Source organism: Flavobacterium aquiphilum (assembly GCF_027111335.1).
GTDB classification, from domain to species: domain Bacteria; phylum Bacteroidota; class Bacteroidia; order Flavobacteriales; family Flavobacteriaceae; genus Flavobacterium; species Flavobacterium aquiphilum.
The window spans coordinates 3,690,561-3,921,246 of the sequence record NZ_CP114288.1 but is presented as its reverse complement, the minus strand read 5'-3'; the positions used below and the strand labels follow the sequence as shown (position 1 = coordinate 3,921,246).

The window sequence follows — 230,686 nt, the reverse complement described above, 5'->3', positions numbered from 1 at the left end:
ACAAGGAGTTGAACCCAAGATTGCAAACTTGGTCGGTATTTGCGATAGAGGCTTTTGGGAATGATATGCTATGGGTGGGTTTGTATAACGGAATCGCCCGAATTAATTTATCAAATCAGGCTGTTGTCTTTTATGATTTGGCGAAGGAAATCAGTAATCACAGTGTTATGGATATTCTGATTGTTGACAAAAATAAACTGTTGTTGGCCACAGAAGGTAATGGACTGATTCAGTTGACTATAAATAATAAGGGAGAGGTTTTTAATGATACTTCATTTAATTCTTTTCGCTCAGGTTCTGCTATAAAGAAGAAGATTTCTCAAAGTATAATTTATGCACTTCATAAAGATAAGAATGGTGCTGTTTGGGTAGGAACAAGCGAAGGTTTGTATAAAATTAAACTAAATTCCAATCCGACGCAGGCTGAAAATATTCAATTACAATCCGAAATACCAAACACCTATATTTCTGCCATCACCGATGATAATGAAGGAAATATTTGGATTGCCCATAAAGAAGGGATTTCAAGGATTAATGCTAATTCAGCTGAAATTTCAAATTACCAAAAAAAGGATCAGTACAGTTCCTGGCGTTTTTTGGAAAGGGCACTTTATAAAGATGTAGAAAACAATATTATTTATTTTGGTGCCAAAAACGGATATGTAACCTTCAATCCAAAAGATATCAAAACGATTTCGAAGTCAAATAGGTTGATTTTGAGATCATTGTATGTTTCAAGTCAAGAAGTGATTCCGATGGATACTATATGGGGACGACCTATTTTATTCAAGATTTTGTCACAAACAAAATCCATTCAATTGGATTACGAAAACAGAAGTTTTACAATAGAGTTGGCTTCCTTCAATTACCGCGATTCCCGAAAAGAAGTTTATGAGTATAAATTGGAGGGCTATGAGGACAATTGGATTAAAACAACGAACAATAAAATTTCATTCAATAAAGTGCCTCCAGGAAATTACACTTTCAAGGTGCGATTGGTTTCAAATTCGGGAAATGTTCCTGTAACCCAACTGAATATTGATGTAAGTGCACCTTGGTATGGAAGCTGGTGGTTTAGAACCTTGTTTTTGCTTATGGTGGTCGCTGGTATATATTGGGTTTTCAAAGAAATGTTATACCGAGATCGTTTAAAAAATGAAATCAAACAGGAACGATTGAATACCGAAAGGCAAGAGGCTTTAACCAGAGAAAAAATTGAATTTTTCACCAATATTTCACATGATTTAAAAACGCCGCTCACGCTGATAGTTGATCCGTTGAAACGACTTCAGGCTAATAAAGTACCAGCTGAGGACAAGGAACTATATTTTTCGATGATTGATCGGAATATAAAGAACTTAACGAAGTTGATTTATCAAATTTTGGATTTCCGAAAGTCAGAAACAGGGAAGTTAAAATTAAATGCCAGTTCCCGTAATTTTAATGCTTTTGCAAAAGAATGTCACGCTACTTTTCAGTTTATAGCCGAAAAAAGGAATATCAAATTTGAACTTCATCTAGACGAAGAATTAACGTATTGTTATTTGGATTTTGAAAAAACGGAACAGATCATCATTAACGTATTGTCCAATGCTTTTCAATATACACCGGATGGAGGGAAAATTTCCTTTTCTATAGGGCTTAATGAGGAAAAGTCAAGTATAAAAATTGTTGTTGAAGATAATGGGGTAGGGATTGAAGCATCGGAATTAAAGAAAATATTCGAGCCATTTAATACAGTGGGAGCAAGCCCTTTTTATGGCTATTCATCAGGTATTGGTTTGTCGCTGGCGCGAAATCTTATCGCTTTTTTGAATGGTAGTATTTCCATTGAAAGTGAACTCAATAAAGGGACAAAATTATTAATTGATCTGCCTTACCAAGTTGCAGAAGAGGATTCTATTGCTTCAATTTCGGCAGAATCTAATTCTTTAAATGGTTATAAAAATGAGAGTCATGAGGGTATTATTTCGACCGATTCTAATAATTCAAAACCGACTTTACTTATTGTCGAAGATAATCCAGATGTTCAAATTTATTTGAAAAAAGAGTTGAGCAAAGATTACTTTTTGATACAAGAGTATGACGGAAAAAAAGGACTTGAAGCCGCTATAAAACACATTCCGGATATTATTGTTTCGGATATTATGATGCCCGAAATGGAAGGAACGCTTTTGGGGAAAAAGCTAAAAAGCAATGAAAATACATCGCATATTCCGCTAATCTTTCTGACGGCAAAAGGTTCTGATAACGATCAAATTGAAGGCTATAATTTAGGTGCCGAAGCCTATGTAATGAAGCCTTTTAATGTGGATGTTTTAAACGCACAAATAAAGAGCGTCCTTGAAAATAGAATGATATTGCAAAATCGACTTGCCGGGATCAAAGAAATCAATCAGTTGCAGCAAGAAGTACCCGATTTAGACAATCAATTTCTTGAAAAAGTGATTGAAAAAATTACGCGACATATTGAGGAGACCGATTTTAATTCGGAGGAATTGGCAAAGGTTTTAGGCATTAGTCAAAGACAACTTTACCGTAAATTAAAAGGAATAAGCGGTAATACCGTTCATGAATTTATTATCAAGGTTAAAATGAATGAGGCAGAAAAACTTCTTAAAAACTCAGACCTAAGCGTATCCCAAATCGCTTACAAAGTGGGTTTCTCTGAGCCTTCCAATTTTTCGAGAACTTTTTCCAAGTATTTCGGTTGTAGTCCTTCACAGTATGGGAAGTAGTTTCGGGTATTCGAATTTAAAAGCTGTTTAATAAATTGTAATAAAAGGATTGTTTCTATATTTGTTTAATAACTGTGACAAAGTAGCGATAATCTTTTCTGTTTTGGATGTATAGTCGATATAGAGTAGTGAGTATCTATTAGTTGGTGGTAATATTAAAACAATACAATGAAAATAGAACAAATTCGGGATAGAATAGAAGAAATAATTAAGCTTGCAGATAAAGTAATTGCAACAAACAAACATAGTGAATTTGGCGATAATTATGTAAACACTGAACTTTTTCAAGAATTCCGAGTTACTGGTCTGTCATTTTTTCGAAATACGTTTGGAGAAAAACATCCTTTTTATAAGGAACTTGATAAAAAAGTTTCAGACACTTATACCTACCATAGCGAAGAAGGTAGAGGAATATTAAAAGCAGCTAGACAAGAAATTGAAGGAGGATGGATTTTTACAGTTAAAGGAGTCGTATCGGCAGAAATTTTTTCAGATTTTTTAGAAATGGCTGAGCATCTATTAAGGGAAGGCTATAAAGATCCAGCGGCTGTAATGATTGGTAGTGTTTTAGAAGAACATTTAAGACAATTATGTGGTAAAAATTCGATAGAAGTTGAAAAAATAAGAGAGGGTAAATCAATTCCTAAAAAAGCAGATTTGCTTAATTCTGAATTAGCAAGTGCCAGTGTTTATAATAAATTAGACCAGAAGAGCATAACTTCGTGGTTAGATTTAAGAAATAATGCTGCGCATGGAAAATACTTGGAATATACCAAAGAACAAGTTGATTTTATGTTTAATGGTGTTTCTAATTTTATGATGAGAATTCCTGTATAGAAAACACTACTATCAACAGCTACTTCGATTTGGGCGATTAGATTAGTGGGAAGTTGATTTTGTATTTTGGATGACTTGCTTCGCCTGTTAGTTAGTTCGGTTGCAAATCCGAAAAATGTACTTAATTTGGTTCTAAACCCACGATAGCAGCCAGAGGTTAGCTGCAATACTTAAGATTACTCTAAACATTAATAGAAATGCGAACCTTAAAAAATATAATTCTCATTAGTTTCTTTATAATTAATTACAATATTTATTCTCAACATAAAATTGAAAATTCAAGTAATTTTGATCTTTCAACTTCACTAAAGTCATTTGAAGTATTAAGTAATTTGCTAGCAAAAAAAGATACAATTAATTTAAGAAAAGTTGTTACGAAAGAGGTTTTCCAAGGTTTTAACTTCAAAGAATTAAATGGGCTTCAAAAGCTTGGAGAAGAATGGAAAACAAGAAAAGTTTCTGTTTATAGTTCAACCGAATTTTTGGAAGTTGTAAAAGTTGAAGATTATTATATAATGTTGGATTTTGCCAGAGAACCAAATTCAAACGAATGGAAGTTTTCAACTTTTCATATGCCATAAGTACTCTCGGTAGCTGGCGTTTTACGAGAGCGAGAATTATGTCATAAACTCACGTTTTCGTTTCGAAAGAAATTTTTAATTTAAATGAAATAGCGTAATCGTACGGATATGTTACATGACCCTTATCTACGTATTATAGTTTGTTGTTTTTTTGAATTTTTTGTTACTAAAAAAAGCTTCATTTTAAATGATTTTTTATCAAAATATTTCTAATTTTATAAATGGAGCACCTAAATGATTTTTCTTTAAAAAGAAAGCTTTATCCAGATAAGATATACAAATAGTAGAAACAGCTACAATAAATTTTATTTTTAAAAATGGCACAAGAAACTGTAGATATTAAAATAAACATAAAGGAAAAATCTAGCGTTCCTAAATATATTCAGGTAGCAGATAGCATTTCGAATGACATTGAAAAAGGTAAAATAAAATCTGGACAAAAACTCCCATCCATAAATGAACTTAGTGATTCGAATTCATTGTCTCGGGATACTATCGAAAAAGCATACAAAACGCTAAGGGAAAACAATTTGATTTTTTCGGTTATGGGGGTAGGTTTTTTTGCGATGAAAAAAGAATCGAAAACCAATATTGATATTTTCTTTCTGATAAATAAGCCTAGCTCCTATAAAATGGAAGTTTATGACGCCTTTGTCAACACTATGGGCAATAAGGCACGTGTTGATCTGTATTTATACTATTTTGACGAAGACCTTTTTGTTAATGCGCTGAAAAAAAATATTAACAATTTTAATTATTTTGTGGTTATGCCGCACTTTAAAAGCAAAGGTAAACTCTATATAAATCATACTCCAAAAGTTCTGAAAGCCATTGGAACCATCCCCAAAGAAAAACTTATTGTACTGGACAATCCTTATTTGGAAATCTCGGGGAAATTTATCGGAATCTATCAGAATTATAAAGAAGATATTATACACGCCCTTACACAGGCCGTTGAAAAACTAAAGAACTATAGCAAGATAATTTTGGTATGCCCAACAAGAGCGGTATTTCCTTATCCGGAAGGTATTTTTGAAGGTTTCATGGAATTTTGCAGACAAAATAATTTTAAGTTCGAAGTTTTGGACGAAATATACAATGATCTTGAATTCGAATCAAAAGAGGCATATATAACTGTAGAGGAGGATGATCTTGTCAAATTGGTTCAACAAATCAAGGATAAAAACTTGGTTATGGGCAAAGACGTTGGGGTGATTTCATACAATGATACTCACCTGAAAGCCCTTTTGGGAATTACTGTAATCAGTACTGATTTTAAGGAAATGGGGAAAGCAGCTGCCGAACTTATCCTGAACAATGAAAAGAAAATCGTGCGTAATCCATTCAATTACATAGAGCGTAGTTCACTCTAAAAAGATTTTTATATGTTATTCTTTTGCTTTTTGGATAACATTACAAAAAAAAAAACGATAGCAATGATTTGCACACAAGCGATAGTCAACTGAAAAAGTTATCTTGCTATCGGATATCACGCTCGTACCGGCAATCATAAGCAGGTAAAACAAAAACTACAACTCTAAATAAGTTGTAGTTTTTGTTTTAGGAATGTTTATATAAATCGCAACATGAAAGAATAACTTTGTAATAAGCACTCACTGTAATAGCCGTCGGTTGGGTCTTGTCATGACTTGTTGAAGTCCCGTTTTGCAAAATCTTTTCCATGCTATTTATTTTTTATCGTCAACAAAAACATATAAGCGACTTACTTTTCCATTTTCAAAAATGAAAAGATCCATTCCTGTTACGGCATCAGGTTTCTCAGACGGACCATTTTGCCAATAAAGTCGCGCTATGTTATGATTGACATCAATAGCTTTGATATGAGAAAATCTGGAATTTGGATTTTTTTTATGCAATCCATCAATAAATCCGTTGATTTCGGAATGACCTTTTACAATGAAATGACTCTCTACCATTTTAATAGTATCAGCATAAACTTTTTTCATTAAAGCTTCACGCTTTTTTAGATCCTTTTCGTTCCATATTGTAAGATGTTCTTTAACTAAAGAGCGAATTGCTGATTCAGACAAAATCTCCGTATTATTTTGGGATAAATTTGATTTTCCAAGAGGATTTTTAGGCGACCATAACAGTTTAGCAGGTTTGTTTTTTTCATAACCTTTACCATTGGGATAGGATACCAATTCCATTTTAGAGCCCCAAGGTGTTAAAAAATAGACCCAACTTTCGCCTTCTGTGTCTCCTGATGGCATAAGAAACGGTTCGCCAAGAAACTGAACGCCTTTGCTTTTTAAATAATCAACACTTTGCTTGATATCATCGGTATAAAAAGCAATATGACTTGCTCCGATATCATCGCCTCCGGGATGTTTCGTACTGCCTTTATTATCTTTATATTCGAATAATTCAATGTTGGCACCTGTGCCTGCTTGTACCATCTTTATAGTAACCGGACCCGTTGCGGCTTGCATATGATTTGTTTTTTTCCAAGTGTCATCCAACGGAATAGGTCCTAGTGTAGTTACGGGCGAAAAACCAAGGACATCAGTAAAAAATCCTATCGCCTGATTCATATCCGGCACATTTATTCCTACGTGGTCTATACCAACTATTTTAGCACTATTTTGAGCTTCTGTCTTTTCTGAAGCTGAAAAGAACAGCACTAAATTCAGTAAAGCAATTGCAGAGTCTTGTAATTTCTGATTTGTTTTATTATTTGTTTTCATGATCTAACTGTATCGTATGTTGTTTGAAATTGTTTATTAAGTGAATTAATTACTGTAAGCTGCCAGCCATTTTGCTTTAATAGTAGCGCGTGCCTCAATAAATTCTTTATCTGTTCCTTGAGCAATGGCATCAAGTGGAAAACGAAGAGGACGTTCTCCTTTTTTCATAGTAACCAATTCAAGTATTCCGTCGGCAATAGTTTGTGGATTCATTTCAAACTGAGCCATTTTTCCAAAAAGTGCAGCTCCTAATGCATTGAATTTTTCTGAAGCTGCATCACCATATTGATCTATGATTTCTTGTTTGTCTGCATGAATACCAGCTTTTGAACCGTTATTCATTTCTGTAGGATATACACCTGGCTGAATACTTACGTTTTCAATACCGTAATCAGCGAGTTCATCCTGTAAGCCTTCAGTAATGCTTTCTACTACCAATTTTGATGAAATGTAAGGAATCATGAAAGGAAGTGTATGACCGCTTGCACCAGTAGTAATGTTGATGATAAGACCGTTTTTTTCTTTTCGCATAGAAGGAAGCACAGCCTGATAAGTGCGAAGTACTCCGTAAACATTTACATCAAACATTTTACTAATCTGATCGATTGAATAACCTTCTAATAAACCAAATCCGCTTACAGCAGCATTATTGATTAGTACGTCAATTTTACCGTATTTATTAATTACTTTTCCGAAGGCTAGTTTCACTGAAGTATCATCTGTGATATCAATATCTATTACTTCAATGTTTGAAAGTTGTGAAAGTTCTTTTGCTGCTTCAGCATTTTTATCATTTGTGTTGCGCATTCCTGCGATTACTGAATGACCTGCATTTGCTAATGTAATAGCTGTAAGTTTACCAAAGCCTGTACTTGTACCTGTAATGAAAATTGTTTTTGACATGATTTCTAATTTTTATAATGTTAATATTGTTTCTTTTGAACATTACAAAATTGCGCAGAATGTAAAACCTGGGCATTGATTAGAAATAAGTAAAAACTTGATATAGATCAAGTGTTTTGAATGGAGTATAAAAAAAGGAGCTGAAAAGCTCCTTGATGTATTGATTATTTTTTTGCTGTTTGTTTCCTTATGCGGCTTAATGTTTCCGGTGTCATTCCAAGATAAGATGCAATCATGGTTTGAGGAATCCTTGAAGCAAATCCGGGATATTTACTTATGAAATTAAGATACTTTTCTTCGGCTGTAAAACTAAGCGAGGCCTGTATTCGGTTTTGAGCTGCAATAAAACTTTTTTGCAATATAGCATTCACCATATTATTGAAGGCTGGAATTTCTTTGCACAAAAACTCAAAATTGTCATGTGTAAATAATATTAATTCGCTGTCTTCAATAGCGTCTATATTAAAGCGGGATGGCTGTTGAAATAGTAAACTTTCTCTGTCTCCCGTCCACCAGTTTTCGATACTAAAACTATTTACATGTTCAGTTCCTTTTTCATCAACAGAGTAAGTACGTAAACAACCACGTGTAATAAAAGCATCATATTTCCAGATATCACCTTCCTGCAGCAGGTATTGTCGCTTGCGCAATTTTTTAATAATTGCAAATGTTTTTATAAGTTCTGATTCGGCTTTTGTCAGCGTCGTTTTTTCGTCAAGATATTTTTGAAATATTTCATACATAGGTTGTAAAATTATATAAAAGTTCTTGAATTATAAATAGGATTATTCCATCGATTTGGAAAAACGGTGAGATCCAATTATTGATTTTAACAAAACCATTTGGTGCCATAATTAACTAAGAAGGAGTCAAAATATCGAAAAACAATATTTTAACTCCTTACTTATTTTAAAAACTATAAGTATTTGATTAAATCATTTACAACTATCTATAATTTACTTCACCTTATTCTGATTGGAATTCGGTTTCAATTCATCAGGGCTGTCTTTGGTATAAGTATTAAACACTTCACGGGATGGAGTGGTAAAAATATCTTTGATAGTTTCAAAATCCAATTTGTTCTTTGGATTGAATTGATCCGAATTCATGTATTTTTGAAGCGAATAAAACAATTGTTTTGCTGCGGGTTTATTTTGTACATCAGGACCAATATCGGCACTGCTAACGACGATTTTTCCGTTTCCAACTTGTGCTTCAAAAACCAAAGCTAATCTGCGGTTCATGAACCAAGTATCGATAGGTTGGATTAGTGGCCTAAAATCGGTTGGGAAATCCTCTAGATTCATGACTTGTGAGCGATTTTGAATATCCCACCATTGCAAATCACTGTGAAAGCTCGTTGGGAAATCGCTAAAAGCAGGGCTCTTATCCTGAATTAGCATTCCTGTAACATGCGGGGGACGCATTTTAAACCAGGACGTATTCCAAAATACAGGAAGAAAATGCATTTCAACTTCTTTTCCTTTTACCACTTTTCCGGCAGCATTCAAGAATACTTTTCCACCTTTGTCTAACACTTCTTTGGCTTTATCGTCCAAAACTGTTGTGTAATAAACTGTGGAGGTGTTCTCTGGATTTTTTTCAGGATAAACCCAGAAATTCCAGTCGTTGGCAAAGGTTGTCCCATTTACTTTTACTTCAAGATTTAATTTAGAGGCTTCTTTTATTTCGCTTAAAGCAAAAGTTATATTTCCTGCAAATAATCCATTTCCATTTTCAAAAGTTTTAGGAGCGAAACTTCCTGAAGAAAGCACATTTTCTTTTTCGTTTTTGATAGTCCAGCTGATTATTACATTATTTAAAGGAGCTTTTCCGGAATGAAAAAGATCAATTTCGGCTTTGAAAGTTTCATTGTTGGTATAAACAAATTTTGAAATCTTCGCCAAAGGCACTGTTTGATTGCAAAAACGGGAATATTCTTTGGCAGTAACATATCCTTTTTCTTCAAAAAAAGCATCTAAAACTCCAACTAAAGCGGTTCCTTGTCCCGGAAAATCCTGTAAACCTAAAGCTTGAAAACCTCCAAAACCGGGTGTTCTTAGCATTTTTTCGATTTCGTTTTTATAACACAATACCTGAAGCTTGCCCGAAGCATTCAAAAAGTCTTTTGCCTGATCTCCCATATGGTGATCGGCCAGATCCTCGCGAAACATTTCAAAGTTTTTGGCTCTGTAAACTCCTGTGTATTTTTTGATTTCATCAAAATTTGGAAACACGCAATATTGACCAATTTCGTGGGCAACAAAAGGAACTTTAAACGGAGCAATTCCAGCACTGAAATCCGATTCGGTTTCTGGCATTTTTTCCCATTTCAAGCCTCTTACGCCACCGCGAACCTGATATTCGGCATTGGGAACAACTGGCCAGCTTCCACCAACAGACATACCTGTGTAAACATGCCGATTGTCTTTTGCTTTCCAAAAATCAACAAATTCATTAAGGTATTTCACTTGATTTCCAGCAGGCTCATTCCCCGCAGATAACATCGTAAAAGAAGCATAATTTCCGTACTCCTTGTCCATACGAAGTGTTTCGTCATATATAAATTTATCTACAGGCTGGCCTAAGCCAATTTTTGGGCCGTGATTGGGCCAACTTGGACCTTCGGGCTGTAAATAAAGCCCAATTTTATCGGCGGCGATAAAAGCGGCTTCCGGAGGACACCAAGAGTGGAAACGCACATGGTTTAATCCATAAGATTTAATAGTTCTAAAAATCTTTTCCCAAGCTTCGACAGTTGTTGCAGGATAGCCCGTTAGCGGAAATTCACAATTGTTAACCGTTCCGCGAAGCACTACGGGAATACCATTAATCATAAAATGGTTTCCTTCAATTTTGAATTCCCGCATCCCGAATTGAACGGTTTTTTCAAAATTGACTTCTTTGGAAACAAGCTTTGCTTCGAGATGATAAAGCGCAGGATCAAATTCATCCCAAGTCTGCATTCCTTTTCCGAAAGGTAATTCGAGTTCAATACTGTTTTCAGTCTGTTTGGCTACAGTTACGTTGCTTGTGATTTCCTGAGTTTGGTCGGATATTGGGCTGTTGAAACTTTTTGCTGAAATAGATAATTTTCCATCAAAAACTTTTTGAGTAGCATTGTTAACGGTAATCTTTACTTTGGCTTTTCGGTTTTTTACATCAGGATAAATTTGGATGTCATCAATATAAACAGGGGAAAAAGATTCCAAAGCTATTTTACCGATTATTCCGTTCCAGTTTCCCTGTGTGTGGTCAGTGATACTGTGCGAATCCGGGCCAACATTGATTTCTTTGATTCTATTATCGATGCGTATCGTAATGCGCTGTTTTCCGATTGAGAGATAAGGAGTTAAATTATAAACATGAGGTGCAACCAGCGAATTTTGAAGTCCAACTTCTTTATCATTGATCCAAACTCTGGTTTCAATATGCGCTCTTTCCAAATGAAGCATAATAGTTTTTCCTTTCCAATTTGACGGAATGTTTACTTCTTTTTGATACCAAGCCACACCAACATAATGTCTTGCAGGAGTTAACCAGAAAGGAATGTGGATATTACCAGGTTCACGAAATTTTTTTAATCTTGGCACAAAATAAAAAGAGCTGTCATAAATAGAACCTGTCCATTTTGTTTTCAAAGTGATTTCGTCTCCTTTTAGGAATTGAGCCATAGATCCGGGTAACTTTATATTATCCGAAAGGTTTCTATTATACCATTTTTCAGTAACACCTGCATCTTGTCTGTCCATTTCGAAATGCCAATTGCCCGCCAGATTTATTTCGTCATTTTTAAAACTGCTCAGGGAGAAAAATGACGTCAAAAGGAGACAGATATAAATATATTTTTTCATGGAATTATTGATTTTATTTTAAATAGAAGAAGATTTGTTTTGATATTTCTTGGTAGCTATTTTAAACACAGTAAAATTGATTTAGCAACTATTACTTGATATCCAAAACTACATTTACTTTGTATTCTATCGAAATAATTGGTTGTTTAATTTCTAAAAAACTTTTGTTGGTGCCAAAGTCGGGTAGGACTTCTTTTTCAAGATAATTTAAATAGGGTGCATCTTTTGCCATTGGAACAAAATGGAAATACATATCGTTTGTTTTTAAGGCTTCCTGATATCTTTTTAGCCCAATTGTCCATGGTTTACTGGTATAAAGATCATCAGTTTGCAATTCCCCATTCATCATGCAAATTCCCCGATCACCTCGGTAATCGAAAGTGATGAAAAGATCATTTACTTTGGACAAATCTAGACTACCAGCTTTTAGTACAAAATGACTATTATCAGTCTGAACCAAATTGATGGAAGGATTCACTTTCGGAACACTCACTTGCCACTTGCTGCTATTTTTTAGGGGTGATTTGGCTTTGGTCACGGTTCCTTCTTTCGAACTAACATTTGCGGAAGCGGGATAAATTGCCAAATCAATATTTTCAGGATTTGTGGTGATTAACGATAATTGATCGCCATCTTCTAATATCAATGCTTTGCTGATGATCAGCCTTTCATCATCGGTCTTGCCGGATAGGTAAGCATTTTTGGCATCATTATTCGATAATATCAAAAATGAAACGCCATTTACTTGAAAATCTCCTGTTTTGTCTGAAGCAAAAGCTACAATAGTATTTCCGTTTCGCATTGAAGTTTTTATTCCTGTACCAGTGATTTTTATTTTTCCTTTAAAAACTATTTCGGGAGTAATGCCATCAATTGTAGTCATCACATTGTAATGTTTTCCTTTATTGGTAAAACGGCAAAAAGGTTGTACTGTAGCCATGCGAATTTCCAAACCATTATAATTCACGTTAAATGGAAAAATTGCTGAACTGCCTGTTTTTAATGTAAAAGTTCCGGTTTCTGGAAAAGATATTATTCCAGATTTGGTAGTAATATTAATTTTTAAATCTTTCAAGTCATTCATCACGATATGATCCTGAAAATTATGCATGAACAAATAGCCTCTGTTGCCGTCACTTCTAACGGAATAGCGCAATGTTTTGGTGTTTTCGGCCTTAATACTGTCATTTGTAGATGGTAAAATTGGGTATAATGGTGCCAAATCGTTACCGTATGTTTTTAAAAAATAATTGATCAGTTTTAAAGGGTAATAGCCGCTGCTTACATTTCCAAATTCACCTATTGGAGCCTGATAATCGTATGATTTGTTCTGTAGTCCTGCTCCTTCGGCAAGAAAGTAATTGCCAACAGAAGGCGTTGTACCTCCATGATACATATAAAATCCAAGACCATTGGTACCACTTCCAACGGTGCGAACCATCATCGGTAAAAAGCTTTCTCCTTTTACTCTTGGTCTTCGGGTATAGGTAACAGCCATTCCTGTTCCCAATTCGGCTGCCAATGAAGGATAGAGATTTACATCATAACTTACAGGCGAATAATCCGGATTCTTTTGAATGTTTTTGAAAAGATAAAAAGGAGAAGGATTATTGCTTGGTGTCCAGAAAGGGTAGGCGTATCCGGCCATCACAGGAATGGATCCTTTTTCGACAATGGTAGCAAAGCCCCAACCGGTAGCTGTGTAAATAGGTGCGATAAGTCCCGCTTTGATCGCTAATTGCTTGAGGGTTTTCATGTGATCTTTTCCAACATCAGCAAACTCGTTGCCCATGTCGTTGATGCCAACCCCGTCTTGTACAATTTTACGGTCGCGACTAGCCGCCGTTCGCTCTTTTGGAGCATCCTGATAAGTGAATCCCCAGGGAGCTGAAGAATGTTGGTATTCATTTTCCAATTGTACACCAATGATTGGTCCTCCGTCTTTAAACAAAAGTCCTTTCAGTTGTTTGCCAATTTCCTGATACAATCGGTTGGCATAAAAAAGATAGCCCTTGTCGTTGCTTCTCACATCGATTGGTCGGCCGTAAAGCCAATCGGGAAGGCCGCCGTTTCGTATTTCACCATGAGCAAATGGTCCGATACGCATTAGTACTTTCAGCCCGTTTTTTGCACATAGTTCTGTAAAATGGCGCACATCCAAATCACCAGTCCAATCGAAAGTTCCTTCTCTGAATTCATGCATGTTCCAAAAGACATAAGTGGCTACGACAGTAACACCGCCGGCTTTCATCTTTTTTAATTCCTCATCCCAGTATTGATGCGGATAACGGCTAAAGTGAAACTCACCTACAACCGGAATAAATGGTTTTTTGTTGTATTCGATATAAAAACTGTTAACGCCAATAGTATCACCTTTTATGTTGTGTCCACCTAAATCGAGATGACCGAGGAGGGGTTCGAACCTGGAACCCGTAATATCAATAGCATAATTGTTTTGTGCAATTAAATTATTGGCACTATTCCAAAATATAAGTGTCGCTATTGCCAGCACTTTAAAGAATTTATTTTTTTTCATAGAGGGGATTTGAAGATATAATGCCTTTTAAAGGAATTGCATTAATTGTTTAGGTTTATTTTGGAGGTTGTTGGCGAGTGTATTTTTCTTTAACAAAAAATAATGCAATTTAGAGTAAATAATTTGATGCGAATATGGAGTATTTTATTTTATTACTGGATTATTTTACGATTTATAGTGAAAACTTGTGATTATATATGTAATTTGGATTTGGATAAAAAACAGTGAAATTATGGTTAAAATTAAAGAAGGATTTACGGGAGAGAGAGCCTTCGTTCTGCCAATTCCAATTATTGAAGAATTCAGGAAAACAGATTTAGGTTCGCTGTTATATATCACAGATATTGGTTATTATCCCAAAGCATCGTTTCATTTTAGGAAAAGAAAAAAAGAAGAAGCATCACAATATATTTTAATTTACTGTATTGAAGGTGAAGGATGGTTTGAACTGGACAATCAAACGCAAAAAGTAATAGCCAACCAAGTTTTTGTTTTGCCAAAAGAAAAAGCGCATAGTTACGGAAGCGATGCAAAAAATCCATGGACTATTTATTGGTGTCATTTCGATGGAGAAAAAGCGGCTTTTTTTGCTGAAGGGCTTCATAAACCGTTGCTTATTTCAGCCGAAAAAGATTCCAGAATTGAAGATCGGTTTAAGTTATTCGAAGATATATTTTTTACACTAAAGAATGGATTTAGTAGAGAAAATTTAGATTTTAGTATTACGGCATTATTTTATTTTCTGGGTTCACTAAAGTATTTAGGTGTTTTTCGATCGAATAATACTGATAAACCTGAATTGCAGCAGTTTGATATGGTAGATGATGCCATTCATTTTATGCGTGAAAATGTTCGAAAAAGATTGACCTTAAAACAAATAGCCGATTATGTAGGATATTCGACTTCGCATTTTTCGGCAAAGTTTCAAAGCAAAACAGGATATTCTCCTTTGAATTATCTTATCCACCTAAAAATTCAAGAAGCTTGCCATTATCTTGATTTTTCGGATATGAAAATTAATCAAATCAGCATGCTAGTTGGTTTTGACGACTCTTTTTACTTTGCCCGAATATTTGGAAAAACAATGGGGAGTTCTCCAAGCGAGTATCGTAAAAGGAAAAAGGGATAGTTTCCTTTTTTCCATATCAAATATTGACATTTCGTGTCATTTTCAGCCGTTATGTCTTATTATGATAGGTATTGTCAAGCGGTGATAATACGAGATTTATGGGCTTATCTATATTTGTGAGCCTAAATTATTAATCTAAATTGATGTCTTTGATGAATTTGGATTTTTGAAGAAGAATTAACCCTAAACCAAATAATAACCGAATAATGAAAATTAAAAGAATATTTTACTCAATTGGTTTTGCAATACTGTTTTTAAACGTTGTGTGTGCGCAGAATAATGAACCGGACAGAATTAAATACAATTTCAACTACGGTTGGAAATTAAATGTAGGCGATCCTGAGCAAGCCAAAGAGACAACTTATGATGATAAAAAATGGTCAAATGTGAATTTGCCTTACGCTTGGAATCAGTCTGAAGCTTTTAAAAATGATATATACGGATTGTCAACTGGGATTGCATGGTACCGAAAGTCATTTCAATTGCCGAAAGATTCCAATGATAAAAAGGTTTTTATCGAATTTGAAGGCGTTCGCCAAATGGGTGAGATCTATGTGAATGGAACTTTTATTGGCCGTCATGAAAATGGTGTTATGGCTTTTGGATTTGATTTGACTTCATATTTAAAGCCGTATCCGCAAGAAAATATCATTGCAGTAAAAACTGATAATGATTGGAAATACAAAGAGAAACTTACTGGTCAGGGATACCAATGGAATAACAATAATTTTAATGCGAATTATGGTGGAATTCCAAAAAACGTGTTTCTTTATATTAAACCAAAAGCCTATCAAACGCTTCCGTTGTTTTCTACATTAGGCACAACAGGTACTTATGTTTATGCTACCGATTTTGATATCGCTGAAAAAAAGGCTGTTATAAATGTTTCCTCTCAGGTAAAAAATGAATTTACAAAGCCTATTAAAGCACAGTTGAAAGTAAGTGTAATAGATATGGAAGGCAAAGAAGTAGCTTCTTTTTTGAGCGATTCTTATACTTTATTGGCTAATGAAACGAAGGATTTAAAAGCGTCCAAAGTATTAAATAACTTGAATTTTTGGAGTTGGGGATATGGTTATCTGTACACTGTTTCTAGTGAATTATTGGTTGATAACATATCGGTTGAAAAAGTGAACATTCGCACAGGTTTCCGAAAGACTAAATTTGAAAAGGGAATGGTTTACCTGAATGATCGTGTCATTATGATGAAAGGTTATGCGCAACGCACGAGTAACGAATGGCCTTCTGTGGGAATGTCGGTTCCATCATGGGTGGGCGATTACAGCAATAGTCTTATGGTTAAGAGTAACGCAAATTTGGTACGATGGATGCACGTTACACCCTGGAAACAAGATATTGAATCCTGCGACAGAGTTGGTTTGATAGAGGCTATGCCAGCTGGCGATGCAGAGGCTGACGTGAAAGGACGCAGATGGGAGCAGCGTACCGAGTTGATGAGAGATGCAATTATTTATAACCGAAATAATCCAAGTATTTTATTTTACGAATCAGGAAATGAAAGTATCTCTGAGGAGCATATGAGTGAAATGCTGACTATCAAAAATACCTACGATCCTTATGGAGGAAGAGCGATTGGAAGTCGTGAAATGCTTGATAGTAAAGTGGCAGAGTATGGAGGGGAAATGTTGTATATCAATAAAAGTGCTCACATTCCGTTTTGGGCGACAGAGTACAGCAGAGATGAAGGTTTGCGAAAATATTGGGACGAGTTTACGCCTCCATTTCATAAAGAAGGAACTGGCGGGACGGCACATTCAAATGTCAATGGGAGCAAAATTGCCGATGCGAGTCCGTATAATCACAATCAGGATGCTCATGCAATTGAAGATGTGGTGCGTTGGTTTGACTACTGGGAAATGCGTCCAGGTACGGGAGACCGCGTGAGTTCTGGTGGGGTTAATATTATTTTCAGTGATTCAAATACACATTACCGAGGACAGGAAAATTATAGACGAAGCGGGGAGGTTGATGCGATGCGAATTCCTAAAGACAATTATTTTTCACATCAGGTAATTTGGGACGGATGGGTTGATACAGACAAGCCAAATGCGCATATCATTGGACATTGGAACTATGAAAACGGAGTAACCAAAGACATTACGGTAGTTTCAACAGCTGATGTGGTGGAATTATTTGTAAACAATGTTAGTCTTGGAAAAGGTACACAAGACAAAAGATTTTTGTTCAAATTTCCAAGTGTTCAATTCAAACCTGGAACCATCAAAGCTGTTGGTTATGATAAATCAGGAAAGAAAGTCTGCGAAAATGAGATTCGAACTGCGGGGAAACCTTTTGCACTTAAATTAAGTAAAATCGAGAGACCCGGAGGCACTTTGGCAAATGGAAACGACTTGGCTTTAGTACAAGTTGAAGTGGTAGACGATAAAGGGAATCGTTGTCCAACGGCATTAAATATGATTGATTTTGCTATTGAAGGAGAAGGTATTTGTTTAGGAGGAATCGCTCAAGGGCCTGATAATTATATTGGAAAATCAAGCCTTCCTGTAGAATGTGGTGTCAACCGAATTTTTGTTAGAGCTACGGACAAAGCTGGAATTATCAAAGTAAAAGCGTCTTCTGAAGGTTTAAAAAATGATGCAATCGAACTTAAAACAGTTCAAACGGATATTGCAAAATTATCTACGAGTATGCCGAATGAGAATTTACCATCTTACATTGAAAAAGGACCAACTCCTAAAACACCATCTTTTAAGAAAACCCGAATTCCGGTTGCTATCATTGGCGCGAAAACCGACTCGAATCAAGAGGATGTCATAAAAAGTTACGATGACAATGAATTAACAGAATGGTCTTATGGGAAAAATGGTAATGCTGCAATCGAATATGAATTGGAACGCAAAGCGAATATTAATCAGGTTGTTATGAAGCTTGCTGGTTGGAGAAGCAAAAAATATCCTATCAAGATTTCGGTTGATGGTAAAAAGGTTTTTGAAGGATCAACTCCACTTAGTTTAGGCTATGTAACGCTTGATTTTACTCCAACCAAAGGTAAAAAAGTCCAAATCGAATTATTGGGTTCTGAAAAAGATAGTGATGCTATTAATTTGGTTGAAATTACCGGGAAAGTGGATCAAGCCGGATTAAATCAAACCGACAAAAAGATTCAACGATTGCCAATTGTGGAGATCGAATTTTATGAGCCTCTTCGCTAAATAATTTTTGATTTTTAAAGAAAAGTTTTCGATAGGAAATTCAAACGAGTTCAATTTGGTTTTATTTAGTCACGCCTATCAGATAATTTCGGTTGTCCTGATAGGCTTTTTTTGAAATCATCGAGTAAGGAAGTATTTTTTTGTTTAAATCCGTTTTTTTTATTGGAGCTAAAAATACTTTGAAAGCATTGTATTGACTTTTACGATGTCCCAGAAATTCTTCATCCTGACTATTCTACTTCAGATGAGTTTGAAAAAGAATGCATCAATATTTCAAAGAAAATGAGTTTCAAATTGCTGCTATGAAGAATCTTTGAAGTGAATCAGAATACAAATAAGAAAACCTGTCTTTTTTGTAAAACAGTATTGATTGTTGATTTTTTGTTTTTGATTTGATTTGTTTTTTATGAATATGAAAAAAATAATGAAAAATTTTTTTATTATTTTTCAATGTTATACTTTTACGCAACCGATTGCAAAAAAAATAAATTATCCAAAATATGAAGAGCTTTCCAAAAATGTATTTTCTGTTAATACTGACTGTTTTCATGTTTTCCTTGAATGTATCAGGACAGCAGGATTACAAGTTATGGCTTCGATATGATAAAATAGAAAATAAGGAATTGCTCTCGGGGTATTCATCAAAAATAAAAGGAATTGCCGCTTTGGGAAATTCCAAAACAATTCAGCTTGCTACAGAAGAATTACAGCAAGGACTTTCCGGTTTATTGGGAATGAAAATTGAAATTCAGCAAAATCAAAATGCTCAAAGTATTCTGGTTTTTGGTTCCAAATCTTCTCTAGATGAAGCTACTCAGCAAAAACTAAAAAAAGAGTTTGAGCAAATCAATAACGAAGGCTACATCATAAAAACAATTGGCTCCAAAGAAAATGAGCAAATTGTAATTACTGCAAAAACCGATGTTGGTGTTTTATATGGTGTTTTTTATTTTTTAAGACTTATCCAAACCAATAAATCTATTACAAATATAAATATTGTTGATTCTCCCAAAATAAATATCCGAATGCTGAATCATTGGGATAATTTGAATGGAACAGTTGAGCGCGGTTACGCAGGTTCGTCGCTTTGGAACTGGCAAAAATTACCTGATTTTATAGATCAGCGTTATATCGATTACGCTCGGGCAAATGCTTCGATTGGAATCAACGGAACGGTTTTGAATAATGTAAATGCCAATGCCATAATATTGACACCACAATATCTGGAAAAAGTGGAAGCATTAGCGAATACTTTCAGACCTTATGGAATCAAGGTGTATTTGACCGCGAGATTTTCTGCTCCAATTGAAATTGGAAAATTAAAAACAGCCGATCCTTATGATGCTGATGTAATTAATTGGTGGAAAGAAAAGGTTAAAGAAATCTACAAAAGAATTCCTGATTTTGGTGGATTTCTTGTAAAAGCAAATTCAGAAGGACAGCCTGGACCACAAAATTATGGCAGAAACCACGTTGATGGTGCGAATATGCTGGCCGATGCGTTGGCTCCTTTCGGCGGAATAGTGATGTGGAGGGCTTTTGTGTATTCGGAGCATGATGTCGATGACAGAGCAAAACAAGCGTATAGCGAATTTGTTCCTTATGAAGGGAAATTCAGGGATAATGTTATTGTTCAGGTGAAAAATGGTGCTATCGATTTTCAGCCCAGAGAACCTTTCCACCCGATGTTTGGGGCAATGCCAAAAACACCTTTAATGATGGAATTTCAGATTACCCAGGAATATTTAGGTTTTAGCAGTCATTTGGTTTTTCTGCCAAAACTCTTTCAGGAAGTTTTGGAATCAGATACCTATTGTAAAGGAAAAGGTTCTACAGTTGCGAAAATAATTGATGGTTCATTGGAAAACCATAAAATATCTGGAATTGCTGGAGTTGCCAATATCGGCAGTGATTTGAATTGGACGGGACATCCATTTGCGCAGGCAAATTGGTACGGCTATGGAAGGTTGGCTTGGAATCCTTATTTGGATTCGGGTTTGATCGCCGAAGATTGGTTGCGTTCGACTTTTTCAAACGATAAAAATTTTGTTGAACCTATAAAGCAAATGATGCTGAATTCCAGAGAAGCGGTAGTGAATTACATGACACCGTTAGGATTACATCATATTATGGACACAGGGCATCATTATGGGCCTGGACCTTGGGTAAGTAACTTATCTCGCCCTGAATGGAATCCGGTTTATTACCACAAAGCAGATAAAAACGGAATCGGTTTTGACCGTTCCAAATCAGGAAGTAATGCAACTGGTCAATACGCATCTGAAGTAGGTAAAATGTTTGATGATGTTACTACTTGCCCTGAGAAGGAGCTATTGTGGTTTCATCATTTGCCTTGGGATTATAAATTAAGTAATGGACAAACGCTTTGGAACGGAATGGCATTGAAATATCAAGAGGGAGTTGATGAGGTAAAAACAATGGCTTCCACTTGGGATAAAATGGGGAAATATGTTGATGAACAACGATTCAATGAAGTGAAAATGTTATTGGGTATTCAATACAAAGAAGCCAGATGGTGGAGGGATGCTTGTTTGTTGTACTTCCAACAATTTTCAGGGAAAGAATTACCGCAGGGAGTTGAAAAACCAACACAGACATTGGAGTATTTTCAGTCATTGAAATTTCCATTTGCACCAGGGAATAATTAATCAGATTAATGAAACTATCAAACAAATAAACGAATAAATTTTTCAAAGAAGAATGAATACAAAAAGGGCAATTGTAACGGGAGGAAATTCCGGATTAGGGTTTGCAACAGCAAAGAAATTTTGTGATAACGGAATAAAGACTTTCATCATAGGGAGAACAAAAGAAAAAACGGAAGATGCCTGTGCCGAAATCGGTCCAAATGCAATTCCGGTGATTTTTGATTTGAATAATTTGGATGCAATTCCTGCCATGATCACTGATTTAGCCAAAGATGGAAACATTGATATTTTGGTTAACAATGCGGGAATCAATCTTAAAAAAGATTTTCTGGAAGTTACTGATGCCGATTTTGAATCGATTATTCATACTAATGTGAAAAGTGTTTTTGCTGTAAGCAGGGAAGTGGTTAAAGTGATGAAAAATAATGGAGGAGGAAGTATTATCAATATCAGTTCGATGGCTTCGCAATACGGTATTCCACGTGTGATTGCTTACTCGGCAAGTAAAGGTGCAATTGAGATAATGACAAGAGCAATGGCGGTTGAATTGGCGCAATTTGGTGTTCGAGTGAACTGTATTGCTCCCGGTTTTATCAAGACTAAAATGTCTGCCAAAGCTTTGGACTCCGATCCTGAAAGAAAAAATAAAGTGCTTGGAAGAACGCCGATGGGGACTTTGGGAGAACCGGATGATATTGCTGATGCGGCTTATTATTTTGCTACCAGCGAATCTAAGTATGTAACGGGAACTGTTCTTCCGGTTGATGGCGGAAACAGTATAGGATTTTAATAATAGAGATCAGAATGATTAAAATGGAACAAACAATGCGATGGTTCGGGCCTAATGATGCCATCGCTTTGAGAGATATCAGACAATGTGGTGTTACGGGAATTGTAACTGCGCTACACGAAATTCCGGTTGGTGAAATTTGGACAGTTGATGCCATTAAAGAGCGTCAGGAAATTGTTAGGAAGGCGGGAATGGAATGGACTGTAATCGAAAGTTTACCTGTTCATGAAGATATCAAAAAAGCCAACGGAAACTATTTGCAATATATAGAAAACTATAAAATCAGTTTGAGGAATGTGGCAGAGTGCGGTATCAAGGTGGTGACATATAATTTCATGCCGATTTTGGACTGGGTGCGAACCAATCATGCTTTTGAAAATCCTGATGGTTCGAAAGCGTTGCTTTATAACCAAATTGCCTTCAATTATTTTGATCTTTATTTATTGAAAAGACCAAATGTTGAAAATGATTATTCGGAGGAAGAAAAACAAATTGCGCTTGATTACGGAAACCAACTTAGTCAAGCTGAGAAAGATTTATTGTTTAAAAATGTGTTGCTTGGATTGCCAGGAAGTAAAATTAATTTTACAGCAGAACAGATTTTGGCTTTGCTGGACAATTATAAGCATATTGACAATAACAAATTAAGAGAAAACCTGATTTATTTCTTGTCGGAAGTAGCTCCGGTTGCTGAAGAATTGGAAGTGAAACTAGCAATACATCCTGATGATCCGCCGTTTTCGGTTATGGGTTTGCCAAGGATTGTTTGCACAGAAGCTGATTTGAAAAAAATATTCAAAGCCGTGCCTATAAATGCAAATGGACTTTGCTATTGTACAGGTTCATTGGGTGCAGACCCGAATAATGATTTGGAAAAAATAATAGATGATTTCGGAGACCGAATCCACTTTTTGCATTTGAGAAATGTAGCAAGAGACAGTACAACTGTTTTCAGGGAATCGGAACATCTTAACGGTGATAATCCGATGGAAAGTATTATGGAGAAATTGATTCTGCTGATGCAGAAAAGAAACCTCAGTTTGCCAATGCGTCCCGATCACGGTTTCCTTCATTCAATCGAAGATGGGAAAGAGCAATATCCTGGTTATTCGTTAGTAGGAAGGCTAAAAGGATTGGCCGAATTGAGAGGATTGGAGATGGGAATTTCGTATAAACTGAAAGGATATGCTCCTTTTTGTAGTCTTTAAAAACCAAAATCTACTTTTAACTACATCAATTAAAGTAAATCTGTTTAATCCGTAACGTCTGTGTGGAAAGGACAATAAAAGAAAAAGTTCCGTTTGCAGCGGAACTTTTTCTTTTTTAGTTCGCGTGTGTTTTTGGCACAACTGCGTTCATAAGATGGTATTCATATTTGTTTATCTTTCCGGCGGGGTCATTGGCAATGAATTCTTGTACTTCTTCCTCGCTGTCCACCTCAACTATTCCGAGGCCGTAAACTTCTTTTGGGTCTAGCACTGGGCCAAACGCCAATACTTTTCCTTTGTTCATAAGATCCATCCAATAAGCAATGTGGTCTTGCATTATTGCAAGTTCTTCTTCGCTCATTGTTTTTGCAAAATCAGGTCGTGATGGAAGTAAATGCAGTACGAAGTGTTTTTTGTCCATTTTGTTTAGTTTTAGGGGGGATTGTTTAGAATTGTAGAATATTTATGTTTAATTAGCCAGTGGATATTACCTTATTATATGGAGATCTCCACTGTCAAAACCTGTCGCTATTGCTTTAGCTTTTCTTAGAAAACTATTTTTGAAATTTTCTGTTTGAGTATAGTTTTCAATATGATTTTTTACTTGATCAAGGATTTGTTTCCAGTCTGTTTCTGCTTGTCCGAGTTTCAGATATTTATCAGCCGGCACAAAATCGGTATTGCAAGCCCAATCTTCATCATCTTCGTGAAACTCCTTCGAACCAACTAGGTAGGTTTCATAACCATTAGTCGTTTCGAGTATTCCAAAATAATAGGCTAGAATTTCATCGCTTGGTTTTTCGGTTTTTGATATTTTGTCTAACCACTCGTTAAAGCTTTTTTGTGTCATAATTGTTGGTTTTGTAATTGTCAATCTATTTTTCATTTGTTTTAATTAGATCAAATGATTAAAAATAGTATTTAAATTATAGAAATTGGATTTCGTTATGCTATAAAAATACAAAAAACCAATTCATTTTTTGTCTACTAAAAGGAAAATGTTTTCAAAAATGGACTAAGCTGATCGAATCAATTATTTTAGTATATTAACATAATAAAAACTAACCTAAATTATGACCATAACACCCAAATCAAAAAATGTTCTTTTATCTTCAATACTAGCTGTAATCAGCTTTTTTTTAGTGTCTTTTTATCAAAAAAATGATAAAGAGATTTCCGTTGCAAAACCCAAAAAAGTCCTGATTTTTTCAAAAACCAACGGTTGGAGACACGAAAGTATTCCGGCTGGCATCGCTGCGATAAAGAAATTGGGAGTCGAAAATCATTTTTTAGTCGATGCTACCGAAGATTCATTGGCCATAAATACTAAAAATTTAAATCAGTATCAGGTTATTATTTTTTTGAACACCACCGGTACTATTTTAGGAAAAAATGAAGAATTGGCATTGCAGGAATTTATGAAAAAAGACAAAGGTTTTGTGGGAATCCATTCTGCTTCTGATTGCGAATTCGATTGGCCTTGGTTTGGAAAAATGGTTGGTGGTTATTTCGTATCGCATCCAAAACCGCAAATAGCCAAATTGGTAGTTGTGAATAAAGACCATTTATCTACGCGCCATCTTCCTGTAATTTGGGAACGATTTGACGAATGGTATAATTTCAAAGATTTGAACCCTGATGTAAATGTACTTCTGAAAATTGATGAATCGTCATATACTGGGGGAAAAAATGGAGACAATCACCCTATGGCTTGGTATCATGAATACGGCGGAGGCAGGGTTTTTTACACCGCTTTGGGGCATACGAACGAAAGCTATAGCGATCCACTTTTCTTGCAACATATTCTAGGCGGGATTACTTATGCTATGGGCAAATAAATTTCTTGAAATGTAAGTTTTAAACAGGTAAATTAAATGAAACAATTCTTGCTATTTTTTTTGATTTTCGGTTTAAGTACTGCAAAAGGACAAATAACCATCGATGGTTGTCAGGAAAAAGCGAAAGCAAATTATCCGTTAATCAAACAATATGACTTGATTGCGAAGTCATCTGAATATACTATTTCCAATGCCAATAAAGCCTATTTGCCACAGGTAAGTGTAACGGGAATTGGCGGATATATTTTCGCTGGTTTACCCGAATTTTCGTCACCCGGCTCCAGTTCGGGAGATCCCAATAAAGCTCAGTTTATAGGGATTGCACAGGTTAACCAAATCATTTGGGACGGCGGCGCTACACGTACACAAAAAGAAATTGCAAAATCAACTGCTGAGGTCGAAAAGTCAAGTGTGGATGTTTCGTTGTATTCCATTCGCGAACGCGTGAACCAATTGTTTTTTGGGGTTTTGTTGATTGATGAACAAAACAAACACTTGGACATTCTTAACGAAGAATTGAAATTGGGGCTTAAAAAAGTTCGGCTTTCAAAGGAAAATGGATTGGCTTATTCATCAGATGTTGATGAGGTAAAAGCCGAAATGTTGAATTTGGAACAGAAAAAAATTGAGTTCAATTATACCCGAAAAGGTTATGTCCAAATGTTATCTTATTTAATTGGAGAAAAGCTTGATGAAAATGTAAGGCTTGAGAAGCCTATGGTGTCTGAGTCGGTAAACAATCTCAACAATAACAGGCCTGAAATGAATTTGTATTCCTATCAGTTAAAATTGATTGAATCCCGTTCAGGTTTTAATGAAGTTTCGCTGATGCCTAAAGTCGGTTTGATTGGAGCTGGAGTTCTTATTCAGCCTGGATTGAGTTTTGGTCAGTCAAAGTTCAATGGATTGGCTTTGGCCGGATTGAACGTTTCATGGAATACGGAAGGTCTTTATAAAAGCAAAAACAATAAGGATTTGGAGAAGATCGAGATGGAAAAAATAACGAATCAGCAGGATGTTTTTTTGTTTAACAATAAACTACAATTGACACAAGCCAATAGCGACATCGAAAAGCAAAAAGCTATTATTGCCAAAGATGACGAAATCATTAAACTGAAAGTCAATATCAAAAAATCAAAACAGCTAATGTATGACAACGGAATTTGCTCCATGAGTGATTTACTTTCTTCTATGAACAAAGAGAACGAAGCGATTGGTAATCAAGCGTTGCATAATGTACAATTGTTGATGAGCATTTACAACTACAAAACGATAAGCGGTAATTAATTTTAATTCTATAAAAATGAAGTTCAATTTTTATAAAACAAGTGTTTTGGCTATTTACATTGCACTTTCTTCTTGTGGAAATGGTGAAAAAGCCAACGAAGCTTCAGGAACTTTTGAAGCGACCGAAACAATTGTGTCGGCTGAAGCCAATGGGAAAATTTTGAAACTGAAAATTAATGAAGGTGACCAATTAGAAAAAGGACAAAAGATAGGTTCTATTGATAGCACTCAATTGCACTTGACCAAAATGCAGTTGAAGCAAAGTGGAAAGGCTATTTTGTCGGGACGTCCTGATAGTAAAATACAAATCGAATCTTTGCAGAAAGAACTAGAAAATGCAGTGAAAGACAAAAAACGAATCGAAAATTTAGTGAAAGGGGAGGTTGCTTCGCAAAAACAGCTCGACGATGCGAATTCCAGAATAGCTATTATCCAATCTAAAATAGATGCTTTGAGAAGCCAGTTAGGTACTACAACGAATAATCTCAATGCGCAAAGCGGAACTGTTGGCATACAAATGGAGCAGGTAGAGGATCAGCTTAAAAAATGCAATATCACCAATCCTGTTTCGGGAACGGTATTGACCAAGTATGCTAATGAGTACGAAATGGCAACCATAGGAAAACCCATTTACAAAATAGCCGATTTGTCCACGCTAAAATTGAGAGCTTATATTACCGCTTCGCAATTTGCTAAAATAAAAATTGGAGATGCTGTAAAAGTTAATGTTGATACTGAAAACGGCGGATCAAAAGCGTATTCCGGAACGGTGGAATGGATAAACAGCAAAGCCGAATTTACTCCTAAAACCATTCAAACGAAAGACGAAAGAGCCAATCTGGTTTATGCCGTAAAAATTAAAGTAAAAAATGATGGAGCTCTGAAAATTGGAATGTATGGTGATGTTGTTTTTTGATAAAAAATATTTTGATGGACAGTAAGGAAAATAGCATTCCCATTGACGTAAACCATATCAATAAATCGTATGGAAACGGAAAAGTATCGGCTGTAAAAGATGTTTCTTTTCAGGTGAATAGAAGCGAAATATTCGGGTTGATTGGTCCTGACGGAGCAGGGAAGACAACTATTTTCCGAATCTTAACCACACTTTTGAAACCCGATTCTGGAAATGCATCGGTGGATGGTTTTGATGTTGTTAAAGATTATAAAGCAATCAGAGAAAGAGTAGGGTATATGCCGGGACGGTTTTCACTCTATCAGGATTTGACAGTCGAAGAAAACCTGAATTTTTTTGCTACTGTTTTTAATACCACGGTCGAAGAAAATTATGATTTGATAAAAGACATTTACCAGCAAATAGAACCTTTCAAAAAACGTAAAACAGGTGCGCTTTCGGGAGGAATGAAGCAAAAGTTGGCTTTATCCTGTGCCTTAATTCATAAACCTTCGGTGTTGTTTCTTGATGAACCTACGACTGGTGTCGATCCGGTTTCGAGAAAAGAGTTTTGGCAAATGCTTCAAAAATTAAAAAAGGAGGGAATTACTATTTTGGTTTCCACGCCTTATATGGATGAGGCGACTTTGTGTGACCGTATCGCCTTAATTTCGGACGGTCAACTATTGAAAATTGATACGCCCGAAAATATGGTGAATCAGTTTGGGATGGCACTTTGGTCGGTTCAGAGTAATGATATGTACCAATTATTGAAAGACATAAGACTGTTTCCAAATGTGAAATCCTGTTTTGCTTTTGGTGATTCGCATCATGTTACTTTCAAAACGGCAGAGGTTTCAATCAACGAATTTGAAGCTTTTTTGGCTGAAAAAGGGCATACAAATATTCACATTCAAGAAACTCAACCCAGAATTGAAGATTGTTATATGAATTTTGGGGTTTAATTATGTAAATGAAAATGTTTTTACCACATAGAGACATAGAATTTCTTTTGGTTAAAAAGAGTTTGATAGGCGTTAAACTTTTCGCATAGGTTATCTATGTGAAAAAATAGGGCTATTTTCTATTTGTTCTTAAAATTTATCAGTTAAAAATCTATGTTTCTATGTGGTTAATTTTATTTTTAAGTTTAAATGAAAGCGATTAAGGTAAATAATCTGGTGAAGCGTTTTGGTGATTTTACGGCTGTAGATGATGTAACTTTTGATGTAAATCAAGGAGAAATTTTTGGTTTTCTTGGTGCAAACGGAGCCGGAAAAACAACAGCTATCCGTATGCTTTGTGGTTTGAGCAAACCTACGTCGGGCAATGGAACTGTAGCCGGTTTTGATATTCATAAAGACCCAGAACAAATCAAAAGGAATATTGGTTATATGAGCCAGAAGTTTTCGCTTTATAATGATTTAAAGGTTTGGGAAAATATACGGTTGTTTGCGGGTATTTACGGAATGGGTGAAAAGGAAATTCGTTCAAAAACAGATGAGTTGTTGTGTACTTTGAATTTTGAATCGGAGAAGAATACTTTGGTAAAGGCCCTTCCTTTGGGATGGAAACAAAAGCTGGCGTTTTCGGTTTCGATTTTTCATAATCCGAAAATTGTTTTTCTCGATGAACCCACAGGAGGTGTGGACCCAATGATTCGGAGACAGTTTTGGGAACTTATTTATGAGGCTTCAGCGAGAGGAATAACTGTTTTTGTGACGACACATTATATGGACGAAGCCGAATATTGTAATCGGGTTTCGATTATGGTTGATGGAAAAATTAGTGCTTTGGATACACCGAAGAATCTTAAGTTGAAATATGGTGCGAGTGATATGGATGGGGTCTTTCAGGAATTGGCGAGAAAAGCAATTCGGAAAGGGGATTGATTTTTTAGCCACTGATTACACAAATTTTCACAAATTAATTTGATTACGCGATGATTATTCTAAAAAAGCGGAAAGTCGATCTTTAGCCCCGATTGAAGCGAAAATAATTGTGGGCTGGGGTTCAGCCCGCAAGATTGTAGCGAAAAGCGGGAGGGAACTTGTAAAAAACACAAATGTTCTGCTCCAAAAAAGGAATATTATGAAACAATTTTTGTCATTTGTAAAAAAGGAATTTCTGCATATTTTTCGCGATTTGCGAACGATGTTGCTGCTTTTGGGAATGCCAATTATGCAAATTCTTCTCTTTGGATTTGCGATTACCACCGAGGTCAAAAATTCTAAAGTAGCCGTTTATGACCCTTCGAAAAGTATTGCTTCCAGAAAAATAATTGAGCGGGTTAATTCGAGTCGGTATTTCGAAGTTGCCAAATATTTGAATGATCCGGCCGAAATTGAACATGAATTTCGGGAAGGAGAGATTGGGTTAATTATGGTTTTTGACGAAAATTTTGAGACTAATCTGTTTCATTCGGGCAATGGTCATGTGCAGTTAATTGCCGATGCGACCGACCCGAATACGGCCACTGCGGTGACCAATTATGCACGTTCAATTATCATGGATTATCAGCAGGATTTGATGCAGGGAATGAAAGTTCCGTTTCAGATTTTACCCGACGTGAAAATGCTTTATAACCCACAGATGAAAGATGCTTATAATTTTGTTCCGGGTGTTTTGGGGCTTATCATGATGCTGATTTGTGCGATGATGACTTCGATTGCGATTGTTCGTGAAAAAGAAATGGGCACGATGGAAGTGTTGCTTGTTTCGCCTCTGAAGCCTATTTATATCATTCTTGCCAAAGCGGTTCCTTATTTTATGTTGTCTTGTGTCAACACGGTTTCGGTGCTTTTGTTGGCGGTTTATGTTTTGGGTGTTCCGGTTGCCGGAAGTTTGTTTTGGCTGGTAGTGCTTTCGATACTTTTTGTTTTTGTTGCCTTGTCGTTGGGATTGCTGGTTTCTACGGTTACACAAACACAAATGGCGGCTATGCTGATTTCGGGAATGATTTTTATGATGCCGATAATGTTACTTTCCGGGATGATTTTTCCTGTCGAAAATATGCCTTTGCCTTTGCAGTTTTTGTCCAATATTATTCCGGCAAAATGGTATATCATAGCCGTAAAAGACATTATGATTAAAGGAACTGGTGTTTCGTCTATTTATAAAGAACTGATAATACTCGGTTCTATGGTTGTTATTATTGTCAGTATTAGTTTGAAGAATTTCAAAAATAGGTTAGAGTAATGATAAAGTTTTTATTAGAAAAAGAATTCAAGCAGATTTTTCGCAATAAATTCCTGCCCCGGACGATATTAATGTTTCCGGTAATGGTGTTGCTGGTATTTCCGCTTGCGGCCAATTTTGAGATAAAAAACATAAATCTGTGTGTAGTTGATAATGATCACAGTGATTATTCCAACCAACTGGTGCAGAAAGTAATTTCTTCGGGTTACTACAAACTGACTTCAATTGCCGGAAATTCAAAAAAAGCACTGAATCAGATTGAAATGGACGAAGCCGATATTATTTTGGAAATCCCAGCCAATTTTGAAAAAGATTTGGTTCGGGAACAGGCAGCACATTTGTTGATTTCGGCGAATTCGGTTAATGGTACAAAAGGAGGATTGGGCAGTGCTTATCTTACGGGAATTGTCACTGATTTTTCTTCGGAAGTGCGCGAGAAATGGGTTCAATCCACAGCATCAGCAAAGTTTCCAGCTATAGAAATTATTTCCCAAAACCGGTTTAATCCGCATTTGAGTTATAAAATTTATATGATTCCCGCCTTGATGGTTATGGTTTTGACGATGCTTTGTGGTTTTCTTCCGGCGCTGAATATTGTAGGTGAGAAAGAGGCAGGAACTATGGAACAGATTAATGTGACTCCGATTCCGAAGTTTGTTTTTATACTTTCAAAATTACTGCCGTACTGGATTATGGGATTTGCGGTGCTTACGATAGCATTCGGTGTGGCTTTCCTGGTTTATGGTTTGATTCCGGCAGGGAGTTTAGGAACCATTTATTTTTTTGCTGCACTTTATATTTTGGGGATTTCGGGTTTTGGATTGGTGATTTCCAATTATTCCAATACGATGCAGCAGGCGATGTTTGTGATGTATTTTTTTATGCTGATTTTGATATTGATGAGCGGTTTGTTCACCCCTGTTAACAGTATGGCCGAATGGGCGCAGTACATCACTGTTTTTAATCCGTTGAAATATTTTATGCAGGTAATGCGCCTGGTTTACCTCAAAGGAAGCGGTATAACAGAATTGGGAACACAATTTATAGCCTTATTCTGTTTTGCATTATTTTTCAACCTTTGGGCAATTTTAAATTACCGAAAAACAGTTTGATTTTGTGACTATAAGCTTTAAGCTGTTGAATTTTGGACTTTTTTTTGGAAGTATAAAAAATACAACTATTTTTATAAGCAATAATTAGTAATTTTTCATGAAGAAGCCTCTATCCGTAAAAGGAATACTATCGATAATCATTGTAGCTGTTACAACTGTTGTGCTAGCCGTTAAAATGTACCCTGAAGGAAAAACGCCTGAAGGGAAAGCAAAGAAGGTTGTAGTAAAGCCAGTAAAAAAGAAAATACAGCCCGGCGTGATTTTTAGTTTTGATGATAATTATATAGAAGATTGGTACGTAGCCGATAAATTGTTGCATCCCTATCACTGGAAGGCTACCTTTTTTGTTACTTGGTATGGCGGTTTGACTGCTGACCAAAAAGCGAAGTTGCATTATCTGAATAATAATGGGCATGAGATTGGTGCACATGGCTATAACCATTTTAATGCTTTGAAGTATTACAAGGAATTTGGAATGGAGAAATATATCAAAGACGATATTTTGCCTTTGAAATTAGCTATGGCCAAGGATGGTTTTGATGTACGTACTTTTGCTTATCCCGACGGTGCTCGTGATGCCACACTGGATGCTGAATTGCTTAAATATTTTGATATTATAAGAGGAACGACTTATGAACAGATCCCGCCCGAATCACAATTTTGTTATTTTGAAGGAAATAGAGTGATTTATGGTCTTGGGATCGATGATGATTACAAGCAGTTTAATATTCCGTATTACAAAAGCTTGATGGATTATGCCAAAAGCCACAATAAGATAGTGATATTTTATGGACATAAGACAGTTCCTAATGCCGATGAAAAGATAGAAACGCCACTTTCTGCTTTAGAGGAGCTGTGCAAGTACGCAAAAACTATAGGCCTTAAATTTTATACCGTGCACGATTTAGCGAAGTTTTGATTTTGAAAAGTTGAATATCGCCTGTAAAGTCTTTGATCAGTAATGGGAATATTGTTTATTAGTTTGGACAACATTCTTGAATAAAAACATTTTCAATGAACCATCATAAAATAGCAAACCCCTAAATAATATGACTATTTAAGGGTTTGCCGCATTTACACAATAAAACTAATTTGGGTTTTCTTTATTCTAATATTAATTCGCTCAATGCTTCTTTGCTAAAGCCTACAAGCTCATTTGTTTTTCCTGATTTTATTTTTGCAGTCCAGTTTGGGTCTGAAAGTAAAGGTCTTCCAACGGCAACTAAATCAAAATCGCCTCTGTCGAAACGTCTGTTTAACTCGTCCAATGAAGTTGGCTCCGAGCTTTCTCCTGCAAATGCCCCAAAGAAATCATTAGAAAGTCCAATGGAACCAACAGTAATGGTTGGAGCTCCTGTTACTTTTTTGGCCCATCCGGCAAAATTTAGATCTGATTTTTCAAACTCAGGTTCCCAAAATCGACGTTGTGAACAGTGTAGAATGTCAACTCCAGCATCAACAAGAGGTGTAAGCCAGGCGTCTAATTCCTGTGGTGTTTTTGCTAGTTTATAATTGTAATCAGAAGGTTTGAATTGAGAGAAGCGCATAATCACTGCAAAATCGTTTCCTACCTGTTTTCTAATTTCTTTCACCACTTCAATGGCAAACCGATTACGTTCCTTCAATGTTTTTCCTCCGTAACTGTCCGTGCGCAAGTTGGTTTCAGGATTGAAAAATTGGTCAATCAGGTAACCGTGTGCACCGTGAATTTCGATAGTGTCAAAACCTAATCTTTTTGCATCGGCAGCTGCTTTTCCAAATGCAATGATGGTATCTGCAATGTCTTTTTCAGACATCGTATTCCCATTATTAAAACCGGGACGGTTTAATCCCGACGGGCCTTCAAAAGGAACGGGCGGAACCCAGCCAGAATGGTGGTTGTCCATAATTCCCATGTGCCATATTTGTGGCCCCATTTGGCCTCCGGCAGCATGCACCTCATCGATCACTTTTTTCCAACCTTGTAAGGCTTCTTCTCCATGAAAATGAGGGACATTCTTATCATTTGATGACGAAGGCCTGTCAATCACAGTTCCTTCGGATAGTATCAAACCTACTTCACCTTCGGCTCTTTTTTGATAATAGGCGGCTACTTTATCGGTTGGGATTCCGTTTGGAGAAAAAGAGCGCGTCATTGGCGCCATTACAATTCTGTTTTTAAGGTGTAGCGACTTGAGGTTAAAGGGGGTAAATAAATTATTTGCACTCATGATTATTTAAAATTTAGATTATTAATTTGTTTTGGTTTTACCATTAAGATATTAAGGGAATAAAAGCTTAATCTATTTTAACGTTTTACAAACCGTTAAAATTTGTTTTACCATTAAGATATTAAGGGAATAAAGACTTAATCTATCTTAATATCTTAATGGTTTAAAAAATAAAAACAATGGCATTATCTCCAGCCTCCGCCCAATGCACGATACAATTCCGTATTGGCAGTAAGTTGTTCTCTTTTAATATCAGCCAGTTCCAGTTCGCTTTGCAATAAATTTGCCTGAGCGGACAAAACTTCAAGGTATTCGGCCATTCCGTTTTTGAACAGCATTTTTGAATTCGTAATTGCTTTCTGTAACGTTTTTACGCGTTCCTGAAGAAAAGATTGTTGTTGGTTTAATTTCTCCACTTTTACCAAAGCATCAGACACTTCACTAACCGCAATTAATACCGATTGCCTGAAGTTTAAGACTGCTTTTTCTCTTTCTGCCAAAGCGATGTTATGCTGTGTTTTTAATTTCTTATTATTCAAAAGTGGTTGCGTGATACCTCCAAGAGCGGTTCCAAATAACGAAGCAGGAATATTGAACCAGCTGCTGCTTTCAAACGAATTTAACCCGCCTTGGGCTGTAATTTTTAATGCAGGATATAAGTCGGCTTTTGTGATTCCAACATTGGCATTAGCAATTTTCAGTTCTAATTCTGCACTTTTCACATCCGGTCTTCTGCTTATTAATGAAGACGGAATTCCAATCGCAGCATTATTCTTCACTTCAATATTATTAAGAACAATGCTTCTTTTTTTCGAATTAGGGAATGAACCAGTTAACACACTCAAAGCATTTTCTTGGATCGCAATATTTTGTTCCAATAAAGGAACTAATTGAGCCGCATTTAATTTTTGTGCTTCCGATTGTTGGATGGCTAATGAAGTGACCTGTCCGGCATCAAATTTTAATTTGATGATAGTGCTAGTACTGTCAATTAGCTGTACATTTTTCTTAGCGATTTCCAATTGTGCGTCCAGCATCAAAAGGTTGTAATAGCCTGTTGAAACATTGGCGACGATAGTAGTCTGCAATGCTTTTTTCACTTCTTCTGATTGCAGATATTCGGCAAAAGCTCCTTTCTTTTGGCTTTTGATTTTCCCCCAAATATCAGCTTCCCATGAAAGCGAAACTCCAGTCGAAAAATCCTCAATATGTTTTTTGCCTAAAGCTTGGTTCAGGTTCATGCCGGTAAAACTGTTTTCGGAAGGATTATTGATATTGGCAGTTACAAATAAATTGGCTTGCGGAACATTGTTCCATTTCGATTGCGTGAATCGGTATTGTGCAATTTCAATGTTTTTGGCAGCAATCTGCAGGTCATTGTTTCTGACCACGGCACTGTCTATCAATTGAACAATATCTTTTTCTGTAAAGAAGTTTTTCCACTCCAAATCACCAATGCTTGTTGTGTCTTTTGAAACCGATGCATTCCTGAAATTCTCAGGAAATGCATCTTTTGGAGTTTCAATATCCTTCGAAACTTTACAGGATATCAATGTGCTGATCAAAATGGCGACCATCACGATTTTGGTTATATAATTTTTCATTTTCATTTTCGTAATTAAATTTATTTTTAAACACATAGAAACATAGAATTTATAGTGATTAAAAGAGTTTGATAGCCGTTTCACTTCTCTCATAGTCCGTCTATGTGAAAAAATAGTGCTATTTCTATTTATTCTTTGTTCATCATCAGATCTATGTGTCTATGTGGTTTATTTTTATTATAGAATTATACCAACAGGTTAGTTGCAATCTTGATTTTGTTATTAAATTTCCGGACACTTATCTTTTTTGGTCTCTAGATCTTTTGCTATTCTAAGAGATATGTACGTGAGACTGCTGATGATTGTCATCAGAATCGTGGTTATATAGTTTTCCATTTTTAATTTTTTTGTTATGAATTACAGCAACTGGCCTGCCAGTAACTTTTTCTTGTAAATATTGAAATACGATGAATAGTACCGGGATAATTAGCAATCCTAGAATTACTCCCGACACCATTCCTCCCGCAGCACCAATACTAATTGAGTGGTTCCCCTGAGCTGACGGACCTTTGGCACTCATCATCGGAATTAATCCAACTACGAAAGCCAATGAAGTCATGATAATTGGACGTAAACGTTGCTTGGCTGCATCTATTGACGCTTTAACCAATGCCTGACCGGATTTTCTTTTTTGTGATGCAAATTCTACAATCAGAATGGCATTTTTGGCGAGCAATCCAATAAGCATTACCAAAGCAACTTGTACATAAATATTGTTTTCGATTCCGGTCAAGCCAATGGCCACAAATACTCCAAATATCCCCGCAGGAATTGACAGGATTACTGCCAAAGGAAGAATATAACTTTCGTATTGTGCTGCCAGCAGGAAGTAAACGAATATCAGACACAATAGGAAAATCGTAGCTGACTGACCTCCTGAAGAAATCTCTTCGCGGGTTTGTCCTGAAAATTCATAGCTGTAACCAGCGGGTAACTGTTGAGCGGCAACTTCCTCAATGGCTTTGATCGCGTCTCCGGAACTAAATCCAGGCTTCGGAATTGCATTTACCGAAATAGAATTGAACAAATTGTATCTCGAAGCTGTTTCCGAACCATAAACTCGGGTAAGTTTCACCAAAGTATTTATTGGCACCATTTCACCGTTTTTGTTTTTTACAAATACACGGTCAATGGCGGCAGGATCAGCTCTGTCTGCAATATCTGCCTGAACTACCACACGGTAATATTTTCCAAATCGATTGAAATCGGATGCTTGTGCACTACCAAAATATGCCTGCATCGTCTGCAGTATATCTTTTACTTTTACGCCCAACTGATCGGCTTTCTCATCGTTGATGTCCAATTGCAATTGCGGATAATCGGCTTTGAAACTAGTAAAAGCAACAGCAATTTCAGGGCGTTTCATTAATTCTCCAATAAAATTTTGCGAGATGCCGCTAAACTTATCGAGTTTACCGCCGGTTCTGTCTTGCAATACTAAATCTAAAGCTTCTACATTACTAAAACCGGGTACGGTTGGGAAACTGAACACAAAGAAACTTCCTTCGGATATCGCACCCAATTTGCCGCGCACCTCATTCATTATTTCATCGATATTTTTAATACTGCCGCGTTCTTCATTTGGTTTAAGCAATACAAAAACAACTGCCGAAGATGGGCTTGTAGAATTAGTCAATAAGTTGAAACCTGAAATAGCAGTTACAAATCTTGAAGATTCCAAGCCTCTTAACGTATTTTCCGCTTTAGTCATTACCTTTTGGGTTCCGTCCAAAGAAGTTCCTGATGGCGTGTTAACTGCAATAGCGATAAAGCCTTGGTCTTCGGTTGGGATGAATCCTGATGGAGTTGTTTTTACCATAAAAATCGTTGCAATAGTAATTAAAGCCAAACCTCCTAAACTAACCCATTTGTTACGAATTAAGAATTTTAATCCACCAATATAACGATTGGTCAACGATTCAAAACTGCTGTTGAAAGCCGTGAAGAATTTTTCCTTGAATCCTTTTTTCGCTTCAGGAACATTATGATCGTGTTCACCATGATTGTCTTTTAGAAACAAAGCGGCTAGGGCGGGGCTTAAGGTCAACGCATTAACCGCCGAAATAACAATTGCAATAGCCATTGTAAAGGCAAACTGACGATAGAAAACCCCTGTTGAACCTTCCATGAAACCAACCGGAAGGAATACCGCGGCCATCACCAGGGTAATCGAAATAATTGCACCGGTAATTTCATGCATCGCTTCGTGTGTGGCAATTTTTGGAGACAAACGTTTGTGTTCCATTTTTGCATGTACGGCCTCGACTACCACAATTGCATCATCGACCACAATACCAATCGCTAGGATTAAAGCGAAAAGTGTCAATAAGTTAATCGAGAACCCGAATAACTGCATAAAGAAGAAGGTTCCCAAAATAGCAACCGGAACTGCAATTGCCGGAATTAATGTGGATCTAAAATCCTGAAGGAAGATGAATACCACAATGAATACTAGTATAAAAGCTTCTAACAATGTATGTTCCACTTGCGCAATAGATTGATCCAGAGATACTTTTGTGCTATAGAATATATTGTGTTTTATTCCGGCAGGGAAATCTTTGGATGCTTTGGCCATCAGTTTATTAATGGCAATCTGAATATCATTTGAGTTGGAACCTGCCAGCTGAATTACACCAATTACGATTCCTTTTTTACCATTCAAACGGGTTAAACTGTTGTATGAATAAGCTCCAAGTTCCACTCTTGCCACATCTTTTAATCGGAGTACAGAACCATCAGCATTCGAACGTATGGCAATATTTTGATAATCTTCGGGTTTGGTTAGTTTTCCTTTATATTTAATTACATATTCGAAAACTTCGTTACTTCTTTCTCCAAATTTACCTGGTGCCGCTTCCAAACTTTTGTCCTGAATGGCAGCCATTACTTCATTTGGCGTGACATTGTGAGTTGACATTTGGGTTGGATTCAGCCAAACCCTCATCGAGTAATCTTTTACACCACCAAAAATACTAGCGGCTCCAACTCCCGGAATACGCTTGATTTCAGGAATAATATTGATTTGTGCATAATTCGCAACAAATGTCTGATCGTATTTGGACTCATCATCGGTGTACATACCGATGGCCATAATAAAACTGTTTTGTTGTTTGGCAGTGATAACGCCTTGTTGTACCACTTCTGCGGGCAACTGGCTGGTAGCTTGAGCCACTCTATTCTGAACGTTCACCGCTGCTTGATCGGCATCCGTTCCTAATTTGAAGAAAATGGTAATGGCCAACGTACCATCATTACTGGCAGTCGAGCTCATATAAGTCATATTTTCCACACCATTTATGGATTCTTCGAGCGAAGGGGCAACAGAACGTAGAACCGTTTCTGCATTGGCTCCCGGATAAACTGCCGTTACCAAAACCGAAGGTGGGGCGATATCGGGAAACTGTTGTAAAGGTAATTTCGTGAGACCAATTACTCCTAAAATCACCAATAAAATGGAGATAACAGTTGCCAGTACCGGCCTTTGTATAAATATTTTGAACATATTTGTAAAAATTATTTTTTGTTAATGATTTGAGCAATTTTTGCTGCTGATTTTTCAGGCTGAATTACCTGTCCTTCCTGAAGTTTGTCGATACCGCTTAATACGATTTGGTCACCTGTTTTTACGCCATCTTTGATTAAGTAATTGATGCCGTTTTTGCCGACAACTGTAATAGGCATTTTAGTAACCTTGTTTTCTTTGCTAACGGTAAAGACAAAAACTTTGTCTTGCATTTCTACCGTGGCCGATTGCGGAACCAAAATAGCATCGTCATGCTGTAGTCCTAAGCGGATTTTCCCTGTATTTCCTGAGCGCAAGGTTTTGTATGGGTTTGGGAATGTCGCTCTTACCGTAATAGCTCCGGTAGTTTTGTCAAATTGACCATCTACCATATCGATTTTACCAGTTTGCGGATAGACATTACTATCGGCTAAGAGCAAAGTAACGGGAGGAAGATTTTTGATTTTGTCACCAATGCTGTTTCCGGCATATTGTGATTTGAATTTGATGAAATCAGTTTCGCTCAAAGAAAAATAAGCATAGACTTCATGAACATCAGAAAGTGTTGTTAATGCCTCAACATCTGATGCAGAAACTAAGCTTCCTTGTTTTTTGGGTAATCTTCCAATGTAACCATTTACAGGAGCGGTAATTGTGGTATATCCTAAATTTATCTTTGCAGATGCTGCCAATGCTTTAGCCTGCTCGATATTGGCAGAAGCAATTTTTTGAGAAGCTTTAGCCGATTTCAGCTGATAATCCGAAACCACTTTGTTTTGAACTAAAGGAGTCAGTTTGTCAACTTCAAGCTGGGCATTGATATAAGCGGCTTCGGCTGCGTGAAGACTAGCTTGAGCATTGTTGTATTGTTCGCGGAAAGGACGTTCATTTATTTTGAATAATGCTTGTCCTTTGGTAACATAAGCTCCTTCATCGACTAAAACACGGTCTAGGTTTCCGCTTATTTGAGGACGGATTTCTACATCTACAGCGCCTTGTAAAGCAGCAGGATATTCGGCATCAGTAGTTGTATTTGCAGTAGTTATTGTCATGACCGGTAGGACAGGAGCGGGGGCGGCAGCCGGTGCCTGCGATTTATCGGCACAGCTGATTAAAAACACAGCCATTAAGCTTAAAAACGAGATCTTTTTCATGATAGTAGTTGGTTTTAAATTAGTATTGAATATTATTGTTTTTGGAATAAACGTTTCAGAATTCATGCTGTTTTTAATTAAAAGTTATAGTTGTTCCATAGCAGTAATTCTGGAATAATCGTTTCAGAATCAATGCTGTTGTTTGAAAATTGGTAAGCTTATTGTATTTTAATTTCTGAAATAAACGTTTCAGAATTTAGGTAAAAAAAAGGGGGCTATTTAAATATATTCTTAATCAGGAATTCTGACATTTTTTTGATTTTGATTGGGTTTTGATTAACGATGTATGATTGCTTCCAGCCTGTAAAGGAGGTTGCAATATACTCAGCCATTAATGATGCATCTTCTGAATTGTCCATTTCACCATCATCCATAGCTTTTTGAACTATTGTAGCCATAAATTCAATGAAAATATCATTTTGTTTACTCATTACATTTCGTATTATGCTGTCATCCGGAGCAATTTCGAAAATCGTTTTCATACCCAAACATCCTTTGTCACAAGATACAATCCAATCTGCTTTATCTGTAATAACTTTCAGCAATGCTTGTTTGGCGGATGGTTCTTTAGCAACTTTTTGTTTTAATTCACACATGGCATTATCAAAATAATTGCCAATGCATTTCATAAATAACTGATGTTTGTCGCCAATGGTGTTGTATAAGCTGCTTCTGTTGATCTGCATGGCATCCACTAAGTCCTGCATTGAAGTAGCATTATATCCTTTTTCCCAAAAGACATTCATTGCTTTTTCAATTTTTTCGACCTCGTTAAATTCTACACAGCGAGCCATCTCATTTAATTTTACTTTGCAAATGTAAAACTATTTTTGAAACAAGCGTTTCAGAATTGATATTTTTTTTATTTATTTTTTTGCAGTTAGGTGAAAATGTCCTGAAAGCCCCATTTACTATAAATTCTAATAGAGAATATTAGGTGCACAAATTCCATTGATATTGACGATAATCCAGTGCTATAATGAAACATTTCTTATTGTCCTCAGTTGGGAAATACAAAAAGGCAACATCTTTTTTCAGTTGTCGCTATTTTGTATTCGTAAGTTAATAGGTACTACAATAGAACACTTGATGCCACTTTTTCTTATCGCAGACTATTTTAATCAAAATTTTAAAATGCATTAGTTGCTTTTTGTATTTGATAAAAAGGGTATTTGCTCATGCCTATTTCAAGTCTCAAAATCCTAAAATCAATTTTTTAGATTCTCCTATATTAGTGATTTTTTGTTGATGGTTAGTTCCCTTATCCATCGTGAAGGCATAGCTAACTCTCTATAGAAAGGCCTGTATCTAATTGTTTAATAGATATTAGTTTAAGGGTTGTTTGGAGTAAAATAAAGACGATTTGTACCCCAAAAAAGACGTTTGTTTCCCTTGCTGTTTTTTTGATACTCTAAATTTGACTTAACCTAAATTCTTAAAAAACATTTTAAAATGAAAAACAAAATTACCCTTCTATTGATTTGTCTATTTTTAATTTCCAGTGGTGCTATGGCACAAATAGGAAGTGATAATAAACAAGTTTTGACTTTTAACTGGTCAAGAATTGAAGATAAAACACCGGTAGGTCTTCTTGATAAGGAAGTAACTGGTGGAGATGCCAATAAAGATGGTGCAGTACTTCTAAAAGCAAATACCAGTACACCTGAATTACAAGGAGTACAGTGTTTATTGCAAGGGACTCCTCGGTATCTTGAACAAATCGATCTTGAAGCCAAAATTTATCAAGCAGAAGCTTCATTTGTAAAAATTAAAATGCAACTTTTTGATATTACTGACAATATTCTTTTGGCAGAGACACCAATTATTCTTTGCAAAGGTCAGGGAACTGTTGTTAGTGCTACATTACCATATACTTTTAAGCCCTCCAGTATCAAAGATCAAATTGCAGTGCGATTTGTTCGTGCAGATGATTTAAATCCTGTTCGAGTACTAGCTATTGATTGTTTAAAAGTGAATGGGAGATTCGTGAAAATGAAACAATAAACACTTTTGTAGTGGCTATTTCACAATACAAATTGATTGTATGTTTTAAAACTTTCTTACTTAACTAACCTAAAAACCAAAAACAATGAAATCTAACATTACTCTGCTTATGGTTTATTTGCTTTTATTAGCAAATGGAGCCAAAGCACAAATTACCATTGATACAGGCCATTTTAATTGGTCTAAAATTGAAGATACCGGCGCGGTAACTGTTGTTAATACAGATGCCGACAATGGTGACGGGGTTGCTGATGGCGCGATGCTCCTAAAAAGCACTGCTACTACACCCGCATTACAAGGAGTCCAATATCAATTAACCGGAAGTCCGGTTATTGGGGAACAAATTAATCTTGAAGTAAATTATTATCAAATTGGGACATCGTATTTGAAATTTAAAATGCAGGTTTTTGATGTAACCGACAATCTTGTTTTGGCAGAATCGGCTGTGATTACTACAGTTACAGGCGCTGTTGGTAACACTCCTTTATCTTATACGTTTACGTCTTCAGATGTTGGTGATCAAATTATGGTGCGATTTGTTCGTGCCGATGATTTGAATGCTGTTCGCCAGGCTGGTATCGATTATTTAAAGGTTAATGGGCAATTCATTAGTATGCAGGCACCACCGGTTAGTTTTGATGTAAGCGATTTTGCCTGGTCAAAAATTGAAGATGCTACACCGGTTTCTACTGTTAAAACTGATGCTGATAATGGTGATGGTCTTAATGATGGGGCAGTACTTATCAAAGGGACTGCTAACACGCCAGCTTTGCAAGGAACACAATATTTATTGACAGGAAGTCCTTTTGCGAATGGGCAAATTAGCCTTGAAACAAAATATTGGCAAACAGCGGCCTCATATTGTAAATTCAAAATGCAGGTTTACAATGTAACAGACAATGTTGTTTTGGCCGAAACTGCGGCAGTTACAACAACCGCAAGTGTAGGCACACTTACATTAAATTATGTTTTTACGGTTTCGAGTGAAGGGGACCAAATTATGATACGTTTTGTCCGTGCTGATGATTTGAATCCTGTCCGTCAGGCAGGTTTGGATTATGTGAAAGTGAATGGGCAATTCATTAATATGCTTCCCGTGTGTAAGCCGACATTTAATTTTGATTTGCCACTTACAACTGCAACCACTTCAGAAATTAATGATTTAGCTACAATCCGTGCGAATTTGTCAAATCAAATTTTAGGGACGACAGCTCCTTCGACAACAGCATTAAACAATGCCATTACTGCATATAATGCTTTGAATATTACGGTTACAGGAAGCACTATAACCGGAAACGCTGTAACAAATGTTAGTCAGATTACTTTCTTAAAAACCTTTGCTCATTGGTTAAAATTTAATCCTACCGATACAAGTATAAGTGATAAAGCTGTTAAAGCGGTTTGGTATATATCGAGCTTGTTTTGTAATCAAGGTACAAGCGCGTATTCGGCAGTAGATTTTTATGATTACCCTACATTTGCCCGACCTGCAGTCTTTTTAAATAGTTACTTACCCGATAATGTGAAAAATTTGTTTGGTAATTCACTTGCTATAGAGACAAGTACGTTCAGTCACCTTTTTGACCCAAATTACGACTTCAATACCACTCAAAGTAACGGCGCTATACTTACCGATGATATTTACATGTATTCAGACGTATATTTAGCTTATTCTGATTGGTTTAAAACGGATGATGAAAAAATACGTTTTCTAAAAACAGCCAAAAGATTATTAGATCGTTTTATGATTTATAGTTATGGTACAAAAGATGGTTTGAAAAAAGATGGTTTGTCCAATCATCATAATAACAGTTATGACGGTTATATGTATGCTTTCAATACAGCTTCTATTGATTTGAAAGCTTTGGAAGGAACCAGTTTTCAAATCGACCAGCCTTCATACCTAAGATTTAGAGATGCAGTTTACGCGCAGACCATGTACTCGAATGATGCCGGAACAAAGCCTTTTGCTATGGCTGGAAGAAATCCGCAAACAAAAACCACTACTTTATCAGCAAGTACTTTAGCAAATGTTGCCATAACTGGAGGGACAATATTAGGATTAAGCACTGCAGATCCGGTTTTGGCGGGAGTTTACAACAGAAGATATGGTGTTAACAGCCAATTCAATTATAGTAGTGTCACCCCGTTTGAAGAGGGATATGTTCAATTTAACTATGGAAATTTAGGAGTTTACAGAAAAAACAATTGGGTTGCCTCTATGAAAGGACAATCGGATGTGCTATGGGGTTCTGAAATTTATGCTACTCAAAACCGATTTGGAAGATACCAAGGTTATGGTGCATTGGATATTATTTATCCGGGGAATGTTGCAACAGGAAATGGGTACAGCGATATTGGTTGGGACTGGAACTACAATCCTGGCGCTACAACCATTGCATTGCCCTGGAGTAAACTGCATGCAGAAAGAGAACGAATCGATGAAACCAATTTCTATGGGTTTGCGGGTTCTTTGGCACTGGATCAAGCCAATAAAGCTGTTTTGTCAAAAACGATAGGACAATCTGGATTGTTTTCTATGAAATTTAAAGAGAAAAGTAATGTCGGATTTGGAGCGACCTATGGACCAAATACCCATAATGGCACTTTTGAATTTACTAAAACTTATTTTGCTATCGATGATATGATTATCTGTTTGGGTAGCGGAATTAAAAATGATGATACTACCAATCCTACGGTAACAACCTTGTTTCAAAAGTTAAATAATAATTCGGCTGATGTTTTGGTAAATGGAGAGGTGAAAACCAATCAGGCTACGGATTCATTTGAAGGAACAACTCCGAACTGGATTATTGACAATTACAGCACGGGGTTTTATATTTCACCGAATTCTGGAACTTTGAAAATCAGAAATTCGAATCAAATTACACCTTACCAAAGTCAAGTTAACCCTTCGGATGCTACTATTGCAAGTAATAATGGAAACAATTACCACCTTGCTTACTTGGATCACGGAACTGCACCAACAAACAGTTCGTATGAATTTGTTTGTATTCCTTCTGCAGATTCAGGTAGAATGGCCACATTTGCGCAACAAATGACTGCCCAAGACAAACCTTATGTTGTTTATCAAAACAATACCAACCAACAGATAATCGAACACAAAGCTTCTAAAACTTGGGCTTATGCACTGCCTGTTGCCAACACTACAATTGCAGACGGATTGGTAAAAGCAAATGATACACCATGTTTGGTTATGTACAAATCTTTAAATGGAAACTATTCAGAAATAGTACTTTCTGTGAGCAACCCTGATATGGGAACTGCGCCTTCAACTCCAAAGATGATTACTTTGACATTAAATAGCGAATGGACTATTTCGCAAGCTAACCCGAATGCCAATATTGGTTCTGCAACAGCTGAAGGAACAACAATTACATTTACTGTTGCTGACGGACTTCCGGTTGAAATAAAATTAGCGGCGGTAAACCCTTGTGCTTTACCAAATGCAACTCCTGTGGCACCAATACTAGAGCTTACTCAGCCTAATTGTACTAAAGCTACCGGAAGTATTCAAGTAACTGGTTCGGTTGAAAATTTAAGTTTTGGTTTAGATGGGACTACTTTTGAAAACACTACAGGTCTTTTCGAAAATGTAGCTTCTGGAGATTACACTGTGTATGTTAAAAATGCAAACGGGTGTATTTCTGCTGCGAGCAATGCCGTAATCAACACACAACCAGCTACACCAGATGCACCAACTTTAGAAACTACTCAGCCGACTTTTACTATTGCAACAGGAAGTATTGCCGTAACAAGTGCTATTACAAACTTAAGTTTTAGTTTAGATGGAGTAGCGTTTGACAATACATCGGGCGTTTTCGAAAATTTGAATCCCGGAACTTATACTGTATATGCTAAAAATGCAAGTGGATGTATTTCTGTAGGGACAAGTGCAGTAATCAACCCACAGCCAGTAGCTCCAACGGTGGCAATCACATCGCCTTCAGCAAATGATAGTTATAATTCTCTTGCCAATATTACGATTACTGCCAATGCTGCCGATGCGGATGGAAGTGTAAGTAAAGTCGAGTTTTTCAACGGAGTAACTAAATTGGGTGAAGATGCAACAGCACCATATAGCTTTAACTGGAACAATGTTGCGTCAGGTTCTTATACAATAACTGCAAAAGCTACCGATAATGATAATGCTGCAACAACTTCTGAAACTGTAAATGTAAATGTAGTTTGTCCAACTGTACAATTATCTATCCCTGATGTATATGCTATGAATCCTTCTATCGATGATAAAAACACCATTTACCTAGGATACGGACCAACATCGCTTACCCTTAATGCATTGGCACAAGACAATCAGGATTGTACCTATACTTGGAGCACAGGAGCAACCGGTTCATCAATTTCAGTTTCGCAGGCAGGTACTTATACGGTAACAGCTACGTATGCGGGAGGATGCGAGGCGACAGCTTCTACTGTAGTTAATGTTCTTGATGTTAGATGTGGTAACAATAATGATAAAGTACAGATTTGCCATAACAACAATGTTATTTGTGTGGCTCAATCTGCAGTTCAGACACATCTGAATCATGGAGATAGTCTTGGTTCTTGCAGTGGAATATTGAAAATGGCTCCTAAAGAGGAAGTATCAACTTCGCCAAATTTTACTGTATATCCAAACCCGGTTCAGGATACTTTTAATGTTAGTGTATCTTCAAAACTGGATCCGAATGCAACCATTGGTATCTATAATATTCTTGGCAACAAGATTAGAGGTGTTCGTTTTACCGCTGTGCCTCAAAATGTTTTCGTTGGTGATTTGCCTTCCGGAAATTATATTGTAGTGGTTCAAAATGGTGTGGAGACTTTTAGAAGTACAATAGTTAAACAATAAACAATTCAAATATCTTAAGTATATTCCCAATCAAAATGACATGAGAATTTTGATTGGGAATTTTTTAGTAAAAGTCAAATAAATAAGATGAAAATAGAAATGAAAGTCCTTGAGAAGTTTTTTTTATTAAACTCCTTTTTATTGGGAGCGTTGTGTTTTTCACAACAAATGGATAACCGCCCAACAAAAGAGTCTTTTGAAAAAGAAACATCAATAGTTAATTTCAAAAAAAGTAAATCAAGTGGTTTATCAATAAGTGAAAAACACCATCAATTTGGAAAATCATCTTTGCAATGGCAATGGTCCGGAGGCGGTTTTTTTGAAACGTCTGATTTTAGGATATTGACAAAAAAAGAAAGCCCATTATCATACGGAGATTACTTTCCGGCAAGCCCAACTTTGGTGATGTCTTTGTACAATGAAAAAGCGCAAAATGAAGCAATCAAGATTTCTTTTGAAAAGGGAGGAAAAGAAGAAGTTTGGTTTCCGATTAAATTAAATTTTACAGGCTGGCGAACGATTAGAGTTCCTTTTTTTGAAATGAGTGGCAATGCACCGAAAAAAGGAGAGGCTATAGATTATGACACTTTTAAAGTAAGTTGCAGCTCTGCTAAAAGCAAAGGGAAACTGTTTTTTGATGACATAGTTTATTCTCAATACATGGACGACCGTCATCCTTATCCGGATGCGATGGTTCCTTTTATCAAAAAGGACAAACAAAATGGAGAAGACCATTGGATGCCTTTAATTATGGATATGGAACGAATTCAAAAGTTACCGTTAAAAACGGTTTCTGAGACTGAAAAAAAAGACCTTTCTCTTGTTGAAAAACGTTTGGATGATACTTTTAATAGAAATGGAGGAAAAAGTGATAATCTGATAAAGGCCAAAAATGAATATGCCAAATTAAATTTGGTTAAAGCGGAAACAGTTTTGGGGCCTCCTTTGGTTTTTAGAATTGAAGAGGTTTACTCTGATAAAGAAGATGCTAGTCAGAATAATTCTAAAGATGTAAAAGATTTTGGTAAATCGATAAAACAAATAGCAACGTATTATCTCAATAGTACTGATGTAAATAAAGCTCAAATTGAAGAAATGTTTATTAATGCCACCAGATATTTTCTGGATCAGGGTTGGCAGGAGGGTGCTTGCGGAGGAACAAGGCATCATATAGGTTATAATACAAGAGAAATTGCAGAAGCCTTTTTTATGATGAGAGAACCGCTAAAAAGAGCAGGTTTATTGAATCAAGTTGGGAACAGTTTGCAATGGCTTTTTAATCTGGGTAAGGTTTTGGAGCCGGAAAATGAATTTGTAGCAAATATTGATTATTACAATACACAATCGTTCTATCATTTGATGCTGATTTTTATGTCGGACAATGTTGAAAAGCAAACCGCTTTATTAAAGGCATATTCGAATTATATTTCAAAAACTTTGGCTCTTGATAATGAATTAGGGGTGTTTAAAATTGACGGTACTTCATGGCACCACGGTGGGCATTATCCTGCTTATGGAATGGGGGCTTTTGCCAGTATCCCTCCGATCATTTTTACGCTTTCAGGAACTCAATTCAGAATTAATGAAGCAGGTCATAAAAACTTTAAGAAGTCACTTATGATAACAAGATTGTATAGCCAATTGTATGATTATGGTTTTGGAAATGCAGGGCGCCATCCTATGGAAGAAAGTTCGATTAAATCATTAAAAAATGCATTTTTACTAATGGCTCAATCGGGAAATCCTGAAGGGACTTCAAAAATTGATACAGAAGCAGCAGCTGCTTACATAAGATTATGGGGCGATAGTGATAAAGCAAATACTAACTTATTTGCAGCAAATAATGTAAGAACAGATGTTTTGCCGGGTTATCATGTGCTGCCTTACGCGGCAACTGCCATTCACAGAAGAAATGATTGGGCAGCCATTATCAAAGGGTATAGTAAATATGTTTGGGCTTCGGAAATTTATGTTGATGCGAACAGATACGGAAGGTATCCTGCCAATGGAAGTATCCAAATAAACAATATTGGAGGGGACGAAGCCAGCGGTTTTAAACAGGAAGGTTGGGATTGGAACCGTTATCCGGGAACTACAGTTGTGGATCTTCCTTTAAAAGAATTGGAACCTAATATTCAGTTGTTGATGTTTAAGTCGGATGAGACTTTTGCGGGAGCTGTTAATTTAGGAGATAATGGTGTTTTCGGAATGAAATTAAATGAATCCAAAGGTGCTAATTCTGAAGGAGGAGAAAGAAATAATGGTTTTCCTGGAAAATTAAAAGCAAACAAATCGGTATTTTCTTTTGGTGACAAATTGATTTGTATTGGAACCGGAATTTCAAGTATTGACACCGAACATCCGGTTGAAACCAATTTATTTCAGAATTCTTTAGCAGATAAATCAATGCCTATTTCGTCATCTGAAAGTAAAAACATTTCGACTTTTCCTTATCAATCAGCAATGCAAATAGTAGAAGGTTCTGGAAAATGGTTGATTGATGCCTATCAAAACGGTTATTACATTTTGTCCCCAAATACAATTGAAATTAGGAGACAAGCTCAGGAGTCTTATAACAACAAAGTTTCTGTGAATAATATTTCAAATGATCCAAAATTTACAGAAGCTCCCGTTACAAAAGGAGATTTTGCAACTTCTTGGATAGAACATGGAAAAGCTCCTAATGATGCCTCTTATCAATATGTTATTTATCCAAGGCTTGGAAAGGATGTTGCTGATTCTTTTGGAGAAAAAGCAGCAAATGATAAATCCTATACTATTTTAAGAGCCGATAATGTAGCTCATATTGTAAAAGACAATGAGACAGCAACAACAGGATTTGTAATATTTGATTCGACTCAGGAATTGGATAACGATATTTTGAAAAGTGTTTCGGTTCCTTCGCTTTTAATGATAAAAAATGAAGCTTCAGCCATTACAATAAGTGCTGTTCAACCTGACCTAAATTATGTAAATGATAAAGAGAAAAAAGGTTACAGCATGCCTGTAGAATTGACTATTACGGTGAAAGGAGAATGGAAACTTGCAGCTAATTCAGTGGTTAAATCTATTGCAATTTCAGGAGATACTACTCTGATAACTTTAGAATGCAGACATGGGTTTTCGAATCAACTTAATTTAACGAAACAATGATAAAAAGAATTTTCATAAGCTGTTTATGTTTGGTAATATTTGGGATTCATGCTCAAAAGCCTGAGCCCAATTTGGATAAAAATAAGCCCAATGTAATCTTCATTTATGCAGACGATCTTGGTTATGGGGATTTAAGTTGTTATGGTGCTACTAAGATTAAAACTCCAAATCTTGACAAACTGGCAAGTCAGGGAGTGCGTTTTTCAAATGCACATTGTACTTCAGCGACATGTACGCCTTCCAGATATGCTTTGATGACTGGTGAATATCCATGGCGAAAAGCGGGTACCGGAATTTTACCAGGTGATGCGGCTTTAATTATTCCAACAAATAAAATGACTTTGCCAAAATTATTTAAACAGGCAGGTTATAAAACGGCCAATGTTGGTAAATGGCATCTTGGTTTGGGTGATCAAGTGGCCAAAGACTGGAATGGAGAAGTAAAACCGGGTCCTAATGAAGTAGGATTTGATTATTCATTTATATTTCCAGCAACGGCAGATCGTGTGCCAACTGTTTTTATGGAAAACCATAAAGTTGTTGCTTTGGACACCGATGATCCAATTGAGGTAAATTACAAAGAGAAAGTAGGGAATGATCCAACAGGAAAAGAGCACCCTGAATTATTAAAAATGAAGTCATCACCGGGACAAGGGCATGATAATACAATTGTTAATGGTATTGGCCGTATAGGTTATATGAGTGGCGGTAAAAAAGCAAGATGGGTAGATGAAGAACTTTCCAGTACTTTTTTGGTAAAGGCAAAAGAGTTTATTGCAGACAATCAGGCGAAGCCATTTTTCCTATATTTTGCTCTTACTGAGCCACATGTTCCTCGCATGCCAGCCACTATGTTTAGAGGAAAAAGCGGTTTAGGTTATCGCGGAGATGCCATTTTGCAGCTGGATTGGACAGTAGGTCAGATCATGGAACAGTTGGAAACATTAGGGATAAGTAAGAATACGATAATCATTTTTACAAGTGATAATGGCCCTGTTTTGGATGACGGTTATCAAGATGGGGCAGTAACCAAACTGAACGGACATACACCAAACGGAATTTTGAGAGGTGGAAAATATAGTGTTTTAGAAGCAGGAACTAGAGTCCCGTTTATCTTAAGATGGCCAGCTGCTGTAAAACCAAAAGTTTCTTCGGCGATGGTTTGTCAGATGGATTTATTGGCTTCATTTTCTAATTTGTTAGGTCAGACAATTCCGAAGAATGATGCACCCGACAGCAAAAATACTTTGAATGCTTTTCTTGGAAAATCAGAAAACGGAAGAGGGATTTTAATTGAACAAGGAGTAAAGACTTTGGCTATTGTGAAAGACAATTGGAAATTCATTCCTTCTAATGATGAAAAACCGTTGGACGAATTAGTAAATATTGAAACAGGAAATGCTAAAGAACCTCAATTATATAATTTGAATGAAGATTTAGGGGAGAAAAATAATTTAGCTAATAAATTCCCTGAAAAAGTAAAAGAATTGTCTGAGCTGTTGAACAAGGAAACTAAATAATAAATAGATTATGAAAAGAAGTAATCTAATTTTATTGGGACTTTTAATTGCGTTTCAGTTGATGTCTGCACAAGTAAAAACAACAGATTTATTGGAGTTAAAGAAGAACTCAAAAAATGAGATTTTTCACAATCAGGGTAAAGCAGTTAAAAACGGCGGCTTTTATAGAAAGGGTTATTGGGTTTGGGATAATTCGGTAATAGGACAATACCATTCGTGAAATAAATATGTTTTTCAGCGTGAATCTATTGTGGTTAATAGATTTAAGTTTTTATAGAAAAAGCCGATAGTTTGAATGCTATCGGCTTTTGATTTTTATAATTCTTATATTAAAAGAACAATTATCTATAAAGCTTCATTTCCCGTTTGCCCTTTATTTTTAATATACTCACTAGGAGTAATACCGTAAACCCTTTTGAATTCTCGGTTAAAGTATTTGGTATTGTTGAAGCCAACCTGTTCTGCAACCGATAATATCGAAGTTTCTCCTTTTTGGAATAGCCCTACTGCATGATTTAATCGTTTGGTTTTAATAAAATCGTTTAAAGTCAGGTCGGTGAGCGCACTGAATTTTTTGTACAAAACAGCTCTGCTCATGCCAATTTCTGTGGTAAGAAAGCTGATATCCAAATCAGTATTAGCAATATTGTCTTCGATGATTTTATGCAGTTTTTGCAGGAATTTTTCTTCCTGCGACATTTCTGTACTTGTTATTATAGGCAATTTTAATAATTGCTCGCTGTATTTCTTTTGCAATGAAGCTTTTAAAGACAGGAGATTGCGGATATTTAAGTGTAAAATTTGATCACTGAATGGCTTGGTGATATAAGTATCTGCACCATGTTGGAGACCGTGTATTTGATGTATCGGAGCCGATTTTGCAGTCAGCATGATTACAGGAATATGAGAAGTACGGATGTCTGTTTTTAACTTTTTGCAAAGTTCCAAACCATCCATAATTGGCATCATTACGTCACTAATAATTAAATCGGGTAGGATATGAATAGCACTTTTCCATCCTTCCAGCCCGTTTTCGCTTTCGTAAACATGATATTGACTTTCTAGTGATTGTTTGATGAAATCTCTCACTTCGTCATTGTCTTCTACAATTAAAATATGTTCTTTTTTATCTTTATTATCAATAATTGGACTTTCAATAAACTCTTCTGATTCGTAATCTTCAACCTCCTGGAAAACTGTGTTTTCAATGGTCGGTGCTGGACTAATATCAATTTCGTTTAAATGATCTTTCCCAAGTTTCAATATTACCGTAAAAGTAGTTTTGCCGCTTTCGTTTGCTTTGGCAGGCTTACTTGATACTTTTATTTTACCTTTATGAAGTTCTACCAAACTTTTAGAAAGAGCCAAGCCAATACCAGTACCCATATTTTGTCCCGCTTGATAAAAGTTCTTGAAAATATCATCAATATTAGCAATCTCAATACCTTTACCATTATCGGTTACTGTAATTTTTACTTTTTGTTTTTTTAAAGTAATTTTTAGACTTATTGTGCCATCATTTGGCGTAAACTTGAACGCATTTGATAAGAGATTAAAAAATACCTTTTCCATTTGATCTTTATCAAAATAGACCAAAATTTGTGGATCACTGCTCTTAAAAGTGTAGTGAATATTCTTGGTTTCGGCAAGCGTTTTAAAATGGTCAAAAACTTCTTTTAAAGCGCTTACAATATCCTCTTCAAAAAAATACAAGCGCATGTTACCGGATTCTGCTTTTCTGAAATCCAATAATTCATTAACCAATCGATACAGACGGTCAGCATTGTTTTTAACACTTAGCGCATATTTATTAATGGGAGCGCTTTTCGTGGATAGTTGCACTATTTTTTCAATAGGGCCTAAAATCAGGGTTAATGGTGTTCTGATTTCATGCGATACATTGGTAAAAAAATCCAGTTTCATTTTTTCAAAATGGAGCTCTTGTTTAAGGTCTGCTCTGGCTTTGAAAAACTTCAGAATGTAATAAGCAATTGCAAAAAATGCTATGAAATAGATCAAATAAGCCCACCAAGTTTCCCAAAGAGGAGGAAGTATTACTATTTCAATTTTTTTGGGACTTTCATTCCAAATGCCATCATTGTTGGCAGCTTTAACTAAAAAATCATAACTTCCCGCAGGTAAATTGGTATAGGTTGCCGATGGGATATCTGTAAAATTCCAGTTTTTATCAAAACCATCAAGTTTATAAGCATATTTGTTTTTGTTCGATTTTATAAAGTTTAATGCCGAAAATTCAATTGCAAAATTATTTTGATCATGATCAAAAGTCAAAGTATTACTGAAATTAATATCTTGTGTTAGGATACCACTTTCATCGTTAATTTTTACTGGTAAATTGAATAATTTCAGGTTAGATAATACTACTTCTGGTGCGAATTTATTTTTTTCTATATTTTCAGGGATGAAACTTACTAATCCGTTGTAGGTGCCAAAATACATCCTTCCCTGACTGTCTTTTAGAGCGGAATCGCTATTAAATTGATTATCCGGTAAACCGTCGAGAATGTTAAAACTTCTAAAAGTATTTAAACGACGATTGTATTTTGCTAATCCATCATCGGTACTTATCCATAAATTGGTGCCACTGTCTTCGGTTATGGCCAATATATTGTCGCTAGGTAAACCATTGGAGGTATTAAAAATTTTAAAACTGTTGTTTTTTATATTGAGCAATGCTAATCCTTTATGGTAAGTCCCTGCCCAAATGCCGCCTTTATTATCTTGGTGGAAACAATTGACGCTGTATTGAAAAGGTTTGTTTAAGCTATCTTTAAAATTTGCATACAGAAGTTTTGAGTCTTTATAAATATAAATTCCGAGAGGGGTCCCAACCCAAATAGTTCCTTTTTTATCTTCAAATAAGGTATTAATAAATTTGTTTACATATGTTTTTCCGCTGGAAGGAATAAAACTGAATTTCTGCTTTTCAATATCGTAAATATTCAAACCTACAGTCGTTCCAATAAATAATTTGTTTTGTTTATTGATAAGCAGACAGTTAACATTGTCCGATGAAATGCGGTTGTTATTGTTCTCATTTCTTTTAAAAACAGTAAAACTAGCCGTTTTAGGACTGAAAAAATTTAATCCTCCAAATGATGTACCAATCCATAAATTTTGGTTTTTATCAATGGCAATGGCTTTAACCAAATTGGAACTTAAGCTGTTTTTGTTATTAATATTATTTTTATAGGAGTTAAACTGTTGACTGCTTCTGTTGAAATAGTTCAGTCCTCCCGCTTCAGTACCAATCCACAAATTGTGTTTACTGTCTTCTACGATTGTACTGATTACATTGCTGCTGAGGCTGTTTTTGTTGGTGCTATTTTGGTAAATAGAGAAAGGGGTATTTACAGAATATACTAAATTAACCCCTCCAAAATAAGTCGCAATCCAAACCGAACCATTTTTATCCTGAAAAATATTGTGAATAGAGTTTTGGCTTAAACTCTTTGGATTTGTAGAATCGTGTTGGTAATTGGTGAATTGATAGGTGTAAGGGTTCAAAATCGATAAGCCATCTTGAGTTCCAATCCAAAGCATACCGTTTTTGTTAAGTAATATTTTACGGATATTATTATTTACCAATGAATTTTTATCATTGTTATTTTTTACAAAGTGCGTGAGTTGCATTGACTTCTTATCAAAGAGATAAATACCACCATTTTTTGTTCCAATCCAGAATTTTAAACTTTTATCTTGTGCGATAGTCGTGATTTCGCCAATATTTGAACCTCCGTTTAATTGGGAACTGAAATGTCTTCTTGTAATTATCTTTTTATTGGCAAAATACAATTCATATAACCCTGCAGATGTTCCAACCCAAATATGACGTTGATTATCTTCAAAAAGAGCAAAAATTTGCAGGTTGCTTTTTGCAATTTTGATGGTGGTAATCTTTTTACTGTTTGCGGCTTTAAATCGGAGCTGAGTTAACGAGCCAATCCACAAATTACCTTTCACATCCTGCAATACTCTTGTTATGTTTTCGCTTTGCGGAATAATAGCTTCAAAAGAATTGTCTTCTGGATGGTATAAATCGAGTCCGTCAGATACGACCCACATCTTATTATCTCTGGTTAATGCCAGATTTTTGATATAATCATTGGAGGATATACTGGTTTTATTTTGAGGGTCATTTTTAAAAATTTTAAAGTTACGTCCATCAAAACGGTTTAGACCATATTTTGTCCCAAACCACATAAATCCTGTCGCGTCTTGATTAATCGATAAAACAGAATTATTTGAAAGGCCATTAGTAACATCTAGACGATTAAATGATAAAGAATTGGTCTGGGCTAAACTTTCAGAGGTCAAGAAAAACAAACTCCAAATGCAAATCCCTAAAAAAAGAAATCCGAACTTATGGTTTTTAAAAATCATTAAAAAGTTTTAAGGTTTGTAAAATGAAGAGTACATCGATAACATCAAAATATTTAAATTTTACAATTAAGAAATGTAAAGTTGGGGGCTAAATAAATATCAAGAATAAATGAACCTATATTTAATAGATATTTGTCAAAATTAATAGAAAATTTAGAAGTCTAAGTAGGTTGTGTTAATTTTTTTGAAGCTTAAGGGTATTTAATGACTATTTGAACTTTTAAATGCGAATAAATTTCAGTTTTCAAAATTTTCATGATATTTTAATCGGAATAAATTAATATTTGATAAAGAAAATGAATGTATTGTTTTCGAACACATTATGGTATTTTAAATCAGGAATAAAGGAATGTTTTAATTAAAAAGAGACGATTTTGACCCAAAAAGAGACGTTTGGAACCGCTTGATAAACAGTCTTATGATAATTTTGAAATCATTAAACAGTATTACAAATACGCTTGAAACTAAAGCAACTTGAGAGTGCATCATTTGTTTTGTGAATAGATAAATAAGTGTTTGATAATGGTAATTGAATTTTTTGATCAAGTCTTTTTTAATAAAAATGAGACAAATTATTAATGTGAAAAATGAACCTAAATTAATGTATGTAAAACAAACTAACTTTTGACCAAAAACCGATTTAAAAGAATTAACTAAAACTAAAGAAATAATTATGAAAACTTTGAACTTGAAATACCAACCTTTCAGTAAGGTTTTAAGACAACTAGTTGTTGGTATTTTTATGATAATTGCTCCAGTTTTTGCGCAAGCACAGAGCAAAATGATTTCTGGAACTGTACATGATGATAAAAAAGAGTCACTACCGGGAGTTACTGTTTCTGTAAAAGGAACTAAGGAAGCTGTGGTAACTGACTTTACAGGTGAATATAAGATTAAGGCAGCTTCAAAAGATCAATTGGTTTTTTCTTATATGGGATATGAAACAGCTACAGTTACGGTGGGAGAAAGAACTTCTATAAATGTTACTTTAAAATCTGCAACCAGTAACCTTGATGAAATTGTTGTAATTGGATATGGAACTGTGAAAAGAAAAGATTTGACTGGAGCAGTTGGTAGTGTATCTATGAAAGATATCAATAAAACTCCAGTGCGTTCTTTCGATGAAGCCTTGGCTGGTCGTGTGGCAGGGGTTCAGGTTACATCTGGAGATGGTAGACCGGGATCTGGTACTAATATTGTTATTAGAGGTAATAACTCGGTTACACAGGCTAACAGCCCATTATATGTAGTTGATGGTTTCTTGATTGAAGACCCAAACAATAACGTGATTAACCCTGCCGATATTGAGTCTATCGATATTTTGAAAGATGCTTCGGCTACTGCTATTTATGGTGCCAGAGGAGCTAATGGGGTTGTAGTAATCCAAACGAAGAGAGGTAAAGAAGGAAAACCTGTTTTTGACTTTTCAAGTTCTATTGGGGTTCAGGATATTTCTAAAAAAATGGACATGATGAGTACTTATGATTTTATTAAGTATCAATTAGAATTCAATCCTGCTTTAGTTACGGCTCCGTCCAAATCGCCAACGCAAATCTATCTTACTGATCCTGGGAGAACACTTGAAAGTTATAGAAATGAGCCAAGTATTCCATGGCAGGACTTGGTTACCCGTACTGCATTATTTAAAACTAATAATTTGTCTATATCAGGTGGAAGCAAAAAAATCAGATATTCAGTGTCTGGATCGGCTACTGACCAAGATGGTATTTTCTTGAATTCAAATTATACAAGATATCAAGGGCGGGCAAACTTTGATTACAAAGTTACAGATAAGTTAAAAATTGGAATGAATGCAAATTATAGTCATTTGAAACAAACAGGTCTTGATCCAACTCAATCAGCCGGTGCTACTGGAAGTGGTACAACGAATTTGATGGTTTCAGTTTGGGGCTCCCGTCCATATACACCTAATTCTGAAAATCCCGAGGATATATTTCAAGATCCGAATGTTAACCCAACTACAGATTATAGAGTAAATCCTATTCTCAATCTTGAAAACACTTATAATGTAACTACTACCACTAATACGTCTGTAAATGGATATCTTGACTATTTTCTAACTAAAGAATTGAAATTGAGATCTACTTATGGTATTATTGAAAGTAGAAGTGAAAAAGACGAATTCTATAATACTAAAACCGCTTATGGGCGTCCAGGAAATGCTAATGGTGTGAATGGAAAAATGATGAATAATAACTATAGCAACTGGTTAAATGAAAACACTCTGACTTGGGATAAAAAATATGGGCAAAATCATATTATTACTTTAGGTGGTTTTACAGCGCAACACCAAAGAACTTGGTCGTACGGAAGGGCAGTAAATCAATTGCCTCACGAAGAGTTAATGTTTGACGGATTTGATGAAGGTGTGCAGTTAAGAGTAGATCCAACTGATTCAGATTGGACCATGGCTTCCTTTTTAGGAAGGGTAAATTATGATTTTGCATCTAAATATTTTATTACTGCTTCTATGAGAGCTGATGGGTCTTCTAAATTTCCTTCGCAAAATCACTGGGGGTATTTTCCATCGGGAGCACTTTCCTGGAAATTTAGTGCGGAGAACTTCATCAAAGGATTTAAAGCATTGTCTGATGGTAAATTACGTACGAGTTACGGACAAACCGGTAACAATCGTGTAGGGGATTTTGATTATCTTACAAAGTATTATGATCCATCAAATCCTTTAAATGCTACATATAGTTTTAATAATGTTTATGTAAATGGACTTGCAGGGATATCACTGGGCAACTCTCAGTTAAAATGGGAAACTACGGAGCAGATTGATGCAGGGATTGATTTAGGATTCTTTAATCAAAGAGTAACTTTTTCTGCTGATGTTTATAAAAAAACAACCAAAGATTTATTGATTAAAGCAAATATTCCTCTATCTACTGGATATGCCACAGCATTCAAAAACATTGGTAGTGTAGAAAATAAAGGTTTGGAATTAACTATGACCACCAGAAATATTGTTACTAAAGATTTTTCATGGACTTCTAGTGCAAATATTTCTTTCAACAGAAATAAATTGTTAGCATTAGCTGAAGGGCAAACTAATTTGCAAAGTACTATTGCTTGGGATAATTCTTTTAGTGGAGCAAGTGCTTATATCGCAAATATTGGTCAGCCTATAGGGCAAATGTATGGTTTCGAGTGGGCAGGTACATATAAGTATGAGGATTTTAACAAACAAGCTAACGGTACTTATGTGTTAAAGCCAGGAATTGCTAACAATGGTAATGCAGGTGTTCAGCCTGGAGACATTAAATATGTAGATCGTAATGGAGATGGAACAATAACTACAGCAGATTATACAGTAATAGGAAATGGTAACCCTCTTAACACAGGTGGTTTTACCAATAACTTCACTTACAAAAACTTTGATTTGAATATTTTCTTCCAATGGTCTTATGGTAATGACATTATGAATGCGAATAGTCTTTTGTTTGAAGGAAATGCAAAAGCTCAAGAAGGTTTTAACCAATTTGCTACTTACGCAGATCGTTGGACTCCGGAAAATCCCAATTCTGATATTTTTAGAACAAAAGGTTATCAAGGAGGAGGATATTCTTCAATGATAGTCGAAGATGGATCTTTTTTGAGATTAAAAAATATTGCCATAGGATACAACTTCGATAAAAAATTTGTTGAAAAAATGCATCTTAGATCATTGCGTTTTTCATTGTCGGGATCTAATATTTACACATGGACTAAGTACACAGGTTCAGATCCTGAGGTAAATACATATAGTTCTGCGTTGACTCCAGGATTTGATTTTTCGTCCTATCCACGTGCTCGTACAATATTTTTTGCAACAAACATTACATTTTAAAAAATTAAATCACTTTCAAAATGAAAAAGATATATATACTATTAGCGATGGTGGCAATTTCCACCAGTTCATGTGAAGATTTTTTGAACACAGAACCGGTCCAAAAAATCTCATTGGAGCAGTATTTTACAGATGAAGCTGGTTTAACTAGCGCTTTAGCTGGAGTGTACGATCCGCTAGGTGGAGAAAAATTATATGGTAGTCAGATTTGGTATCAATTAGAATCATGTACAGATGAAGGTTTTTTTGCTCGTGCTACAGGTGCAGGATTGATAGGTACACAAGTTTATAATTTTGATCCTACTGCCACAAACGTTTCTGATATGTGGTCTGAATGTTACAAAGGGATCAATAGAGCAAATGATGTGATCGCAAATATTAATTTGCCACAAATGGATGAAGCAAAACGTCAGCAGATGTTGGGAGAAGCTTTATTCTTAAGAGGATATTACTATTTTATGTTGGTTGTTAGGTTTGGAGATGTGCCTTTACGATTGGAGCCAACAACAACTCCTAATGGTACTGCTCTAGCCAAAACATCTACAGCTGAGGTTTATGCACAGATACTGAAAGACATGAAAGCAGCAGAAGGTATGGTTAGCCAAACTAAATTGGATTTTGCTGGCCGTATTTATAAAACGACTGTTGAGGGAATTCTGGCAAGGGTATGTTTGCAAATGGCAGGATATCCTTTAAATGATACTTCAAAATATGCTGAAGCATTATCGTGGTCAAAAAAAGTAATCGATTCAGGACAGCATTCATTAAATGTAGCTTTTAAAACGACTGCACCTGCTACTTTGCCTGCAGATTATTATAACGTTAAAAATCCATCAAATGGTGTAGTAACAAATAATGGATATCGCCAAATATTTATTGATGAAGCGGCAGATGTTTATAATACAAATGAAACCATGTGGGAAGTTGAAGAAAAAGGAAATCGTACGGATGGTTACACTGAGAACGGGCGTTTAGGAAATAATAACGGAATTTTATGCCAACCTACTGCTGCTAGTATTTATTTTAATTTATATGGTTATTCTTTTGGATTTGTAAAAGGAACCGGAAAATTATTTAGAAGCTATGATGCTACAGGAAAAGATCTGCGTCGTGATTGGGTATTGACTACTTATACAATAAACGCGACTAGTGGAGTTAGAACTAATATTACTAATACTACAGCAAATCAATATACCAGAGATTGTGGTAAATGGAGAAGGGAATATGAATTGCTTACTCCTAAGAATCAAAATTATACACCAATCAATTTTCCTCTTTTGAGATACGCTGATGTTCTCCTAATGTATGCTGAAGCAGAAAATCAGGTAAATGGTCCAACAGCTGCTGCTGCAGAAGCAGTTAACCAAGTACGTCGCAGAGGTTATGGACAAACCAATGTTGCATTGCCATATGCCGTTTCTGATGCAGCAACTGCAACAGCCGTTGCTGGTGGAAAAGCGGGATTTCAACTATTTATTGAAGACGAACGTATGCGTGAGTTATGTTTTGAGGGATTACGTCGTTCCGATTTAATTCGCTGGAATAAATTTGTATCTACCATGAATGCAGTAGGTGCAGATATAGCTGCAAATGGGGGTGGTGTATCCTATGGTGGTTTAGGAGGTAAAAATGTTCTGCCAAAGCATTTATTGTTCCCTATTCCTTCATTAGAAATTTCTTCCAATACTGCACTTGAAGGGAAAAATAACCCAGGCTGGTAAAATTTAGTTCTGATATAAAAAGTTGGTAAAAATTACACAATAACTTTTTACCAACTTTTTTATCACATAGTAAAATTCATGAGAAATGAGCATGATTTAAATTGGTCGTAAAAACCAATAGCATCTATGAAACTAGGACGAAAATGAACAGGCGAAGCAATTAACTACATATAACTCATATGGCCAATTAAAAACAATAAACAACTCACATGAAAACAAAGTATTATTTAATACTATTGTCATTTTGTAGCTTATCAATTTCGGCTCAAAAAGACAATAGCAAGGATCATTTTGTCATGCAAAAAATGATTCAGGATAATTTTGCATTTGCCGAAAAGCAGTATCAATATTTGGAGAAAGCAACTCCATCCGATTCGATGCCTAGAACATTCGAAAATAATCGTAATGTCAATTCCGATGTTTATTGGTGGTGCAGCGGGTTTTATCCGGGAACACTTTTGTATATTTATGAATATACCAAAAAGCCTTTAATCCTTGATGAAGCCAAAAAACGATTGGCCATTTTGGATACGGTAAAATATTTTACAAAAAACCATGATTTGGGTTTTATGATGTTTTGCAGTTTTGGAAATGCTTATCGATTGACAAAAAATGAGGAGTATAAAAAAGTGATCCTTCAATCGTCTAAATCATTAGCTACAAGATATCGTCCCGATGCCAAAGTAATTCAATCGTGGGAAGTTACTGATGGAGGACTTAGACAAAAAGGTTTTGTTGGTCCGGTGATCATTGACAACATGATGAACCTTGAAATGTTGGAATGGGCAAGTCATAACAGTACTGATAAAAGTTTTGCAAACATAGCCGAAACGCATGCCAATACAACGATTAAAAATCATTTCAGACCAGATTACAGCAGTTATCACGTATTGGATTATGATTTGAATACAGGAGAAGTTAAAAAGAAAGTTACTGCTCAAGGATATGCCGATTCCAGTGCATGGAGCAGGGGGCAAGGATGGGCATTATACGGTTATACTATGATGTATCGTTTTACAAAAGATCCGGCTTACTTAAAGCAAGCACAAGGAGTTGCCAAATTTATATTGAACAACCCTAATTTGCCATCTGATAAGGTTCCGTATTGGGATTTTGATGCGCCAATAACTCCAAGTACTTTGCGTGATGTATCGGCTGCATCAGTTTATGCATCGGCATTGTTGGAATTGGGACAATACACTTCAGGAAAGGAAAAGCAAAATTATGTAAACGTTGCCAAGACAATTTTGAAGTCATTATCAAGTCCAAAGTATAGAGCGCAATTGGGAACAAACGGAGGTTATTTGTTGATGCACAGCGTAGGATCGATTCCACATAAAAGTGAAGTTGATACGCCGCTTACGTATGCGGATTATTATTTCTTGGAAGCATTATTGCGATATAAAAAATGGTATTTATAGTCTGTGGGGGACTATAAAACCACACATAAAGCATAGTTTTAAATTTATAAAACAATTTATAGATTTAAAGCTATGCTTTATGTGTGTTTATGGTACTATTTAAAGAGGTACAATAAATTGCCAAACTGGATTAAGAAAATTTTTAATTGGTGATGTTGTAAAATAAAATTTAATAAGCGAATAAAATGACTACAATTATGTCTCTCAAAAGCTTGAAAAACAGATTTTTGTAAAAAAAACAGGAGAGATAAAATGCAAAATGGTGCTACCTGAAAAGGTAACACCATTTTGCATTTTTGTAGAAAACGGTTTAACTAATAAATAACGAAACCCTCAATGTTTACTAAGGGGCTTGTCTTCTGCAGAGAAATAGATTTCGCTGTTTTTTATAATAATCTTATAAATACAGGGATTTCAATTTACTACTGAGATAATTCCACCTTGCGCAATTTTGTTTTATAAAAAAAAGCGAAGGTGGAATACTGTTATCTACAAACTTCTTTTGATACCCAATTCCAAACCGCGTAATTCAGCCAAACCTCTCAAACGTCCAATTCCTGAATATCCTGGGTTGGTTTTTTTCTTCAAATCATCAAGCATTTGGTGTCCGTGATCGGGACGCATTGGGATAATTCTGTTGGTTTTTCTCTCCATCTTTACGATAGATTTCACCACCTCATACATATCCACATTTCCTTCCAGGTGATTGGCTTCATAGAAATTTCCTTCCTCGTCACGTTGTGTGCTTCTTAGGTGGATAAAATTCATTTTTTCGCCATTACGGTCAATCATTCCCGATAAATCATTTTGAGCAATTACGCCATAAGATCCCGTGCACATACAAAATCCATTAGAAGGAGAATCAATAGCATTTAGCAACTGCACTAAATCAGCTTCGGTGCTTACGACTCTTGGAAGTCCCAAAATTGGATAAGGCGGATCGTCAGGGTGAATTGCCATTTTTACGCCTACGCTTTCGGCCACAGGTACAATTTCGCGAAGGAAATAATAAAGATTTTCTTTTAATCTATTGGCGTCGATACCATCATATCCCTGCAAAACTTTTAGGAAATCATCCACAGTGTAGGATTCTTCAGCACCTGGTAAACCAGCGATAATATTTTGTTGTAATTTTATTTTATCGGCATCAGTCAGTTTTTCAAAAGTAGCTTTTGCTTTTGCAATTTGTGCTTCTGTATAGGTCTTTTCTGCTCCCGGACGTTTTAGAATGAATAATTCAAAAGCGGCAAATTCATTGATGTCAAAGCGCAAAGCTTTGGAACCATCCGGCATTTCGTATGACAAATCGGTTCTAGACCAATCCAAAACCGGCATAAAGTTATAGCAAACAATATGAACACCGCAAGCCGCCAAGTTTTTGATGCTTTGCTTGTAGTTTTCTATGTATTGCAAGTAGTCACCCGTTTGTTTTTTGATGTCTTCATGCACCGGAATACTTTCCACTACTGAAAAAGTCAATCCCGCAGCCTCCACTTCATTTTTTCTTTTCATGATTTCATCCACTTCCCATACCTGTCCGTTTTTGATATGGTGTAGGGCAGTCACGATTCCGGTTGCACCGGCCTGTTTAGCATCAGCTAATTGTACGGGATCATTTGGTCCGTACCATCTCCATGTTTGTTCCATAATTTTTTTATATAATTATTTTAAGTACTATCTTTTAAACTCCACTAAATGCACTAAATCCACCGTCAATAGGAATAACAACTCCGGTTACAAAAGAAGAGGCATCATCACAAAGATACAACGTGGAGCTGATTAAATCCTCAGGTTCTCCAAATCTTCCCATAGGAGTTTGACCGATAATAGTGTTCCCTCTTGGCGTCAATTCGCCGTTTTCGGTAGTTAACAATGTTCTATTTTGGTCGGTCAGGAAGAACCCGGGCGCTATTGCATTCACTCGGATACCCACTTTTGAAAAGTGTACTGCCAGCCATTGAGTAAAGTTGGATACCGCTGCTTTTGCTCCGCTGTACGCCGGTATTTTTGTCAGAGGCGTGAAAGCGTTCATTGACGATATATTCAAAATACTACAGCCTTTTCTGCCGATCATGTCTTTAGAAAAAACTTGTGTTGGCAATAAAGTTCCGATAAAGTTTAAGTTGAAAACGAATTTAATTCCTTCGGCATCCAAATCAAAGAAAGTTTTGAAGCCTTCGGTTGTATTTAGTAAATCTTCCTCCAACAAAAATGGGTTTGTGGTGGTTCCCAACGGATGGTTTCCACCAGCTCCGTTCACCAAAATATCGCAACTTCCCAATTTTTCGTTGACTTCTTTTTTGGCAGCTTCCAACGATTCTCTTTCCAACACGTTCGCTGCAACCCCAATTGCTTTTCCACCCGCTGCATTAATTTCATCGGCAACTCTGTCTGCCGATTCTTTTTTTAAGTCCAAAACTGCTATTTGATGACCTTCTTTAGCTAAAGCTTTAGCCAATGTGCCGCATAAAACTCCTCCTGCTCCTGTTATTACTACTGTTTTCATATATAAATTTCTATTTTAATTATTTACTTTTTTATGGATTTATCTAAAACCAATTTTTACAATACACGCAATTTTCGTGTGCGCACACGGATAATGCAAATATATATAAAAACTTAAATGTAAATAGCGGATTTTGAAATAAAAAAAATTAATTTTACAGCTTTCCATACGTTATTAACTTAAATCTAACGGATATTATAACAATTAAAAAAATAGCTGAATTGGCCAATGTTTCTCCAGGGACTGTGGATCGAATTATTCACAATAGGGGACAGGTGTCGCAGGAAAATATCGATAAGGTAAATGCGATAATTGAGAAATATGGTTTTAAGCGAAATATTTTTGCAAGCAATTTGGCTTCGAACAAAAAATGTAAAATAGCTGTTTTTTTGCCAAAGTCCGAAAAACTGGAGTATTGGGAAAGTCAGATAAACGGAGTCAAAAAAGCTGCAGATGATTTTGCGAAGTTTGGTGTAGAGCTGCATTACTTTCTTTATGATTTTGACAGTGTGTCATTTCAGGAAAAGTTTTCAGAGGTAATTGATTTTGAATGTGACGGATTGCTTTTTTCTCCTATTTTTCATGAAGAGTCAGTTGTATTTTTAGAAAAGTATAAAAAGAAGGATACAACAGTAGTGATGATTGACTCTGATATTAAAGATAAAATCCCTCATTATTATATTGGGCAAGATGCTTTTAAAAGTGGTTATTTAGCTGGGCGGTTAATTAGTTTTGCAGTAAAAAATGAACGTAATGTACTTATCGTTAAAATAGCGAGAGAAATCGATAGTACTTCTATTTATTTGCAGCGAATAAAAGGATTTTATACTTTTTTTGACGAACATCCGGAACTAACAAATTTTAATTTTTCTGAAATTACGATTAATGATTCAGATGCGAGTCAGCTCACTTTGAAAATGTTTGAAGACATCAGCAGTATCTTTGTGCCCAACTCCAGGGCATATATTGTAGCTCAATTTTTAGAAGAACAAAAAATAAGAGGGATAAGAATAATTGGTTATGATCTTTTGAAAGAAAATATCACGTATTTGAATTCTGGAATAATTGATTTTTTAATAAATCAAAAGCCGGAAGAGCAAGGATATATGGGGATAAGCTATCTTTATAAAAAAATTATTTTGCATGAAAATATAGATCCTACCCACTTCATACCGCTAGACATCATCGTAAAAGAAAATTATAGCGTGGGTTAGACTGAATATAAGGGCACAACTTGATTTTGTCCTAATTTTTGTGTAATGTTTTCAGATTTGACAATTCTGCTTGGCACCAGACTTTTTTTGATGTCAATTTTAAGCTGTTCTTCGGCCACATCAATTAGCGTGTTGAGTGCCTTGATTTTCAATTCTGCTTCTTCCAATGCTTTTTGTAAAGCTTCAGCTTGTGCAGCACTAACTGGTTTTGTTTTTTTAGCCATTACAGTTTCGGATTATTTTTCATTTTTTACACTATAAGCAGTTTGCGCCTCTTTTATACTCATCCTTCCTTGCTCTATGGCTGTTACAACAGTACGCTTTTGCAGGTTAGTATAGCTTTTTCGTTTAACGTTTTGATGATAGTTCATAGAGCCATATTTACGCATCCAATTATAAAGGCAACTTTTGCCTAATTCGTAAATACGGTTAGCTTCCTTGCGGGGATGACCAGCTCCAACTTTCTTTACCACTTTTAAAATCAACATTTGGTCATAATGACTTTGCTTACGCTCGCGGATAGCATAAACTTCCTGTTCTTTGTGTCTCATACACTCTTGAATTGTGTGTAGCTATTTTAGGACAAGACATATGCTTATTTAAGATTAAGAGTATACACGTATTTCAATAGAGGCATTACTTAAAGAGTTATCCATGAGACCAGAGGAATTAGATACAATAATATCTCCAGAAGTAAAACTACTTATATTGGCATTAAATGCCATACCAAAACTTCCTGCCAGACTCTTAGTGGTAAATATAATAGTCTTATTAGTTGTAAAAATATTCGCAGAACTAGTAAAAGTATAAAATCCTGTGGATGTATAGCTCCAAGAAATTGTAACACCTAGCGTATTCTCTAATACAATGGCTGTTGGCGCAGAAGTACCTGTTTGAGTTAACAGAGCGGTGTAAACCTTATAAGGTCTAACTGAAGCATCTAATTGAGATTTAACAACAACTTGGTTAAAAGTTGTTGCCGGAGAGGCTGAAATTGTCCCATTTACTTGTAATTTATCTACTCCGTTATCAACTATTGACCCTAGAGAAATTCTTCCTGATGAAAAAACATTGAAATACCTATTACTAGCGTCTGATATTTCAAATATACCAGTAGGAGTTAAAGCGGATAAATAACCAGCAGTAGTGAATTGTGTTGTTATAGAAGAGAAAGATAATCTAGAAAAACCATTTCCTTGATAAGAAGTAAGAAAAGCTTTATCGACAGCATTGCCTATTTGAAAAAACTGGGTTGAGACATTATCAGCATGAGCATTAGCTCTAACAGCTCTAAATGCAATATCATTATTACCTGTCATCAGTACCAAATCGTTACCATTAGATGTTGCTTTAATTGCACCATTTACATATAATCCTAAATTAGTTACACCTGTAAAAGCACCTTGATTATAAGTAGGATTAATTCTTATAGCAGTTAAAACATCATTATTTGCAGCAGCTGTTAGAGTAGGACTAATATTCATTCCTCTTGCTTCACCTCCAGAGGCAGTGACTGATGGATTAGATGTAAATATACCTAGTTGGTCAAATTTAGCTGTTGTTGAACTATTTTTTTGAAATCTTAATAAATCACCAGTAGAACCTGTAGCACTATTAAGATAAAAAGCTATGCCCGTAGATTGATTATCTAAAGAGTAACCACTACCAGTTGATCCATTATTTACATATACTCCATTACCAGCACCATTATTAGCGGTTACTATTCCCGCTCCAGTAGAACCATTAGTAACTAATAATCCTCTTCCTCCAGCAGTATTGGATATACTTACAACTTGAGTAGCGGCAGCACCAGAATTAACTATGGCAATTCCAGTTGTACTTGTACTACCAGTATTAGTAGTACGTAACATACCTTCTGAATCAATTCTTAAATTTGTTACTCCATTTTTCTTAAATTCTATTGAGTTACCAGTAGAGCCAGTTAAAGAATTTATTGAATAAGCTGCTCCAGTACTTGAATTTTCAGTAGAATATCCAATGCCCCCTGCAGAATTAGCTAAATATTGACCAATTCCTGTAGTACTATTTACTGTTACTTGACCTGAGCCAGTACCAGTATTAGTTAATTGAAATCCTCTACCTGTATTAGTATTATTTATTGATAAACTAGTTGCATTTCCTGCTGTACCATTATTAGTTAATGATAATCCATTTACACTAGTAGCTCCCGTATTAGTAGAGGATTTAATTCCTGTCCAAGATTCATTGTCTGTTTTATGTAAAACATTTGCATCTAGAGCCTTACTGTTTAATTGAGTTTGAATATTAGTTGTAGCGTCAACTAACTTCTGAATGGTGTTTAAATTAGCATTATCTGAAGTAAGTAATGCATTGATATTATCAACTAAATCCTTTAGTACTTTACCCTGTCTGGCATCTAATGCATTTCCTGGCAGGGTGCAATCAAGAGTATTGTTAATATCAACAAACTCTAATTCTCCATCACTGTTTGTGATTAAGATTTTATTGGCCTCATTTATTTCTAAATCGGCTACCCTTATTCTATTATGATTTATGCTCATTTTTATATTTTTAATAATTAAAATTTATTCTTTAGTTCATTTGCAAAAAAAGTAGAAATATTAAGAACCCAAATCCAGGATTAAAAACTGAAAAGTCTTTTGAAATTTTCTAATGCTGAATTTGAAAAAGATTATCATGAAAGGTTTTAATGGAATTCTACTTTCAGTTCTTATGGATTTGGATTAAGATTTTGGTTTCCTTTGTTTTAAAACAGGTATAATATAATCAGGATCTGTAATTATTTTGATTTTTTTATTCTGGCTGAATTCCCGTTATCAATAAAGCATAGCTTTAGTTTGGCAAAAGATTTATATTCAGTATTTTTAATAGTCATTCATTTGGGTTAACTTTTTATTGCTCCAAAAGACAGTTTGAGAGTAATAGGCGTCTTTAAGATTGTTTATATCCTAATAATTATAAGATATTTATCGCCATCAAATTGAGTATTATCTTCTAGGCGGACTTCAATTTTAATTATCCTTAATTTTTCGTTTCTGTTACTATATTATTGAAAATTTAGTTTATATCATTATTTTATGGTTTTTGAAATAGAGTTCTATTTCCTGTAACTTTATAGTATGCCCCTGAAGGAAGGTTTGAATCAGCATCAGCATCAGCGTCGTTAGCATAAATAGGAGGTGTCAGGTAAATAAAAAAACCATTTTCATCAAAATAAGCTCTCAGTGTTTCGAGTTGCATACTTGTTCCAGAAATTGTTTTTTGACCAGTGTATATTTCATACCTACTTTTTCCAGTGCCTTTCCCCGTGCCAGATTTAAGCTTAAGAGTTCCACCATCCAAATTAGAGATACCTAAAACATCATTGTTTTGCATAGTTATACTACTAGTTCCTACATACTTGTATTGGTAAATATTATTTCCATTTGCAGAAAAGAAAGCATATCCTATTGCCCCACCAATGATTGAAGTAGAAAAAGATGAACCATTATTAGTTGATATATAAAAATTTGGGAGCGTTGCACCATAAACATTAGCTGTATAAATGGTTCCATTTGCCAATACACAGACAGTACCTAGACTTGAATTGCTAAAGATAGTAGTCCATGGTCCAGTTCCCCCAGTCTGTTTTACCAACCCCACAGACCATAGTGAAGCATAAACATCTCCATTGGGAGCACACGAAATATCATTGTATCGTCCAAGAGTACTACTTACAGGCACAAAGTCTCCAGAGTTACTAACCCTCTTATAAATATATTCACTTGAGACCGCCCCATTATCAGAATATGAACATACAGCATATAAATCACCGCTCTGGTGGAATGACATAGAATAATAATTTCTGTTAGTAATGCCACTTTCCAGCACAAATGCTCCAGTACTTCCCGTTTGTTTATATAAGCCATTTGAAGTAGCAATATATATATCTCCTGAATTATTTATTGCTACTGAATTTATATTATATACTGAATTATAGTATAATACAAAATCACCAGTTCCATTGGTTTGTTTATACAAAGAAGTCCCAGAAGGAATATATTTATTTTTATTAGTGTCAGCACATCCTTTTCTCCAATTTCTTGGGGCTTGGTTAATGTCTATAAAGTTTGAGCTTAATTGATAATTTATTGTCTTACCAGCAGAAATACTCAAATCTCTCCCCTTAGTTAAACTGTCAGATTCTTCTATAGCTATTTCTCTATTTTGTTGATTCCCCAGTGTAATGTCCTTTGTAGGTGTATTTACAGTTCCAATACCAAAACAAGTACCATTATCAAATAATCTACTTAATGTTCCGGTTGTTGCAGTTCCAAATTTTACTAAGAAATTTACAGTTCCATTTAACTGAGCCACAATATCAGAAGTCATTGCCACTGTTCCTGATTTATCAGGCCACGTCCAAGTTCTTGAAGCTGTTACAGCACTAGCAAAGAATGAAGTAAAAGTATTTGCTGTGTTTCTAAGTCCAAACATTCCTGCTCTAAATGTCTTTAAAGCTGTTACCTCTTGGGCTGTATTGGTTGTCATATCTGGAGTCGTAATATTCCCAGTTCCAATTAGATTATTACCGTTAACCGTTTTTATATTTGCAGCCTGCACGAATTTAGCAACCGCCCAATCATATAACTGCTTTACACTGGAATATTTTGAAGTCGAAGTTTTATCCGTCTCTATGTCTTGGGATTTGTTTGAAACGTCTTCTTTTCCTCCAGCAGTGGTCACCAAAGTATCATACAAACCTTTTAAGCTTTTTCCCATTTCAGCCGTCAACGCCTTGGTGTTTCCTCCCGTAGTCAGATCATTTACTAAGATGGAATTAAGAGAATTTTGAATGGATTCAATTGCATTGGCTAATTCTTGAATTGTATTTAAATTAATATTATCAGAGGCTAGTAAAACATTAATAGTATCAATTAAATCTTTTAATATTTTTCCTTGTCTAGCGTCTAATGCTTTTCCCTCTGCTGTATAATCAAGCGCATTATAGCTTTCTGTTTTTATATTATTAATATCACTAAATTCTAATTCTCCATTATCATTAGTGGTCAAGATTTTGTTAGGCTGATTTTTTTCTAAATCAGCGACTTTTATTCTGTTGTGATCGATATTCATTTTTATATTTTTTTATTTTAGTGCATGACAAAAGAGCTAAGCAAACAGATATTCAGAAGTTTAGTTTCTGATAGAAGGAATTTAGACAAATAATCTGTTCCTATTTAAACAGGCTGATAGATTTTCGTCCGTGTGTTTGTGTCGGAATCCCCTTGTTTGTTGAGGATTTTGAACATCAAAGGAAACACAACATTTTTAGAACTCACTCAGAGCATCAAAATATTGATGTTTTCTAGCTTAATTTCCAGTTGGTTCTGTCTAATATCAATGCTAGGTTTTCTTTAATTGGTAAGGTATTGAAAATTAAATTAGAGATAATCTCCATCGGAAAGTCAAAATCTTTCATGAAGTGCTGAATCCTTCAATACAGACTATTTTACTGGCTTTTGTGCCAAATGCCGAAGCAAGTCGGTCATAATTGATTGTCTTTATTTTGCATAAAGCCATTATGAACAAACAAATGACCCTAGCGAGATTAATATCTCCTTTAAAATGCCTTTGTAATACTGAAATCCGCTCAGTATTTTTGTGGATTAGACCGATATTCTTTATTAAGAAAATTATCTGTAAAAAAATTTTTAATGGAGAACATCGTCTTTTTTTAACAAATGAATAAACAGCTAATTTATTGGTTTTAAGTTAGAAACATTTATTTTAAAATAAAGAATCCATAGAAAAAATGAGAAGCTTTATCTTGTCTTATTTGAGGTTATCTATTTATATTTATTTTTAATTATTAATGAGAAACCCATGCAGTTCCATTATAAAATACTGGGCATTTCACAGAACCTCCTCCTGTTAAAGTTCCTAAATATGTTGGAGAAGTAGCATCAGTTACGTAAGCTGTGTCTCCCTGAGTACCTACTGGTAAAGTTGCAACTGTGTATTGTTTTAGTTTTACAATCCCAGTAACTGAAGTTGCTGTTACATTACCAAGTTTATCTAAGGTGAAATTAGTAACATTATTATTTTTCCCTATGATGTGATTACCTGTAGAGCCTGCAAAACAATCAAAAATAGCTCCTACTGTTGTTCCTCCATCCGAAAAATAAATACTAGGCTTCGCGGTAGTTGTAAACATCTCAAAAACTCCATTAGCTGTATTAAATGTAGCTTGAAAACCTGTACCACTACTAAATCCGCTATAAGCAGTACTAAAAGTTTTTGCTCCTAATATATTCTGGGTACCACTTAATGTAACTACATTGCTTGTAATTGCATTTGTGACAAAAGCAGTTGTAGCAATTTGTGTCGTGTTTGTACCCACCGATGCGGTTGGTGCTGTAGGAGTTCCAGTAAATGTAGGACTTATAGAAGTAACAAAAGAATTTGAAGGAACTTTTTCTACAACTCCTGTTGAACTATTACGAGTAAGGAAATCATAGTTACTAGCAGATGTAGTTGGAGTAGTTTGTAAAGTAGTATTACCGTTAAGATTTGTAGTACCTTGTACATCTAATCTATAACCGTTATCAGTAAATGTACCTCCATTTTGTATTATTATATTACCGTTACTATTATTTATTCTAAATACTTCGCTTGTTAAATCACTTTTGAACATTGATAAATATCCTTGTCCAGCAGTAGTACTACTAGCAACATAAGATAGTAACCCCCAATCTGACATCGTACCTCCAGTAAGACCTCTAAAATGAACTCCTCCTAAATGATACCCTGCTGAAATATCAGTGGTAATAGTAGCTCCTGTTCTATCAAAAAGATATTTTGGTGATTGAATCGCGAGAGAACTATTTCTTTTTATAAGAGCTAATGCATTAGAACCCTCAATATTAAATTGGTATGGAGTAGTAGGAGCTACACCTGTATTACTTATTAAAACATTATTATTGAACTTTGATGTACCCTCTACTTCTAGTTTATAACCATTATCTGTACCAGTAGAACCGATATTCACATTACCATTTCTGAAAATAGATAATAATGGATTACTATTATTAAATTCAAATGCTTTACCAGCAGTTGTTAAGGGTTGTAATATATCACTACCAGTTTCATAACTAGTTCTAAATACCATATCAGCACCAGCAGTTCTAGTAACATCAGCATTTTGAATAGCTACTTGAAAAAATCCTGTTGTAGTAGTACTATTAGTTCTTGATGCAATCATAGGATCAGTTCCATTACTTCTTGCACCTATTACTATTTCACTATTAGAAATAGAAGGGTAAGAAGTACCAGCAGATTGAATTTTTTTTCTAATAGTATTATTAGTTTGAATTTCTCCTCCAAAATAACTATTACCACTATTTACATATAATGCCCAAGGATTTGTTATAGTAACATTTGTACCAGCTATTGGTGCACCTGCAATATATAAGTTAGATGCATTAGTGTATGTAATACCAGTATTAGTAGCAGAAAACGTAGGTACACCAAAACCAGCAGCAGTGTATTGAGTAGTTGTTGAACTTGCAGCCGCTGTGTTATTAGTAATAGTTCTAGCTGCAATTTCTAAATTAACTCCTCCTGCATTATTTATAATACTACTATAATTCCCTTCTGTTGTAAGTCTCTGATTTGTTATAATTCTACCTGTAAATATAGATGAACCATTAACTTGTAATTTTTCAATTCCGTTATCTGTAGTAGTACCTATTAAAACATTACCTGTACTCTCAATACGCATTCTCTCTGTTCTAGTTGTACTACTAACAGATGTAGTTGCAAAATCTATCATAGTAGGTTGACTTGTAGGTGTAAATACACCATTACCCAACATTCTTATAGCAACAGTATTAGAACCAAGTGTCCCACCACTATATGAACCAGCACCAATCATACCACCAATTACTGCTGAAGTTGTAATACCACTTGGTGCTAATCTAGTACCAGTATATCGTCTAAATAATATTGCACCAAATCCCTGTGTATCATTATAATTGTTTAATGCAGCTGTATCTAATGCTTCAGCTGAAACATTAAACATTGTATCCATATTAGCACCACCAATTGATAGTTTACCATTTTGATCAAATCTAGATACTAAAATATTATTTTTTCTAAATTGTATTAAATCTCCAGTAGATGATGTTTGTGAATTTAAAATTACACCTACACCTGTAGATTGATTGTCAGAGAAATACCCTGTACCTGTAGATTGATTTTGAACATAGATTCCATTACCTCCAGACCCATTATTTACATACTGACCTTGACCTGTGCTACTATTTGTAATAAATACACCTCTACCTGTAGAAGTATTACTTATATTAATTACTTGAGTTCCTCCAGTACCACTATTAGTTAATGATAATCCATTTACACTAGTAGCTCCTGTATTAGTAGAGGATTTAATCCCTGTCCAAGATTCATTGTCTGTTTTATGTAAAACATTTGCATCTGAAGCCTTACTGTTTAATTGAGTTTGAATACTAGTTGTAGCATCAACTAACTCCTGAATAGTATTTAAATTAACATTATCAGATGTAAGTAATACATTGATATTATCGACTAAATCCTTTAGTACTTTACCCTGTCTGGCATCTAATACCTTTCCTGGCAGGGTGCAATCAAGAGTATTGTTAATATCAACAAACTCTAATTCTCCATCACTGTTTGTGATTAAGATTTTATTGGCCTCATTTTTTTCTAAATCGGCAACTTTTATTCTGTTATGATTAATGCTCATTTTTTATTTTTTAATTTGTATATACCTAAATTGCCTTTGGTAATATTATTCATCTTAATTTTTGATTGGTTAGTGTATATTTGTCCTTTCGAGAATTATTTAAATAGCAAAGCCACAGCATAGATGATTTAATGCTCTCCAACGTTGGCTTTGGTGCTAATTAATTAAGATGTGAGAGTTTTTTTTAATGTTGGAGGATTATTTTTTAAATTCCCGCCTCCTGGGAATTACTTCAGAAAACCTTTTATCGCCTCATCCGTCATTATACTTGCCTGACAATGCCCGCCTTTTTTAAGTGGTAAAGTCTATTGTATCTATTGTCCAGGAAACGATAAACCAATTCAATAACTTTTCAAGCGGCTTTTTACCGAAGCCGCTGTTCAAAAAAAAATAAAAAAAGCCGTCTCATAAATTTACGGCTTTCATAAGCAATTATTCCTGTACCGGTAATACACCATACAATGAAATAAAATAACTCATCGCTAGGTAAGGGTTTTGAATATCAACTGTTGAGTCTGATCCTGCGTTATTAATAGTACCAAAAATTTCAGTTTCTCCTGTATAGGTTCCAGTAGTTGGTCCATTGCCTGAATAAGTAGCGCTTCCAGAAACAGCTGGATAATTACCTTCGGCAGCTACTTCATCTGCATTAGCAGTAGATGCTTTTATTTTTACAACAACATTATTTAATGTATGTGTATGTTGCGGTAAATTATCTTCGGTTAAAGTTATCGAAGAACTCCCGCCAAAACTTCCTAAAGCCTTAGAAGCCGATTGATGCACAATTGATCTATCTCGAAGATCAGGTAATTTAAAATTAGTAGTTCCGTTACCGCCATAATTAATCCCGATAACCGAAAATAAGGCAGGATAATCTGCTGTTTTTAATGTTTGCCCTTCACATTTCATGAAGCCTTTAGGCGAAACATTTGTCGCTAGACAAATAATTTGAGATGCAAAAAAATCCATATAATTAATTTTTTATTGAGTTAAGTATCATAATTTTTCTATTAATGTTATAATCTGGCAATGCCATGACATAAGCTAAATCTAAGTAAGGTTTCGCAGGGTTTTGAAATTGCCCAGTTGCATTACTCCCCACAATGCTATCAACGAAATAAGTATTATAAACATAACTACCGGTTACGTCTAATTTTTTTAACTCCAATTGTTTTCCCATTTCAGCAGTTAATGCCTTAGTAATCCCGCCTGTTGTAATGTCATTTATCAAGATAGTAGAAAGCGAAGTCTCTACAGTTTTGATAGCATCCACAAGCTCCTGAACGGTGTCCAAATTTACATCGTCAGAAGTAAGCAAAGTGTTAATAGTATCAATCAAATCTTTTAATACTTTTCCTTGCCTAGCGTCTAATGCTTTTCCTTCTGCTATATAATCAAGCGCATTATAGTTTTCTGTTTTTATATTATTAATATCACTAAATTCTAATTCTCCGCTATCATTAGTGGTCAAAATTTGATTTGGCTGATTTTTTTCTAAATCGGCAACTTTTATTCTGTTGTGATTTGTGCTCATTTTTTATTTTTTAATAATTTAAATTTAGTCTTTAGCTCTTTTTGAAAAAAAGAAAATAATTAAATCCAAATCCAGTATTAAATTGAAAAGTTTTTTTTGAACTTTATAATACTGAATTTGAATTGATTATTATGAAAGGTTTTAATGGAATTCTACTTTCAGTTCTTATGGATTTGGATTAAGATTTTGGTTTTCTTTGTTTTAAAACAGGTGTAATATAATCTGGATCTGTAATTATTTTGAATTTTTTATTCTGGCTGAATTCCCGTTATCTATAAATTATAACTTTAGTTTGGCAAAAGATTTATATTTAGTATTTTATTTTCAATTAATTACAATTTGTACTTTTGAAGAGTTCAGTATAAGTTGGATATTAGGATGGTGTACATCGATGACTGTCATAGTTATACTGGCTTTTGAGATAATCATTTAGGCTGTTGATTTGATATCAGGAACGGAATATTTTTTTGTATTGATTATCAGACGAATGGCGTTTTTACAGCATAATCATTTACGTCATAAGACACGTCTTGAATATTAGTCGTCTATATATATCGTTTATCTCTATGGTAGCTTGTTTTACATCGTTTGGAGCATCGTAAATAATATTTATGGCATATAATTTATTGTTGCGCCTCTTGATGTGATTACATATTGTAAATCCCCATCTGCCGCTCCTGAGTTACAAGTCTGTAGGGCAACATTACAGTTAACAACCAACCCTATTTTTATGTTAAGAAAAAAAGAGTTATTTCCTGTTGTTTTTCCTAATGTGGTACATTTTGGTATATTAAAATAAGTTAATCCTGTGAGTCCTGACAGCGCATAGTTAGAATAAAACTTGGTTAGTAATGGAAAATCTAACTGTGTTATTTTATTGCAAGACTGAAATATTGTTATTCCATCATTAGTTGCTTCAGAATCAATTGAGTCAAGTTTAGGAGCAATTATATATTCCAAATTTATGCAGTTACCGAAAGCTGAAGGTCCAAATTTCAAAATGCCCTGCATGATTACATATTTTAAATTTGTGCATCCTCTAAAGGGATAATAACCATTACCCAAAAAATAACGAATTAATCCTGATCTGTCTTCAAAATAAGTCAATGCTGTAATATCCGTAAAACCAGAAGGGGTGCACACAGCAACAATACAACAACTAATATCCGACCCCGTTATAGAAAAATTATATATATTATTTATAGGCGTATTTAATTTTGATGCCAACAGTGCTTTCGTTGGATATAAATTCGCAACTCCGCCCAAAAATAAATTGGGGCTGTGTTTAGAACGTCCAAATATTGTATTTCTAAGTGTTGTCATTATGATCCGTAAATTGAAACCTTGTTAACATTTCCTTTTCTTTGTATAAATGTAAAAATGCTATTCTCAGGAATTGCGGCTCCTGTATAGCTACCATACCATGTTTTAGGAGCCGTAATTGCTGTATTAAGGGTGACAGTTGGGTCAACAATTCCATCAAACTTAAAACCATCACGCAGACCAGTTGCGGGAACCGTTTGTGTGGAGCTAGCGGTAAAGGTTACTATTTTGCCGTGCCAGGAATCTTGTATCAATCCAGAAGTATTCACAAATATTTGATTATCTATGTCCTGTTTCCCGCTTAAGTCTTGATCGCCCGTATTAGTGCCAGTTTGGTTACCTAATTTAGAAATTTCCGTTGCATTTATCAGCCTCTCCCCAGCAACTTTATCTACTTTATTGGTTTGTAAAAACTTACCCATTTCAGAAGTAAGCGCTTTGGTGGTTCCGCCCGTGGTCAGGTCATTAACCAATATTGTGCTAAGCGAAGTTTGAACTGTCTTAATTGCATCCACAAGCTCCTGAACTGTGTCCAAATTCACATCGTCAGAAATAAGTAAAGTATTCATAGTATCGACTAAATCCTTTAGCACTTTACCCTGTCTGGCATCTAATACTTTTCCTGGAACGGCGCAATCAAGACCATTGTTAATATCACCAAATTCTAATTCCCCATCACTGTTTGTGATTAAGATTTTATTGGCCTCATTTTTTTCTAAATCGGCGACTTTTATTCTGTTATGATTGGTATTCATTTTTTATTTTTAATTAATTACCATTTTTAGGACTTTTCTTTGAATACAATATGCAGGCAAATCCAAATTCTATTTTAATAAGACTTTTTGAAATAAAATGTATTGTCAAAATTTGATTGTCAATTTCAAAAAGAATTAAGTGTAGAATTTGGATTAAATACCTGCAAATTTTTAAAAGAACGAACTAATTTTTGTTCATTAAATCTCTGTTTTAGTTATCGTTATCCATTGCTTGTTTGTAATTATGAGTTAAAATTCCATTTGCGAAATAGGTATGAAACGGATTTAAAGTCATTGGATAGATGTTTCGTTTTTCTAAATTAATCACTACAGAAGTTACCGGAATAATTTCTTCATCTATTGTATATAAGTTGTCACCAACCAAAATATCCCCCAGAGGAATAAACCTCCAATAGCCATTTCGCTGAATTAACTGCAGGTGAGTAGGAGTCGCCTCAAACAAACCATTATTTACGATAATAGTTTTATCAGCGGTGTATTTTGTGATTTTTGTAATAGGTGAAGTAATTCTGTTTTCTGCCAAATAACCGCATGACCATTTATACAATTCATCTGCATTATTAGTGTCATTAAGTGTATAAATTTCAGCAGAAAGTAATAATTGATCTAGCGTAAGTTCTTCAATAGCCTTTCTCGTTCCATCTGGTAAAGTGATTAATGTACCTTCAACAAAACATCCTCCGACACCACCACCGCCAGTAGGAGGGATGTAAGTAATTTCGCAGGTGCCTGAATTATTTGCATAAGTCTGGACATTGGCTGCTAACCATGCATCGGCCTGAGCATTTGCATCGTCCTGACTTACAGTGGATAAAAATTGATTTGGATATGAAGTAAGTGTAACAGTGCTTCCGCTATATCCAGTTCCACAGTTGTTTTTTTTTGCACTTAGTTTTTTTTCTACACTATAATATCTTGTACTTGGTGCACACGTAGCAGTATCTAAAACTGGCGCAATATAATCTGGATCTGTGACAATATTTGGTTTTGTTTGCCCTGCAGAACTCCCATCATCTGTGTAATATAATTCGAGATTTGCAAAAGATTTATATCCTGTATTTCCCATACTTTTGTTTTTTTAATATTTAATTACGATTTGACCTGTAGAAGAATCTTTGGTGTAGGTAATGAACCCGAGATTGGTAACAGCTTCAATATTTTTGGATAGATTGGTACCCAGAATTGGTACTTTTTTAGAAAATTTTTTCTGATCTACCATTGTACCTCCAACATTGATAATGTCAAAGCCGGATTTTTCCATTGTACCACCGAGATAAGTCACGATTTCAACATCTATGTTTCCAGTTCCCAGTGTTCTGTACCATGATCCCGCCATTCTTACCTGAATAGTATTTAAAGTAGGGTAGTCAGCTGTTATTTTGCTAAAATTTACAAGACAGCTCTCCACGCCATTTGCCTGAGTATTATCGCCTGCCCACATGATGTAAGAGTTCGCAGCCTGAGCATTTTCCGGAATTTCGTTGTTAAATCCGTGACCCCATCCCATCCATTTGTTATCCAGAGGAGTTCCGGAGTTTACAATTCCTGTATAGGTATCAAAATCCTGCCCGGCTCCTAATGCCCATTTATAACGAATGATCATGTAGTTAAAAGGAGATAGCGTTACAGTAGGTTCAACAACACAGGTCGCATTAATTCCTCTCCAGGCCGTAATCCTGCACGTTCCTGCATTATTGGCATACGCCTGAACATTTGCTGCTAACCATGCTTCGGCTTTTGCATTGGCATCATCAACATTTATTGTCGATACAAACTGATTTGCATTTGCAGTAAGCGTTACGGAACTTCCTTTGACTCCGGCAGCACAATCATTTTTTGTTGCAGTCAATGACTTTGCAATGTTATAATATTCCATATTTTATTTAATAAATGATTATAGTTTGTCCTTTACCATTTCGAATGAAATAGTTTGAATGAAGAATATTGAGTAAAATTTTTAAAAAGAATTTTAAACTGCTTCGCCGGACATAAGTTTATTTTCTAGCGCTAAGGCTAAATTTTACGAATTGCAATGCCAATTCGTTAGAAGCTCCACCAAGAATAAATGCAAGCCAGATGTTTAGATTTGCCTGCAAAAACTGACTGGTAAATCTGAAGAAGATAAGCGAAATGAAAAATCCGATGGTAAGATTGACAAGATTGTCCTGAAGTAAAAACGACCAGGACCAACGATATGGAGTATCTGTATTATACTTGTAATTGAATTTCGCCCGAATTATCACAGCAATAAAAGCTCCGATAAAAGCTAAAAGGAACCACGTTAAAAAAACTAACAAATTGGTGGCTCCTGATAGCTGTTCTAAAACTGTTTTCAAGAATTTATTCTGCTTCCTGTTTTACAATTTCTCCGGTTTCGATGTTCACACGAATATCTCCGTATTCGTCTTTGATTACTTTTTCGAGCTCATTAAAATTTTGCTGCTGAACCGCAATCTGACTCAAAATATCGGCTTTTTGAAATTCATACTGAATAGATAATTCTCCCAGCGATAATCTGGCTTTATCCATAAAAACATTAAAGTCCTGTAATTTCTTTAATTGTTCTGCGTTGATTGTTTTAATTTCTTCTTTATTAATTGTTACGTTTTCCATTTTCTGTTTTTTAATTGTTTTTAATTTAATTTTTTAGTTTTTTTATAGGGATTATTATGTAGTTACTCCACCGTCACTAATTACCCAATTGTTTGGTGCTCCTGTAAGAATAGCCTTGGCAGCCGTACTTGCTGATGTGTATTTTGCATACCAAAAAGAAATAGTTATCGAAGGTTTTACAGGTCTTGAGCTCCAACCATTATATATAGCATCTAAATTTGATGCTGAAAAAGTAGAAGATGATTTTTCATTCATGAAAGATGAAAAATTAGCTACATTACTAATGTTCCAATTTCCTATGTTTTGGTTGAATGCTGTAGCCCTATTAAACATACCACTCATATTTGTCACATTTGAAGTATTCCAATTTCCTATGTTTTGATTGAATGTCACAGCATCACCAAACATACCACTCATATTTGTCACAGCTGATACATTCCACAAACCAATGTTTTGGTTGAATGCACTAGCGCCACTAAACATACTACCCATATCAGTTACAGCTGAAGTATTCCAAGAGCCAATGTTTTGGTTAAATGCTGTAGCTGAAGCAAACATAGTGCTCATACTTGTTACTTTCGAAGTATTCCAAGAACCAATGTTTTGGTTGAATGCTGTAGCCCTATTAAACATAACACTCATATTTGTCACATTCGAAGTATCCCAATTGTTTATGTCAGGACTCTCGCCATTGTTGAAGCTTTTAGCTTTCCAAAACATGTACTGCATATTTATTACCTTCGATACATTCCAAGCGCCTAAGTTTTGGTTGAATTTAGGTGCTGAAACAAACATATTGGACATATTGGTCACGTTCGAAGTATTCCAGGAGCCAATCGGTTGGTTAAATCCAGAAACAGAATTATCAGCAGAAGCAAACATTGAATACATAGCTGTTACGGCAGAAGTGTCCCAATTATTAATACTTGGACTTCCTCCATTATTAAATGCAGGAGAATAACCAAACATTTGTCCCATATTTGTAACTTTGGATACAGACCAACTTCCTAAATCTTGATTAAATACAGTAGCTTGAGAAAACATAGCTTCCATATTTGTCACATTTGAAGTATTCCAAGAGCCAATGTTTTGGTTGAATGCACTAGCGAGATAAAACATCATACGCATATTTGTCACGTTTGAAGTATTCCAAGAGCCAATGTTTTGGTTGAATGCAGTAGCTGAATAAAACAAACTACCCATGCTTGTCACAGAAGATGTGTTCCAGTTGTTTAGAGGTTGATTGAATGCAGCAGCTGAAGAAAACATATTATCCATACGTGTCACAAGCGAAGTATTCCAAGAACTAATATCTTGATTAAATACTGTTGCAGAAGCAAACATTGTATTCATATCTTTTACAGCCGAAGTATTCCAAGAGCCGATGTTTTGGTTGAAAACTGAAGCTCTGTAAAACATACCACTCATATCTGTCACATTCGAAGTATTCCAAGGGTCAATGTTTTGGTTGAATGTAGAAGCGCCATTAAACATACTGCTCATATTTTTCACATTAGAAGTATTCCAAGAGCCAATATTTTGATTGAATGCACTAGCGCCAGCAAACATGCTGCCCATATTTGTCACATTCGAAGTATCCCAAGGGCTAATGTTTTGGTTGAATAGAGGTGCATTAGAAAACATACAAAACATATTTATCACTGCAGAAGTATTCCATTCTTCAATTTTATTAACTGTTGTCAGTAATGTACATGAAGAAAAACAATATGCCAATGAAGTAGTTCCAGTTAAATCTAATATGTCTGATACTCCAGATAAATCTAAATTTTTACACCCATAAAAATAGAAACCTTCATTAGTTCCAAGTTTTAAATTCCCCCAAGAGCTTATCGATAATATTTTTAATCTATCACCTGTAGAGGAATTGGCAAAACACCATCCCTTACAAGTTCCTGTAATTGTAATAGTATAAGTTCCTGATGTGGCATAAGTATGTAAGGTCTGTGCTTGGTTATATGAGGTTATATAATTTGTTGAACCATCACCCCAGTCTATGTTAAAAGCATAAGCACCAGAGCTAATCAATGGCAATTTCACTTGTGAAGCAGTACTAGATCCCGAAGAAATATTATCAGTTTTCCAAGTAGAAACAAATGGCAGAGCAGGAGTAGCTTTGCTTAGTCCATATTCATAAAATAATAATGGATTCATAATTATACGTTTGAAATTCTTAAATAATCTGTAGTGCCAATGCTCGAAATTGTGGCAGTACTTCCAGCTGCACCGTTTAGTGTAGCAGTTGCATTAACCTGTACTAATGTTCTGCCAGAAGCCTGGACAAAAGTAATTGCGCCGGTTCCGTGTTTTAAGTATGATGCATTAAAATCTGTTCCCCCATTTACAGTAATATTTATTGTGCTTGTACTATTGTTAATGATGACATTTTTACCAAGTTGTTTTTTGCCATTTACATCTAAAGTATCAGTAGTAATGTTTGCAGACGTTGTAATAGTAATTTGAGTTGGTTCAAAAGTGCTTACAGATCCATCGGCCATAAGATATTGAGATGAAGTACCTCCTGATTTGATAAGTTTAGGCGCAGTAAAATCTCCGTTATTAGAAATCCAAGTTGTATCTACACCTGTTTTGGCGAATAATAAAGCTTTCCCTGTTGATGGAAATGAGGCTTCTATTTTTAATGCAGTACCTCCTAATGAACTATTAGTCCTCACAAGTAAAGCAGTTCCGTTAGAATTACTGTCAATACTAACTGCGTCAGTTGATGAATTATTTGTTACACTTAAAACTGATGTACTTGCTCCAGAAGCATTTACTAACAATATTCCAGATAAACTCGGAAAATTAGTAGCCGATTTATAACCTGAAAAAGATTCATTTCCTGTAGTATGTATTACATTAGCATCTGTTGCTTTTCCATTCAAAGCTGTCTGAGTCGCCGTTGAAACCGGTTTATTCAAATCGCTAGTGTTATCAACATTAGCAAGTCCAAGAACTGTTTTATCAAGTGTCTGCCAGGTTTTATCACCTCTGTAATATTGTGCTGTAGTTCCTGGTGCAATGTTATTTTCTTTGCCTGATAAATCAACAACGCCTCCAATTTTCTTCTCAACACCATCACTACCCATTACATACATATCAGTAGTAACACCGTCTTTTTTGGCATATAATTTTGCATGATCAGCCATTACAGCTGGAGTATTGGAACCTGCTAATGTTAAGAATCCATCGGTAATATCCGCTTTTTCGTTTAAGGTTGTAAATGAAGTTCCGGATAGATTTCCATCATGTGTAATAAAGGCTTTTTCGACTGTTTTTTTTTGAACACTAATTGCTTTTCGGTTAACATCGTCACTACCTGTGTCAAAAGTGGAAGTTGTGGCATTTGAACTAGAGTTTTGAACTAATTTTAAACAATTAGCACTATTATTTTTAGTAATAGTTAAAACATCCTGAACGGCATCATTGTGCGTTAAATTTAATGCTCCATCTTTAGATTCGTTTCCAGTGGTATGAATTACTTTAGTGTCTTCTGCGTAAACTGTAGGGTCTAGAAAACCATCTCCCTTAACAAATTGTGAACGTGAACCACCAGTAGTAATAAATTTCTCAGCGGTTACATTTCCGTCTTTATCAATTTTAGCTTTAACAATATTATCTTTCGATACTTGTAAAGGATCTCCTGTTGTTGCACTCGTTGAGTTCAAAGAAACACCAACACCGGTGCCGCTGTTAGATAATTTAATACCAGTTCCTGTTGCTGTATTTTGAACCGAAACACCACTTCCAGCACTGCTTACTGTTACATCCAAAACTTTAGATCCTGCATCTGCACCGCTGTTTTTCAGTACGATACCACTCGTTGAGGCAGGAGTAGTGTTATTAAAAGTTAAAATGCCATTTTTAGTCTCATTTCCTGATGTATGTAAAAAACTGGTAAAATCAATTGGCGCAGTTGATCCTCCACCAGGATTTGGACTTAAATTTTTATACCAATAATCTACTTCAATATTTCTGTTGTCGATATTAGACGAAAAAGTGATTACTGCTGTATCATAATTAATAATGTAGTCTCCTTCGTCTCCTTCGCTTTCTTTTTCTAATAGTAATTGCCCATTTTTAAATGCTTTCACACTAAATTTTACAGGGAGTTTTTCTAAAGGTAAAGTTCTGCCTGCAAAGTTGTCAAAATGCTCTTTAAAAGGCATGTAGCTATTTCCTGTAATAATTCCAATATTTTGTAAACCTACTTTTAAAAGAGAAGGAGTTACATAATGTTCATTGTCAGTGCCCGCTTCAACCATTTGAAAATTAGCCTTGTCTTCGTCTTTATGAACAAAACTGTCAAAGATTTCTTCAAAGTCACTTTCTGAAGGGATATCAGCATTTTTGAATTTATTGCCAATGTTAATTCTGCTTGTTGCCATGTTATTTAATTTTATTTTCTTGCTGTAAATATTTATTTGATCAACTGATTTTAAATACCAATGAATTTTACTTCATTGGTATTTAAATTGAGGTTTAAAGGGTTAAAATTTTCTCTTCACTGCTGTACATTCCTGAAGAGTTTTCGGAGATTACTTTGAAATGATAGTATATTCTTTCACCATCAGCGTTTTTGATAATCAATTCATCAGTGTAAGACTGGACGTCATCCAATGGAAGAGTTAATTCGTTTAGGTTAGACACAACCTGATGAATTTTTTCCCAGTTTCCTTGACTGTTCATTTTGTATAAATGATACTTTCCGTTGTGAACTGTTTTTTCCCAGCTAAAAATTACCTGTTTTAAGATTTCTCCGTTTGTTCCGGTTTCAATTCTGGAAGCTTTCAATTCTGGAGATTCAGGCGAAACAGTATCAGCAATCACTGTAGCAGTAATTTTTGATGGCTGCGATGGCGTGTAATCAATATTGATGATCGGATTAAGTTCTGTTGAACTTGGATCAGCATATTCAATTTCTCTTGAAACTGTGATTCTGTAAAAAATACCTTCTCCGTAAGGAACGTTTTCCAGGTCATCAAATTCATCGTAAACTGTCCAAACGCTATTAAAATCAGCAGATAAAGTATCTTCGGTAATCAAAACCTCTTTCACAGCTGTCATTGTTCTGATAGACTGTGCATCGAGCATGTTTTTTGCTCGGTAGATATTGATTTTTCTGATGTTATACTCTGGTTTGTAAGCGTTCAGTTCAATTTGGATAGCGGGTTTGATTCCTAATACTTCATTTTCTAGAACAGGCATAATTCTCTTAATCTCCGGTGTTTGCGGCGAATTTGATGCCACTAGTTTCACAGGCCCTAAAAATGTACTGAATTCACTGAAATTCAGTTTAACATCCATTTCACGTACACCATAAAAATAAATGTCTTGTGAATTTCCATCCAGATTAAAGTCAGTAAACTGGGTTTTGAAATGGGTTGCATCTGTGATTTTCATCATCGGAGCAATATCAAGTTCCGGATCAAGATATTTTAAAACATTTCCGTTCTTGTCTTTGATGGTTTGTTTTTTATTGACAGGAACATAATCATCACCTTTAATGTATTCATAAATAATTGGCACTTCGGTAAGCGGTACAAAAGTGGCGTGAATAACCTGTTCTATAAAATGAATCGCCAACAGATCTTCAGCAATTCCAGCTTCTTTCGGAATAATGATTTGATTTAAAGCTGTTAGAGTTTCTATTTCAGGAACATTTTCACCCTGTGTTGTATTATGCCATTTGATAAATTCATTGATTTCAAATATCAAAAGTTTACTGTTAGGAACCGGGAAATGATAATTTTCTTCTGAGATGCTTTCTGGAGGATATGTTGTATAATTAGTCACATTCTGAAGTCCGTTAAAGTTTAAGAAATTCTCCCATCTGTTTGTAAAATAAGCTTCGTTATTTCCTCCCAGTTTAGTCAGTTCTTCACGAATCGTTGCAATTGTTGCTGTTTCGTACAAAGCATTTAATAATGCCTGATCGTTGGCTCTGTAATACAACATTCCGTAAGGCTGATGCGTATATCTGGTTGTTAGCGTATAGGTAGATCTGTTAAAGAAATCAGGTCTTGTCGCATACAAAGGCCCTTTTACATCTTCAGGTTTTACAGGTTTTTCAATTCTAACCGCATACATTGGACTAGGCACACTAATTCTAGAATCACAATCTAAATAATTAGAATGACAGCTGATTCCGAAAATTGAATAATGTGTATTTTCTCCTTCTCTCGGCTGAATTTTTGCCGCTGTAATCCCGTTTGCAGGATCTGCAAAAAGATATACTTTATAACCTGGATAGTAATTTATTTTTTTAGTACCTGTAATAATTTTATCATAAGAAGGATCTACCAATTGAGTACCATCCTTTTTAACTTTAAAATTCGGATCATTTATATAAATAATTAATTCTCCGGTTGTTTCTTTAGATTCTGTTTTAACTACTTTAAATTCTTTTCTGGATTTTACCGGAATCGGATTTGTACCGCTAAAACAACTGTCGGTAAATAACCGAACCGAACCAGTCATCCATTCTACAGAATGTCCGTCATTTGTATATTGAGGATGCTGTGCCAGTTGATATCCATTAAAAGTCAGCTTATACAAACCAAAATGTTTCTTTTCTGTTTCAGGTAAAAGAATTGGATTTTGATCCTTATCCAATACATATTCTCCCTTTGCATCAACCTGATATGCTTTTTCTAAAACTTCTTCAATAGATACATTATCTCTCCAGATTCCTCTTGTTTTTTCAATTTGTAAAGTATCATTTCCCTGACTGTCTTTTTGAGAAATAATTTCTCTGTGAATAGTTTTAAGAGCCTGCGGAACTTGAACATGAAAATTAAGCGGACTTGGCTGATTCCAGTTTTCAGGCGTTAGCATGTTCTCAACTAAAGTACATAATTCGTTAACAGGCTTTTTGATCTCTTTAATCTGCTCTGAATCTATTGTGGCATCTCCATCTGAAACAAGACTGTCGCTTACTTCTTTTTTAAGCACTTCGATATCAGCATTGAATCTTCCGGTGGTAGTAACAATATCAATTTTTTGAATGATATAATTTAATTCACCAACCGTCAGGATACCACCAATGAATCTGTCTTTATTGTCTTCCGTTAAGTTAACTTTAATATTTTCACCGCTGCTTAGAATCTTGTATTCCTGAATTCTAATAACAGAAGTAAGCTCACTTGTGACACTGTTTGAGATATCTTCAATTTTAGCGTGTTCAATCTGAGGTAGACTATCTCGGTAATACACTTTAAAATAATCAGCAAAAAGCTCTTCATTGTCCGGATAAATTTTATCAGCAAGTAAGGCGTCTGCATTACTCATGTCATCAGGAATCGGATAGTTTTGCGTTTCCTGAACAGCACCATTTTCAAAAAGAAGTCTGATATATGTTTTGTCAGTTACTGTTTCATCATCTGCAAGCTCTTTAAATTTAATCTGTTCATTAACCGAAGTAAACATTAATGGATTCTCTTCTGTAATCAACAATGGATTGATACCAGTTGGAGGCAATAAAGTATTCGTAGGCTTAATATGTGATAAAACTTCTAATTGTCTTCCTGAAGTCGCTCTCGAAAAGATATTAATTCCGTAACCCTGATAAACATAGGTTTGCGGACCCGTTTTTTCCTGACGAACATTTAAAAATGATTTTCCTGATTCCGGAATAATAATTGGAGCAGGCTCATAAGAACCAGTCGTCAAATCTTTTTTAACGTTTGAATAGGCAGTATCACAAGCCAATTCAGGTTTTTGCCAGCTGGTTTCTCCTTTAAATTTGTAATCAACACCGGCATAAATAGGGAAAGTGAAAGAACTTCCGTCAAATTCTTCTGTAGCATCAAAGAACGCAGTATTTACACTATAATCTGTGATATCGTTCATAAACAAACTGATATATCTTTTCCTTCCGTCAAAGCTATAACCTTCAGGATCTGTGATTTTTGCTGGTTCTTCTTCTTCTGAACCGGCATTTAATCCAGGTAAAAATTTACTTAATTGAACAGGAAGGGGTAAACGTTCTGTATTTACAGAAGTCGGAATACTCATGGAAAGATGCTGTACTTCTTTTGGTGTTGAACCTCCTTCTAAGTTTTTAATTGTGACATACTCTGTCAGATAAATAAATTCTCCGGAAAGAACAGTTTCATCAATATCTATGCATCCCAAACCTAACATTCTGGCAATATGATAGTCATTTGCAGCAATGTTTAGCAGATCAAGATTGGAAATCTTAGTTGAATTTTCGGCAAATTCTGCTGTTTCTCCTTCTTGAGGATCGTTAGTTGGAATACTGTCATTAAACTTAACAATTTCTTCAGCTTTTGGATTTGTTCCATCTTTACTCAATAAGATATAGCTTTGTATAACTTCTTTAATGTTTTTATCATCTGCAGCTGTCGTACGTCTCCATTTGTCTTTATAATTGTTTATGTTTACGTATTCATCATCATTAAATTTTAACCATTTTCCATGAACAGCATTTAGTTTTGGTTCTAATTGTTCAAATGCTTTATTATCATCAAGAGTCAAAGCATATTTTCCTTTTAAATCCCAAAGAGCATTTTCATTTGCATATTGAATAAAGTCAGAATAGAATTCGAAATTGATTTCACTCAATAAACAATTGTTGGCTTTAAGTCGGATACTTCTTCCGTTTTCTGCAACTACACGTACTGTACTTGCCTGAGTTGAGGTAAAGGTTTTTCGGTTAGTAAGCCTTTTAGATGCTGCGATTTTATTTTCAGCAACAGATAAGGTTTCTATTTTTACCATGCTTGAGCTAGCAGTAGAATCAAAACTTAGTTCAGCAGCAAAAAACAATTCATTTTTACTCTCAATCTCGATAATATTATTTCCGTATGCCTGAATAAAACCGGATGGGTTTAACATAGGATTAATACTTGATTTGGTTAACAGGTATTTTGCCTTGTTTCTAAAATAAACATAAATTGATCTCTGTGGATCTGATGTTTTATAAATCCACAATGCATTCATAGTGTCAGTTGACTGAGGCTTTACTGTTAAATCAAGTTTATGTTTAACTTTAGTATAAGCTGCTCTGTAAACTTTTACAAAATCATCAGTTTTGTTGAAATTAGAATTTGTTCCTGTAAACAAATCACCTTTTGGAAGATGGTTTTCTCCTAATTCTCCAGCCAAAATCCAGCGAAGATGAATTCCTTTTGTACTGTCAATACCTTTAGAACCGGCGGCAGTAATTTGCAAACTAGTAGATTGTAATGCTGTTTTTGATGAATTAAGATCAACAATCTGGACTTCTTTGGTCACAGTAAAATTAATCTGAAAAGCATAGCTGGGATTGTAGATATTTCTTAAATCAATAACAGCAGTGAAATTGCCCATTGCAACCGGCGTTCCGTCCATTCGAATTTCCACTTCCAAATTGCCTAATCCCGGGATAACAACAGTATTCTCCAGTTTAAAAACCAGACCGTCAACACTGCTTGGACTGTGAATTCTTGTTCCTGCTGCAATAGTCAAAGCTACGCGGCTTTTATTTCTAAGAACTAAAGTTCCTGCACTTTGATGGACGGCAAAACCTTTTTTTAATGCCGGATAAACCATTTTGTTCTGCACAATGCTAACGTTTGGTAAACATCCAATTTGTGCTCCCGACAAATCATTGGCAAGCTGGTTTAATTCTGAACCTAAAGTACTGAAATCCGGAACTCTGATGTAATCTGAATTTAAGATCGTAAGTCCACTGGTTTTTGCAACTGGAGCTTTTCCTAAAAAGTTGGTAAGCGGAGTTATCAGTTCAGATGCATTGTCTACGGTGCTTGTAACACCGTAAACAAAAACATGCGATTTGTCGTTTAGATTATTGTATAAATTTTTCAGTAAATCATTGTCATTCACCTGTAAACCATCTGTAACTACCACAACAATGTCCGGAGTTACAGTCAGGTTGTTTACAACTTCCAGACCAGATGCCCAGTGATCAGACTGAGGATCGGCAGATCTTAAGCCAAATGCATTTACCCAGCTTTGAAAACTTGCAGCATTACCCAAAATTCTTTTTTGAAGAACATGCTCAGATCTTGTATTACTGTCGCTATTTGACATTCCGATTAGCGAAAGCGTAATTTTGCTCTGAGCCTGAGAATTGATAAATGAAGTTAGCCCATCGCGTATTTGCTGCGCTTCGTTTCCATTTATCGAATCCGATTCATCGACTACGATAGCGATATACGTTTCGCAACCCGAGGATTGGCTTTCCTGAAGATTTATAGAACTCATTTTTTATTGTTTTTAAAGATTTATATTTTTAATAGGTAATACGACCGGCTCACCAACACGAACTGTTAATGGAGTAGAATTTGCGTCAACTGTTCCGTTATTATTCCACATTCTGTATTCAAACCTGATGTTTAAAGCTGTATCAGTAATTTTTTTACTGTCATTCATAATTAGAATCTGAGAGTAATCTTTAGAATGCAATACTTGATAATTTGCTTTTTTAGTTCCGTTTTCATCAACTACAGAAACAGTATTCTTAATTTCTTCTAACGGAATTTTAGGAATATTGAATGGCTCCGGATTACGAACTAGAAGTGCTACAACTTCATTTGTATTTGTATCAATAATTCTGTTGACTTCAGTTGACTGGGCAGGATCTAAAGGAGACATTTTCAAAATACCTTCAACCGCACGATCAAATAAATGCTGATATTTTAATGCAATAGATTCACTAAATGTATCTGTCTGACCAAAAATCACATTGTTTAAAGAAGCAATCTGATCTACACTTAAATTTAACGGAATATCAAATAAAGCTTTTCGTGATGTTGCTGCATCAATTTCATAACTGTTAACCTGTTCTGCAAAATCTCTGTATCGGGAAGTCTGGAAACCAAACTGATGGATTAAGACATTTTCATTTTCGGCTGCAGTTCCGTTCTCATTATCATCAAAATAGTTTTTAGCTAAAATGGTATATAATTTTGAAGGTTTTAAGTCTGTCAATTTCACTTCATATCCATAAGATTTTGGTTTTAAAGCAGATCCAATTTGGATTGTACATTTTAAATCTGGACTTCCTTTAATCATATTTTGCAACATTTTGATGTTTAAAGGAATTCTTGGGTCATTATCATCAACCCATTGCATATTGCGTTCCTCCGCTTTAGGATATGGTGTTTTCTCAGTTGGTAATGGATATGGAATAAGAACATCGTTTAAAGGATCATTAATGATAAGATTCAATACACCATCAATTTTTGATTTTCCACCGTAAGGTTCCCAACCTTTAAGCATATGCGACACATACGGATTTTTAAAGAACAAAGAAACTTTACATTGTTCATTTCCGTAGAATGAAGGTTTCGACAACAATAAACTTCCATCAGCATTAGGATAAGAACGGTTGTAATCTAAATACTGTCTCAAAGAAGTTAACGGTGATTTTGACAATTCTGTTAACTCATTTTTAGTCGGAGCGATCTGACCAACAGGGATCACAGGATCTGGAACAGGGTAGTGGCCTACCGGTCCTAATGTTTTGAATCCATAATGATAATTAAATTTGGTAGTGTCTTTATCATCAACTCTATCGGTTAAAGTAAAACTTAGACAGTATGTTGTATTTGGTCTCCAGATCGGCTGAACCGTATTTTGAATCGCCGCTTCCATAGCTTTATTATCTTCAGCAACTTCTATAGCACTTGGAATTGTTAAATTGTGCATTGCACTTTCCTTGCTTAACCATTGAATTTGTTGAATGTAGGTAGTGTAATCTAATTCAGGATCATCATCAGAATTTCCTCCTGCCGTACAAATCACATTATTAATAGAAAGCAATTTTGAAGATCTTGTTCCTCTGGTGTATTCAAATTTTTCTACATTAGTTAAATTAGTTGAATTTACAGCACCGATTGTCAGAGCAGATGCAGATGAAACGACCGAAACAGTTGTTGCAGGATGTAAAGAACAGTTATCAAATTGATCATTAAAGAGAGAGAAATAAATTCCTTTTTCGTTTGCTTTAGACGAAAGCATCAAAATTTCATTAACTGATGGTTCGTTTTGAATATTGACAATAGTTGCATTATCATCTGTACTTCCTCTTTCAATTAGTCTTGTAAGCGCTAACGAAGTGTTGAATACAAACAGATAATTTTCATTATAAGCAAGAACAGCATTATTGGCCAGAGTGTTGTTTGAAAGATAAACCGCAGAATCAAAAATGGTATCGTTTTTAATGATATTGATATTTGTTCCGTCAATTTGTACTAATCCAAATTTTCCGTTTGACATTTTAGCGGTAAGCAGAACTTTTCCATTTACAATTGTGGCATCTTTAATCTCTGAAATTGATGCGTCAGAAATTAGTTGTGTATTTGTTACCGAAATGGTTTGAGTAGTTGTATTAATACTGAAATGAACGATTTTCTTATTTTTAGTAATTAAACTAAAATCAGTAACATTATGCTGAACCACTTTGACAGCAACATCGTCGATTTTTAGACATTTAATGATGGAACGATCGGTACCGTTAACCCAGTTAATTTGAGTTGCTTTGTCTAAAGTATTCACCCAAAGCAATTCATTATTAGAAAGCGGCAGTAATTTATTGAAACCTGTAGAATAGGTGTTGAAATACTGCATTCCGAAGTTTTTGTTCAATTCAGAATCAAGTTCAATAATGGCGGTTGTCGCAGCAGGATTAATGCATCCAACAATAAAATTATCATTGATTATTGCTTCTCCAATTCCTTTACACTGTGTTGCATCTAATGCCTGAGTAAGCAATAAATTATTATTTACAACCTGCATTGATGTTACTATACCATTCAATAAACGTTCTCTTACAAAATTACCTTTAGCATCAATTTGAGCAATAACAGTAGTATTTGGCTGCGGATGAAATGAAACTAAATAAGTGTCATTATATTTGAAAACTTTATCAAAATTATAAACCGCTTTTCCGTTATATCCGTAAAAATGTGTAAAAGTTAACGGAGCAGAAGTTCCAGTTGGATTGTCGTTACCGGCATCTGCTTTTAATTGTGTTAATACTGCCATCAATCTGTCAAACTCATCCAAATCACTTGGTTCTAACACAGTGAATTCGCCATCTGCAGAAGTGTAAGCAGAATCAAATAATGCCGCGATCTTATTACGAACATCTAAAATAGCGTCTGCATTTGCAGCAACCGGACTAATAATAATTTTATCGATTTTATCTTTTAATGCTAGATCAGTAACATTATCGAATAATTTGATACCAGAATTTAATTCCGCTTTGGTATAAGTTACTTCATCCGAAACTGGCTCACTATTAGATTTGCGAATTTGGACTATTTTATATTTAGGTAACTTGTCGCCCTTCTCAAAATAGGAAGTATAAGCACTAACTTTAACTGTTTTTGCATGCGTTGTAATTTTGAAAGAAGGTTCAATAGCTCCTTCAGGGAAGATAATTTCTAACTTATCATAGTTTTTGAATGACAAAGATCTTCTATAACCAAACGGATTGTTTTCGGCAGTAATGCTCATAAAATCACCATTTATAAGTTTTCCGTCTACAATTTCCGGAGCTTCTCCAACCAATTTGAAAAATAATCCATTAATCTTGTCTGCTTCGTATTGTGTAGGAACGTAATAACGTTTTCCAATTTTTTTATTCAAGAAATTGACTGACTCTTCTTCAATTTTATCTGAGATACAGAATAATTTTGATGGAGTGATCCCGAATTGTTCCGGAACATGCCAGCCAGGTTCACCTGCACTTAAAAACGAGAACGGATTGGTTGCCAATACACGAATACTGTCATACTGATCGATTACTTTTTGCCATTGTGCCCATGGTAAATTAGATACAAGTCCTCTGGAGTCCACTGGAGTAACCGCCTCAAAAGGATGGTACGGTACCCATTTGCTTCCATCCCAGGATTTTAATCCGATCGATTCAATCGCATATTCATGTTTTACCTGACGAAGTTTTCGGCCCGCTTTAGATGTGCCTTCAGGCGGCATCATATCCGTATAATTTTTGGCATCTGCCGTGTAACCGCCAATTACTTTGTTTAGGCTTTTGTTAGGTAATACACCTTTAGCCATTTTAATATCGATAAATGTATCTAAAGGAATCACTTTAGAAATCGCATTTGCGTTAGCAGGCTCTGTTGTAAAATAATCCAGTAAAAATGCTTCGTTTGTAAGCATGTGTACACCTTTTACATACTCGGCAGTTCTGTTGTCGTTAGCATCTCCATAAGTTCCCATAGGAAGCGGACTATATGGCGTGCGGTCTACAATTCTGTTAATATCCCACTGAAGTTCAATTAAGAATGTTTTACGAACTCTGACAAAACAAATTTTGACACGAACACTTAACTCTAGTTTTGCATAAATAAGAAATGGTTTGAATGATTCGACAGAGAAAATAGTATCTAGTACAATTTCGACATTGATGATCCAGATTTTAATCTGAATTCCTCCACCAGCAGCAATATAACCACCCATTTGCGGACGTTTGAATGAAATTTTTCCACCCATTTCTAAGTAAGCCCACAATTTGACTTTAGCAGGACCAAAACTTTTTTCCAGTTTAAAATCTAATCTGGCACCGGCTTCAATTCCCTGAGCCGAAAGCATCAGGAAGGATTTAGCAGTAAACAAAGTCAGGATTCTCGCCATAATCGGATCTTTCTTCGATCCAAGATTAATATACCAGGGTTTTTGATTTTTAAAGAAGAATCCAGCTTCTAATAAAGCATGTAACTGAATAATTTCTCCACCTGCTTTAGGCATTTGGAAATCGGCTCCGGCTGCCATTTCAAGCGAGTTGTCACCAAAGGCAACCATTGCAAAGAATGGAGGAGTACTTTGATCTTTCTCAATAGGCCCTAATCGATCACTAAGTACACTCAAACCTGCCTCAATATAAAATAAGGTTGGAAGAGAAAGTAACAGCATCGCTCGAAGCGTCAGAATAGTTCCTCCGGTAGTTTCAAACGTTGCACCGGCTCCAATTGAAAACGGTGATTTATATTGTAAAGAATCTGGCGGACCACTAAATTTTCGAATATTAATACCCGCTTTTGGATGTTTGTAGAATTCGTACCATGAATTATCTGTTGTTAATCCTGCTGCTTGTTTAGTTGCGATATATCTAAATCCTAATAAACCTCTGAAACCGGTAATCGAAATAAATCCAAGCGGAATACCAGTTGGTAGTTCAATACTTGCATCTACTAAGAAAGCTGGATATTTAGGCGCAAAACGCATTCCTACACTTCCTGTGATTTTTGCTTTTGGTAATTTTAAGGAAACTTCTCCCATGAATTCCGGAGAAACTCCAGGCTGAGGAAGCGAAATCATTCCATGAATAATAGCCATAGCAGATTCTTCTGTAGCCGTTCCCGGAATCATCAAATCGACTTCAATCGTCTGAATTCTTAAGAAAGATTCTTTTGGACCATCATCTGTAGAGTAGTAGTATTTAACTCCTTCACCACGCGCATCTAGCCCTAAAGGATTGATACTGATCGCACCATCAAATCCCCAGAAATTATATTTACGTCCGTTAATTTGAGTAGAACCAAAGTTGATATTACTCACCGCCATCTGGACAGGTCCAAGATTTACCGACAAACTAATTGGAATCGGAATAGAACCGCCTTCTACTTCGATATTTCCATCGCTGTAAATACGTAGTTTCTCAACGTCAAAACCTTGCCCTTTGGTTAATTTATTAATTAATGTGTTTTCTGGGAAAGACACATAACAAGAAGTTCCTATATAATAATCGTCATCCTGTTTTCCAAGTTCAAAACTGTGGAAATCGAAGTTTACCAGATCAAATAAGTTAGCTTTTGGCTCATTTGCATTATTAAAAGAAGCGGTTAAGTTAAAATCGCCGTCATCATATAAGTGACCTTCGATGTCTACATGGAAAGGCTTACCAGCCTCAGGATGATCTTTAGGATAGTTTAATTTATTAATTTCTATTGCACCCTTTATGTTAGAGGAGATTACCCTGTTTTGTTTGAATGTTATATCAAATTTGTTAAAACCAACTCTGAAACTTTTAGCCAATTTAAACCACATATGATCGTTTTCTTCAGGAGGGTTTTCATTGTTGAGAGCTTCTAATCCTATAGTTCCGGAAATTCCTCCTTCAGTACCAATTAATAAGTGTCTGCCTAAAAGCTGCAATGTTGTATCACCGTCTTTTTTAAACCATTTTTCAGGTAATTTGATATTTGCCTTTTCAGCATAAACACCCCTGAAAGAAGAACTTCTGCCATCAGCATCGGCTTCCGGGATGTTTTTATCTCGAGTTAAGTCAACTTTAAGCCCTGAGAAATCAGCAATTAATCCTGTATTTCCAATCATTGATCGATTTAAACTAAAGGCACTGATATTGTTAAAAATAAAACCTCTGTTTGAAGAATATTCTAAATTTCCTACATCGAATTTTAAGTAGCTGAAATAGTTGTCAGGTAATGGCTGATCTAAAGTTAAGTTGGGAATATTTTCCACACCGGTATAAACAGGCTGTAACCATTTATGAGGAAATTGTAATCCTACACTAATTTCGTTGATAGCCATTCTAAACTGAAGAGTTAAGGCTTCTTTGATATTTTTTTCAATATTATCGAAATAGCGGGCAAATAATTTTTTCAAACGATCTAATCCTTCATTTCCTACATTTAGAAGACTATCATAAGCAAATTTTAGCAAGTCTATGTCTAAACTCCCTATTTGCTGTGACAAATGTTCTACCTGATTATCAAAGGATGCATTTGGGTCGTTTAAAGTTGCTAAAGCGTCTGTGTGTACGCTATTAAACTGATTAACAAAATCTACTAATGCATTAGCACCAGGATAAAAAGTATTAATAAGTTCATTTAAAAATGTTTTTTCGTTGATTTCTGCTAATTCAAAAAGAATACGTAATACGGATTCAATAGTATTGTCAAATGATTCAAAATTGAAATCATTGATGTACTTTAGAATAATCCAAGAGTAATCAAAACTGATTGGAATTTCAGTATTGCCATCGACAGTTGGATTCAAAACCAGCTTTAAATCTTGCGCTAGCGGAATATCAAGTCCAAGTGAATTGTAAGTGGTTAATGTCATGCTATAAAAACCAGAAGAGTTGTCATAACTTTGGCTGGCAATTAAATCTTTGACAAAAACAGAATCAAAAAGACTTGCGAGGGCATCTCTGATTGCCTCTAATTCATTAGGGATTTTGTCTAATGGTAATAATTGGCTTAACGAGGGGTGCATTATTTGATTTGACATATTCTAAAATTTATTTTCTGTTGTTAGTGGTTTACACAAACTCATTCCATTTTTTGTTTAAAATCTTGCTGTAATTCTCTCCAAATGTTTCTGTTAGAAATTAGGCATAGGTAGAGTGTATTCCTTTCGTGCAAGAGAGGACAAAATAATTTTGAAATGTGTTTTTGTGTTGTGTTTTACCTGTTCCTTAGGTAGTTGTGTTTTTTAATGGTGTTATGACCATGAATTTTTAATTGTTTCAATAGTTAGTTAAAAAACATTGTTGTTAAGTCTTTTTGTCTAAATCAGAAAATTGTGTTTTATATGTGAATTTTGCTTTTAATTTTGATAGTTGTTTCTTTTTCACATTGCAAATATTTGAAAAAAAACAGGTCTAAAAAAACGGATGCAAGGTCACTGAACAATTGTATTTTAAGACTTAACACAGTTGTTCAGAAGGTGAACAATTATGTTTTTTTTTGAAAAGATGAAATGAATGTTTGCTGTTAAAAGCAAAGAGAATTTTAATGTATTACCTCTATGAAATGAAGTATGTAGAAAAGAAGTCTTCTTTAAAAGCAGCATAAAACTACCTTTTACTGCACCTAAAACTTAAGCGCAGTATTGAGATAGTGTTTTGTAAAAAACTAATTGTAGTATTCGATTTTTCTTTCGGCAACCAAAGTTGGTTCTCCATCAGGTGTTCCTTCAAGAAACATGTTGCATTTTATCCAGTTGTTATGGTTGTCGTATTCGTAGGTGTAGTAGAGTTTTTTAACATCAAGAGTTTGTTCAGGAAAATCAAGGATAAATTCTTTTTCAATCATATCACCTTGTTCATTATAAGTCTTCACAAAATTTTTGGTGGGATTGGATATTTCTCCTGCTCCTGAAACATAAAATTTTACTTTTTCTACATAGTCTTTTGTAGCATGATAGATATAATCTTCTTTAGATATAGTTTTTCCATCACCATAAAGCAACGCTTGAGCCATACGCCCTTGGTTATCGTATTTATACTTCAATTGTAAATCACTACAAAATTCATATTCGGTATTTAGTGCATCAAATGAATGAGATTTTATTTGTTCTTCATTCTCTGGGCCTGAAACAATTTTTTGGCTTATAACCTGGTCTTTGTCGTTGTAAAAGAATAATATTTTAACATCAAAGTACTTCGGGTTGTATTTCTTAAGTGGGATTGTATCTGATGGATTTAAAACATATTGTAATTCTTCTTTTATACGACCTTTGCTGTCATAATTGTAGACATAAAGGTCTTGAATTAAATTTTTTTGATCAATCAGAACACTAGAATCATCAAGAACTTTAGAAAAGTAGTATCTATCAACGTTTGGTTTCAATAGTATAAAATAATCGGTGTTTTGATTATATTTTCTATAGCCCGATTTTATAGCTTCTTTTTTTTCTAGATCTTTATTTTCATAATTATAAATATCAACATTAAGGCCCTTAAAGGGAAGATTTGTTAGACCAAAATCAGGAATGTTACTTATACTGATTTTTGGATGGCCATTTTTGTAAAGCTCTAAATACTTATAAACCCAAATTGCTGCATTGTTTACTTTTATTTCATTTTTAACTTTTTTAGGCAGATTTTCATTGATTTTCGAATAGTAGGTTTGTAATGATTTAACATGGCCTTTTATATTCATTTCATTTTTTTCAAAATGAATTAGATTATATCTTTTTGAATTCTGCCCGTTTAAAAATGTTGTTGAGAACAATGTTAAATAAACGAAAATAAAATAAAATGGTTTTCTCATAATTACTACTTTAAGACCTGTAATATTGTTTTTGCTGCAATACGCTTATTTTCTTTTTGAAAACCTAACAAACTACGGATTTCTTCGTAAACAATTCGTAAAGGATCTTGAGGATCCAAAAATGTTAGATTTCCATTCTTATATAATTGAGCTTGATAGTTTATTTCAGCCAATGCCTCAAGTGTTGCTCCTATAGTTGCTCCTTCTCCCGCTTTTACAGTTCCTCCAAAACTTGCCCCAGCTTTTGCTTCTAATGTTACATCAAGCTGCGCTAAAGTAGCAATAAAATTAAAATAATCTATAATTTTAGTTATGCCATAATCAAGATCATCTTCTCCTAATCTTTTTATATTATTCATGTAAAGACTAAAAGGTTTAATTCCTTTTAAAAATCTGATTAAAGCTGTTAGATAATCTACTTCAGATGCCGAATTTATATATTGATCCATTACAACGTTTAAACCAACAATATTGCTGCCAGGATAAATTCCGGTAACGTTATCATCAAAAAGTTTGTCATAATAATCAGCTCCTAATTCAGCTATGACTTGATTTTCAGTGTTGGTTTGATTAAGTTTTGCTTTGGCTCTAATTGCATTATGAATCTTCAATCTTTGGTTTTCCAGTTCTTTTTCGAATCTATTTCTTAGAGTTCTATTGCTTAAAGATTTATACTTATAATTTAATTTTTTTAAGTAAAATTTTATTGCTTTTGCTAGTAGACTTATTTCTAATTCCATTTTTACATCAATGGCTAATCCACCTGCGAAAAATGTGTTTGATTTACTCAATTTTAAAGATTGTTCTAACATTCTAGAAATTAATTCGACTTCCGGTTTTGCTCTATCTCTATGTGCACTCACAATTTGAGCAGTAAGGTTTTTATCAGGCATTTTTACACGGACAAGTTTGGTTTGTCCCGTGTTAATATTTAATACACCAACTTTTTTATGAAATTCTATACTTCTGAATAATGATAATACGTTTTCAAAGCTATAGTCATAAGTCTCTCTATCCTTAATCATTTGATATAAAGTACCTACATTAAAGTTGTATTTTATTTCAGTACCAGGTTGACAGAGAGAATTTACATCTCCTGTAAATGTGCTATAATACAATGAAATTTGTTTGATTACTTTTTCTCCTGGGCTAGAATATTTTATAGAATGACCACTGAGAGTGTCGACAATGACATTTTGACCAGTAAAATCGAAATCACCAGGACCTAGAGAATCAGCTGAACCAACTCTTTCTAAGCTATACTTGACTCCAAACATCGTTCCTTCATCAAATGACAATGCATTAAAAAAGGCTCCTACCAAGTCTGCTCCAGGAAGTAATTTTATAAATAATTTTTTTAAAAAGCTTCCTAATAGCCCAAAACTTAAAGTATTTTGGGAATAATAGTTTGTATCAATCTCGATAGTCTTAAAAACCCTGCCTTCATGATTCTTAGTTAAAGGGTTGTCCCCATAGTCTACCTCATAGCTAAAAGCAACGCCACTTTTAAAAGCTGCTTCACCTGTAGCGCCCATACCTGGTAATTTATTGAAAATATTATCTATAAAACCATAACCTCTATTGTTATCTTGTTGAGCTAGTGTATCTTGGTTTTGTGTTGGTGTGCTAATACCATCTCCTGTATCAACTCCTACTTGTGCGCCAGCCCAGCCAGTAAGGCTTTTCTCAAAAGAAACTTCAAATTTTGTTAAGTATTGTCTTGGATTTAAGTTTATGACATCAAAATATTCTAAAACATCAGCTGTAGCATTTACCAGTGTACCTCCAAAAACATTAATAATCATAGTTAATAATGCCGTTTCCTCTTTTCTAACCGGAAATTCATATTCATTTCCAATTTTGATATCATATGATTTTCCTACACCTGCTCCAACATTTAAACCAAATTTTTTCTGAGATGTACCATGTCCTCCTGTATGTAAACCCAGACTAGTTCCGACTGCTACATCAGCTCCGACACCAAATGTTGATTGAGTACTATAGACAATTATTAATTCTTTTTCTTTGGACATTTTTCTAGAAAGGCTTCTTTCTACATTCCCTTTTGTTTGAATTGGAATTCCCCAAGTAATACTTCCTCCAATTGCGATAGTACCGCCAAGCCCTCTTGGCCAATATTTAGTTAAAACGTCAATAGCAAAATTATATGCTTTTTTAAAAAACTCTGCTGCTTCCTTATACAATGCGATTGCATCATCTACTACTTCGTCAACATAATCTAAACCAGTCTCAACAATATCCACGAGAGCATCTCCTGCTTTATTAATGAAAAAATCTAAGGCTTGATCAATAACGTAATCCATAACAGATGAAGGTTCTTCATCTGGAGTATCAGTAGGAACAGCCACAGGCGTTAACATTTCATTTGGCCTGAAGTTTAGAAAATAATACATTGAATCGGCAAATTTTCTGGAAGGAATTCTAATGTTTTTTCCTTTAATAGTCGAAAATGAAGTTGTATTCCCATTGCTGTCAAACTCAATTTTACTATTAGGATTTAATCTTTCCATTTCGCTTAAAAAACGATAATAATTGGGTAATGCAGTATATGGAGAGTCTTCGTCAAACTCATTTGCAAAAATATTAATGTTATTAAGATGACTTATAGGATATCTTTGATAATTACCAGTTTTAACTAGTCCCCATTCTTTTATATCTGAACCTTTTTCTTCTGAATTATAGTAATATAACAAATTAAGATAGAACTGAAAACGGGCATCATATTTTCTTTTCGCGACAGGGAATGCCTTTCTTTCGGGAAGAGTAAATATTACAGTGTTGTTATATGGATCCATAATCGGGGAACCGCCACCTCCATAATAATTATCAAGAATTATTTTTTCAGGAGAGTCACCTTCTTCTATTTTATGTAATTTGGCATCTTCGTCATCAAATAATAACGGAGGGGTGTTTTCTTCTTCTTCCGGGTAATCTAGTATATAAGTATTAGTATGACTATTTGCGGTACTGTATTGAACTTTAGTTTCTGCGGGATTAAGAATTGCGATAAAATTCTGACCGTCAATATTATAACTTGAGAATATTTGCTGGACTTCAGGTTTATTTAGAATTTCATTTTTGGTCTTATTTGATAAATCGATATTTAAAATTTTATCATTAACAAGAATATCTTTTCGAACTATTTTTCCTTTAAGAACCGTATCTAATTCAATTTTAATAGGTTGGTCATTTTCACGAAATGAGATTGAATATTCATATTTATTATTTGTAAGAGATTGTTGTACGAAACTAAATTCCTTATTACTTGACTTTCCGATATATTTTTTTCTTTGAACATCGAAAAATTCATCTCCCAGAAATTTACTATCTATTTTTAGTATTGTTATACAATCGATCACACTTGTAATCGGAATATTAAACTTTTCTTGAAAGAGAGTAATTGCATCTTTTAGATTTGAGTCAAATTTATATGAGTTCACATCTAGTTCAGAAATATTATATTCAGGGTATAGATCATCCCTTTCATCAATAAAATTTAATGCAACCTTAACTAATCTAACAGCTTCATTTTCATCTCCAATTTTTAATGGAGATGTTTTTATACCGCCTCTAGCTATATCTACTAAACGGGAATTGTCTTGGAAAAGTAAACAGTGAAGTTTACCTCCGCCATCATTGTTAGTTTGATTTTTTTCAGCTAGAGGAACGTTGTTTATAGCGTTTTTGGATGTGTATATTGGCATAATTAATAATCTTTATTATTTAATTTTAGTCTACAGCTGCACTAGTGAAGCTAATGGGTAAATTATTGTATGTGATATCATCAATTGAATCACTGATATCAACATAAAGTAAAGAAGTGTCTTCGTTTTCAATTAGTAATGGCACTCCTAATGTTAGAGTATATTCTTCTACTGCAAATTTTGAATATTCGGTGAAGTTATACTCCTTACATTTTATATACGCTGGATGATTAGGAAACTCATTATTTAGATTTTGCTGATATGCTTTTAATGCATTGTACTCTTCATGAGTGAAAGTAATAGTTTCAAAAGTCTCAAAAACAATATCATTCTCACTATAATCTCCAGATCTTGAGTATGAAAGAAATCTAACAGCATTGTTGCTTTCTGAATCAGTAACTGAGAATTTATTCAGCTCAAAGTTTCCAATTTTAGAAGTTTTTACAATTTGATTCAAAAAGCCAATGTGTGGATCTGTTGCATTTTCGTAATCGTAATCAGCAGTGTCAAATTTTAAATTAAATTTACCTTTACCAATCAATGCAACAGGATTATCTGCTTTACTTGTTGTTTCTTTATATACAACCTCATCTTTATAAGAAAAAAATGTCACATGATTTTTATCGATAGCGATTCCTGAAGTAGGTAAGTAAGCTTCACCTCTTTTAGAATCTATAACTATTGGAGAGTTAATAGAGGAGTAAGTGTATACTCTAAAGTCACCATCAATTAAATCATCAAACCCAAAAATATTATTCATCTTTAACGAGAAAAGATTATCCCATATCGATGGTAAATTTTGATACTCATTATTATTACTATTTCCTTTTGTAGATTTTTTTAGAAGGAAGTAATTTGCCCCTAATTTATTATCATCATGTTTCCAGTTTTTTAGTTTAATCGCTTCAGATTCCTCAAGCATTATCGAATTACTGCCATTACCATCAGCAATTATAAAGTGTTTTTTTTGCGTTGTGTCAACTACAGTCGAAATTTTGCCGACATAAGATGATACGAAATTTGCGTTTTCAGGGCTTCCAATTCCGATAGGAATTTTGATATAAAACCACTTCTTACTATTGTTATAAACTTGATCTGTAATTTTAAGAATTGGCCAATTAGTATAATAATTCATGCCAGAATACACAGGATCTTTGATAGCGCTATCTGCAGAATAAAAACCAACATTTAACTCATCTTTGAATTTAAAGAAGTGATTGTATGAAAAGCCCCAATCGTCCCTGATGTCAATGTAAACAATATTTTTATTGTAAAATTTATTTAAAAAATTATCTCCATTATCAGTTCCTTTTACTCTCAATCCTTGATTTTTGGTTGCCCCATAGAATGCGGTTATATCAAGATAAGTGAGAACTTCTTCTTTTTGAAATCTATTATTAAATTTTGCTTTTAGCTTTTCAGTTTCTGTCAAACTATTGCCTAAAATTAATTTTGGAATTTCAAAAATATGCTGCGAAGCTTTTAATAACTTTAATTGAGGTTCATAACCTATCATATCCAGTATAACTTCAATTCCTGCAAGATCAGTTGTTCCTCCAGAAAATTTTCCAATTTGACAACCGGCATCTACAATTAAAGGATGAAAATTATCGGTATCATCAAAAAATATTTTTTCGATAAACGTAGTGTCAGGAAGCTCCGAAAATTGCAAACCTAGACTATTGGAATCCGCTATTAAATTAGTATTATTCTCTTCGTTTAATTTATCCTGAACCTTTTTAATAACTTTAAGGATATTATCATTGTCCCAGGAATTATCGGTTGCTTGAATTTTACCATTACCATCAATCAAAGAGGATTTTTTTATACCTCTGTAAATAAACAATTTAATGGGGAATCCACTGGAATATGCGTTTAATGGTAATAGTGTAATGTTTAACAAATTGGAGTTGCCAGCATCTGGTATTGCTAAAACAAGGGATTTTGTAATTGCATAAGCAGGGGCATCAGCATTAAGTGAAAATCTATTTTGAAGATTATACCTTTCGTTAGTTCCTGAATCACTCATTGGCCCAAAAGCATTTTCTGCTAATTGATTTATTGCTATGGAATTTTCTCCTGTAAAAAAAAATATTTTTGACATATATTAGGTGTTTTATTAAATCTAAAATTTCATGGTATTTATTTATGATAAGCCCTGATTTCAGTTCTTAAGACTAAAACGGCCTGTAAAATTTAGTGGTTTGCTTACCAGCATAATAAACCATAACTACTAGAAAAATCCTCCCCAGCCAGATTTGCACTTTTTGCCAGAAGGTCAAATAATTGGTGTACTTGATAGTTTGAATCGTTTTTACCTCAGTCTCTTTGGCCTGCTGTGATTTCCATCGGGCATAGAGTTCCTGCTCTTTTAGTTCGCAGTCAATGGTAATTTTATTGTTATCAAGACGAACCTTTGGGCTTTTTAATGTACGCCCTGGTTCGGCTTGAATAACATTTTTAAAAACTACTTTTCCATTTTGACATTCTAATAATGCTTTAAAAGAACTGCTGTCTTTTTGAATTTTAAAGACAGTATCATGTACGGTTTCTTTGATGGTTATAGTTTTGGTTTTTTCTTCTCCCAGAACCGGCTTCGGGCTGCTACACGAAACCAGAACTGAGATTGAGAAAAACAAAAAACTAATGCGCTTAAATTGCTTGATCATATTGTATATAATTTGTTATTGATGTTGTCTTTATAGTCTTAAAAAACCTTTAATGCCTTTTAGGTCTCTTTTTCTTTTAGAGACTTTATAACCTTCGCGTCCTCCACCGTCATTCGTGTTTCCTTCAACAGTATAAATAATTGTTCCTGCTACTTTATCGACGATTCCGGCGTGTCCGGTCCCGTTATTGAAATCCATAATAAAAACATCGCCTGGTTGAGGTGTCATTTTTACCAAAAGTGGTCTGGAATTATATTGATCCAGTACACCTCCGGTTTTTTTTAAAGGGTTTTTTACTCCTAGTTGCAGTGCAGCTTGCTGGGTACACCAGTAAGCAAAAGCCATGCACCACGGATATCCTTTTGCGAGACCTACACTTCTTAAATAAATCTCTACTTCAGGCCCCGAATTGCTGTTTCTTGGTATTTCTTCAACACCAATTTGAGCAATGGCAATTTCTAAAGTCTTTTGGGCTAATGTCATTGTTGTTTTCCGTTTAGTTGTTTAAATTTTTGAAGCTCATCGACTAATTGCTGATTTATCACCATTAGTTCTCTGTGCTGTATTTCCATTTTTTTAATTGTTTCTGTTGCTGCGGTTAACCGTGCGGTAATGTCGTCGAGTAGGTCACGGTAATATTTAACCGCATTGACAGCGTTGTCTAGTTCGGCTGCCCGGTCTTCGGCCAATGATTTTCTCATCGAAAAAAGCCAGGTAATAAAAGCGGCAAAAAATGCGGTTAGAGTGGGGTATAGAAACTGCTCCATTGAATGTATTAATGTTTGAATGTTAGGTTAAATATGTTTTGAGAAGCATCAAGTAAGATGCTTTTTAAAGGAAATGCAGTCTCTCATTTTAAGGTTGAGCTGCTGTAGATGAATCCTTTTGAGATTGCAAATATTAGGAGAAAAAAGCCCTAAAAAAAACGAATGCAAGGTGCATGAACATTAGTATTCTAGGGCTTTACAAGGTTGTAAGGAAAGCGAACAAAGAGCAATTTTTGACGAGCAAATGACGCATCTTTGCATCATAAAAAGAACATTTTTTGAGTTAAAAACAATCAGGAAGATTTTTGTGGATTATTCATGAGTTCTTCGACTTTTTTTAATTCTGAAGTGATAGGTGTACAAAGAATTTCATATAAAGTAGTTCGTGAAATTGGATAAACAGGATATACATATTTACGCCACACAACAGTGGTAGGGATGTCTTCTGTTTTGTGTTTTTGATACAATTCTTTGATGAGTTTGTAACGCATTAATTTATTTTTTTGAATTCCGAGGCTTCTGTTTGCAGATATAGGCATGAGAGTGAAGTGTTTATGATTAAAGAAGATGAGGTGATATTTTTTTTGAAGAAAGAAGTTCTAATTACAATTAGTTAGATAATAAAATGAAGACATAAAATTTTAACGTAGCCAAACCATTTGATCTTTTTCTCAGTGATGGTTTTTTACTTCTAATGCCATTTTTAAACCTCGTTCTGAGGTAGTATTTGTTAAGTTTATTTAACAATCAAGGTCAGCAGACTCCGCATGACAATCCCGTTTCCATTAACCATAAAGGTTTGGATTCCATTAGAGAGAATGTTTTTGGCTGCTTATTACTGGGCTGAAACTGCCCGTTTTTCGGTTCCTGTTTTACTTCCAAAATGAAGAAAACAGGAACCATTTTTTTATCTGAAAAAAGTAAAACAGATATTTGGTAATTTTTAGCCTCGGTAAGTGGCTGTGGCATGTTTTTTAAATCTTGGATTTTTTATAACGATATTTTCATATTGATTAAAAGCATGCCGTTCTTTATTGGATAAATCGTTTTTGCAATTCCAGTTACCAAGCCCGTCTTTAAAAACGATATGATTGTTTACGTTATAACTTTCGTGATCAGTAATTGGCTTTATTTTTATACTCATTTAAGTATTGTTTAAAAATTATTTTTATTTTGAAATAAAGCCATTCCCTAAATAAAAGTATGGGCTTTAAGTTGGTTACAATCAATAAGATGGTTAAAATCACCGTTACAGAGAGGTAGTTGTTAGGCTGCATGACTTTTTTCGTTTTGTTGATTAAAGAAATTAAAAGCGTATCCCTGTAAAAAATCTACAGAAGACATAGACAACGGAATATTGGTTCTTACACCATTTTCATCAATTCGGCTTGCTTCGATAAACCAGCTTGAACGGACAGGTTTAAATGAGGAAGCAATAATTTCAACACCATCAGTAAATTCATCGTTATTGAATTCTTTCGTTAGTTTTTGAAGTTCTAAAACTCGCGAACCTTTTAAATTTCCTTTGGCGTCTTTTTTTAGTAAATTAAAAACGATTTTTACCAGCGATGCAGTTTCTTTACTGGTTGAAAGCGACGAAATGTAATTCTGTACTTTTTCAATACCAATTGTCACCGTATCATCCCAGCCTTCGTTAATACGATACCCAATCGTGATCTCTTCCTTATCATTTGAGAAAGTATGTGACATCTGTTTTTCTTTAAAACCATAAACCTGATTTTTTAGATCAAGAATAGTTTCAAACAATTGAAAAGTTTCTGTTTTTGCATTTCGCATCATTTCAGAGGTTTCATATAATCTCGAAAGTGCTTTCGGAATTGTTTCGGCTACCAGTTTTTTATAAGCATCTCGTTCTTCATTCTTCTTGTTTTCGATTTTGTTTAAAGCTTCTTTTAATTCCTGAGCTGAAAATTGAGATAAATCCATTGATGATTTGATTGAGTTTGTTAATGAAGTGTTCATAATAATTGGCTTTTGGGTTTATAATATTTTAGTTCTGTAATAAAATTTCCTCTTTAAAAGGATCTGAATAATAAGGCTTGAAATCGTTTAGTAATGCAAGTTTCAAAACTTTGTTTAGTTTGTTTTCAATGTTTTGTGAAACGCGACGGGGAGAAGCTGTTTCGTCATCCAGTATATGCATCCATTGGAAACGTTCCTGATTGATACAGATTCTTTCCCCGGCTGTAAAAGTTTTGGTTCGCTCTGAGCAATATTGAAGGGCCAGGTACAATTGGGCAATACGTGCTTCGATTTGATTTCTACTCATGATTTTGTTCTAATATGGTTCTTAATTCGTTTGTGTCAGATTCTATTAAATTTCTTTCCGGACTGTTTGGATTTTCAATTAGCCAATTTTCCAGCTTCTGGATTTTTTCCTTGATTTGTTGTGTTTCCATATTTTATGATTTAAGTAATGACGAACTGTTTTTTTCTTGGTTTAATGATTAATATTACACTCTGTTCGTAGTTTTATTCTGACTGCTTGTAGAGCGCCCTTTTTTGTTTTTTAGTGGTTGTGATTGTTTTTAAGTTATTTGTAATCATTATTTTGTATTTGTTTTTATAAGTTATTTGTATTTGAAGTTGATGCAAACTTCTTTGCTTTTCTGTTGTTTATGAATTTTATTTTCCTTTACTTTGCAAATATAATGTAAAATAATACATCAAAACAAGTTTTTTAACGTAAAAAAATACGCTTTTTTATGGGGTCAACAGAAAGAATGAGAGAGTATCTTGATTACAAAGGAATTACAAAGTATAAGTTTTGTAATGATTTAGGGTTTTCTAATAAATTTTTGGATAATAGTAGTAATATGGGAACGGATAAGGCATGTAAAATTTTACATCATTATCCGGAAATTAATTCTGAATGGCTTTTAACTGGAAATGGATCCATGATCAAAGAGGGTAATACTAATATTGTAATTATGAATAACGACCGAAAAACAATGGATTCACTACATATCAGCCAGGAAATACCGTTGTATGATTTAGAGGCTGTGGCAGGTTTGCGAGAATTATTTAATAGTGGAAAACCGCAAAGGGTCCTGGATACAATAAAGATTCCTAATTTGCCAAAATGTGATGGGGCAATATCTGTGACAGGGGATAGTATGTATCCGCTTTTGAAATCCGGAGATATAGTTTTATATAAAGAAACTGAATTTGAGAATATATTTTTTGGTGAAATGTATCTTTTAAGTGTGAAGTTGAATGATTGGGAAGAATATATTACGGTAAAGTACGTGCAGAAATCGGAGCAGGGAACTGAATATGTGAAATTGGTAAGTCAAAATTCGCATCATCAGCCAAAGGATATTCATATCTCAAAAATATCGGCATTAGCGCTTATAAAAGCAAGTATCCGTATCAATACGATGATGTAAATTAATTTTTATCCGGATTAAAATAAAAAATCGGAATTCTTATAAACGGAATTCCGATTTTTTATTGAATAGTTAGGAATTATGAATTTTGATCTGGCTGAAACATACAGAATGGGAATTCATTAGATAAAGTTTTATATACTGGTTCAGTGTGCAGAAAAATAATTGAATCCTAATGATCTCTTTGGTACAATGAATTTTATAGAATAGTGCAGATTTTTTTACTGGAATATTATGATTAATTCTTGTTATTTAAAAGTTCTTCAATTTTTTTTAGTTCTGTAGTTATTGGTGTACAAAGAATTTCATATAGTGTTGTACGTGAAATAGGATAAACAGGACAAATATATTTTCTCCATACAACAGTAGTTGGGATATCTTCTGTTTTATGAAGATAATAGAGATCTTTGATTAGTCTGTAGCGCAATAGTTTGTTGCGTTGTACTCCTAGACTTCTTTTGCTTAATGATGACATTTTTTATTTTTTATATTAGTTAAATAGGAAAAATTCTTAAAAATAGTTTGAAGATTAAACAGAACTATTTAATATTTGTTTTTAAGTGAGGGATTTTAAATATGTTTTTTGGATATTATATTTTAATAATATGTATCCGTTTGCAACAATAGGTTAAAAATTCTTTAAATGGAAAATCGCTTTTATTTTTCTAATTTCTCCTTTTATTTTTTGGATAATGTACTGCAGTTTACAGCGTAAGTTTTGTGTTCTGAAATTGATTTTATTTTTGCGTTCCTTTTTATATTGTATCGATATTGTGTGGATTCTAAAATGAATCCATTCACGATAGACAAGGATTGGTTTTAGATTTGTGATTATTAATAGGATAACTAATAATACTATAGTGTTGATGTTGTTATTTTGGGACATCTGTAAAATTGTTAATTGTTAGTAATTCATTTAATAAGGGATCACTGAGTGCAGAAGTAATTTTGTCTGAATGAATGAGTCCTAAGATGTTTTTGATTTTTGTTTCTATATTATTAGAAATTGGACGCGGTTCTGCATTTTGATTTGTTAGGATATGCAACCATTGGAGGCGCTCTTGATTGATGCATATTCTTTCACCAACTGTAAATACTCTCATTTGTTCTGAGCAAAATTTAAGAGATAGATACAAGGTTTTTACGCGTTCAATTATTTCGCTGTTATTAATCATTTTTATTTAATTTTTTCTTTAATTGTTTAAGGTCAGATTCTACTAGGGCTCTTTTTTGTACTATTGGGATTGCTTATGAGCCAAGTTTCGAGAAGTTGAATTTTTGTTTTTAATTGTAAAATTGTCATTTTTATTTTTTTATTTTTAATTACATTTTTTTAAGGAGAAAAAAACATTCCTTGTAAATAAGTTAGGGTAGACCCAAATAGTGTTTTTGAAAATTTAAAAGACTCGTAGAGAAAAAATATATAATGATTCATTTTTATAAAACTTAAGATTTATCGAGTGATATATGATTTTTTATATCGAATGATGTCTGTGTTGTTTTTTGTCGCCTTGTTTTATTCATTATTTATAGTAATTAGTTAAGTGAGGAGGCAAAAGTGTTATTAATTTTACTTTAAAATGTGTGGTTTTTCGGTAATATTATTTAAAATATGCTTTTGTTTACGTCTTTTAAAGTGTCATAAACTTTTAAATATTCTTCAGTTAATAGGATTGCAAATGAAGCAGAGTATAAGTAAGGCATGTGAATTCTCGAATGCATTAATTGTTCTTTTACTTCATGTAGTTCTTTTTTGAAATGAACTCTATTTACAGCTAATAAGCTTTAATAAAATTTAAGTGTTTTTTTTCTTTTCAATTTCAATCATTATTTAGTTACCATAATTCCGGCTTGTTTCTATTATTAGTAACAAATGTGGATTAAAATGTAGTTTTAGAAAAATAATTGCTCGGTAGTAAAACAATAATGCTTTAAGTCTGAACACTGTTGTATAGCTATAAGATTTTTTTTAAGAAAAAAGAGGTTGAGTGAAGAATCTTAATTATAGTTGTATTATAATTTTTTAAGATTTAATTTTCATTTTCAGAAATGAGTACATGTTTTGGAAGTTGAAAAATGAAATGAAAAAAGGAGTTTTAAAACCTCATTTCTATAAGACATCGGAAAAAAATAAAATTATTATTTTTCAGTAAAGTACATTAGGAATTAAAAAGAAAAAACCTCGGAATTGCTCAAAAAGAGTCAAGTCTGGGGTTTTATTTTTTTTGAATTGACAGCTGAAAAATAGTAAGAGCTTGTTTAAATTATATTTTTGAGATTTATTATTAGAGGATTTTTGAGTGAAACGAGGCAAATTTTTATAAGATAGCAGAGTTATTGTATAAAAATTTAACGAAGTTGTAGCCAAAAATCGTCATAAGAGAGCCAATAAATAAAACTTAAGCAGGCTCTAAGTCAAAAATGACCGATTTTTATTTGAAATATCCATTTCTTAAATGTATAATTCTATAAAAATACTTTTCCTTCTGAAATTCGACTTTATATTTACGCAGTTTATGCGAAGCCGAAACTATAAGATTCCATATTTTTTTATTTTACTAATAAGTTCTTCATCACTTCCCTTGCTTAATAGAATTTGATCTTTTATTCTGGCTTTTCTCTTTTCTATTGCACTCATTGATAAAGGGATATACTTGGGTAAATTGACTGTTTTAATTCCTTGTGATAATAAAGTCAGAATTTGATTGTCAAGATTGTCCCAATTGAAATTTATTTTGAATAAATCTTTTTGAGATTGTAAAATTGAAGGGCTGTGGTATATTTCACCTTGTATTATTTTTTTGCAGATAACCGGAAATAATTCAAAATTAATATCATTTTTCGAGATAAATCCTTCGGGGTTAATTTCTTTTATGATTCTATCTACTGTAAAAGGCTCACTGTGCATTGTTAAAAGAATGATTTTACAATCCATACTTTTCTTTCTTATCATGGAAGCTAAATCTGCACCGTTATTTATTTTGAAATTGGTATAAGGCGGAAGGCTAATATCCAAAAGTGCTAAATCCAGTTTTATATTTTGTTTTAAAAACAAATGTATTTTATTATAAGCATCTTCACAGTTGTAACTTTTAGTGAAGTTCGGATCAATTTTTCCTAGGCTGTTGTATGATAGTAAATTTATATAGCTATCAACTGTCATTGGGTGATCATCAACTATTAAAATGTTAAGACCGTTGTTCATATTTTTTCAACTTTGATGCAAAAATAACTAAATATTACGGTTTTACCGTAAAACGCAGCTGTGTAAATTATGTCTTTTTGCGGTAAATAATTTTAATATTTTAATTTATGAAACGCAAATTATGCACTTTGACGCTTATTTCTATTTCTTTTTTAATTTACTCATGTTCTAATGACGACGAGGTTGTTCAGGGAGATAAAAATTACATTTCAAAGGAAAAAAATGAGTTAGGTGTGCAATCGACTGAAATCAAAAATGATACTCTTTCTGTTTTGAATTTAGAAGCAGTGGTTAAAGATGGTGAACCAAGTAATCCAACACCAAAGTAATATCTAAAATAAATTTATAAGAAAAATGCGGTTTTATTTAATCGCATTTTTCTTCTTATTACAATGTGTTACATTTGGTATTGTATAATTATTGTGATAAAATTAAATTGAACTTATTTAATAAAATATTGTGTTTTCTAATAGTACTATCTTTGGTATTTTGTAGTAAAAAAAAATCTTTTTCGTATGAGAATAAACATGCTAGTGTTTTTTTTGATAGTTCTTATTCTGATGATCTAGGGATAAAAGAAAAGAAAAAATATTTGGATTCTATAGATAATCTTATAGGTTATGTAAATGTGAATGATACCATAACAAGGAATTTACACTTAAAATTAGCTCTTGAGTATTATTATCTTAACGATTTAAAAAAATCATTGGAACTAAGTGTTAAGGCATTAAAAATGTCTAAGGAGGCTAAAGATACTATGAGAGTGCCGACAGCACTTTTTTATATTGGAGATTGCCTTAGGACTGAACAAAAAGACAGTGCATACTATTATTATTTACAAGCTGAAAAATTGTATTTCAAAAATAATGATTATGATAATACAGCAAAAATGTTGTTTTATAAAGGTTATGTTCTTTTTTATGATGGCAATTATGTTGAATGTGAGGTTGAGATTTCTAAGGCATTGGGTTTCTTGTCAAATTCAAAGAATTATCGGTTAATATACTCTTGTAATACATTGATGGGTAATTGTTTAGAGAAGCTTAATGATTATGATGAGGCCTTGCGATATCATCAAATTGCTAAAAGTTATTTAGACTTAATGAGGGAAAGTAATATTGATAAAGATGAAATTAATAACTATAATATATCTTCTGTCATAAACATATGTAATCTTTATGATTTAAAAGGAGAATATTCTAAGTCAATAATAGCTTTACAAAGAGTTTTGACGGAGGAATTAAGAAAAAAATGGCCAAGGTTATATGCTAATGTACTGAGTAATTTGGCATTCTCTAAGATGAAAAATAAAGAGTACAGGAATGTTCAGTCAATGTTTCTTAAATCTTTAAGTATTGTTGATAGTTTAGGAAATAAATCTGATATTTTATATAAGAAAATATACCTTGGGGAGTTTTTTTTAACACAAAAAGATACAATTAAATCTGTAAATACGTTAAAAGAGGCATATGATCTGTCCAAGGAGATTAAAAATAATGATGAAGCTTTGGCTTCTTTGAAAATACTTTCCGCTATAGATAAAAAAGATAGGTTGATGTATGCATACAGTTATATTGAATTGAGTGATAGTTTAACTATGGTGGAAAAAAAGGCACATAACAAATATGCCAGAATTGAATACGAAACTTCTGTAATTATGGATGAAAATGAATTTTTGAGTAAGAGTAATTTTTATATTGTAGTTCTTTCAGTTTCAATTATTATCATAATGATTTTTTTTTACCTTTTGAGGTATTTGAAATTTAAAAATAGGGAATTGAGTTTTCTAAGAAAGCAGCAAATGGCTGATGAAGAAATTTATAATTTGTTAACGCAGGAACATAAAAAAATAGCACTTGCCAAAGAGGAAGAAAAAGCTGAGATAGCTAAAGAATTGCATGATGGTGTGATGAATAGAATTTATGGTGTTCGAATGAATTTAGGTTTTTTTAATTCGCATTCTGATGAAAAAATAATTCAAAAAAGAAAAGAATACATTTATGAATTACAAAATATTGAAAAAGAAATTAGGGCAATATCTCATGATCTAAGTAAAAGCTCTTTTTTTGACGATAAAGATTTTAATTTTTTATTGTTAAGCTTGATTCAAAATCAACAAAATTTTAGTACTACTATTTTTGATTATGTGATAGATTCTTCAATTGATTGGTCTTCTATTCAAAATATATTTAAGGTGAATCTATATCGAATCATACAGGAAGCAATTTTTAACATAAATAAATATGCAAATGCTGAACATTGTAGTGTTGTAATTAGAATAGCTTCCAATGATTTGTTAGAATTGGAAATTTCAGATGATGGTGAAGGGTTTGATTTAATGCAAGATAAAAAGGGTATCGGTTTGCAAAATTTAAAAGAAAGGGTAAGTACATTGAATGGAAATTTTAATATAGAATCAAAAAAAGGGATGGGGACAAAAATCAATGTGACTTTTAATTATCATAAACAAGATCAAATGGTAGTGTTTCACTAACTGTTTAAGGATGAAATTGTCTTGTCATATAATAGCTAGGCACTCTTGAATTGTGTATAGCTATTTTAGGACGAGTCAAAGCCAAAATAGAAGCATTCAGAAGGTCAATTTAGAGGGGTAAGAAAAATAGATTTCTTCTTATTTATATTGTACAGTTTTTGTTAGCATATCCATTTGAATATAATAAAGAGTATTGATACAGAAAATAAATGTATAACTGAACGAATGATAATCTGTCGATGAAATTTTAGCTAAAAATAATTTAAACCGAGAAGGTTTTAAAACTTGGACAGGTTTTGATTTTTTGGTAGATTTTTACCGTTTAAGAAGCGCCGATGAATTAGCAATTACTGATGTAGATTTCTAATGCTGAATCTGGGTTAATAGATTTCTACAGGAAGTTCCTGCAGATCATTTTAGTTACGACTTAAAATCAGGAGAAATTAAAAACCTTAAGTAAATTTTCAGCCACAGTTTAAACTGCGGCTGAAAACTAAATTTTACTTCTTCACTCCATTTACAGGATTTGGTCTGACATAAGTATTGTCATCATACTTAATTTGGTAAGGTGAATTAAAAAGAGTACTTGGCTGATAATAATCAGTTGTAATAATTTGTGCTCCTGATTTTTTGGCTGCTTCAAAATGTGTGTAATCATTAGCTCGAGCTTCTTTAGTATCGGCATCGGCTCTGGTACGGATAATATATCCTTTTTTGACCAAATCAGTAATTGTATTATCTTCAGGATTATTTCTGAACAAAGCTGCAGCTTCTGGTTTTCCTGGTTCAGCATTTATAAAAATAGCGCGTCCTTTTAACGATGGATGATTTAAAGCATACATATCTCTTTTTGCTCCATTATTATCCAAAAGAAATAAAAATCTTCCCTTTGCTTTTTTTAGTGTTGGCCAGTTTTGATGCAAAACAGCTTCTTCGAGCGTACTATATTTTCCACGTACCATATCTGGTGTGATTAATTTATCGTTTCCTAATTCTTTGCGGATAATTTTATCTAATGCATCGAATAATTCAGGAGTAAAATCTTCTGGTTTGGTTCCAAAAAAATTAGCGTCACCATCTTTAGGTTCCAAAGTAATAAAAACAGGAATGTGGTTTGGATTCGCTTCAGACCATTTTTTTAATTCTTGAAGACAGATTTCAAAAGTATAGCAAGAAGTTCTAAAATCGATATCAGGCATATGAAAAACCTTAAAACCAGGTTTGTTCATTAATCCTTTTGGATCATAATCTTGCTCAGATTTTGCAATATCTAAACCTTTTGGATGTGCATATTTACCGCCTTTAGTGTCGGCATAAATATCGATTTCCAGGTTTCGCAACCCTTTATTTAATTGTTCTTTAATTTCGATATGTGTGTATTGTAAGCCTTTTAGAGAACGTGATGTATCTTTTGCTTGGATAGTATTGTATAAATCAGTTTCAATATTTTGTCTGTAACTGTTGTGGGAGCCAATTACTTGAATTTGATTTATTTTAAGATTTTCGTCTTGTGCTTTTACACTGAATGGTATAGTGCCGGCAAGAAATAATGTAAACAGAATTTGTTTCATAATTTGGAGTTGAAATTAATAATTAGAAGGTAAGGGGAAGAAGAGCTGAGAATACTGCCACTTTTTGAGATTACTAAATTAAAATCAAGCTTTGATATTAGAGTTATTTCAACAAAAAGAAAACGGAAAGAAATTGTCATTTCTTCCTAAAAATAGTTGTATTAATAAAACAAAAGTATTCATTATTTAATTAAAAGTTAACCTTCATGCAGAAAATAATGGGTTTTCGTTTCATTATTTTGTACCTAATAATACCATACATGTTACTTATGAAGAATCCTCAAATCTTTAATCAAATGTATACTTCTTATTGGAAAAAGCTTAATGCCTTTTCGTATACAATGACACAGGATAAAGATTTGGCACAGAATATTGTTCAGGATGTTTTTGTCGATTTATGGGAACGAAAAGAGGAGCTGAATATAAATGCAATTGAACCGTATTTATTTCGTGCAGTAAAAAATCAGGTCTTTAAACATTATCAAAATAATAGATTTGATAAGACGGTTTTAGAAGATAAATTCGAAGACTACATCATTGATAATTTTTCGGCTATAGATCCTGAATTAATGGATTTACTTTATAATTTATTAGAAAAACTTCCAGAGAAACGTAAAGAGGTTTTATTGATGTATAAATTTCAAGATATGTCTATCGATCAAATTGCAGACGAACTTGGCATATCCAAACAAACAGTAAAAAATCAAATTTCATCTGCTTTAAAACAGCTGCGCGAAGGCCTAAAAGACTTGACTTGGATGTTTCCGCTTGTAATTTTTTATAAAAACTTTTAAGATAACTTTCTGTTAATGTTTTCATAATATTTCCAGATAGTACGATTTTGCTTTTCTTGTACTTATAGGTAACAATAAGTATTATGGTAAAAAGAATTAAGCATAGTTTAGAATATCTTATAGATAAAAGTTTACAGAAAAATACTTCCGAGGCGGAAGAAAATCTATTGAATGATTTTGTATCAAACGAATATAAAAACGCCAATTGGGATGAAATCGCTATGGGAAGTTCTGATGAAGCTTCCATAAATATATTTGAAAATATTCAATTTCGAATAGAAAAGAAAAAAACATTCAATCCATTTTTAAAATATATGGCAGCTGCCAGTATTCTTTTTCTTATCGGCTTAGGGGTTCTCTTTAAACCCAGTATTTCTACAGCAAAGCAATTAACATTTAAAACGTTAGATACCCCCAAATCTATCCAATTAAGTGACGGTTCGAAAATTTATCTGGCAGCAAACTCATTATTTAAATATCCTGAAAAATTTGATGCTGATGAAAGAAAAGTATCGCTTTTAAAAGGTAACGCTTTTTTTGAAGTAGCCAAGGATAGAAAACATCCATTTATTATTCAGTCAGGTGATCTGAAAACAAGAGTTGTCGGGACATCATTTCATATTCAATTGTCAAAATCTAAATGCGAAGTGATTGTTGTAACTGGAAAAGTAAATGTTTCTGCAAAAGGACAAAATGTGGATTTGGTTCCAAATGAAGAAGCTTTGTTTACAGAAAATAAACTAACTAAACAAATGGCTGAGAAGGCGTATCAGGTAAATTGGTACAATACCGATATTACATTAAATCAAACTACTCTTAAGCAGGTTATTACCATTTTGCAATATAAATATGGTGTTTCATTCGAGTATAAAAATGATAAAGTTTTGGATATGCGATTAACGGTATTCATTAAAAAAGAGGCATCACTAGAAAGTGTTTTAGAACAAATAAATTATATAACAAACCTAAAATTTAAAGTTTATGACGAAATAGTAAAAGAGAATTAAAAAAAAAAGCAGTTGCTGAGAACAACTGCCATCAATAATTAAGTATCGTAAAAAAACCAATAACTTAAATCATGTATTTTAAACTTTCTTATTTAAATCTAAAGAGAATTATCTTTTTAGTACTCACATTACTGTCATTTCATAATGGACACAGTAATACTAATTTCCTTGAAAATTCAAATTTAAAAAATAAAATAGAAAAAGCGACTCTTGTTTCCATTTTTTCAAAACTTAGTCAGCAAACGGACTATAAATTTAGTTACGGACAGGCTATTATTGCTGATAACACTATTTATACAGTAGATTATAGCAACGAATCTGTTGCAGTAATTTTGAATGAACTTTCTAAAAAAGCTGATTTCAATTACAACATCAATGGTAAATTAGTTTTGATTCAAAAAACTAAAAAAAGAGTTCTTAAAACGGTCCAAATTATTGATAAAGTAAAAGGAAAGATTTTGGATGAAAATGGAGTGCCAATCCCTGGAGCAACGATTTTAGAAGTGACTACCAAAAATGCAGTAGCAACAGACTTTGATGGAGGCTTTGAAATTACAGTAGAGGAGGGTAGGACTCTTGAGATTTCATATTTAGGATATAAAACTAAAACGATAATTGCTCAAAAAAGTTTTATGACAATTCAATTAGAACCTAATACTTCTGTGTTGAATGAGGTTTTAGTCGTTGGATATGGTAAACAATCAAAAAAAGATGTTACGGGGGCTGTAACACAGCTTACGGCAGAAAATTTTAAACAAGGTGTAAGCATTTCGCCAGACAATTTAATACAAGGAAAAGTGGCTGGAGTTCGTGTCGTAAGCACAAGTGGTGAGCCGGGAGCTGGTGTAAATGTTACTATTAGAGGTGTTGGATCTATTAGAAGTGGAAGCACACCTTTGTTTGTTGTAGATGGTGTGCCATTGTCAAATGATGATGTTAGTCCATCTGGTACCAATGTAGGTTTTGGTGCTTCTGCAGCTAAAAATCCGTTAAACTTTTTGAATAATAGCGATATCGAATCGATTACAGTTTTAAAAGATGCTTCTGCTTCTGCAATTTATGGCGCAAGAGGATCTAATGGAGTTGTTTTGATAACGACTAAAAAAGGATCAAAAGGCGAAGGCACAATGACTTTTGACACATCTCTGGGAATTTCTACTGTAGCAAATAAATTAGACGTTTTAAATGCTGATCAATACAAATCGGCTATTAAAGATCCTGCTTTTAATCATGGTGGAAATACAGATTGGCAAGATGTAATTTTTAGAGAGGCAATTACGACAAGTAATGCTTTATCTTTCGCTAAACAAACAGAATCAGGGAATTATTATGCTTCGGTATCGCAATTGAATCAGGAAGGGATCATTCATAATAGTAGTTTCAAACGCATGACTGGCCGAATTAACGCTGCTGAATCATTTTTAGATAATAAACGTTTGAAATTAAAAATGAATCTTACTGCCAGCGAAACAAAAGATAACGGTGTACCTACAAGTGATGATGGTGGTTCTAACGGACAGTTACTAGTGCATACTTTGATGGCAAATCCAACACGTTCTGTGTATGATGCCAACGGAAAATATACGAACTTCAATATGAATGCGCATTATAATCCGGCATATTTATTAAGTATTTATGAAGACCAAACACGTACTCTGAGAGTTTTAGGGAACTTTGAAGCTTCATTGAGAATAGTTAAAGGATTAGAATATAAAATTAATTTTGGAATAGATCGTTCTATGGCAGAAAGAAATACAACTATTTTTCCAAACTTGACAGATTTAAATCCAAAAGGAAAATACGTTCAGAATAATCTCGATTCTAAAAATACTTTAACTGACAATTACTTGACTTATAATGGTTTATTTGGTAAACATAAAATCGAAGTTTTAGGTGGATTCTCCTATCAAAAGTTTGAAAGATCCGGAACTAGTTTCAGTGTAGACGGAGTTGCAGCTGAAGGAACCGGTGTTAAACCGTCAATCAATCCCGGTTTTACAGGAACACAGTCAGGAACTAATGGTTATGCTCAGGAAAACGAATTACAATCTTATTTTGGAAGATTAAATTACACTTTTAATGAAAAGTATCTTTTGACTGCTTCTATGAGAGCAGACGGTTCTACTCGTTTTGGAGAAAATAATAAATATGGATACTTCCCTTCTTTTGCAATAGGATGGAATATTAATAAAGAAAGTTTTTTAAAAAATATTAAGGCTCTTAATAATTTAAAAGTAAGAGCAAGCTGGGGACAAACTGGAAATCAGGAAGTAGAAAATAAAATTACTAAAGCAAGTTATTCTTTATCTGGTGCTGATGGTTATTATTTGTATGATGATTTGAATTTAGTAAATGGTGTTTCTGTAAACAGAACTCCAAATCCCGACTTAAAATGGGAAGTAGTAACACAATTCAATGTAGGTTTAGATTTTAGTTTTTGGAATGATAAATTCTATGGAACACTTGATTATTTTAATAAAACGACTACAGATGCAATTTTAAATATTCCTTCACAGGCTTTGAGTCCAACACCAACAATTTGGACCAATATTGATGGAGAAATTATAAATAAAGGTTTAGAGTTTATGATTGGTTCAAAATTAATCGATACAAAAGATTTCAGTTGGAATATCGATATGAACGGAGCTACTTTAAATAACAAAATCGAGAATTTACCAGTTTCCGAAATTTTAACAGGTACTATTTCAGGCCCGGGACAGTCAGGTGTTAATGCCAATATTTACAGAAGTGGCTATTCAGCGGGATCTTTCTATTTACTGGATCATATTGGTTTTGATGCTACTGGTGCAAATATTTTTAGAGATACTAATGGAGATGGTAAAATTGACAATAGTGACAGAGTTATTATCGAAAGTGCTTTACCTACTTTCTATTACGGATTTAATAGTGATATGAATTATAAAAACTTTAGTTTTTCTTTCTCTATTATCGGTCAAACAGGAGGTTATTTATTGAATAATACAGGATTGAATGCATTAAACATAAACAACTTAGCTTCGGACCGAAATGTTGCAACGGGGTATTATGAGTCGGGTGCAAATCCGGCAAACTCACCAATTTTATCCACATTATTTTTAGAAAAATCTGATTTTATTAGATTAAATACTGCCCGTATTGGATATAATTTTAATCTAAAAGAAGTGAATTGGTTAAACGGATTAACACTTTTTGTTACAGGCCAAAATTTGCTTACGATTACGAATTATACAGGATATGATCCTTTAATTAACAGTCCTAAATCAAACGGAGGAAACCAATCTATTGGTATTGATTATGCCAGTTACCCAACTTCTAGAACTTTTAGTTTCGGAGCAACTTTAAAATTATAATTTATTATGAAAACAAAAACATTTTTTAATATTAAAATTACTGCTTTATTCTCTTTTATTTGGCTGTTTACCAGTTGTACGAACCTAGATGAAGTTGTTTTAGACGAAGTGTCAAACGGTAATACTTCTAATCCAGCTAATGCACTTGCAGCGGCTTATGATAGATTAGGAGATGGAACTTTTACAGATCATGGAGCTGTTTTTTCTATGCAGGAATATAGTACAGACGAAGCTATTTTACCAACACGGGGAAGTGACTGGGGCGATGGCGGAAAATGGAGAGCAATGCATGAGTTTACTTGGGCTTCTGATAATGCAGTTATCGGAAACAACTGGAATTTATTGACAAATGGAATTACACGTTCTCTTACTGCAATTCAATCTGCTGAAGAAAGTAGCATTCCTGAAAAGAAATTATTTTTGGCGGAGGCAAAAGGTCTGTTAGCGTATTATTTATACACAACATTAGATTTATTTGGACAGGCGCCTTATAGAGATCCAATGAATCCAAATGCACCTTTACAGATTTTAAAAGCTGATACACAAATCGATAAATTAATTACAGATGTTGAAGCATTACTTCCTGATTTAGCCGATATGGGTTCTCAGCAGACGCATCACGGCAGATTTACAAAACAAGCTGCTTATGGGTTTTTAAGTACCATGTATTTGAACCGAGCAGTATTTAAAGATCGTTACAATGCATTTTCTAATTTTAATTTTAATGAAGCAGCAGTTAGTGGAAGTGGAACAGATATGGATCGAGTGATTTATTATACATCATTGCTTATTGATTCGGGAAAATACAGTTTAGAAAGTAATTATTTTAAAAATTTTGCAATAGACAATACAAAAGGGACTGAGCTAATTTTCGCTATTTCACAAAAGATAGATTATATTAAAAATGGCTCAAACAGTTTCGCTTACGTATCTATGGAGCGCAACCAAAGGACTTCTCCAGCAAACAGAGGAACAAATGCAGCTTGTATAACTCCAGAATTTTATGCAACATGGGATAATAATCATGACGATCCTAGATTCAATCAAGCCTACCAATACTCTGACGGTACATGGTTTACAAATGATGGTACAACTCCAAGTGTTCCTGCAACAGATATTGTTCCTAAGAGTGCTGGTTTGCCATGGTTTCACTTTACAAGAGGTATTATAGCCGGCCCCCAATTTGGACCAATATTGTTGTCTTCAGGTTCTTTCGAAATGGTAGGGAATCGTATAAAAGTTTCTCCATTATATATGGAAAAAAGTTCGACTACAAGAATGGATTTTACACCATCATTAACTTTTAAAAACCCTACCCAAGCTATTTTTGCTCAAAATGAAATCAATCAAGGAGCTCGTGTTTTTAAGTATGAATTTGATCCCGAAGAAGGAAATGGTTCTAGTAATTTTGATATGCCATTATATCGTCTTGGAGGTATTTATACCATGAGAGCAGAAGCTTATTTTAGAAAAGGTAATACAGCGGCTGCGCTTCAGGATTTAAATAAATTACGTACTAGCAGAAAAAGAGAGTCATTGTATGCCAATGCTCCAGGAAAAGAACTTACTGCTGTGGATGCGACAGTACTATATAATGAAATAGGTTTTGAATTATACTGGGAATTATACAGAAGACCACAGATGATACGTTTTGGAAAATTTGATTTAGCTGGAACTGCAAAACCTGTATCGCAGCCATTCAGAAGGATATTCCCAATACCTCAGTCAACAATTGATGTGACTAAAGAATTTAAACAAAATCAAGGTTACAAGTAAGTTTGTGTTAGTCAATTTTTTTTTCAAAAGTCTATTTAAAAAATAGGCTTTTTTTTGTGTCCAATATGGGCGGTAACTCTAAGGTGTAAGTCCAGAGCACGCCTTTACAGTGGGAAGTGTTAGCTGATAGCAAGGGTTTCCATTGCGAAGTGGAATCTGAATGAAACCAGTAGACAAACTCTAGACCTGACGAACAGAAACTATATATAAGGCCTGACACGTTGGGTAAAGTTGCAAAACAAACTTGTTTTCTAAGGGAGCATTTCGCATCATGGCTAGTGCGAGTGTCACACTCGTACCCGCAAAACAAATTAGTCTACGGCTCTCCTATAACCCTCTTGAAAAATTACAAACCTTTTTACAATAACTCCATAGTTGCGGAATCACAGCGGTTCCGTTCAACACAGATTTCATTGTTCGTGCTGTGCACGCAACGAAATCCTTGCTGTTAGCGGTAGTTTTTTAATTGTTCGTCAAAATATAAAATGCAACTTTTTCGTCTGGCAATTTAATACTCTTTCGTTTAATTAATTCGTCTGTCACTGCTGTATAGTATATGTGATAAAACCAAATAAAATATTCTTCAAAAGAAATTTCAGTTGCGTAAATACTTTTATTGTACTCTTTTAATAATTTAGGTTTGTATTTATTTAAAATGTCAATTAAAATTGGTTTGTATTCATCAGCAATTACTTGAAGTTTTGAATAGTCTAATGTGTCAATTACTGGATATTGGAAACCGTTTGGATTTTCACTAAACACTTTTTTCAATTCTTGATTTTTCTTAATTACTTCTTCTGTGTATCGAACATTACCATAACAACACATTGAATAATTTAAAGTGTCTTGATATTGATTTCCATAAATTCCTAATGCCTCTCCTGCATTGATTTTCAGTTTTCCTTGATATGAAACATAATAATTTTTGCCGTGTCGTTCTGTTCTTTTTGATTTTAAAAAATCATTTTCAACATTTTCAATTTGCCAACTATCAAGCAGTACATCGCTTAAAATTAGTAATGAAATATACTTAAAGTCAAATTTAGCTAATGATTTAATCTCACTAATTTGTTTTTTAATTTTCGGCTCAATTTTTTGAATTGAATTTGCCGTTGCAATCATTATTTCATTTGAGTTTTTTCTTAATTTGTCTGCTTGTTTGATAGAGCAAATAAAGACATTGGGGATTAAATTATTATTCTTGTCTTTTTTTAAATAGTTTGATTTTATAAGTAGATTTATTTTTTCATTAAACTCAATTTCATTCCAACCAAAGTATTTTTTAATCTCTTCAAGTTTTACTTTATTGTGAAGTAAAACGAGTATTTCGGTTAATGAATCCTTTATCGGATTAAAGTTTGGCATATTGTCACCGTTACTTATCATTTTAAACTCATAATGCTCCGATAGAATATTCTTAATTTGGTTGGTCTGTCCAAATGAATTAAAAATTTGTATGATAAGTATAAGTGTTAAAATTTTTCTCATATTTTATAGTTCATTATTTGCAAGGTGTCTGTTAAAATTACCGTTAACGTCAGTTAATGTAAAAACCTTTTTTTGAACTGACCAGAACTCAAAAATAACAATTTAGCGGATGTATAAGCTGTTTTTGCAATAAAAGTTTTATAAAATAATTTTCTTTTTATAAAAAGTAAAAGGGTTTAAAAACGCTAAAAAACAGATCAAATGTGTTGTGTATTTTGATTTCAGCCTTTATCATCTATAGTAGTGTTATAATTTGTTGGAACAGCACCTACTTGGTAGCCAAATAATTGCAATACTTGGTTTACTTTGTCTAAACGTACCGTTTCTTTGCCCTGTTCTAAATCACGAACAAAACGAAGACCTACGCCTGCTTTTTCTGCCAATTCCGGTTGTGTGAGATTGGTTGCATTTCTTTTTTCTTTAACAAATTCACTTAATTTCATATGCAGATATTTATTGTTTTTTATTGGTCATATGTAATTGCTTCGCCTGTTCGCTATCGCTCGCCGCTTATCTTCATTGGTGTTAGTATCGAGTCTCTGGTATGCTCATTCCATGACCTTATACCTTTTCGGGTATAAATATTGTGTTTTTTACTTAATTATACCTTATCGGGTATAAATACAGGTATATTGCATATTATACGATAGGATCCAGAAGATTGCAAGTATAATTATAGTAAAAATGGCTTCTAATATCGTTGGTTTTTGATAAATAACAATTGGAAATTTTTGGTGGATCATTTTTAGAAAGTTCATTATGCCTGAATAAATTCAAATTTATTTAAATTCTTGTTTTTTTAAGAAGAAAAGAAGTTGTGAGTTCTCTTTGAGGAAATAAAAATCATATATATCCTTCTTTTGTAAAAACTGAATTTAAGAATATATTCATTAATTAGTTTTAGTTTTTTATTTTTTTTAAAATTCTTTTTATCTCATTATGATTTCTGATATATTAGCTATTTTTGAAAAATTTTTGAAAATAAAATATAATATATAAATAAAAGAGGATATGAAAAGTAAAATTATTAATGTGTGGCTATTTATTTTAGTTACTTACTTTTCGCATGCTCAATATTCTAATTTAAAATTCGAAAATTTAGACACTTCGAAAGGACTTTCAAGCAGTACATGTGTAGATATTCTTCAGGACCATGAAGGTTTTTTATGGTTTGGAACCATAGATGGTTTGAATAAATATGATGGTTATGAATTTGAAATTTATCGCAACATTCTTGATGATCCAACTTCGTTAAGTAATAACAGAATTACTGTTATTACTGAGGATAAATTGGGACGTTTATGGATTGGGACTAGCAACGGTCTAAATGTTTTTGATAAAAATACTGAGAAATTTCATAAGATTGAATTAGATAAAAAGAAGGGTGCAGAGCTTAACATCCGTGAAGAAATTAACGGTTTATTATATCAAAAAAGGAAAAATACCCTATGGGTGTGTACCAAGAATGGAGTTACAAAATTACTTCTAGATAATACTCAAGGAGGAGTTTATGAGAATATTAAGTTCAGTCATTATAGTAATATACAAAATGATCGATTTTCAATTGATAATAATGATGTAACCAGTGCTGTTGAAGATAAAGCTGGAAATGTATGGCTAGTAACCAAAGGTAGTAATCTTCATAAGTATAATCCAAAAACCAATAAGTTTGTCAGATATTCGATTGATTTTAGCAGTAATCAATATTTGAATCATCTTCCAAAACAGATTCTGATTGATAAAGATGGCGACTTTTGGATTGGTAATGATATTGCCCATTTGTTCCTTTTCAACGTTGAAAAGAATACTTTTAAAAATGTCTCTCCATTAAACTTAAACAAGACAGTTCCAATTTTTCATCTTTATATGGATAGAAAAGGTGTTGTATGGGCTTCTACTGATGGTGACGGTATTTTTTTGTTAGATAAGAAAGAAGGAATGTTGCAACATCTGACTCATAATCCTTTTAACCCTTTTTCACTATCAAATAATCAGCCTTCAAAGGTTTTGGAGGATAAAAAGGGAATTTATTGGATCACAACTTATAATACAGGACTCGATAAATTGGCTATTTCAAAAACATCTTTTGGACATTATTTCTACAAGTCTGAAAGTAATGAAGGGTTAAGTGCAAAGATTGCCCAATCCGTTCTTGAAGATAGTAAAAATAGAATTTGGATTGGTACTGATGGAGGGGGATTAAATCTTTTTGATGAGAAAAGAGGAACATTCAGACATTTTCGGGCAAGACCAGGTGATCCAAATTCACTTAGTTCTGATAAAATTGTTAATATTGTAGAAGGTGATAATAATGTGCTCTGGGTTTGTACATGGGACGCAGGATTAAATAAATTTTACACTGAGACAGGAAAGGTAAAATCATATCAGTACAGTCGAACGAATCCTTTTTCTATTGGGCAAAATACTGTGTGGTGTGCCAGAATGGATTCAAATGGGTATTTGTGGTTGGGAACTTCAACAGCAGGATTAAATTTATTTGACCCTGTTACTGAAAAATTTTACCAGTATAAAAATATTCCGGGGAATTCTAAGAGCCTGATCAGTAATTTTGTTTTTTCGCTTTTTATTGATTCCAAAAACAGACTTTTTGTAGGTACTTCTCAGGGGCTTTGTGTGGCAAATTTGAAAGGGATCAAAGGTCATGTACCGCCTAAGATAAATTTTTCGGAAGTTAAAATTAAGCACATTCAAGGGAGTCGTATCAATAATATTACTGACGATAAAAAAGGTAATTTATGGGTTGGGACAGATATGGGGCTTTATGAACTTGATTCTAAACTTCGTTTAAAGAAAGCCTATTCTTCTTTGGATGGCCTGCCCAATAATCTAGTTGTTGGAATAAAAGAAGACGATAATGGCAATTTATGGATTACATCAAAAGGGGGGCTTTCCTACTTAAAACCTGCAACAGGAATTTTTAAAAATTTCAATGTGCATGATGGATTACAAGGAACCGAATTTCAGAGCAAGTCGATTGATAAAACCCATGATGGTCGAATTATTGTTGGAGGTATAAACGGATTCAATATTTTTAATCCACATGATATTTCTTTAAAATCAAGTATTGTAAGTCCAGTTATTAGTGAAATTCGTTTATTTAATAAAAAAATTAACCCAGGAGAGGAAGTAAATGGGAGGATTTTATTGAATGAGGCTGTTTCAAAAGTTAGGGATATAACTCTGAGATATGATCAAGGGTATATTTCATTTGGATTTGTAGCTCTGAATTATCAGAATCCGGAGAGGGTTAAATATGCATACAAGATGATAGGGCTTGATGAAAATTTCATTAGTGCAGGAACTACCCGAATTGCTAATTATTCCAACTTGGAACCTGGAGATTATACTTTTGAAGTAATGGCTTCAATAGATGGTCAGTGGGATCAGGCCAGAAAAACAGCTATTCACTTAACGGTGCAGTCTCCACCCTGGAAAACATGGTGGGCTTACTGTTTTTATGCGATCGCCTTTGGAACGCTATTATATTTTGGTGTAAATTATTATACCAGAAAAGTTAAGGAGGAGAAAGAGCAGGAATTAGATCAGATGAAATTGAATTTCTTTATCAATGTGTCTCATGAATTTAGGACTCCGCTTACTTTAATTTTAAATCCTGTAGATAAAATTCTATCATCGTTTAGCGATCCTGAAGAAGTTAAAAAATCGGCATTAATTATTCAGAGAAGTAGTAGACGCCTGCTACATTTGGTGAATCAGCTTTTGGATTTGAGAAAAATGGATCTTGGAAAAGCGCCATTAGAGATTAAGAGATTAAACATTGTCAAGTTTAGTAAGGATGTTTTTGTGCTATTTGAAGATCTTGCCAAGGCAAAAGGAATTCGATTTTCATTTGAATCCTCAAAAAAGGATTTAATTGGGATGTTTGATCCCGATAAGATTGAAAAAATACTTAGTAACTTGCTTTCAAATGCTGTAAAGTTTACTGACAAAGGTGGTAGTGTAATTTTATCAATATCTGAATCTCATCAAGAAAAAGCTACTCCGGTTTTTTGGTTTTTGAAGAAATCAAAAATGCAGAGAGTAGTGAATATTAAAGTTACCGATACTGGTATAGGATTAAAGAAAGAGGAAATTAGTAAGGTTTTCGAACGATTTTTCCATCCGGATAGTTCTAAGACTGGGACTGGTATTGGTTTGAATTTTATCAAGAGTTTAGTAGAGCTTCATCAGGGAGAGATTCTTGTTGAAAGTGAATACCAAAAAGGAACAACTTTCACAGTAAGAATTCCTGCAGATTTGATTGAGAATCAGAAAGAGTTTGGAAGTCAAAATCTGAAAGATAACCACAAAATAGATAAAAACTCCATAACTTCGACTGAATACGAGATCGCGATATCGAATGAAAATGAAGAGACTGCTACTCCTGAATTAGAGAAAGGAGATAGAAAGGTCGTTCTTATTGTAGAGGACAATAAGGAGCTACGAAGTCATTTGAAAAATGAATTAAGTGGTCAGTTTCAGGTTAGAGAGGCTGCAAATGGTCTTATTGGTTTGGAAAAAGTGAAAAAATATTTTCCAGATATTGTGATAAGCGACGTAATGATGCCGGAAATGGATGGTTTCGAGATGTGTCGTCAAATTAAAACTGAAATTGAAACCAGTCATATTCCTGTAATTTTGCTTACAGCCAGAAGTCTTGAAGAAGACAGGATTGAAGGCTATGATACAGGTGCAGATGAATATCTATCAAAACCATTTAATATTAATGTCTTAAAAGCAAGAATTAGGAATTTACTCGAAGCAAGAAAAAGGGCCAAAGAACGTTTTGCATCCATAGGTAGTATATTGCCTTCGAGTGAAATTGCTACCAACACAATTGACGAAATTTTCTTGGATAAAACAACAAAAATAGTGCTAGGTAACATTTCAGATCCGGATTTTGCTCTTGAAGATATAATTAGGGAGATTGGAATTGGAAGATCACAATTCTATAGAAAAATTAGTTCGATTACCGGGCAGAACCCAAGTAACTTTATTAGAACAATTAGATTGAAGTACGCTTCTGAATTATTACTTACTAAACAATATTCAGTTAAGGAACTTACTCATATGTGTGGTTTTAATTCTTCGGCATATTTTACAAAGACTTTTAAAGAACTTTTTGGTGTAACTCCAACACAGTTTCTTGAGGATAAATCAGAAAAGCAATAATTACTTTTTTAGGTAATTTAATACGTTAAAAAGAAAGGTAGGGTTCATATTGAAATTCTACCTTTTTTTTGTTTACACTATTAAGGTATGATTTTATCAAAATATTTTATTGTATCTACGGTTTTCAGAGCCACATTTTTTTTAAGCATATTATAAAATGAAACATGTCAATTTTGTTTGGTATTGAATGATAATTTATGTCAGTTTCTTCATTATGCACATTGATTTTTATTGAGTAGTATATATGATTAAAGTTAAACTGTTGTAAATAAGTGTGATAATTTAAATGATAATAATTGAATTTTTTTCTTGTAAAAAAACACATTTTTAAAAATATAAGCGAATTTTTTACATTCAGACTAAAAATGGGTTATAGTTTATGCATAATGAATCATAATTTATCGCCAAAAAGAGTTGTTCATTCTAAATTTGACATTGTTATCATTACAGATTTGGTTAGTCTGCAATTTTTACAGCTGATGTGAGAAAATCAGTAAAGAGCAGTTGCTGGACATAAGCAGCCGGCAACTGCAAATTTTAGACCAGCAATATTTTTCCTTTTTAGCAAAGTGAAGTAAATGAACCAAAGCGATACAATGTTATTTTATTTACTAGTTGACATCTTTAATGATGTTTTTTAAGATCAAAAGGTAAGAAATTTAAAAACAGCTAATGATATTAGTTTAGGTGACAAGGAAATCTGTCATTAACAATGCTCAAATGTTGTAATACGATTTAAAACTCTATCGATATAGTTTGAGCTTTTATAAAATATTTAAATTACCATAATAAAAATAAGAAAGAAAACTGCAAAAATTGAATACTAACCAAAGAAGAGGATACTAACAAAAAAGAATACTAACCAAAAAATTAAATTGTTTTATGTCTAAACCAAAAATTAATCAATTTAAACTAAAATTTTTATCAAAACCAGCATTGTTGGTGTTGCTATTTGGGTGTAGTGCCGCAGGTGACCTGTACGCTACTTCAAATGTAAATAGCAATTTAAGTTTAAATGGAATAGAAGTGGAAAATGTTCAACAGGATATAACTGTGAAAGGAAAAGTCACTGATTCAGCAAAATTAGGGATACCTGGAGTGAACATTACGATAAAGGGAAAGAAAGGCGGTGCGAGTGCGAGCACTGACTTTGATGGAGGGTATACAATACATGCATCTTCCCCAAATGATATCCTTGTTTTTACCTCAGTGGGATTCAAAACGGTGGAAAGAAAAGTTGGAGATTTTACTAGTAATATTATCAATGTTACTTTAGTGGCTGATGTTTCGACCTTGAATGAGGTTGTTGTTGTAGGATATGCAACTCAAAAGAAAGCTGCAGTAACCGGTGCTGTTGAAGTTGTAAGTGGTAAAGTTTTTCAGGATAGAGCTGTAACCAATGTTGGATTAGCTTTACAAGGGCAAACTCCAGGACTTGTAGTGACAAGGTCAAGCTCACGACCCGGAAATGAAGGGTTAAACTTTCAGATCCGTGGTGCAACTTCTATCAATGGAGGGTCTCCTTTGGTTATTGTAGATGGAGTGCCAATTGTAAATTTCTATTCGTTTCAGAATATGAACCCGGATGATATCGATAACATCAGTGTATTAAAAGATGGTTCGGCTGCGATTTATGGTTCCAGAGCTGCAAATGGAGTTATTTTGGTTACAACCAAAAAAGCAAAAGGAAAATTAAAAGTAGATTTCAGCAGTAATATTCGTTCCTCAGAGCCGGGAATTACTAGTTATTCAGCCTCAATGACTGAATATGCAAATGTATGGTTGGCCGCCAATAAGGAAGAGAAAACACCAAACTGGTGGGGTTGGATTAGCAAGGAGAATATGGAAACGATGGCGTCGGGCAAGGAGGGGCTTTACCCAACTCAGTTTTGGGGAGACGTTTATATTGCTAATTCAAACCGTATTGATGAAATGTTTGCTCGCCGCTTTTCATATCAAAATAATGTAAGTATTTCTAATCGAACAGATGTATCGGGATATCGTGTTTCTTTTGCAATGGCCGATAATCAAGGGAATTTAGCAACACAATATGATGGACAAAAGCAATACAATCTACGTTTTAATTATGACTACAAATTGTCTGAAAGATTGAAACTTGAAAGTGCAGTAAGTTTCATTGATGCAATTACAAAAGGCCCTTCGGTGGGATTAGATGAAACTTTGTATGCAAACGATATGCCTTTCTTCCCTGCTAAGAATCCATTTGGACAATGGAATGCCAATTTTGGTAATGTTGGTAACAGAAACTCTGCTGCGGCAACATCAGATGGAGGTACAGATACAAAAAAATCCTTGACCAGTAGAGTTGATTTTAAAGGAACTTTGAGTCTGGCAAAAGGATTAGATTTAGAAGGTGTAGCTTCCTACCAAACAGAAAACTTTTATGAAGAAAGATATGTTTTACCCGTTCAGCTTTATGATTGGTATGGTAATAAATCACTTGAAAGTTTGGCAAAAACGGTTCAAAGTGCAGGTAATCCAGGGTATAAAACAAATGATTACGACTCTTTTTACCAATATTATTCTCTTATGTTGAGATATAATACAACTTTTGGAGAAAAACATCATCTTTCGGCATTTGGCGGTATTAATGCTGAGAAAACACAAGTCAGAACATTAGCGGGAACTCGTGCCTTTTTTAATGATTTGGGAGTATATGATTTAAATGCAGCAGATCCAACTACTCAGTCTAACTCAGGAGGGAAATACCAGTTTGGAAATTATTCTTATTTGGCTAGTGCAGCTTACGATTATGATGATAGATACCTTGTGAAGCTTTTAGGTCGTATAGATGGAGCCTCAAATTTTGCTCCTGGGTTTAAATTCAAAGAGTATGGTAATGTCGAAGTTGGATGGGCTTTTAGTAAGGAATATTTCTTAAAAGATAATTCTGTTTTAAGCTTTGGAAAGCTTAGAGCTACTAGTGGGGTGGCAGGAAACTATACAGGTATCGGAAATTACGATTACGTTTCTGCAGTTAATATGGGGACAACAGTATTAGGATTGCCACCAGCTATTCAAACTAGTAGTTCTTTGGCTGCAAATGGTTTGGTAAGTTTAGATAGAGAATGGGAAAGAGTATATCAAACAAATATAGGTCTTGATCTTGGTTTCCTAGACAACAGGCTTTCGGCATCATATGATTTCTTTTTGAAAAAGAATAAAGGAATGTTGACAGATGTACTTTATCCGGCAGTATTGGGGGGAACTGCACCAAAAACTAACAGCGGTCAATTGGATGTACAAGGTTGGGAAGCTGTAGTTTCATGGAAAGATCATATTAATGATTTTTCATATAGTGTATCATTTAATATCGGTAATACTGAAAGTAAGCTAACGCATAAGGAAGGAGCTGATTCATATGTAGCTGGTAAAAATAATGTGAATGGATATGCATTGAATTCTTGGTTCTTATACCAAACTGATGGATATTTTAAAAACCAGGCTGATGTTGATGCATATTATGCGAAGTATGCTGCAGGAGGACAAGATATGACAAAAGTTGTTAAAGGAACAACTGCAGAGTTAAGACCAGGTGATACAAAAAGAATTGACTTGAATGGAGATGGGGTTATCACGACTAATGGAAGCAAAAATAGTGACCTTAAATATATGGGAGATGGCAATGCACACTACGTATATGGATTAAACTTAGGAGCTAATTTTAGAGGATTTGATTTTCAGGCATTTTTCCAAGGAGTTGCCAAACAGCAAATTATGCGTACAGGTTACTTAGCTTACCCATTTGCAACACTTTTTACTAATCAACCGGCAAGTTTCTTAGGAAAAACATGGACAGAAGAGAATCCTAATGCAGAATTCCCTCGTTTGACAGTTGATACAAACAGAGCAAACTGGAACTATGCATCAAATGATTTTATGTTACAGAACAATGCATACATACGTCTTAAAACTTTAGTGATAGGATATACTCTTCCAAGAAACATTTCAAACAAAGCTAAATTAGAAAGAGTAAGATTTTATTTCTCAGGTAATGATTTATGGGAAGCTACGAAAATCAAAGATGGCTATGATCCAGAAATGGGAGAAGTTTCTCAAAATTCCGGATACCCTTTTTATAGAACCCTGTCTTTAGGTTTAAATGTTGGGTTTTAAGTAATTTAAAAATTAGTACTATTAAAATATATAATATGAAAAAGTTAATATATATGGGTTTGATCGGAGGATTAACACTTGGGCTTTTTTCTTGCCAAGATGATTTTATCGATTTAAAACCTCAAGATACCTTTACAGATGCTACTTATTTTCAAAGAGCAGCTGATTTTAAAGCCTATACTACCGATTTCTATAGTCAATTAATGGGGTGGAGATCTCCGTATGGAGGAAATGAAGTTTACAATCACATGGATTTTTCATCTGATTTATCTGTTTATTATAATTTCCAGTCTGATGTAGGACGTGGTACAATTGGAACTGTAACTAGTGATGTTCGTTGGAACAATCCTTATAACTGGATTAGAAAAACTAATATTTTGCTTTCTAAAGAAGCTGGTTACCCTGGTAATAAAAATGAAATTACCCAATATATTTCTGAGGCCTATTTCTTTAGAGCGAATGCCTATTATTCATTATTAAAAACATTTGGAGGGGTGCCAATTGTAACTTCGGTACTTGATACCGATTCTCCAGAAGTTACTGGTCCACGTAATAGCAGATATGAGGTGGTAACTCAAATATTATCAGATTTGGATAAAGCCATCGCTAATCTTCCTCTTGAATCAGCTATTGCAGCTACTGACAAAGGACGAATCAGCAAATGGGCTGCAAAAGCCTTAAAAGCTGAAGTAGAATTGTACGAAGCGACTTGGAGAAAATACAATGGGACTTCTACTGATTTTTCCGGATCAGGTGGTCCAGCTTCTGATCAGGTTGCGACATTCCTAACTGATGCTATTGCTCTTTCTAAAGAAATTATGGATAATGGAGGTTATTCTTTGTGGAATAATAATAATACTGCAGGAATGATAAATGAGAGCTACTATTATTTGTTTAGCTTGGAAGATGCAGGAAGTAATCCGGGTGGATTTACCAAAGCGAGTAATAATGAATTTATCCTTTATGGTGTTTATGATGTGACCTTAAGAACTGGAAATCAGAATGTATCGCTTACTTTAACAAATGCATTAAGTAGCAGAAAAATGATGGATATGTTTTTATGTACAGATGGATTACCACCTTCTAAATCTCCATTATTTCAAGGATATCATGCTGTTGGAGATGAATATAAAAATAGAGATTTAAGATTATTCGGTTATTCTGGTGTGACGCCTACTGCTCCTGCTGGTTTAACTGCTGGTATAGCTGGTTATGCCAATAGAAAATATGTAGCTTACAAATATGGTACATATAGGAATGCCCTTCAGGAGTCTGCAAATTATCCTATTATAAGATTAGCGGAGGTGTACTTAATCTATGCAGAGGCATTATTTGAAAAAGATGGCGCGATTTCAGATGCTGATTTAAATGCATCTATTAATAAATTAAGAGCAAGAGCTGGTGTTGCTGCCTTAACAAACTCATTGGTTGCTTCGAACAGTTTGAGTATGAGAGACGAAATCAGAAGAGAGAGAACTTTAGAGTTGTATCGTGAAGGATTCCGTTATGATGATTTAAAGCGTTGGGGTATAGCAGAAGCCGAATTGAATCAATCTACTTGTGGTCAAGTCGTTGGAGATGCCTCCTATGTGACACCCTACAGAGATGCGACAGGTACAGCCACAGCTAGTTACAAGCCTGCAACATACATATGGGGTGAAGAAGTGGTTAATACTGCAAAAGGGCCTTTAAAATGTGTTGTTTTGGATGGAAAAAGCAATAAGGTTTTTTCAAAGAAAAATTATTTGTGGCCTATTCCAACAGGGCAAATTAATTTGAACCCGAACTTAAAACAAAACCCAGGTTATAATTAATATAGTTAAACTGGGAAGCCAACTGTCATATGGTTTCCCAGTACTTGAAAAGAATAGAATTATTTAACTTAATTTTTTAAATATGAAATTATTATATAAGCTTGGCATTTGTTTTGTAATGTCGATAATTCTCTCAATTGCTTTTAGTAGTTGTGAAGAGGATGCAAATTTTAAAATAGTTGAATATCCAGCTCACACAGTAACCGGGTTTTCACCTACTTCTGGGAAAGTTGGTCAGACTATTACTATCACAGGTACAAACTTTGGTGATAATGTAAAAGCTGTAAAAGTTTTTTTTGGTGCTACTCTTGCTACTCTTGTAAGTATTAATGATACAACAATTGTAGTAAAGATTCCCGACGGAACATCTGGTCCATTGACTATTAATGTTTGGAATCATACTGTGGTGACACCTGATTCATTTACAATTCTACCGTCCGCTAAAATTGATGGAATATCGCCAACAATTGGAATTGAAGGAACTTTGGTTAAAATCAATGGAGTTAATTTTGGAACTGATAAAAATGCTGTTGTTGTTAAGTTTAACTCCGGTACTTTACTTGCTGATATTATTTCTATTACAAATAATGAAATACAAGTTAAAGCGCCAATTGGAGTTCAGGCCGGATATATTTCAGTTACAAAAGATGGTATTGAATTACAAACAAAAACATTTAACGAAGGTTACTTAAATTTCAATTACAATACTACAGGAAATAAAGAAGGTTGGGATATTACCAATAATGCGACCGCTTTAATTTCAGGAGGCTATTATAATGTCACTTTTGATCCAAGTTTGTTTTTAGGAACCAGTAAGAGAAGAGCCGATTTTAAACTTACTGCAGGTGCAGTTGTACATCCAGGTAATTTCCCAATTTTGGCTATTAAGTTTAATAAGCCTGCAGTAGTGAATTTGACTTTAGATACAAGTGTTGGATCTTATAAAAATGGCGCTAATAAATGGGATGGTATAATTCCTGATAAAAATAATAATGGAAAGGATATTTATTATTTTGATATGAGAAATACTTTTGGTGCCAGCACTCTTTTGTCACAAACAGCTTCAACAACTTTGTCAACTTTTCAATGGAAAGTAGCAGATATTACTTCACCTGAGTTAGGTTATTCTGTGGACTGGGTTAAGACCTTTACCAGTCTTGCTGAACTTCAGGCTTATGCTAACCAATAAAGAGATTGTTTAAACGAAAGGTCTTTTAAAGGCCTTTCGTTTAATTAAAAATAAATTATTCTTGGAAATTTAGGATTCAATTTTAATCAATAAAAATATTATGAAATATCTACTTACTGCTTTTAAGTTTGTTTTTCTGCTTAGTGTAATCAGCTGTAGTAGTGCTGATGTAACAACTGATCAAACGCCGGCTGTTGTTGATTCGGGAACAACTCCAAATCCTGGTACTCCTGCAAAAACATTTGTACACCCGGGTTTGTTGCACACGCAAGCTGATTTCGACAGAATGAAATTAAAAGTTAATGCTTCGGCTCAACCATGGATTGCAGGTTGGAATAAACTTATTGCCAATAGTCATGCTCAGTTAACCTATTCGCCCAGTCCGGTTGTGAAATTGATCAGGGGAGGAAGCTCGGTTGAAGAGCCTCAACCAGATAATTATAGTGCTGCTTTTAATGATGCGGCAGCTGCTTATCAAACAGCAATTCGTTGGAAAATTACTGGTGATGTTGCTTATGCTAATAAATCAATTCAAATTTTAAATACTTGGGCTAATACTTGTACAAGTATTTCGGGTGATTCTAATAAAGTTTTAGGTGCTGGAATATATGGATATCAATTTGCAAATGCTGCGGAGATTATGCGTACCTATAGTGGTTGGTCAGCTACTGATTTTGATAAGTTTAAAACATGGATGAAGACTGTTTTTTTACCAATTAGCAAGGATTTCTTGGTAAGACATAACAATACCTGTATTTCTCATTATTGGGCAAATTGGGATTTATGCAGTATATTGAATGTAATGTCAATTGGTGTATTAACTGATGATGCAGATTTGTATAATACAGCTGTTACTTATTTAAAAAATGGTATTGGTAATGGTCAGTTAATTAAAGCAGTTTGGTATGACCATAAAGATGGTACGGCACAAATTCAAGAAAGTGGTCGTGATCAAGGACATACTTTATTATGTGTTGGTTTTTTATCTGATATCGCTCAAAGCACTTGGAATCAAGGAGATGATTTTTATAGCTATAATGATAACCTGATATTAAAAGGGGCTGAATATGCTGCGAAATATAATTTTACCACTCTGACGATTCCATTCCAACCCTATAATAATTGTGACAATGTAAATCATGTCGTAAATAGTGCTGATGCTAGGGGAGGTATACGTCCTATTTGGAACGCAATCTATAATCATTATTTAATACGTAAAGGGCTTTCTGTAGATGCATTAAAATATGTATCACTTGCACGAAATATTGTTGAAACGGAAGGTGGAGGTGGAGATTACGGACCTAATAGTGGTGGTTTTGATTCCTTAGGTTTTGGAACTTTATTATATAGTTTGGAGTAGTTTTTTTTGCAACTAATTTTGAGGCCCGTTGATGTGATTTTAATGTTAATTACGTCAATGGGTTTTTTATATAAAAAAATATAAATTTTAAATAAAATCTACATTAGTAATAAAATAACTCATGTTTTCTTTGTGATTAGTTTGTGAAGTTTTTTTATAAATGTTTATAGCCAAATTTGCGTTTTTCTCAAGCGTAAATTTGGCTATGTTTTTATTGTAAAGAAGACTGTTAGGCTATTGTGTTTTAAATTTATATCATGAGGCTTACTGTGGAGATGAATGGGTGTAAACCTCTCGGAATGTAGTGATTTGAGGGGATTTCTACGCGATTATTGGTTTGGTAATGATGTAAATTGAAATAAAAATGGTTAAAAAAATGGATTTAAAAATTTTATCTTAATTTTTTAGATATAAATTCAGTAATGGTCTATAATTTATGCATAATGGTTGATAATTAATACTTAAGATAAATTCATGTAGGTACTTTTGATTTAAACAATATGAAAATTGACATATTCAATAATCAAATTTAACTGCCTATGACGAAATAAGACATATAACTTAAATGATATGATATTATAGCAATTTCATATCAGGTTGGAGCTAAGCGTAGTTGATTTATTCGCGCTAAGTTGGTTTTATAATCAATTAATTGAAAAGCTCCATAATATTTTAATTCAGTGAATTTATATCTAAAAAACAAGTCAATGAAAAATTTTAATCAAATATGTATTGAAAAAAACTTTACTTTATCAAAATCACTTGCTTTAGTTTCTTGGTTTGAAAAAACTAACGTAAAAATAAATAGTTTGTTCAATTTTACCTTAGTAGTTGTAATGATATTGCTATTACCTTGTATAACAGCTGAAGCTCAAACAGGGTTGATAAATGATGATTTTTCTACAGGTAACACTTATAACTGGGTTGCCGCAACAGCTGGGTCAACAGGACAAATTATAAATGGAAAATATAATGTGACCTTTCCTGCGCCATCGGGAGGGAAATACCGTGCTGATTTCAAAAAGAATGGAGGGATAACATTTCATGCTGGAAATTATCCTATAATTGCCATTAAGATTAATAAGCCACCTCGTTGTAATTATTTCTTTGATACGAACTTGGGATCTTATAATGGCGTTAATAACAATGGTACTAAGATTGTTACTGACAGTGGTAATGTTTTTTATTGGGACCTTTCAACTGGTAAGCTTGGTACAACCACGCTTTCTACTACTCAGGAAACTATTTTGTCTGCGTTTCAAATTAAAATTGCAGATATTGTCTTAACTGATGAAGAAATAGTTACAAATAAAACCAATTACCAGGTGGACTGGGTCAAGAGTTTTGCTTCCGTCGATGCACTTCGTGCTTTTTTAAATCCATCAGGAACTACAAATCCTCAATTTGAGTTCAGTGGCACCTTTGTGCATCCAGGATTACTCCACAATGCAACCGATCTTAACAGAATAAAGGATTTAGTGGCTCAACAGACAGGTCGCCCGTATCAGAGCTATCAGGCTTTGGTTGCTTCGGGAAAAGCCTCTGCTACCTATACTATGAAAGGACCTTATAGCGCTCTTACAAGAGATACTTCCCTTACAATTGACGGCGTAGCAGGAGGAACGGTAAAAAATAATGTAGAAAGCGATTTCATGGCGGCCTATTACAATGCATTAATGTATAAAATTAATGGTAATGAGACACACGCTTTAAAAGCTATTCAGATATTGGATGCTTATTCTGCTACAACAAAATCCATTGTTGGAACAGATTCAGAATTAAATGGTCTTTATGGATTTATGTTGGTTAACGCCGCTGAAATCATGCGTTCTACTTATCCGGCATGGACAGCAGCCAAAGTTTTGCGGTGTCAAAATATGCTGAAATCGGTATTCTATCCGGTAATAGGGAATTTTAAACCCTGTGCTCATGGTAACTGGGACATTATTTGTATGAAAGCTTTAATGGGAATTGCTATTTTTACTGAGGATGTTGCCATGTTCAATAAAACGGTAAACTACTATTATTACGGAGAAGGCAACGGAAGTATCAAAAATTATGTACTTACAGATGCAGGTCAATTGCAGGAAAGTAACCGAGACCAACCGCATGTAATGCTGGCTATAGGTTCTCTTGCTGAATTGGCAGAAATGGCACTAAAACAAGGGGTTGATTTATATTCAGCTAATAATAATGCCATAATGCGAGGATATGAATACACCGCTCAGTACAATTTGGGATTAGATGTTCCTTATCAAACCAGTTATGATTACTGCGAGAAAAATTACCAAGATTATACCCCAACTGCTATTTCTTCCAATGGTAGAGGTGATTTAAGAGCTGTATTTGAAATTGCATATAATCATTATGTCTACAGAAAGGGGTTAACGATGCCTCAAACAATGAATGTGTTAGCTAAGATGGGACCGGAGGGGGCTCCTTTTGGAGCTGATAATCCTGGTTATGGATCATTACTATTTTATTTGAATTCTGCTACTGACTATCAGTTTGCCAATGTTGGACTAATTGATGATAATTTTACTACTTCACCAGGTACTTGGAAGGCTGTAACTACAGGGTCAGTAGCTACGGCTGAAGATGGACAATTGAAAATCACTACAGTTATTCAATCAAATGGTAAAGGCCGAGGCGATATGCAAAATAATGTTACTACAGTACATTCTGGTAATTATCCGATTCTTGCTATTAAGATGAAGAAACCAGCAACATGTAATTTTACTTTCGATACTAGTTTGGGCAGTTATGGAAATGGAGCTAATAAGTGGACAGGTAAGGTTGGTGAGGAGATCTATTATTATGATTTAACTAAAACAGGTTTTGGTGCAACGCCAACTATGCTATCATCTACTGATGCCACAACACTTTCAACTTTTCAGTTCAAAGTTGCCGATATTGCCTCTGGTGAAACAAGTTATACTGTAGACTGGGTTAAAACGGTTAAAACAGTAGGTGAGCTTTCTGCTTTCGATCCCGCAACAGGCTTGATAAATGATAATTTCCTGACTACTACAGATGGTTGGAATGTAGTAACAACCGGTGCTACTGCTGTTGCAGATAGCGGACAATTAAAAGTGACTCTTGCCAAACAAACCAATGGTTCTTATCGTGGGGACATCAAAAAAACAGCAGGAACGACTTTATATCCTATGAATTATCCTATTGTGGCTATTAAGTTTAAAAAACCAGTAGTTGCTAATATCACTTTGGATTCTAATTTAGGTTCTTTCGGAAATGGGAGCAATAAATGGACTGGAAAAATCGGTAATGATATTTATTACTTTGATCTTTCAAAAACCGGATTTGGCTCAAGCAGTCCATTAACTAATCCAACTGCTTTAACAATTTTTCAATTTAAAATTGCTGATATTACATCAGGTGAAACTGGATATCAGGTTGATTGGATTAAAACCGTAAAAACCGTTGCCGAGTTGCAGACCTTGACTGCGCCAGCTTATCAAACAATTACTTTTGCAGCATTGGATACTATGAAAGTGGGTGCAGCTGATTTTGGTTCGGCTGTAGCTACCTCAGGGCTACCGGTAACTTTTTTAAGTTCCAATGAGAATGTTGCAACTATAGTAAATGGCAAAATTCATATTGTAGGGGCGGGAACTTCTGAGATTTCAGCCACGCAAGCCGGAGATGTTAATTACTACGCAGCAGATGTGGTGAAGCGAACTCTTACTGTGGTAAAAAAAGAGCAGAATATTACATTCAATAGTATATCTGAAAAAACAATTGGGGATTCTGATTTTGATGCAGGCGCCATTTCAACTTCAAAATTAGCGATAAGTTATGTTAGTTCTAATCCAGCTGTGGCGACCATAATTGATAGTAAAGTTCATCTAATAGGAGCGGGAAGTACTACAATCACGGCAACACAATTAGGAAACAATGAATATCTTGAAGCAACAGCGGTAAGTCAAGTCTTAACTGTAAACAAAAAGCAACAAAATATTAGTTTTGCAGCACTTCAGGAAAAAATAGTTGATGATGCCGATTTTGATGCGGGAGCTTCTACTAGTTCAGGATTGACTGTAGATTATTTCAGTTCAAATCCGTCTGTTGCGACTATTATTAATGGTCAGGTTCATATCGTTGGAGCTGGTATCTCCACGATTTCGGCCTTACAAGCCGGAAATGATGAATTTCTTGAAGCAAATTCAGTAAGTCAAACTTTAACCGTAAATAAAAAGCAACAAAGCATCAGTTTTCTAGCACTTGCAGAAAAAACTGTAACTGATGGTGATTTTGATGCTGGCGCTACTGCAAGTTCAGGATTAGCAATAAATTACATTAGCTCAAATCCTGCCGTAGTAAATATAATAGACGGTAAAATTCACATTGTAGGTGCAGGTACTTCTGAAATTACAGCTTTGCAGGCAGGTAATGATAGATACAGTGAGGCAACTTCTATTATTCAAAAACTAACAGTGAATAAACAGTATTATGTAGATGAGGATCATGATGGGTTTGGTTCAGAAGCTATAGCCATGTTGCCAGTTAATGATGCTCCGGAAGGATTTGCAAATAATAATACTGATTGCAAGGATACAGATGCAAGTGTTCATGAGCCAATAAAATATTATATAGATGCCGATAATGATGGTTTTGGATCTAAAACAGAAGTTTACTTGTGTTCTTCAATTGCTCCAAAAGGTTATGCTACAAACAATACTGATTGTGATGATACTCTGATTTTATTTGCAGACAATGATAGTGATGGACTTGGATCAAGTGTTATTGCTGCTTGTGGTGTTACTAATAATAGTGATTGTGATGATACAAATCCAAATCAGCTAAATGTAATGATTCCAGATGTTTATGCGCTAAATTCGACTGTAGACGAGAAAAATACTATTTATATAGGTTATGGTACACCATCGCTTAAGATTATGGCCACCCCATCAGGTGGTACAGCTCCCTATACTTATAAATGGAATTCAAATGAAACATCACAGGAAATAACGGTATCTATAGCAGGTACCTATACCATAACAGTAACGGATGCAAAAGGCTGTCAGAATGTCGCTTCTATTGTTATTAAAACGATCAATGTACAGTGTGGTAATACAGGCAATAAAGTTGCGATCTGCCATAATAATCAAGTAATTTGTGTAAGTTCTGATGCAGTTCAATCCCATTTGAATCATGGAGACAAGTTGGGTTCATGTGTTAGTTCCACAACTAAAAAAGCAGGAAAAGAAGTGGTTACTGATGAAGTATCAACTGAAGCCGTGGTGGTATTTCCTAATCCTGTCATAAGTAATTTGAATCTGAAAGTAAACGAAGTACATGCTGGTGCAAAAGTTGAATTGTTTAGTTCTTTAGGAATGAAGTTACTTTCCCAATCATTGACAACTACTTTTCAGACTATTTCTATGGAAGGTTTGCCTTCGGGAGTGTATTCATTATACATTATGAATGGGAATGAAGTTGCAATAAAGAGGATTGTCAAATAACAAATTTATTAATTGAAATTAAAGACCGGCTCTTTTGAATATTGTAGCCGGTTTTTTAATTTATGAAAAGATAATAAATTCTTAATGTTGGTAAAAGTAGACTATGGCGTTAGTGATAATTTTAAATTAATTTGAGTGGAAGTGAATTTAAATGAAAAGAGCAATAAAATTCAGTGTTTGCGTATGTTTTGGATCATAATTTATATTAATTGAATTATGATTTATCTTCAAAGATGGCAATTCTTCTTAATATTGAATTAACATTTTCGACTGTTTGATATTGAAAAATATCACAATTTTTAGAGGGTAGTAAAATTTGAAATTTGAAGAGATATTTTAGTTTTTGAAACAGATGTTATACTTCTAAAGCTGAATTAACAGAAAAAAAATTTAGGTTAAATTTAGTTAGTTTGATTAACCTAGTGTAGTTGCCGATGTGGGGTAGGCAGCTGCTAATCAAATTTTTGTTACCTTACTATATCATAAAATAATAATCATGCAAAATAAAATTTTAGTACTTCTTTTTCTGTTACTTACTTTAGGGAATGTGAAATCCCAAAATTTACCAGTTCCTCAAAATATAGGTACACAACATCCACGTGTTTTTGGGAAAGACATGTCCTTGAGTCAAGTAAAAGAATTGGTGGGAAAAGAAGAATGGGCTGCGGCTATTATGGCCAAAACCAAGAATAATTTAGCACCCTATATTGCCCACTATAAAACAGATAAAACTTGGTTGGTTTCCCGACTTCAGATGTATTGGAAAACCAAAGCAACACAGGTTTATATTAAAGGTGGTACGTATGATCATGCAGATGGGGAAGCGCCAGTGCCAACAGTTAAATTTATTGGAGGACGAGGAACACCAACGGATTATAAAAATCCTAAAATAGAAGATATTCAGCCATATATGGATGATCCAAGAGGTTTGTATCTTCAAAATAAATCAAGTGGTTCCTGGGAATGGGCACCAATACCTGCGACCAGTGGAATTGTTGGGGCTATTAATAGAGATATTATGAGTATTGTCAGAGATGCGGCATTTATGTATTGGTACACTGGTGAACAAGTTTATGGCGATTTGGCTTATTCCGTTTTGGATACTTACTTAGAAGGGATTTATTATCGTAATGAACCAATTGACTTGAGTCATGGTCATCATCAAACTTTGGTAGGTTATGCTGGTTTTGAAGTTATCCAAGAACATATTTTGAATGAAATTACTCAAGGCTATGATTTTCTTTATGGGTACATTCAAAAGCAACATCCTGAAAGAATGGATTTGTATGCTCAAACTTTTCAAAAATGGGCAGATTTACTTATAAAGAATGGAGTTAGCTTCAACAATTGGAATTTACTTGAGGCAGCTCATATTTCTCATATAGCATTGGTTTTAGAAAATAATTCGGCTTATAAAAATGGTAAGGGAGCGCAATACTATTTGGATCAGATAATGAATCAGACTTCTACAAGACAATGGTCGATGAATAAATTAATTGATTATGGTTACGATAAAGAAACGGCAGTTTGGAATGAAAGTCCTGGTTATTCTTTAAATGTTTTGAGTGATTTTATTTCATTCGCCGAGTTTTATGATCGCAATTTCGATATTGATTTATTAAAAGAAATGCCTGTGCTAAAACAAGCTGTAAAATCAAGTGCACAATACCTTTATCCGAACAAATACATGGTCTCGTTTGGAGATGGACATTATAATAAATTACGTGTCGAGCCAATTCTCTATATAATTGAAAATGCACAAAAATACGGGAAGAAAGAGGACGAAGAGTATTTTACAAAAATGTACAAGACCATTTATGCTAATGATGCAAGTGAAGGGAAATTTATAGGTAAAAATATTCAGGATCTTTTTGCAGAGAAAGCTTTAACATTTGACAAAAATGTCGTTGAAGGAAAACTATTAGACTACACGACTCCATTGTTTTATGTTGAGCATAATAGTTGGTTGGTGCAACGTCAGGGAGAGGGAGATTCTGCCTTAATGATTAGTCAAATTGGTTCATTAGGGAATCACATGCATTCTAATGGAATTGCAATGGAACTCTATGGGAAAGGTTTGCCTCTAGCACCAGAGATGGGGCATGGATCTAGTTACTTTTCGATAGAATATGCCGAATACTACACACAGTTTCCAGCTCATAATACTGTGATTGTAAATGGGAAATCGAAATATCCTGAGATGAAAAGCAATCATGGTTTTGATTTAAATGCTGCTTACCCTAAAAGTGGATTAAACACAGGAATTGCTCCTGGAATTACTTTTTCAGATGTTTCTTTTTTGGAACCGGAAACTAATAGTAATCAACGCAGAGTAATGGGAATTGTAAAAAATGGGAGTGATGAGGGATATTATATAGACATCTTCCGTTCTACACAAAACAAAGGAAATAATATAAAAAATGAATATTTTTTCCATAATCTGGGACAGAATTTAGAATTAACAACAACAGCAGGAACTGTTTTAGATTTGAAACCTACCTCTAAATTAGCTTTTGGTGATGGTGATTTGATGGCATATGATTATATATGGGATAAGAAATCCATCGAATCCAGTCAGGATTTTAAAGGGAAATTTAATTTGGCTTTAAAAGATAAAACAGTGAACATGAACCTCTGGATGCAGGGACAAGAGGATAGAGAAGTTTTCTCGGTTCTTTCACCAAAATCAACTGCTTTAAGTCATGGGTTATTACCGGATGAGATCAATAATAATCCAATTCCAACATTGGTTGTGAGACAAAATGGGGAAGCTTGGGACAGACCATTTGTGGCTATTTATGAGCCGGCTTTAAATAATATGAGCAATATTCAATTTGTAGATTATTTTGGGAAAGATGAGTTTGTCGGGATTCATGTGACCAATAAATCGGGTAGAGAAGATTTTATTTTTTCGAATGCTGTTGCCGATAAAAAATTGAACGAGAAACAATTTTCTATTACTGGAACTTACGGTATAATCAGTAAAAAAGCTGATGATTTTACTCTTTTTCTAGGGAATGGAAAAGTTATTTCAAATAGGAAGTATACCATTGACTTAGGGAATGAAGTTGCTTCGGCAGTATTGAAAAATGAAAATGGAGTAATGTTTTTTGGTACTGATAGGGTATCTGTTTTGACAGTTTCATTAGAGGGAAAATCGAAGGACGCTATTTTGACGGATGCTGCAGGAGTTATATATAAGGGAAATTACAACAGTAAAGAAAAAACGGTAAGTTTTAAATTGCCAGTAATGACCTATCAAACGATTAAACTTACAATTGATTAATGAAAGTGTTTGTTTGTACGCATACTAAATTTTTTCCAGTTGCACTATTGGTAATCCTGTCGATATGGTGTAATAATGTATCTGGTCAGACCAAGTTTCGAAAAAAGGAAAGAAAATATGATTTTTCAACTGTCGAGCATAAGATCCAAACTTGGGTGGATAGTAGTTATTACTCTGGAGCATCGATTGTAATTGTTAAGAATGACATTGTTGTTTATGAAAAGATCTTTGGAAATTATAATAAAGATAGTCAAATTTTTATTGCCTCAGCTGGGAAATGGTTAGCTGCAGCTACAATAGCCTCAGTTGTTGAAAAAACAAACCTTTCTTGGGATGACAAAGTGAAAAAATGGTTACCTGAATTTAAAGATGCAAAAGGAGAAGCCACTTTAAGACAACTTTTTTCTCATACTTCAGGTTTTCCAGATTACCAACCTAAGGATTCGGTTACAGATAATTACCAAACATTGGAGGAATCGGTAAAACACATTGTTAATATACCGGCTGAAAGGCAACCAGGGACTTCGTTTCATTATGGAGGATTAGCAATGCAGGTGGCTGGAAGAATGGCTGAGTTAGCTACCGGAAAAGATTTTGAAACTATTTTTCAGGAGAACATTGCCATACCATTAGTGATGAAAAACACGCATTTTGTTCCCGTGGATAATAGTGGTGGACATAGTCCAATGCTTGGCGGTGGTGCCAAAAGTAAGCTTTATGATTATATCCATTTTTTAGATATGATTAGTCATGAAGGAAATTATAAAGGGAAACGAATTCTAAAGCAAGAATCTATTTTTTTAATGCAATCAGACCAGGTAGGAGATGCCAAGGTAGTCGATCCTGAATATGTAAAAAGAGTGCGGGCCGAAAAACATAATGGGGTATATGGACTTGGTGAATGGAGAGAAGAATTGGACGTAAAAGGGAATGCTGTATTAATTAGTAGTCCAAGCTGGGCGGGTGCTTATCCCTGGATTGATAAAACAACCAATACATATGGTTTTTTTTTAACCCATGTCAATGTAGAAAAGGCGAATAAAGCTGGTTTTTCATCTTTCTACAATAGTCCTGTCTTGCCAATAATGGTAAGGGATGTTTATAAAAATAGTGCCCTGCCAAAAGAGGTAAAGACAGGTTTTGTAAATGTCGGTGATGCAAAATTATATTATGAGGAATTGGGAAATGGAGTGCCTGTAATTTTTATTCATGGGCATTCCTTTGATCACAGCGAATGGGATCCTCAGTTTTTTGAGTTTGCCAAGAAGTATAGGGTTATTCGATATGATTGCAGAGGATACGGTTATTCGGATAAGCCAAAAGAGGATTTAGCATTTTTACATGCCGATGATCTTTTGAAGTTGATGAATAGACTTAAAATCAAAAAAGCACATTTGGTTGGACTTTCCATGGGAGGTTTTATAGCTACAGATTTTTTGGCTTTGCATCAAGAACGTCTTTTATCAATTATAGCTGCCAGCGGAGATATTTTTCCGGTTCCCGGCCCATCTGAGCCTTGGACAAAAGAGCAATTGGCTGTTCGACGAGTTGAAATAGCAAAAGTGAAGCAAAGAGGAACTATGACTCAGAAATGGGATTGGTTAAATGGTTTGATGAGTAATGGAGGAACTAATTTAGAAGCGATAAGAAGACCTGTTTGGGATATGATTTACAAATGGGATCAATGGCAACCACTTCATGCAGAACCTCGACTGGTTTTAGGAAATGACGCTATTTCTATTTTGAAGAAACAAAAAGTAACAGTTCCAGTAATGGTTTTGACAGGAGAAGCAGATAAAAATCGTGTCAATAAATTATTGAAATGTGTGCCAAGTGCTGTCCAAGTTTTGGTTCCAAATGCAGGTCACGTGAGTAATTTAGAAAACCCAGTTGATTTTAATCGATTGGTTATGGACTTTTTAAAAACAAATAAAAACAAGTAATGATATTTAAAGAGAGATTTTGGTCAGGAATAACAATAGCAGTTTTGCTATTGTCTGGAATATTTGAAATGAATGCTCAAGAATTGGTAGTTTATAAAATAACTGACGATATTCAAAAAAGCATGCACAACAATGACTTTTCAGTAAAAGTAAGGAAACCAGGAGGAGAGTGGAAAGACTTATTTGAGTATGGAGTAAAAGTAGATCAGGTAGTGGGATCCGGGCATTCGGTGCAAAAAGCTTCAATGGCTTATTTTGATTTTTCGGGAACAGTGGAAGTTTCAGTTACTTCAAATAAAGGTTTGATTAACAAAGCCCGGATAAGACCATTGTCTTATGGAATAGAACCAAAAATAAAAGGAAATACCTTGAGTTTTTCGCTATCGAATCCTGCTAATTTATCGGTAGAAATTAACGATGACATATTTCATAACCTTCATTTATTTGCTAACCCTATCGAAACTAACGTTCCAAATCCAAAGGATCCAAATGTGATTTATTTTGGCCCCGGAATTCACGAAATATCCAATCAAAAATTAAAAGTAGCTTCTAATAAAACGGTCTATTTGGCCGGAGGTGCAGTACTTAAAGGGCAGATTGTAGTAGATAGTGTTTCAAATGTGAATATAATAGGCAGAGGAATGGTAGACCAAGAAACTAAACTTGGAATACGCATAGCCCATTCTCAAAATGTAAATGTGGAAGACCTTTTTGCTTCTCAGTGTTTTACAGGGGAATCTGATGGTGTAAAAATCAAGAACGTTAAAACAATCAGTTTTTATGGGTGGGGTGACGGTATGAATGTAATGGCTAGCAGTAATGTATTATTTGATGGCGTTTTTGTACGCTCTTCTGATGACTGCACTACAGTTTATGGAACACGGATGGAATATGCAGGAAGCTGTAAGAATATAACAATGCAGAACTCAACACTTTGGGCAGATGTTGGTCATCCAATCTTGATAGGGACACATGGGAATAGTAAAAATCCAGATGTTCTTGAAAATTTGAAATACATCAATCTTGATATATTGGATCAAAAGGAAATGCAGGTTGATTATCAAGGCTGTATGGCAATAAATGTAGGAGATAATAATATGGCTAAAAATGTACTCTTTGAGAATATAAGAGTCGAAGATTTTAGAGAAGGGCAATTGCTTAATTTACGAGTATTCTATAATACAAAATATTGTACGGCTCCAGGTTTAGGAATTGAAAATGTGGTTTTTCGTAATATAAATTACAATGGTAAAAATGCAAATTTATCTATCATCGCCGGCTACGATGAACAAAGAAAAATTAAGAATGTAACTTTTGAAAACCTTATGATAAATGGGATTTTGATAAGTGATGAGATGAAAGGAAAACCAAAGTGGTATAAGACTGCAGATATGGCTCGTTTTTTTGTCGGAGAACATGTGGAAGGAGTTTCTTTTAAATAAAAAGTAGAATAAAAAATATGAAAATAGATTTCAAATTATGTGTTATTGTGGCTAGTTTTTTTGCAAATGGATATGCCACTAGCTGTTCTAAAATACCTGAGCCGAAGACAATAAATGTTGAGGTAAAAAATACTCTTGATTTTAATCGTAAGGAAATAGTAAGCATTCCTAGCATCAAATTATCGCAATTATTAAAAAATACTTCTGAAAAAGATATTAGAGTTAAAATTAAAGGAGGTAAGGAATATTTGAGAACGCAGTGGATTGATTATAACTCGGATGGAAAAGGAGATGAACTACTTTTTGAAGCAGATATTAAAGCAAATAGTGTAGTAAATTATTCCATCGTTTCAGATACGGTAAAAGTAGCTGAAAGTAAAGTAACTACCTTTTCTCGTTTTGTTCCGGAGCGAATTGATGATTATGCATGGGAGAACAATAAAGTAGCTTTTAGGGCTTATGGCCCAGTAGCACAACAATTAGTCGAGGAGCACAAAGAGGGCGGAACACTATCGAGTGGAATTGATCTTTGGCTTAAAAAAGTAGATTATTCTATTATTGATAGTTGGTATAAAAAAAATGTAGAAAAACCGGGTTATTACCACATTGAACACGGCGAAGGTTACGATCCATATCACGTTGGAGCAAGTCGCGGTACAGGAGGGACAGGAATTTGGGAAAAGGATAGTTTACAGGTAGCCAAAAATTACATTGCATATAATACAATAGCAACAGGTCCCTTAAGAGCCGTTTTTGAATTGACTTACGCACCTTGGAGCTCTTATGGAGTACATGAAATCAAAAGGATTTCATTGGATTTGGATTCGAATTTTTCAAAATTTGAAATTAGCTTTCAGTCAGATAAAAAAATACCAAATTACACACTTGGAATTACATTGCACGAAAAGAAAGGTCAAGTAAATATCAACAAAGCAAAAGGTTGGTTCCGTCATTGGGAACCGATAGATAGTTCTTTTGTTGGTGAGGGGATTGTTGTAAATCCAAAAGTTGTAAGTGCAGCTTTTGCGAATGAATCTAAAACTCCTGACCAAAGTAATTTGTTAATCGTTACAAATGCAGAGAAGAAGATTGTCTATTATGCAGGTTTTGCATGGACAGAAAGTGGGCAAGTTTCAGATACTGCCCAATGGGATGAAATGCTTGGCAAGCAAGCAAAGATAGTCGCTAATCCATTATTAGTGATTATCAAATAAGATTAGTAACAATTTAAGAAAGTAATTCAATGACCTTTAAGATTAAATATGCGATTTATATTGTACTAGTTTTTATCACTTTATATTCTTGTAAATCAATAAGTGAAAAACAATTTGACAATGGTCAGTATAATTCTCAAAACTATATTTCAAAAGTTTGGCAATCAGACCTTGGTGACGGTACCTATACAAATCCTATTTTGTATGCAGATTATTCGGATCCTGATGTAATTAGAGTAGGGAATGATTATTATATGACGGCGAGTAGTTTTAATTGTACGCCAGGTTTACCCATTTTGCATTCCAAAGATTTGGTGAATTGGGAAATCATGAATTATGCTTTAGACAAACAAATTCCGGAAGCCGTGTTTGATATTCCCCAACATAGTAAAGGAGTTTGGGCGCCAGCCATTCGTTTTCATAATGGAGAATATTATATTTATTGGGGAGATCCTGATTTCGGGGTATATATGATTAAAACCAAAGATGTTTATGGCAAATGGTCGAAACCTAAATTGGTAATGGAAGGAAAAGGAATCATTGATCCTTGTCCGTTTTGGGAGGGTGAAAATGCTTATTTAGTTCATGCTTGGGCGGGAAGTCGCGCAGGAATTAATAGCATGCTTACGATCAATAGAATGAATCCCGAAGGGACAACAGTGCTGGATGAAGGACAAAATGTTTTTGATGCACACGAAAAACACCATACCATGGAAGGTCCAAAATTGTATAAAAAAGACAGCTATTATTATATTCTTGCCCCTGCAGGTGGAGTTGAAAATGGTTGGCAAGTGGCCATGCGTTCCAAGAGTATTTATGGTCCTTATGAAGATAAAATCGTTTTAGAGCAGGGGAGTACTAAAATAAATGGTCCACATCAAGGTGCTTGGGTAACTACTCCTGATAATAGTTCATGGTTTATACATTTTCAAGATCAAGGGGTTTATGGCCGCGTATTGCATTTGCAGCCTATGCAGTGGAAAGAAAATTGGCCTATAATTGGGAGGGATTTTGATAGTAACGGCATTGGGGAACCTGTGCTGACTAATGCCAAACCAATACAAGGAAAAAATTTCCCGATCATGCATCCGGTTGAAAGTGACGAATTTTTAAACGGTAAGCCAGGTTTACAATGGCAATGGTATGCTAATTCTTCTGTAAAGTGGAGTGCTCAAATTCCGGGGACTGATTATTTGAGGCTTTTTACTATTAGTCAGAAAGAGGAGCCTAATCTTTGGAATGTACCCAATCTGTTATTGCAAAAATTGCCAGCTCCTAATTTTATTGCTACAACCAAGATTAAACTAACAAGCGAATGGCAAACCTCAGGTAAAAAAGGTGGTTTGTTGCTTATGGGGAAAACTTATGTTTATGTAGCAATTGCTTTTCATGATAACCGATATTGGGTGCAACAGGTAAGTTGTATCAATGCTAATGATGGAACAAAAGAAAAGATCATTGCAGAAAAGTCTTTAAATTCGAATGAAGTGCAGTTGCGTATGATAATCACTGCTCCAAATGCAAAGTGTAAATTTAGTTACAGTGAAAATGGAAGTGATTTTGTCGAAATAGGCGAAGAAGCAAATGCAGAAAAAGATCTTTGGATTTCCGCAAAAATTGGAATTTTTGCAATCAGCGAACCCAATGTTAGAATGGGTGGGTATGCCGATTTTGATTGGTTTAGAATAACGAAATAAAAGAAAAATGAAAAATAACAAGTTTTACTTATTGTTAGTGTGCCTTTTATATGCTGTGACAATTCAGTCGCAGTCTATTATTGAGGAAACCCTTCAAAAATTAAATTCACCAGATGGAGCTTACGAGTTTACTTTTTATCAAAAAAAAGATGGTTCGAATGATAAGCAAATGTATTATACCCTTTCTTATAAAGGAAAAATGATTGTGTTGGAATCAGAATTAGGAGTTTTGATAGAAAATCAGACTTTCGAATCGGCTCTTGCAATCCCTAATGACACCTGTAAGGTCTGGGGAGAGAATTTGAATTTTATCGATGCTAAACGAAATACTACTAATGAAACTTGGAAGCCTGTTTATGGTGAAAATTCAAGTATTCGCAATAATTATAATGAGATGACGATTTCCTTTCGTAAAGGTGAGCTTCCTAAAGAAAAGCAAGGTGATGGTTACGATAAAAATAAAAGCTATTTCATGAATGTTATTGTAAGGGCTTATGATGAAGGGGTAGCGGTTCGTTATCATTTTCCGGAACCAACAAATGGTTTATTTCTGCATATTGTTGGGGAACAAACCCAGTTCACAATGCCAGAAGGAACTTTTGCTTATTATGAACCATGGGCTCAAGGACCATTTTCATTACTTCCGTTGAAAGATTGGAAAGGACAGAGTGAGCGTCCGCTAACAATGAAGTTAACAAATGGTTTAACAGTAGCTATTGCGGAAGCGCAAATGACAGATTATGCACGAATGAAATTTAGTTTGAATGCTGCAAAAACAAATACGCTTCAGGCAACGCTTTATGGCAGTGTCGATGTAATTCCTGCTTATTTTACACCTTGGCGTGTCATTATGGCTACAGATAAAGCGACTGATTTAATAGTAAATAAAGATATTATTCTGAATTTAAATCCAGATAATCAACTAAAAGAGGTATCGTGGATTAAACCTGGAAAAGCAATTCGAGTGGCTAAAATGACTCAAGCTGATGCTAAAAAATGTGTTGATTTTGCCGCAGATCATGGTTTGCAATATGTTCACTTGGATGCAGGTTGGTACGGACCCGAGATGAAAATGAGTTCCGATGCGACAACAGTTTCAGAAAATAAAGATTTTAATATACCTGAACTTTCTGCTTATGCTGCTTCAAAAGGAATTGGACTTTGGGTTTATGTTAATCAGCGTGCTTTGATACAGCAATTGGATTCCATTTTGCCTTTGTATAAAAAATGGGGAATCAAAGGAATTAAATTTGGTTTTGTGCAAGTTGGAAATCAACGTTGGACAACATGGCTACACGAGGCGGTTAAAAAATGTGCTGAATATAATTTAATGGTTGATATTCATGATGAATATCGTCCAACAGGTTTTAGCCGTACTTATCCTAATTTAATGACGCAGGAAGGAATTCGTGGAAACGAAGAAATGCCGGATGCTGATCATAATACCATCCTGCCTTTTACCCGTTTTTTAGCTGGTCCCGCCGATTATACCATTGCATATTATAGTAAAGCGATTAAAAACACACATGCACATCAGTTAGCTTTATCAGTGGTTTATTATAGTCCAATTCAGTTCCTATATTGGTATGACCAACCATCAGCTTATCAAGGCGAGAAGGAAATAGAATTTTTTGATAAAGTAAAAACGGTGTGGGATGAAACAAAAGTAATTAATGGGGAAATTGGTGAATATGCAACTGTGGCCCGTAGAAGTGGTAATGAGTGGTTCGTGGGATCAATTACCAATAAACAAGCCCGAAAAATAAGTTTTCCAACTAATTTTCTTGAAAAGGGGAAAAAGTATATTGTAAAGTCTTATCAGGATGACGATGCATCACAAACTAGAACTAAAGTAGCAGTTTTGGAAGAAAAAATAAAAGGAGGAGATATTTTGACATTTGATTTGAAAGTTAGTGGTGGCGTGGCATTATTCATTTCTGAAGAAAAGAAAAAATAAGCTTGTGTAAAATGAGAAAAGTAAATTATATAATTTTCTGTCTGAGCTTTTTTTGTCTTAGTGGGTATGCTCAGGTTTGGCAGTGGAGTGCAAAGGTAAATAGTATGGTATCTCCGGAAACCAATGATCATCCCCAAGCTTTTTTATGGATTCCTGAAAATTGTAAGCAGATTAGAGGGATAGTGTTTGGACAACATAACATGATAGAAGAAGGAATAATGGAGAATCCCTATTTCAGAAAAGTAATGGCTGAAATTGGTTTTGCTGAGGTTTGGGTGACTCCGGTGGTTAGTTGGACTTATGATCGTGCTAAAAATGAAGATAAGTTTATTGATGAAATGTTTAAATCATTAGCTGATGTTTCAGGTTATCAAGAATTAGCTTACGCTCCAATTGTACCGATTGGACATTCTGCAATGGCAAGTTTTCCATGGAATTTTGCGGCTTTTAATCCTGAGCGGACTCTTGCCTTGGTTTCAGTACATGGAGATTCACCTCAGAGTAATTTAACAGGGAGTGGTAAACCAAATCCTGATTGGGGCAGTAGAAATATTGATGGAATTCCTGGCCTGTTTGTAATGGGCGAGTATGAATGGTGGGATAGACGAATTGCGCCTGCTTATAAATACATAGGCAAACATCCACAAAGTGTTATTACTTTATTTGCTGATGCTGGGCATGGTCATTTTGATTATTCAGATGCTTTAGTGAAATATGTTGCGGACTACATTCGTTCAGCTGCTCAAAGAAGACTACCGAAAAGTTACTCTTTAACAAATTATCCAAAGCTTAATGTGGTAAAACCTGAATCTGGTTGGCTTATGGATAAATGGAGACATGATTCAATTCCAAAGTATGTTCCAGCTAGTTTTAATCGATTTGTTGGAGAGAAGAAAACGGCTTCTTGGGTTTTTGATCAACAAATGGCTAATTCAACAGAAGTCTTTTATGCTCAGGCGCGTGGGAAGAAAAATCAAAATATTGGCTTTAAACAAAATGGACAAATAGTAAAACCGGAAAAGACACATGCTAATTTTCAGTTGGATTTTAAGCCATTAAGTGACGGAATTAGCTTTACAATAGTACCTTTTTTCTCAGATAGTTTAAGAGTGAAACCGGTTAGTGATTTTGCAAAAACACCGCTTTTGATTGACCGAATTTGTGGCCCGGTAAAAAAAGTAAATGATACCACATTCGAGATTCGGTTTGATAAACTGGGTTTTAACAATGTAAAGCGTAGTAATGATATTTGGCTTTTGGCACACAATAATGGCGATGCTATTTATAAAAGTAGTGTTCAGCAATTGCATTTGAAATTTCCGATTACTAATAAAGAAGGCATGGCTCAATCGATTAGTTTTAATCCGCTGTCTAATGTAAAAGTTGGTAGAAGTGCAATAACACTTGGTGCTAAATCTAGTGCAGGAACAAAGGTAGATTACTATGTAAAAGAAGGACCTGCTTATTTAGAAGATGGAAAATTACATTTTGCCAAAATTCCTCCAAGAACAAAGTTTCCGGTAAAAGTTACTGTAGTCGCCTGGCAATATGGAGTAGCGGGTAAATTGCAATCAGCAGAACCAGTAGAGCAAAGCTTTTTTATCATAATGTAGTTGAATCAAGAAGATTTAGAGAGGCGTTAAACTTATTATTTAGGTTGGCTTTTTTTTGTTGCGAAGAACTGTATTTATGCTTTTTAAAAGTCAATTAACTCTGTTTTCTTTTTTTAAATTTTGATTCTTTTTTCTGAATCATATAAGAGAGATAATACAAGGTTTTGCTTATGTTTTTGAAATCATAGGGGAATAAATTAATTCAAAGTTGTATTCTCTATTTTTTTTGCAGATAAGGGCTATAATTTATAGCGATTGCATCATAATTTATCCGTTAAGTTTTTTATTCTCTGTAACATTGAATGATTTTATGAGGGTATGTTTGGAGCTAGGTTTTAGTATCAACCGTTTCATTGAATAATCTTAAGAAGGACAATGTTTATAGTAAAAAATAATTAGATATAATCAATTAAGATTTAGAGCTAGAACGATTATAATAATAAGAAAATATATGAAATATAGAATGATTAAGTGTATAGTCTTAGTTGTTGGATTGTCAATTAATATGAATGCGCAGTCACATTATCCTGGACAGCACGAAGGAAAACTGAAGTTGGATGATACCAAAAATGTAAAGGTTGTGGGATTTAATCTCGAAGACGTAAGATTGTTGGATAGTCCATTTAAGGACAATATGATGCTTGAAAGTAATTGGATTTTGAGCATCGATGCAAAAAGATTGCTACATAGTTTCAAAACGAATGCTGGAGTATTTACCGCTTTGGAAGGGGGGTATTTAGCGGTTAATAAATTGGGAGGTTGGGAATCGCTTGATTGTGATCTTAGAGGCCATAGTACAGGGCATATTCTTTCCGGTTTGGCTTTATTATATGCTGCAACTGGAGAGAACAAGTATAAAATTAAGAGTGACAGTTTGGTAACGGGTTTGCTTGAAGTTCAAAAAGCATTGAATCAAAATGGATATTTAAGTGCGTTTCCACAAAATTTAATTGATCGTGCAATTGCAGGGAAAAGTGTTTGGGCGCCATGGTACACGCAGCATAAACTTTTTTCAGGTCTAATGGATCAATACTTGTATTGTGATAGTAATCCAGCATTAGAAATTGTCAAAGGAATGGCGGATTGGGCCTATGAAAAGTTAAAGCCTTTAACTGATGAAGAACGTAAAAGGATGCTAAAAAATGAGTTCGGAGGAATGAATGATTCTTTCTATACTTTATATGAAATTACAGGAGACAGTAAATATAAATTTCTTGCCGAATTTTTTTATCATGAGGAAGCATTGGATCAACTTTTGGATAAAGTAGACAATCTCAATAAAAAACACGCCAACACTTATATTCCTAAATTGATAGGTATTTCTCGCGATTATGAATTGGAAGGGGGAACTAAAAATCGTGAAATTCCTGAATTCTTTTGGAATACTGTTGTCAATCATCACACATTCATCACAGGGAGTAATAGTGATAAAGAGAAATTTTTTGAGCCCGACCATCTTTCAGAACATCTAAGCGGTTACACGGGAGAGTCTTGCAATGTGTATAATATGTTGAAGCTTACCCGTCATTTGTATGGGTATGATCCGCAGATAAAGTATGTGGATTTTTATGAAAAAGCGTTGTACAATCATATTTTAGGACAACAAGATCCAAAGAAAGGAATGATTGCTTACTTCTTGCCAATGAAACCGGGAGCTTATAAAGTTTACAGCACGCCAGAAAATTCATTTTGGTGTTGTGTGGGAAGTGGTTTCGAAAATCAGGCAAAATATGGAGAATTTATTTATTACCACGATACTGGATTGTATGTGAACCTTTTCATTCCTTCAGAATTGAAATGGAAAGAAAAGGGGGTTACCATAAAACAGGAAACCAGTTTTCCGAATGTAGGCAGTACCAAACTTACTTTTAGCTCCACGAGTCCGGTAAGTATGCCTATTAATATTCGATATCCATCATGGGCAGCTAATGCTGAAGTAAAAGTGAATGAAAAAAAACAACTAATTAAAGCTAAACCAGGTAATTATATTGTATTGTACCGTAAATGGAATAATGGAGATACAATTGAGGTTTCGTTTAATATGACGATTAAAGTAATTCCAACATCTGATAATCCAAATATAGCAGCAATAACCTATGGACCAATTGTGCTTGCAGGAGCCATGGGCACAGAAGGTATGATAGAGCCAGCTCCTTATAGTAACCCTAAAATATACAATGACTACTATACCTACGATTATCATATTCCTTCAAATTTATCTAATCAGTTGAATTTTGATGCTAAAAAGTTAGAGAAGAGTATAGTCAAGAAAAATGATACTTCACTTGAATTTAAAATAAAAGGTGCAGACAACATTTTAAAACCAATTTATGATATCCACCGAGAGAGGTACGTGATCTATTGGAATTTAAGCAAATAAGAAATTATATTAAATAATATTATGAATTTTAAGCAACAAATTTTAGGTTCCATTTTTGCAACTTTAATGCTGGTGGGGTGTGGGAGTACTGTTTCAAATACTAGATTAAGCGATAAATTTGATGTAGATGCACAATTGGATTATTGTGCAAAGCAATCATCTAACGCTTTAAAATTGATACCTAAGGATGGTTCGATTCCAAGAAGTATCGCATCCAATAATGAACAATGGAAATTTGTTGATTATAAGGACTGGACTAGTGGCTTTTGGCCGGGAGAGCTTTGGTATTTATATGAATCTACAGGCGACCATAAATGGGAGGTGGCTGCAGATAAATTTACAAATTATTTGGCAGCGCTTGCTGTTACACCCGCGGTAGACCACGATTTAGGTTTTCAGGTTTTTAATAGTTTTGGGAATGGGTATCGTTTGACAAATAATCCTGAGTATAAAGAAGTGATTTTAAAAACAGCCAATAATTTAGCTAAGCTCTTTAATCCAAAAGTTGGGACTATCTTGTCTTGGCCAAGAAATGTTCCAAATATGGAATGGCCGCAACATAATACTATTATGGACAATATGATTAACTTGGAATTGTTGTTTTGGGCATCCAAAAATGGGGGAGACAAATCACTTTATGATATGGCTGTAAGTCATGCAACTGTTACAATGAAAAATCATTTTAGACCCGATTATACATCTTATCATGTTGTGGTTTATGATAAAGAAACAGGCGAGAAAATTAAAGGGGTAACACATCAGGGCTATAGCGATAGCAGTATGTGGGCACGCGGACAGTCTTGGGCGATATACGGTTATACTATGGTTTATCGAGAGACAAAAGATCCTAAATTTTTAGATTTTGCTCATAAGGTTACCCGAGTTTATTTAGATCGATTACCAAAAGACTTAATACCGTATTGGGATTTTGATGATCCAGCAATACCACATGCACCAAGAGATGCTTCAGCAGCAGCTGTAGTAGCTTCAGCTCTTTTAGAATTGTCAACTTATACTAAAGATAGTGCCTTAAGTAAAGAGTATTTCGATAAAGCGGAAGGTATGCTTAAAGAACTATCAGATAATTATCAAAGTAAAACTAAAAACACTGCACTTTTACTGCATTCTACAGGACATAAGCCAGCAAATTCAGAAATTGATTATTCGATTATATATGCCGATTATTATTATGTTGAAGCTCTGTTGAGATATAAGAAACTGAAGGAAGGGGAACAGCCATTGCTAACTTATAAATTCAATTAGAAGGAATAAAAAATTAACCAAAAACTAAAGTAAAAATGAATAATAAAAAAATTATATACTGGTCTATTGTGGTTGCATTGGCTGGATTCCTATTTGGTTTTGATACGGTCGTAATTTCTGGAGCTGATAAGCAGTTACAACAATTATGGAATTCATCAGATTTGTATCATGGATTAGTGGTAATGTCTTCCGCACTTTGGGGAACAGTAATTGGAGCAATTTTTGGAGCAATTCCAACAAATATTTTAGGTAGAAAGAAAACACTTGTAATAATTGGTATTTTGTTTTTTCTTTCAGCAGTTGGAACGGCCTTAACAAATGATTCAATTGTTTTCTCAATCTTTAGATTTTTAGGAGGACTTGGAATTGGAGTTTCAACTATTGCAGCTCCAACATATGTTTCGGAGATTGCGCCTGCTAAAGACAGAGGTAAATTGGTTGCAATGTATCAATTTAATATTGTATTTGGTATTTTAATTGCTTTTCTGTCTAATTATTTATTGCAGGATATTGGAGAGAATTCATGGCGATGGATGCTTGGGATACAGTCTGTTCCGGCTTTATTATATACTTTGTTAGTTTTTGGAATTCCAGAAAGCCCACGATGGGTTTATGATTATAAAAAAGATCGTGAAAAAGCTATTGCTATTTTAAAACAAATAAATTCAGATGAGGAAGTAGCAACAGAAATTGCCGCAATGGAAAATGAAAATCAACGCGAAGTACTTGATGAATCGATATTTATGAAAAAATATAGAAAACCATTGCTGCTTGCGTTTTTTATTGCGCTTTTCAATCAGTTTTCAGGGATTAATGCTTTCCTGTATTATGCACCGCGTATTTTTGAATTGGCAGGACTCGAAAAATCGGCTTCTTTTTTTAGCAGTATTGGAATAGGTTTGGTAAACTTAATTTTTACTTTAATTGGAATTTCATTAATAGATAAATACGGAAGAAAGACTTTGATGTATATAGGATCATTTGGGTATATTATTTCATTAGGTCTAGTGACTATGGCTTTTTATTTTGAATGGAAAGGAATGGCAGTGCCTTTGTTTTTCTTTTTATTCATAGCTTCTCATGCTGTGGGTCAGGGTTCTGTTATTTGGGTTTTTATTTCTGAATTATTTCCCAACAAACTTAGAGCAGCAGGAACTTCTTTTGGAACATCAGTTCATTGGATTTTGGCAGCCCTGATTCCTTCTTTTATTCCGTTTTTATTTAAAGAAATTGGAGCAACAACAGTTTTTAGTGTTTTTTGTTTGATGATGGTTTGGCAATTGCTTTGGGTTTTCTTTAAAATGCCAGAAACCAAAGGAAGAACTCTAGAAGAGTTATCAGAAAGTCTTTCGGCACAAAGTGAATTAAATAGTATTCAAGTTGAAGAGAATGAATTTGTTTAATCTTGAAATAAAACACTCTTAATAAATTGGAGGAATGCTCGGATTAGATATGGCAGGATCAGGAGGATTGGAGCAAGTAAGAGTGGAAGATTTGGTTATCATTGGCAAATTGGCTAATGAGTTATGAATTGGTTTAAACCCCGAAAATAGTAAATTAAAATATTTTATAAACTACCAAACATGAAAACACTACTATTGTAGATACTATGTAAAAAAAAACGGTGACACGTTTAAGTACACTGTATTAATTATGATGCGTTTATTATTGTGCCGGTATTTTTATTTTGCTTTGTATTCAATTTCAAGCTATTGAGGTAATTTGTTATCTCAAAACATTAAACGCCTATAAAATTGCATTAAGATTTTGACTGCAGATTGATTTTGCGGCGGACTTGGCCAATTTGGTTGGTACAGAGTTTTTAGTGGCTTTGTTTCGCAAAATTGCACCTTCAAACAACATAATAATCTGCAGGGACAGCGATTCACTTTGCGCAATTTTTGCCTCTGACAGATATTTTTCAATGAGTCCCCTTAGCGCATTGACGTGTCCATCGCAGGCAGATTCTATTTCTATCGCCTTATTTGAATATTCTGTTTTTGCATTCATTGCAAAGCAGCCTTCAAGATTGCCGGCATCAACCAGTTCTGCCAAGAAGTCAAAAATCATTAAAGCCTTATCGACTGGTTTATCTGCTGTTGATTTTTCAATATAATCAGATATCGCTTTATAGGTGATTTGGTGGTAATAGCCAACCGCAGCGAGAATGAGTATCTCTTTTGAGGCGAAGTGTTTATAAAGTGTCCGTTTGGATATTCCAGTACTATCAACGATAGCATCCACACCAGTCGCATGGAAACCGTTCTTATAAAAAATTTCATAAGCACTTTTTATAATCTCCTCCTTTTTTGTGGATTTTAAAGCTGTTTTTGTTTTTTTTTCCATGAATGAAAAATTTATTTGCAAAAGTAAACAAATCGGTTTACATTTGCAATATGTAAACAGATCGGTTTACATTAAATTGATAAATAAATCTCTTTGAGAAGTAAAACAAAAACTTTATTAAAATGAAAGAAAACAAAAAAATGGGTACCGCGGTAATCACCGGCGCATCGTCAGGTTTAGGAGAGGTATTTGCTGAAAGATTGGCAAAACGAGGTTATGATTTAAAATTGGTTGCCCGTCGCAAGGACAGATTGGATCTGCTGGCAGAAAAATTGGAAAACCAATATGGAATTAAGGTAACCAACTTAGTTTCGGATCTGTCATTGGATACAGAGTTAGAAAAAGTGGCTGAAGATTTAAGAAACGATAAGAGCATAACATTGCTTATTAACAATGCAGGCACTTCTACACTTAATTCAGTAACTAAAACCAGTGTGGTAAAACAGAAAGAAATGGTGAATGTAAATATAACTGCATTAATGTTATTGTCTAATGCTGTTCTGCCGCAGTTCTTAGAGAAAAATGAAGGTACTTTAATCAATATCGCCTCAGTACTTGGATTTTATTCCTTACCTGTAAGTGCTATCTATAGCGGTACAAAAGGTTTTGTGATTCAATATACCAAAGGATTGCAGGAGGAAGTAAAAGGGACTGATATCCATATTCAGCTGGTAAATCCAGCAACCACAGCGACAGAAATATGGGAAGTTAGCGGCGTACCACTGTCCGTATTGGAACAGTCAACGATTATGAAGACTGAAGATTGCGTTGATGCCGTTCTAGCAGGACTGGATCAAGGAGAATTATTGACATATCCGTCTGTAAACGATCAAAATCTAATTGATACTTACGAAGATGCTCGAATAAAATTAATGCAAGGCTCACAAACTGGCCAGCCTGCGGAACGATATATCAAAAGTTAATTAAAAAAAAAATAATACCGCAAGGTGTTTATTCACAATAAATTGCAACAGGTTGATACCCTGTTGCAATTTATTTTAAGGAAATGAACCTTACAAATCAAGATTCGTTTTGCTTTTCAATCAATTTCTAAGTGAATCTAAAATGAGTTTCAAAATTTAAATTGATTACATTTATGTTTTCAATGGAAAAATATGACTGAACTTCTTAAAAAAAATATTGCAGCACATATTTCTCTTTCAGAAAATGAAACAGAGGTGTTTTGCCGTTTATTTGAGCAAAAAACAATTACTAAAAAAAGTTTTTTGTTGCGAGAAGGTGAAGTTTGCAAATTCGAAGGTTTTGTCAACAAGGGGCTTTTTCGGGTCTATCATATTGATCAAAATGGTTTTGAACAAGTGCTCTATTTTGCCACAGAAAATTGGTGGATTACAGATATTGACAGTTTCACCACCGAAACACCATCGCAACTTTTTATAGAAGCTCTCGAAGACAGCGAAGTACTTTTAATTTCTAAAAAAGACAAAGAATTTGCCTATGCTAATTTGCCCAAAATAGAAAAACTATTTCGGGTAATGACCCAAAAAACGCATGTGGCCCTTCAACGCAGGATGATTGACAACCTGAGTAAAACGGCTGAATCCCGTTATATAGAATTTAATGAAAAATACCCCCAACTTGTTCAACGTCTTTCTAATATTCAGGTAGCTGCTTATTTAGGTATTACCAATGTTTTTTTGAGTAACATTCGAAAGAAAATAGCCTCCAAAAAATAGGAATTTCCTTTTAATTATTTAAACTAGTTTAATGTTTTGAGGCTACATACCTTTTCATCTTTGCGGTGTTAATTTATAAGAACACAAAAAATGAAAAAAAGTATCTCAACAGTATTTTTAACAATTTTAATTTTATTTAATATGGAAACACAGGCACAAAGTTTCAAAACAATTGAAGCTAAAGATTTAAAAATTCAAGTTTACAATGCATCAGAAAACAGTTTTGGTGTAGCCTCGATAATCATTTCAGGAAAAACTGATGTCGTTTTGATTGACGCACAATTCACTTTGGCGGATGCCGAAAAAGTAGCGCAAGAAATTAAAGCGAGTGGTAAAAAACTGACCACTATTTACGTTTCTCACGGTGATCCTGATTTCTACTTCGGATTGGAAGTGTTCAAAAAATATTTTCCGGAAGTTACCGCCTATGCTTCTCCGGCCACAGTAGAACACATCAAAGCCACGGCTCAAAAAAAATTAGAAGTTTGGGGCGAACGATTAGGCAAAAACATTACTTCAAACGCTATTTTGCCTCAGGTTTTAAAAGGAAACAGTATTGATTTAGAAGGTCAAAAATTAGAAATCATTGGTTTGGAAGATTTTTCGAATAAAACTTTTGTTTGGATTCCTTCTATCAAAGCAGTCGTTGGCGGAATCAATGTTTTTGGAACTACTTTCAACCTTTGGATGGCCGATGCACAAACGCCAGAGGCACGCAAAAGCTGGATCGCAGTTTTGGACAAAATCACCGCCCTGCATCCTGAAATTGTAATTCCTGCTCATGCCAATAACAATTCTCCTTTTGATATTTCGGCCGTAAACCATACCAAAAATTATATTCAATTCTACGAAGAAGCGTTGAAAACCAACAAGACTTCAGAATCATTAATCACAGCCATAAAAGCAAAATATCCAACACTTACTTTTGAAACTGCCTTACAAATAGGCGCAAAAGTAAACACTGGAGAAATGAAATGGTAAATTCTATTGTATGCAGCTTGGCGATGCTTGTGGCATTGTCAAGTTGTTCATTAAATAAAAAAACAATGACAAATCTAGAAATTATAAAAAGCACTTACGAAGGAAAAACTTCGGAAGAAAACGGCAAAAATCTCACTAAATATGCAGCCGATGATATTTCTTGGACAAAAGCCAAAGGATTTCCGTATGCCGGAACCTATATTGGTTTGGACAACATTACTGGATATGCTAACTTAGCCATCACATAGAGTTAAGAAATAAATCTCAATACTCAGTACATATTGCAAATCGCGATATGCAATATGAGTTTGTAAACTTGTTAGCCTTTTGTAAAGCATTCTATAGATCTGAATCTGTTTTTAACTTTATATCTTATTGATTCGGATTTAATCTAGAAAATCGTTCTGCAATTAATTCTTTATAGGCTAGTTTAAAATCTTCGCTCAAAAAACTTTTGTCAATTAGATCGAGCCATTTGTCTTTGGCCTTTTCCATTTTATTGAATATATTATCTTGTTGTTTTACATCTAAATTTAAGGTTGTAAATGCTGCTACAAAATCACTACGCTTTATTTTTTTCTTTTTGGCGTTTAGCGTCAGTGCCAGATCTTCGTCATCTGCTGTGTAGATACCTAAAACTATAGGGTACCAAATAGGGTACTTGTCGCATAAGATTTAAAGTATAAAATGAAAATGACCACATTTCATGATTTAAATCAAAACGACTCGTAAGTGCTGTAAAATATAGGATTTTGTAAAGTAAGGAAAGTGTTAAAATGTAAAAAGCACCTCATTGAGGTGCTTTCAGCGGAGAAAGAGGGATTCGAACCCCCGGACCTGTTACAGTCAACAGTTTTCAAGACTGCCGCAATCGACCACTCTGCCATTTCTCCAGTATATTGCTCTCATTTCCTGATTGCGAGTGCAAATATAAGACGGTTTTTCGGTTATCAAAACTTTTTTTTGAGTTTTTTTGAAACTTTTTTCAGATAATTTTCAAGTGTCTAATTATCAGTATTTCCGAAAATGAGTTCTTAAAAAAATCTATTGCAAATCGCCCAGAATAGGTGTTGGCTTTTTGTTTTCATCAACAGCAACAAACGAAAAAGTTCCTGAAACTACTGTTTCGCGAAGCATGGAATACATTTGCTCCATAAAAATGTCAACATGAATTTTGCAGCTTGTTCTTCCAACACTATCTACTTTTGCAACTAATTCGATTAAAGTTCCAGCCGGAATCGGTTTTTTAAAGTCAATTTGACCGGTAGAAATTGTAACTACTTTTTTTCTGCTAAAACGGGTCGCACAAATAAAAGCAACTTCATCCATTAGATGCAATGCTGTTCCCCCAAATAAAGTTTCATAATGATTAGTCGTACTAGGGAAAACAGCTTTAAAAATATGTGTCTCAGCGTTTTTGATTCTTTCTTCTAAAGTCCCCATATTAATACTTTACATATTCTGTGATTTCTAGCCCGTACCCAATCATTCCGACACGCTTTCCTTGTTCTGTATTGGATACTAATCGTATTTTAGAAATATCAATATCATGTAATATTTGGGCACCAATACCATAATCTTTAGTGTCAATAACAACTTTTGGAGCTTTCATGGTACCATTGGCTTGGAGAGACTTCAACTCATTGATGCGATTCAGTAAATTTACAGCAGTCATATCCTGATTAATGAATATTACAGCTCCTTTACCATTATCATTAATAATTTGGAACATATTGTCCAGTTGCTGATCAACATTATTAGTTAATGTTCCTAAAAGGTCGTTATTCACCTGAGAAGAATGGATTCTGGTTAAGATAGGTTCTCCTAAATTCCAGGTTCCTTTTGTTAAAGCAATATGAATCTGTTTATTTGTCGTTTGTTCGTAAGCTCTAAGTCTGAAAGTACCAAAGCGGGTTTCAATATCAAAATCTTCTTTCTTAACAATCAGGCTATCGTGTTGCATTCTGTAAGCAACCAAGTCTTCGATAGAAACCAATTTCAAGTTGAATTTCTTAGCGACTTCTACAAGTTCCGGCAGGCGGGACATAGTTCCGTCTTCATTTAAAATTTCGCAGATAACACCAGCCGATTTAAAACCTGCCAATCGTGCAAAGTCAATTGCGGCTTCGGTATGGCCTGTTCTTCTTAAAACGCCTCCTTGTTTAGCAATTAAAGGAAAAATGTGTCCAGGGCGTGCTAAATCATGTGGTTTTGTATTGCCGTCAACTAAAGCGTGTACGGTTTTTGAACGGTCGGCTGCAGATATTCCGGTGGAAACGCCGAATCCTTTTAAATCAACTGAAACTGTAAAAGCAGTTTCCATGTGATCGGTATTGTTGGTTACCATGGAGCGTAAGTCAAGCTCTTTACAACGGCTTTCGGTTAGTGGGGCGCATATTAAACCACGTCCATGAGTTGCCATAAAGTTGATCATTTCGGGTGTTACCTTTTCGGCGGCAGCCAAAAAATCACCTTCGTTTTCGCGGTCTTCATCATCAACAACAATGATTACTTTACCTTGGCGAATATCTTCGATAGCTTCTTCAATAGTGTTGAGTTGTATTTTCTGGGTTGACATCTTATTCTTTATTTAGAGATGGAAATATTTTGTGTATAATTTTTTGAAATACCTTTTGAATAGGTTCCAGTATTACGTCGATATTGATTAAACCAATGTCGTTGGTGGCACGAAACGTCAGTAAAACTGCTAATGGTGTCAGGATCATTGACGCCATCCAGGCTCCAAGAAACGGATGTAAACCGTCTTCTTGCGAAATCCTTTTTCCAAAAGTATTGATGAAATGGAACGATATAAAGATCATTACGGCAAATACGATTGGTAAACCAAGCCCTCCTTTACGGATGATAGCTCCCAAAGGGGCTCCAATGAAAAACATAAGGAAACAGGCATAAACAATCACAAATTTTTCGTTCAAAGCTATAATGTGGCTGTTGATGGTTTTCTTTTTAAAGTCCAGTTCTGTTTTTGTGGCATCAATAGAGTAGAGCATACTTTCTACAGTACTACTTGCCGCACTAAGGACTTCTAATCTTTTCTTGTTGTCCAGGAGTGACAATAAATTTTTGCCCACATGTTTTTTCTTTGCAGGAACAGGGGCTTTGTTGTCAATCAATGTTCCTAGTCTTGAAACACTGTTTTCAGAGAAGGAAACAATTTCTGTATTCCTGTTTTTTGTCAGGGAATCCAAAGTGTATTTCAAATCACTCATGTTTAACATGGCACTGGTGTTCGTAACACTTTCGTCTTTCGTATCCACTTTGTTCAACTGAGACAAATCGATATTGATACGGTATTTTTTAAACGAACTTTTGGCAAATGGCAATTTGTCTCGGTCTTCGTATTTTTTAGGAACAATGTCTTGATAGTAATTACCGTCATTCAAAACCAATTGCAGGATACTCGATTTGTCACTGCTGACTAATTCTCCGTTTGTAGCACGAATTACCGTTTTGCTGCCGTCTCCGCTTAGGTTTTTTTGATGGATGGTAATTCCGGTGAGGTGATTACCGTTCTCTCCTGATTTCTTATTTACTTTGATGTTGTATGATCCTACATCACTAAATTGTCCTTCGGTGATGGCTAGTGCCGGTTTGGCTTGGGCAATATTTTTTCTGAAGTTGATGAACTTGAATTCGGCATAGGGAATTACATTATTAGCAAAGAAAAAGGCGATAATACTCAATACCGTAATGGCAATCGTCAAACTTATCATGGCTCTTTGCAACGAGATACCGGCCGATTTCATAGCGGCAAATTCATAATGTTCCGAGAGGTCTCCAAAAGACATTATCGAAGCCAACAAAATCGAAAGAGGAAGTACCAAAGGCACAATTCTGGGCATCGAAAAAGCCAGAAATTTGATGACCATTACCATGTCCAAATCCTTACCGGCCAATTCGGCAATAAATAACCAAACGGTCTGCAGGATGAACACAAAAAATAGGATAACAAATACCGTGGCAAATGTACCTAGAAATGTTTTTAATAAGTATCGATCTAGAATTTTCACTAAATAATTAGTCTAATTTGTTGATGTAATAGTTAGGATATTTACTCGCAACAAAGGTAAACTGATTTTTTGGTAATGCCTGATTTGTTTTAAAAGAAATAACGGTCAATGTTGTTTTAGTACCTTTTTTGGCAATCTCAATAACATTGTGAATATTGTTTGTTTTCGTATCGATTCCCACCAAAATTTCTTTTCGGGGATCTTTGGCACTGGTAGGGGTCAGTTTTACATATTGGACTTTTTTGCCGGCTACATTTTGAGTAATATCCATCGAAAATTTATAACCGGTATTGAAAAAAGTCATCATTTTTGAAGGAGTGATCGCCGATTCGTCTTTTTCGTCCACTTTCGAGATAGTAATTTCCTCATCTTCCGGATTGATGGTGTAGTTCTTTTTACCGTCAAAAATCTTGGTGATTCCCATAAAACTCAATACAAATTGATTGCCTTTCATCACCACACTTCCTTTGCTGTCTTGGTTGATATTTTCTTTCGCATTGTTTAGCGAATATTTAAAATCGATTGTTATGTTCTCGTAACTTTTTACTTTGGCAGTTACTTTGTCCAGTAAATCTTTTGCTTTTTTATCTTGTGCCTGAGTCGAAAATCCAATGAAAAGTGCTGCCAAAAGGCCTACAATTGCTCTCATTCCTAATCTGTTTTGTAGTGTCATTTGTTTTATTGTATTCTTAGTATTTAATAATAATTTTTTGGGCGTGCCCCCAATATATAAAGGGGCTACTCATAGCAACGCATATACGCCCCTTTATATATCGGGGTCGGGCTATCCGCGCTACTTTGGTAGCCAGCTTCTATCCCTCACGCGCATTCGTGCAATAATGAAATTTGGTGCAAAAGTAAAACCTTAAAAGTTATAAGTATTTAATAAAAAGCTAAATTTCAATTTCAATGTCAAAAATCAATTTCAAATTTTAATTATCCAATTATCTAATTATCAAATTGTCTAATTGATTAGCCTTCGTTTTGAAAAAACTGATCCAAGCTGGCCATATCTTGAATGTTAACGTTTCTAGCTTTACTTCCTTCAAAAGGACCTACAATTCCGGCAGCTTCGAGTTGGTCAATCAATCTTCCGGCTCTGTTGTAACCCAATTTCAGTTTTCGTTGTAATAACGAAGCCGATCCTTGTTGCGCATTTACAATTACTTCGGCTGCTTCCCTAAACAAGCTGTCCCTTTCAGATATATCCATTTCCAAACTTACTCCATTGTCTTCTCCAATAAATTCAGGAAGAAGGTAAGCCGTGGCATACGCTTTTTGCGAACCAATAAATTCAGTTATTTTTTCCACTTCGGGAGTGTCCACAAAGGCGCATTGTACGCGGACAACATCATTTCCATTCGAGTATAATAAATCCCCGCGTCCGATCAATTGATCAGCTCCCTGAGTGTCCAAAATGGTTCTGGAATCGATTTTAGAGGTTACTCTAAAAGCAATTCTCGCTGGGAAGTTGGCTTTGATCAAACCTGTAATTACATTCACCGATGGTCTTTGTGTTGCAATAATCAAGTGAATACCAATGGCACGTGCCAATTGCGCCAAACGGGCAATAGGAACTTCAACTTCTTTTCCGGCAGTCATAATCAAATCGGCAAACTCATCGACAACCAATACGATATAGGGAAGGAATCGGTGTCCGTTCTCCGGATTCAATCTTCGGCTTTTGAATTTTTCGTTGTATTCCTTGATGTTTCTTACCATCGCGTCTTTAAGCAATGAATAACGATTATCCATTTCCACACAAAGTGAGTTCAAAGTCGTTACTACCTTGGCATTATCGGTGATGATAGCATCTTCGGTATCCGGCAGTTTGGCTAGGTAATGTCTTTCAATTTTATTGAAAAGCGTAAGTTCAACTTTCTTAGGGTCAACCAATACAAATTTTACTTCGGCCGGATGTTTTTTGTATAAAAGTGAAGTTAAAACAGCATTCAAACCAACCGATTTTCCTTGTCCGGTAGCTCCCGCCATCAATAAGTGAGGCATTTTGGCCAAATCGACCACAAATGTCTCGTTCGAAATGGTTTTTCCAAGAGCAATAGGCAATTCCATTTCGGCTTCCTGGAATTTAGCAGATCCAATGGCACTTCGCATCGAAACCATTGTAGGAGTCTTGTTTGGAACCTCGATACCGATAGTTCCTTTACCTGGAATAGGGGCAATGATACGAATTCCCAATGCCGATAATGACAAGGCTATATCGTCTTCCAAACTCTTGATTTTAGAAATACGGATTCCGGCTTCAGGAACAATTTCATATAAAGTTACCGATGGTCCTACTGTCGCTTTGATTTGAGCGATTTCTATTTTGTAATTGCGAAGGGTATCGACAATTTTGTTTTTGTTTTCTTCGAGTTCTTCTTGATTGATGGTAATTCCTCCAGTCGAATACTCTTTTAATAAATCGATAGTTGGGAATTTGTAATTGGACAAATCCAAAGTAGGATCAAATAACCCAAAATCTTCTACCAAGCGAGAAGCTAAATTATCTTCAATAATGTCTTCTTCTACAGCTTTTTCAATTACAAAAGCTTCTTCTGTTTGTGGTTCTGTTTTAGCTTTTGCTGGTGCAATTGGTTCAAGTTCTATAGGAGTTGGTTTAATTGTAGGTTCCAAATTGATTTCGGAAGCACTTGAAATAGTTGGTTTCAAGGCTTCTTTGTTGATTTCAAATTGGGAAGTAGGTGTTTTTAGGTGGATGTTGTCCCATTCTTCTTCCGGTTCGTCTTCTACAGCAAATTCTTCTAAGTTATAAGCGCTTTCATTATTTTCAGTTGTTGATAATATTGGTGCTGAAGCCATATCTTCACTGATTTCTTTTTTTGTTTTTTCAAAAAAGGATTGCACTTTTTCCGGCGATACCTGTATTTTGAAAATCAAATAAAGGAGCACACAAAAAACCAGTACCAAAAGCGTTCCTGTTTTTCCAATATAATCCTGTGCAAATAAATTCAGTTCATAACCGATTGTTCCTCCCAATTCAGGTAGTGAAGTGGCAAAAAAACCAAACAGAACTGATAAAATGATAACAGCAAATAAATCCCAAAACCAAACTCCTTTTAGTTTCTTTATCGAGAGACTCAAAATTAGGTACATTCCAGTCAGGAAAAATAAGCGCACAAATAGAAAGGCAGCAATACCAAACCCACGATAGATGAATAAATCGGCAAGATAAGCTCCAAATTTGCCTAACCAGTTTTGAACTACTTCTTTACGGTCTCCTAATTCTGTAAGAGCGCTTTGGTCAATTTGCCCATAGATAAAGAATGAGACAAATGCGACTAATAAAGCGATAGAGAATAATACCAAAAGGAATCCCAAAACAATTTTATGTTGTTTGGAGAGTCCCCATGATTTTTTTTCTGTAGCTTCTAATTCGCTTTTTTTATCTAAAGATTCTTTTTTTGTAGATTTTGCCATTCTTGAATTAATTGAACCTATAAAAATTTTGGGACATAAATAATCAGACCAATTGCAATTGCTGTTAGTGCGGCAAAAAATACTGCTCCAGCGGCAATATCTTTTATAAAACCAATTTTTTCGTGAAAATTGGGATGAATAAAATCGGCTATTTTTTCTACAGCCGTATTTAATCCTTCAATGCTCATGACTAAACCAATGGCCAGGGTTTGAAAAAGCCATTCGGTGGCTGTGATTTGAAAATAAATACCGGCAATTGTCATCAGGATTCCAATTGAAAATTGGACCATTACGCTGTGCTCGGTAGTAATTAATTTTACGGCACCTTGAAAAGCGAATTTTACGCTTTTCAATCGGCCGGTAAGCAATGTGTTGTCTTTTTGAAATTCCATTATAGAATATTAAAGTGCAGCTAAAGCAGCTTCATAATTAGGTTCGTTTACGATTTCGCCTACTTGTTCTGTGTGTTTTACAACACCGTTTTCATCAGTAACTATGATAACTCTTGAATGTAGTCCTTTCAAAGGGCCATCGATAAAATCCAAACCATTGTCTTTTCCAAAAGTTCCTTCTTGAAAGTCTGATAAGTTTACTACATTTTCAAGCCCTTCAGCACCACAAAAACGTTGTTGTGCAAACGGTAAATCTCTGGAAATACACAAAACACTGGTGTTTTCTAATTTGCTTGCAGTTTCGTTGAATTTTCTAACTGACGCTGCACAAGTTCCTGTATCGATGCTAGGGAAAATATTTAAAACTAATTTTTTACCAGCAAAAGTGCTCAAATCAGCAACAGATAAATCGCTTTTTACTAATTTAAAATTTGCCAATTTTGATCCTACTTTTGGTAGTTCTCCTGAAGTGTGTATTGGGTTTCCTTTTAATGTTACGGTAGCCATAAATGTTTGTTTTTTTTGTGAGGTTCAAAAGTAAGGATTAAAATTTGAATCTAAAAGGATTTGTTTTTTTGAGTTGCTGAGAATCTAATGTTTCTAAATCCCTATGTTTTTTTAGATTGAAGGTTTAGAAGTTTAGAAGGTTTAGGAGTTTAGGAGTTTAGAAGTTTATTGTTTGCAGTTTGTTATTTCCCCTCCTTTGGAGGGGTGCCCGCAGGGCGGGGTGGCAAATAATACCGGTTGCATCAATACATTTCTCTCCTAAAAAAGCAGAATGTTGATTTTTAGCCCCGATTGTAGTGGAAATCCTCTTGTACTGGGGTTCAGTACAAGAGATTGAAGCGAAAGCGGGAGGAAACTTTCAGGGAAAATTGCATGTTCTTGCTTCATAAAAAAAAGCGTCTCTTTTCAGGAAACGCTTCTTGTTTTTTGATAATATATATGGTAGTTGTTATTTGTCAATTGCTCCGAGAACTCTTTTCATAAAGGCATTCAGGGCTTCTTTTTTATCGGTTCCTTGTTGTATCATTTTGTGAACTTCAAGTGCGCCGTACATGTTCGAAATCAATTCGCCAATGACATCTAGTTCTTCGTCTTTTAAAGAGGCGATTTCAGTCATGGATTCCAATACTTCCAGCGTTTCGATTATGTAATCCTGGTCGTTTTCCTCAATGAATTGGGTAAGGTGTTTTATTACGGGTAACTTCATTTTGTAGATTTCTTAGATTATTAGACTTGCTTAGACTTGCTTAGACTTCTTAGACTTTCTTTAAATTTTTAATAATATAGTATCTAAAAATCTAAGTAAGTCTAACGATCTAAAATTAAACTATTTCGTTCACCAATTCGATCAAAACTTCCTGTTTGTTAGTTTGAGTCTCGTTTACCAATTTTCCGTTTACGAAAGTGGCAAATGTAGGCAAGTTGCTTACGTTGGCTAGTTTTCTGGATTCCGGAAAACTTTCGGCATCTACCAAAACAAATGAAATTCCGTCATTGTCTAAAGCCAGTTTTTTAAATTTTGGTTTCATGATTCGGCAATTCCCACACCAAGAGGCAGAGTATTGAACCACCACTTTTTCGTTTTGCGCTATTAAAGACGCTAACGTGTCTTCGTTTAATTCTATTAGCATGTTTTTAAAATTTAAATTTCAATTACAACTTCAATGGCAATTTTTAAAATTGAAAATTGCCATTGTCATTGCTATTGTTATTAGTTTAAGCTTAAGTATTCTGCAGTACTTTTTCTGTCAGCAGTCATAGCTTCTTTACCAGCTTCCCAGTTTGCAGGACAAACTTCACCTTTAGTTTGGATGTGAGTGTAAGCATCAACCATTCTTAAGTATTCGTTTACGTTACGTCCTAGTGGCATATCGTTTACGCTTTCGTGGAAAATTTTTCCAGTTTCGTCAATTAAGTATGTAGCTCTGTAAGGAACGTTTGAACCTTCGATGATAACTGAATCAGTGTCTTCGCTATAGCTAGTAGATTCAATATCAAGGATTCCTAAAATGTTAGCTAAGTTTCTGTTAGTGTCTGCAAGGATAGGGTAAGTAACACCTTCGATTCCACCATTGTTTTTTGGAGTATTCAACCAAGCAAAGTGTACTTCGTTAGTATCGCAAGAAGCTCCAATTACGATTGTATTTCTTTTTTCAAATTCTGGTAAAGCAGCTTGAAAAGCGTGTAATTCTGTTGGACATACAAAAGTGAAATCTTTTGGGTACCAAAACAAAAGTACTTTTTTGTTGTTTTGTGTAGCTTCTTCGAAGATGTTGATTTTTAAATTATCGCCCATTTCTGAGATAGCGTCTACTGCAATACTTGGAATTTTTTTACCTACTAATGACATATTTAATTAATTTTTGTTGTTTATTATTTTTATTGATGCAAATATAAAGCTTCTAAAAAAAGCCTTGCAATAAAGTTTTATTATTAATTTTTATCTACCGATAGCTTAGTGTTATTGTGTGATCCTAAATGTTTGTTAGTGAAACCGGTAGGCTTCCTTTTCCTTTTTTATCTTCCATCAATTGTTCGGCAGCACTTTCTTGAAATTCTGTAAAATCCTGATACATTTCTACAATTCCGTAGGTATAATCCAAATTCGGAATCACTTGCAGCGCATATGGATTTCCAAAAACATAAAGGATGCATTTTTTAGTTTGAAACAATTGCCCTAAGAATTCTAAAACCGAGTCTTCCAATTCAAATTTGTTCAAAGGTTTTGCTTTTGGGACAAATAAAGAAATGAGAATGGTATCGAAAGGGATAAGGTCTTCTTTTATCGTTGTTTCAGTTAAATCATTGCCATTTTCAATTGCATATTCCGGCGAAGGCAAAACATTTTCCAAAGTTTTGAAAAACGGATTTTCAATTGATTTATAAACGCTTAATTTGGCAAGTTTCTCCCTGTTTTTGGAATCAAAGAGAAGTATCGAACTATTTTTGTCTTTAATTTCAGTAATGCAATAGTCGGCGATTTTTCGATTGAGTGCGGAAGTGGCTTTAAAGTCGAAATCAGCAGCAGGGCTTGGATTGTTGTCGAATAGGCCTGCTTTTTCTTTGCATTTCATAATACGGTTCAAGCTGGCTTCTATTCGCTCCGGACTGGCGTTTTTCAGAATTGCCTGAATGCCTTCGGGTACGTTTTCGGCAAAACACAGCACATCGTTTCCCGCATTGAAAGCTTCCCATTCCAGTTGGCCTTTGGTTTCATATAATTTGGAAACGCTATGCATGTTCAAAGCATCGGAAATAACCAAACCATCGTAACCTAATTTTTCACGTAAAAGAGATTTTATGATGTTTTTAGACAAAGTTGCCGACGTTTCTTTCCCACCGTTCAAAGCAGGAACAGCCAAATGGCCTATCATGATGGAATCAACTTGATTTTCGATTCCCTTTATGAATGGTACCAATTCGTTTTCGAGCAACTGCTCTAAATTTTCCTCTAAAACAGGTAGTCCTAAATGTGAATCGACGCTGGTATTACCATGTCCCGGGAAGTGTTTAAGACAGCCCAGAATTCCAACATCAGACATTCCGCGAAGGTATTCCAAGGCATATTGTGCGACTTTTTCTTTATTGGAACCAAAAGAACGATATCCAATTACCGGATTATTTGGGTTATTGTTGATGTCGGCCAATGGAGCCAAATTATAATGAATTCCTGCCGATTTTAAGTCTAATCCAATTTGTTTTCCAACTTGATAAACCAAATCGATTTTTCTTTCGGGCAAAGCGCCAAGGGTAATAGCGTATGGATATTGTGGTGTTTTCTCGACGCGCATGGCTAGACCCCATTCAGCATCAATGCTCATCAAAAGGGGAGTGCTGGCGCTTTTTTGATAACGTATAATCAGTTCTTTCAATCTTTGATAACTGTCATCATTGAACTCTACTTTTTTCTTAGACTCATAGTTAGTTGCAGCACTAGCCCTGCTATGAAAAAAAGTCAATCCACCAATGTTGTAATCTCTGATTAAACGTTCTATTTTCTGAATATTCTCTTCCGTGTCATTGATAAAAACGGCTGGAAAAAAGAACTGTCCGATTTTTTGTTCAAGTGTCATTTTGAGTTTTTTATAAGTTTCCCTCTTTTCTTCTTTGCAATTTTATGAGAAAATAAAAAAAGTATTGAATTGTTTAAATCTTGTTTTCTTCCTTTTTCTTGCCAAAGTCAGCTGGGTAATTTAGAAATTGGGATAATATCAAGCCAGGAATGGTTGCTATAAATACCCAGATAAAGAAATTACCGTACCCTAGATATTCCTGTATAAATCCGCTTGCCATACCCGGAAGCATCATGCCCAAAGCCATAAAACCTGTGGCAATAGCATAATGAGCTGTTTTGGATTCGCCTTCGGCTACATAAATCAAATACATCATAAAGGCAGCAAAACCAAAACCATATCCAAATTGTTCGGTAATTACAACCGCTGTAATGTATGGATTCAAAATGTAATCAAAAGTGTAGCTAAACATTTCTAAATGTAAATTGATATCGCCAACTGGATGAAAATGTGATAAATAAACAAAACCCAAGATAGGTAAATGCATGGACAAAAACATTGGTAACATCCATTTGCGTAATCCTCCTTTGGAGATCGCTATTCCTCCAAGGATTCCGCCTATAACGAGTGCTGTTACTCCAAAAGTTCCGTAAATAATCCCTACGTCTTCGGTGGTTAGCCCTAAGCCACCTTTGGATTTTTCGTCAATTAGGAAAGGAGTCAGCATTTTTAATAATTGAGATTCACCCAATCTGAAAAGCAAAATAAATGCCAGTATGAGTCCGATTTGTTTCTTCTGAAAAAAAGTAGCAAACACTTCTCCAAAGCTTGCTTTGTGGGTTGTTTTGGTTTCTGTTGTTTCTTCTACTTTAGGTGTTGTGAAAAAGTTGTAAACCGTTAGTAATATCATTATTAGTGCTACAACAATCATTGTGTAAGACCAAGCTTTGGTTTTGTCGCCGTATTGGTGTTCCAAATATCCTCCTAAAATCACGATTAGTCCATTTGCGGTAAGCATCGAAAGACGGTAGAATGTGCTTCGAATACCCAAGAAGAATGATTGTTGTTCTTTGGCTAAAGCCAACATATAAAAACCATCGCTGGCTACATCATTGGAGGCAGAGGCAAACGCTGCTACCCAAAATAGTGCCAAGCTCAACATAAAGAAATGATTCATAGGAATGGTCAATCCGACAATCAAAAAGGCTATGGCAATTACCAATTGCATGGCAAGAAACCATTTTCTTTTGGTAGCATACAAGTCGATAAATGGGCTCCATAATGGTTTGATTACCCAAGGTAAATACAATAAACTGGTATAAACACCTATGTCTTCATTATTAATTCCTAAATTTTTGTACATAATCACCGAAACGGAAATAATGATGGCATACGGAAATCCCGATGCAAAATTCAAAAACGGAATCCAATACCAAGGCTTGTTTTCTCTCATTGTTTATGTAGGTTTTATTTATTGTTTAATCGTTTATATGTTTAAATTGTTTAATCGTTTAAGTTGTTTAAGGTTTTAATCTTATGATTTTAAACGATTAAACAATTTTGAATTTTAAACTTTATTTCGTTTGCGTTTCCACCTGCAAATCAATTACTGTTTCAGGGCTTTCGTTGGCGTAGTGATCTACAAAAGTAAAGGCAAAGGCCGCTTTACCAATCATTAGATTGGCTGGAACTTCTATTTGGTAGGTTCCGTTTTCTTCAACGACTGCGATTTTATCCAAAATTTGGCAGGCATCTTTAATGTTTATTTTAGAAGTATCCTTTGCGCCATACACAACTATGTATCTTACTTTTGCCAATTGTGCAGGTTTCTTGAACGAAATATAGTAAAAGTCGGCGTCCTTAGTGATGGAATTAATCAGAAGGGTTTCGGTTATCTGCTTTTTGAAATTTGGAACTGGTAATGGCAATGCAGGATATTTATATTCGTTTTCTTTAAGCACTTTAACTACGTCCTGATTTTTGTCGACAAACCATTTGGCACTAAAAAAACCATTTCCTTGCACGTTGTCATAGGAACGAGTAAGGTCTATTTGATTAGGAATTTCAAATTTGTTGTTCCAATGTTTGTCTGAATCGGATTTGATTTTATAAGTGCTATTCCCTATATAAAGTGCGGTACTGGCTGGAGTGTTTTCAGACCACCATTTTATCAGTTTTGCATACGAAGCTGTTTTGTGATCAATACTCCAGTACAATTGCGGCACGATATAATCAATCCATTTATTGTTCATCCAATCCATAGGATCAGCATACAAATCATCATAATTGGTTTGTCCTGATTGGGTATCCGAGCCTTTAGGATCAACAGATTTGTTGCGCCAAACCCCAAACGGACTGATACCAAATTGTACCCATGGTTTTAGTTTTTTAATGGAAAAAGAAATGTTTTTAACAAAGTTTGTCACATTGGAACGCCTCCAATCTGCAAGAGAAAGCCCGTTTCCGTATTTTTGATACGAAGCGGCATCATTAAACTCGATACCTTTTATTTTGTATGGGTAAAAATAATCATCAAAATGGATGGCATCGATATCATATTTTATTACGACCTCTTCAACAATTGATGTTAAGTGCTGTTGTACTTCGGGAAGGGCAGGGTTATAGTAATATTTGCCCCCATATTCAATCATCCATTCGGGGTGTTTGTAATAATCGTGGCTTGGACTTAAGGTCTCGGTTTTCAGATCGAACGTGGCACGATACGGGTTAAGCCAGGCATGAAATTCGAAACCGCGTTCATGTGCTTCGGTAATCATCCATTCGAGTACATCATAATTGGGGCTTGGTGCTTTTCCTTCTTTTCCAGTTAGGTAGCGCGACCAAGGAGCCAATGATGTTGGATACAATGCATCACCAACAGAACGTATTTGCACGATAACGGCATTGTAATTCAGTTTTTTGTAGGTATCCAAAATTTCGAGATAGTCGGTTTTTTGTTTTTCAACCGAATCGATATTGCTTTTCGGCCAGTCGATATTGACAACAGTGGCGATCCAAACAGCTCTGAATTCGTTTTTAGGGTACATTTCTCTCTTTTGGGCATATCCTAAAACAGCAAAAAACAGAAAATATATAATTGGGAAAAACTGCGACTTCTTCAAATTCATTTTCGACTTTTTTATAAAGGATTCAAAAGTAGCTTTTTTAGCGAAGTTTATTCAATTAATTGTCAATAAAATTTATGATAACAGTGGTTAATACGCTTGTTTGATTGCTAAATAAAAATTATTCGAAATTCTTTCTTAAATCTATTATGGTCTGATTAGGTAAGTCCAGATTTACAAAACCCCTTCTTGGTCGGTCTAAATCTAATGTAAACAGAATAACGAGAGATACTAAAAGACAAAATCCGATTTGTATCAACCAGTCAATTCTGCCTTTGCGACCTTCCGAATAACCATTGTAGAAGGCACTTATCAGAGCGAGAAAAAACAACATGATTAGAATGCTTTGTGGGACTTTTGCTTTTTCCCCGGCAAGACGAGAAGTTGTTATGTCAATCATCGCGTTTAAAGCGGGAATCATTTGTTGTGTCGCTGCCAGATTAGCTGGATCTTTAGCTAGATTAGTAGCTCGTTTCCACAATTTCGAAGAAATCACTTGCGACAAACTATCGGTTTTTAGAATTTCTTTTGGATTTGCACCTACTTCGTAAAAGGATATTCTTGTTTCTACATAGTCCTTAAAATCTTTGCGAAATAAAGCTCTTGTTGAATCAGGGTATAAATCGCTTCGCAAAATAGCGGTGCCAATATCATTTGCCTCTTCGATAACAATTTTTCTTCGCGAATCGTAACGATCACCACTCATCCCGAATGTAAATGCCAATAAGAAAAAAAGCAGGGCTAAAAGACCAGAAGTTTCGGTTGGTCTGCTTTTTACATCTTTTTTAAGCCTAATATAGTTTCCTATTTTATTTCCGATTAAACTTGAAAAAAGCATTAAAAGGAACAGTGAAGGAGCGATTACCCATGCTTCGGTTTGATTGAGCGTACTTATGTCCATGTTATTTTATGTTTCGGTTGTTGTACACTAATTTAGGTAAAAAAACAGAATTTTGAAGATTTGTAATTGATTGTTTGGAGATTTTTTAAATATTTTGATTTGATTTACAAATGATTACGAACTGTTTTTAGTTGGATTTAGGTTGGAATCGTAAGCTCAAGTTTTGTTTTTTAATATTTTGAGAAAATCAAAATCTACACTTTAAAGATTGAATTTGTTTTATATATTTGGGCTTTACTATTTTTTTTATTGAAAATAGTGTTGAAAAGAATATTAAAAAATGGTTATTCAATAATAAAATCTACAAATGGCATTGAAAGGGCTCTTTAGAAAAAAAACGGTTCATGATATCTTAAAACAGGTTGAAAAAAACAATTTGGAAGGACATGAAGCACTAGGAAAACATTTGACAACTAAAGATCTAACTGCTTTCGGGATTGCCGCTATCGTTGGTGCCGGAATTTTTAGTACTATAGGAAAAGCTAGTTTTGACGGAGGCCCTGCCGTGATTTTCCTGTTTTTGTTCACAGCAATTGCCTGTGGTTTTGCTGCCTTTGCTTATGCAGAATTTGCTTCGATGGTTCCTGTTTCAGGAAGTGCTTATACGTACTCTTATGTCGCTTTTGGCGAATTGGTTGCCTGGATTATTGGTTGGGCGCTAATTATGGAATATTCGGTTGGAAATATAACCGTTGCTATATCTTGGAGTGATTATTTTACGGGGCTTCTATCCAGTTGTGGTGTTGATTTGCCGCAATGGGTCCAAATGGATTATCTGACGGCTTCCAATGGTTTCAAGGATGCGACTGCCTTGATGGAAGGAGGGAAGTCTTTTGAAAATTTAAGTTCCGGAATGCAAGATGCTTATACTGCCTGGACTACTTCGCCTGTGATTGGTTCTTTTCATTTTGTAGCCGATTTGCCTGCATTGCTGATTATTGTCCTGATTACCGCTTTGATTTACCGCGGTATGAAAGAATCCCGTAATGCGAGTAATCTTATGGTGGTGGTAAAATTGTGTATCGTTCTTTTAGTAATTGCAGTTGGAGTATTCTATGTGGATACTTCGAATTGGAGTCCTTTTGCACCAAATGGTGTTTCGGGAGTGTTAAAAGGAGTATCGGCAGTTTTTTTCGCCTATATTGGGTTTGATGCTATTTCGACTACTGCAGAGGAATGTAAAAACCCTCAACGTGATTTGCCACGTGGTATGATGTGGGCGATTGTTATTTGTACGGTTCTCTATATTGCCATTGCCCTTGTTCTTACCGGAATGGTGAGCTATAATAATTTAAATGTTGGAGACCCATTGGCATTTGTATTTGATAAATTAAATTTAAAATGGATGTCTGGAATTATTGCTGTAAGTGCCGTGGTAGCTATGGCAAGTGTTTTGTTGGTTTTTCAAATGGGACAGCCACGTATTTGGATGAGTATGAGCCGAGATGGTTTGTTGCCAAAGAAATTCTCGAATGTACATCCAAAGTTTAAAACGCCTTCTTTTGCAACCATTGTAGTTGGTTTCGTGGTGGCGGTTCCAGCTTTGTTTATGAATTTAACGATGGTTACCGATTTGTGCAGTATTGGGACTTTATTTGCTTTTGTATTGGTTTGCGCAGGAGTTTTGGCTTTGCAAAATAAAACCGATATTCCTAGGGGAAAATTCAAAACACCTTATATCAATTCCAAATATATTTTTCCTTTATTGATTATCGTTGCTTTGGTCATAGCTTTTACCTACAATAAAAAAGCGACAATGGGTTTTATAACCAATGAAACCAAAATCAATGATCCCGAATTTATAATCACTTCGATAAATAAAGAAGAAACCCAAAAGGTATATAACTATTTGTTGAATATTGAAGGTAAAACACAAGCGAACGAGAAACAGGATGCTGAACATCTGTTAAGCCAATATCAACAGGACGATACCAAATATGCCAGTGTTGTTACGGGATTGCCAATTTCGGACTCGGTTAAATACGAAAGCGGATTTGATTTATTCAAACACAAAATTCCGATGTGGATTTTCTTGTTCGTTATCGTTGGATTAGTGTTTTGGTCCTATAAAGAAAACCTGTCTTTGATTCCGCTTTTAGGACTGATTTGTTGTTTGTACATGATGGCTGAACTGAGCGTTTGGAACTGGATTTATTTCACGATTTGGTTGATCATTGGATTGATTATCTACTTTACTTACAGTCGCAAGAACAGTAAATTGAATTTCGAGAAGGAGTAGGTTTTTTAGATTGTAATAATGAAAAAGCGTCTTGAAATATATAGTCCAAGACGCTTTTTTATGAAATGATTTTATGGGAATTATTTTGTTCTCTTTATTTTACTTGGATTTTGTCTTGTGTCAAAAACATCAGCAATTTTTATAAGCTTTTCTTTTGTGTCTATTGAGTAAATGATTTTATAATTAGAACAAATTAAATATCTATAGTTATTTTCTCTATCAAGTAGCAATTCTTCAATTTGAGTAATTTCGGGATGTGAAATAATTTTGTTTGGTTCTGAAATGATTTTCTTGATTATATTTTTGGCAATCTGTAAGCTTGCATTTTCAACATGATATTCAAAAATCTTGTCTAATTCATTTTCAGCAAAGTCTGACCAGATTATTTTAAAACCCATTATTTATATTTTGATAAAAGTTCAGAACTTGTTTTAAATTTTCCATTTTTAAAATCACTTTCCGATTTGTCAATTCTTGAATTAAGTTCTTTAATTGACATAGGTTTTATTTTATTTTGAGTTTTCTTTTTTAGCAAATTTTCAAACTGAGAAACTAATTCTTCACTTTGAAGTTTTAGAAACTCTTGTACAAATTCAATTTTTCTAGTTTGTAAATCCATGATGTTGTAATTTGTTCAAAAATACAAAATTATTTTTTTATAAAATGAGCATGACTACAAAATTGGTCGCAAACACCAATGATTGTATGCGAATTACATATGACCAATAAAAAACAATAAACATCAACATATGAAGATGTTATTTATCTTAAGTTTAGATTGAGTGGATTTGCTTCTCGAGGCTTGCGTGAGCTTCGTAATCGCATTATCTGCTAATAAAATTATTTTGAATATTTTAAAATCACTCCGCCTGTTGTAAGTTGTTGGGATGAAACGAGAGATAGATTTTTAGGGGCAATACCTTGTTTGAATAATGGTTGTCCACTACCTAGAAGAACAGGTGCAATGCAAATTCGGTATTCGTCAAAAAGATCTTCATTTATAAAAGTCTCTGAAAGGTTTGCACTACCAAAAACATACATGTCTTTTCCTCCTTGTTCTTTAAGTTTTTTAATTTCGGCTGCAGCGTTCCCGCTGATAAGCGTTGTGTTGTTCCAATCGGCTGTTTTTAATGTTTTGGAAATAACAATTTTTGGTATGCTATTCATCAAATCGGCAACTTCGCCTTGTTCCGGTGTCCAATAGGCTGCCATGCCTTCATAGGTTACTCGTCCGAATATAATGCAATCCGCAGCATTTAACTGTTCGATGCTTAATTTTTCAAGTTCTTCTCCATAAACAGTACCATGAAAGGATAAATCCCAATTTTGGTTTCCTTCAAAATATCCGTCGAGGGTCATTACGTTCCACATTATTAGTTTTCTCATTTTGGTTGCTTTTTAGTTGTTTGCGTACTCTTACTAATTTGTTTTTTAGTTTTCATGTGCCAGTGCGAGCGTCACGCTCGTACCCATAAAGTTAAGAAAATAATAAATAACAACCTTTTTTAGAAATTGATTTGAATTAGTTTTGATTGGGAACACGTACGTGATGATCGAGGTTGCGGTTTTTTTTGCCCCACATCATTTATCCCAAATAAGCCCATGGATTACGTTGTGAACTCCATTTTTTAGGTTGTATAACCCCAAATTTTACGTCTCGAACCTTAAAATTGGCGTTGCCGACTCCATTTTTTAGGTTGTATAACCCAAAATTTGGCGTCTCGAACCCATCCGTGGGGTCTTTGACGTAAAATTTGGGGTTTTTTACTGTTTTTTTGCGTGAGACGCATACTTGGTGGCGTGTGAGATCACCTCCTATTCTAAATCATTCACTGAAAAAGTCGGGAGACTTTTATCCTAATTTGCTGTTTTCAAGAACTATTAAAAAAATGCAAAGTCATGAGACTTTGCGGAGCGGGGGTAATTGTTCTATTCAATTAAAAACCAATCCAAGCAAGTTATTTTTTCTCGTTGATTACTTTTTCTTTTTGAATTGGTGAATAATCTGTTTTTAACTGTCCATTTACCAGAATTTTATCGAAATAACATTTTATTCCAGTTGCTTGGTTCATATCTTCTATGTTTTGAATGTGAAAATGTAAATGTGCTTCAGAAGAGTTTCCTGAATTTCCACATAGTCCTAAAAGTTGCCCTTTTGTAATTTGTTGTCCTTGTTTTACTTTTATAGAGTTTTGTTTAAAATGAGCAAAAAATAAATATTCGTTTTTTGATGTTTTGATAATTACGGTATTTCCGGGAATGTAAATTGGGTTTGGGGTGCCAGGCTTATTGTCTTTAATTCCATCTACAGCCAAAACTACTTCTCCATCACAGGGTGCAATAATTTCTTTGCCAAAAGCATAATAATCTGCATTTGTTTTTCCATCTGTTTTGTATGATTTGCCTTTGTGGTCAGTTACAACAATATCAAAAGCATTTTTTTGTGCTTCATTTTCAATATGATAATTTAATTCTTTTGTGTCGCCACCCCAAATAATTGTCCATTCGCCTTCAAATGGGAGTGAAAGTTTAGTTGTATTTCGTTCAATTTTAGGAAGTTCATTTTCTTTAAAAGCTTTTAAATAAAATCCATTTATTTTGGAATTATTATCTATCGAAATATTAACAGCAATTAATGCTTTTTCAAAAGTTGTTTTATAAGAGGCATAGGTTTGCTCATAGTTAATAAATTCTCGTTTTGTTATATTCCCTGCTTGATTTTTAAGTGTTTTAAAATACTCGTTTGTTTTATCAATTGGTAAAGTGTTTTGCATTTCTGATGAAAAAGTTTCAAAAATTGCTTCAAAATTGCCTGCGTTATAATTTTTTTCAAAACTATCAATAGTGGCTTTATAAGTTGCTTTTTCAGTTTGTCCAAATGCAATTGCTGGTAAAAGTATTAAAGCTAAAATAGATAGTATTTTATTCATTTTGTCTTTCAGTTTTATATGGTTACTTTAAATTCATTAAAATGTACTCGACTTGTCTGAAAAGTGGAATGTTTATTTAGTCTGAACTTATAAATTTTGTTACACCATTTTTAATATCAACTTTGGCAAAACTATCTTTTCCAAAAACTATAAGTAGTTTATTTGCTTTTGGCTATATGGCTCTTATTTCGGAGCCGTCTACTCGATTATTGGCTGGCATTTGAGTATATTAATTTTGAAGTTTTTCTTTTTTTTCTTTCAGCATTTTGATTATTGGGTATGTTTTTTCCCATTCAATTTTTTCTGTGAAATAGTATTCTTGAGAAATGTCGTTTTCAATTTGATTTATAAAGGAATCAATCCATTCATAATATTGCCAACTGTTTGTCTTAAATATCGAACGCATATGAAAGTTAACTTCGATTACATAAGTTGCAATAAAGGCTGGTAAGTCACTTGAATAGTTTAATCCAAGATAATGTTCTTCATATTCACGAGGTATATAAGTATTTATTCCACTTATAATCGTTTTTAGATTAATAGTAAATCGATCTGTAATTAATGAAATTGAATTATCAGAATTTCTTTTTAATTTGCTGTTTTTCGGTAGCTTTAAGTCAAAGTGACTATACATAACTCCATTTCTAAAATTTGAAACAACTTTACCAACTGTTTTTTTTTCTCCATTTATCTTAAATTCGAAAACGCCATCAATTTCTTCGTCTGATATAAAAGATTCTCTTTGTTCCATTGGTTTTGAAAATAATTCTAAAAATCTATTTTTTAATAAGACATCAGGAATATCATTTCTTTGATATTCTGTCAATTCATCATTATCAAATTTTGAATTATTAAAATAAACGGATAGGTGGGTAGATAACTTTTCGAGTAAATAATATTCTGAAGCTTCGTTAATTATTTTAAGAAATTGTTTCCCTTTTTTAAAAATATCATCAAAATCGATTTTTTTCCAAGTATTTCTTAATGCGCCATCTTCTGTAAAAGCATATTTAAGATTATTAGCTAATTTATTTGCATAATCATAATTGTCTATATCAATTATTTTAGCATTCTTTTTATCCAAGATGAAAAATCCTTCAATAGTTTTCGAAAATTTTTTTCTTCCAAAAAATTTATTCAAATAATAGATGAATCCAATTAATGTAAGAACTATTCCAATTATGAGAAAAGTTAGATTTTTATTTTTAAAGTTTAAAAAATCAAAAACAGACGAAGCAATAAAATTTACGCCTAATCCTATAACGATAGCAGCAGCTACTAATTCGATTAGATTTTTTTTATTATTTAAAATGCTTTGTAAAAATTCCGTTTGTTGATTCTTCATTTTTTTATCCGATTTTACGGTCTGCTTGTTGCCAACTCGTTTGTCGGGCAGATAAGCGAAGGTTTGTTTTGCTTTATGTTTTTTCAAATGTATTATTTTTTTCTTACAAATCACCAAATGAGTTTTTGGTTTGTTGAATGTTTTTCGTACCTATTTTTGTTAGTTTTTTATTGGTTTTGTTATGAAAAACTAAACTTCTCGTCTAGCCCCGGTTGAAGCCTACCGTCTGGACACAAATATTTTATATTAAAAATGGCACGCAGATAACGCGGATTAGACAGATTATCGCTGATTTTTTGGTTGCATACTAAAAATATTATTTGTAAAACTTATGTTTTTTTCAATACATTTTTTTAAAAACAACAAATTTATCTGTGTAAATCCGTTCAATCCGTGTCATCTGTGGCCTATAAAAAGATGTGTCCAGACGGTAGGATAGCAGCGAAAATCCTCTTGTGCCGGTGTTCGGCACAAGAGATTGCAGCGAATAGCGGGACAACTGTTCTTAATGAAAAGCCAAATATCTGCTCCTAAAAATCATAACGAATCGGTTTGTTGAATTTGGTTGAGTTATTTAAAGGGTTTGTGGGGAATCCTTGAAGAAATCGTTATAATTCGAACAAAAAAGCTTAAATTTTAAACTTTAAACAAAACATTATTCCTTACTTTTGCTTCACTAAAAATATAAAAAACATACTATGAGTTCATTTGACGTAGTCATTATAGGTTCTGGGCCAGGAGGATATGTTTCGGCTATCCGTTGTGCACAATTGGGTTTCAAAACTGCAATTATAGAAAAATATTCAACTTTGGGCGGAACTTGCTTAAATGTAGGTTGTATTCCATCGAAAGCGTTGTTGTCGTCTTCACATCACTATGCCGAAATTAAACATTTTGCCGATCACGGAATTGAAGTTTCGGGTGATGTAAAAATCAATTTGGAGAAAATGATTGCTCGTAAACAAGCAGTTGTAGATCAAACATCTGGAGGGGTTAATTTCCTGATGGAGAAAAATAAAATTGCCGTTTTTAATGGTTTGGGTTCTTTTGTGGATGCGACTCACGTTGCTGTTGCAAAAGCTGATGGAACATCGGAAACTATTGAAGCTAAAAATATAATTATTGCTACTGGTTCTAAACCATCGTCTTTGCCTTTTATCAAAATAGACAAAGAGAGAATCATTACTTCGACTGAAGCTTTGGCGCTTAAGGAAGTTCCGAAGCACCTTGTGATTATTGGTGGTGGTGTGATCGGGATTGAATTAGGTCAAGTCTATTTACGATTGGGAGCTGAGGTTTCGGTTGTGGAATTCATGGACAGAATTATTCCTGGAATGGATGGTGCTTTGTCTAAAGAATTGACTAAAGTGTTGAAAAAACAAGGAATGAAATTCTATACTTCACACAAAGTACAATCGGTTGAGCGTAAGGGGGATGCCGTAATTGTTCAGGCTGAAAATGCAAAAGGTGAAGTGATTACTTTGGAAGGAGATTATTCTTTGGTTTCTGTTGGTCGTCGTCCTTATACTGACGGATTGAATGCAGAAAATGCAGGAGTTAAAATTTCGGATAGAGGACAAGTAGAGGTTAATGATCATTTGCAAACTTCTGTTCCAAATATTTATGCTATCGGTGACGTGGTTCGTGGAGCTATGCTGGCTCACAAAGCGGAAGAAGAAGGGACTATGGTTGCTGAAATCTTGGCTGGTCAAAAACCTCATATTGATTACAACCTGATTCCTGGTGTGGTTTACACTTGGCCTGAAGTTGCCGCGGTTGGACAAACTGAGGAGCAATTGAAAGCTGCGGGAACAAAATATAAAGTGGGAAGTTTCCCTTTCAAAGCTTTGGGTCGTGCCCGTGCTAGTGCCGATCTTGATGGTTTTGTAAAAATCCTTGCTGACGAAAAAACGGACGAGGTTCTTGGAATCCATATGATTGGTGCAAGAACTGCCGATTTGATTGCTGAGGCGGTTACTGCAATGGAATTTAAAGCTTCGGCTGAAGATATTTCGAGAATCTCACATGCGCACCCAACATTTGCGGAAGCGATTAAAGAAGCGGCTTTGGCTGCAACTGATAATAGAGCTTTGCACGTGTAATGCACACAACGATATGGGTAGAGACGCACTGTAGTGCGTCTCTACGTAAACAACAGACCTGATAGGTTAAACCTGTCGGTTTTTTTGTTTGAAACGGTTTTTGATGTTGAAATATTTGATGTAATGTCGTTGATGCGCACCATGGTAGAGACGCGCCATTGTAGAGACGTACGGCAGTGCGTCTCTACGGCGTATAAATGATTTTTTTTTTAAATCCGCGCAAATCTGCGGAATCTGCGTGCTATTATTTTTCACGCAGATTTCGCCCTATACAACAAACCCGTCCGGATTAATCGGGACGGGTTTACTATTTTATCTAAAAATGAGTTTACGCTGTAAATAACCCTTTGTAGCTATCCCATTTGCTATAAAGCAAGAATATATTTCCTAAGAATAAAAAACTGGCAACTGGAATGCCTTCTGGAGCCAAGAATATATGTGTGCAAATGATATTGACCGAAATCGGCATTAAAAGGATGTAGGTAATTTTGTTGAATTTTCCTGCAACAAAAGACAGTCCACAAATGAGCTCAATTATTTTTACCAAAGTGACCAAATAGCCTGAAGCTTTTAATCCTTCATTGAAAGTTTTCATGTTTCCTGTTAACGGTGGTTCCGGAAACAGATGAAGAAAATAGCTTATTGAAGCAAATAATAATAACAGTCCAATTAGTGAACGAATGATAATGGTTGCGATTCTCATAGGTAGTAGGTTTTTGTTTTTAAGGTAGTTTTTTTTGATGAGTATTTATTAGTCAAAATGCATCACTGATTTTCGGTGGAACAGGTGTTTGTAGCTTTTCCAATGAGCATAGAATAAAAATAAATTGCCTAGAAAAATGAATAAGGCAAGAGGTAATCCATTTTGATTTAAAAAGAAATCAATGAATAATATATTTGTAGTTAATGGTAAAATAATGATGTTGCTTAAGACAACGTATTGACCAAACAGGTATGAAATCCCGCATAAAAAAATGATTATTTCAATCAATGGCATTAGGTAAACAGAAGAAATCAATCCAACATGGAAAGCTTTGAAGTTTTCTGTGTTTTCAAGTTCAGGCACTAAGTTAAAAAAATAAGCTATTGACATACTAATTAATATTATGCCAATTATTGTGCGAATAAAGAATGTAGCAGTTTTCATATTTTGAGTATTAAGAAGTTAAATGTTTAAGCGACAATTTGTGATTAGGAGGCAATCATCTATTCATCCATTTACTTTCATTGATAGCTTTCGGAGGCAGAAAACCATGTTCGTTTCACTAACAAATTTAGTTAATTTTTTTATTATTTCGTAAGTTTTTAATTGATTTATTGGGTATATTTCTTTGGAATTGAATTGTTTGTGTGAGGTTTTTTGCCTTTAGCCTGTTGCAGTCTTTTTATAAATAGTAAAGCGAAACCAAAAAATAAATGTTCTTGGCTTCGCTTTTTCGTAAATATGGTTAATTGGATTAAGATATCGCCTGTTTACGGCAGTACTTTTGTTTTTGAGTACTTTTTGTAAAGGAAGATTCCTCCAATAACAATTAATAGCAACCACCAAATCTCTATTATAAAAACAATGATATCGACCAATACATACCAACCTGTTTTTAAAGAATCGATAATACGTATTCCAATATTAGGTTTGTAATGGTGATAGTCTTTGGTGTTGGCAACCATTTCCTGTTTTACCGATTCGTGTTGGTATATTTCGATGGTTAGCGTGCTAAAGTTCACTTGATCCTGGAGCGATAAATTCTCTAATTTGGAATTATCGTTTTGTTCTTTTTGACTGGCCAAATTATTTTCAGCTTCCATGATGTCGTTGATTTTCTTGCCTTTGGTGTCTATGGCTTTTTCAACTCTTTTTTCGGTCGCATTGCTTCTTTTTTGCGAAAGCTGGTTGGCAAGCATTTTTAGGGAAACATCATCCGCTTTTATAACGCGATAATTCAAAAAGTCAATTTGTTTGGCAATACATTTAATGACAGTGTCAAGACGTTTGTTGGGCACCCTTATCGTAATGTTGTTCTCCACATTGTAACGAGTGGTTTCGAGAGTGCTGTCCTGGCTTATTTTGGTTTCAAATTTATCGATAATGTTGCTCTGTAAATTGGTGTAGGTAACAAAACCATCAAATTTATTGGTGATGTTTTCTATAGCGTAGGTCGATTGGGTTACATTTTTGACCTTGAATTTCAGGTCGGCCGTGCGAACAAATTTTCGGGTTTCACCTTCTTTTTGGACCGCTGCGGAGGAGGAAATGGTGTCGGCGGTTGCGGCTGCCTCTTCTGCTAGGCTTTCTTCTAGGGCATCGGCTTTTTTACAGCTGATAGTTAGGGCAATAACGGCTAATGGAATTAAGCTTCGTTTCAGGATTTTGTTCATAGATTTGATTTTAAAGATTGATGATTGATTTTGTTTCCTTCTTGAAAACAGTATCAAATATATTGGTATTTTAACACGAAAAATTCCTTTTAATAATAATTTAACTAAGACTCGGTTTTATGAGATTTCCTATTGAGAAGCGGATTTTTTTATCGTAATTTTGAAGTTCATAAAACAGCTTATTTTTTGAGAACTTCTATTTATAAATTTGTCGAAGAGCCATTGCAGTTCAAACAGCAGCTTATTGTTTGGGGGCAACAATTTCGAGAAATAACTTTCCTTGACAGTAATTCATTTTCCGATGAATATTCCACCTTTGATTGCGTTTTGGCCGTGGATGCTTTTACATCGATAAAAACGGATTATCATAACGCATTTGAGGATTTAAAACAATACCAACAAACGACCAAAGATTGGCTGTTTGGTTATTTATCTTATGATTTAAAAAATGATCAGGAACATTTGCATTCGGATAATTTTGATGGCTTAGACTTTCCGGATTTGTTCTTTTTTCAGCCTAAAAAGTTGTTTTTGCTAAAAGGGAATCAGCTTGAAATTCAATATCTGAATATGTGTGATGATGAAGTTGAGGATGATTTTAAAGAGATAATTGAAACTCAAAAATCGGAGGTTGAAAGTCATGAAAAAATAGCTATAGAACAGCGTATTCCAAAGAAAAATTATATTGGGAAAGTAACTAAATTGTTGGAGCATATCCATCGTGGTGATTTATACGAAGCCAATTTTTGTATGGAGTTTTTTGCACAAAATGTGTCAATCAACCCGCTGGAAAAATTCTTTAGACTGAATGAAATTTCACAAGCCCCGTTTACCGTTTTTTTTAAGAACAATAAACAATTTTTGCTTTCGGCATCACCCGAACGTTATTTGAAAAAAGAAGGTGAGGATCTAATTTCGCAACCGATAAAAGGAACTGCCAAACGTTTTTCGGATCCGTTGGAAGATGAAAAATCCAAAAACACTTTGGCAAACGACCCAAAAGAAAGAGCTGAGAATATTATGATAACCGACTTGGTTCGCAACGATTTGTCCCGAACGGCCCAAAAAGCTTCGGTGGAGGTAAAAGAACTGTGTGGAATTTATTCTTTCCTCCAGGTACACCAAATGATCTCGACAATAACGTCTAAAATTGATCCTCAATATGCAGTAGTCGATACGCTAAGAACGACATTCCCTATGGGAAGCATGACGGGAGCTCCCAAATATGCCGCAATGAAAATCACCGAAGAATTGGAGGAAACCAAACGAGGTTTGTACAGCGGGGCAGTTGGGTATTTTACGCCCAATGGAGACTTCGATTTCAATGTGGTTATTCGCAGTATTCTTTACAACCAAGAAAATAAATATGTTTCTTTTTCGGTTGGAAGTGCTATTACATCGTTGTCCATTCCTGAAAAGGAATATGAGGAATGTTTGCTAAAAGCAAAAGCCATGCACGAGGTTTTACTGTGATTTTGCAGTGTATTTTTAAAATATAAGTCGTGTAAATTCTAAATAAAAGTGATGAATTCTAAATAATACAGCTTAATTGCAAAATATATTCTTTCCATATTTTAAATTTGATATATGAAAAATATACTCCAAAATCATATCAATAAAGAAATCCCGTATTTGAAGCAAAAAAAATTGTTGCTAGCCGTAAGCGGCGGTTTGGACAGCATGGTTTTACTGTATTTATTTCAGGAATTGAACTGTGATATTGCCATTGCGCATTGTAATTTTCAACTTCGCGGAATGGAGAGTTTTGGAGATCAAAAATTTGTGCAGGATTATGCTGAGGCCAATAAAATACCAATTTTTGTTACTCAATTTGATACAGAGGCGTTCGCCAAAGATTACAGACTATCCACTCAGGTTGCCGCGAGGGAACTACGTTACAACTGGTTTTACGAGTTATTGGAAACCGAAAAATTTGACTACATAGTGACCGCACATCACGCCGATGACAATCTTGAAACTTTTTTGATTAATCTCACACGCGGGACAGGCTTGGAAGGGTTGACCGGGATTCCGGTACAAAATGACAGGGTGATTCGGCCGTTATTATTTTTGTCCCGTAAGGAAATTGAAAATTATGCTAAGGCAAATAATATTCAGTGGCGGGAAGACAGCAGCAATGCATCTGATAAATATGTTAGGAACAAAATTAGGCATCATTTGATTCCCATTTTGAAGGAGCTGAATCCTCATTTCATGGCTTCCTTTTTGAAAACCGAAGGCTATTTGCAGGAATCGTTGGCAATGGTTGAAGATGCAGCGAGTATGATTTTTCAGCAAGTGGCAAGCGAAAAGGACAATCAAATTCATTTTGATTTGAACCTATTGTTACAATTACCCAATTATCAGTCGTATTTGTACCAATGGCTGAAAGAATATGGTTTTACAGCTTGGGAAGATATTTATGATTTGGTAGCCAGCCAATCAGGTAAGCAAGTTTTTTCTACCGATTATCGTTTGCTAAAAGACAGGGATTCCCTTATTTTATCGGCAATTGCAGAAACTGAAGACGAGTTGTTTTTGATTCATGAAAATGATACGGAAGTTAAGATTCCCTTAAAATTGGCTTTTTCGAAAGTAACCGCTATCTCCGTTGCATCAAATAAAACTATATTTGTCGACGCAGATCAATTGGATTTCCCATTGGTGATTCGCAAATGGGAAGCAGGAGATTCTTTTCAACCCTTTGGTATGGAAGGGAAATCCAAGAAGTTAAGCAAATTTTTTAAGGACGAAAAATTATCATTGATAGAAAAAGAAAATACCTGGCTTTTATGCTCAAACAATCAGATTGTCTGGGTCATTGGACAAAGAGCCGATCATCGATTCAGAACCTCAAATACGACCAAAAATATACTTAGAATAGAATTAATTTAGACTCTAAATAATGAAGAAAATATTTTTTATACTGTTTGCTTTTTTTGCTTTCGCAAAAGTAAATGCTCAAGTTTTAGATCCTGTAAAATGGACTATAGCAATCGAAAAGAAATCGGAAACCAATTATATTTTGACTTTTAATGCCGTAATCGAAAAAGATTGGCATATGTATTCACAATTCACACCAGATGGAGGTCCACTGCCTTTGGAACTTGTTTTTAAGGATCAAAAAGGGAACTACAATTTGATTGGCAAAGTCAAAGAAAGTAAAACGACTAAGGCTTTCAATGATGTTTTTGGTGTTGATGAAATTTTCTTTCACGATAAAGCTCAAATTCAGCAAGAAATAACATTGACAAATCCCAAAGCGACTTCTATCCAAACCGAATTGAGTTATCAGGTTTGTAAAGAAGTATGTATCAATCAGGAAAAGAAATTTACTTTCAAAATTCCGAAAACAGAATCAACGGTTGCAGTAGCAACTCCTGTAGAAGTAGCGAAAAAAGATACTACGAAAGCAGACACAGCAAGTACATTTACGGTTGTAGCAAAAGAAGTAGCACCAGCTGAAAAAACAGAAAATAAAGTTGCAGAGCAGCCTAAACCGAAGGCAGAAATAGGTTTGTGGTCTATTTTCTTTATTGCTTTCTTTTCTGGTTTTGCGGCTTTGCTGACACCTTGTGTATTCCCAATGATTCCAATGACAGTTAGTTTTTTTACCAAACAAAGTAAAAACAAAGCAGCTGGAATCAGAAATGCCATCATATATGGAATTTCGATTATTTTGATTTATGTATTACTTGGAATTTTAGTAACCTGGATTTTTGGTGCCGATGCACTGAATGCCTTGTCAACCAATGTTTGGTTTAATCTTCTGTTTTTTATTTTATTGGTGGTATTTGCTGTTTCGTTCTTAGGTGCTTTTGAAATAATGTTACCCAATTCGTGGGCAAATAAAGTAGATAGTCAAGCTGATAAGGGCGGAATTATCGGGATATTGTTTATGGCGTTGGCGTTGGCAATTGTTTCGTTTTCTTGTACAGGGCCAATCGTTGGAACGCTTTTGGTGGATGCAGCATCCAAAGGAGGAATCGCACCAATAATAGGAATGTTTGGATTTTCATTGGCTTTAGCCTTGCCATTTATGCTTTTTGCGATGTTCCCTGGCTGGTTACATTCTTTACCAAAATCAGGAGGATGGTTGAATACAGTTAAAGTGGTATTGGGATTTTTGGAACTGGCTTTAGCATTTAAATTTTTGTCTAATGCTGATTTAGTATTGCAATTGCATTTGTTGGAAAGAGAAGTGTTCTTGGTAATTTGGATTGCCATTTTTGGGGTTTTGGCTTTTTATTTGTTCGGAAAAATTACATTGCCACATGATAGCCCGATGTCTCATATTTCGGTCGGAAGATTGTCTTTGGGACTGTTGGTTTTATCTTTTACTATTTATTTAATACCTGGGCTTTGGGGTGCTCCACTAAAATTAATCAGCGCATTTCCTCCTCCTATGGAATATAGTGAAAGTCCTCTAGGCTTAGGGAATTTAAATAGTGGAAATACTTCAACTGCTGCTTTGCCGGAAGGTGCAGTTTTAGGCCCAAACCAAATTCCAGTTTTTAATGATTACGATAAAGGATTGGCTTACGCCAAAACAATAAATAAGCCGATAATGCTTGATTTTACTGGGCATGCTTGTGTAAATTGCCGAAAAATGGAAAATAACGTTTGGTCAACTGAAAATGTGCTCCCGATTCTGAAAAATGACGTTGTGGTTATTTCTCTCTATGTGGATGACAAAAGACCATTACCGAAAAGTGAACAGTTTATTTCAAAATCAACAGGAGCCGAAATTGAAACAATAGGCGATAAGTGGACCGATTTCATGATTTCAAAATACAATACCAACACTCAGCCTTTGTATGTTTTAACCGATTTGCAAGGAAATAATCTCAATCAGAAACAATCAACGATAAGTTATGTGAGCGTTGAAGAATATGAAGCTTGGTTGAAGGAAGGGATTTCTAAATTCAAGAAATAAACATAAAGATTAAATTAAAATAGCAAACCTGTTCATTCAAAATGGACAGGTTTTTTTGTGACCAATTTTTAGAAATTCTTATGCTCTTTTTAATTTTTTTGCTCTGGATGTGGTTTTGTAGTTGTTGTTTTTCTTTAAAAAATAGTGAATGTGTAGTTGGTAGTTTTTTTTATTCGTTTAATCGAAAATGTAAAAAAAAGCAGATTAATGTATTCTTAATTCCATAAATTAGACAATAAGTATTTGAGGAATAGATGGTTATTGATGTGTTTTTCGTGTTAAAATCATTTTGTTCAGACGTACTTTTTTTAATGAATCAGGAAAATAGGAAGCCCCACCTATTGGTTTATGTTTTACGATTGACATAACTAATATTCTATATTTTAATCTTTAAAACCTGATAGATTATGAGACTACTTTTACCTAAATCGCCATTTTTAACGTTTATTTTTTTGATTGCAAATTTGTTTTTTGCAAATGCAAGTTTTGGACAGACTGTATCACTTGATCAAGCTGATTTGGATTATGCTCCGGGAGAAACAGTTTATATTACAGGAACGGGCTGGTATCCAAATGAAATAATTAATTTGCAGGTTGATCATCTTACGCAACCCATTCCCGATCATGGAACACCTGACCCACATCAACCATGGACAGTTGTAGCGGATAGCTCGGGTAATTTTACCGCTTCATGGTTTGTCACGGACTATGAATTGGGAGCTAACCTTTTGCTTAATGCTGACGGGTTATTGTCAGGGTATACTTATGAGGTGTTTTTTACGGATGCCTCAAACTTTGACAGTGCATCAATTACGCCACAATCTACAAGTCTGACCTATGGAACAGGTGGAACTGTAACGTATACAATAGAAATTGATAGATCAGGGAACGGAAATTTAGATGTAACGCTTTCAATAGATCCTTTAAATTTACTCCCTATTGGTGCTATTCTTGTAAGTTTTAATCCTGCCACCGTTTCCTTTAGTGGTAACACTCCAACCTCCAAAACATCTAATTTATCTATTTCAACATTAAATACACTTAATGCAGGAACATATAGTTTTAAAGTTAAAGCTGTTGGAGGTGGAGTAACAAAATTAATAGATGCAACGCTTGTTATCAACAAAGCAACACCAACGGCAACATTGATTGTAAATAATTCACCAGTTAGTTATACAGGTTCAGGACAAAGTGCTATAGTAGGTATTTCTACTAGTTCTGTGCCAGGAACGGTAAGTAATGTTTTAACAGGAGGTTCCGCTACGCAAACGGCTGCAGGGACTTACCCTGTTATGGCAAGTTTTGTTCCAACAGATAGTGCCAATTACAATACACTGACAGGATTGTCCGCAGGAAATTTTGTTATCAACAAAGCAGAATCTGCAATAACAGCAACAGGAACAACTTCTTTTATATATAACGGTTCAGCACAAGGGCCAATTTCATCGATAGTAACTGGATCAACAGGGGTAGTTACTTATAGTTACTCAGGAGTGTCTCCAACTGTTTATAGTGCCAGCGCAACACCACCTACTAATGCGGGGGCGTATCAAGTTGTTGCAACTGTAGCTAGTGATGTTAATTATAATGGCGCTAGTTCTGTGCCTTTAGCTTTTACCATCGGCAAAGCTTTTTCCACTACAACGGTAAGTATAGTTGGCGGACCGTTCACATATACCGGATCGGCTCAAACCCCGGCCACAGTAAGTGTTACAGGTGTTGGCGGACTGAGTTTGACCCCAACAGCAGATTATGCCAACAACACCAATGCAGGAACCGCTACAGCTAGTTATACTTATGCCGGAGATGACAATTATTTGGGTAGCAGCGACAGTAAAACGTTTGATATCGCCAAAGCTTCTTCCACTACAACAGTGACCATAGTTGGCGGACCGTTTACGTATACCGGTTCGGCACAAACCCCGGCCACGGTTAGTGTTTCCGGTGTTGGCGGATTGAGTTTGTCCCCAACGGCAGATTATGCCAACAACACCAATGCGGGTACGGCTACAGCTAGTTATACTTATGCCGGAGATGCGAACCATGAAGGCAGCAGCGACAGTAAAACGTTTGATATCGACAAAGCTTCTTCCACTACAACAGTAAGTATAGTTGGCGGACCGTTTGCATATACCGGATCGGCACAAACCCCGGCCACGGTTAGTGTTTCCGGTGTTGGCGGATTGAGTTTGTCCCCAACGGCAGATTATGCCAACAACACCAATGCGGGTACGGCTACGGCTAGTTATACATATGCTGGAGATGCGAACCATGAAGGCAGTAGCGACAGTAAAACGTTTGATATCGGCAAAGCTTCTTCCACTACAACAGTGACCATAGTTGGCGGACCGTTTACGTATACCGGTTCGGCACAAACCCCAGCCACGGTAAGTGTTTCAGGTGTTGGCGGATTGAGTTTGTCCCCAACGGCAGATTATGCCAACAACACGAATGCAGGCACGGCTACGGCTAGTTATACATATGCAGGAGACGCGAACCATGAAGGCAGCAGCGACAGTAAAACGTTTGATATCGGCAAAGCATCTTCCACTACGACAGTGACCATAGTTGGCGAACCGTTTATGTATACCGGATCGGCACAAACCCCAGCCACAGTTAGTGTTTCCGGTGTCGGCGGATTGAGTTTGAGTCCAACAGCAGATTATGCCAATAACACCAATGCGGGAACCGCTACAGCTAGTTATACTTATGCCGGAGATGCGAACCATGAAGGCAGCAGCGACAGTAAAACGTTTGATATCGGCAAAGCATCTTCCACTACGACAGTGACCATAGTTGGCGGATCGTTTACGTATAGCGGATCGGCACAAACCCCAGCCACAGTAAGTGTTACAGGTGTTGGTGGACTGAGTTTGACCCCAACAGCAGATTATGCCAACAACACCAATGCAGGAACCGCTACAGCTAGTTATACTTATGCTGGGGACGCCAACCATGAAACCAGTAGCGACAGCAAAACCTTCGTAATCAATAAAGCCGATGCAGTTGTAACAGTAAACGGTTATACAGGTGTTTATGATGCTGCCGCGCATGGAGCAACAGGTTCGGCTGTTGGAGTTGCAGGAGATCTTTCTGCAACGGGCAGTACCTTGAACCTTGGTTCTTCATTTACCAATGTTCCCGGGGGAACAGCCAACTGGACATTTACCGGAGGGACAAATTATAACGATCAGAGTGGAAGTGTAGCGATTGTAATCAGCCAAGCCACAGCCAGTATTGTTGTCAACGGATATGCCGGAACATACGATGTAACCGCGCACGGTGCGAGCTTGGTTTCAGCCACAGGCGTTGCCAGCGCAGATCTTTCATCTTCTGTAATTATTGCTCCAACAACATATACCAATTATCCGGGAGGTACAGTTGGATGGTCATTTGCAAACAACAACTATGCACCACAGAGTGGAAGTGTTGACATTACGATCAATAAAGCCGATGCGGTTGTAACAGTAAACGGTTATACAGGTGTTTATGATGCTGCCGCGCATGGAGCAACAGGTTCGGCTGTTGGAGTTGCAGGAGACCTTTCTGCAACGGGCAGCACTTTGAACCTAGGTTCTTCATTTACCAATGTTCCCGGCGGAACAGCCAACTGGACATTTACAGGAGGAACAAATTATAACGATCAATCAGGTAGCGTTACTATTGCGATAAGCAAAGCCACAGCCAGTATTGTTGTCAACGGATATGCCGGAACATACGATGCAACCGCGCACGGTGCGAGCTTGGTTTCAGCCACAGGCGTTGCCGATGCAGATCTTTCATCTTCTGTAACTATTGTTCCAACAACATATACCAATTATCCGGGAGGTACAGTTGGATGGTCATTTGCAAACAACAACTATGCACCACAAAGTGGAACTGTTGACATTACGATCAACAAAGCCAATGCGGTTGTAACAGTAAACGGTTATACAGGTGTTTATGATGCTGCTGCGCATGGAGCAACAGGTACGGCTGTTGGAGTTGCCGGAGACCTTTCTGCAACGGGCAGCACTTTGAACCTTGGTTCTTCATTTACCAATGTTCCCGGGGGAACGGCCAACTGGATATTTACAGGAGGAACAAATTATAACGACCAGAGCGGAAGTGCAGCGATTGTAATCAGCCAAGCCACAGCCAATATTGTTGTCAACGGATATGTCGGAACATACGATGCAACCGCGCACGGTGCGAGCTTGGTTTCAGCCACAGGCGTTGCCGATGCAGATCTTTCATCTTCTGTAACTATTGCTCCAACAACATATACCAATTATCCGGGAGGTACAGTTGGATGGTCATTTGCAAACAACAACTATGCACCACAAAGTGGAACTGTTGACATTACGATCAACAAAGCCAATGCGGTTGTAACAGTAACGGGGTATACAGGTGTTTATGATGCTGCCGCGCATGGAGCAACAGGTTCGGCTGTTGGAGTTGCAGGAGACCTTTCTGCAACGGGCAGCACTTTGAACCTAGGTTCTTCATTTACCAATGTTCCCGGCGGAACAGCCAACTGGACATTTACAGGAGGAACAAATTATAACGATCAATCAGGTAGCGTTACTATTGCGATAAGCAAAGCCAATACAACAGTTAGTGTGACAGGAGGTGGCACTTTTAATTTTGATAATATTGCACATGCAGTGACAGCGTATGCTGTTGGTGTCGAAGGAGATCATATTGTAACTCCATTTACTTTTAGTTATGTTGGAACAAATTGTGCAGGAGCTTATAATTCTGCTACTGCGCCTTCGGCTCCAGGAACTTATACCGCGACTGCGACATTTGTTGGTAATTCTAATTATAATGGTTCGTCATCAACAGCAATTATAATTATTAATTCTACTTTATCGGCAACAATTGCGACCAATAAATCTAATCTTTATTTTGGTTTTTCGGGTGGTGATACTGCAACTATTACAGTAAAACCGACAGGGGGACAAGCACCTTACAGAGTTTCTATTACTATGGTAAATCCACAGACTGTATTGCCAGGTCGTATAAAAGAACGAGTAGATGGTAAGTTAATATGTGATTATATCAATGCTGCGGGAGATGAAGTTTGGATTCCCGGAGCTAATACGAATAGTACAACAGGCAATAGTTGTGACAATCAGCCAACTTCTACTTCAAATGCGAATATATCGATGGGGGGTAGTTATTCTGTTAATGCTACTTTGCTTACAGATGCACGATTTGTTGCAACAGTGACAGATGCTAATGGGTGTTCTTATACAATACCAGTTGAATCGGCTGCTAGGGTTGATGCTGAAGATGCACGCTGTTTTGCGGGTAAAAGCGGCGTAGAGAAAGTTACTCTTTGTCATAAAACAGGAAGTGCTAAGAATCCTTGTATGGAGATTTGCGTTGATCAATCAGCTGTGCAGGAGCACCTTAATCATGGGGATTTTTTAGGAAAATGTACCAATAACTGTTTGCCTCCAGTTGCAAATGCGAAACATTTGGGAACGGGTAAAACACTTATAGAGGATACAGCTGATGAGATTGTCGAATTTAATGTTATTGCTTATCCTAATCCATCCAATTATCAGTTTTCATTAGCAGTAACAAGTGGAAGTAATGAAAAAGTGGAAGTTTTAGTTTATAATATGTCGGCTAGACTAATTAAAAGAATAGAAAAAAGCAATGAGAAAACTATTCTGTTTGGTGAGGATTTACCTGCTGGAGAATACCTAGTTTTAGTTCGTCAAGGAGAAAATCAGAAAGCAGTAAATGTGATTAAAAAATAAAAGGATTTAATATAATTGAAGCAATAAAGCCATCGCAATATGTGATGGCTTTGTTGTTTTGTAATAATCTAAGGAAATTATTTTTCAAAAACTACTGTATCCACATTTGCGCCAAGATCGAATAGATGGTTTGTAATGTTTTTTACAAAATCTGAGGGGCCGCATACATAAAAGTTTTGACTGAAATCGGCAATGGTGTCAATTAGGAAATTTCGGTCGATTCTTTTTTCTTGAAAACCAATGACATTTTCTCGTGTAAATACGTTTAAGAAGTCTTTCTTCAGCATTTTTTGTAATTCTTCGGGCATGATTACATCTTCTGCTGTTTTATTGCTAAAAATGAGTTTGTTTCCATGTATTTCTTGTTTTTTGTACAAATCACGAAAGATGGAAATGAATGGGGTAATACCAGCTCCTCCTGCTATAAAAGTTCCTTTTTCTTTGTATTGAATAGCTCCAAAAACATCATGGAGAATTAATTCGCTTCCCGCATTGATACTACCTAATTTATTAGTAACCCCTTCGTGATCTTTGTAAATCTTAATCATGAATTCGAGATAATTTTGTTCCTTTAAATTAGTAAAAGTAAAAGGACGTAATTTATCCTCCCATTCAGGAAGGTTTATGGAAACATCAGTAGCTTGCCCAGGTATGAAATCGTACCCAGAGGGTTTTTCTGTTACAAAGCATTTTACATCGTGGTTGATGTAAAATGCTTTTAATATTTTTACAACATGAGTTTCCATATAGCTTAAGGTTTGTTCAATTTATTTTCATCAACCAGTTTTGTTAAACTTTTTGCGGCGTTTGTGAAGTCTGATGGGATGAGGATTACAGTAGTCGTATTATTGTCTATCCCTATTTCCGCCAGCATTTGCATACGTCTTAATTCGAGTGCAATTGGGCTTTCTTCCATTTTTTTTGCTCCTTGGGTTAGTTTTATGGATGCTTCTAGTTCGGCTTCCGCTTTTACAATACGTGCTCTTTTTTCTCTTATGGCTTCTGCTTCACGTGCCATGGCTCTTTGCATTGCTTCTGGAATTTCGACATCTTTCATCTCTACCATCTCTATTTTAATTCCCCATGGCTCGGTCGCCGAGTCAACAATTTTTTGAAGCGTCCCATTGATTTGTTCTCTTTCTCGCAATACTTCATCAAGAGAATGTTGCCCGATAATATTTCGTAATGCAGTGACAGAAAATTGATAAACAGCTTTGTTATAGTCGGCCACTTTGATAATTGCATTTTCAGGACTCGTTATTTTAAACCAAAGCACGGCGTTAACCTTAATGGTTACGCTGTCTTTTGTAATGGTTTCCTGTTGTTCCAGATCGACAGTTTTTGTTCGAATGTCTACCCGTTGTTGTCTCTCTATAAAAGGAATAATCCAATAAATCCCTGGACCTTTTATGTTTTTGAAACGACCAAGTCTAAACACTACTGCACGTTGATATTCTTGGGCGATACGAATGCCTCCTATAAATAATAAAATAAGTATGGTTAAGGTAATTTGTATAGATGTCATGGTTTGCTTTTTTAAGCGATGTGCTTGTTTATGATTTGTTGTTTTAAGAGTTGTTTGATTTAATTTTGATTCTTTTTGAGGTGCTATTTTTCTCCATAAATTACAAGTGCACTGGAATCTATAGCAACTGCGCCTTCAGGATATCTTTCATTCACTAATGAATATACTTCGGTTTTTATTTTTTGTTTTAATGCTTCATCGGCTTTACTAAGCGCAGCAACAACGGGAGCGGCAACCTCATTCATTAGGCTCCAATAAACGTCAGTAGTTTTGCAATTTAATTTTCCTGTGACTTCTTTTGCTGAAACGTTTTTTAGGCCAGCTTGTGAGAATAAATCAGTCATAAAACCTTCTTTTGCGCAGCGAAACATTCCGGGAGCTCTAGGTGGAGGAGGAGTTATTTCTATATTTTTACTTATGGTTTCCATAGTTGCTGTAATCCAGAAATTTTTATCCGGGATGTTCCAAACGGCAGTTGCTATTTTGCCTCCGGGTTTAAGGACGCGTTTCATTTCTTTTATAGCTAATTCCATATCAGGAAAGAACATGAATCCGAAACGACAACTAACAGCATCAAAAGTATTATCTTCAAAGGGTAGTTCACAAACATCACAAACGATAGTTTCGAAATTCTTGATGCCCCTCTTTTTTGCGTTTTCCTGTGCTACTTCGAGCATACCTTCGGCTAAGTCTGTAGAAATGACTTTTCCTCCGTTTAAATGAGAAGCAATAGTCAATCCAGGTTCCCCGGTGCCGGCAGCGACATCCAGAACGATAGCGTCACTTTTTGGGTTGAGCAGTTTAATTATTTCATCTCCCATTGGTTTTAGGAAATCCATTGTGAGTTCGTCCCATTTTTTCCAACCGGGAGAAAATTTATTCCATGTTTCTTTCTGTTGGTCTCTGATTTGTTCAATTTCTAATTCCATAATAGTATTATTTTTTTGGTTATAATTATTATTCTGGACAATAAGATTTAGAGCTGAGAAATGGCGTGGATTGAAAAAAAAATTGGATTGTAAAAAGGATAATAAATTTAAGAATATAATGACTTACTTTCTGTTAAAGACATCATATATTTTGGATAGATAATTGATGAAAAAAAAACACTCTAGAAATGAATCTAGAGTGTTTTTTTTTGTATTTGGAAATTGAGTCTTACAAGTATTCTCCGTGTTGAGAGATGTCTAATCCAAGTTCTTCTCTTTCTTCAGTAACTCTTAAAGGAGTGATTTTGTTAACGATAAAGAACAAAACATAAGAAACTGTGAAAGCAAATATCGAAACTAAAACTAAAGCTTTTAATTGAATTAAGAATAAAGTGGCGTCACCAAAAATTAAACCTTGGTTGTCACCAACGATTGGATTAATTGCTTTTGATGCAAATACACCTGTTAGAAGCATACCAACCATACCACCTATACCGTGGCAAGCAAATACGTCCAAAGCATCGTCGATTTTTCCTTTAGGGAATTTGCTAACGGCAAGGTTACTAACGATACTAGCGATGATACCAATTGCGATAGCGTGAGGAATACTTACGAATCCAGCAGCTGGAGTAATAGCAACCAGTCCAACTACAGCTCCGATTGAAGCTCCCATTGCTGAAAGTTTGTGTCCCATAATTTTATCAAGGAATACCCATCCCATTGCAGCGGCGGCAGCAGCAACAGTAGTAGTTCCCAAAGCTTGAGCAGCAAGGCTTCCAGAACCTACAGCAGATCCGGCATTGAAACCAAACCATCCGAACCATAATAAACCAGTTCCTAATAATACATAAGTAATACGAGCTGGGTTTGTTTTTTGAACTTTTCTTTTTCCTAAGAAGATAGCTCCTGCCAATGCAGCCCAACCAGCACTCATGTGTACTACAGTTCCACCAGCAAAATCTAATACTCCCCATTTGAAGAACATTCCATCAGGATGCCAAGTCATGTGACATAATGGAGCGTATACAAATAATATGAATAATACCATGAATAATAAGTAAGCCCAAAAACGAACTCTTTCAGCAAATGCTCCAGTTACTAAAGCAGGAGTGATGATGGCAAATTTTGCTTGGAATAAAGCAAATAGAATAAAAGGAATAGTTGGAGCCAATTCCCAAGCTGAGTTAGCGTTTACTCCATTGAAAAATAAATTTGAGCTAGGGTCACCTATAAAACCTCCGATTGAAGGTCCAAAACAAAGACCAAAACCAATTAAAACCCATAAGATGGTTACGATAACCATAGCCATATAGCTTTGTAACATGGTACTAATGACGTTCTTTTTGCCTACCATTCCACCATAAAAGAATCCAAGACCCGGGGTCATTAATAATACAAGGGCAGTGGCAACTATCATCCAAGCCGTATCTCCAGTGTCTAATTTTAATTCAACAACGTGAGCTCCTAACTTTGGTGATTCAGCAAGAAAATGAATTGAAAAAATTGATAATACTAGGATTGTGATTAGTATCACACTTAAAATAATTTTTCGCATAGTTTTTAGTTTTTTAATTTTTTATAAAAGTATTAAATCATTGCATACCCTCCAAAAATTATGGGGTATCTTGGTTATTTTTACGAAAATCTGATTTACGACCTATCTGTTTTGAGGGGTATTTATTTTTTGAAGCTAAAAAATAGAATGTGTCAATAAAGTTTTAAGTTTTCTTTAAGTTTTATTTTTAAATTAATGTATTATTTGCTGAATTATCGGATATTTTGGCAGATGAGCGGTCTTTTTGTTAACGATTACTTAAAATTTTATTCACTGTTGATTTTATATTTAGGACTTGTGTTTAGTTGCCTAAGGAGGTTTTTGTGGTTGCAGATGTCTCTTTGAGGATTTGGGTATCGTTCTCATTTTGAATCGTTTTGTTAAATTTATTAAAAATAAATGTAATATTTACAAATTATGTAATGATTTGTTGGTATTTGAGTTTTTTGCGGGGATTTATAACTGATTGTTTCTTTTTAAAATTTGTTTTTTATTTGTGATAAATAGCGTTGCAATATCTGGTTGGAAAGAATTTAGGGATAGGTGAGTTTTAGGCAAAAAAAAACACCCGCGAGTGGGTGTTTGATTTGTGAATTGAAAGTGTTCTATAGATATTCTCCGTGTTGTGAAATATCCAGTCCAAGATGTTCTTTTTCTTCAGAGACTCTTAGGGGTGTTATTTTATTAACTATATAAAAAAGGAAATAAGATGTAACAAATGCAAAAATGGAAACTCCGATTAAAGCAATCAATTGATGAATAAATAATGTGGTTTCTCCAAAAGCAAGTCCTTGATTGACTACAGCGGGATTGATATCTTTGGAAGCAAAAACTCCGGTCAATAACATTCCAACCATTCCACCAACGCCGTGGCAGGCAAATACATCTAAAGCATCATCGATTTTTCCTTTTGGAAATTTGCTAACCATAACATTGCTAACAATACTTCCCAAGATTCCAATGGTTATTGCGTGAGGTATGCTGACAAATCCTGCAGCAGGAGTAATTGTTACCAATCCAACTACAGCTCCAATACAAGCTCCCATTGCTGAAAGTTTATGCCCCATAATTTTATCAATAAATACCCATGCCATTGAGGCAGCTGCGGCAGCTACAGTTGTTGTTCCAAGTGCCTGACTTGCAATGCCATTGGCTCCCATTGCAGAACCGGCGTTAAACCCAAACCATCCGAACCATAATAAACCGGTTCCTAATAATACGTATGTAATACGGGCAGGATTGCATTTTGGTACTTTTCTTCTTCCAAGGAACATTGCTCCGGCAAGAGCTGCCCATCCTGCGCTCATGTGTACTACAGTTCCTCCGGCAAAATCCAATACTCCAAAATTGTATAATAATCCATCAGGATGCCAAGTCATATGGCATAAAGGGGTGTAAACAAATAAAATGAACAATACCATAAATAATAGGTACGCCCAAAAACGAATACGTTCTGCGAAAGCTCCAGTTACAATTGCGGGAGTTATGATGGCAAATTTAGCCTGGAATAGTGCAAAAAGTAAAAAAGGGATTGTTGGTGCCAGTTTCCATGAAGTACCAAAACCTACTCCTTGAAAAAAGATGTTAGGCAAAGGATTTCCTATTACTCCTCCAATTGAAGGTCCAAATGATAGTCCGAAAGCAATAAGTACCCATAAAACGGTTACTATAATCATTGCCATGAAACTTTGAAGCATGGTGCTGATTACGTTTTTCTTTCCGACCATACCACCGTAAAAGAAACCTAATCCCGGTGTCATTAATAATACTAATGCCGAAGATACAAGCATCCATGCTATATCTCCAGTATCGAATTTTGCAATTTCAGTAGGGTTTGTTGGATTTTTTGTTAAAAAGAAATTTGAGCAATAGGATAGCACCAGAACGGTGACAAGAATCACACTTAAAACTATTTTCCGCATTTTAGTTTATATTTTTATTTTTTTTATGCAAAAATAAAAAATCATTTTAATTACCCTTCCAATTAGGGTGTTTGATATTCATTTTTATCAATTTTGTATTTTGACCCCACTATAATTTTAGGGGGTGATGTAAAAATCATTAAAAAGTAACAATAATTTAATTTAAGATATTTTTTAGGCTTGAATTTTGAAGATTGTATGTGTGAATTATATCAGTTTGTTTTGATTTATTAAGAATTACCTGTTTTTGAGTTGTAAATACAATAAGAATATTGGTTTTTGTTATAAAAAAATAAATGAAACTTTAATTGATTCCCATCTTTAGAAGTTATGTTTTTTGGCTATAGCGTAAATCGGATGTCTCCTTCTAATCCTGAATCCATTTGCGTAAAAATATTTAGTTGTTGAATCATTTTGTTCAAGTCGGTTTCTGTATGATGAGCACTGATTACAATTCGGCTTAATTTTCCTGATGCGGTAGGATAGGGGAAGGAAGTTGGGATAATATTGTTTTCTAAAAGTAATTGGAGCAGTTCGTCATTATCAAAGTAAATCGCTGGATATTCTTCGTTAAAAGTAAAGCAACTGTTCGGAATTAAATTATTGGCAACATAATTTAAATTGTTTTTAAGTTGCTGTCTTTGTTTTTTATAGATAGATTGTGCGTTAACAAAGGTCTCCAAAAAAGCAGGATTCATTCCGGAAGCTCCAACAAAATTCCGCTGTTTTTTTATTTCGTTTATAAATTGGAAATCTCCAGCAATTATTCCGCCTGAAAGTCCCATGGCTTTTCCAAGGGATGCAATACTTATTTTACAGCGAACATTTGGAAGTTCGTATTGCTTCAAAACGCCTTGTCCTTTGCTGCCCAAAATTCCGATACTGTGTGATTCATCTAGTAGTAAAGTGATTTCTTTGTCGTTTGGAATATCTTTTAAGATGTCCAAATTAATTGGAGTAACTTCCAAAGAAGGAATGGCATCGGCAACAATTCCAATTTTTGAAACAGTTACATCAAAAAGAAAAGGATTTAATTTTCCGTTTTGAATTAACGGTAATGAAAAAGGATGAAGTAATGCAGGATGGGTATTGGGAAAATGAAAAACCAAGTCGCTTGTATGTTCTAATTGTTCCAAAGCCAGTTTTCCAGCCAACATACCGGATGAAACCGTAACGACTGCCTCTGTTCCGATTTGTTGGGTAAGAAGGTTTTCTGCTATTTCGTAAATCTCCAATTGAATATTAGCCGAACGGGAGCTTCCATAGCTTGTTCCCCATTTTTGAAATGCAGCCAACAGTATTTTTTGAAACTCAGGCAGGGTTGTCACTCCAAGATAATTGGTTCCGCCGAAGTATAAAAATTCTTCTCCGTCTTTGTAAAACGTTCTGTTGGGAATCTCGTTTACTTGCATTTGGTTTAGTGTTTTATTAATTCGGCACCTATTCCATTTCCATCAGCGTAATGAATTATTCCATCAGTAATTGTAACGCCTGTGGCAATATCTTCAGACAATAACAAAGCACCATCCATATCTACATAATCCAACTCAGGCAATAAATGTGCAATGGCCGAAATTCCGATTGTAGATTCTGTCATACAACCTACCATTGTTTTCATGCCAAGTTGTTTGGCTTCGGCAATCATTCTTCGGGCAGGAGTGAGTCCGCCACATTTAACCAGTTTTATGTTTACTCCGTGAAAATGGTTGTGACATTTGGCAACATCTTCCTCAACTATACAGCTTTCATCTGCAATGATTGGCAAAACAGAATGTTTAAAAACCTCTTTATGTGCTGCCCATTGGTCCGCTTTCATCGGTTGTTCCAGAAATTCAACTCCTAATTTTTTCAAGGCAATTGCATTGTTAATTGTTTCCGAAACTGTCCAACTGCAATTGGCATCAATTCGAAAACGGGCATCGGTATGTTTACGCAATTCAGTAACAATAGCAATGTCGTCTTTGGTGCCCAATTTGATTTTATAAATTGGCCAAGGCATTTCTTTCAGCTTCATCACCATTTTATCAATTTTGTCAATCCCGATAGTATAATCGGTTTTAGGGTTGTGTAAAGGAGAGTTGCCCCAAAGTTCATATAATTTTTTGCCTTTTTTCTTGGCGTACAAATCATTATAAGCCATATCCAACGCACACAATGCAAACATATCATGTTTCAATAATGCATGAGCACTATCCCAGAATTCCTCTGGAGTTTCGTCATTATGAGATTCTATGAACGGAATTATTGATTCCAAATTTGCCCTCATGCTATCCACTGTGATATTGTAATATGGATTTGAAGTTGCTTCACCAAAACCCGAAAAACCATCACTTTGCAATTCAACAATCAGTGTTGGCTGTATATCATGAGACTCTCTCGAAATCGTGAAAGTGTGCTTGAGTTGAAGCTTAAAAGTGCGTATGATTATTTTCATAGAATGTAGGTTTTTAAAAGTATCAAGTATTAAGATTTATTCAGCTTGCACAAAAAAAATCTTAATACTCAATACTCACTTCTTAATACTTATTTTAAAATATGCTGACTCAAGATTTGATATACTTCATTGATGTTGTTGCCACTTTTGCCAAATTGTTTGGAAATTGGTTCAGATTCACCAGTTAGCCAAATTTTTAATTCGGCATCCATATCTAGAATTCCTGCACTTTCTTTGGAGAATTTTTTAATAGAAGAATAAGGAATCGAAAGATAATCCACTTTACTTCCTACCAATTGTTTTTCTACCAAAATCATTCTTTTATTGGTAAAAACAAACATATCCTTAATTACTTTATACCCTCTTTCGATTTTTTCGCCCTCAATCAATAAAGGTTCAAATTCTTTCGAAAGATTTTCAATATTTACTTCTGAAGCATTGCCCATAATGGCATTAAATAGTCCCATGGTATTTTTTTATATATTATTTGAATCAAATTTAAAGAAATTACTTGTTTTGGCGTTATAATTTAAGACAAAATCATAAGCTTCTGTCTTCTTGTCAATCGAGTTGAAATTTTGAAAAATGTTGTTTTACACAGCTTTGAAACTGTCACTATCTTTATCTTCTACCCAATTGTATTCAATTTCGAATGCGACCTTTCGGGCAAAATCAATTCCATGGCGGTCACTCAAAAAGCCAAGAGACATATCCATTCCTGCACTTACACCTGAGGAAGTGTAGAACTTTGCGTCTACAGTCCATCTGGCTTTTTTGTTCCAAATTACATTGATTCCATTAGTTGTTACCCAGGCAAAAGCCCTTTTGTTAGATGTCGCATTTTTGTTATCCAATAAACCCGTTTTTGCTAATAAAGCACTTCCTGTGCAGATAGTTAATACATATTTGCTAAAGTCTGCTATTTCTTTGATTTTGTGGATGAGTAATTTGTTGTTAACTTCTGTTCGTGTTCCTAATCCACCGGGAATCAGGAAAATTTCCAAGGAGCTATTAATTGTATCTAACTTTTCAGTTAAAACAGAAACTCCGTGTCTGTTTTTTATTTGTCCGCCATTAAGCGAATAGAATTTGATGGAGTATAGATCAACAAGTCTTCCAAATATTTCAACCGGGCCAAATACATCTAAAGTTTCAAAATCATCAAAAAGTAATACAGCTATTGTCATACGTTGTTTTCGAAATAGTAATTGATTGTTAGTTGTTGACAAATAAGTAGATAGGCGATAATTATTTATATTTTTTGTTTTTTATAAATTATAAGTATGACACTGATTCCAATAAACATAGCGATGACAAAACCGATCAAGGCAATATTTTCGGCATGAGCTTCGTGACCTTTTTTAACTACTTCTTTCCAGATGCCAGTGTTGTTCTTAAAACCTAACATCCATTGTGTAAAATTCCATGAAAAATGAATTCCCAGTGGCAATGCTAATCCTTTTGTTTTAAGGGCAGCTAAACCAAATAGAATTCCTCCAAGTCCACTTCCTATAATTGACATTTTCCATGACATTCCGGAAATTACATGTTCAAGTATAAAGATTATGGTTATAAATATTAAAGCGAAGATTGGATTTGTCGAATTGGATAAATTTCGTAATGCGTAGGAACGAAAAACGAGTTCTTCTCTTAATGCAACAACAAAATAAAGAGCTAAAGAAGAAATGATGCTCATGACTGGAACATCTGCAGATAAAGTGAATTGTATTTCAGCAAAAGTCGAAGCAATGGCAGCTTGTATGATTACCAATAAAATACCAATTCCAAAGCCACTCATAAACCTTAGTAAGCTTGTATTTTGAATTTTCAATCCTATATCAGCTAAAGTGAGTTTGTCCCATTTAGAAAACAATAAGACTAAGAAAAAGGTTATGACTGATGTGACTAAAATGGACAGATAATCGGCTAGATGAAAATTTTTGCTTAATCCGGAAATAATAGCAAAGATTACAACACTCAAAATATAAAACAGTACAATCCTGCACAATGAATAAAATGATTTTGAAGGAGAGTTTTGTGATGACATAATTTTAGTAAAATATTTAAGGCTTACTTTTTTGGTTCAACCACAGCTAGATTATTGATGAGTTTCCATTCATCATCAGTGTCTAAAATGAGTGAGTTGTATGAAATAAAATGATTTTCTGAACTTTCTAAACGTAGTTTTACCATTGCAATTGTATCACTTTCGTCTATACTTTCAATAATCATAGTTCTGGGTAATCCGCCAAAAATACCCTCTTTGATATTTGATAAGTATTTTTGTTTGTCAATAATAGTAACTCCGGGCGTTCCCATAAAACCATTATTGGTAACTCTAAAATCATGATGAAATACTTTGTCTAGTAATTGGAAATCACTAGTATCTCCACCTTTAACAAATTGAGTTATCGCTTGATTTATTTTTTCTCTGTGAGTCATTATTGGTTGTTTTGAAAAACAATTTTGCTGAAATTCTTTATTATGTTGTATGTAAATATATTGGATTTTGGTTACAATTAAAAGAAAGACAAAAAAAAGAACCTCTTTCAAATTGCTTTAAAAGAGGTTAATTCTAAAAAGTTAGATTTCATCAGTTTTGTAAACCGATTTTTCTGTCATTAGGTCTAAAATACCAAGAAACAATTATTAGGATTAGCAATAATGTTGGTCCGAAATATTCTTTTAGTTCATCTCCAACTGCCAAATGTGAAACTATTGCTCCGGTCATTGCAAAAAAGAAGCCGGCATATGCCCATTCTTTAAGCAAAGGAAATTTAGGTATGAGGATAGCTATAACTCCCAATAATTTCCATACGCCAATGATGGTTAAAAAATAGAGTGGATATCCCAAAGTTATAGAGGTTTTAGTGACTTCTTCTTTCATTTTTATAAGCTGTACAATAGCAGTAGAAACCATTCCCAATGATAACCAAAGGGTAGCAACCCAATAGGTAATTTTAATTCTTTTTGTCATGATAAATTTATTTTAATTTGTTAATGATGTCTTGTAACCTGTTGTGAGCCATATTTATGCCTTGCGCAAATGGCATTTGGAGCAATTGATTTCTGTGTTCAACAGATTTAAAAACGATTTGCATAGTAAGTTTACTGGTGTTGTCTGTTATTTTTTCGAATTCAAGAAATTCCAATTGAACTGGGAATGGTGTATTTTCCATTTCAAATGTTCTCGTGATTTTTTGGTTCGGGACAAATTCATGTATTGTTCCATTTGCTTTAAACACGACATTGCCTTCATGTGAGGTTTCAAAAGCATAAGCGCCATGTTTTTTGTTTTCCATTTTTAATACTTTAGTTCCCATCCATTGCTCAAAAAGCTCAGGTTCTTCGTAGGCTTTAAAAAGTAGTTCCAATGGCAGGTCAAATTTTCTTGTGATTATTAATTCCTGTTTGTCGTCTTGTGCATTGACTTTCGTTTTTGACTCCATATATTATTTCTTTTTATAGTTTTTCATTAAATCTTCGAGTTTATTAAATCGATCATCCCAAATTTTACGGAACGGCTCTATGAAATCGGCTACTTCTTTCATTTTTGTTGCATTGAGGTGATAGAAAATTTCTCTTCCGTTTTGCTCTTGTCTTAGCAATTCGCATTCAGTTAGTATTTGCAAATGTTTTGAAACAGTTGGTCTTGCTGTATCAAAGTTTGAAGCTATCGCTCCCGCTGTCATGGCTTGTGAAGTTACCATCAGTAGTATTGCTCGTCTTGTTGGATCTGCAATGGCTTGAAATACGTCTCGTCTTAAATTCACAATATGAAGTTATTTGACTACAAATATATATGAAGTCATTTGACTACGCAAATTTATGTTTGTTTTTTGTGAATCCGGTTAATAATTGAAATTAAAACTTGTGTGGAAATTGCAAAAGAAAACCTCGTTTAAAGACTTTTAAACGAGGTTAGGAAGCTACGATAGATAGGCTTTTATTTTTTTATGAATTCATATATTTTATTCGCAATTTCATTTTGTCCATTTTCGCTTGTAATATAGCTTCTGTCTTTTTCATTTGATAAATAGCCAACTTCTAATACCAATGCTGGGCATTTTGATTTTTTAGTTAAAAATAAGTTTGAATCTTTAACTTCCCCTTTTGCTAATTTGTCATTCGAAATTTTTTCAATCAAATCTTTAGCGTTTTTAACTGACTTTTTGTAAAAATCATTTTCTTTCGAAACATAAGCGTTTACTCCATTTTCGTTTGAATTTTTAGAAGCATTTATATGAATAGAAATTAATAAACTGGGATTTATTTTGTTTATTTTATTGACTCTTTCGCTTAATTCAATAAAACTATCATCTTCTCTTAGCAGAATAATTTCAGTATCGCCTTTACTATTTAGTTGACTTATTTTGTTCGCAATACTTTCAACTATTTTCTTTTCTTGAGCATCACCAAATTGTGCACCAAAATCTTCTCCTCCATGTCCCGCATCAATAACTATTATTTTTTTAGTATTCAATGAACTGAAGGAAAATGAAATAAAAATTCCTAAAACACCTAAAACTGCTAAAAATTTCATTTTGTTTTTCATAATGGTTGGTTTTAAATTAGTTATCGTCGATAATTCTTATTTTAAAAACGCTGGTTTTTCTGAGATATTGTGATTAAATATTTGATAATTAGTTGTTAATTTTTTTTTCTAGGTGCTATAATGTTTTTCGAATATAATAAATTTAAGCCGTAAACTTTTAAAAGTATAATTTTCGTGTACCTTAGTTTAAATGATTTTTGTTTTTATATTTTGTATTTTCGATTTGAAAAATGATAATAAATGGACAACAGCAAGATTTATAAATTTTCAGCAGAAATATATATAATAGGAGTTAACCCCTTTGTTTTTATTCCTGATGCTGTTTTGGAATCTGTTTTTCGTGATGCAAACAAAAACAAAGGGAAGATTCCGGTGAAAATAAAAATTGAAGGTCACCAATTTATCCAGACTTTGATAAAGTATAGTGGGCACTGGCGTTTGTACCTGAATACTCCCATGAGAAAAATGGCTCAGAAGGAAGTAGGAGACACAGCCAATTTTGAAATTGCTTTCGATTCGGAAGAAAGAGTGATTCCGATGCATCCTAAACTTGTAAAAGCTTTAAATGAAAATCTGGACACTCAAAGAATATTTGATAGTTTGCGACCATCACTGCAGTTGGAAATTATTAGATATATATCTTTTTTAAAGACAGAAGAATCAATCGATAAAAATGTTTTGAGAGCGGTAAATTTTTTGCTGGGAAAAGAAAGATTTATCGGGAGAGACAAACCATGATATATTATATTTACTCTATTAAAAAGTGAGACAATAATGGATAATAACAAAAAAATAAAATGGGGAATTGTTGGTTTAGGAAGAATTGCAGACGAATTCGCCAAAGATCTGCAATTAATTGAATCGGCTGAACTTAGTGCTGTGGCTTCCAGAAATTTGGAGAAAGCCCAAGAGTTTGCCAACAAATTTCAATGTCCAAAAGCTTACGGTTCTTATGATGAGCTTTTTCAAGATGACAGTGTCGATATTCTCTATATAGCTACGCCACATGATTCGCATGCCGAACTTACCATCAAGGCATTGCAAAATAACAAGCATGTACTTTGTGAAAAACCAATTGCTTTAAATTATCAAGATACGTTGCAAATGGTCAAAACGGCGAAAGAATATAATAAATTTTTGATGGAAGCTTTTTGGACCCGTTTTAATCCTTCAGTGAAGGAAGTGTTGCAACACGTTCAAAACGGATTCATAGGAGAAGTGAAATATGTGAATGCTGATTTTGCTTTTGTAGTCGAAAATTTAGAAGGAAACAGAACGACCGATATGAAACTTGGTGGTGGTTCATTGATGGATATTGGTGTTTATCCATTGTTTTTGGCTTATTTGATACTGGGAATTCCAAAGGAAATTGCTGCCAAATCTAATTTTCATGCTACAGGAGCCGATCTTCAGACTTCCATTATTTTGCAGTATGAGTCTGCTCAGGCGATTTTACATTCGAGTTTTTTATCTTCTTCCAATCATAAAGCGACTATAAGTGGTACGCAAGGCCGCATAAATATTAATCCGCAGTGGTATATGGCAGAGTCTTATACTTTGATTCAAGGTGAGGACAAAGAAAAAATCAAGAGACCAAAACTCGGAAAAGGGTATGCCCATGAAATAGAGGAATGCCATGCTTGCCTTTGGTCTGACAAAATTGAAAGCGAGCTTTGGTCACATCAAAACAGTTTGGATTTGATAAAAATTGTTGAAGATGTGAGAGAACAAATTGGATTGGTTTATTCGTGATTTTAATTTTAAGTAGGAATTTGATTAAATATTTTTGGTTGAAAGTAAAATAGTATATATATTTAGTCAAAACTATTTATATGTTAATCAAAGTTTATGGAAGTGCTGTTTTTGGGGTAGAAGCTACGACTATTACTGTCGAGGTGAATATGGACAAGGGAATTGGCTATCATTTGGTCGGATTGCCAGACAATGCTATTAAGGAAAGTAGCTATCGAATTGCAGCCGCACTCAAGAATAACGGCTATGAAATGCCCGGCAAAAAAATCATTATCAACATGGCACCTGCCGATTTGCGTAAAGAAGGTTCAGCTTATGATCTTACATTGGCAATTGGGATTTTGGTAGCTTCGTCACAAATTAAATCGGATATTTATGAGCAGTATGTTATCATGGGAGAGTTGTCTCTTGATGGGAGTTTACAGCCTATCCGTGGTGCGTTACCGATCGCGATAAAAGCAAAAGAAGAAGGTTTTAAAGGTTTTTTTCTTCCTTTGGAAAATGTTAATGAAGCAGCAATTGTGTCCGGTTTGGATGTGTATGGCGTTTCGAATGTGAAAGAAGTGATTGATTTTTTAGAAGGAAAAGGAACGCTTGAGCCTACAATTATCGATACTAGAGCTGAATTTTACAAAACACTTGATTTTCCTGAATTTGATTTTAGCGATGTAAAAGGACAAGAAAGTATTAAGCGCTGTATGGAAATAGCTGCTGCTGGAGGACATAATATTATTTTGATTGGTCCACCCGGAGCGGGAAAAACGATGTTGGCAAAAAGATTGCCTAGTATTTTGCCTCCTATGACTTTGCGGGAAGCACTGGAAACTACTAAAATTCATAGCGTAGCCGGAAAGTTGAAGGAAGTGGGATTGATGAACCAACGGCCGTTTCGCAGTCCGCATCATACGATTTCGAATGTAGCACTTGTCGGGGGAGGAAGTTATCCGCAACCTGGAGAAATTTCGATGGCACATAATGGAGTCTTGTTTCTGGACGAATTGCCTGAGTTTAAACGAGACGTTTTGGAAGTAATGCGTCAGCCTCTTGAGGACAGGGAAGTAACTATTTCGAGAGCCAAGTTTACAGTGACTTATCCGTCGTCATTCATGTTGGTGGCGAGCATGAATCCTAGTCCGAGTGGTTTCTTTAATGATCCTGATTCACCGCAAGTTTCTTCTCCCCACGAAATGCAAAGATATTTGAGTAAGATTTCGGGACCTTTATTGGACAGAATTGATATTCATATTGAAGTGACTCCCGTTCCTTTTGAAAAATTATCCGATGACCGCAAAGCGGAAAGCAGTGTTGATATTCGCAAAAGAGTAACTTCTGCCCGAGAAATACAGTCTAAACGATTTGAAGAAATGGAACATATTCATTACAATGCTCAAATGAGTACTAAGCATATTAGGGAACATTGCGCTCTTGATGATGCTTCCAAAGAGTTACTAAAAACCGCCATGGAACGGCTAAATCTTTCGGCTCGTGCCTACGACAGAATCCTGAAAGTAGCCAGAACCATTGCCGATTTGGATGATTCTTCCCAAGTTGTTTCAGGACATATAGCCGAAGCGATTCAATACCGAAGTTTGGATCGTGACGGGTGGTTGGGGTAATGATTTAAGATTTTAAACTTTAGATTGATTTTTGATATTGATATTGATATTGATATTGAGTTTGATTTTGCCATTGTCATTGCCATTTAATTTGTATAATTTTACAGCATTAAAATCTCTTTATAAAATAACAGCAAAGTCTGCAAAAGCATATTAGCTTTTGCCTGTTCGATTTTCTCTTTCGGAAAAGACGAACAGAAAATTTATGTTTAAAATTTTATAAAGAAAAAAATGAAACAAAATATAAAAGTTGCCGTCATAGGCGGTACCGGAAAGTCGGGAAAATACCTTGTAAAAGAATTAATCAGACAAGGTTTTCACATTAAACTTCTTCTCAGAAATCCCGATAATTTTTCAATTAAAAGCAATCTAGTGGAAATCGTTGTCGGTAACGTGGCCGATTATGATTCCGTTTATTGGTTGTTTACGGACAGTCAGGCCGTGATCAGTACTTTGGGTTTAGGGATTCCCGCAAGTGAACCCACTCTTTTTTCTCAATCTAGTTCCAATGTTATCAAGGCAATGAAGGCGTTGCATATTCGTCGTTATATTGTTACGACAGGACTTAATGTTGATACGGCTTTGGATAAGAAAAGTCCAAAAGTTATTTTTGCAACCGATTGGATGAAAAAAAACTTTCCGATTTCGACCGAAAACAAGCAAGTTGAATATGAGTTGCTTAAGGCGAGCAATATTGATTGGACATTGGTTCGTCTTCCGTTGATTGAGCAGACGGATGAACGGTTTGAAACGAATGTCAGTTTGGAAGATTGTTTGGGGGACAAAATCAGCGCAACCGATTTGGCGCATTTTCTAATTGAACAATTGTTTGATGATACTTTTGTACGGAAAGCGCCGTTTCTTTCAAATATTTAAAAACTATATAATGGGTCTGAAAAGGACCCATTATTTTTTTAGAAAAACTTTTGAACTCGATTAAATTGATTCTCTTTTTTGAATTTTTACATAGTTCAAGGTTTAATCCTAGGCCTATCTGCGTAAATCTGCGAAATCAGCGTGAAAAAATCAGCACGCAGATTTACGCAGATTTTGCTTCGTCTGTTCGCTTTCGCTCGGGTCGCAGATTTTTTTTTTTGAGATCATTGCAAAAAAGGAAAAATGTTTCTCTTTGAGCCCCGATGGAAGTGGAAATCCTTATGCCCCAGGGTTTGGGGCATAAGATTGCAGCGGACAGCGGGAAGTATGCTTACTGAAAATGCCTAATCTTTCTGCTCCAAAAAATAGTAATCTCAGGTTTTGCTGAATCATTTCAGCTCCGAGAAAGTATCTCCTTTTTTGATATCGCCGCTTTCAAATCCTCTGTTAAACCAATACATTCTTTGTTCGGAGGTGCCGTGGGTAAAGGAATCCGGAACAACCTGACCCTGCATTTTTTTCTGAATCGCATCATCACCAACGGCATTTGCGGCGCTTAAGGCTTCCTCAATATCACCGGGTTCGAGCATTTTGTTTTGCTTTTCGTTGTAATGCGTCCAAAGCCCCGCGTAGAAATCGGCCTGTAATTCCAAAGCTACTGAAAGTTTATTGCCTTCTGTTTCGTTTCTGTTTTGTTGTAATTGATGCACTTTTCCCGAAGTCCCCAATAGGGTTTGAATGTGGTGTCCAAATTCGTGGGCCATCACGTAGGCGACCGCAAAATCACCGCCTTCGGCACCAAATTTGGTTCTGAGTTCATCAAAAAAGGTCATGTCCATATAAATGGTTCTGTCACCGGGGCAATAAAAAGGTCCCGAGGCTGAACTCGCTCCCCCGCAAGCTGTTTCAACCTGACCACTAAAAAGAATAAGTTTTGGAGCTTCAAAAGTCAGGTTATTTTCTTCAAAAATTTTTGTCCAAACATCTTCGTTGTCTGCCAACAAGGTTTTTACAAATTCACCTTCCACTTTTTCGGCTTCGGTCAAAGACCTGTTTTCAGTTTGGGTGTTTTGTTGTTGATTGAATTGCTCCAAAACAGGAGTTATCATTTTGGCATTTTCACCTCCAAAAACATTTAGAAGCAAAATTATAATACCGATAATTCCTCCGCCAACAACGGTTTTACCTCCAGCAGACATGCCTCTGCGGTCTTCCACATTATCGCTTTGTCTTCTGCCAATCCATTTCATAGTTCTATAGTTTTAGTTTCTATAAATATATGAATATTTAATTATGTGGTTTTTAATTTTTAGGTTTTGAAATCAGAGGAGTTTTATAATACATTATTTTTGGCATTAAGCCATTTTTCCAAAACATCTTCAAGTGTTTTCTTTACGATAGGTTTTGGTACATAATCATTCATACCTGCTTCGAGACATTTTTCTTTTTCACCTATTACTGTTCCCGCTGTTAGGGCGATAATAATGATGTCTTTGAAATGGTCAATTTCTCTAATTTGTTTCGTGGCTTCATAACCGTTGATCAAAGGCATCTGAATATCCATTAAAATGATGTCTGGATTGACTTCCAGTGTTTTTTCTAATGCTTTTTCCCCATCAGTAGATTCATAAATAATACTTTTTGGGATAATTTGTTTGACTAATGTTTTAGTCAGAAGCATATTGATTTTATTGTCTTCAACAATCAATATTTTTGGTTCTTCATTGTCCATAGTTAATATTCGATTTTCCGAAATACTTTTTTCCTGTTCAATCTTTTTCTCTTGTTTTGACTTATTGCTGCTCTTTAGCGTGATGTCGAAGAAGAAAGTACTTCCAATATTGAATTTACTGTCAATTTGTAGTTTACTGTTCATCAATCCCAACAATTGGTTGGAAATGGTTAATCCTAATCCTGTTCCTCCAAACTTTTTGGTGGTTGAACTGTCTTCTTGTGAAAAAGCTTGAAAAATTATCTTTTGATTGTTTTTTCGAATTCCGATTCCGGTATCTTTTACCGAAAAACGTAATGTAGTCTGTCCTTTTTGAGTTTCTAATGCCGAAATGCGGAACTCAATTTTTCCGCGATTGGTAAATTTAACAGCATTGGTCAATAGATTAATCAATATTTGTTTTAAGCGGATATAATCAATCCAAATGTATTTTGGTACATCCTCATTGATGATATAATTTATCTCTAAATTTTTAGAATGAGCCTGATAATTAATTAGTTCTTTTATTTGGAGAATAATACTGTCAATACGACATCTTTCTATGTTGAGTTCTAGTTTTCCCGATTCTATTTTGGAAAAATCCAGAATATCATTAACTACTTCCATTAAAATATTGGCCGATTGGTTAATGGTATTCATATACTGTTTCTGGGTTTTTTCCAGTTTTGAATTCATCAATAGATCAGTGTAGCCAATTATTCCGTTAAGGGGAGTTCGTATTTCATGGCTCATATTGGCCAGGAATTCTGATTTGGCTCTATTTGCAGCTTCCGCAAATTCTTTTTCCTTGATAATAGATTCATTGTTTTTTTTCTCGGTGATATCAATTAATATCCCCTCCATAAAATTTATTTCCCCATTTTTTACAATGGAGTCACCAAACTCTTCCACCCAAACAGTGGAACCATTTTTATGCATGATTCGATAGATAATATGAAGTGGTTTTTTTTGTTCTAAAGCAATTTTATTTTCCGATAAGACATTTTCTAAATCTTCTGGAAGGATTAAATCCATGAAGTATATTTTGTTTTCCAGAAAATCTGATTTTGGATAACCAGTTAATTTTTCTATTTCATCATTAAGATAAATTTTGGTAAATTTTTCATCATATTTGGATAAATGTACAGTACCCGGTATGTTGTTAGCCAGCAATCGGAAGCGCTCTTCACTTTCTTCGATTATAGCTTCGTTTATGTTTCTTTCAATTGATGAAGATATGTTTTTGACCATTAATTGTAAAATGGAGATTTCATCGTTGCTCCAGATGCGATTTTTAGTAGTGTCATCAAAGGCAAAAAAGCCGTTAAATTCATTTTTGGTGAAAACTGGAAAAATTAGCATTGAATGAGGATTCAATTTGGTCAAAAATGATTTTATTGGTTCATCCTGAATTTTGTCAGTGATGCATTGAAAGAATTGCAAAGGGGTTAAATCTTTTATGCTACTATTGTCAAATTCAGAAAATGCAAGTCCCTGCAATTTAGGATGAACTGTATCAAAATCTTGCAACTTATTTGTCCACATGCATTTTTGGTCAAATAGATTCGTATTTGGATTTTTTTTGAAATATGAAATACGTTCAGACTGTGTAACTTTTCCAAGTTCATTGATTACTCCTTTAATGAGGGCTTCTGTGTTTTTTTGTAATAAAAACTGATTCGTATTTTGATTAATGACCAAAAGTAATTCACTCTTGTATGCAAGTTTTTGCTCTATTTCTAGGCGCATTTGTGAGGTCAATGCAATTACAATTAAATCGGCTATTGATTTGGCAAAATTGATGTCTTCATTATCCCAGTTTTTAATTTTTTGAGTCGCTTCAAAAGAAATAATACCCTTTATCTCTCCATCAATAAAAACAGGAGTATCCAGTGTTGAGTAAACATCGTATTTATAAATATAACTGTCATTTTTTTGATTATTGGAAGAGTGAGCCCTAATATCAGATAATACTACCTGATGTTTGTTCTCTATTTTTTCAAAATAATCCAGATTTTCATTTTTATAAAACTGATAAGAACAATGAACAGTACCATCAAAAGCATTAGTTTTAGAATCGTACATTTTGGTGTTAAAGATGTGATCGGCTTCATAAGTCCAATAACAGGCTCTATTAACTCCCATTGTCAAAGCTGTTTGCTTGAGAATTTTATAAATAGTATTTTCAAAATTTTCAGAATTGGAATGGTTGGAAAGAGCAATGTCTTTTAGCGTTTTGCTGTATTTTTTAATTTTTTCCTGTCTTTTGGTTTTTTCTTTCTCAATGTTTTTCAACAAAGTAATATCCCTTGCAATACCGGAATAGCCTTCGATTTCACCAAAACTATTTCTGCGGATGAATACATTTTGTGAAATCCAGATCTCCTTTCCGTCTTTTTTGATGATAGGGAATTCGAGAGTTGTAAAATTTTCTTCAATATCCAAGATGTCCTGATAAAAACTCATCGTATTAGTGATGTAATCTTTTCTGATTATTGACGAAAAGTTTTTGGATAAAAATTCTTCTTTTTGGTATCCCAAAATTTTAATTCCATAGTCATTTATAAAAGTAAAATTACCTTCATGATCTGCTTCAAAAATGATGTCTACAGCAGTTTGAATTAAGGTTTCGTACTGGTTTCTTATTTTTATTTCGTTTGTAATATCCTGTCCAATTCCGATGATGGAGTCTTCGGAGAATCGTTTGCCAATCCATTGAATAAATTTATATTCTCCGTTTTTGCATTTTAATTTTCGGACATATACACGATTTTGTTCAAAATTTTCGCGATAATCAATACCCAGATATTCAGACACTTCTGTTAGTTTCCAAAATTCTAATCCCAATACCTCATTAGGAGTATACCCTAAAATAGAAGTAATGGTATCACTGCAAAAAGTAACTTTCCCTTCTTTATTAGTGGCTATAGTGAGGGAATTTCCCTTGTTTACAATTTCATTGGTGAAATTAAATTTTTCTTGGATTTTTGTTATCGAAATATGTCTGATATGATTTATGACAAAAACAAGAATGTAAAAATTAAGAAGGATTAAATTTTTTTTGAAAGTAATCCAATTGAAAGCATAAATTGTTAACAGTAAGAAAAAAACAATAGCCATGAAATACCGATATCTTTGTATCGGTTTGATGATAATATACGCAAAGAATAGAGTTACTATAAACGCATAAGCCGGAAGAGGATCTTCAGGTAAGAATATGATATTGTAGATTACGTTTGCGAAATAAATATAAAATAAGAGAATAAAAATATTTTGAATTCTATTGTACAGATACTTTGATTTTTCGCTAATCAAAAATATTAATAGAAAAAAGCACCCTATTGAAAAGTTGTTTATCAATAAGCTTTTTGGCCTAACTTGAAAAAATTCGAATATAATTTCTAAAAACGGGATCAGTAAACCCAAAAACAACAAATAGAGCTGGTATTCTTTTTTGTCTGAATCCTGAGTTGGAAGGTTGTCTTTATTTCTTAAAATGGCATTTATTTTGGAGTTAGAATAAATGATAACAACTAATAAAATAAAGGACATTGCCAATAAAAAGATATTTCTAGGGCTGGTCATTATTAAATGCTGTGATGTCTGACTTAATTGCACAGGAATGTGGACTAAGTCTAATAAAGAAAAGCCTAAGTTTAAAAAATACAGTATGTTACATAATAATGACATCGTTTGTGGGGGGATTTTATGTCCTTATATATTCATCTGATTGACTTTATTATTTCTTTTTTATTGAATTTCTTCTTGGAAATCAATACCAACAATGGAAGAATAGATAACATAATTCATAGAATAGATAAAGGGTAAAGTAAAAAAGATACCAATACAGCATCCCATGATTCCAACAAATGAGCCAATGAATGCTATAATTATTAATCCAAGGATAACTATGGGTTGTTTAAAAATGATAAGTATGCTGTATTTTATGGCATTGAATGTATCTAATTCGCCAAAAATGATAAGCGGAACAGTTAGTATCGTGATAAAAGAGATAAAGTAGGTGATAATGCCTCCTAGAAGTTCGAAATGTATATTCGAAAATAAAGTTGCTTGTACTAAACCAATGACTGAAATTGTTAATGTAGAACCTACGATTTTTGTAAGATATGGAAGTTTATAATAACTGAATAAATCCGAAATACGAAACTCATTATCTCGTTCTCCATAAAGTGCCATTTTTAAGAAAGATGCCTGAAAAGGACTCATTATACATGATATTACTATTGCAGAGATATTGAAAATTAACATTTGGGATTCGGTAAAATTTTCAACTTTTAATTTTTCAGGGTTAAGTCCCCCCGATATTAAGGAGCTACCTACTGCAGCAATTACAAATCCAGCAATGATAGCAGTAAATAAAATTCCAAAAATGATAAGTACTAATCCGGCATATAAAGCAATTTTTTTATAATTCTCGAAGGCATCGTTAAATACGTTTCCAAAATCTAATTGGTAGCCATTTTTCTCGATATCTTTTAATCTTTGTAGTGTTTGGTTCATTTTGGTCAGCAGAATTTTGGTTATATTGAGTTATGTCTTACAAATTGTTTTTTTTGATTTTTTAATCGGTTTGCAAATTTACAGTTTTTTTTAATCTATAAAGAATCAAATACTTGTAAAGGTTGAAGTTGTGGTGTTTGGTTATTTATAAATTAAAAAAATAAGCAATTGTTCTAAGTAAAAAACTGAAACAATTGCTTATTTTTTGATAAGGATTTAGGTTTATTATTCCTCTAGTTTTATCTTAGACTAAAACCATTTTAATATATTTTTTAAGGTATCTAATTTTTTTGAGTAAGGAGCATATCGAATATTTAAATCCAACCAATTTGCTTTTTTGACTATTGCTTTTTTGTGTGAAAATGTGTCAAAACTCAGTTGTCCATGATAGGCACCCATTCCGCTATGGCCAACACCACCAAAGGGAAGTCTTTTGTTGGCAAAATGAATAACCGTATCATTCACACAGCCGCCACCGAATGCAAATTGAGTAATTATTTTTTTTGCAAATTTTCTATCATCTGTGAATACATATAGAGCGAGTGGTTTTCCGTATTTGGAAAGGGTTAGTTCAATTTTTTTTTCGTCTTTATAAGTAATTATTGGTAGGATTGGTCCAAATATTTCTTCGGACATAAGTGAGGTGTCAAGTGAGTCTTCTTCAATTAGTGTAGGGGAAATGTAGCAACTATCAATATCTGTCTCTCCTCCAAAAATCACTTTTTTGGGTTCAATCAGGCTCATTAATCGGTAGCAGTTTTTTTCGTTTATAATTCTGGCGAAATCCGGCGATTCTTGTGGGTTTTTGCCATAAGCATTTGTAATTTCTTTTTTCAAAAAATCCACAAAATGGCTTTTCATATCTTCTTGAATCAAAATATAATCGGGTGCGATGCAGGTTTGTCCTGCGTTCAAAAATTTTCCCCAGACAATTCTTTTGGCGGCTAATTTCAAATTAGCAGTTTCATCTATAATACATGGATTTTTTCCTCCCAATTCAAGAGTTGTTGGGGTGAGATGTTCTGCGGCAGCCTTGGCAACAATTTTCCCAACGGTGGCACTTCCGGTAAAGAAAATATAATCCCAACGTTGCGCCAGTAAATTTTTGGCAGCTTCAATTCCTCCTTCAATTACCTTTACATGGTGGTGATGAAATACTTTTTCGATAATTTTGACTATTTGGGACGAAGTCTTTGGGGCTAACTCTGAGGGTTTTAAAACTACCTGATTTCCCGCTGCCACAGCAGATATCATGGGACAAAAGGCTAATTGGAAAGGATAATTCCATGGAGAAATAATCAAAACTTTACCGTAAGGTTCTTTTACGATATAATCGGTCGAAGGGAAATTGAGCAGAGAAGGGAATACCCACCTGGTTTTAGACCATTTCTCTATGTTTTTTATAGTGTATTTTAACTCAGAGATGACATAGCTGATTTCCGTTGCAATAGACTCAAAAGGAGGCTTTCTGAAATCATCATACAGGGCTTCGATAATTTCATTCTCATGCTTGATAATTACATCCAACAATTTAATTAAAGCTTCTTTTCTTGAATTAATGTTTAATTTGTAATTCATTGCAAAACAGATTACTTATGTATGCTGCAAGTTAAAATTTAAAATTAATATATACTTTTTTTTCTTGAAAAAATTAAATCGCATTCCAAACTACCTCGTCCGGAGTTGGAGCTACAATGGTAATTTCCTCTTTCGAAACGGGATGGACAAATACCAGTTTTCTAGCGTGCAGATGGATTCCGCCGTCGGGATTGCTTCGGTCAAAACC

The 230,686-nt window shown here is 34.7% G+C and carries 158 protein-coding genes and 1 tRNA gene (2 of these 159 only partly in view); 63 read left to right on the top strand and 96 right to left on the bottom strand.

All coding sequences use genetic code 11. The features are described 5' to 3' along the window. From OZP12_RS15730 to OZP12_RS15715, 4 genes are all read left to right on the top strand, one after another. Positions 1 to 2,738: the 3' portion of a hybrid sensor histidine kinase/response regulator transcription factor gene (locus OZP12_RS15730; RefSeq protein ID WP_281225986.1), read on the top strand. 928 nt of this gene lie to the left of the window's left edge; only the last 2,738 of its 3,666 coding nucleotides appear in the window; its start codon lies off the left edge, out of view; its stop codon occupies positions 2,736 to 2,738. 168 nt (positions 2,739 to 2,906) lie between these two features. Continuing rightward, on the top strand, positions 2,907 to 3,575 hold the full coding sequence (locus tag OZP12_RS15725; RefSeq protein WP_281225985.1) for a hypothetical protein: 669 nt from the start codon (positions 2,907 to 2,909) through the stop codon (positions 3,573 to 3,575). Between the two features lie 197 nt (positions 3,576 to 3,772). Next, positions 3,773 to 4,156 carry a hypothetical protein gene (locus OZP12_RS15720; protein ID WP_281225984.1) on the top strand — a complete coding sequence of 128 codons (384 nt, stop codon included), beginning with the start codon at positions 3,773 to 3,775 and terminating at the stop codon, positions 4,154 to 4,156. A gap of 317 nt (positions 4,157 to 4,473) precedes the next feature. After that, positions 4,474 to 5,529: a GntR family transcriptional regulator gene (locus OZP12_RS15715; protein WP_281225983.1), complete on the top strand. Its 1,056-nt coding sequence runs from the start codon at positions 4,474 to 4,476 to the stop codon at positions 5,527 to 5,529. A 187-nt stretch (positions 5,530 to 5,716) separates the two neighbouring features. On the opposite strand, the gene OZP12_RS15710 is transcribed toward OZP12_RS15715, so the two are convergent. The 6 genes from OZP12_RS15710 to OZP12_RS15685 all read right to left on the bottom strand — a co-directional run bounded on the left by OZP12_RS15710 (position 5,717) and on the right by OZP12_RS15685 (position 14,157). Next, positions 5,717 to 5,839 (bottom strand): hypothetical protein, encoded by a 123-nt coding sequence (locus OZP12_RS15710; RefSeq protein WP_281225982.1) that lies wholly within the window; start codon positions 5,837 to 5,839, stop codon positions 5,717 to 5,719. Positions 5,840 to 5,844: 5 nt separating this feature from the next. Then, positions 5,845 to 6,864, bottom strand: a complete 1,020-nt coding sequence (locus OZP12_RS15705) for a VOC family protein (RefSeq protein WP_281225981.1) — start codon at positions 6,862 to 6,864, stop codon at positions 5,845 to 5,847. A gap of 45 nt (positions 6,865 to 6,909) precedes the next feature. Then, a complete protein-coding gene (locus OZP12_RS15700) occupies positions 6,910 to 7,767 on the bottom strand; it encodes an SDR family oxidoreductase (RefSeq protein WP_281225980.1) in 858 nt (285 codons plus the stop codon). Between the two features lie 164 nt (positions 7,768 to 7,931). Next, positions 7,932 to 8,510, bottom strand: coding sequence for a Crp/Fnr family transcriptional regulator (locus OZP12_RS15695; protein WP_281225979.1), 579 nt, complete (start codon positions 8,508 to 8,510; stop codon positions 7,932 to 7,934). A 213-nt stretch (positions 8,511 to 8,723) separates the two neighbouring features. Beyond that, the gene (locus OZP12_RS15690; protein ID WP_281225978.1) at positions 8,724 to 11,621 is read right to left on the bottom strand and encodes an exo-beta-1,4-galactosidase; all 2,898 of its coding nucleotides are present in this window, start codon (positions 11,619 to 11,621) and stop codon (positions 8,724 to 8,726) included. Positions 11,622 to 11,712: 91 nt separating this feature from the next. After that, positions 11,713 to 14,157: a beta-galactosidase gene (locus OZP12_RS15685; RefSeq protein WP_281225977.1), complete on the bottom strand. Its 2,445-nt coding sequence runs from the start codon at positions 14,155 to 14,157 to the stop codon at positions 11,713 to 11,715. Positions 14,158 to 14,389: 232 nt separating this feature from the next. Here OZP12_RS15685 and OZP12_RS15680 point away from each other — a divergent pair, with 232 nt between their 5' ends. The 5 genes from OZP12_RS15680 to uxuA (OZP12_RS15660) all read left to right on the top strand — a co-directional run bounded on the left by OZP12_RS15680 (position 14,390) and on the right by uxuA (OZP12_RS15660) (position 23,147). Next, entirely contained in the window at positions 14,390 to 15,286 is an 897-nt protein-coding gene (locus tag OZP12_RS15680; protein WP_281225976.1) for an AraC family transcriptional regulator, read from the top strand. Between the two features lie 206 nt (positions 15,287 to 15,492). Beyond that, on the top strand, positions 15,493 to 18,480 hold the full coding sequence (locus OZP12_RS15675) for a glycoside hydrolase family 2 protein (RefSeq protein ID WP_281225975.1): 2,988 nt from the start codon (positions 15,493 to 15,495) through the stop codon (positions 18,478 to 18,480). A gap of 518 nt (positions 18,481 to 18,998) precedes the next feature. Beyond that, entirely contained in the window at positions 18,999 to 21,149 is a 2,151-nt protein-coding gene (locus OZP12_RS15670; RefSeq protein WP_281225974.1) for an alpha-glucuronidase family glycosyl hydrolase, read from the top strand. Positions 21,150 to 21,201: 52 nt separating this feature from the next. Further along, the gene (locus OZP12_RS15665; protein ID WP_281225973.1) at positions 21,202 to 21,939 is read left to right on the top strand and encodes an SDR family NAD(P)-dependent oxidoreductase; all 738 of its coding nucleotides are present in this window, start codon (positions 21,202 to 21,204) and stop codon (positions 21,937 to 21,939) included. Between the two features lie 23 nt (positions 21,940 to 21,962). Further along, positions 21,963 to 23,147: a mannonate dehydratase gene (gene uxuA, locus OZP12_RS15660; protein ID WP_281225972.1), complete on the top strand. Its 1,185-nt coding sequence runs from the start codon at positions 21,963 to 21,965 to the stop codon at positions 23,145 to 23,147. Positions 23,148 to 23,262: 115 nt separating this feature from the next. Here uxuA (OZP12_RS15660) and OZP12_RS15655 read toward each other — a convergent pair whose 3' ends face one another. Continuing rightward, entirely contained in the window at positions 23,263 to 23,568 is a 306-nt protein-coding gene (locus OZP12_RS15655; RefSeq protein ID WP_281225971.1) for a YciI family protein, read from the bottom strand. 66 nt (positions 23,569 to 23,634) lie between these two features. After that, positions 23,635 to 24,033, bottom strand: coding sequence for a hypothetical protein (locus OZP12_RS15650; RefSeq protein WP_281225970.1), 399 nt, complete (start codon positions 24,031 to 24,033; stop codon positions 23,635 to 23,637). Between the two features lie 187 nt (positions 24,034 to 24,220). Here OZP12_RS15650 and OZP12_RS15645 point away from each other — a divergent pair, with 187 nt between their 5' ends. From OZP12_RS15645 to OZP12_RS15610, 8 genes are all read left to right on the top strand, one after another. Beyond that, a complete protein-coding gene (locus tag OZP12_RS15645) occupies positions 24,221 to 24,985 on the top strand; it encodes a ThuA domain-containing protein (RefSeq protein ID WP_281225969.1) in 765 nt (254 codons plus the stop codon). A gap of 36 nt (positions 24,986 to 25,021) precedes the next feature. Next, positions 25,022 to 26,272, top strand: coding sequence for a TolC family protein (locus OZP12_RS15640; RefSeq protein ID WP_281225968.1), 1,251 nt, complete (start codon positions 25,022 to 25,024; stop codon positions 26,270 to 26,272). 16 nt (positions 26,273 to 26,288) lie between these two features. Further along, positions 26,289 to 27,188, top strand: coding sequence for an HlyD family secretion protein (locus tag OZP12_RS15635; protein ID WP_281225967.1), 900 nt, complete (start codon positions 26,289 to 26,291; stop codon positions 27,186 to 27,188). 14 nt (positions 27,189 to 27,202) lie between these two features. Further along, positions 27,203 to 28,132, top strand: coding sequence for an ABC transporter ATP-binding protein (locus OZP12_RS15630; RefSeq protein WP_281225966.1), 930 nt, complete (start codon positions 27,203 to 27,205; stop codon positions 28,130 to 28,132). Positions 28,133 to 28,321: 189 nt separating this feature from the next. Continuing rightward, positions 28,322 to 29,059 (top strand): ABC transporter ATP-binding protein, encoded by a 738-nt coding sequence (locus tag OZP12_RS15625; protein ID WP_281225965.1) that lies wholly within the window; start codon positions 28,322 to 28,324, stop codon positions 29,057 to 29,059. 199 nt (positions 29,060 to 29,258) lie between these two features. Continuing rightward, a complete protein-coding gene (locus OZP12_RS15620; protein WP_281225964.1) occupies positions 29,259 to 30,365 on the top strand; it encodes an ABC transporter permease in 1,107 nt (368 codons plus the stop codon). Then, entirely contained in the window at positions 30,365 to 31,477 is a 1,113-nt protein-coding gene (locus OZP12_RS15615; protein WP_281225963.1) for an ABC transporter permease, read from the top strand. Before OZP12_RS15620 ends, OZP12_RS15615 begins: the two co-directional genes overlap by 1 nt. A gap of 97 nt (positions 31,478 to 31,574) precedes the next feature. Then, a complete protein-coding gene (locus OZP12_RS15610) occupies positions 31,575 to 32,396 on the top strand; it encodes a polysaccharide deacetylase family protein (protein WP_281225962.1) in 822 nt (273 codons plus the stop codon). A 184-nt stretch (positions 32,397 to 32,580) separates the two neighbouring features. Here OZP12_RS15610 and OZP12_RS15605 read toward each other — a convergent pair whose 3' ends face one another. From OZP12_RS15605 to OZP12_RS15585, 5 genes are all read right to left on the bottom strand, one after another. Further along, on the bottom strand, positions 32,581 to 33,687 hold the full coding sequence (locus OZP12_RS15605) for an NADH:flavin oxidoreductase (protein ID WP_281225961.1): 1,107 nt from the start codon (positions 33,685 to 33,687) through the stop codon (positions 32,581 to 32,583). A 185-nt stretch (positions 33,688 to 33,872) separates the two neighbouring features. After that, positions 33,873 to 35,291 carry a TolC family protein gene (locus OZP12_RS15600; RefSeq protein ID WP_281225960.1) on the bottom strand — a complete coding sequence of 473 codons (1,419 nt, stop codon included), beginning with the start codon at positions 35,289 to 35,291 and terminating at the stop codon, positions 33,873 to 33,875. 271 nt (positions 35,292 to 35,562) lie between these two features. Next, the gene (locus OZP12_RS15595) at positions 35,563 to 38,793 is read right to left on the bottom strand and encodes an efflux RND transporter permease subunit (RefSeq protein WP_281225959.1); all 3,231 of its coding nucleotides are present in this window, start codon (positions 38,791 to 38,793) and stop codon (positions 35,563 to 35,565) included. Positions 38,794 to 38,804: 11 nt separating this feature from the next. Continuing rightward, the gene (locus OZP12_RS15590) at positions 38,805 to 40,013 is read right to left on the bottom strand and encodes an efflux RND transporter periplasmic adaptor subunit (protein WP_281225958.1); all 1,209 of its coding nucleotides are present in this window, start codon (positions 40,011 to 40,013) and stop codon (positions 38,805 to 38,807) included. 149 nt (positions 40,014 to 40,162) lie between these two features. Beyond that, a complete protein-coding gene (locus OZP12_RS15585) occupies positions 40,163 to 40,741 on the bottom strand; it encodes a TetR/AcrR family transcriptional regulator (protein ID WP_281225957.1) in 579 nt (192 codons plus the stop codon). A 658-nt stretch (positions 40,742 to 41,399) separates the two neighbouring features. Here OZP12_RS15585 and OZP12_RS15580 point away from each other — a divergent pair. The 5 genes from OZP12_RS15580 (at position 41,400) to OZP12_RS15560 (ending at position 51,717) form a co-directional block, all read left to right on the top strand. Further along, the gene (locus OZP12_RS15580) at positions 41,400 to 41,951 is read left to right on the top strand and encodes a hypothetical protein (protein WP_281225956.1); all 552 of its coding nucleotides are present in this window, start codon (positions 41,400 to 41,402) and stop codon (positions 41,949 to 41,951) included. A gap of 85 nt (positions 41,952 to 42,036) precedes the next feature. Continuing rightward, complete coding sequence (locus tag OZP12_RS15575) at positions 42,037 to 46,824, top strand: polysaccharide lyase family 8 super-sandwich domain-containing protein (RefSeq protein WP_281225955.1); 4,788 nt, start codon at positions 42,037 to 42,039, stop codon at positions 46,822 to 46,824. Positions 46,825 to 46,911: 87 nt separating this feature from the next. Next, positions 46,912 to 49,977 (top strand): chondroitinase family polysaccharide lyase, encoded by a 3,066-nt coding sequence (locus OZP12_RS15570; protein ID WP_281225954.1) that lies wholly within the window; start codon positions 46,912 to 46,914, stop codon positions 49,975 to 49,977. Beyond that, positions 49,974 to 51,497 carry a sulfatase family protein gene (locus OZP12_RS15565; RefSeq protein ID WP_281225953.1) on the top strand — a complete coding sequence of 508 codons (1,524 nt, stop codon included), beginning with the start codon at positions 49,974 to 49,976 and terminating at the stop codon, positions 51,495 to 51,497. Before OZP12_RS15570 ends, OZP12_RS15565 begins: the two co-directional genes overlap by 4 nt. Before the next feature lie 10 nt (positions 51,498 to 51,507). Further along, positions 51,508 to 51,717, top strand: coding sequence for a hypothetical protein (locus OZP12_RS15560; protein WP_281225952.1), 210 nt, complete (start codon positions 51,508 to 51,510; stop codon positions 51,715 to 51,717). Positions 51,718 to 51,842: 125 nt separating this feature from the next. Here the strand turns inward: OZP12_RS15560 and OZP12_RS15555 are convergent, their stop codons facing one another. Further along, complete coding sequence (locus OZP12_RS15555; RefSeq protein ID WP_281225951.1) at positions 51,843 to 55,901, bottom strand: hybrid sensor histidine kinase/response regulator transcription factor; 4,059 nt, start codon at positions 55,899 to 55,901, stop codon at positions 51,843 to 51,845. 673 nt (positions 55,902 to 56,574) lie between these two features. Between OZP12_RS15555 and OZP12_RS15550 the strand changes: the two genes are divergently transcribed. From OZP12_RS15550 to OZP12_RS15540, 3 genes are all read left to right on the top strand, one after another. Beyond that, positions 56,575 to 59,754: a SusC/RagA family TonB-linked outer membrane protein gene (locus OZP12_RS15550; protein WP_281225950.1), complete on the top strand. Its 3,180-nt coding sequence runs from the start codon at positions 56,575 to 56,577 to the stop codon at positions 59,752 to 59,754. A gap of 20 nt (positions 59,755 to 59,774) precedes the next feature. After that, complete coding sequence (locus OZP12_RS15545) at positions 59,775 to 61,475, top strand: RagB/SusD family nutrient uptake outer membrane protein (RefSeq protein WP_281225949.1); 1,701 nt, start codon at positions 59,775 to 59,777, stop codon at positions 61,473 to 61,475. A 209-nt stretch (positions 61,476 to 61,684) separates the two neighbouring features. Next, on the top strand, positions 61,685 to 62,896 hold the full coding sequence (locus OZP12_RS15540) for a glycoside hydrolase family 88 protein (protein WP_281225948.1): 1,212 nt from the start codon (positions 61,685 to 61,687) through the stop codon (positions 62,894 to 62,896). A gap of 489 nt (positions 62,897 to 63,385) precedes the next feature. On the opposite strand, the gene uxuA (OZP12_RS15535) is transcribed toward OZP12_RS15540, so the two are convergent. Both uxuA (OZP12_RS15535) and OZP12_RS15530 read right to left on the bottom strand, forming a co-directional pair. After that, on the bottom strand, positions 63,386 to 64,543 hold the full coding sequence (gene uxuA / locus OZP12_RS15535) for a mannonate dehydratase (protein ID WP_281225947.1): 1,158 nt from the start codon (positions 64,541 to 64,543) through the stop codon (positions 63,386 to 63,388). 34 nt (positions 64,544 to 64,577) lie between these two features. Next, positions 64,578 to 65,402 carry an SDR family oxidoreductase gene (locus OZP12_RS15530; protein WP_281225946.1) on the bottom strand — a complete coding sequence of 275 codons (825 nt, stop codon included), beginning with the start codon at positions 65,400 to 65,402 and terminating at the stop codon, positions 64,578 to 64,580. Between the two features lie 173 nt (positions 65,403 to 65,575). On the opposite strand from OZP12_RS15530, the gene OZP12_RS15525 reads away from it, so the two are divergent. Then, a complete protein-coding gene (locus tag OZP12_RS15525) occupies positions 65,576 to 66,616 on the top strand; it encodes a substrate-binding domain-containing protein (protein ID WP_349293581.1) in 1,041 nt (346 codons plus the stop codon). Here the strand turns inward: OZP12_RS15525 and OZP12_RS15520 are convergent. The 29 genes from OZP12_RS15520 to OZP12_RS15380 form a co-directional block, all read right to left on the bottom strand. Then, the gene (locus OZP12_RS15520) at positions 66,613 to 66,840 is read right to left on the bottom strand and encodes a hypothetical protein (RefSeq protein ID WP_281225945.1); all 228 of its coding nucleotides are present in this window, start codon (positions 66,838 to 66,840) and stop codon (positions 66,613 to 66,615) included. The genes OZP12_RS15525 and OZP12_RS15520 overlap by 4 nt on opposite strands. Positions 66,841 to 66,852: 12 nt before the next feature. Next, entirely contained in the window at positions 66,853 to 67,167 is a 315-nt protein-coding gene (locus OZP12_RS15515) for an IS630 transposase-related protein (RefSeq protein ID WP_281225944.1), read from the bottom strand. Between the two features lie 54 nt (positions 67,168 to 67,221). Further along, on the bottom strand, positions 67,222 to 69,159 hold the full coding sequence (locus tag OZP12_RS15510) for a hypothetical protein (RefSeq protein WP_281225943.1): 1,938 nt from the start codon (positions 69,157 to 69,159) through the stop codon (positions 67,222 to 67,224). Between the two features lie 535 nt (positions 69,160 to 69,694). Next, positions 69,695 to 71,734, bottom strand: coding sequence for a hypothetical protein (locus tag OZP12_RS15505; protein WP_281225942.1), 2,040 nt, complete (start codon positions 71,732 to 71,734; stop codon positions 69,695 to 69,697). Between the two features lie 736 nt (positions 71,735 to 72,470). After that, complete coding sequence (locus OZP12_RS15500) at positions 72,471 to 75,383, bottom strand: beta strand repeat-containing protein (protein ID WP_281225941.1); 2,913 nt, start codon at positions 75,381 to 75,383, stop codon at positions 72,471 to 72,473. A gap of 432 nt (positions 75,384 to 75,815) precedes the next feature. Beyond that, positions 75,816 to 76,352, bottom strand: coding sequence for a phage tail protein (locus OZP12_RS15495; protein ID WP_281225940.1), 537 nt, complete (start codon positions 76,350 to 76,352; stop codon positions 75,816 to 75,818). 4 nt (positions 76,353 to 76,356) lie between these two features. Further along, positions 76,357 to 76,917, bottom strand: a complete 561-nt coding sequence (locus OZP12_RS15490; RefSeq protein WP_281225939.1) for a hypothetical protein — start codon at positions 76,915 to 76,917, stop codon at positions 76,357 to 76,359. A 609-nt stretch (positions 76,918 to 77,526) separates the two neighbouring features. Next, positions 77,527 to 78,240: a leucine-rich repeat protein gene (locus tag OZP12_RS15485; protein WP_281225938.1), complete on the bottom strand. Its 714-nt coding sequence runs from the start codon at positions 78,238 to 78,240 to the stop codon at positions 77,527 to 77,529. Beyond that, positions 78,240 to 78,995: a signal recognition particle receptor subunit alpha gene (locus tag OZP12_RS15480; RefSeq protein ID WP_281225937.1), complete on the bottom strand. Its 756-nt coding sequence runs from the start codon at positions 78,993 to 78,995 to the stop codon at positions 78,240 to 78,242. Before OZP12_RS15480 ends, OZP12_RS15485 begins: the two co-directional genes overlap by 1 nt. Before the next feature lie 211 nt (positions 78,996 to 79,206). Further along, positions 79,207 to 80,082 (bottom strand): DUF5977 domain-containing protein, encoded by an 876-nt coding sequence (locus OZP12_RS15475; protein WP_281225936.1) that lies wholly within the window; start codon positions 80,080 to 80,082, stop codon positions 79,207 to 79,209. 12 nt (positions 80,083 to 80,094) lie between these two features. Continuing rightward, positions 80,095 to 80,892, bottom strand: coding sequence for a DUF5977 domain-containing protein (locus tag OZP12_RS15470; RefSeq protein WP_281225935.1), 798 nt, complete (start codon positions 80,890 to 80,892; stop codon positions 80,095 to 80,097). A gap of 118 nt (positions 80,893 to 81,010) precedes the next feature. After that, positions 81,011 to 81,352 (bottom strand): hypothetical protein, encoded by a 342-nt coding sequence (locus tag OZP12_RS15465; protein WP_281225934.1) that lies wholly within the window; start codon positions 81,350 to 81,352, stop codon positions 81,011 to 81,013. 4 nt (positions 81,353 to 81,356) lie between these two features. Continuing rightward, complete coding sequence (locus OZP12_RS15460) at positions 81,357 to 81,629, bottom strand: hypothetical protein (protein WP_281225933.1); 273 nt, start codon at positions 81,627 to 81,629, stop codon at positions 81,357 to 81,359. 54 nt (positions 81,630 to 81,683) lie between these two features. Continuing rightward, on the bottom strand, positions 81,684 to 83,801 hold the full coding sequence (locus tag OZP12_RS15455; RefSeq protein ID WP_281225932.1) for a BspA family leucine-rich repeat surface protein: 2,118 nt from the start codon (positions 83,799 to 83,801) through the stop codon (positions 81,684 to 81,686). Between the two features lie 2 nt (positions 83,802 to 83,803). Further along, entirely contained in the window at positions 83,804 to 86,035 is a 2,232-nt protein-coding gene (locus OZP12_RS15450; protein ID WP_281225931.1) for a hypothetical protein, read from the bottom strand. Positions 86,036 to 86,129: 94 nt separating this feature from the next. Beyond that, positions 86,130 to 91,877: a VWA domain-containing protein gene (locus OZP12_RS15445; protein ID WP_281225930.1), complete on the bottom strand. Its 5,748-nt coding sequence runs from the start codon at positions 91,875 to 91,877 to the stop codon at positions 86,130 to 86,132. Positions 91,878 to 91,889: 12 nt separating this feature from the next. Beyond that, positions 91,890 to 98,897 carry a hypothetical protein gene (locus tag OZP12_RS15440; protein ID WP_281225929.1) on the bottom strand — a complete coding sequence of 2,336 codons (7,008 nt, stop codon included), beginning with the start codon at positions 98,895 to 98,897 and terminating at the stop codon, positions 91,890 to 91,892. 626 nt (positions 98,898 to 99,523) lie between these two features. After that, positions 99,524 to 100,552, bottom strand: a complete 1,029-nt coding sequence (locus OZP12_RS15435; protein ID WP_281225928.1) for a hypothetical protein — start codon at positions 100,550 to 100,552, stop codon at positions 99,524 to 99,526. A gap of 116 nt (positions 100,553 to 100,668) precedes the next feature. Continuing rightward, positions 100,669 to 104,388, bottom strand: a complete 3,720-nt coding sequence (locus OZP12_RS15430) for a hypothetical protein (protein ID WP_281225927.1) — start codon at positions 104,386 to 104,388, stop codon at positions 100,669 to 100,671. A 25-nt stretch (positions 104,389 to 104,413) separates the two neighbouring features. Continuing rightward, positions 104,414 to 106,492 carry a hypothetical protein gene (locus OZP12_RS15425; RefSeq protein ID WP_281225926.1) on the bottom strand — a complete coding sequence of 693 codons (2,079 nt, stop codon included), beginning with the start codon at positions 106,490 to 106,492 and terminating at the stop codon, positions 104,414 to 104,416. 73 nt (positions 106,493 to 106,565) lie between these two features. Next, positions 106,566 to 107,057: a hypothetical protein gene (locus OZP12_RS15420; protein WP_281225925.1), complete on the bottom strand. Its 492-nt coding sequence runs from the start codon at positions 107,055 to 107,057 to the stop codon at positions 106,566 to 106,568. A gap of 30 nt (positions 107,058 to 107,087) precedes the next feature. Next, positions 107,088 to 107,540 carry a CHAP domain-containing protein gene (locus tag OZP12_RS15415; RefSeq protein ID WP_281225924.1) on the bottom strand — a complete coding sequence of 151 codons (453 nt, stop codon included), beginning with the start codon at positions 107,538 to 107,540 and terminating at the stop codon, positions 107,088 to 107,090. Next, entirely contained in the window at positions 107,537 to 107,824 is a 288-nt protein-coding gene (locus OZP12_RS15410; protein WP_281225923.1) for a hypothetical protein, read from the bottom strand. Before OZP12_RS15410 ends, OZP12_RS15415 begins: the two co-directional genes overlap by 4 nt. 293 nt (positions 107,825 to 108,117) lie before the next feature. Next, positions 108,118 to 108,363 carry a hypothetical protein gene (locus OZP12_RS15405; RefSeq protein WP_281225922.1) on the bottom strand — a complete coding sequence of 82 codons (246 nt, stop codon included), beginning with the start codon at positions 108,361 to 108,363 and terminating at the stop codon, positions 108,118 to 108,120. Positions 108,364 to 108,577: 214 nt separating this feature from the next. Next, positions 108,578 to 108,793, bottom strand: coding sequence for a hypothetical protein (locus tag OZP12_RS15400; protein ID WP_281225921.1), 216 nt, complete (start codon positions 108,791 to 108,793; stop codon positions 108,578 to 108,580). Continuing rightward, positions 108,768 to 108,968 (bottom strand): hypothetical protein, encoded by a 201-nt coding sequence (locus OZP12_RS15395; RefSeq protein ID WP_281225920.1) that lies wholly within the window; start codon positions 108,966 to 108,968, stop codon positions 108,768 to 108,770. Before OZP12_RS15395 ends, OZP12_RS15400 begins: the two co-directional genes overlap by 26 nt. Before the next feature lie 122 nt (positions 108,969 to 109,090). Next, positions 109,091 to 109,807 carry a DUF3164 family protein gene (locus OZP12_RS15390; protein ID WP_281225919.1) on the bottom strand — a complete coding sequence of 239 codons (717 nt, stop codon included), beginning with the start codon at positions 109,805 to 109,807 and terminating at the stop codon, positions 109,091 to 109,093. A 28-nt stretch (positions 109,808 to 109,835) separates the two neighbouring features. Next, on the bottom strand, positions 109,836 to 110,114 hold the full coding sequence (locus OZP12_RS15385; RefSeq protein ID WP_281225918.1) for a hypothetical protein: 279 nt from the start codon (positions 110,112 to 110,114) through the stop codon (positions 109,836 to 109,838). After that, on the bottom strand, positions 110,107 to 110,244 hold the full coding sequence (locus OZP12_RS15380) for a hypothetical protein (protein WP_281225917.1): 138 nt from the start codon (positions 110,242 to 110,244) through the stop codon (positions 110,107 to 110,109). The genes OZP12_RS15385 and OZP12_RS15380 overlap by 8 nt, the downstream gene beginning before the upstream one ends. 306 nt (positions 110,245 to 110,550) lie before the next feature. Between OZP12_RS15380 and OZP12_RS15375 the strand changes: the two genes are divergently transcribed. Continuing rightward, on the top strand, positions 110,551 to 111,234 hold the full coding sequence (locus OZP12_RS15375) for a S24 family peptidase (RefSeq protein WP_281225916.1): 684 nt from the start codon (positions 110,551 to 110,553) through the stop codon (positions 111,232 to 111,234). A 238-nt stretch (positions 111,235 to 111,472) separates the two neighbouring features. Here OZP12_RS15375 and OZP12_RS15370 read toward each other — a convergent pair whose 3' ends face one another. The 3 genes from OZP12_RS15370 to OZP12_RS15360 form a co-directional block, all read right to left on the bottom strand. After that, a complete protein-coding gene (locus OZP12_RS15370; protein WP_281225915.1) occupies positions 111,473 to 111,709 on the bottom strand; it encodes a hypothetical protein in 237 nt (78 codons plus the stop codon). Positions 111,710 to 112,106: 397 nt separating this feature from the next. Continuing rightward, the gene (locus OZP12_RS15365) at positions 112,107 to 112,409 is read right to left on the bottom strand and encodes a hypothetical protein (RefSeq protein ID WP_281225914.1); all 303 of its coding nucleotides are present in this window, start codon (positions 112,407 to 112,409) and stop codon (positions 112,107 to 112,109) included. A 1,355-nt stretch (positions 112,410 to 113,764) separates the two neighbouring features. After that, positions 113,765 to 114,439, bottom strand: coding sequence for a response regulator (locus tag OZP12_RS15360; RefSeq protein ID WP_281225913.1), 675 nt, complete (start codon positions 114,437 to 114,439; stop codon positions 113,765 to 113,767). A gap of 107 nt (positions 114,440 to 114,546) precedes the next feature. On the opposite strand from OZP12_RS15360, the gene OZP12_RS15355 reads away from it, so the two are divergent. After that, the gene (locus OZP12_RS15355; protein ID WP_281225912.1) at positions 114,547 to 114,768 is read left to right on the top strand and encodes a hypothetical protein; all 222 of its coding nucleotides are present in this window, start codon (positions 114,547 to 114,549) and stop codon (positions 114,766 to 114,768) included. Positions 114,769 to 114,875: 107 nt separating this feature from the next. Next, on the top strand, positions 114,876 to 116,933 hold the full coding sequence (locus tag OZP12_RS15350) for a tetratricopeptide repeat-containing sensor histidine kinase (protein WP_281225911.1): 2,058 nt from the start codon (positions 114,876 to 114,878) through the stop codon (positions 116,931 to 116,933). 500 nt (positions 116,934 to 117,433) lie between these two features. Here OZP12_RS15350 and OZP12_RS15345 read toward each other — a convergent pair whose 3' ends face one another. After that, positions 117,434 to 118,504, bottom strand: a complete 1,071-nt coding sequence (locus OZP12_RS15345) for a phosphatidylinositol-specific phospholipase C1-like protein (RefSeq protein WP_281225910.1) — start codon at positions 118,502 to 118,504, stop codon at positions 117,434 to 117,436. Between the two features lie 269 nt (positions 118,505 to 118,773). Here OZP12_RS15345 and OZP12_RS15340 point away from each other — a divergent pair, with 269 nt between their 5' ends. The 4 genes from OZP12_RS15340 to OZP12_RS15325 all read left to right on the top strand — a co-directional run bounded on the left by OZP12_RS15340 (position 118,774) and on the right by OZP12_RS15325 (position 125,431). Next, positions 118,774 to 119,298, top strand: a complete 525-nt coding sequence (locus OZP12_RS15340; RefSeq protein WP_281225909.1) for an RNA polymerase sigma-70 factor — start codon at positions 118,774 to 118,776, stop codon at positions 119,296 to 119,298. Positions 119,299 to 119,381: 83 nt separating this feature from the next. After that, positions 119,382 to 120,305 carry a FecR family protein gene (locus OZP12_RS15335; protein ID WP_281225908.1) on the top strand — a complete coding sequence of 308 codons (924 nt, stop codon included), beginning with the start codon at positions 119,382 to 119,384 and terminating at the stop codon, positions 120,303 to 120,305. Between the two features lie 71 nt (positions 120,306 to 120,376). Beyond that, positions 120,377 to 123,655 (top strand): SusC/RagA family TonB-linked outer membrane protein, encoded by a 3,279-nt coding sequence (locus tag OZP12_RS15330; protein WP_281225907.1) that lies wholly within the window; start codon positions 120,377 to 120,379, stop codon positions 123,653 to 123,655. Positions 123,656 to 123,661: 6 nt separating this feature from the next. Beyond that, positions 123,662 to 125,431, top strand: a complete 1,770-nt coding sequence (locus OZP12_RS15325) for a RagB/SusD family nutrient uptake outer membrane protein (protein WP_281225906.1) — start codon at positions 123,662 to 123,664, stop codon at positions 125,429 to 125,431. Between the two features lie 462 nt (positions 125,432 to 125,893). Here the strand turns inward: OZP12_RS15325 and OZP12_RS15320 are convergent, their stop codons facing one another. Both OZP12_RS15320 and OZP12_RS15315 read right to left on the bottom strand, forming a co-directional pair. Further along, a complete protein-coding gene (locus OZP12_RS15320; protein ID WP_281225905.1) occupies positions 125,894 to 126,919 on the bottom strand; it encodes a hypothetical protein in 1,026 nt (341 codons plus the stop codon). Between the two features lie 221 nt (positions 126,920 to 127,140). Then, the gene (locus tag OZP12_RS15315) at positions 127,141 to 127,362 is read right to left on the bottom strand and encodes a helix-turn-helix transcriptional regulator (protein ID WP_281225904.1); all 222 of its coding nucleotides are present in this window, start codon (positions 127,360 to 127,362) and stop codon (positions 127,141 to 127,143) included. 568 nt (positions 127,363 to 127,930) lie between these two features. On the opposite strand from OZP12_RS15315, the gene OZP12_RS15310 reads away from it, so the two are divergent. The 16 genes from OZP12_RS15310 (at position 127,931) to OZP12_RS15235 (ending at position 164,293) form a co-directional block, all read left to right on the top strand. Continuing rightward, positions 127,931 to 132,112, top strand: coding sequence for a hybrid sensor histidine kinase/response regulator (locus tag OZP12_RS15310; RefSeq protein ID WP_281225903.1), 4,182 nt, complete (start codon positions 127,931 to 127,933; stop codon positions 132,110 to 132,112). Between the two features lie 882 nt (positions 132,113 to 132,994). Further along, positions 132,995 to 136,249: a SusC/RagA family TonB-linked outer membrane protein gene (locus OZP12_RS15305; protein WP_281225902.1), complete on the top strand. Its 3,255-nt coding sequence runs from the start codon at positions 132,995 to 132,997 to the stop codon at positions 136,247 to 136,249. A gap of 35 nt (positions 136,250 to 136,284) precedes the next feature. Further along, positions 136,285 to 138,063: a RagB/SusD family nutrient uptake outer membrane protein gene (locus OZP12_RS15300; RefSeq protein WP_281225901.1), complete on the top strand. Its 1,779-nt coding sequence runs from the start codon at positions 136,285 to 136,287 to the stop codon at positions 138,061 to 138,063. A gap of 82 nt (positions 138,064 to 138,145) precedes the next feature. Next, positions 138,146 to 139,252: a DUF4979 domain-containing protein gene (locus OZP12_RS15295; RefSeq protein WP_281225900.1), complete on the top strand. Its 1,107-nt coding sequence runs from the start codon at positions 138,146 to 138,148 to the stop codon at positions 139,250 to 139,252. A gap of 100 nt (positions 139,253 to 139,352) precedes the next feature. Next, positions 139,353 to 140,612: an alginate lyase family protein gene (locus OZP12_RS15290; protein ID WP_281225899.1), complete on the top strand. Its 1,260-nt coding sequence runs from the start codon at positions 139,353 to 139,355 to the stop codon at positions 140,610 to 140,612. A 707-nt stretch (positions 140,613 to 141,319) separates the two neighbouring features. Continuing rightward, a complete protein-coding gene (locus tag OZP12_RS15285) occupies positions 141,320 to 146,095 on the top strand; it encodes a DUF4979 domain-containing protein (protein ID WP_281225898.1) in 4,776 nt (1,591 codons plus the stop codon). Positions 146,096 to 146,591: 496 nt separating this feature from the next. Further along, positions 146,592 to 149,381, top strand: coding sequence for an endo-acting ulvan lysase-like protein (locus tag OZP12_RS15280; RefSeq protein ID WP_281225897.1), 2,790 nt, complete (start codon positions 146,592 to 146,594; stop codon positions 149,379 to 149,381). Next, positions 149,381 to 151,324: an alpha/beta fold hydrolase gene (locus tag OZP12_RS15275; RefSeq protein ID WP_281225896.1), complete on the top strand. Its 1,944-nt coding sequence runs from the start codon at positions 149,381 to 149,383 to the stop codon at positions 151,322 to 151,324. Before OZP12_RS15280 ends, OZP12_RS15275 begins: the two co-directional genes overlap by 1 nt. Then, a complete protein-coding gene (locus OZP12_RS15270; protein ID WP_281225895.1) occupies positions 151,324 to 152,766 on the top strand; it encodes a glycosyl hydrolase family 28 protein in 1,443 nt (480 codons plus the stop codon). The genes OZP12_RS15275 and OZP12_RS15270 overlap by 1 nt, the downstream gene beginning before the upstream one ends. 17 nt (positions 152,767 to 152,783) lie before the next feature. Then, complete coding sequence (locus tag OZP12_RS15265) at positions 152,784 to 153,980, top strand: BT3233 family polysaccharide utilization protein (RefSeq protein WP_281225894.1); 1,197 nt, start codon at positions 152,784 to 152,786, stop codon at positions 153,978 to 153,980. A 29-nt stretch (positions 153,981 to 154,009) separates the two neighbouring features. Further along, positions 154,010 to 155,677 carry a glycoside hydrolase family 43 protein gene (locus tag OZP12_RS15260; RefSeq protein WP_281225893.1) on the top strand — a complete coding sequence of 556 codons (1,668 nt, stop codon included), beginning with the start codon at positions 154,010 to 154,012 and terminating at the stop codon, positions 155,675 to 155,677. Between the two features lie 7 nt (positions 155,678 to 155,684). Then, complete coding sequence (locus tag OZP12_RS15255) at positions 155,685 to 157,634, top strand: glycoside hydrolase family 97 protein (RefSeq protein ID WP_281225892.1); 1,950 nt, start codon at positions 155,685 to 155,687, stop codon at positions 157,632 to 157,634. An 11-nt stretch (positions 157,635 to 157,645) separates the two neighbouring features. Continuing rightward, on the top strand, positions 157,646 to 159,247 hold the full coding sequence (locus OZP12_RS15250) for a hypothetical protein (RefSeq protein WP_281225891.1): 1,602 nt from the start codon (positions 157,646 to 157,648) through the stop codon (positions 159,245 to 159,247). A 451-nt stretch (positions 159,248 to 159,698) separates the two neighbouring features. Further along, a complete protein-coding gene (locus tag OZP12_RS15245) occupies positions 159,699 to 161,627 on the top strand; it encodes a glycoside hydrolase family 127 protein (RefSeq protein ID WP_281225890.1) in 1,929 nt (642 codons plus the stop codon). A gap of 21 nt (positions 161,628 to 161,648) precedes the next feature. Beyond that, complete coding sequence (locus OZP12_RS15240) at positions 161,649 to 162,890, top strand: glycoside hydrolase family 88 protein (RefSeq protein WP_281225889.1); 1,242 nt, start codon at positions 161,649 to 161,651, stop codon at positions 162,888 to 162,890. Positions 162,891 to 162,925: 35 nt separating this feature from the next. Further along, positions 162,926 to 164,293, top strand: a complete 1,368-nt coding sequence (locus OZP12_RS15235) for a sugar porter family MFS transporter (protein ID WP_281225888.1) — start codon at positions 162,926 to 162,928, stop codon at positions 164,291 to 164,293. A gap of 343 nt (positions 164,294 to 164,636) precedes the next feature. Here the strand turns inward: OZP12_RS15235 and OZP12_RS15230 are convergent, their stop codons facing one another. Further along, positions 164,637 to 165,236, bottom strand: a complete 600-nt coding sequence (locus OZP12_RS15230) for a TetR/AcrR family transcriptional regulator (protein ID WP_281225887.1) — start codon at positions 165,234 to 165,236, stop codon at positions 164,637 to 164,639. A 140-nt stretch (positions 165,237 to 165,376) separates the two neighbouring features. Here OZP12_RS15230 and OZP12_RS15225 point away from each other — a divergent pair, with 140 nt between their 5' ends. The 4 genes from OZP12_RS15225 to OZP12_RS15210 all read left to right on the top strand — a co-directional run bounded on the left by OZP12_RS15225 (position 165,377) and on the right by OZP12_RS15210 (position 168,162). Next, positions 165,377 to 166,159 (top strand): SDR family NAD(P)-dependent oxidoreductase, encoded by a 783-nt coding sequence (locus tag OZP12_RS15225; protein ID WP_281225886.1) that lies wholly within the window; start codon positions 165,377 to 165,379, stop codon positions 166,157 to 166,159. Positions 166,160 to 166,351: 192 nt separating this feature from the next. Next, positions 166,352 to 166,933 (top strand): Crp/Fnr family transcriptional regulator, encoded by a 582-nt coding sequence (locus OZP12_RS15220; RefSeq protein WP_281225885.1) that lies wholly within the window; start codon positions 166,352 to 166,354, stop codon positions 166,931 to 166,933. Between the two features lie 141 nt (positions 166,934 to 167,074). Further along, entirely contained in the window at positions 167,075 to 167,914 is an 840-nt protein-coding gene (locus tag OZP12_RS15215; protein WP_281225884.1) for an MBL fold metallo-hydrolase, read from the top strand. A 65-nt stretch (positions 167,915 to 167,979) separates the two neighbouring features. Then, positions 167,980 to 168,162: a hypothetical protein gene (locus tag OZP12_RS15210; protein WP_281225883.1), complete on the top strand. Its 183-nt coding sequence runs from the start codon at positions 167,980 to 167,982 to the stop codon at positions 168,160 to 168,162. Between the two features lie 124 nt (positions 168,163 to 168,286). On the opposite strand, the gene OZP12_RS15205 is transcribed toward OZP12_RS15210, so the two are convergent. The 16 genes from OZP12_RS15205 to OZP12_RS15130 all read right to left on the bottom strand — a co-directional run bounded on the left by OZP12_RS15205 (position 168,287) and on the right by OZP12_RS15130 (position 183,823). Further along, positions 168,287 to 168,409, bottom strand: coding sequence for a hypothetical protein (locus OZP12_RS15205; RefSeq protein WP_281225882.1), 123 nt, complete (start codon positions 168,407 to 168,409; stop codon positions 168,287 to 168,289). A 313-nt stretch (positions 168,410 to 168,722) separates the two neighbouring features. Further along, positions 168,723 to 168,807 (bottom strand) — tRNA-Ser (locus tag OZP12_RS15200). Positions 168,808 to 168,958: 151 nt separating this feature from the next. After that, complete coding sequence (locus tag OZP12_RS15195) at positions 168,959 to 169,357, bottom strand: acyl-CoA thioesterase (RefSeq protein ID WP_281225881.1); 399 nt, start codon at positions 169,355 to 169,357, stop codon at positions 168,959 to 168,961. A 1-nt stretch (position 169,358) separates the two neighbouring features. Further along, positions 169,359 to 170,492 carry a 3,4-dihydroxy-2-butanone-4-phosphate synthase gene (gene ribB / locus OZP12_RS15190; protein WP_281225880.1) on the bottom strand — a complete coding sequence of 378 codons (1,134 nt, stop codon included), beginning with the start codon at positions 170,490 to 170,492 and terminating at the stop codon, positions 169,359 to 169,361. Between the two features lies 1 nt (position 170,493). Beyond that, positions 170,494 to 171,945, bottom strand: a complete 1,452-nt coding sequence (locus tag OZP12_RS15185; protein ID WP_281225879.1) for an LptF/LptG family permease — start codon at positions 171,943 to 171,945, stop codon at positions 170,494 to 170,496. Positions 171,946 to 171,952: 7 nt separating this feature from the next. Continuing rightward, a complete protein-coding gene (gene lolA1, locus OZP12_RS15180) occupies positions 171,953 to 172,594 on the bottom strand; it encodes an outer membrane lipoprotein periplasmic chaperone LolA1 (protein WP_281225878.1) in 642 nt (213 codons plus the stop codon). 323 nt (positions 172,595 to 172,917) lie between these two features. After that, entirely contained in the window at positions 172,918 to 175,386 is a 2,469-nt protein-coding gene (locus OZP12_RS15175; protein ID WP_281225877.1) for a DNA translocase FtsK, read from the bottom strand. A gap of 17 nt (positions 175,387 to 175,403) precedes the next feature. Beyond that, the gene (locus tag OZP12_RS15170; protein ID WP_281225876.1) at positions 175,404 to 175,778 is read right to left on the bottom strand and encodes a diacylglycerol kinase family protein; all 375 of its coding nucleotides are present in this window, start codon (positions 175,776 to 175,778) and stop codon (positions 175,404 to 175,406) included. A gap of 9 nt (positions 175,779 to 175,787) precedes the next feature. Further along, entirely contained in the window at positions 175,788 to 176,285 is a 498-nt protein-coding gene (tpx, locus tag OZP12_RS15165; RefSeq protein ID WP_281225875.1) for a thiol peroxidase, read from the bottom strand. Between the two features lie 448 nt (positions 176,286 to 176,733). Then, a complete protein-coding gene (locus OZP12_RS15160; RefSeq protein WP_281225874.1) occupies positions 176,734 to 176,991 on the bottom strand; it encodes a DUF6952 family protein in 258 nt (85 codons plus the stop codon). Positions 176,992 to 177,106: 115 nt separating this feature from the next. Next, positions 177,107 to 177,415, bottom strand: coding sequence for a thioredoxin family protein (locus OZP12_RS15155; protein ID WP_281225873.1), 309 nt, complete (start codon positions 177,413 to 177,415; stop codon positions 177,107 to 177,109). A gap of 80 nt (positions 177,416 to 177,495) precedes the next feature. Further along, positions 177,496 to 178,134 (bottom strand): peroxiredoxin, encoded by a 639-nt coding sequence (locus OZP12_RS15150; protein ID WP_281225872.1) that lies wholly within the window; start codon positions 178,132 to 178,134, stop codon positions 177,496 to 177,498. A gap of 124 nt (positions 178,135 to 178,258) precedes the next feature. Continuing rightward, positions 178,259 to 179,857, bottom strand: coding sequence for a glycoside hydrolase family 3 protein (locus OZP12_RS15145; protein ID WP_281225871.1), 1,599 nt, complete (start codon positions 179,855 to 179,857; stop codon positions 178,259 to 178,261). A 73-nt stretch (positions 179,858 to 179,930) separates the two neighbouring features. Continuing rightward, positions 179,931 to 181,250 (bottom strand): MFS transporter, encoded by a 1,320-nt coding sequence (locus OZP12_RS15140; RefSeq protein ID WP_281225870.1) that lies wholly within the window; start codon positions 181,248 to 181,250, stop codon positions 179,931 to 179,933. Positions 181,251 to 181,371: 121 nt separating this feature from the next. Next, positions 181,372 to 182,925, bottom strand: coding sequence for a glycoside hydrolase family 10-like protein (locus OZP12_RS15135; protein WP_281225869.1), 1,554 nt, complete (start codon positions 182,923 to 182,925; stop codon positions 181,372 to 181,374). A gap of 118 nt (positions 182,926 to 183,043) precedes the next feature. Next, positions 183,044 to 183,823, bottom strand: coding sequence for a bestrophin-like domain (locus OZP12_RS15130; protein WP_281225868.1), 780 nt, complete (start codon positions 183,821 to 183,823; stop codon positions 183,044 to 183,046). Positions 183,824 to 184,130: 307 nt separating this feature from the next. On the opposite strand from OZP12_RS15130, the gene OZP12_RS15125 reads away from it, so the two are divergent. Continuing rightward, the gene (locus OZP12_RS15125; RefSeq protein ID WP_281225867.1) at positions 184,131 to 186,062 is read left to right on the top strand and encodes an amino acid permease; all 1,932 of its coding nucleotides are present in this window, start codon (positions 184,131 to 184,133) and stop codon (positions 186,060 to 186,062) included. An 80-nt stretch (positions 186,063 to 186,142) separates the two neighbouring features. Here OZP12_RS15125 and OZP12_RS15120 read toward each other — a convergent pair whose 3' ends face one another. From OZP12_RS15120 to OZP12_RS15100, 5 genes are all read right to left on the bottom strand, one after another. Further along, positions 186,143 to 186,460, bottom strand: a complete 318-nt coding sequence (locus OZP12_RS15120; RefSeq protein ID WP_281225866.1) for a type II toxin-antitoxin system RelE/ParE family toxin — start codon at positions 186,458 to 186,460, stop codon at positions 186,143 to 186,145. Then, positions 186,460 to 186,681: a hypothetical protein gene (locus OZP12_RS15115; protein WP_281225865.1), complete on the bottom strand. Its 222-nt coding sequence runs from the start codon at positions 186,679 to 186,681 to the stop codon at positions 186,460 to 186,462. Before OZP12_RS15115 ends, OZP12_RS15120 begins: the two co-directional genes overlap by 1 nt. A 221-nt stretch (positions 186,682 to 186,902) precedes the next feature. Continuing rightward, positions 186,903 to 187,448: a dihydrofolate reductase family protein gene (locus OZP12_RS15110; protein ID WP_281225864.1), complete on the bottom strand. Its 546-nt coding sequence runs from the start codon at positions 187,446 to 187,448 to the stop codon at positions 186,903 to 186,905. 572 nt (positions 187,449 to 188,020) lie between these two features. Next, a complete protein-coding gene (locus tag OZP12_RS15105) occupies positions 188,021 to 188,992 on the bottom strand; it encodes a DUF3887 domain-containing protein (RefSeq protein WP_281225863.1) in 972 nt (323 codons plus the stop codon). A 229-nt stretch (positions 188,993 to 189,221) separates the two neighbouring features. Next, entirely contained in the window at positions 189,222 to 190,424 is a 1,203-nt protein-coding gene (locus OZP12_RS15100) for a hypothetical protein (protein ID WP_281225862.1), read from the bottom strand. 611 nt (positions 190,425 to 191,035) lie between these two features. On the opposite strand from OZP12_RS15100, the gene lpdA reads away from it, so the two are divergent. Further along, complete coding sequence (lpdA, locus tag OZP12_RS15095) at positions 191,036 to 192,439, top strand: dihydrolipoyl dehydrogenase (RefSeq protein WP_281225861.1); 1,404 nt, start codon at positions 191,036 to 191,038, stop codon at positions 192,437 to 192,439. 328 nt (positions 192,440 to 192,767) lie between these two features. On the opposite strand, the gene OZP12_RS15090 is transcribed toward lpdA, so the two are convergent. The 3 genes from OZP12_RS15090 to OZP12_RS15080 all read right to left on the bottom strand — a co-directional run bounded on the left by OZP12_RS15090 (position 192,768) and on the right by OZP12_RS15080 (position 194,815). Further along, on the bottom strand, positions 192,768 to 193,142 hold the full coding sequence (locus OZP12_RS15090; protein WP_281225860.1) for a DoxX family protein: 375 nt from the start codon (positions 193,140 to 193,142) through the stop codon (positions 192,768 to 192,770). A gap of 48 nt (positions 193,143 to 193,190) precedes the next feature. After that, positions 193,191 to 193,532 carry a DoxX family protein gene (locus tag OZP12_RS15085; RefSeq protein WP_281225859.1) on the bottom strand — a complete coding sequence of 114 codons (342 nt, stop codon included), beginning with the start codon at positions 193,530 to 193,532 and terminating at the stop codon, positions 193,191 to 193,193. Between the two features lie 380 nt (positions 193,533 to 193,912). Next, complete coding sequence (locus OZP12_RS15080) at positions 193,913 to 194,815, bottom strand: DUF4349 domain-containing protein (RefSeq protein WP_281225858.1); 903 nt, start codon at positions 194,813 to 194,815, stop codon at positions 193,913 to 193,915. 186 nt (positions 194,816 to 195,001) lie between these two features. Between OZP12_RS15080 and OZP12_RS15075 the strand changes: the two genes are divergently transcribed. The 4 genes from OZP12_RS15075 (at position 195,002) to OZP12_RS15060 (ending at position 205,504) form a co-directional block, all read left to right on the top strand. Beyond that, positions 195,002 to 196,288 carry an anthranilate synthase component I family protein gene (locus OZP12_RS15075; RefSeq protein WP_281225857.1) on the top strand — a complete coding sequence of 429 codons (1,287 nt, stop codon included), beginning with the start codon at positions 195,002 to 195,004 and terminating at the stop codon, positions 196,286 to 196,288. Positions 196,289 to 196,402: 114 nt separating this feature from the next. Next, positions 196,403 to 197,710: a tRNA lysidine(34) synthetase TilS gene (gene tilS / locus OZP12_RS15070; RefSeq protein WP_281225856.1), complete on the top strand. Its 1,308-nt coding sequence runs from the start codon at positions 196,403 to 196,405 to the stop codon at positions 197,708 to 197,710. Between the two features lie 10 nt (positions 197,711 to 197,720). Further along, complete coding sequence (locus OZP12_RS15065; RefSeq protein WP_281225855.1) at positions 197,721 to 199,751, top strand: protein-disulfide reductase DsbD family protein; 2,031 nt, start codon at positions 197,721 to 197,723, stop codon at positions 199,749 to 199,751. A gap of 407 nt (positions 199,752 to 200,158) precedes the next feature. Further along, the gene (locus OZP12_RS15060) at positions 200,159 to 205,504 is read left to right on the top strand and encodes a T9SS type A sorting domain-containing protein (RefSeq protein ID WP_281225854.1); all 5,346 of its coding nucleotides are present in this window, start codon (positions 200,159 to 200,161) and stop codon (positions 205,502 to 205,504) included. A gap of 77 nt (positions 205,505 to 205,581) precedes the next feature. Here OZP12_RS15060 and OZP12_RS15055 read toward each other — a convergent pair whose 3' ends face one another. The 15 genes from OZP12_RS15055 to OZP12_RS14985 form a co-directional block, all read right to left on the bottom strand. Then, on the bottom strand, positions 205,582 to 206,250 hold the full coding sequence (locus OZP12_RS15055) for an FAD-binding oxidoreductase (protein ID WP_281225853.1): 669 nt from the start codon (positions 206,248 to 206,250) through the stop codon (positions 205,582 to 205,584). Positions 206,251 to 206,255: 5 nt separating this feature from the next. Beyond that, positions 206,256 to 207,029: a slipin family protein gene (locus tag OZP12_RS15050; protein ID WP_281225852.1), complete on the bottom strand. Its 774-nt coding sequence runs from the start codon at positions 207,027 to 207,029 to the stop codon at positions 206,256 to 206,258. A gap of 83 nt (positions 207,030 to 207,112) precedes the next feature. Then, positions 207,113 to 207,958, bottom strand: a complete 846-nt coding sequence (locus OZP12_RS15045) for a class I SAM-dependent methyltransferase (protein ID WP_281225851.1) — start codon at positions 207,956 to 207,958, stop codon at positions 207,113 to 207,115. Between the two features lie 229 nt (positions 207,959 to 208,187). After that, on the bottom strand, positions 208,188 to 209,513 hold the full coding sequence (locus OZP12_RS15040) for an ammonium transporter (protein WP_281225850.1): 1,326 nt from the start codon (positions 209,511 to 209,513) through the stop codon (positions 208,188 to 208,190). A 605-nt stretch (positions 209,514 to 210,118) separates the two neighbouring features. Beyond that, the gene (locus OZP12_RS15035; protein WP_281225849.1) at positions 210,119 to 211,435 is read right to left on the bottom strand and encodes an ammonium transporter; all 1,317 of its coding nucleotides are present in this window, start codon (positions 211,433 to 211,435) and stop codon (positions 210,119 to 210,121) included. Between the two features lie 341 nt (positions 211,436 to 211,776). Continuing rightward, entirely contained in the window at positions 211,777 to 212,847 is a 1,071-nt protein-coding gene (locus OZP12_RS15030; protein WP_281225848.1) for an aminotransferase class I/II-fold pyridoxal phosphate-dependent enzyme, read from the bottom strand. Between the two features lie 5 nt (positions 212,848 to 212,852). Continuing rightward, positions 212,853 to 213,869, bottom strand: a complete 1,017-nt coding sequence (locus tag OZP12_RS15025; RefSeq protein WP_281225847.1) for a dipeptide epimerase — start codon at positions 213,867 to 213,869, stop codon at positions 212,853 to 212,855. A gap of 89 nt (positions 213,870 to 213,958) precedes the next feature. Beyond that, positions 213,959 to 214,336: a PH domain-containing protein gene (locus tag OZP12_RS15020; protein ID WP_281225846.1), complete on the bottom strand. Its 378-nt coding sequence runs from the start codon at positions 214,334 to 214,336 to the stop codon at positions 213,959 to 213,961. A gap of 126 nt (positions 214,337 to 214,462) precedes the next feature. Further along, complete coding sequence (locus tag OZP12_RS15015; RefSeq protein WP_281225845.1) at positions 214,463 to 215,056, bottom strand: DJ-1/PfpI family protein; 594 nt, start codon at positions 215,054 to 215,056, stop codon at positions 214,463 to 214,465. A 65-nt stretch (positions 215,057 to 215,121) separates the two neighbouring features. Continuing rightward, positions 215,122 to 215,916: a CPBP family intramembrane glutamic endopeptidase gene (locus OZP12_RS15010; RefSeq protein WP_281225844.1), complete on the bottom strand. Its 795-nt coding sequence runs from the start codon at positions 215,914 to 215,916 to the stop codon at positions 215,122 to 215,124. A 23-nt stretch (positions 215,917 to 215,939) separates the two neighbouring features. Beyond that, positions 215,940 to 216,311, bottom strand: a complete 372-nt coding sequence (locus OZP12_RS15005; RefSeq protein WP_281225843.1) for a nuclear transport factor 2 family protein — start codon at positions 216,309 to 216,311, stop codon at positions 215,940 to 215,942. A gap of 151 nt (positions 216,312 to 216,462) precedes the next feature. Continuing rightward, complete coding sequence (locus OZP12_RS15000; RefSeq protein ID WP_281225842.1) at positions 216,463 to 216,846, bottom strand: DoxX family protein; 384 nt, start codon at positions 216,844 to 216,846, stop codon at positions 216,463 to 216,465. A gap of 7 nt (positions 216,847 to 216,853) precedes the next feature. Next, a complete protein-coding gene (locus OZP12_RS14995; protein ID WP_281225841.1) occupies positions 216,854 to 217,318 on the bottom strand; it encodes an SRPBCC family protein in 465 nt (154 codons plus the stop codon). Between the two features lie 3 nt (positions 217,319 to 217,321). After that, positions 217,322 to 217,642 (bottom strand): metalloregulator ArsR/SmtB family transcription factor, encoded by a 321-nt coding sequence (locus tag OZP12_RS14990; RefSeq protein ID WP_281225840.1) that lies wholly within the window; start codon positions 217,640 to 217,642, stop codon positions 217,322 to 217,324. A gap of 173 nt (positions 217,643 to 217,815) precedes the next feature. After that, positions 217,816 to 218,424 (bottom strand): N-acetylmuramoyl-L-alanine amidase family protein, encoded by a 609-nt coding sequence (locus OZP12_RS14985; RefSeq protein WP_281225839.1) that lies wholly within the window; start codon positions 218,422 to 218,424, stop codon positions 217,816 to 217,818. Positions 218,425 to 218,664: 240 nt separating this feature from the next. Here OZP12_RS14985 and OZP12_RS14980 point away from each other — a divergent pair, with 240 nt between their 5' ends. The 4 genes from OZP12_RS14980 to OZP12_RS14965 all read left to right on the top strand — a co-directional run bounded on the left by OZP12_RS14980 (position 218,665) and on the right by OZP12_RS14965 (position 222,668). Continuing rightward, positions 218,665 to 219,162, top strand: coding sequence for a DUF1905 domain-containing protein (locus OZP12_RS14980; RefSeq protein ID WP_281225838.1), 498 nt, complete (start codon positions 218,665 to 218,667; stop codon positions 219,160 to 219,162). 36 nt (positions 219,163 to 219,198) lie between these two features. Beyond that, positions 219,199 to 220,176, top strand: a complete 978-nt coding sequence (locus OZP12_RS14975) for a Gfo/Idh/MocA family protein (RefSeq protein ID WP_281225837.1) — start codon at positions 219,199 to 219,201, stop codon at positions 220,174 to 220,176. An 80-nt stretch (positions 220,177 to 220,256) separates the two neighbouring features. Continuing rightward, entirely contained in the window at positions 220,257 to 221,792 is a 1,536-nt protein-coding gene (locus OZP12_RS14970) for a YifB family Mg chelatase-like AAA ATPase (protein ID WP_281225836.1), read from the top strand. Between the two features lie 231 nt (positions 221,793 to 222,023). Next, complete coding sequence (locus OZP12_RS14965) at positions 222,024 to 222,668, top strand: NAD(P)-dependent oxidoreductase (protein ID WP_281225835.1); 645 nt, start codon at positions 222,024 to 222,026, stop codon at positions 222,666 to 222,668. Between the two features lie 389 nt (positions 222,669 to 223,057). On the opposite strand, the gene ypfJ is transcribed toward OZP12_RS14965, so the two are convergent. The 5 genes from ypfJ to OZP12_RS14940 form a co-directional block, all read right to left on the bottom strand. After that, positions 223,058 to 223,918: a KPN_02809 family neutral zinc metallopeptidase gene (gene ypfJ / locus OZP12_RS14960; RefSeq protein WP_281225834.1), complete on the bottom strand. Its 861-nt coding sequence runs from the start codon at positions 223,916 to 223,918 to the stop codon at positions 223,058 to 223,060. 83 nt (positions 223,919 to 224,001) lie between these two features. Beyond that, complete coding sequence (locus OZP12_RS14955; protein ID WP_281225833.1) at positions 224,002 to 227,499, bottom strand: PAS domain S-box protein; 3,498 nt, start codon at positions 227,497 to 227,499, stop codon at positions 224,002 to 224,004. A gap of 630 nt (positions 227,500 to 228,129) precedes the next feature. Continuing rightward, the gene (locus OZP12_RS14950) at positions 228,130 to 228,900 is read right to left on the bottom strand and encodes a hypothetical protein (protein WP_281225832.1); all 771 of its coding nucleotides are present in this window, start codon (positions 228,898 to 228,900) and stop codon (positions 228,130 to 228,132) included. Positions 228,901 to 229,149: 249 nt separating this feature from the next. Next, complete coding sequence (locus OZP12_RS14945; RefSeq protein ID WP_281225831.1) at positions 229,150 to 230,478, bottom strand: aldehyde dehydrogenase; 1,329 nt, start codon at positions 230,476 to 230,478, stop codon at positions 229,150 to 229,152. Positions 230,479 to 230,551: 73 nt separating this feature from the next. Then, positions 230,552 to 230,686, bottom strand: the final stretch of a protein-coding gene (locus OZP12_RS14940) for an RluA family pseudouridine synthase (protein WP_281225830.1). 555 nt of this gene lie beyond the right edge of the window; only the last 135 of its 690 coding nucleotides appear in the window; its start codon lies off the right edge, out of view; it ends in the stop codon at positions 230,552 to 230,554.

Bases quoted from the DNA above. Each gene is read 5' to 3' on its own strand.
- OZP12_RS15725 (WP_281225985.1), top strand. From the start codon at position 2,907: ATGAAAATAGAACAAATTCGGGATAGAATAGAAGAAATAATTAAGCTT.
- OZP12_RS15720 (WP_281225984.1), top strand. From the start codon at position 3,773: ATGCGAACCTTAAAAAATATAATTCTCATTAGTTTCTTTATAATTAAT.
- OZP12_RS15715 (WP_281225983.1), top strand. From the start codon at position 4,474: ATGGCACAAGAAACTGTAGATATTAAAATAAACATAAAGGAAAAATCT.
- OZP12_RS15710 (WP_281225982.1), bottom strand. From the start codon at position 5,839: ATGGAAAAGATTTTGCAAAACGGGACTTCAACAAGTCATGACAAGACC.
- OZP12_RS15705 (WP_281225981.1), bottom strand. From the start codon at position 6,864: ATGAAAACAAATAATAAAACAAATCAGAAATTACAAGACTCTGCAATT.
- OZP12_RS15700 (WP_281225980.1), bottom strand. From the start codon at position 7,767: ATGTCAAAAACAATTTTCATTACAGGTACAAGTACAGGCTTTGGTAAA.
- OZP12_RS15695 (WP_281225979.1), bottom strand. From the start codon at position 8,510: ATGTATGAAATATTTCAAAAATATCTTGACGAAAAAACGACGCTGACA.
- OZP12_RS15690 (WP_281225978.1), bottom strand. From the start codon at position 11,621: ATGAAAAAATATATTTATATCTGTCTCCTTTTGACGTCATTTTTCTCC.
- OZP12_RS15685 (WP_281225977.1), bottom strand. From the start codon at position 14,157: ATGAAAAAAAATAAATTCTTTAAAGTGCTGGCAATAGCGACACTTATA.
- OZP12_RS15680 (WP_281225976.1), top strand. From the start codon at position 14,390: ATGGTTAAAATTAAAGAAGGATTTACGGGAGAGAGAGCCTTCGTTCTG.
- OZP12_RS15675 (WP_281225975.1), top strand. From the start codon at position 15,493: ATGAAAATTAAAAGAATATTTTACTCAATTGGTTTTGCAATACTGTTT.
- OZP12_RS15670 (WP_281225974.1), top strand. From the start codon at position 18,999: ATGTATTTTCTGTTAATACTGACTGTTTTCATGTTTTCCTTGAATGTA.
- OZP12_RS15665 (WP_281225973.1), top strand. From the start codon at position 21,202: ATGAATACAAAAAGGGCAATTGTAACGGGAGGAAATTCCGGATTAGGG.
- uxuA (WP_281225972.1), top strand. From the start codon at position 21,963: ATGGAACAAACAATGCGATGGTTCGGGCCTAATGATGCCATCGCTTTG.
- OZP12_RS15655 (WP_281225971.1), bottom strand. From the start codon at position 23,568: ATGGACAAAAAACACTTCGTACTGCATTTACTTCCATCACGACCTGAT.
- OZP12_RS15650 (WP_281225970.1), bottom strand. From the start codon at position 24,033: ATGAAAAATAGATTGACAATTACAAAACCAACAATTATGACACAAAAA.
- OZP12_RS15645 (WP_281225969.1), top strand. From the start codon at position 24,221: ATGACCATAACACCCAAATCAAAAAATGTTCTTTTATCTTCAATACTA.
- OZP12_RS15640 (WP_281225968.1), top strand. From the start codon at position 25,022: ATGAAACAATTCTTGCTATTTTTTTTGATTTTCGGTTTAAGTACTGCA.
- OZP12_RS15635 (WP_281225967.1), top strand. From the start codon at position 26,289: ATGAAGTTCAATTTTTATAAAACAAGTGTTTTGGCTATTTACATTGCA.
- OZP12_RS15630 (WP_281225966.1), top strand. From the start codon at position 27,203: ATGGACAGTAAGGAAAATAGCATTCCCATTGACGTAAACCATATCAAT.
- OZP12_RS15625 (WP_281225965.1), top strand. From the start codon at position 28,322: ATGAAAGCGATTAAGGTAAATAATCTGGTGAAGCGTTTTGGTGATTTT.
- OZP12_RS15620 (WP_281225964.1), top strand. From the start codon at position 29,259: ATGAAACAATTTTTGTCATTTGTAAAAAAGGAATTTCTGCATATTTTT.
- OZP12_RS15615 (WP_281225963.1), top strand. From the start codon at position 30,365: ATGATAAAGTTTTTATTAGAAAAAGAATTCAAGCAGATTTTTCGCAAT.
- OZP12_RS15610 (WP_281225962.1), top strand. From the start codon at position 31,575: ATGAAGAAGCCTCTATCCGTAAAAGGAATACTATCGATAATCATTGTA.
- OZP12_RS15605 (WP_281225961.1), bottom strand. From the start codon at position 33,687: ATGAGTGCAAATAATTTATTTACCCCCTTTAACCTCAAGTCGCTACAC.
- OZP12_RS15600 (WP_281225960.1), bottom strand. From the start codon at position 35,291: ATGAAAAATTATATAACCAAAATCGTGATGGTCGCCATTTTGATCAGC.
- OZP12_RS15595 (WP_281225959.1), bottom strand. From the start codon at position 38,793: ATGTTCAAAATATTTATACAAAGGCCGGTACTGGCAACTGTTATCTCC.
- OZP12_RS15590 (WP_281225958.1), bottom strand. From the start codon at position 40,013: ATGAATTCTGAAACGTTTATTCCAAAAACAATAATATTCAATACTAAT.
- OZP12_RS15585 (WP_281225957.1), bottom strand. From the start codon at position 40,741: ATGGCTCGCTGTGTAGAATTTAACGAGGTCGAAAAAATTGAAAAAGCA.
- OZP12_RS15580 (WP_281225956.1), top strand. From the start codon at position 41,400: ATGAAAAACAAAATTACCCTTCTATTGATTTGTCTATTTTTAATTTCC.
- OZP12_RS15575 (WP_281225955.1), top strand. From the start codon at position 42,037: ATGAAATCTAACATTACTCTGCTTATGGTTTATTTGCTTTTATTAGCA.
- OZP12_RS15570 (WP_281225954.1), top strand. From the start codon at position 46,912: ATGAAAATAGAAATGAAAGTCCTTGAGAAGTTTTTTTTATTAAACTCC.
- OZP12_RS15565 (WP_281225953.1), top strand. From the start codon at position 49,974: ATGATAAAAAGAATTTTCATAAGCTGTTTATGTTTGGTAATATTTGGG.
- OZP12_RS15560 (WP_281225952.1), top strand. From the start codon at position 51,508: ATGAAAAGAAGTAATCTAATTTTATTGGGACTTTTAATTGCGTTTCAG.
- OZP12_RS15555 (WP_281225951.1), bottom strand. From the start codon at position 55,901: ATGATTTTTAAAAACCATAAGTTCGGATTTCTTTTTTTAGGGATTTGC.
- OZP12_RS15550 (WP_281225950.1), top strand. From the start codon at position 56,575: ATGAAAACTTTGAACTTGAAATACCAACCTTTCAGTAAGGTTTTAAGA.
- OZP12_RS15545 (WP_281225949.1), top strand. From the start codon at position 59,775: ATGAAAAAGATATATATACTATTAGCGATGGTGGCAATTTCCACCAGT.
- OZP12_RS15540 (WP_281225948.1), top strand. From the start codon at position 61,685: ATGAAAACAAAGTATTATTTAATACTATTGTCATTTTGTAGCTTATCA.
- uxuA (WP_281225947.1), bottom strand. From the start codon at position 64,543: ATGGAACAAACATGGAGATGGTACGGACCAAATGATCCCGTACAATTA.
- OZP12_RS15530 (WP_281225946.1), bottom strand. From the start codon at position 65,402: ATGAAAACAGTAGTAATAACAGGAGCAGGAGGAGTTTTATGCGGCACA.
- OZP12_RS15520 (WP_281225945.1), bottom strand. From the start codon at position 66,840: ATGGCTAAAAAAACAAAACCAGTTAGTGCTGCACAAGCTGAAGCTTTA.
- OZP12_RS15515 (WP_281225944.1), bottom strand. From the start codon at position 67,167: ATGAGACACAAAGAACAGGAAGTTTATGCTATCCGCGAGCGTAAGCAA.
- OZP12_RS15510 (WP_281225943.1), bottom strand. From the start codon at position 69,159: ATGAGCATAAATCATAATAGAATAAGGGTAGCCGATTTAGAAATAAAT.
- OZP12_RS15505 (WP_281225942.1), bottom strand. From the start codon at position 71,734: ATGAATATCGATCACAACAGAATAAAAGTCGCTGATTTAGAAAAAAAT.
- OZP12_RS15500 (WP_281225941.1), bottom strand. From the start codon at position 75,383: ATGAGCATTAATCATAACAGAATAAAAGTTGCCGATTTAGAAAAAAAT.
- OZP12_RS15495 (WP_281225940.1), bottom strand. From the start codon at position 76,352: ATGGATTTTTTTGCATCTCAAATTATTTGTCTAGCGACAAATGTTTCG.
- OZP12_RS15490 (WP_281225939.1), bottom strand. From the start codon at position 76,917: ATGAGCACAAATCACAACAGAATAAAAGTTGCCGATTTAGAAAAAAAT.
- OZP12_RS15485 (WP_281225938.1), bottom strand. From the start codon at position 78,240: ATGACAACACTTAGAAATACAATATTTGGACGTTCTAAACACAGCCCC.
- OZP12_RS15480 (WP_281225937.1), bottom strand. From the start codon at position 78,995: ATGAATACCAATCATAACAGAATAAAAGTCGCCGATTTAGAAAAAAAT.
- OZP12_RS15475 (WP_281225936.1), bottom strand. From the start codon at position 80,082: ATGGGAAATACAGGATATAAATCTTTTGCAAATCTCGAATTATATTAC.
- OZP12_RS15470 (WP_281225935.1), bottom strand. From the start codon at position 80,892: ATGGAATATTATAACATTGCAAAGTCATTGACTGCAACAAAAAATGAT.
- OZP12_RS15460 (WP_281225933.1), bottom strand. From the start codon at position 81,629: ATGGAAAACGTAACAATTAATAAAGAAGAAATTAAAACAATCAACGCA.
- OZP12_RS15455 (WP_281225932.1), bottom strand. From the start codon at position 83,801: ATGAATCCATTATTATTTTATGAATATGGACTAAGCAAAGCTACTCCT.
- OZP12_RS15450 (WP_281225931.1), bottom strand. From the start codon at position 86,035: ATGGCAACAAGCAGAATTAACATTGGCAATAAATTCAAAAATGCTGAT.
- OZP12_RS15445 (WP_281225930.1), bottom strand. From the start codon at position 91,877: ATGAGTTCTATAAATCTTCAGGAAAGCCAATCCTCGGGTTGCGAAACG.
- OZP12_RS15440 (WP_281225929.1), bottom strand. From the start codon at position 98,897: ATGTCAAATCAAATAATGCACCCCTCGTTAAGCCAATTATTACCATTA.
- OZP12_RS15435 (WP_281225928.1), bottom strand. From the start codon at position 100,552: ATGAATATAAAAGGCCATGTTAAATCATTACAAACCTACTATTCGAAA.
- OZP12_RS15430 (WP_281225927.1), bottom strand. From the start codon at position 104,388: ATGCCAATATACACATCCAAAAACGCTATAAACAACGTTCCTCTAGCT.
- OZP12_RS15425 (WP_281225926.1), bottom strand. From the start codon at position 106,492: ATGTCAAAAATATTTTTTTTTACAGGAGAAAATTCCATAGCAATAAAT.
- OZP12_RS15420 (WP_281225925.1), bottom strand. From the start codon at position 107,057: ATGATCAAGCAATTTAAGCGCATTAGTTTTTTGTTTTTCTCAATCTCA.
- OZP12_RS15415 (WP_281225924.1), bottom strand. From the start codon at position 107,540: ATGACATTAGCCCAAAAGACTTTAGAAATTGCCATTGCTCAAATTGGT.
- OZP12_RS15410 (WP_281225923.1), bottom strand. From the start codon at position 107,824: ATGGAGCAGTTTCTATACCCCACTCTAACCGCATTTTTTGCCGCTTTT.
- OZP12_RS15405 (WP_281225922.1), bottom strand. From the start codon at position 108,363: ATGCCTATATCTGCAAACAGAAGCCTCGGAATTCAAAAAAATAAATTA.
- OZP12_RS15400 (WP_281225921.1), bottom strand. From the start codon at position 108,793: ATGCCACAGCCACTTACCGAGGCTAAAAATTACCAAATATCTGTTTTA.
- OZP12_RS15395 (WP_281225920.1), bottom strand. From the start codon at position 108,968: ATGAGTATAAAAATAAAGCCAATTACTGATCACGAAAGTTATAACGTA.
- OZP12_RS15390 (WP_281225919.1), bottom strand. From the start codon at position 109,807: ATGAACACTTCATTAACAAACTCAATCAAATCATCAATGGATTTATCT.
- OZP12_RS15385 (WP_281225918.1), bottom strand. From the start codon at position 110,114: ATGAGTAGAAATCAAATCGAAGCACGTATTGCCCAATTGTACCTGGCC.
- OZP12_RS15380 (WP_281225917.1), bottom strand. From the start codon at position 110,244: ATGGAAACACAACAAATCAAGGAAAAAATCCAGAAGCTGGAAAATTGG.
- OZP12_RS15375 (WP_281225916.1), top strand. From the start codon at position 110,551: ATGGGGTCAACAGAAAGAATGAGAGAGTATCTTGATTACAAAGGAATT.
- OZP12_RS15370 (WP_281225915.1), bottom strand. From the start codon at position 111,709: ATGTCATCATTAAGCAAAAGAAGTCTAGGAGTACAACGCAACAAACTA.
- OZP12_RS15365 (WP_281225914.1), bottom strand. From the start codon at position 112,409: ATGATTAATAACAGCGAAATAATTGAACGCGTAAAAACCTTGTATCTA.
- OZP12_RS15360 (WP_281225913.1), bottom strand. From the start codon at position 114,439: ATGAACAACGGTCTTAACATTTTAATAGTTGATGATCACCCAATGACA.
- OZP12_RS15355 (WP_281225912.1), top strand. From the start codon at position 114,547: ATGAAACGCAAATTATGCACTTTGACGCTTATTTCTATTTCTTTTTTA.
- OZP12_RS15345 (WP_281225910.1), bottom strand. From the start codon at position 118,504: ATGAAACAAATTCTGTTTACATTATTTCTTGCCGGCACTATACCATTC.
- OZP12_RS15340 (WP_281225909.1), top strand. From the start codon at position 118,774: ATGAAGAATCCTCAAATCTTTAATCAAATGTATACTTCTTATTGGAAA.
- OZP12_RS15335 (WP_281225908.1), top strand. From the start codon at position 119,382: ATGGTAAAAAGAATTAAGCATAGTTTAGAATATCTTATAGATAAAAGT.
- OZP12_RS15330 (WP_281225907.1), top strand. From the start codon at position 120,377: ATGTATTTTAAACTTTCTTATTTAAATCTAAAGAGAATTATCTTTTTA.
- OZP12_RS15325 (WP_281225906.1), top strand. From the start codon at position 123,662: ATGAAAACAAAAACATTTTTTAATATTAAAATTACTGCTTTATTCTCT.
- OZP12_RS15320 (WP_281225905.1), bottom strand. From the start codon at position 126,919: ATGAGAAAAATTTTAACACTTATACTTATCATACAAATTTTTAATTCA.
- OZP12_RS15315 (WP_281225904.1), bottom strand. From the start codon at position 127,362: ATGAAATTAAGTGAATTTGTTAAAGAAAAAAGAAATGCAACCAATCTC.
- OZP12_RS15310 (WP_281225903.1), top strand. From the start codon at position 127,931: ATGAAAAGTAAAATTATTAATGTGTGGCTATTTATTTTAGTTACTTAC.
- OZP12_RS15305 (WP_281225902.1), top strand. From the start codon at position 132,995: ATGTCTAAACCAAAAATTAATCAATTTAAACTAAAATTTTTATCAAAA.
- OZP12_RS15300 (WP_281225901.1), top strand. From the start codon at position 136,285: ATGAAAAAGTTAATATATATGGGTTTGATCGGAGGATTAACACTTGGG.
- OZP12_RS15295 (WP_281225900.1), top strand. From the start codon at position 138,146: ATGAAATTATTATATAAGCTTGGCATTTGTTTTGTAATGTCGATAATT.
- OZP12_RS15290 (WP_281225899.1), top strand. From the start codon at position 139,353: ATGAAATATCTACTTACTGCTTTTAAGTTTGTTTTTCTGCTTAGTGTA.
- OZP12_RS15285 (WP_281225898.1), top strand. From the start codon at position 141,320: ATGAAAAATTTTAATCAAATATGTATTGAAAAAAACTTTACTTTATCA.
- OZP12_RS15280 (WP_281225897.1), top strand. From the start codon at position 146,592: ATGCAAAATAAAATTTTAGTACTTCTTTTTCTGTTACTTACTTTAGGG.
- OZP12_RS15275 (WP_281225896.1), top strand. From the start codon at position 149,381: ATGAAAGTGTTTGTTTGTACGCATACTAAATTTTTTCCAGTTGCACTA.
- OZP12_RS15270 (WP_281225895.1), top strand. From the start codon at position 151,324: ATGATATTTAAAGAGAGATTTTGGTCAGGAATAACAATAGCAGTTTTG.
- OZP12_RS15265 (WP_281225894.1), top strand. From the start codon at position 152,784: ATGAAAATAGATTTCAAATTATGTGTTATTGTGGCTAGTTTTTTTGCA.
- OZP12_RS15260 (WP_281225893.1), top strand. From the start codon at position 154,010: ATGACCTTTAAGATTAAATATGCGATTTATATTGTACTAGTTTTTATC.
- OZP12_RS15255 (WP_281225892.1), top strand. From the start codon at position 155,685: ATGAAAAATAACAAGTTTTACTTATTGTTAGTGTGCCTTTTATATGCT.
- OZP12_RS15250 (WP_281225891.1), top strand. From the start codon at position 157,646: ATGAGAAAAGTAAATTATATAATTTTCTGTCTGAGCTTTTTTTGTCTT.
- OZP12_RS15245 (WP_281225890.1), top strand. From the start codon at position 159,699: ATGAAATATAGAATGATTAAGTGTATAGTCTTAGTTGTTGGATTGTCA.
- OZP12_RS15240 (WP_281225889.1), top strand. From the start codon at position 161,649: ATGAATTTTAAGCAACAAATTTTAGGTTCCATTTTTGCAACTTTAATG.
- OZP12_RS15235 (WP_281225888.1), top strand. From the start codon at position 162,926: ATGAATAATAAAAAAATTATATACTGGTCTATTGTGGTTGCATTGGCT.
- OZP12_RS15230 (WP_281225887.1), bottom strand. From the start codon at position 165,236: ATGGAAAAAAAAACAAAAACAGCTTTAAAATCCACAAAAAAGGAGGAG.
- OZP12_RS15225 (WP_281225886.1), top strand. From the start codon at position 165,377: ATGGGTACCGCGGTAATCACCGGCGCATCGTCAGGTTTAGGAGAGGTA.
- OZP12_RS15220 (WP_281225885.1), top strand. From the start codon at position 166,352: ATGACTGAACTTCTTAAAAAAAATATTGCAGCACATATTTCTCTTTCA.
- OZP12_RS15215 (WP_281225884.1), top strand. From the start codon at position 167,075: ATGGAAACACAGGCACAAAGTTTCAAAACAATTGAAGCTAAAGATTTA.
- OZP12_RS15210 (WP_281225883.1), top strand. From the start codon at position 167,980: ATGACAAATCTAGAAATTATAAAAAGCACTTACGAAGGAAAAACTTCG.
- OZP12_RS15205 (WP_281225882.1), bottom strand. From the start codon at position 168,409: ATGGAAAAGGCCAAAGACAAATGGCTCGATCTAATTGACAAAAGTTTT.
- OZP12_RS15195 (WP_281225881.1), bottom strand. From the start codon at position 169,357: ATGGGGACTTTAGAAGAAAGAATCAAAAACGCTGAGACACATATTTTT.
- ribB (WP_281225880.1), bottom strand. From the start codon at position 170,492: ATGTCAACCCAGAAAATACAACTCAACACTATTGAAGAAGCTATCGAA.
- lolA1 (WP_281225878.1), bottom strand. From the start codon at position 172,594: ATGAGAGCAATTGTAGGCCTTTTGGCAGCACTTTTCATTGGATTTTCG.
- OZP12_RS15175 (WP_281225877.1), bottom strand. From the start codon at position 175,386: ATGGCAAAATCTACAAAAAAAGAATCTTTAGATAAAAAAAGCGAATTA.
- OZP12_RS15170 (WP_281225876.1), bottom strand. From the start codon at position 175,778: ATGGAATTTCAAAAAGACAACACATTGCTTACCGGCCGATTGAAAAGC.
- tpx (WP_281225875.1), bottom strand. From the start codon at position 176,285: ATGGCTACCGTAACATTAAAAGGAAACCCAATACACACTTCAGGAGAA.
- OZP12_RS15160 (WP_281225874.1), bottom strand. From the start codon at position 176,991: ATGAAGTTACCCGTAATAAAACACCTTACCCAATTCATTGAGGAAAAC.
- OZP12_RS15155 (WP_281225873.1), bottom strand. From the start codon at position 177,415: ATGCTAATAGAATTAAACGAAGACACGTTAGCGTCTTTAATAGCGCAA.
- OZP12_RS15150 (WP_281225872.1), bottom strand. From the start codon at position 178,134: ATGTCATTAGTAGGTAAAAAAATTCCAAGTATTGCAGTAGACGCTATC.
- OZP12_RS15145 (WP_281225871.1), bottom strand. From the start codon at position 179,857: ATGACACTTGAACAAAAAATCGGACAGTTCTTTTTTCCAGCCGTTTTT.
- OZP12_RS15140 (WP_281225870.1), bottom strand. From the start codon at position 181,250: ATGAGAGAAAACAAGCCTTGGTATTGGATTCCGTTTTTGAATTTTGCA.
- OZP12_RS15135 (WP_281225869.1), bottom strand. From the start codon at position 182,925: ATGAATTTGAAGAAGTCGCAGTTTTTCCCAATTATATATTTTCTGTTT.
- OZP12_RS15130 (WP_281225868.1), bottom strand. From the start codon at position 183,823: ATGGACATAAGTACGCTCAATCAAACCGAAGCATGGGTAATCGCTCCT.
- OZP12_RS15125 (WP_281225867.1), top strand. From the start codon at position 184,131: ATGGCATTGAAAGGGCTCTTTAGAAAAAAAACGGTTCATGATATCTTA.
- OZP12_RS15120 (WP_281225866.1), bottom strand. From the start codon at position 186,460: ATGGGTTTTAAAATAATCTGGTCAGACTTTGCTGAAAATGAATTAGAC.
- OZP12_RS15115 (WP_281225865.1), bottom strand. From the start codon at position 186,681: ATGGATTTACAAACTAGAAAAATTGAATTTGTACAAGAGTTTCTAAAA.
- OZP12_RS15110 (WP_281225864.1), bottom strand. From the start codon at position 187,448: ATGAGAAAACTAATAATGTGGAACGTAATGACCCTCGACGGATATTTT.
- OZP12_RS15105 (WP_281225863.1), bottom strand. From the start codon at position 188,992: ATGAATAAAATACTATCTATTTTAGCTTTAATACTTTTACCAGCAATT.
- lpdA (WP_281225861.1), top strand. From the start codon at position 191,036: ATGAGTTCATTTGACGTAGTCATTATAGGTTCTGGGCCAGGAGGATAT.
- OZP12_RS15090 (WP_281225860.1), bottom strand. From the start codon at position 193,142: ATGAGAATCGCAACCATTATCATTCGTTCACTAATTGGACTGTTATTA.
- OZP12_RS15085 (WP_281225859.1), bottom strand. From the start codon at position 193,532: ATGTCAATAGCTTATTTTTTTAACTTAGTGCCTGAACTTGAAAACACA.
- OZP12_RS15080 (WP_281225858.1), bottom strand. From the start codon at position 194,815: ATGAACAAAATCCTGAAACGAAGCTTAATTCCATTAGCCGTTATTGCC.
- tilS (WP_281225856.1), top strand. From the start codon at position 196,403: ATGAAAAATATACTCCAAAATCATATCAATAAAGAAATCCCGTATTTG.
- OZP12_RS15065 (WP_281225855.1), top strand. From the start codon at position 197,721: ATGAAGAAAATATTTTTTATACTGTTTGCTTTTTTTGCTTTCGCAAAA.
- OZP12_RS15060 (WP_281225854.1), top strand. From the start codon at position 200,159: ATGAGACTACTTTTACCTAAATCGCCATTTTTAACGTTTATTTTTTTG.
- OZP12_RS15055 (WP_281225853.1), bottom strand. From the start codon at position 206,250: ATGGAAACTCATGTTGTAAAAATATTAAAAGCATTTTACATCAACCAC.
- OZP12_RS15050 (WP_281225852.1), bottom strand. From the start codon at position 207,029: ATGACATCTATACAAATTACCTTAACCATACTTATTTTATTATTTATA.
- OZP12_RS15045 (WP_281225851.1), bottom strand. From the start codon at position 207,958: ATGGAATTAGAAATTGAACAAATCAGAGACCAACAGAAAGAAACATGG.
- OZP12_RS15040 (WP_281225850.1), bottom strand. From the start codon at position 209,513: ATGCGAAAAATTATTTTAAGTGTGATACTAATCACAATCCTAGTATTA.
- OZP12_RS15035 (WP_281225849.1), bottom strand. From the start codon at position 211,435: ATGCGGAAAATAGTTTTAAGTGTGATTCTTGTCACCGTTCTGGTGCTA.
- OZP12_RS15030 (WP_281225848.1), bottom strand. From the start codon at position 212,847: ATGCAAGTAAACGAGATTCCCAACAGAACGTTTTACAAAGACGGAGAA.
- OZP12_RS15025 (WP_281225847.1), bottom strand. From the start codon at position 213,869: ATGAAAATAATCATACGCACTTTTAAGCTTCAACTCAAGCACACTTTC.
- OZP12_RS15020 (WP_281225846.1), bottom strand. From the start codon at position 214,336: ATGGGACTATTTAATGCCATTATGGGCAATGCTTCAGAAGTAAATATT.
- OZP12_RS15015 (WP_281225845.1), bottom strand. From the start codon at position 215,056: ATGACAATAGCTGTATTACTTTTTGATGATTTTGAAACTTTAGATGTA.
- OZP12_RS15010 (WP_281225844.1), bottom strand. From the start codon at position 215,916: ATGTCATCACAAAACTCTCCTTCAAAATCATTTTATTCATTGTGCAGG.
- OZP12_RS15005 (WP_281225843.1), bottom strand. From the start codon at position 216,311: ATGACTCACAGAGAAAAAATAAATCAAGCGATAACTCAATTTGTTAAA.
- OZP12_RS15000 (WP_281225842.1), bottom strand. From the start codon at position 216,846: ATGACAAAAAGAATTAAAATTACCTATTGGGTTGCTACCCTTTGGTTA.
- OZP12_RS14995 (WP_281225841.1), bottom strand. From the start codon at position 217,318: ATGGAGTCAAAAACGAAAGTCAATGCACAAGACGACAAACAGGAATTA.
- OZP12_RS14985 (WP_281225839.1), bottom strand. From the start codon at position 218,424: ATGAAAAACAAAATGAAATTTTTAGCAGTTTTAGGTGTTTTAGGAATT.
- OZP12_RS14980 (WP_281225838.1), top strand. From the start codon at position 218,665: ATGGACAACAGCAAGATTTATAAATTTTCAGCAGAAATATATATAATA.
- OZP12_RS14975 (WP_281225837.1), top strand. From the start codon at position 219,199: ATGGATAATAACAAAAAAATAAAATGGGGAATTGTTGGTTTAGGAAGA.
- OZP12_RS14970 (WP_281225836.1), top strand. From the start codon at position 220,257: ATGTTAATCAAAGTTTATGGAAGTGCTGTTTTTGGGGTAGAAGCTACG.
- OZP12_RS14965 (WP_281225835.1), top strand. From the start codon at position 222,024: ATGAAACAAAATATAAAAGTTGCCGTCATAGGCGGTACCGGAAAGTCG.
- ypfJ (WP_281225834.1), bottom strand. From the start codon at position 223,918: ATGAAATGGATTGGCAGAAGACAAAGCGATAATGTGGAAGACCGCAGA.
- OZP12_RS14955 (WP_281225833.1), bottom strand. From the start codon at position 227,499: ATGGCTATTGTTTTTTTCTTACTGTTAACAATTTATGCTTTCAATTGG.
- OZP12_RS14950 (WP_281225832.1), bottom strand. From the start codon at position 228,900: ATGAACCAAACACTACAAAGATTAAAAGATATCGAGAAAAATGGCTAC.
- OZP12_RS14945 (WP_281225831.1), bottom strand. From the start codon at position 230,478: ATGAATTACAAATTAAACATTAATTCAAGAAAAGAAGCTTTAATTAAA.